Genomic DNA, 225913 nt, shown 5'->3' on the forward strand with positions numbered 1-225913 from the left:
CCCTGCTGAGATGCTCCACGAGATACTGACCAAGGCCGCTGAAAACCACGGTGTTGCGTGACTACCTAGATTCCGCCTGCGGTCCCGCAGGACGATCTGCTCCCGGATCCGGTCGGGGATCGCGTAGCCGGGCGCGGTGTGCAGCTGGGTGTTGAGGTCGATGACCGGCTTGATGGTGACCTTGGTGCGGGAGTCGGCGCACCAGCCGCGGATGTGGTCGAGCAGGACGAGCCGCTGGCCTTCCTCGAGCCGCCCGGTGGGACCGAAGACGGTGGCCTCACCGCAGAACGTGGCGTCGAAGTGGGCGTGCAGCACGACCTCCCGCACGACCGGCAGCCCGTCCTCGGCACACGTGGTCGCGGCGCCTTGGTGGTGCAGGTCCAGCGCGGTCTGGGTGCGGGCGAGATCACCCAAGGCGGCGGAGCGGCGGGCGTCGAGCGACTCCAGTGAGCCGAGCGCGGCGAGCGTGGCAGCGCCGTGGGCCAGCGCGCGGTCGAGGTCGAGGGCGTCGGCGAGGTCGAGCTCGGCCTCGAACGTCATCGTGCCGGCGAAGTGGACCTCCTGGTCGTGGACGGTGGCGTGGCGGGGGTCGATGTAGAGGTCGCCGTCCTCGGGGTCGGAGGCCGGGTCGGGGGCGGCGAGGTCGAATCGCTTGATCGTCTCCGCGACCAGCCGGTCGAGCTGCGCGGGGCCGATGCGGCCGGCGACGGCGGCGACCTGCGCGTCCACGAACGCCGCCGCCTCACGCGTCAGCGCGGGGGTGCTGTGGATCGTGGCCTCCGCGACGGCACGCGCGCGCCATGCCGGCACCCGACCGGCCTGGACCTGCGCCCACAGTCGCGGGAGGCGGTGACGCAGCTCGAGGGCGTGGCCGATGAGCCTCTTCGCCGAGACCGTCGAGACGCCCAGGGCGCCGCCGAGCTCGGCGACGCAGAACTCCGCGACCAGGGGCGTGCCCTCGCCTGCGATGGGCTCCTCGTGCTCACAGCCCGGCACGGTGAAGGAGGCCGCGGAGTGGATCGACTCCGGCGGGTGCAGGTCGGCCCACCGCGCAGCCACGTCCAGCAGGTCGGCCGCGGCCCGCTCCTCCGCAGCCTTGCGCTCCCGTGCGAGCGCGAGCAGACCAGAGGCGGTGAGGTCCACGACCCCACCCCCTTCCGTCCTTGCCAGCGGCTCGATCATGTGTTCGATTTTACTGCCGGCCACCGACGATCGACATCGCCGTCACAAATCTGTGGAGGACCAACGCGCGCCGGTCGCCGCGATCAGCGAGACACACCGATCACGGCAAGGAGCGGCGTGACACGTTGGGTCGTGGCCCGGGGAAATCGAGGGCTGGTTGGTGGTCGGGCGCTCGCGATCGTCCAAGCGTTCCCCCTCCCCACCAGCCAGGCCGCGCGGCGATGCGTCGGCGCTCTCACCCCACCCGGATCGACCGGGACACCGAGCCGGTCCGGTAGGCGGTGCCGGCAGTGACGGCCCGTACCTTGGTGCGCCGACTCTTGACGCGCACGCTCGTGGAAGCGCGTCCTCTCTCGTCGGTGGTCACCTTCCTGACGGTGCGCCACGAGCCCTTCCTGCGCACCTGCAACCGCACGGTCGCGGACGAGGTCCCGAAGTAGCCCGTCGGGCGCTCGTCCTCCGACCTGACCGCGAATCGGACCATCCGGCCCTTCCCAGGACGCCGCGGCTTCGCCTTGATGGTCGTCCTCGTCTCGGGAAGCCGGAACGACAGGGAGGTCGGCGCCACCGAGATCGGCACGCAGGAGGAGCTCGGGTTGCACGCCTCGCCCGTCCCCTGGATCACATAGGTGCCCGCCAGGTTGGGGGAGCCGCAGATGGAGAAGTCCTCCAACCCCGTGCTCGGCTCGCTCCACAGGTACTCCTGGTCGACCTCGCTGCCATCTGGGCCGATGAGCTCGAAGGTGATGCTCCAGCGGTCGGTGTATCCCGCCGGAAGACGCGCTGTGTAGGAGAACTCGTGACTGTCGCACGGGTCGTACAGCACTCCGCCCGGCATGCTGACGGCCACCTCGTCGGCCGCATGAGCAGGGGCCGCCGCACCCAGCGGGGCAAGAAGGAGAGCCGCCAGAGTGGGAACCGTCACACGCCTCATGCCTGCCCACGCTACGTCGCGGACGCCCGACAGGACAGCCCCTGACCGCACGGGATGGCGGGTCAGGGCCTGTCGTGTGCTCGGTGGGCGATACTGGGTTCGTGCCTCATTCTCGGCGGAGGACTGCCCGGCAGCGCAGGTGTCACGAACACGATCCAGGACGGCCGACTGAGGGAGCACCCGACGCGGTCAACGTGCCACCGGTTCGTGCAGCAGACCCGCGACTTGTCACTTGCGTTCAGCGGTAGGCGGCCTGTCCTGTAAGGGCTTGGCCAAGGATCAGCTGGTGGATCTCGCTGGTGCCTTCGTAGGTGAGGACTGACTCCAGATTGCTGGCGTGACGCAGGATGGGGAACTCCAACGTGATGCCAGCGGCGCCGAGTACGGTGCGGCACTCGCGGGCGATGGCGATCGCCTCCCGGACGTTGTTGAGCTTGCCGAGGGAGATCTGCTCGTTACGCAGCTTGTGCTCGTCCTTGAGTCGTCCCAGTTGTACCGCGAGCAGCATGCCCTTGCCCAGTTCGAGCGCCATGTCAGCGAGCTTGATCTGGGTGATCTGGTAGGCCGAAAGCGGCTTGTCGAAGATGTCGCGCCCTGAGGCGTAGTCGATGGCGGTCTCGAGGCAGTCGCGGGCGGCTCCAAGGGCGCCGAAGACGATGCCGAAGCGGGCTTCGTTGAGGCAAGAAAGCGGTCCCTTGAGGCCGCGGACACCGGGCAAGCAGGCCGACGCGGGGAGCCGCACATCGTCGAGTACGAGCTCGCTGGTGACCGAGGCACGCAGGGAGAGCTTGTGCTTGATCGCCGGGGCGGAGAAACCCGGGGTGTCGGTCGGCACCACGAACCCGCGGACACCGCTGCCGTCCCTTGTATCGTCGGTCTGGGCCCACACGACCGCGACATCTGACACCGAGCCGTTGGTGATCCACATCTTGTTGCCTGTCAGGACCCAGTCGTCGCCGTCGCGCCGTGCGCGCGTCCGCATGCCGCCGGGGTTGGAGCCAAAATCGGGCTCGGTCAGGCCGAAGCAGCCGATGGCGTCTCCCGCTGCCATCCGGGGCAACCATGCCTGCTTCTGCTCCTCGCTGCCCCATTGCCAGATGGCGTACATGGCGAGGGAGCCCTGCACCGAGACCAGCGATCGAAGACCGGAGTCTCCGGCCTCGAGCTCCAGGCACGCCAGGCCGTAGGCCGTCGCGCTCGTGCCGGCGCAGCCATAGCCCTCCAGGTGCATGCCCAGCACACCGAGGTCGCCCAGGTCCTTCGCCAGCTCGCGGGCCGGGATCTGGCCGGTCTCATACCAGTCCGCAACGTGGGGTTTGATCTCCTTTTCGACGTAGGACCGGACCGTTTCGCCAATGGCGCGGTCCTCCTCGGAGAGGAGGTGGTCGATCGAGAACAGCTCGAACGGGGTCTGGGCCATGACGGCCCTCCTTTCACAGGGAGTGGCGGTGACCGGTCAGACGAACGCGTTGATGCCGGTCTCGGCGCGGCCGATGAGTAGCTTCTGAATCTGGCTGGTGCCTTCGTACAACGTCATGACGCGGGCGTCGCGCATGTACTTCTGCACCGGGTACTCGTCGATGTAGCCGTAGCCGCCGAAGGCTTGGATGGCAAGGTTGGCGGCCTTGACCGCGGCCTCGGAGGCGAAGTACTTCGCTTTGCAGGCCTCGGTACCGAACGGCTCGCCCTGCTCGATCAGCGAGGCGGCGCGCCAGGTGAGGAGCCGGGCGGCGTCGGCGTCGACCGACATCTCCGCGATCATGTCCTGGATCAGCTGGTAAGAGGCGATGGGCTTTCCGAATTGGCGCCGCTGCGTCGTGTAGTCGACCACGGCCTCCAGACAACCCTGGACGATGCCGGTGCAGCCGGCGGCGACGGAGACGCGGCCCTTGTCGAGCGACTTCATCGCGAACTTGAAGCCGTCGCCCTCGTTGCCGACCAGGGCACCGGCGGGGACTCGGACGTTGTCGAAGGTCAGCTCTGACGTGGCTTGACCGCGCAGTCCCAGCTTGCCGTGGATCTCGGTGCGCTGGAAGCCCGGTGTGTTGGTGGGCACCAGGAACGCCGAGATCCCTTTGGCGCCCTCGCCGCCTGTGCGGGCGAAGACCATGCAGACGTCGGCCCAGCTGCCGTTGGTGATGAAGATCTTCGACCCGTTGATCACCCAGTCGCTGCCGTCGCGGACCGCACGGGTCTTGAGGCCGGAGGGGTCCGAGCCGTTGTCGGGCTCGGTCAGCCCGAAGCAGCCGAGCGCAGTGCCAGTGGCGATGCCGGGGAGCCACTCCTTCTTCTGCTCCTCCGAGCCGTGGTCGAGCAGCACCTTGCCGAAGAGGCCCATCGACACCGAGACGATGCCGCGGATCGCGGAGTCGGCGCGGCCGAGCTCCTCCATGCCGATGCAATAGGTGATGTAGTCGCCGCCAACGCCGCCGTACTCCTCGGGGATGGTGAGCCCGAAGAACCCGAGCGCGCCGAGCTTGGGGATGATCGCGGTGTCGACCGACTCTCGCCGGTCCCACTCGGCGCGGTGTGGCACCACCTCGTTGTCCAGGAAGTCGCGCGCCATCTGCTTGAACGCGACCTGCTCCTCAGTCAGGGTGAGGTCCATCAGTGCTGTCCCTTCAGTTCTGCCAGATCGGCGGTGCCGACGCGGTTGCCGGTCGGGTCGTACGTGTAGAACCCGCGACCGGTCTTGCGGCCCAGGTGTCCGTGCTTGACCAGTGCGGTGACGGTTCGCGAGGGACCGTCGGCGGGGTCGCCGGTCTCCTCGAATCGGGCGGCCTTGGTGAGGTAGCCGATGTCGATGCCGGTGAGGTCCATCAATTCGAACGGACCCATCGGATAGCCGAGCGCGGTCCGCGCGGCAGTATCGATTGCCTCCACATCGGCGTAGCCGCCCTCGAGGAGCCTCAATGCCTCGTCCCGGACGGCGCCGAGCAGTCGGTTCGCGACGAAGCCCGAGATCTCCTTCTCGAGGACAACGGGTTGCTTGTCGATGCGCGCGACGAACCCGAGCGCGGCCTCGACAGTCGCGTCCGAGGTGTGCGGCCCGCGGACCACCTCGACGCACTTCATGACCAAAGCCGGGTTGAAGAAGTGCAGGTTGAGGAAGCGGTCTGCGCGTGCCGTCGCCGAGGCCATCGACGACGGCACGAGGCTGGACGAGTTGCTGGCGAGGATGGTCGCCGGAGGGCATAGTTCGTCCAGGCGGCCGAAGAGGTCCCGCTTCACGTCGAGCTTCTCCACGATCGCCTCGAGTACGAGGTCGACATGGGCTCCGTCCGCGAGGTTTGTCGTGACCGACAGTCGTTCGAAGGCGGTGTCCACGTCCTTGCTGGTGCGGCGTCCTTTGGCGACCTGTGCGGCCATCCGCCCGGCCAGTTGCTGGCGCGCCTTCTCCAACACGCCTGCGTCGACGTCGTAGAGCGTGACGTGGCAGCCAGCGAGTGCGGCGACCATCGCGATCTGTGAGCCCATCGCGCCCGAACCGGCGACGAGCACCGTCTGGATCCTCATCGTCCGCCCCATTCCGGGGCCCGCTTGGAGAGGAAGGCGGCGGCACCCTCCTGCTTGTCATCGGTGGTGTAGAGGAGGGACTGGGCGAGCTGCTCGACCACGAGGCCGGTGCGGAGGTCGGTGTCCATGCCGGTTCGGATGACGAGCTTGGCGAGCCGGATCGCCAGTGGCCCCTTCTTCAGGATCGACTGCGCGACCTCCCGCGCGGTCGCCAGGAGGGCGTCGGGTTCGGCCAGTCGGGTGACCAGGCCGAAGGCGAGCGCCTCGTCGGCGCCGAGCATGTCACTCGTGAGGATCAGGTCGATGGCTCGTCCGACACCGACGAGTCGAGCCATTCTCTGAGTACCACCGGCGCCGGGGAGGACAGAGAGGTTCGCCTCGGGCAAGCCGAACCGAGCAGTGCGCGCGGCGATCCGGATGTCACATGCCATGGCGAGCTCGCACCCGCCGCCGAGGGCGTAGCCGTTGACCGCGGCGATCGTGGGCTTCTCGAACGCCTCAACCTCGTCGTACAACCGCTGCATCGAGGAGGCCAGCCCGGTGTGCAGGTCGTAGCTCTGCAGCTGGCCGATGTCCGCTCCCGCGGCGAAGGCCTTCTCACCGGCACCCGTCATGACAACGACGCCGACATGGTCGTCCTCGCGGAGCTCCGCGAGGACTGACCGCAAGTCGGCCTGGACCTGTGCGTTGATGGCGTTGTGCGCCTCGGGCCGGTTGAGGGTGATGAGCGCGACGCGATCTCTGATCTCAAGGAGCAGGGTTTCGTAGGTCTTCATGGCGACTCCAGCAGCAGTGAGATGCCTTGGCCGACGCCGATGCACATCGTGGCGACGGCACGACGGGCGTTGTTGTCCGACATCTCGAGCGCAGCGGTCAGGACGAGGCGCCCACCGCTGGCCCCCAGGGGGTGGCCCAGCGCGATGGCGCCACCGTTGGGGTTGACGTGCTCGGCGTCGTCAGGAAGGCCGAGCTCGCGAGTGACGGCCAGCGCCTGGGCGGCGAACGCCTCGTTGAGCTCGATCACGTCGATGTCCCCGATGTGCAGGCCGGCGCGCTTCAGGAGCTTGCGGGTCGCCGGCACAGGGCCGATGCCCATGATCCGGGGCGGCACGCCGGCGACGGCGGCGCCGGTCACGCGGGCTAGTGGCTCGAGGCCGTGGGTCGCGAGCGCCTTCTCGGATGCCAGCAGTAGGACGGCAGCACCGTCGTTCACACCGGAGGCGTTGCCGGCGGTGATGCTGCCGTCGCGCACAATCGGCCGGAGCTGAGCGAGGGCCTCCCTGGTGGTCTCGCGTGGATGCTCGTCCCGGTCGACCACGGTGGGCTCTCCACGGCGCTGCGGGACGACCACAGGGGTGATCTCGCGGCTGACTCGGCCGTTGGCGATGGCTTTGGAGGCTCGCTGCTGAGAGCGCAGTGCGAACGCGTCTTGGTCCTCACGGCTGATGGCGCGTTCAGTGGCGAGATGCTGAGCGGTCTGGGGCATCGCGTCGGTGCCGTAGGAGCTCTGCATCTCAGGGTTCACGAATCGCCATCCGATGGTGGTGTCGTGGATCTCGTTGGTTCGCGAATAGGCGCCTTGGGCCTTGGGCATCACCCACGGTGCGCGAGTCATCGACTCCACCCCTCCGGCGATCACCAGATCGGCTTCGCCGGACCGAATCATCCGAGCGCCCTGGGCTACCGCGTCGAGCCCCGAGCCACACAACCGGTTGATGGTGGAGCCTGGTGTTTCGACGGGCAGGCCTGCCAGCAGCGCCGCCATTCGAGCGACGTTGCGGTTATCCTCGCCCGCCTGGTTCGCGCAGCCAAGGAGCACATCGTCGACAGCGCTCCAGTCCGCGCTCGGATGCCTGTCGACCAGCCGGGCGATGACGTGCGCTGCGAGGTCGTCGGGGCGGATCGTGGCGAGCGCGCCGCCGTACCGCCCGAACGGCGTCCGCAAGCCGTCGACGAGGAAAGGCATGCTCATGCTGTGGCCTCGTCAGTTGTACGAGCTTGCCCAGCCATCCGCTCGTCGAGCTCGAACTGTCGGCTCCCGCCGCTGGAAGCCACGCGGAAGTCCTCGAGCACCACGAGCCTCTCGGGCCAGTGCCGAGCAGGTGTCGACACTCCAGGAGCCTTATCGCCGGCCCGATAGTGCTGGGGGGCCACATTCTTTGCCCACCACGGCATCGCGACGCGGAAAGCGCCCTGATCATCGTTGAACCGATAGTCCATGTTCGTCTCCCAAGCTCGAGCCTGGCTCAGTGCCAATTGACGTGGGCGGCGAAGTCGGCGGGCCGCTTCTGAGCGAAAGCGGCAGCGCCCTCCGCACCCTCGGGCGAGGCCACAAACATGTCGAGAGCGGTCATCGCCATATTGCTGAAGCCGGCCTGGTGGTCGGTGTCGGCGTTGAACGACTGCTTGAGGAACCGGATCGCTGTCGGGCTCTTCTCCGCGACCTCACCAACCCACGCCTTGGCCTCGCTCATCAGCTCGTCCGCCGGGACGACCCTATTGACCAGCCCCATCTCAAGCGCCTCGTGCGCGGAGTACTGGCGGCACCAGAACCAGATCTCGCGGGCCTTCTTCTCCCCCACCACCCGGGCGAGGTACGCCGACCCGAAACCCGCGTCGAACGAGCCGACCCGGGGTCCGGCCTGTCCGAAGCGAGCGGTCTCGCTGGCAAGGGACACGTCACATAGAACGTGCAGGACGTGACCACCACCGACAGCGATGCCGTTCACGGCGGCGATGACTGGTTTGGGGATGTCGCGCATCAGCTTGTGCAGGTCGCCGACCCGAAACCGGCCGAGCTCACTGGGGCCATAGTCGCCGGTCTCGGCGCGCTGCTTGACGTCCCCACCGGTGCAGAACGCCTTCTCTCCGGCGCCGGTCAGGATCACGGCACGCACCCGATGGTCGGACCAGGCCAGATTGAATGCCGCGATGAGCTCGTCCACGGTCTGTGCGCGGAAGGCGTTGTAGCGCTCGGGTCGGTCGATCGTGACGATCGCCGCCGCGTCCTCGACGACATAGGTGATGTCGTCGAACTTCGGGTCCATCAGGTCGTTCATGTCGGCCCACTCCCCTAGGTGTGAATAGTGTTGAGCTGCCGTTGACACATTGGCGGCAACCAGCTGTGGCGAAGATCCGAGATGGCGATGGCGCCTCATCGTCGTCATGGGCGCCGAGGACGGCGCCGGACGGCAAGGGCGACATTCAGGGCGGATCACCTCGGTCCCACCGAGCCGCGCGGCTCGGATGGGTGGAAGGCTCGTGGTGCGACCCCATGTCCGACGAGGAGCCCGTGTCGCCCTCTTCGTTGCCCAGTGAGGTCGCCAGCGCGAGTATCGCCTCGGCGGTTTTCACGTGTGCGAGGTCAATCATCTGGCCCTCGAAGTCAACGGCAGCGTGTCCGTCTGCCTCAGCAAGGCGGTAGCTCGTCACGAGTCGGCGGGAGTAGTCCACGGCCTCAGCGGAGGGCGTGAAGATCTCGTTCGCGATCGGCACGTGTGAGGGATGGATGCACACCAGCCCTCGATAGCCGATGCGCCGCTGGTCCTCAGCGAACCGGCGACACCCGGTGAGGTCGGCGATGTCCTGCCAAACGCCGGCGATGGGCTGGTGCAGTCCATTGGCCCGGGCTGCGAGCACGATGCGACTGCGCAGGTAGAGCGATTCCAGTCCCTCGAGGGAGAACTCGAACCCGAGTGCACGCGCCACGTCGGCGTTTGGTCCCGTGGCGCCGAGGAGGGAACGGATGCGCGGGGTCGCCCCTGCGATCGCCTCGCAGCTCGCCATGGCTTCGGCCGTCTCGAAGCTGACGATCAAGCCTACGGAGCCCGCGTCGATCGCCTCGCGCTGCTCGATGTGTGACACAACGGCGTCGGTGGAGATCATCTCGCGGACGCCGGCGACCTTCGGCAGGACGAGCCCTGTGAGCCCAGGGATGATCACCGCTTCGAGGTCGGCGCCTTGCATACCAGAGTCGGAGCTGTTGGGACGCACCCAGATGTCTGTCTTGTTGGGACTGGCGTGAAGACGCGCGATCTCCTCGCGGACCGCGCTCCGCGTCCTCTCCTTGTCCTGTGGCGGCACCGAGTCCTCGAGGTCGAGGATGATGGCATCGGCGCCAGCGGCGATCGCCTTCTCAACCCACGTGGCCTTGTGGCCGGGCACAAAGAGCAATGAACGGTACGGCATCGTGTGACCCGCTCCTCGTCGTTTCAGCACTCAGTACGAACGCGGGAGCCCGAGGGCCTGCGTCGAGATGTAGTTGAGGACCATCTCCTGTGAGAACGGCGCGTTGCGGAGCAGCCGGACCTCACGCCACAGACGCTCGACGTGATACTCCTTCGCGTAGGCGTAGCCGCCGTGGGTCGACATCGCCCGATCGCAGGCCTCAAAACCTGCCTCGGCGCCCAGGAACTTTGCCGCGGCAGCCTCGGTACCGCAGTCCTGCTCCTGGTCGAAGAGCTTGGCCGCGTTCATCGCAACCTGCTGCGCCGCCTCGAGGCGGATCCAGGAGTCGGCGAGGGGATGGGCCACCGCTTGGTTCTTGCCGATCGGCCGGTCGAACACGACACGACTCTTGGCGTAGTCGGTCGCAAGTCGAAGCGCCGCCTGGCCGAGGCCCACGCTCTCGAGACCAACCACGATGCGCTCCGGGTTCAGGCCATCGATGAGATAGCGGAATCCCTGGCCGACTTCACCAACCACCTCGTCGTCGCGGACAAACAGATCATCGATGAACAACTCGTTGGAGTCGATCGCCGCACGCCCCAGCTTCTCGATCTCCCGGACCGTGATCTTGCTCCGATCGAGGTCCGTGAAGAAGAGCGTGATGCCCTTGAGAGGCTGCTTGTCGTCGCGAGGGGAGGTGCGCGCGACGATGAGGATCTTGTTGGCGTTCTGCGCATTGGTGATCCACACCTTTGTGCCGTTGATCACCCAGCCGCCAGCCACTTGCTCAGCACGGGTCTTGATCCTCGATGTATCCACCCCCGCGTCGGGTTCTGTCACCGCAAAGGCCATCAAGCTCTCACCCGACGCCAGCTTCGGGAGGTTTTCCTGCTTCATCGCCTCAGACCCATAGCGGATGATGGGAGCCGGCGGGAACACGTAGAAGTGAATCGCCGAACAGCCGCTCATCCCCGCCCCGGACGCGGCGATCTCGTGCATCATCGCACCGCACTCCTGCATCCCGAGTCCCAGCCCGCCGTACTCCTCCGGGATGAGGGCACCGAGCCAGCCACCCTTGGCAAAGCTCTTGACGAAGTCCCACGGGTACTCGTGGTCCCGGTCCTTCTGTCGCCAGTAGTCGTAGCTGAACCCGCCGGCAATGTCGCGGGCCGCCTTCCGAACGATCTCCATGGTGCTCTGCTCGGACTCGCTCATTTGTGCGCTCCTTCTTCATTGCGTAGCGGGATGTCTTCCAGGGGGGTGGACGGATCGAGTGCTGACGCGTCACCGATGGGTGATCCGAGATGTCGCGCACGGATCGCGCGACGCATGACCTTTCCGTTCCGAGTCTTGGGCAGCGAGGGGACCACGTGAATCAGCGGTGCGAACGACCTGCCGACGTTGCTCTCAGCGGTCCGCACAAGATCGTCGTGATCCACGTCGGTATCTCGAACGACGATGAAGGCCGTCACTGATTGACCACGCAGCTCGTCGGGTACGCCGACAGCAGCGGCCTCGCCGATCCGTTCGTCCTTCAACAGCGCCGTCTCGATCTCGGACGGGCCGACACGGCGCCCCGAGACCTTGATGGTCTCGTCCGAACGGCCATGGATACGCCAGGTGCCGCGGTGGTCGACGCTCGCCAGGTCGCCGTGATGCCACACGCCGCTCCACGTTCGCCAATAGGTCTCCAGATAACGGTCTGGGTCCTGCCAGAAGGCATGGGTCATGCCAGGGAACGTGTTGCGGACCGCGAGCTCGCCCACCTGGTTCACCACTGGTCGTCCGTCGATGTCCAGCACGGAGGCGGCCACCCCTGGCAACGGGCCGTTGAACGCAGCAGCCTCCATGGGAAGGAAGGGATAGCTGATCAGGAGTCCACCGCCGACTTCAGTGCCTCCGCTGTAGTTCACGATCGGCAGACGCCCAACACCGACAGATTCGAAGAGCCATCGCCAGGTGGGCTCGTCCCACGCCTCGCCGGTGGACACGAACGTGCGCAACGATGATCGAGCGTCGAGCTGGAAGTCGGGCGAGGCCGACCTCATCACGCGGATCCCGGTCGGAGCCACCCCCAACACGGTCACGCCATGCTGTTCGACGATGTCGAACAGCCTCGTCGGGGATGGGTAGTTGGGTAGGCCCTCGGTGAAGACCACCGTGGCACCGAGCTGCAACCCGCCCATGATCAGCAGCGGACCGACGAGCCAGCCCATGTCGCTGATCCACGCGATCACATCGTCGGCATGAACGTCGAACCCATAGCCGAAATCGACCGCTGCCTTCGCCGCCAGACCGCCGTGGGAGTGGACGATGCCCTTCGGCTTGCCGGTCGTACCTGACGTGTAGACGATGCACAGCGGATCGTTTGGGTCGCACTCGATCGTTTCGACACGACCGGGCTCAGGTTCGAGCTCGTCGTAGTAGACGTCACGACCAGACTGCATCGGCACGTCGACCGACCGGTGACGCACGACGATGACGTGGGCGGGCGCGCTGCCGGTCTCCAGGGAGTCGATCGCCATGTCGACTGTTGCCTTCAGATCTACCTGCCGACCCCGTCGAGTCGTGGCGTCCGCGGTGACGATTGCGACCGCCTCAGAGTCCCGGATCCTGGCCGCCAGGATCTCGGCACTCAAGCCGGTGAACGTCGGCACTACGATGGCGCCGATCATGGCGCACGCGAGGAAGGCCACGGTCGCCTCAGGGACCACCGGCACGAACAGAAGGACGCGATCGCCTCGACGCACGCCGAGGGAAGAGAGATTCCCGGCAAAACGTCGCACTTCGACGTCGAGCTGACTGAACGTGAGCTCGCGCCGTACCCCAGACTCGCCCTCGTAGACCACCGCAGGTTTGTCAGCCAGCGGTCCAGTGGCGTGGCGATGTGCGCACAGATCAGCGGCGTTGATGCGTCCGCCCACGAACCAGCGCGGAAACTCGACACCGCCGCGGTCATCGAGGACTCGCTCGAACGGCCGGGAGAAGCCGATGTCCAGATCCAGGACCGCGTCGCGCCAGAAACGCTCGGGGTCCTGCACCGACACGCGGTGCAGGGTCTCGAGATCCTCATGGCCCCAAGCGCGCATGGCCGCGAGGAGGCGGCTACGCGTTGTCGTCTCCTCGCCGGGGCGCCACGCGGGTGCGGCTGGCTCTCCGAACAGGTCCAACTCGTCCACGACTGCCAACCCCCTAGACTGACTCGACAGCGGGTCGCGTCATGATCAGACCGCTGCGGCACACGTCAGCGACGACCTCGTCGCGTTGGTTCATGCCCTTGTGCCGGAAAAAGACGATGCCGGCGTCCGACCGGCTCCTCGACTCGCGCTTCCCGACGATCTCCGTCTGCACGTGGATGGTGTCGCCGTGGAAGACCGGGTTCGGGAACGTGATCTCGGTGAAGCCCAGGTTTCCCAGCGTTGTGCCGTGGGTGGTCTCCGGAACCGTGATGCCACAGACCAGACCCAGCGTGAACAGGCTGTTGACCAGCCGTTGGCCGTGAATGCCTGCTGCCGAATACTCCGCATCGAGGTGTACTGGCGCCGGATTGAGCGTCAATGAGCTGAACAAGACATTGTCCGTCTCGGTCACGGTTCGCCGGTTGATGTGATCGATCACACGACCCGGTTCAAAGTCTTCGAAGTACAGACCCGTCATCTCGGTCTCCCTGTTCAGTCACCCGCCGAGCACTTCTAGCGGTCGTCGTCGATTCCTACACAATATATGATCCATGAACGAAAGTATAGAGCCGCCGAGGGCGGGTTAAGTGTCCGCGAGTCCGGCGGTCAAACCGTGGGCGTCGCGGTACGGCTCGATGGGCACGGACAAGCTGGTCGAGCACTCGGGATCGACTACTGCCGAAGTCCCAGGTCTCACGCACGGCCACTGATCTCGACACGCTCGTCGAGGAGTTCCGCCACGCCCGCTGGGCGAGGCCGGGCCGGTCACGCTCGTCGTCGACGGTGGCGAGCAGGACGACGATGCACGTCGCGAACAGTGAGACAGGTGCTGCGTGGAACGAGTTCTTCGCCGACCTTGACGCTCGCGGCCTGACCGGCGTCCGGCTCGACACCAGCGACGCCTACAAGGGCCTGCGCAAGGCCACCGCGCCCAACCTGACCGGCGCCGCCTGGCAGCGCTGCCGCAGCCACGCCGCCGCCGACCTCATGTCCGTGACCCGAAGTCCATGCGACCAGCCGTCCAGGCGATGCTGCACTCGGTCTACGACCGGCCCGACGCCCAGCGCTACACCACTACCCGGGACTCGACCTGCGTCGGTCCTCCGTCTAGGACGTTGGCGGTACGACGACCGCGCTAGAAGGTGAGTGGCCATCCCATAGCCCACGGTCCTTCAGCAACTCGATCAGCTGACCGATGCTGCTGAGGAGATGCTCCTCGGTCACCCTCCGCGCCGCGTCGACATCGCGGACGCGCAGAGCATCCAGGATCCGGCGGTGATCGACGCGGGTCGCCTCGATGTGCCCTTCGATGGTCGCGTAGAAGCGGTTGGGCAGGTGGTGGACTATCGAGTTGAGAATGAGCGCCAGCCGGTTTGACTGAGCCGCCCGGTTGATCTGACGGTGGAACGCCTGGCCCAGCTCGATGATCCGCTCGTCGTCGCTCGCCTCGACGGCGGTTCCGTAGTCGTCCAGGATCTCCTCGAGCTGGGCAAGCTCCTCTGGCGTGATGCGCTTGGCCGCACGAGCTGCCAGTTCGCCGGCGAGCTTTGCCTGTGTCCAGAAGATGTCATGAACGTCCTGTGCCGTGAACCGCTCGACCATGAACCCGCGCCGGGGGACGAGCTTCACGAATCCTTCGCCGCAGAGGGCCAGCAGGCCCTCGCGCACCGGGGTGTTGCTGACGTCCAGGGCCTCCGCGATCGGCTCGAGGCGCAGAAACTCCCCCGGACGGACCGCTCCAGAGATGATGAGCTCGCGGATATACGCAGCGACCTCGTCGGGAAGTCCACGGGACCTGCTGCGTGCCGCCGCCATCGGACCACTCCCCTCGCGGTTCTTGATATTATTCACTATATCTCAGACATCTTCGCCAGGCTCGAAGAGCACGTGCGACGCAATGAGCTCGTCGATCTTGGTCTGGGTGTAGACCTCGGCCGCCAGTTGGCGAGTGTGTTCTCCGACTCGGGGCGCGGCGGCACCGCGAGCTGGCCGTTCTCCGTCAAAGCGCCACGGGGGGCGAACCAGTGCGACGCCTTCCGTCTCTTGCTCGAGAAGTTCGAGCCAATCGACCTGCGGATGTCTCACGTAGTCCTCCATGGCGAGGACCGGAGCGAATGGGACGTCGTGGTCGGTCAGGATTTGGGACCACTGTTCCTGACTGCGCCGCAGGAACTCGGGCTCTACGATCCGAACGAGTTCGTAGTAGTTCTCCACGCGCCGTGCGTACGTGAGAAAGCGCTCGTCACGGATCAGTTCCTCGCGCCCGATTGCCGCGGCAAACCGTTCCCAGAACCTTTGTGACGACGACAGATGCACGACGATGTGCTTTCCTGAAGAAGGACGCAAGCAGAAGTTCTGGGCCTGCGGGTGCCGACTCTCGCGGGTAGGGCTTCGGTTGCCATTCTCGCAATACTGGGTGAACTGGTCCACCGTGAGCATGCTCATCGCCTCGAGGATCGATGTTTGAATCTGCTGCCCTTCACCCGTCTGGGCCCTTCCCACGAGCGCAGCGAGGACACCCATGGAAGCACAAATCCCGCTCACGACATCGGCTACCGGGATACCCGACAGACGGGGGGATCCCTCGTCACCCAGCAGCGTGTAGATTCCCCCAAGTGCTTGACCGATCGTGTCATAAGCGGGACGTTCTGCGAGTGGGCCGCCCTCTCCAAACCCTGTCAATGAGGTGTAGATGAGTTCCGGGCGCAACCGGCGACACTCGTCCGGCCCCAGGCCCAGCGCACTCAGCTTTCCAGGGCGCATGTTCTCCAGCACGACGTCGAAGCCGGGGACAAGGTCCTTCACCACAGCTACGCCGGCTGGACTCTTCAGGTCAACGGCCAGGCTCCGCTTACCGGCGTTGTACTGAATGAAGTACGGACTCCGGTGATCATCACCCCGCCGGAAGTCGTCTCCCGTCCCGGGCTTCTCGACCTTGACCACGTCCGCGCCCAGCGCGCAGAGAATGGAAGTGGCGTACGGGCCCGAGATGTACCCGCCTAGTTCCAGGACGCGGACATGCTCCAAAGGCTTGCGCGACATTAGTTCGAACCCTTCTGCGAGATCAGCGGTTGTTCGGTTGAAGCAATCGATGACCGGGGCTCACCCTGCTACGGAGTTTCGCGGCCGGTGCCCACGTCGCACGGCCAAGACACCGTCCACGGCATTGGCGACAAGGCGTTGGAAAGCAACATCGGTCGCGCCGGCGACATGGGGACTGAGGGTCAAGTTCGGAACCCGTGCGAGCCGTTGGACTTGCTGCGCAGACGGCGGCTCTGGAGAGTACACATCAATGATTGCCGCGCCGAGCTTGCCGGTCTCCAGCGCTTCCACCAGGGCGTCCTCGTCCACAACTCCGCCACGCGAGGCGTTGATGAGGATGCTACGTGCCTTCATGCGGTCCAACAGCTCGGCGTCGATCAAGCCCTTCGTCTTCTCCGAGAGCGGCACGTTGATCGTCACCGTGTCACTCCTCTCGAACAGCTCTGCCAGTTCGTCGACTCGAGCGACGTACGACGGCAAAGGGCTGGCAGCGAACGGATCGAAGACGAGGATCTCCATGCTGAACGCGGCGCAAAGCCGCGCGATCTCTCGTCCGATCTCGCCGAATCCCACAATCCCGATAACGCTGCCGGTGACCTGTGCGGTGGTGAACTCCTCGATCCTGGTTGACCAGTTCACCGTCTGCCCCCGCATGGCCGCGTCAGCATCGACGTACTGCCGGTGTCCCCACAGAGTTGCGCCCACAACCCACTCGGCGACAGCCGACTTCCCCACGCCGACTCCGCTCGTCACGACGATCCCGCGCCCGGCCGCAGCGGACACGTCGATCGCATCGGTACCAGAGCCGATCCCAGAGATCACCTTGAGCTTGGACGCCGCGTCGATGACGCCCGCCGTGATTCTCGCTGGGCCTCGCGTGATGATGGCGTCAACGTCCTTGGCCGCGGTGCGCAACGTCTCCTCGTCGTCGCTCGACGCCACGATGACGTCGACGTCGGCCGCTGTCAGGCGCGCCATCTCGTGATCGGGGACGGGGTACACGCACAAGGTCACAAAGCGCTCACCATCTGCGTTCGAGGCGGCTGCGTCGGTGGCTGACACGTCACTTGCCTCCCGACAGACGCTTCGAGCCCACCCAGAGTCGGTGCATGACACTCACGTCTGTACGGACATCGATGACGAAGGGCTTGTCGCCCTGGCCGATCCGACCGACCGCGACCCGAGCCTCTTCGGGAGAACGAACCACCATCGCATCGCACCCGAGCGAGCTGGCGATGGCCGCGAGATCTGGCGTGTCGAAGAGCGCAATCTGCTCAGGGAGCCCCCAGTTCTTGAGGTAGTGCACCTCTGCTCCGTATGCCTCGTCATTCAGGACCACGATGGTGAGCGGAAGCCCTTCGCGCACAGCGGTGTCGAGCTCAGGCATGCTCATCATGAATGCGCCGTCGCCCAAGAACACCACGGTGTGCTTGTCGGGGCGGCCGATGCGAGCGCCGATCCCAAGCGGGATGCCCACGCTCATGGCGGCGAAGTCTGCGCCCCAGACGCGGTCATCAGGTCCGTGTGGAGCCACATGGTCGACCACGAAGAACATGGCGTGGCCGGTGTCGGTCACCAGCGTTCGGGCATCAGGCAGCTCGCGATCCAGGATGTCGAGGAACTCGCGTGGATCGATCACTGCATCACCACGGACGTACTCATCGCTTCGTGGCCCTGGCTCAGCGGCCAGCTGGGTCCTGACATCATCGGTGCGCATCCGCAGCTGAGTGCCACCTCCGTCGGAACCCAGCGCCTCGTTCAAGGCCGTCAGCGTCACGCGGGCGTCACCCACCAGTGCGACATCAACGCGCGTGAAGGCGTTGATGGCCGTGGGCCGGTTGTCGATGTGCACGATCCTCGCGCCAGGGAACAGCCTCCCGAATTCGGTGGTGAAGGTGTTCAGCCCCGCGCCAACAGCCAGCACCACGTCGACCTTCTCGAGGATCGCCTTGGTGCTGGGCGATGAAAGCCCTCCCACGACGCCAACGCAGTAGGGGTCGTCTCGAAACAGACCCTCCGCCTGCATCGTTGTCCCTACCGCTGCTCCCAGCAGTTCAGCGCATTCCAGGGCAACCTCGGCTGCGTCAGCCTCGATCACGCCTCGGCCCGCGAGCACCAGCGGGCGTTCGGACTGCGCCAGCACCGCGAGCGCCTGGGCGACCATGGTGGGGTCCGGATGGGCACGCCCGGGCACAGGGGACGGTTCGTACGACCACTCGCTCTCGATCTCGTCTTCAAGGAAGTTGATGGGGCAGTTCAACACGGCCGGACCCTCCCCCGAGCGAACGTGCTGGAAGGCCGCAAGCAGGTCCTCTGACAGCGAAGACATGCTCCCTACGCTCACCACCTTGCCGACGAGTGGCTCGAAGAACTTGACCTGATCGAAGTGCTTGATGTTGTGGCGCTCCACGGCGGGAGTGTCACCACAGATCAGGAGGACCGGCGATCGCCTCTTCTGAGCGGTGAGGAGGGCCGTCGCTGTCATTCCAGCTCCTGGCCCATCGCCCACACTGACAACCCCCGGCTTTCCCGTGACACGCGCATAGCCGTCCGCCATACAGATCGCACCATGTTCGGTACGGGCCCTGATGACCTTGATCCCCAAGCCCTGCAAGTGGGTCATGAACGGCATGTTGTCAATCGCCATCAACCCGAACACGGTGTCCACGCCCTCGCGCACCAGCGCGTCAGCGATCCCCTCGTAACCCTTCATCAGGGGCTGCCTCTTCTGTTCCATTGGTCTAGGTCCTCCTCCGAGGTGATTTCTGCACCAGTTGTCGTGCCCGCACAGGGCACGTTGCGTGAGCCATCGGCGCTTCCGTGCTCGAGGCACTCACGCCGGCTCCGCGCGAGCCATCAGCCGAAGTACTTGTCGAGCCGGCTCTCCCAGTTCTCCAGCGCCTCCGGCGTGTACGTGGTGGAGTCGAAGATCTCCAGGTCCTCGATGGGGATCGCGCCGGGCACTCCCCGCAGAGCAGAGGCGCCGAGACCGTCCCTTGTGTATGCGTGCTGACCCTTCTCGGACAGCATGAAGTCGAGGTACAGGCACGCCGCGTGCGGTCGATGCGCGTTCTCCAACACACCCGAACCGAACGCAACGCCGTAGCCCGGTTCAGGGGTGACCGCCTCGATGGGCGCTCCCGCGGCCTGGAGCTCTTCGATCAGCGATGGGACGCCCACATGGGAGACACCGATCTCACCCGACGCCACACTCTGGACCAAGGTCGTTGCCGTCGGGTAACGCTTCGGACCGAGGTCGCCGAGCGCCTGAAGGTGGTCTGCCCCCTCATGCTTCTCGAGGAAGTCGAGGAATCCGGCGTACGCCGCAGTCACAGACGAGACCGTGCCGAAACGTCCCTCCACCGAAGGGTCTGACAGGTCGTTCCACGTCTCGAAGCCGTCTGGGTACTCGTCCGAGTTCCAGACGATCATGCCGTACGGCACAGACAGGCCCAGGGCCGCCTTCCGCTCCACCTCCCAGTGGTCCGAGGGCCAGGCATCGACCGCGTCCCCAGCGAGCCCGATGAGCTGCTGCTCGTTCTCGGAGAACCAGGTCGGGTCGGCGAAGGTGAACACATCGGCTCCGTCGGTACCCGACTTTGCCTCCGCCGCGATCCGCTCCGGCAGTTCACCAGGATTGCCGCGCACCACAGTCACCGCAATCTCGGGGTACTCATCGTTGAACGCGTCGGCGAAGAGGTTCTCCTGGTACTCGGGCACGGTGGTGTAGACGACCACCTTTCCCTCGCTCTCGGCCTCGTCGACCGAGGCGTCATCGCAAGACGCGAGGCTTGCTTCCCTCCCCCCAGCCGAGCTACAGCCCCCAAGCGCCGTGATCATCAGGGCCACGGTCGCCAGCGCAGCCGACCTGTGCTGTCTCTTGTTCCTGGAACTTCCGAACATGAACTCGCTCCTTGGTGTCGCAAATCGTGTGAGTTGATCGGGTCCTTGATCAGGACGTCGAATCGGCGATACCGGCCCCGCCCGATCGGACAAGCGCGCCGTCCGCGCCGTACCAGAGGGTGTGCCGATCCGGCAGACCGACCTCCACATCCGCGCCGACATCGAAACGTCGGCCGTGGACGGGCAAGTCGACGAAGTACTCCCCCTCGCCGAGCGCAACGACGTGCTCATGGCGATCGACACCGGGAAGCACTTCCACGATCCTGCCGCCCGGAAGCCATGTGACGCCCTGAGCCGATTCCGCGTCGCCACTCGATCGCAACTGCAGTCGCGAGGGCCGAACACGCAAGGAATAGGTGTCAGGCAGCTGTCGACCGCCGGGCTTGGGGACCTGACCTCCGGCTACGGGCCTGATGTGACCGTCAGCCGACGCGACGAAGCGATTGCGCACTCCGAGAAAGTCTGCGAGGACCTCCGTAGAGGGACTCCGGTACACGTCGCGGGGTGGCCCGATCTGTTCGATCCGTCCCTCAGCCATCAGTGCGACGCGGGTCCCGAGCGCAAGCGCCTCGTCCTGGTCATGGGTGACGTAGACACCGGTGAATCCGAGCTCGCGATGAAGGAGCCGCAACTGCGCTCGCAGCTCGACGCGCAGCAGAGCATCGAGGTTGCTCAGCGGCTCGTCCAGGAGCAGGAGCCCGGGCTTGGCTGCGAGCGCCCGCGCGAGCGAGACCCGTTGTTGCTGTCCCCCGCTGAGCTCAGGCGGATAGCGGTCCGCCAGTTGGGCACACTGCACGATCTCGAGTACTTCGTCCACGCGCCCGGACCTCAGCAGGTCAAGCCGTCTGCGCGCCTTCAGCGGATACGCGACATTGTCGGCGACCTTCATGTGGGGCCACAGAGCATAGTTCTGGAAGACCATGCCGGCGTTGCGCTTGTTGGGAGGAGTGAAGACTCCACGACCAGTGTCTACGACGGTGTCTCCGCCCAGTTCGATCACGCCCTCGCTGGGCCGTTCGAGGCCAACGAGGCATCGCAGCAGGGTTGTCTTGCCGCAACCGCTGGGGCCGAGCAGCACCAGCAGCTCGCCCTCTGCGACGTCGAGGTCGATGTCCCGGAGGACGTGGACGCTCTCCCGGCGACGATGGAACGTCTTGTGGACACCGGTGACACGCACGGCGACAGATTCGCTGCGCGACTCGTCTGAGGTGGACACCGGTCGGTCGATCATGGCTTCTTTGTTCACAGTCGCTCCATTGCTTTAGTGCCGCCGAACAGGAGAGCAGCGATGACTCCACCGGAGGTGATGGCCGTCATGACGCTTGCTGTTCCTGCAACCTTCGGATACGCCCCAGCGCTGAACTGGTCGTAGAGAAGAACTGACATCACGGTGCTGTCCGGAGATCGCAGCATCAGGGACACCCCGAACTCGTGGCTGAGCAGCACGAACATCACTGCCGCCGATGCCGCAATTCCTCCCCGGGCGAGCGGCAGCACGATCTTCACGAATGTCCGCAACGCGCCGGCGCCGCTGACACGAGACGATTCGAACGTCTGGTTGCCCAGGGCGACGAGCGTCGCAAGCTGGTAGCGCACCGTGTACGGGAGCATGATGGTCACGTAGGCGATGACCAGAGCGATCGGTGACCCGTATAGACCGACCGCCGGCGAGGAGAACGCGAAGAGGAATCCAAAGCCTATGAGTGCCGCCGGAACCGCGAGCGGCAGCGTCGTGACGACATCTAGGCACGTAAGAATCGGGGTCCAGATCCGGCCCTGCTGAGTTTGGGCAATTGCGATGACCAGCCCTATGGGCACCAGCACCAGCACCCCGATCCCAGTGACCTGCAGGGTAGTGATCGTGGCTTCGACCAACGCTGGGTCATCGAGCGCGGACTTGTAGTGGACGAGGGTCATCTTGTCGAAGTCGACGCTGCCAGTCCAGAACGGTGACAGCGAGACATACGAAAGGGCGATCAAGGGGAGCACGGCCGCGAAAAGTGCGAACGAGACGACGTAGGTGGTTGCGAGGATGCCCATCGGACGGCTCACCGGCGCTCGGTCCATGCTCATGGCGCCGCGTCCCACGAACCGCTTCTGATCGCCGACCATCCTGCGTTGCAGGAATATCAGGAAGAACGCGACGCCGAGCAATGGCGTTCCCAATGCGGCGACCAAGGCGTAGTTGACCGGGAAGTCGGCCGTCAGCTCGTACATCCGCGTAGTGAGGACGTCCAACCCGTCGCGTCGCCCCAGAATCAGGGGAGCGGTGAATTGTCCCACTGACAAGAGCAGGACCACGCTGCCCGCATATATGAAGGTGGGCCGAAGCATGGGAAGGGTCACGGTGAACAATGTGCGCACGCTGCCAGCGCCATTGACTCGCGCGGCCTGGGCGTAATCCGCGCCGAGGTTGCGCAGCCCGCTGAGTACGAAGAGATAGACGAACGCAGACAGGGAGAATCCCGTGTAGAGGATGATCCAGGTGGGCGTGTAGACATCGATCGGACCGCTCGCGTCCGAGTCCACGAACGGCAGCTGCCGCAACAGCACATTCGCGTATCCGACTTCCGGGGAGAACAGGAACACGAAACCCACGACGTGCGCGACCGCCGGGATGATGAGCGGAAGCACTGGCGTGAACGACAACCATGACTGAAGCCGCGGCGGCATCGCCTGGACACTCAGCGCCAGTGTCGTACCGAACGCCATTCCCACCACCGTTGCCCCTACCCCGAGCCATACGGTGTTGCGCACGACGACACCCAGGTCGTTCATCTCCAGGAACTGGCGAATGCCGCTGCCGCCGTTGGCCCAGGCCCTGGTCTGAAGCGGCACGAGCGGGATCAGCACGAAGATCATGATGACGATCGTCAGGGCGGCCCAGGGCGACTGGCGGACGAAGTCGCGGGATGACCTGACGAGTCCGTGTGGGGCGGTTGTGACTTGTCTCATGCGTCGTCTCCGACTCTTGGTCGTGAACTGGATCACGCACAGACTACGTACAATATATTAAATGTCAACGGTTCCGACGCGAACTTGGACCGTGCTGGCCGGTCGCAAACGTCCCGGACACAGACCGGGAGGCATCGCAGCGAACTCCGCCTCGGTCAGCCACCACCTGCGTAAGTTAAGCGCCCTCCAGCAGGCCAGCGGGCGCCGGCATCACACCCACTCGTCGATCGCGCCCATCAGGCCGCGGTGGTGGTCGCTGAGACGGGCTCCATCACCGCGTGAACGACACGTCACCCGAAGCGGCCGGAGAGTGCACCAAGACGACCTGGCGACACATCAGCACGGGCGACCTCCCGGCGTATCGATGTGGTCGGCGCACCCTCCGGATCCGCGTGGAGGACCTCGGATCGGCCGCTCTCCGAGCGCCCGCGGCGCATCGCCGAGCAGGAGCTGGTGGACACGCAGTGGACACGCCGGTCACATGAGAACCGCCCCTGATCTGCTGTTCTTGCAGGTCAGGGGCGGCTCTGCTCGGTGGGCGATACTGGGTTCGAACCAGTGACCTCTTCGGTGTGAACGAAGCGCGCTACCACTGCGCCAATCGCCCGAGCTCGCCAGAACGTTATCCCATCCGGTGCCCGGACCCGGAATCGGGTCAGGAACCGGTGCCGACGCCGCTCCGGTCGTCGCCCGTCTTGCGGCGCGCGCGCACCTCGCGGCGCAGCTCGTCGGCCATCTCGGGGTGCCCGTGGAAGCGGCGGTAGCTGTAGACGATGAGCCCGATCGCGATGAAGGCGGACGCGACCTGCGTCACTCCGGTCCAGATGCCGCCGGGCAGCCACCACGCCTCCGAGACCGGCCACCACTCGGGCGCAGGGGGCTTGACGATCCACAGCACGCCGCACGCAGCGAGCACCAGGGCGCCGAGGCAGGACGCGACGATGCGCGTCCGGGTCTCGACGCTCTCGGCGGCGCCGATCATCGCGCGCAGCCGCACCGGCTCGACGCGGCGCTCCGCCCACGTGTACTGCTGGGACAGCAGGGCCAGCCCGGCGAAGATCCCCAGCAGGCCGGGACCGGGCAGGAAGAGAGCGGCCACGCCGAGGACGAGCAGGGTCCAGCCCAGCGTCTCCAGAACGACCCGCTTGGCTGCCCGTGTCATAGGAGAAACCTACCGGGCCTCCCCAGCCGCCCCCGCACAGGCGTAAGCGGTGGATACCGTCAAGGTCGTCACGAGCCTCCATCAAGATCCGGTCTGGACCGGTACGGGTCATATTTCTGCGTTTTGCCTCACAAGCGCCCCGCGATGGCGTCTCATGAGCACGCACCCCGGGGAAAACTCTCGCCCCGGAGACCACAAGGAGTCTCGATGAACATCTCCGGAAGCGGGCACACCCTGTCCGACGTCGCGTTGGACATCACCGTCGAGTGCATCGACGACCGCGGCATCCGCCACGAGATCGACACCGTGCTCAGCTATGCCGGCTCGGACCCCTTCGCCGTCGCGATGACCTTCGTCACCTCCGACGGCAACCTCGTGTGGACCTTCGGCCGGGACCTGCTGATCCGCGGCACCGAGTCGCCTGCCGGGGACGGCGACGTCCACGTCTCCCCCGCCAGCAGCCTCAGCGGCCGCGCGATGGTGTCGATCGAGCTCAGCTCCCCCGACGGCCACCTCGTCCTGCTGGCCCGCGCCTCGGACGTCCTGGACTTCCTGGCCCGCACCGTCGCCGTCATCGCGCCCGGCGCCGAGTCCGACTCCTTCGACGCCGACCTGCTGATCAGCCAGCTGCTGGCCTCCTGACGCCCCTGTCACACCGGGGCGTGCTGCGCGACCCAGCTCGCGTGCAGGCCCGCGTAGACGCTGCCCGCCTGCGTGACCAGCTCACGGTGGGGCCCGCGCTGCACCACACGACCCTTGTCGACCACGATCACCTCGTCGGCGCTCTCCGCGGTGGAGAGCCGGTGGGCGATCGTGACGGACGTGCGTGACTGCATCAGCCGCTCCAGGGCGCGTCCGATCTGCATCTCCAGCGCCGGGTCGACCGCGCTCGTCGCCTCGTCGAGCACGAGCAGGTCGGGGTCGGCCAGATGGGCGCGGAGCAGCGCGACGAGCTGCCGCTCGCCGGCCGACAGCGACTCGCCGCGCTGGCCCACCTGGGTGTCCAGGCCGCGCGGCAGGCCGGCGAGCCAGTCGTCGATGCCGAGCTCGACCGCGGACGCACGGATCTCGTCCTCGGTGGCGTCGAGCTTGCCGTAGCGCACGTTGGCGGTGATGGTGTCGTCGAAGAGGAAGCCCTCCTGCGGCACCAGCACCACGCTGCGCCGCAGCGACCGCGCGTCGATGCGGCGTACGTCGATCCCGTCGAGCAGCACGGCCCCGTCGACGGGGTCCATCAGGCGGGTGAGCAGCTTGGCGAAGGTCGACTTGCCCGAGCCCGTCTCCCCCACGATCGCCACCCGCGTGCCCGCGGCGATCGCGAGGTCGATGTCGCGCAGCACCGGCGGGCCGCCGGGGTAGGCGAAGCTCACGTCGGCGAACCGGACGTCGATCGGGCCGCGCGGCAGCACCTCGCCGTCGTCGCCCGGGTCGACCAGGTCGGCCGGGGTCTCCAGGATGCCCAGCACCCGGCGCCAGCTGGCGATGGCGTTCTGGGCGTCGGTGAGGATCTGGGTGCCCATCTGCACCGGACCCACGAACAGGGTCACCAGGAAGGCGAAGGCGAGCACCTTGCCGGGCGTGATGTCGCCGGCGAAGCCGAGGAGCACGCCGATCACGATCACGCCGGCGTTGGCCAGGCCGGCCGACAGGCCGCCCAGGGAGAACGACGTGACGGTGTAGGTCTGCGCGTGGGTGTAGGCGTCCTGCCAGTCCTTGATCGCGGTGTCGATGCGCGCCTGGGTGCGGTCCTCGACGCCGTAGGAGCGGACGACCGCCGCACCGACGACCGGCTCGGAGATGGCGCCGAGCAGCACACCCACCTGGTGCCGCACGACGGTGTAGGCGGCCGACAGCTTCTTCTGGAACCAGCGGATGGAGAGGAACAGGGGCGCGAACGCCAGCCAGACGACCAGCGCGAGCTGCCAGCTGTAGACCACCATCAGCACGGTCGCCACCAGCATCTGGCCGATGCTGACCACGAAGATGAGCCCGCCGAAGACCAGGAACTGGCTCACCTGGTCGACGTCGCTGGTCACCCTCGAGACGAGGGCGCCGCGGCGCTCGGTGTTCTGCGTCAGCAGCGGGAGGTCGTGGACGTGGCGGAACGCCCTCGTGCGCAGGGTCGCGAGACCGCGCTCGGAGGTGGTGAACAGACGGCTCGTCATCTTGTAGGACGCCCAGCTCGTCGCGACGATCGCGATGGCGGCCAGCACGCCCATCCACACGACGAAGTCGAGGCGCGGCCCGCCGGGACCGTTGAGGCCACGGTCGAGCGTCTGCTGCACCGCGATCGGCACGACGACCTGACCGCACGAGGCGATGACGGCGTAGACCAGGGTGCGGCCCAGGCCCTCGCGCAGCTCGGGCGAGTACTTCATGCCGAGCCGGATGGTGGCGAGGGCGCCGATGTCGGCACCGCTGTCCATCTGGGTGCCGGCCGTGGCCGGAGCGGTCGTGGTGCTCATCGCGTGCTCCCCTCGGCGTGGTCGGGACCGGCCGCGGCGCCGGGCGCCGCCCCCGGCGAGGTCTCGGCGGTCTCGGGTGCGGTCTCGGGCGCGGCCTCGTAGGCGTTGACGAGGTGGGCGTAGGCGGGGCTGGTGGCGAGCAGCTCGGCGTGGGTGCCGCGCCCCACGATCCGCCCCTCGTCGAGGTGCACGACCTCGTCGGCGAGCGAGATCGTGGCCTTGCGGTAGGCCACCACGACCAGGGAGGCGGCCGCTGCGTCAGCCGATCCGTCAGCCGGTCCGTCGCCCGATCCCTCGTGGTCGCCGGACGAGCGGTCGTCGCGCAGCGAGGCGAGGATGCGGGCCTCGACCTCGGGGTCGACCGCGGAGGTGGCGTCGTCGAGGATCAGCAGCCGGGGGCGGCGTACGAGCGCCCGGGCGAGGGAGAGTCGTTGCCGCTGGCCTCCGGACAGCGACGTGCCGCGCTCGCCGAGCCGGGTGTCGAGCCCCTCGGGCAGGGCGGCGACGAAGCCGTCGGCCTGCGCGGTGCGCAGCGCCGCCCACACCTCCGCGTCGGGCACGTCCGCGCCGAGGGTGACGTTGCCCCGGACCGTGTCGTCGAACATGAACGCGGTCTGCGGCACGAGCGCGACGTCGCGCGGCAGCTCGCCCTTGCGCAGCCCGCGCAGGTCCTGGCCGTCGAGGCGGATCCGGCCGGCGTCGGGGTCGACCAGGCGGGTCATCAGGCTGGTGAGGGTGCTCTTGCCGGACGCGGTGGCGCCGACGAGGGCCACGATGCGTCCGGGGCGGACGTCGAAGTCGACGCCGCGCAGCAGCGGCGCGTCGGCGTCGTAGGAGTAGTGGAGGTCCTCGACCTCGAGGAGTGCCCCGCCCGTGGCGTCGCGGGGCAGCTCGTCGGAGCCGAACGCCATGTTGCCGGTCGCGTCGAGCACCGCCTTGGCACGGCGGTAGCCCACGACCGATCGCGGGAACTCGCCGAGCAGCCAGCCGATGGCGCGGATCGGGAAGGACACGATGGTCAGCAGGTAGGCGACGGTGACCACGTCGCCGGGGTCGGTGGCACCGCTGGAGACCCTGGAGACGCCGACGGCCAGCACGACGAGCACGCCGAGGCTGGGCAGGCTGGCCAGGGTCGGGTCGAAGACGGCCCGGATGCGCCCGGCGCGGATGTTGGTGTCGCGCAGCTCCTCGGCCTTGGCGCGGAAGCGGTCGGTCTCCTCGACCTCACGCCCGAGCGTCTTGACGACCATCGCGCCGTCGAAGGACTCGTGCGCGATCTCGCTGACCTCGGCCCGCAGGCCCTGCGCGCGGGTCATCAGCGGTGAGGAGTAGTGCTGGTAGAGCAGGTTGGCGACGACCACGGCGGGGAAGACCAGCAGGCCGACCAGCGCCATGACGACGTCGGCGACGAACATCTGCACGACGGCGATGACCATCATCACGATCGTGCCCAGCGCCATCGGCAGGGGCATGATCGGCGCCCACGCCGCCTCGACGTCGGAGTAGGCGTTGGAGAGCAGCTGGCCCGTGGGGTGCCGCTGGTGCCACTCCATCGGCAGCGAGAGGTATTGGCGGGTGACGCCGCGGCGGGTGTGCGACTGCATCCGGTAGTACATGATGCCGCCGCCGAGGCGGCGCGCGACGATGCCGACCGCGCGCAGGATCGCGACCGCCATGAACAGCGCGACCACCCACAGCAGCATGTCGGTGCCGATCTCGCCGGTGTCGAAGGCGGGGATCAGGACGTGCTCGGTGGCCCACCCGAGCACCCAGGCGTCGGCCACCGTGAGGACGCCGAACAGCACCGCGCCCAGCGTCGCGACCGTGAACACCGTGGGCTCGCGCTTGATGCCGACCCACAGGACCCGGAAGCCGTCGAGAGTGGTGGTGCCCCGCAGCTTCGCGTCCTCGCCCACAGGTGTCGCCCGCCTCCTCGTCGTGATCCGCGTCTCGCGGGTCGGTTGCTCACAGCAACCGCCCAACCTGGCAAGGCTATTCCTCGGCACTGACAGCGGACGAATCAGTACGCCGCTGCACGCCCCCGCTCAGGAGGCGCGGATGCGGGACAGGAACGCCCGGGTGCGCTCCTGCTGCGGGTCGCCGAGCACCTGATCGGGGCGCCCCCGTTCGTGGATGTGACCGTCGTGCAGGAAGCACACCTCGTCGGCCACGTCGCGGGCGAACGCCATCTCGTGGGTGTTGAGCAGCATGGTCACGCCCTCGGCCTTGAGCTCGGTGAGCAGGTCGAGGACCTCGCCGACCAGCTCGGGGTCGAGCGCGCTGGTCACCTCGTCGAGCAGCATCAGGCGGGGGTTGGCCACGAGCGCACGCGCGATGGCCACCCGCTGCTGCTGGCCGCCGGACAGGTCGTCGGGGCGGGCCGTCGCCTTCTCGGCCAGGCCGACGCGCTCGAGCATCGCCAGCCCGCGCGACCGGGCCTCCCGGGCATCCACCCCGTGCACCAGCCGCAGCGCCAGCGTCACGTTGCCGACGACGTCGAGGTGCGGGAAGAGGTTGTAGGCCTGGAACACCATCCCCATCCGCGAGCGGACCTTGTCGCCGTCGACGCGCGGGTCGGTGATGTCGCGCCCCTCGAAGGTGATCACGCCGTCGTCGACGACCTCGAGGAGGTTGACGCAGCGCAGGAGGGTGGACTTGCCCGATCCGGACGCGCCGATGAGGACGACGCACTGCCCGGGCTCGATGGTCAGGTCGACGTCGCGCAGCACCACGTGGTCGCCGAACGACTTGCGGACGCCGGCGAGGCGCAGGAGCTCGGTGGGAGCGTTCACAGAGGTCCTCCTGCTCCGTGGTAGCCCTTCTTGCGGGCGTAGCGGTCGGTGAGCCGTGCCATCGGGATGGTCAGGCAGCAGAACAGCACGCCCGCCACGACGTAGGGCGTGTAGTTGAAGTCGAGCGCGGTCTCGATCTGCGCCCGACGGATCGCGTCGGTCACGCCGAGCACCGCGATCAGGCCGGAGTCCTTCTGCAGCGAGACGAGGTCGTTCATCAGCGGCGGGATGACCCGACGCCAGGCCTGGGGCAGCACGACGTGGCGCAGCGTCTGGCCGTAGGTCAGTCCCATCGACCGGCCCGCCAGCCGCTGGCTGGGGTGCACCGACTCGATGCCGGCGCGGAAGACCTCCGCGACGTAGGCGGAGTAGGAGAGCACCAGCGCGGTGCCGCCCCAGAACAGCGGCGAGGTGGGGAGCCCCTGCAGGCTGAGGGCCGGGCCGCCGAAGCCGAGCAGGAAGATCACCAGCAGCAGCGGCAGCCCGCGGAACACGTCGACGTACGCCGTGCCGAGCAGCCGCAGCGGGAACGCGACCGGGCCGCGCAGGGTCCGCACGATCGCGACCGTCAGGCTGACGACCAGGATCAGGATCCAGCACACGACCATGACCCGGATGTTGAGCCAGAGCCCGTCGAGCACCGCGGGGAAGGACGAGACCGCCTTGTCCCAGTCGAAGTAGGTCTCGCGGACGCGCTCCCAGCCGGGTGAGCCGACGACGGCGGCGCCGATCGCGCCGAGCAGCAGCAGGGTGCTGCCCGCCGCGATCACGGCGCTGCGCAGGGTGCGGCGCCTCCGCCAGTCGTCACGCTCGAGCTGGACCGCGGAGGGAAGCCACCCCCCAGGCGCCTCGTCGGCGACCCGGTCCGTCATCAGGACAGCTCGGGAGCGCCCTGCTGGGCCAGCCACTCCTGGCCGATCTGGTCGAGGACGCCGTCCTCGCGCAGGGTGTCGACGGCCGCCGAGACGCACTCGGTGAGCGGGCTGTCCTTGGCCAGCACCGCGCCGAACTGCTCCGGCTCGCCCTCCGCGAGCGGCAGCTGGCCGACGATGGTGCCGTCGTCGAGCTGGACGGCCGTCATGTAGTAGGCGGTGGGCAGGTCGACGACGATGCCGTCGATCTGACCGTTCTTGAGCGCCTGCACGGCCTGGTCGTTGGTGTCGAAGACCGCGGGGTCCTGCGAGGGCTGGATCTGGTCGGTGATCGCGGTGTAGCTCGTGGTGCCGACCTGTGCGCCGAGCTTGGCGTCGGCCAGGTCGGCCAGGCTGGTGGCGCCCTCGATGGCGCTGCCCTCGTTGGTGATCACGGTCTGCACGACGTCGTAGTAGCCGGAGGAGAAGTCGACGGCCTTGCGGCGGGCCTCGGTGATCGAGACCTGGTTGATGTCGAGGTCGAACTCCTTGGGCCCGGGCTGGACCACCTTGTTGAACGGGACCGCGACCCAGGTGACCTGGTCCTCGGTGTAGCCGAGCTGCTCGGCGACGGCGTAGGCCACGGCGGACTCGTAGCCCTCGCCGTTGGCCGGGTCGTTGCCGACGAACCACGGCTCGTAGGCCGGGTCGTCGGTCGCGATCGTCAGGGTGCCTTCGGAGACGGTCTCGAGGGTGTCGGGCGTGCACGCGTCCGCGCTCGCGGAGTCGGCGGACCCGGAGGCGTCCGACGTCGCGTCGGTGGCGCTGTCGCCCTCGTCGGTCGGGGCGCAGGCGGTGAGCGCGACCGTGGCGGTCGCGAGGGCGGCGATGGCGAGGTGGCGCTTCGCCACGCGCCGGGGCGTCTTCAGCATGGCCGAATCCTACGACTCCGGGTGGGCCGTCCTGACCGGATGACCGGCCGTGGACAGGCCGGCCTTGACCTCGCCGATGCTGAGGGTGCCGAAGTGGAAGACCGTCGCCGCGAGCACGGCGTCGGCTCCCGCCTCGACGGCCGGCGGGAAGTGCTCGACCGCCCCCGCTCCCCCGCTCGCGATGACCGGGATGCTCACCTCGCGGCGTACGGCCCTGATCAGGTCCAGGTCGAAGCCGTCGGTCGTGCCGTCGGCGTCCATCGCGTTGAGCAGGATCTCGCCCGCGCCCAGGTCGGCGGCGCGCACGGCCCACTCGATCGCGTCGAGCCCGGCGCTCCTGCGACCGCCGTGGGTGGTCACCTCGAATCCGCTCTGCGTGCCGGTCGCCCGACGGGCGTCGACGCTGAGGACGAGCACCTGGTTGCCGAATCGGTCGGCGATCTCGGCGACCAGCTCCGGGCGGTTGATCGCAGCCGTGTTGACCGCGACCTTGTCGGCGCCGGCCCGCAGGAGGCGGTCGACGTCGGTCACGCTGCCCACCCCGCCGCCGACGGTGAGCGGGATGAAGACCTCCTCGGCGCAGCGGCTGACCACCTCCATGGTGGTGGCACGGCCCTCGTGGGAGGCGGAGATGTCGAGGAAGGTCAGCTCGTCGGCGCCCTCGGCGTCGTACAGCCGCGCCAGCTCCACGGGGTCGCCGGCATCGCGCAGCTCGGTGAAGTTGACGCCCTTCACCACCCGCCCGCCGTCGACGTCGAGGCACGGGATGACCCGGATCGCGAGGCTCATCGCTGCGCCAGCCTTCGTGCGCGCGCCGCCAGCGCGATGTCGACGATCTCCGAGCGCGGCTGGCCCTCCAGCTCGGCCAGCGGCACCCATCGCGCGTAGTCGGTCGAGCCGTCGACCTCGGTCGTGCCCAGCTCGCCACCCGTGATCGTGGCCTCGAAGACGAAGCGCTGCGACCTGAACGGGCCGTCGAAGGTCCGGCCCTGCGCCGTGAAGTGGTGCTCGGCCAGCAGGATGCCCGGCTCCACGTGGTAGCCGGTCTCCTCGAACACCTCACGGACGACGCCGTCCATGATCGACTCGTCGTAGTCGATGCCGCCCCCGGGCAGCGACCACTCGGGGGCGCTGTGCCCCTCGCCGTTCCACCACGCGAGCAGCGCGCGGTCCTGGTCGTCGACGATCAGGACGTACGCCGCCAGGCGGGTGTGGTACTCGAAGAACTCCATGCTCAGTCGCCCCTCGTCAGGGCGAGCGCGTCCTCGAGGGTGAAGCGGCCCTCGTAGAGCGCCGTGCCCGCGATGGCCCCCTCGACGCCCTCGTCGACGAGGCCCATCAGGGCGCGGATGTCCTCGAGCGTCGTGACACCGCCGCTGGCGACGACCGGTCGGTCGGTCGCGGCGCACACGTCGCGGAGCAGCTGGAGGTTGGGGCCCTGGAGCATGCCGTCCTTGTTGACGTCGGTGACCACGTAGCGCGCGCAGCCCTCGCCGTCGAGGCGCGCGAGAGTCTCGTAGAGGTCGCCGCCGTCACGCGTCCAGCCGCGGGCGGCGAGCGTCGTGCCGCGTACGTCGAGGCCCACCGCGACCCGGTCGCCGTAGGTCGCGATCGCCCGGGCGCACCACTCGGGCTGCTCGAGCGCCGCCGTGCCGATGTTGACCCGCCGGCAGCCGGCCGCCATCGCCGCCTCGAGCGACTCGTCGTCACGGATGCCGCCGCTCATCTCGACCTGGATGTCGAGGGTGCCGACGATGCGCGCCTGCAGGTCGCGGTTGTGGCCGTGCCCGAACGCCGCGTCGAGGTCGACGAGGTGGATCCACTCCGCGCCGGCCTCCTGCCAGCGCAACGCCGCCTCGATCGGGTCGCCGAAGCGCTTCTCCGACCCGTCCACGCCCTGCACCAGCTGGACGGCCTGGCCGCCCTTGATGTCGACGGCGGGCAGGAGCTCGAGGTAGGGCTGCTCGGGGGTGCTGGGCATGGGTCGATCCTAGGATCGCCCCGCTCGCCCGCGCGTCGGCGGTGGTGGTGGCGAGACAGCGGGCTCGTGGTGGGGGCCGGGCTGCGGCCGTCGCGGTCGCGGGGCGGGTGGGTCCGGCGCAGCTCGACCGGCTCGTCGCCGAGGCCATCAAGCGCTTCGACCTCGCCGCGCCCGACCGGTCGACTGATCCGGAGGACGACTACCTGTACGTCGACCCACGTCACGCCACCCTCCACGACCAGGAGGTGCACTTCGCCGGGACGATGCGGTTCGGGCCGACTGGGCGCCTCGAGCGGTCACGACCCCGCTCAACCACCCGGATCCGGGTGTCCCAGCGGGGACGAGACTGTCCTAGTGGGGCTGCTCGGGTGGTGGAAGGGCAGCGGCTGGTGCTGCTCGACCAGGTCCGCGACTGGTGTGCCGACTCGCGCACCAAGGTCACCATCAGACCGGTCATCGACCTCACACGGAGCTCACTGCAGCGGGCTACGACGTCCCCGACAAGCTCCGCGAGCAGGTCGTCCTCCGGGACCGCACCTGTGTCGTCCCGTGGTGCACCCGCCCCGCTAAGGGCTGCGACATCGACCACGGCACCCCCTACGACCACGACGCCGCAGCCGAGGGCAGACCGCAGCCCGGCCCCACCCGGAGCGACAACCTCGCCGCGCTGTGCCGGTCGCATCACCGCCTCAAGACCCACCCGCTTGGCACTACCGGACAACCGACCCGGGAGCGTACGAGTGGACCTCGCCGCACGGCCACCACTACCGCCGTGACCAGACCGGCACGCGCTCACTCGACCCACCCGCGTCGGTTCCGCCGGGCATCCCCCAACCTCGGCGACCATGACCCCGCCCCACGCCCCGCCCCCGACCAACTGGCGGGGCCAGAGGCAGGTGCCGCCGCGCCCACGACCGGATCGGCCTCCGCGCAGCGCTCGCGGAAGCGCAACGAACGGAACCGAACCAGCGCCGAGCCGCCCCGGACCCTCGCGCCGGGGAGGCGGCGCAAGCGCGACCCGGGCCGACCTCCCCCCGCGGGTCTGGGGTCCGCTCATCGTCGTCCTCGCCCTCAGCCGAGCGGGGGCCGGCCGCTGGGATGCGAGCCGTTGATCCGGTCGCCGTTCGCATACAGCGACACGTGCCCGTCCACCTGCAGGGCCTCGATCTCCGGATCAGCGACGAGCTCCTGGATCAGCGCAGGCGTGCCGCCGACGATCGTGCTGTCGTAGTCGATCTCGGAGTGGACAAGCCGCGACCTGTCGTGCGGCCACCAGATCGTGGGCGACTGGACGATGCCCATCGCGCGGACCGTCCTGCTCCACGTCTCGGGAAGCCCGGCGGTCTCGAGCTCGGACGAGAGTGCGACCACGTCAGCCAGCGCGCCCGAGAACAGCCAGTACTGGCGGCCCGGCAGCCGAAAGGCGGGCTTGGCACGCCATCGCGCGGGCGAGCTCCCGAAGCCGGCCCAGAGGGCGGACCAGCACACCTCGGGCGTGTCGGTGTGCGCGCTCAGGTGGGCGACCATGAGCGGCAGGGTGATCGGATCGAGCGTCCCGAGACGCGGTCCCGGTATCCGTTCGGTGTCTGGTCGATCGGCCTCCCGGGACATGTCGGTGAACTGGGCAGCGGGATGGAACACCGCGCCGCGGTCGTCGGCGATCGCGGCCCACGTGCTCGGACGGTCGCCGCTGGGGAGGCCCTGATCGGGACGGTGGAAGATCCGTGCGTAGGCAGGGAACGTGCTCGTGACGAGGTCGACGACCCGTCCGTGGAAGTGGTCTGGGATGGCCGACACCAGCCAGTCGGCTGCCGCCGTGTCGTCGAGCGGCTCGATGGTCGTCTCCCCCATTTGCGGGAGACTACTGCTGCATGCGCGGCTCCTCCCTGGGACCGAGCGGCGTGCATCGATCCGGGCTAGCGTGGGGCCCGTGATCGGCGACCGGTGGGGCGTCAGGCCCGAGGAGGTACGGCGCAGCTACGGCTGTGACGCCTTCGTGGCGGCGCCGACGATGCAGGCGTGGCGCGGCGTCACGGTGGACGCGGAGCCGGCGACCGTGTGGGCCCGGCTGAGGCAGGTGCGCCTCGCGCCCTACTCCTACGACCTGCTCGACAACCTCGGGCGGAGGTCGCCGCGCGAGCGCCTCGACGTGCCCGAGCCCCGGGTCGGCGACCCGTTCACCCGCGCGCTGGGTGGTGACCAGGGACGGGTGCTGGCGGTCGTGCCCGGCCGCGAGCTGACGGCGACGATCATGGGCGCACACCTGACGTACGCCGTCGCGCCGGGTCCCGACGGCACCCGCCTGCTGCTCAAGGTGGTCGCCGCGACGCCCCACTGGGTGGCCCCGCTGCTGTCGGTGGGCGACCTGGTGATGGCGCGTCGGCAGCTGCTGACGCTCAAGAGGCTCGCCGAGGACGATCAACGCCAGACGGGGGCGACCTCGCGGCGGTAGCGGCGGGCGACCACCCGGGTCATCACCGTCACCACCGGGCCCGGGATCGCGGCGCGCAGCGACGACAGCTCGCGCTCGCCCGCACCGTCCTGCATCCAGGCGAGGGCGTTGGCGGCGTCGACGGCGCTGGCCGGTCGCAGCTTCTTGGTCAGCGCCCTGAACTCCGGGTCGTCGTGGAGGGCCCCCATCGGGCCCTCGACGTCGCGCTCCTCGTGGTCGAGGTGGCCGTTGATGACCTCGCGGGCGCGGGCCACCTCGTCGGCGGCGGCCGTGGCGTTGACGATGGTCGGGGCGGCGACAACGGCGTCGAGGCTGGTGGAGACCGCGGCCAGGGCCTGCTTCATCGCGACGTGCTCGGCCTCCATCTCCTCGAGCAGGGTGAGGTCGAAGCCGCGCGACTCGAGGAACGGCCACACGTGCTCGTCCTCGGCCTCGTGGTGGTGGGTCAGCTCACGCTGCAGGTTGCGCCAGGCGGTCCGGATCTGCGCGGCCCGCGCCGCGTCGCCCTCGCGGAGCTCGCGCAGCGCCTGCTCGGTGCGGGAGACGTCGCGGCGCACGGCGGCATGGATGATCTGGTTCATGCTCAGCTGCTCGGTCACCCCGCGAAAGTAGACCCGCCGGCGACCCCGCCGCGACCCAGTTTTCGGGGATCCTCAGTGCTGAGGGCGCCGGCGCAGCAGGTGGCGCACCAGCACCGCCGTCGCCGCCACGGCGGCCAGCACGCCCAGCAGCGCCCACGGCCGGCTGCCGCCCCAGAACGTCTCCACCACCGCGATCCCCACCGTGAGGTAGACCCCCGCCCAGATCAGGGCGCCGAGGAACAGGGCGGGCACGTAGCGGCGCAACGGCATCCGCAGCGTGCCGGCCGCGAGGTTGACGGCCGTCTGCACGCCCACGGTGAGGAAGCACAGGGTGACCGCCGGTGCGCCGAAGCGGCGTACGACCTCCTCGCCGCGCGCCAGCCAGGCGTTGTCGAGCGACCAGCGGCGTCCCGCGGCGCCGCGTGCACCGCGCCCGACCAGGTAGGTCCCTCCGGCCCGGCAGAAGGCCACGACCACGAGGAACGCATAGAGGGGGACGACGGGCCAGTCGGGCACGCGGTCATCCTCCCAGCCGCGCCGGCCTAGCCCGTCGGGAGGGACGCGACCCAGTTGCGCAGCAGCGCGGCACCGGCGTCGCCGGACTTCTCGGGGTGGAACTGCGTGGCCGAGAGCGGGCCGTTCTCCACCGCGGCCACGAACCGGTCGCCCCCGTGCTCGGCCCAGGTGACCAGCGGCGCCGTGGTGCGGTCGTTGGTGACCAGCTCCCACTCGCGCACGCCGTAGGAGTGCACGAAGTAGAACCGCTCGTCCTCGATGCCGCCGAAGAGGCGCGACCCCTCGGGCACCTCGACGGTGTTCCAGCCCATGTGCGGCACCACGTCGGCCTGCAGCCGGTCGACGGTGCCCGGCCACTCGTCGCAGCCGGCGGTCTCGACCCCGTGCTCGACCCCCCGCGCGAAGAGGATCTGCATGCCCACGCAGATGCCCAGCACCGGGCGTCCGCCCGCGAGGCGACGGCCGATGATCCGCTCGCCCTTGATCTCGCGCAGGCCGGCCATGCACGCGGCGTACGCCCCCACACCGGGCACCACGAGACCGTCGGCGGCCAGCGCGGTGTCGAAGTCGCTCGTCAGCGTGACCCGTGCCCCGGCGCGCTCGACCGCCCGCACGGCCGAGCGGAGGTTGCCCGAGCCGTAGTCGAGGACGACGACGTCGGGAGCGGTCACAGGCTGCCCTTGGTGGAGGGCACGCCGGTCTCGCGCGGGTCGATGGCGACCGCGTCGCGGAAGGCGCGGGCGAAGGCCTTGAACTGGGCCTCCACGACGTGGTGCGGGTCGCGGCCGCCGAGCACCCGCACGTGGAGCGCGAGGTGGGCGTGGAAGGAGATCGTCTCGAAGACGTGGCGGGTCAGCGAGCCCATGTAGGGCGCGCCGGTGCCGCCGATGGCGACGTACTGCTGGCCCTCCGGCTCGCCGGTGTGCACGCAATAGGGACGGCCGGAGACGTCGACGGCGGCCTGGACCAGCGCCTCGTCGAGCGGCACGGTCGCGTCGCCGAAGCGGCGGATGCCGGTCTTGGCGCCGAGGGCCTGCCGCAGCGCCTGGCCGAGCACGATCGCGGTGTCCTCGACGGAGTGGTGGGCGTCGATGTGGGTGTCGCCGGTGGTCGTCACCACGAGGTCGACCAGCGAGTGGCGGGCGAACGCGTCGAGCATGTGGTCGTAGAAGCCCACGCCCGTCGACACCTCGGAGCGGCCGCTGCCGTCGAGGTCGACCTCGACGAGCACGCTGGACTCCTTGGTGGTGCGCTCGATCTTCGCGGTGCGGCTCATGCCGGCTCCTCCATCTTGTCGTCCACCTTGTGGTCCGTCTCGTGGTCCGTCTGGTGGTCCGTGCCTCGGACCGTGTCGAGCAGGGCGCCCTTGAACGCTGCCATCTCCACGGCCGTGCCGATCGAGACCCGCAGCCACCCGTCGGGCCCGGTCTCGCGGATCAGCACGCCGCGCTCGACCAGACCCTGCCAGACGGCGTGCCGGTCCGCGAACCTGCCGAACAGCGCGAAGTTGGCGTCGGAGTCGGCGACCTCGAAGCCCTGCTCGCGCAGCCACGCCACCGTCGCGTCGCGCTCGGCGCGCAGGTCGTCGACCCGGCCGAGCAGCTCGGGGGCGTGGCGCAGCGCCGCCAGCGCGGTCGCCTGGGTGACCGCTGAGAGGTGGTAGGGCAGCCGCACCACCCGGAGCGCGTCGCAGATCGCCGGGTCGGCGGCGAGGTAGCCCAGGCGCGCACCGGCCAGCGCGAACGCCTTGCTCATCGTGCGGGTCACCACGAGGTTGCGGTGCGCGGGCAGCAGCTCCAGGGCGCTGGGGGTGCCGGCGCGGCGGAACTCGCCGTAGGCCTCGTCAACGACGACCAGCCCGCCGGGCTCGTAGGACGCCGCCGCCTCGCAGAGCATCGCGACGGCCTCGGGCGGCAGCGCCGTGCCGGTGGGGTTGTTGGGGCTCGGCAGCAGCACGATCGTGGGCCGGCGCTCCTCCACCAGCCGCCGGGCCGCGTCGAGGTCGATCGAGAAGTCGTCGGCACGGCGGCCGGCGACCCACTCGGTCATCGCGTCGCGGGCGTACTCGGGATACATCGAGTAGGTGGGCGCGAACGACAGCGCGACCCGCCCCGGACCCCCGAAGGCCTGCAGCAGCTGGAGCATCACCTCGTTGGACCCGTTGGCCGCCCACACCATCTCGGGCGTGATGCCCGAGCCGCCGGAGGTGTCGAGGTAGGCCGCGAGTGCCGTGCGCAGCTCGACGAACTCTCGGTCGGGATAGCGGTTGAGCGACACCGCGGCCCGGCCGACCGCCCGGGCGATGTCGGCCGCCGCCTCCGGCGAGGGGCCGTAGGGGTTCTCGTTGACGTTGAGCTGCACGGGCGCCTGCTCCAGCGAGAGCTGCGGCGCGCCGTAGGGCTCGATCCCCCACAGGTCGTCCCGCAGGGGCGGGAAGGGCGCGCTCATCGCTGCGAGCGGTCCGCGAACCGCGAGCTCACGCCGGCGCCGTGGCCGGGCAGGTCCTCCGCCTCGGCCAGGGTCACGACGTGGTCGGCGACCTCCGCGAGCGCCTCGCGCGTGTACTCCACGTGGTGCACGCGACGCATGAACGAGTGCACGCCCAGCCCCGAGGAGTGGCACGCGCAGCCCGCGGTGGGCAGCACGTGGTTGGAGCCGGCGCAGTAGTCGCCCAGCGCCACCGGCGACCAGGGTCCGATGAAGACCGCACCGGCGTTGCGCACGCGGGCGGCGACGCCGCGCGCGTCGCGGGTGTGGATCTCGGTGTGCTCGGAGGCGTAGGCGTTGACGACGTCGAGGCCCTGCTCGAGGTCGTCGACCAGCACGATCGCGGACTGCGGGCCGCCGAGTGCGGCCGCGACGCGCTCGCCGTGCCGGGTGGCGGCGACCTGCTTGCCGAGCTCGGCCTCGACCTCGTCGGCCAGCGAGGTCGAGTCGGTGACCAGGAGCGAGGCGGACGTGCCGCCGTGCTCGCACTCGGTGAGCAGGTCGGCGGCCACGAACGCGGGGTCGGCCGAGTCGTCGGCGAGCACGGCGATCTCGCTGGGACCGGCCTCGGAGTCGATGCCCACCACGCCGCGCAGCAGGCGCTTGGCGGCGATCACGTAGAGGTTGCCGGGACCGGTCACCAGGTCGACCCGGCGGCAGGGGCCCGCGCCGTGCGCCAGCATGGCGATGGCCTGGGCGCCGCCGACGGCGTAGACCTCGTCGATGCCCAGCAGGGCGCAGCCGGCCAGGATCGTCGCGTCGGGCAGCCCCGTCTCACGGGTGGGCGGCGCGGCGACGCACAGCGACGGCACGCCCGCGACCTGGGCGGGCACGACGTTCATCACCAACGTCGACACCAGCGGCGCCAGGCCCCCGGGGACGTAGAGCCCGGCGCGGTCGACGGGGATGGAGCGGTGGGTGACGGTGGCACCGGGTGCCACCTCGACCACGGAGTCGGCCTCCACGTCGGCTTCGCTGGTGAGCCGGAGCCGGCGGATCGACTCCTCCAGCCCGGCCCGGACGGCGGGGTCGAGCGCCTCGAGGGCGTCTCGCAGGGCCGCGGGAGGCACCCGCGGGTCGGGCACGTCGACGCCGTCGAGCTCGAGGGTGAGCGCGCGGACGGCGTCGGCTCCCCCGGTCCGGACCGCCTCGATGATCGGCGCCACGACATGCGTGGCCGCCTCGACGTCGAACTCGGCGCGAGGCACGCTCGCGCGGTAGTCGACGGACGCCGCGTCGGCGCCCCTCAGGTCGATGCGACGGATCAGGGACATGCCCCGATTCTAGGTTCCTGGGCGGCACGACCCTAAGCGGCGCGTCCATCGTGGACAGCGGCCACTAGTGTCGTGGGTGTGAGCGATCCGATGCCGATGTTCCCGCTGAGCACCGTGGTGTTCCCGGGCATGGCCGTGCCGCTCCACGTCTTCGAGGACCGCTACCGGATGCTCGTGCGGCACCTCCTCGAGGTGGACGACCCGGCGGATCGGGTGTTCGGCACGGTCGCCATTCGGGAGGGCTACGAGGTCGGCGACCACGGCGCCCAGTCGGTCTACCGCGTCGGCTGCGTGCTGCAGCTCACCGAGGCCGAGCGCCGCGACGACGGCACCTTCGACATCGTGGCGGTGGCCCGCGAGCGGCTGGTGCTCGAGGAGATGCAGCGCGGCGCCGACTTCCCCCAAGGGCTGGCGGTGGTCCTGCCCGAGCCCGAGGTCGAGGTCCCCGCCGAGGTGCTCGACCGGGCCCGCGCGACCTTCACCGCGTTCCGGGCGGCCATGACGGAGCTGCAGGGCGACCCGTTCAGCGGCACCCTGCCGCGCGACCCCGACTACCTGGCCTGGACCCTCTCGGCGCTGGCCCCGCTCCCGATGGCCGAGCGGCAGGCGCTGCTCGAGGCCCCCGACGCCACCGAGCGGCTCACCCTCGTCACGCGGCTGCTGACCGAGGAGCTCCGCGCCATCAACGTGATCCCGTCCCTGCCGGCCACGCAGGTCGCCCGCACGGCCTGGTCGCCCAACTGAGCCGAGTCGGCGCCGATGGCGAAGAAGGCACGGGGTGCGGGCGGCACCCCCGCCACCCTCGCCCTGACGAGGGCAGGCATCCACTACCTGCCGCGGACCTACGAGCACGACCCGCGCGCGACGTCGTACGGCCTCGAGGCGGCCGGGGCGCTCGGCGAGGACCCTGCGCGGGTCTTCAAGACGCTGCTCACCTCCCTCGACGGCGAGCTGGTCGTGGCCGTCGTGCCGGTGGCCGGGCAGCTCGACCTCAAGGCCCTCGCGCGGGCGCTGGGCGGCAGCAAGGCGGTGATGGCCGACGTGGCCGCCGCCGAGCGGGCCACGGGCTACGTCGCCGGGGGCATCTCCCCCATCGGCCAGAGGCGCGCGCACCGCACGGTGCTCGACACCTCGGCCCTCGACCACGCCACCGTGCTGGTGTCCGGCGGGCGACGCGGCTTCGACATCGAGCTCGCTCCGCAGGACCTGGTGGCGGTCACCGGTGCGGTGACCGCCACCATCGGTCGCTGAGCGGGTGCCTCAGTCGGTCGTGATCTTGACCAGGCCGTGGACGACGTCGTCGTCGACCCATCCGCTGACGCCGAACGCCGCGAGCGGCTCGAGGTTCTTGCTGATGTCGGGGTCGTCCTCGGCCAGCCGGACCAGCCAGTCGTCGTCGGCGTCGAAGTTGAGGTAGAACACCGTCTGCGCGTCGCCGTCGATGACGTCGGTGTAGGCGGAGCTGTCGCCGAGGCCGCTCTCGGACTCGAGCGAGGAGCGGTAGTCGTCCTGCAGCGCGAGGACGGCGTGCCCGTCGGCCTCGGTGACCTGGAGGTACTCCTCGGCCTCGGAGCCGACTGCCGCGCTGATCTTGTCGAGCACGGCCTGGATCTCGTCCGCGTCGCCCTTGATCGTGATGCCGGCGGGGACCTCCTGCGGACCGCCGTTGGCGATGGCGTCGGGGTCGATCCCGCCGCCGACGGACACGGTGACGCCCTCGCCGAGGAGCGTCTCGATGTCCTCGGGGAACGCGAGGCCGGTCTCGGACTCGAACTGCGCGATCTGGTCGTCGACGGACGCGGCCTCGTCGGGCGCGACCGACTTGATGTAGTCGAGCAGGCCCTGCGCCCAGCCCTCGCCGAGGGAGAACCCGAAGGCGGCGATGGTGTCCTCGGGGAGGCCGGCCACCATCTCGGCGCCGGTCTTGCTGGCGAGGAACTTGGTCATGTCGGGCTGGTAGTCGCTCGTGGCGTACTCGATCTCGACCGCACCGTCGTCGAAGCGGACGGTGGCGGCCATGCCGTCGAAGTCGTCCAGCATCTGCTGCAGCTCCGGCGGGACCTCCTCAGACGAGGTCTCGGACGCGGGCTCGTTGAGGCAGGCGTCGATCTCCTCGGTCGTGGTGGCCCCGGCCAGGCACTCGGAGGACAGTTCCATCGGGTCGGCAGCGCCGCTGAACAGCGGGCCGCCGAGCATCGCGCCGGTGGCGCCGAAGTCGTCCATGTACTTGGTGACGGCCTTGCCGACGTACATCGACATGAATCCGTCGTCACCGGCCTCGCCGGTCCACTCCTCGAACGCCGCGTCGCCCGCGAGCGGGGAGCCGTCGGCGGCCTCGACGACCTTCTGGGCGATCTCCCGGGTCTCCGCGACGACGATCCAGTCGCCCTCGACCACCCAGCCGCCGACGTCGGTGCTGGCCTCGGCGTCACCGCCCTCCTCGCCGCCGCCGCAGGCGTCGATGAGTGCCGAGAGGCCGTCCTCGGCCTTGCCGGCGTCGGACGTCTGCACGACGCCGACCGGCGTGGGCTCGTCCTCGCCGAGGTCGACCACGGCCATCGCGGCGCGCGAGCCCAGCCACGGCTTGACGTCGGCGTCGTAGTCGAGGCCCTCGCACTCGCCCGAGGACGTGATCTCCTCGAAGAGGCGCTCGCGCAGGTCCTCGTCGCTCTTGATGTCGACCTGGTCGGTGAACCCGGGGAACTTCCGCAGGGTCTTGATGGCCTCGATCTTCTGCCCGCCGCTCGGGTCGAGGTCGACGCTGACGTAGGCGACCGTGGAGGCCGGGAGCGCCTCGGCGGGCTGCGACCCGGTGGCGAAGAAGCTGCTGGCGGCCCAGGCGCCACCGGCGACCACCGCGCCGCCGGCCACGATCGCCCCGAGGGCGATGAGCCGCTTCTTGCTGTCGTCGCCGGGCACCGGCTGCGCCGGACCCGATCCGTCCAGGTACTCGGGCCGCTCGGCCGGTCCCCCAGGTGTCATGCTCATGTCGTCCTGCTCCCCCACTGCACGGGTCCCGGCGGCACCGGGACTGCTTACTTGCGTTCGGGGGGAAGCCTACCCACGCGCGCGCCGCGCCGTGGCCCAGTTGCCCCCGAGATAGGACCCGACCAGCCCGAGCATGGCTCCCCCGGGCAGCGCGAGCAGTGCCGTCGAGTGCCAGGGGACGCTGTCCCGGTCGGGGGCGGTCAGGCCGAGCTCGGCCGGCAGCTCGGTGTAGTCGTGGCTGCCCGCGGCCAGCGCCTGCGGGTCGGGCGGACCGAGCGCGTGGCCGACGGCGTACATCGCCGCGGCGCCCAGGCCGGCTGCCACGAGCACCGCCAGGACGGTGACGCGCTCGTGACCACGCCACCTGCCCACGAGCACGGCCAGCAGGAGGCCGAGCGGGAAGGCGATCACCACGTAGAGCGCGACGGCCTGGAACGACAGGTCGGGACCGGCCGGCTCGAGGTACCAGCCGCCCTCGTAGGCCAGGCCGGTGGCGGGCTCCGCGAGGCGCTCCCAGAGCACCCCGGCGGCCGCTCCGCCGCCGACGAACAGCACGAGCACCCAGAGCAGGCGGCGCTGCAGCGATGACGGTCCCGGACCGGCCCCGGGCTCGTCGCCGGACTGCTCGGGCGCGTGCGTGGCGTCGCTCATCCGGCCAGGCAACCCGGGCCGAGCAGCTGCTTGAGGTCGGCGAACAACGCCGGACTCGGGCTGACGCGCAGGTTGTCGTCGAGGCGCAGCACCTTGGTCGAGCTGCGGGTCAGCAGGCGCAGCTGGACCTCGGTCATGCCCGGGTGGGTGCCGAGCACGTCGCGCAGCTGGGCGACCACGGGCGGGGTGCACCGCGTCGACGGCAGGCTGATCACGACCGGGCCGGCGGGTCCCTGGGTGAGGTCGGGCGCGGTGACCTCCTGGGCGCGCAGCTCCGGCTGGTCCTTGTCGCGGGAGAGCTGGCCCTTGATCCGGACGATCTGGTCCTCGACTAGCAGGGTCGAGGCGAGGGTGTAGGCGCTCGGGAAGAGCAGCACGTCGATGGCTCCGTCGAGGTCCTCGAGCGTGATGGTGGCCCACGGGTCGCCGCGCTTGGTGATCTTGCGCTGGACCGAGGTGATCAGGCCGCTCACGGTGAGGGTGGAGTTGTGGGCGCGGTCCTCGTCGAGCATCAGCTGCCCGATCGTGCAGTCGGTGCCCTGGGAGAGCACGTGCTCGAGACCGAGCAGCGGGTGGTCGGAGACGTAGAGGCCGAGCATCTCGCGCTCGTGGCCGAGCAGGGTGAGCTTGTCCCAGTCGTCGATGTCGGGGATCGTCACGCTCACCCCGAAGCCGGCGTCGTCGTCGCCGTCGCCGAGCCCGGCGAAGAGCGAGTCCTGGCCGATCGCCTCGTTCTTCTTGAGGTCCACGAACTGGTCGACCGCGGTCTCGTGGACCGCGGCGAGCGCGCGGCGCTTGTGCTTCATGTCGTCGAAGGCGCCCGCCTTGATCAGCGACTCCACCACGCGTTTGTTGCACACCAGCGCGGGGACCTTCTCCATGAAGTCGTTGAAGTCGAGGTAGCGGCCCTTCGCCTCGCGCGCGGACACGATGCCGTCGACGACGTTGCTGCCGACGTTGCGCACGGCGGTCAGGCCGAAGCGGATGTCGTTGCCGACCGGCGTGAAGTTGGCGTGCGACTCGTTGACGTCGGGCGGCAGCACCTGGATCTTCATCCGACGGCACTCGTTGAGGTAGATGGCCATCTTGTCCTTGTCGTCCTTGACGGACGTGAGGAGCGCGGCCATGTACTCGGTGGGGTAGTTGGCCTTGAGGTAGGCCGTCCAGTAGGTGATGACGCCGTAGGCGGCCGAGTGCGACTTGTTGAAGGCGTAGTCGGAGAACGGGAGCAGGATCTCCCAGAGCTTGTCGATGGCGCTCTGGGGGAAGCTGCGCTCGAGCATGCCGGCCTGGAAGCCGGCGTACTGCTTGTCGAGCTCCTCCTTCTTCTTCTTGCCCATCGCCCGGCGGAGGTTGTCGGCGGCGCCGAGGGTGAAGCCGGCGAGCACCTGGGCGATCGCCATCACCTGCTCCTGGTAGACGATCAGGCCGTAGGTCTCCCCCAGGACCGGCTCGAGCGCCTCGGCGAGCGCCGGGTGGATCGGCTCGATCGGCTCGCGGCCGTTCTTGCGGCGGGCGTACTTGTTGTGGGAGTCGGCGCCCATCGGGCCGGGGCGGTAGAGGGCGCTGACGGCGGTGATGTCGGCGAACTGGTCGGGCTGCATCGAGCGCAGCAGCGCGCGCATGCCGGAGCCGTCGAGCTGGAACACGCCGAGCGTGTCGCCGCGGCCCATCAGCTCGTAGGTGGGGCGGTCGTCGAAGGGCAGCTCCTCCAGGACGACGTCGAGGTCGCGGTTGACCTTGATGTTGGACAGCGCGTCCTCGAGGATCCGCAGGTTGGACAGGCCGAGGAAGTCCATCTTGACCAGGCCGAGCGACTCGCACATCGGGTAGTCGAACTGCGTGATCACCGCCCCGTCCTGGGGGCGGGCCATGATGGGCACGATGTCGATGAGCGGCTCGCTCGACATGATCACGCCGGCCGCGTGCACGCCCCAGTTGCGGATCTGGCCCTCGAGGCCGAGCGCCGTCTCGTAGATGGTGCGGACGTCGGCGTCCTGCTCGTGCAGCGCGCGGAACTCGCCGCCGTCGTGATAGCGCTTGTGCTGGGGGTTGAAGATCTCCTTGAGCGGGACGCCCTTGCCCATCACGTCGGCGGGCAGCGCCTTGGTGATCCGGTCGGAGATCGCGAAGCCGTGGTCGAGCACGCGTGCGGCGTCCTTGATCGCCGCCTTCGCCTTGAGCCGGCCGAACGTCGCGATCTGCGCGACGCGCTCGGCGCCGTACTTCTGGCTGACGTAGTGGATGACCTCGCCGCGACGCGCGTCGTCGAAGTCGATGTCGAAGTCGGGCATCGAGGGGCGCTCGGGGTTGAGGAAGCGCTCGAAGAACAGCCCGTGCTCGAGCGGGCAGAGGTCGGTGATGCGCAGGGCGTAGGCGGCGATCGAGCCCGCACCCGAGCCGCGGCCGGGGCCGACCCGGATGCCGTTGTCCTTGGCCCAGTTGATGAAGTCGGCGACCACGAGGTAGTAGCCGCAGTAGCCCTTCTGGGAGATGATCGCGAGCTCCATCTCGACCCGGTCGCGGACCTCCTGGTCGAGGCGGTCGCCGGGGTAGCGCGCCTCGATGCCGCGCCAGACCTCCTTGCGGAACCACGAGTCCTCGGTCTCGCCCTCGGGCACGTCGGCGCGGGCCATGTAGCCGCCGGTCGACTCGGTGAACTCGACGTCGCAGCGCTCGGCGATCGCCAGCGTGTTGTCGCAGGCCTCCGGCATCCCGAAGCGGTCGGCCCACAGGGCGCGCATCTCGGCCGGCGACTTGATGTAGTAGCCGCCGCCGTCGAACTTGAGCCGGTTGGTGTCGGAGAGCCGCTTGCCCGACGCGACGCAGATCAGGGCGTCGTGGGCGGCGGCGTCCTCGGGGTTGTTGTAGTGGGAGTCGTTGGTGGCGATGGGTGCGATGCCCATCTCCCGGCCCAGGCGCAGCAGGTCGTCGCGGACCCGCTTCTCGATGTCGATGCCGTGGTCCATCAGCTCGAGGAAGACGTTGTCGCGCCCGAAGATGTCCTGCAGCTCGCCCGCCTCGCGGACGGCCTCGTCGTACTGGCCCAGGCGCAGCCGGGTCTGGATCGCGCCGCTGGGGCAGCCGGTGCTGACGATCAGCCCCTTGCTGTGCTCGGCGAGGATCTCCTTGTCCATGCGGGGCTTGTAGAAGTAGCCCTCGAGGCTCGAGCGCGACGACAGCCGGAAGAGGTTGTGCATGCCCTCGGTGCTCTCGGCCCACATCGTCATGTGGGTGTAGGCGCCGCCGCCGGCGACGTCGTTGCCGCCCTCCTCGGCCAGGTCGCCCTGCCCCCACCGCACGCGCCGGCGCTCACCGCGCTGGGTGCCGGGCGTGATGTAGGCCTCGATGCCGATGATGGGCTTCACGCCGTGCCGGCGCGCCTTGGAGTAGAAGTCGTAGGCGCCGTGCAGGTTGCCGTGGTCGGTCATCGCGATGGCCGGCATGCCCAGGTCGCTGGTGCGGGCGAACAGGCCGTCGAGCAGGGACGCGCCGTCGAGCATGGAGTACTCGGTGTGCACGTGCAGGTGCACGAAGTTGCCCGTGGAGCTGTCTGTGGAGCCGGACGACATGGGGGAGACTTCCGCACCTTTCTTCGGTCGCTGACGGTGTCACTGGCGGGGTCGGTGGCGACCGCCAGGCGGAGAGGGGGAAGGCAGTCAGCCTACGTCAGTCTGACCGGCCCCACCGACAGGACACTCGCCCCGTCGAGGAGGGTGGCGGGCGCCACGCTCACAGCCAGTGGATCGCGTGCCCGTGGCCGTGGCTGTGGGCCACCGGGGTGCCGTCCAGGGCGGTCACGAAGCGGCCCGGGGGGACGTCGGCGTCGCCCGTGACCGACGGCAGCACGTGGCGCCCCTCGTTGCTGATCCACCGGCAGCGCCCGCCCGCGACGAGTCCGGTCATCAGCTCGTGGAAGCGACGCCGGTCGGGCTCCTCGAGGTAGGCGATGACGGCCGAGTGGAACACCACCGGGGTGCCGTGGGTCGCGGCCCGGTCGAGCAGCGCCGGAAGGTGGTCGAACAGGTCGCCGCGGCGCAGGTCCGGCGGGTCGAGGCGGGCGACGTCCACGGCGGCGCGAAGACGCTCGCGGCGCTCGTCCTGCTCGGGCCAGACGAGGTTCTCCAGCCACCGCATCGCGTCGGCGTTGGCGACGTCGAGCGGGTTGAGGTCGACGCCCCCGCGCCAAGCGACCTCGGGGTGGCGGGCGGGCACCGGCAGCGGACCCGTGGCCGCGGCCGTCAGGACCGGGCCGCCGCTCCCCCGCAGCCCACCCACGGGCGGCCAGGCGTAGTCGTAGCGGTCGGGGTGCAGGCACAGCCCGGCGCTCGCCCCGACCTCGATCAGCGCCAGCGGACCGTCGAGGAGGCCGAGGACCGGGGTGAGGCTCGCGAGGCGGCCGACCTCGTTGGTCTGGGTCGCCCGGGACATGACGCTCGCCCGCACCTCGGGCTCCTGCTCGAGCAGCACCCGGCGCAGGGCGGCGTACGGCGCCGGGGCGGGAGCACCGTGCCACCGGGCGGCCGCGAACACGAGGTTGGGCTGCCGCTTGAGCGGCGGCAGGGTGCCGAGCCAGGCCAGCACCTCCTCGTCCGTAGACACCCCGAGCGCCCACTCCTCAAAGCACGGTGAGTCGCCCGCGGCGTAGGTCGCGAAGTCGCGGTACTCGCTCACCACGTCGTCATAGAGCAGCACGCGGCCATGATGCCGGACCCCCGAGGGGAGCGTTGACCGACGTGACAGACGTCACTACGGTGCCCCTGTCCCCATTTGTTGGGAACCCAAACAAATCCCCCCGCGCGAAGGACCACCATGAGAAAACCGCTCAGCCTGCTCGCCACCGGCCTGTGCGCCGGCGCCCTGCTCCTGACAGGGACGACGCTCGCCCCGGCCGGAGCCGAGCCGAAGGCCGCCCCCGCCGCCGAGCCCTACAAGGTGCTCGTGGTCGGCAAGACCCTCGGCTTCCGCCACTCCCACATCGACGAGACCACCAACGCGGTCATCGAGCTGGGCAAGGACAACGGCTTCACCGTCGACGTCTGGGACCCGCCGATCGGGCGCTCCCCCGGCCAGCCCGACCTGACGATGGCCACGACGCCGTTCACCAGCACCCAGGCGCTCTCCCAGTACGCCACGATCATGTTCGCCTCGCCCGTGGACGGCACCAACAACCAGAACCCGGCCAGCCCCCGCACCCTCGACGACGCGGAGCTCGCGGCGTTCCAGGGCTACATCCGCCAGGGCGGCGGCTTCGTCGGCCTCCACGCGGCGACCGACGAGATGCACGCCGTCCCGTGGTTCAGCCGCCTGACCGGCGGGTCGGCGCGGTTCCTCGCCCACCCCGCGCAGCAGCAGGCGACGATGGTCGTGGAGAGCCCCACCCACCCCTCCACCACGATGCTGCCCAAGCGGTGGTCGCGCTTCGACGAGTGGTACAACTTCACCGCCAACCCGCGTGAGGACGTGCACGTCCTGATCACCCTCGACGAGTCGACCTACAGCCCGGGTCGCGGGGCCATGGGCGCCGACCACCCGATCGCCTGGTGCCACAACTTCGAGGGTGGCCGCTCCTGGTACGAGGGTGCCGGTCACGTCGAGGCGTCCTACACCGACCCGCTGTTCCTGGCCCACCTGCTCGGTGGCATCGAGTGGACCGCCGGCGTCGTCGAGGGCGGCGGCAACTGCGTGACGTTCCCGGAGGTCGTGGCGATCACCGCCGACCTCGCCGACGACGGTGGCAACCGCAACGCGAAGCTCGGCCGCGACGTGGCCGAGTACCTCGCCGCCGCCGAGGCGGCTGCGGAGGAGGGCGACCATGCTCAGGCGGCGCACATCTTGAAGAAGGCGAAGGGAAAGGCCCACGGCCTGCAGGACGCGACCCTCGTCGCCAAGATCGGCGACCTCGTCGAGTGGCAGTCGGGACTCGTCGGCTACTGACCCGACCGCACCACCCGTTCGCACCACCCGCCCGCACGCCGGGCAGCGACGCACGGCCGGCCACTCCCGACCCGGGGGTGGCCGGTCGTCCTGCGTGCGGCGGCTCAGCGGGACGCGTCGAGCGCCTCGGCGATGATCGTGTCGACGATGCGCCCCACCCGCTCGGGCCCGAGCGCCGGGACCACGGCTGCCACGCGGCGCACGATCTCCCCCTCTCGGTCGGGGTCGCGCTCCGTCGACGGCTTCACCACCTGCACGGCCTGGGTCAGCGCCGTGCGACGGGCGAGCACGTCGCCCAGGAGCAGGTCGGTCTCGTCGATCAGCCCGCGCAGGAAGACCAGCGGCTCCGACCCCGGCCAGGCGACCCGGATGTCGGGCGCACGCTCCTCGTTGGCCGAGCCGTCGGTGCGCTCGAGCTCCAGGCAGCCGTGGCGGGCGTAGAACGCCCGGGCCGGCGCGTTGGTCTCGAAGACCCACAGGCAGAACCCCTGGGGGCGCGTCGAGGCGACGAGCTCGAAGAGCGCACTCCCCACGCCGTGGCCCTGGTGGGCGGGGTGCACGTAGAGGTCGTCGAGCCAGGTCGCCGTCCAGCGCGCGTAGCCGGACGGCTCGCCGTCGCGCTCGGCCAGCCACACCTCGTACGACGACAGGTCCCAGCCCGCGACCCACTGCCGGACCTCGTGGTCGGGGTGCGCGGGCGGCGGAAAGGCGTCCGCCGCGGCGCGACGGGAGGCGAGGTGCAGGTCGGCGACGACGGCGAGGTCGTCGGGGGTGACCGGACGCAGGGTGAGGTCAGCGCTCATCACGGATGACCTCGAGCGCGTGGGCGAGGTCGTCGGGATAGGTGGACTCGTAGGTGACGTAGTCGCCGGTCTCGGGGTGCTCGAAGCCGAGCCGCATCGCGTGCAGCCACTGCCGCTCGAGACCCAGTCGCTTGGCGAGGGTCGGGTCGGCGCCGTAGGTCAGGTCGCCCACGCACGGGTGCTTGAGCGCGTTCATGTGCACCCGGATCTGGTGGGTGCGCCCGGTCTCCAGGTGCACCTCGAGCAGGCTGGCGAAGCGATGGGCCTCGAGCGTCTCGTAGTGGGTGACGCTGGCGCGGCCGTCGGCCATCACGGCGAACTTGTAGTCGTGGTGCGGGTGGCGCCCGATCGGGGCGTCGACCGTGCCGGAGAGCGGGTCGGGGTGTCCCTGCACGAGGGCGTGGTAGGTCTTGTCGACCGTGCGGTGACGGAACGCGTTCTTGAGCACGGAGTAGGCGCGCTCGGACTTGCAGATCACCATCACGCCGCTCGTGCCGACATCGAGGCGCTGCACGATGCCCTGGCGCTCGCTGGCGCCACTGGTGGAGATGCGGAACCCGGCGCCGGCGAGGTGGCCGACGACGGTGGGGCCCGACCAGCCGGGCGAGGGGTGCACGGCCACGCCGACCGGCTTGTCGATCACGACGATGGCGTCGTCGTCGTGGATGATCCGGATGCCCTCGACGACCTCCGGGACGACCTCGAGGGGGTCGGACTCCGCGGGGATGGTCACGTCGAGCATCGCACCGGCGTCGACCCGGTCGCTCTTGCCCACGACGGAGCCGTCGACGTGCACGAGGCCCTGCGAGATCAGGTCGGCGGCCCGGGTGCGGGAGAACCCGAACATCCTGGCCATGGCGGCGTCGACGCGCTCGCCCGCCAGGCCGTCGGGGACGAAGACCGTGCGCTGGTCGGCGTGGGTCGTCACGTCGCCCCGTGCCCCGGCTCGCGACCGGGCTCCCGGCGGGCCTCGACCTCGTCGGACCTGGCGTCGGACCCCGCGTCGGACCTGGCGTCGGACTCGCGGGTGCCGTCGAGGGCGATGCCGCGGAAGGTCTGCAGGATGATCAGGCCCGCCGCGACGTTGATGCAGACGTCGGCGATGTTGAACACCGGCCACTTGGGCAGCATCAGGAAGTCGACGACGTGGCCGTGGAACGGCTCGGGGTCGCGAAGGATGCGGTCGGTCAGGTTGCCCGCGACGCCGCCCAGGAGGAACCCCAGTGCCAGCGCCCACCCGGTGGTCGCGATCCGGCGGCTGAGCCACAGCACCACGACGACGGCGGCGATCGCCAGGCAGGTGAACACGATGGTGAAGTCGGTGCCGGTGCTGAACGCCGCACCGGGGTTGAACGTCAGGTGGAGCGTGAGCCAGTCGCCCAGGACCGGGATGTCACCGTCGGCCAGTGCGCTGAGGGCCCACTCCTTGGTGCCGAGGTCGACGGCGTAGGCCGTGATCGCCACCGCCGCGAACAGCACGCGGGCATCGACGCGTCGACGACGGGCCGTGGCCTGATCGGCCGGGTCGCTGGAGTTCAGCGACGCTCCTCGCGCTGCTTGCATGACATGCACAGTGTGGCATGGGGCACCGCCATCAGCCGATTCTTGCCGACCGGGTTGCCGCAGGAGTCGCACACGCCGTAGCTGCCGTCGTCGATGTGCGCCAGGGCGCGCTCGATCTGCGCGAGCGTCTCGCGCTCCCGGGTGAGGACGGTGAGCTCGTGGTCGCGCTCGAAGCTGGTCGCCCCGACGTCGGCCTGGTCGTGCCCGGCCCCGTCGCCGGCATCGCGCATCAGCCCGGCCAGCTCCGCCTCCGATTCGCCCACGATGGCGGTCAGGCGGTCACGGTGCTCCTTGAGCTCCTTGACCACCTCGTTGAGCTCGGCCCTGGTCCAGGGGCTCTCGCCCTCGAGGACCACCAGGGTCGAGGGGGTCGCCTTGCGGACCTTCTTGGCCGGGGCGGCCTTCTGGGCGGGCGTCGGAGCGGCCTTCGTCACGGGTGCAGCCTTCGTCGTCGTCGTCGTGGTCGTGGGTGCGGGGGCGGCAGGTGCCGACCGCGTCGCGGCCGCCTTCTTGGCCGGGGCCTTCCTGGCCGGGGCCTTCTTCGCCGGGCTCTTCGACGCTGCGGCCTTCTTGGCCGGGGCCTTCTTCGCTGCGGCCTTCTTCGCCGGGGCCTTCTTCGCCGGCCCTGCGGCGGGCGCCTTCTTCGCCGTGGACTTCGTGGCGGGCGGCTTCGTGACCGGCGCCGTGCCCGCCGGGGCCTTCGTGGCGGCGGGCTTCTCGCCCGGCGCCTTCTTGGCGACCGGCCCCGTGGCGGCGGCCTTCTTCGCTGCGGCTGCCGCCGGCTCCTGCGCGGCGGTCGTGCGCGTGCGGGAGATCACCCGCTTCGCTGCTGCGGCGGCCGTGCCGGCCAGGGACTTGCGCGTGCTGCCAGCCATCCGAGGGCCTCCAGGCGTGCGTCAGGTGTGGCGGGAGCCACACGGTGCAGGGAGGCTATCCGGTGGGATCAAACCGACCAACTCCGTTTCGCCGAAATGCGAGAACGACCACCCCTGGGGGCGGTCGTTCTCGCATGTGCTCGGGTCGTGCTGGTGCTCGGCGATCAGCTCTCGTCGTCGCCGAGGACCGAACGCAGGCGCTTGGGCGCGTTGCTGCTGTCGGCCGGAGCCTGCGTCTCGCTGCCGTGGGCGAGCGCCTCCAGCTGCTGCGAGAAGTAGGTCTTCAGGCGGGAGCGGTACTCGCGCTCGAACTGGCGGAGGGTCTCGACGTCGCTGTTGAGCTTGTCGCGCTCCTTCTCCAGGTCGCCGAACATCTGCTGGCGGCGCTCGGCGGTCTCGGAGTCCAGCATCTGCGAACGCTGGCGCGCGTCGGCCTCCATGCGGTCGGCCTTGGTCTTGGCCTCGGCCTCGAGGCGCTCGGCCTTGGTGCGGGCAGCGCCGACGATGCGGTCGGCCTCGTTCTTGGCGTCCTCGACGAGCTCGTCGGCGTTACGCGTGGCGATCTCGAGGAGGCGGGCCGCGGCGTTGGAGGCGTCGGCGATCGTCTCGACGCGCATCGTCTGCTGCGGAGCGGCAGCGGCCACGGGAGCGGGACGCTGCGGCTCGGGCTCCGGCTCGGGCTCCGGCTCCGGCTCGGGAGCCGCGGGCGCGAACGACGGCATCGACGAGGGAGCCGACGAACCACCGGCCTGCGCGGCGGACAGCTTGGCGCGCAGGTCGTCGTTCTCCTTGGTCAGCCGGGCGAGCTCCGCCTCGACCTCGTCCAGGAACTGGTCCACCTCGCCCATGTCGTAGCCCTCACGGAGGCGGACAGGCGTAAAGCGCTTGTTGCTCACGTCCTCAGGCGTCAGCGGCATGACGTCACCCAAACTTTCACGATCGGTAATCACGGTGGCTCTGCTGTCAGGAGACAATAGCGCCCGGACCGCCACCGGGCACAGTGACCCGTGTGACGGATGGTTTCTAGACGCCGAAGATCGTGCGCACCACGCTGAGCAGCAGCCATGCGGCCACCATCACCAGCAGGAAGCTCAGGTCGAGGGCGACCTGGCCGATCCGCAGCGGCGGGATCACGCGGCGCAGCGCCATGATCGGCGGGTCGGTCGCGGAGTAGACGCCCTCGAGGGCCACGAGCAGCGGGCCATGGGGCTCCCAGCGCCGGGCGAAGACCTGCACCCAGTCGACGATGAAGCGGATCCAGAGCAGGCCGATGAAGACGTAGAGGATGGCGACGAGGATGGAACCGACGGTGTACACAGGTGAAGTATGGATCAGCTCTGGTTGAAGAACCCGTCCTCGGCGATCCGCTGCTTGTCCTCGGCCGAGACCGCGACGTTGGGCGGCGAGAGCAGGAACACCTTGTTGGTCACGCGCTCGATCGAGCCGCGGGTCGCGAAGATCAGGCCGGCCGCGAAGTCGACGAGGCGCTTGGCGTCGTTGTCGTCCATCTCGCTGAGGTTCATGATCACGGGCGTGCCGTCGCGGTAGTTCTCACCGACCAGGCGGGCCTCGTTGTAGTTGCGGGGGTGGAGGGTGGTGATGCGGCTCAACTCGGCCACGACTCCTGTCTGGACCGGGGCCGGACGGCGGCGCTCGGCGAGGTCGGACACGGGGGCAGGGCGACGCTCGCGCGTGACCGGGCGCTGCTCGACAGCGTCGTGGGTCGTGGTCTCGGTGTCGCCGTCGTAGTCGTCGTAGTGGCCGGTGTCCTCGAGCAGGCCGAGGTACTCGCCGATCTTGCGCATCGCGCCGCTCATGAGACTGTTCCTCCGCTAGACCTGGCACCCGGGACCGGGTGCCGCTTGACTGTTGTGGACATTACTGGACCGTGGGCCTCGGACCGAGGACCGCGGAGCCGACACGCACGTGTGTCGCGCCGTGCCGGATCGCCGCCTCGAGGTCGCCGCTCATCCCCGCGGACAGCACGCGCGCCGCGGGGTGCTCGCGCAGGAACGCCTCGCGGACCTCGGCGAGGCGTGTGAAGGCCGCGTCGGGGTCCTCGCCGAGGGGCGCCACCGCCATCAGTCCGCGCAGCCGCAGACCGTCGGCGTCCGCCACGCGCTGCGCCAGGTCGACGAGGGCGGCGGGCTCGACGCCGGAGCGGTGGTCGGCTCCCGGCGGGTCGAGGCTGACCTGCAGGAGCACGTCGACCTCGCTCCCCCGGGCCGTCGCGCCGCGCGCCAGGGGCGCGACGAGCTTGGGACGGTCGACCGACTCGACGACGTCGGCGTAGGCGGCGACGGCTGCCGCCTTGTTGGACTGCAGCCCACCGATGAAGTGCCACCGCAGGCCGAGGTCGGCGCACTCGGCGGCCTTGGCCTCCGCCTCCTGGTGGCGGTTCTCGCCGACGTCGGTGACGCCGAGGTCGGCGAGCAGCCGGACGTCGGAGGCGGGGAAGAACTTGGTGACGACGACGAGCGAGACGTCGCCCTCGGGGCGCCCCGCCTCGGCGCACGCGGTCGCGATGCGACGTCGTACGACGTCGAGGTGGGCGGCGAGCTCGTCGCGACGCTCCGTCATCGGGCCACCCAGATCGCGCCGGCGAAGCGGGTCGCCGCCGCTCCGTCGCGACGGTAGGACGGCCACGTGGCGTCCTCGCGAGTGCAGGCGTCGACGACCCGGACGTCGGGGATGCCGGCGGCCGCGAGCTGGGCACGCACGCCGGCACCGAGGTCGAGGGCCGGCGTGCCCCACGACGTGGTGGACCGCGCCTCGGGCACGACGGCAGCGACCTCGTCCTGCAGGTCGGCAGGCACCTCGTAGCAGGAGCCGCACACGTGCGGGCCGATCCAGGCGACGGCTGGCCGGGCCCCCTCCTCGCGGAGCCGGGCGACGGTGGCGGGCACGACACCCGCGGCGAGGCCTGGACGGCCGCAGTGGGCGGCCGCCACCCACCCGGTGGCCGGGTCGGCCAGCAGCACGGGCACGCAGTCCGCGGCGCGGGCCAGCAACGCCAGCCCGGGACGCGACGTGAGCAGGGCGTCGGCCGTGGGCCGCCGGTCGTAGGGCTTCCACTCGTCCACCGTCGAGACCTCGGCACCGTGCACCTGGTCCATCAGCACGGGACGGGCGCCCGACGCGGCGGCGAAGCGGGCGAGCGCGTCGTCGCGGACGGCAGCCTCCTCGGCGTCGCCGAGGCCGAGGGAGGAGTCGGTGAAGGCGACCTCGACGACGAGGTCGCCCTCGATCCGCTCACGATGGCGCAGCAGCGGCACGGTCCTGGGTCAGCTCACTTCAAGAAGTCGGGAACGTCGAGGTCGTCGTCGTCGAACTGCACCTGACGAGCCGGCCGGGACGGGGCGGACTGCTGACCGGGCTGGCCCTGCTGCTGGGCCGGGGCCTGCCGGGCGGGAGCCGACGGCGCCTGCCCGTCGGAGCTCGACGGCGCGAACGTCGCAGGAGCCGGGGCGCCGGACGAGTCGCTGCGGGCCGGTGTCGCGACCTGCTGGGCAGCCGCCCGGGTCTGCTCCTGCGTCTGGGCGGGCTGGTGCTGGCGCAGCACGTTGCCGTCGGAGCGACGCTTGGGCATCCCGCCGTCGAACCCGGCGGCGATGACGGTGACCCGCACCTCGTCGCCGAGGGCGTCGTCGATGGTTGCGCCGAAGATGATGTTGGCCTCGGCGTGGGCGGCCTGGGAGACGAGCGCCGCGGCCTCGTTGATCTCGAACAGGCCGAGGTCGGAGCCGCCGGCGATGGACAGCAGGACGCCGTGGGCGCCCTCGATGCTCGCCTCGAGCAGCGGGCTGGAGACAGCCATCTCGGCGGCTGCGACCGCGCGGTCCTCGCCGCGGGCCGAGCCGATGCCCATCAGCGCCGAGCCGGCGTTGGCCATCACCGACTTCACGTCGGCGAAGTCGAGGTTGATCAGGCCGGGGGTGGTGATCAGGTCGGTGATGCCGGAGACGCCCTGCAGCAGCACCTGGTCGGCCTGCTTGAAGGCGTCGAGGATCGAGACGCTGCGGTCGGTGATCGAGAGCAGCCGGTCGTTGGGGATCACGATGAGGGTGTCGACCTCCTCGCGGAGCTGGCTGATGCCCTCCTCCGCGGAGTTGGCGCGACGCCGGCCCTCGAACGCGAACGGCCGGGTGACGACACCGATCGTCAGGGCACCGAGCGAGCGGGCGATGCGGGCCACCACGGGCGCGCCACCGGTGCCGGTGCCACCCCCCTCGCCGGCGGTCACGAAGACCATGTCGGCGCCCTTGATGACCTCCTCGATCTCGTCGGCGTGGTCCTCGGCGGCCTTGGCGCCCACCTCGGGGTCGGCGCCGGCGCCGAGCCCACGGGTGAGCTCGCGGCCGATGTCGAGCTTGACGTCGGCGTCGCTCATGAGGAGTGCCTGGGCGTCGGTGTTGATCGCGATGAACTCGACGCCCTTGAGGCCGACCTCGATCATCCGGTTGACGGCGTTGACGCCGCCGCCACCGATGCCGACGACCTTGATGATCGCCAGGTAGTTCTGCGCTGCTGCCACGGCTGCGGGGCCTTCCTTGAGTGTCTGTGTCAGGGGGATGGACGAGTCCGCCACCCTCGGCCCGCCGGAACCCTAACCGTGAGCCTGAGGGTTATAGTTATGTCAACCTCGCCTTTCGCACGACCATAGGCAGACCGCTCTGCCCCAGTCCGGCAACACGCCCGGCGCGGCGCCGATTTCTGCACCCGGTGTGCCGGCCACGACCGCACCGCGGGGCCGCAGCCGGCAGGGAGCAGCCGTCAGGGAGTGGTGCGGTAGGTGGGGTTGCCGGGGACGCTGACGTCGTAGTAGGGCGCCTTCTGCGCGGCCAGCAGCTTGTCCACGACGAGCGCCTTGAGCTCGGAGTCCTCGGCACTCCCCCACAGCACCTCGCGCCGGTCACGCATCACGAGGGTGATCTGGTCGATGGTGGCGACCTCGACGTGGTCGACGCGGGTGACGAGGTCGGCCGGGAGCGCCGAGACGACCGTGGCGGCCTCGCGGAGCGCGTCGCCGCCGGCGGTGCTGCCGGGGCGCACCCGCGGGATCCCCTTCGGCACCGCGCGGTAGTCGCGGAAGACCACCCCGTCGGCGTCGAGGCCGCGGATCCGGCCGGCGAGCTCGACGACGGCCACGGCGGTGCGCTCGACCACCGCGATCCGCACGGAGTCGGGCCAGGTGCGCGTCACGTCGACGGACTCGACCTCGGCGAGCGCGCCGACGCGCGCCCGGGCGCGCGCGAGGTCGACGAGCGCGAGCTGCTCCCCGAGCGGCACGTCGGCGACCTCCCGGACCCGGCCGTCGCTGAGGAGGGTGTTGCCCACCACCTCGACGCGCTGCACCTGGAGCCTGGTGGAGAAGAAGACCAGGTGCACGCCGGTGGCGAGCAGCGCGAGGACCAGCAGCAGGGCGAGGACGTAGCGCAGGGACAGCCACCGGCGCGCCCACTGCCGCCGGGCGAAGCGGCGCCGGGTGCGCCGGGCCGACCTCGCCTCCCGCTCGGCCTGCTTGCGCTGCCGGGCCACGGCCCGGGGGTCGGGTCCGCCGTGCTCCGCGTCGCTGCCCGAGACCGCGCCCGGGCCAGTGGGCCGGGAGTCGCGGGGCGGCGCGTCGCGGTCCACTCAGGCACCTCCGAGCAGGTCGAGCACCTGGGGTCCGACGGTCGTGACGTCGCCGGCGCCCAGGGTGATGACGAGGTCGCCCGGGCGCGACCGCTCGGCGAGTGCCTGGGCCGCGGCGCCCAGCCCGTCGACGTAGGTCACGTGCTGGGCCGGCAGCGGGACGGCGTCGGCGACGAGCAGGCCCGTCACCGCCGGGTCGGGGTCCTCGCGCGCGACGTAGACGTCGAGCACGACGACCTCGTCGGCGGCACCGAGCTCGGCGCCCATCGCCTCGCCGAAGATGCGAGTGCGGGAGACGAGGTGGGGCTGGAAGGCGGCGATGACGCGTCCGTCGCCGGCGAGGGCCCGGGCGGCCTCGAGGTCGCCCCGGATCTCGACGGGGTGGTGGGCGTAGGAGTCGTAGACGCGCACGCCTGCCGCCTCGCCCTTCAGCTCCATGCGGCGTCCGGTGCCGGTGAAGCCGCCCAGCCCTTCGGCGAGGGACGCGAACGGAAGACCGAGCCGCAGGCCCATGGCCAGCGCGGCGACCGCGTCGAGGACGTAGTGGCGCCCGGGGATCCGCAGCCGCAGCTCGCCGAGGTCGCTGCCGTGCTGGGTGACGCGGCACACCGAGGTGGAGCCGTCGAGCAGCAGGTCGTGGACACGGACGTCGGCGTCGGGCGACTCCCCCACCGTCACCACCTCGAGGCCGGCGTCGCGGGCGTGGCGCGCGAGCCGCGCCGCACCGGGGTCGTCGACCACGCACACCAGGAAGCCGCTGCGGTCGAGGGTGGCGGCGAAGTCGTCGAACGCGCGGTGGTAGGCCTCCTCCGTCCCCCAGTTGTCGAGGTGGTCGGCCTCGACGTTGGTGACGATCGCCGCGTGGGGGCGGTAGTGCAGGAAGGCGCCGTCACTCTCGTCGGCCTCGGCGACGAACAGGTCGTCGGTGCCGGCGTCGGCGTTGCGGCCGGTGGCGCTGAGCACCCCGCCCACCGCGTACGACGGGTCGACGCCGGCGGCCAGCAGCGCGGACGTGAGCAGGCCCGTGGTCGTCGTCTTGCCGTGGGTGCCGGCGACGGCCAGGACCCGCGAGCCGAGCATCACCGAGGCGAGACCGGCTGAGCGGGGCAGGATGCGCAGGCCGCGGCGGCGCGCCTCGACCACCTCGGGGTTGTCCTCGCGGGCAGCCGTGGTGACGACCACGGTGTCGGCGTCGCCGAGGTGCGCGGCGTCGTAGCCGAGGTGGCAGGTCACCCCCAGCTCGCGCAGCGCGGGAAGGAACGGGGTGTCGTGGTCGTCGCTGCCCGTCACCGGGACGCCGCGCTGGGCCATGATGCGCGCGATCGCGGAGATGCCGGCGCCGCCGATGCCGATGCAGTGGACGCGGCCGAGCGCCGCCGCGGGCAGCACCTCGTCGGGGACCGGGATCCTCACGACCGTCCGCCTGCGGCGTCGAGGACGATGCGCGCCAGCTTCTCGTCGGCGTCGAGCGGGATCACGCCGGTCGCGGCGGCGCCCATGGCGGCGAGCCGCGCCGGGTCGGTGAGGAGGCCCGGCAGGGTGGCCGCGACCCACTCCGGGGTCAGGGCGGCGTCGGAGACCAGGAGGCCGCCGCCGGCGTCGACGACCGGGCGCGCGTTGAGCGCCTGCTCGCCGTTGCCGATGGGCAGCGGGACGTAGACGGCCGGCAGGCCGACCCCGGAGACCTCGGTGACGGTGTTGCTGCCGGAGCGGCACAGCACCGCGTCGGCCGCGGCGTAGGCGAGGTCCATCCGGTCGACGTAGTTGAGCACGACGTAGGGCACCTCGCCCGGCTCGACGGCGAGCTCGTGCGCGGGTCCCACGATGTGCAGCACCTGCACCCCGGCGGCCGCGAGGTCGGGGGCGGCGCCGGAGACCGCGGCGTTGATGCGCGCGGCACCCTGCGAGCCACCGGTGACCAGCAGGGTCGGCAGGTCGTCGCGCAGGCCGAAGGTGGTGAGCGCCTCACCGCGCAGCGCACCCCGGTCCAGGGTCGAGACGAGCCGCCGGATCGGCAGGCCGGTGCACACGGCGTGCGGCAGCTCCGTGCCCGGGAAGCTGGTGGCCACGTGGGACGTCATCCGCGCCCCGAGCCGGTTGGCGATCCCGGGCATGGCGTTGCCCTCGTGGACGACGATCGGCACTCCGCGCTTGCGGGCGGCCAGGTAGGCGGGCACGGAGACATAGCCACCGAAGCCCACGACCACGTCGGGGCGCACCCGGTCGACCACCTCGAGGGCCGCCGCGCGGGCGGCGCGCAACCGCGTCGGCGTCCGGAGCAGCTCGGGGCTGGGACGCCGCGGCAGCGGCACGCGGGGCACGTACTCGAGCGGCAGGCCGGCCTCGGGCACGAGCCGGGCCTCGAGTCCCTCGCGGGTGCCGAGGCAGGTCACCCGGACCTCCGGGTCGAGCCGCCGCAGGGCGTCGGCCGTGGCGAGCAGGGGCGAGGTGTGGCCGGCGGATCCACCGCCGGCGAGGAGTACGCGCATCGGGCCAAACCTAGCGAGCGGGGCCCGCGGACAGGCCGGCGGAGCGGTTGCGACGGCGTGCCGCCAGCGCCGCCGCGGCCTCCGGCTCCCGGCGGGCGAACCCGATCACCAGCCCGAGGGCCACCAGCGACGGCAGGAGGGCCGACCCGCCGTAGGACACGATGGGCAGCGGGATGCCGATGACGGGCAGGACGGCGAGCACCATGCCGACGTTGATCATCATCTGGCCGAGCAGCCACACCACGATCCCGAACGTGGCGTAGCGCACGAACGGGTCCTGGGTGCTGAGCGCGACGCGGATCGCGGCGTAGGCGATGGTGAAGAAGAGACCGACGACCAGCAGGGTGCCCACGAGGCCGAGCTCCTCGCCGAGGACGGCGAAGATGAAGTCGGTGTGGGCCTCGGGGAGGTCGCCCCACTTCTGGGTCGACGCACCGATCCCCTGCCCGAACCACCCGCCGCTGGACAGGGCGTAGAGGCCGTGGGCGGGCTGCCAGCCGGCGTCGGTGTAGTCCTTGAACGGGTCGGTGAAGTGCGTGATGCGCTCCAGCCGCTCGGGGTCGGTGGCGGCCAGCGCGAGCGCCGCCACCCCCATCACCGAGAGACTGAGCCCGAACAGCCGCAACGGGGCCCCGACCACCCACAGCATCCCGAGGAGGATGGCCGCCAGCACCATCGCCGTGCCGAGGTCGCGGCCGACGAGCACGAGGCCGATCACCGCGAACAGGCCCGGCACGACCGGCACGAGCAGGTGGTGCAGCTCGCGGAGGCGGCGCTCCTTGTGGGCGTAGATGTTGGCCGCCCACAGCACGATGGCCAGCTTGGCGATCTCGGCCGGCTGGATGTTGACCGGGCCCACGGCCAGCCAGTTCTTGTTGCCGTTGACGAGCACGCCGAAGCGAGCGACGAGGGCCAGCAGCACCAGCGCCACCAGGAAGCTCGGATAGGCCAGCCGGCGCACGTGCCGCACCGGGATCCGCGACGCCACCCAGGCGGCGGGCAGCCCGATCGCGACCCACAGCAGCTGGCGCTTCACCACGGCGTAGGAGTCGTCGTAGGTGAGGTAGGCCCGCACGCTGGAGGCGCTGAGCACCATGATCACGCCGATGGTGAGCAGCAGCGCCGAGGCGCCGAGCAGCAGGTAGTAGGAGGCGAGGGGCTTGTCGAGCGCCTCGCGCACCGAGCGCCAGCCCGCGGCGAGGCCCGAGCCGAGCGGCGGGCGTGGGGACGACGCACGCGTGGGGGCGTCGACCTGCCCGTCCACCGTCCCGTCCGCGGCACCGTCCACCGGTGGCGACGCGACGCCCAGCCCGACGTCCCCGGGGTTGACGGTGGTCATCGTCGCGGCTCCCCTCGGGTCGGTGCGCGCCCTCAGTCGGTGTCGGGCGGGTCGGTCTGGTCGGTGCGGTCGATGTGAGCGTGCACCGCGGTGGCGAACGCGTCGCCGCGAGCGCCGTAGTCGGTGAACATGTCCATGGAGGCGCATCCCGGCGCGAGCAACACCGTGTCACCGGCCCTGGCGAGCCCGGCGGCCGCGTCGACCACGCGCTCCATCGGATCCCCAGTCTCGTCGGCGCCCACATCGATGACCGGCACATCGGGCGCGTGTCGCGAAAGAGCGTCGGCGACGACCCGGCGGTCGCGGCCCAGCAGGACGACGCCGCGCAGCCGGCCGCGCACGGACCGCACGAGGTCGTCGAAGCGGGCCCCCTTGGCCAGCCCGCCGGCGACCCACACGACGGGCTCGTAGGCGGACAGGGAGGACTGCGCGGCGTGCGGGTTGGTGGCCTTGGAGTCGTCGATCCAGGTGACGCCGCGGGCCTCGGCGACGTGGGCGATGCGGTGGCCGTCGGGCCGGAAGGCCCGCAGCCCGTCGCGCACGGCCTGCTGGCTCACGCCGTGCGCGCGCGCCAGGGCGGCGGCGGCGAGGGCGTTGGCGACGAAGTGCGGGGCCGGGGAGGCGAGGTCGCCGAGCGTGCAGAGCTCGGCGGCACTGGTGGCCCGCTCCTCGATGAAGGCCCGGTCGACCAGCAGGTCGTCGACGACGCCGAGGTTGCCCGGGCCGGGCGTGCCGAGGGTGAAGCCGACCGCCCGAGCGCCCTCGACGACGTCGGCCTCGCGCACCATGTCCTCGGTGGCCGGGTCGGCCAGGTTGTAGACGCAGGCGCGCTCGACGCCGGCATAGACCCGCGCCTTGTCGGCGGCGTAGACCTCCATGCCGGTGCGGCCGCCCGGCTCGTCGGCGTACCAGTCGAGGTGGTCCTCGGCGAGGTTGAGCACGACGGCGGACTCGGCGGCCATCGACCGGGTGTAGTGGAGCTGGAAGCTGGAGAGCTCGACGGCGAGGACGTCGTAGGGCTCGGGGTCCATCACGGCCTCGACGATCGGGCGACCGACGTTGCCCACGGCGACCGCACGCAGGCCGGCCGCGGTGAGGATGGACCGCAGCATCTGCACGGTCGTGGTCTTGCCGTTGGTGCCGGTGACGGCCAGCCACGGAGCGGCGTGGTCGGGGTCGCGGAGCCGCCAGGCCAGCTCGACCTCGCCCCACACGGGCACGCCCCGCTCGGCGGCCTGGGCGAGGAGCGGCGCGGTGGGACGCCAGCCCGGCGAGGTGACCACCAGGTCGACGTCGTCGGGCAGGACGTCGGTGGCGCCGGGCTCGAGGCGGATGGTGGCGCCCAGGGTCTCCAGCAGCCGGGCCCTCTCGGCCTTCTCGTCGCTGGTCGACTCGTCGAGCGCCGTCACCTGCGCGCCGAGGAAGAGCAGGTTGTCGGCGGCGGCGAACCCCGAGACGCCGAACCCGGCGACGACGACGCGCACGCCGGACCAGTCGCTGGTGCGCCCCAGCCCGTCGACGTCGAGACCGCCCGGGGTGCTAGCCAATGCCCGCGACCCACTCGGCATAGAAGATGCCCAGGCCCGTGGCGACCGCGAGGCCGGTGATGATCCAGAAGCGGATCACGATCGTGACCTGCTCCCAGCCGAGCATCTCGAAGTGGTGGTGCAGCGGGGTCATCCGGAACACCCGGTGGCCGGGCTGCACCTTGAAGATGCTGCGGAAGAGCCCGCTCGCGCGGCTCGCCTTGAACACCGAGACCTGGATCATCACCGACAGGGTGACGGCGACGAAGAGGCCGCCGATGATCACCAGCAGCAGCTCGGTGCGGGTCATGATCGCGAAGCCGGCCATCGCGCCGCCCAGGGCGAGCGAGCCGGTGTCGCCCATGATGATCTGCGCGGGCGAGGCGTTCCACCACAGGAAGCCGAAGCAGGCTCCCGTGATGGCCGCGGCGACCACGGCCAGGTCGAGCGGGTCGCGCACCTCGTAGCACTTCGGTCCGGCCTGGAGGGCGCACGACTGGCTGTTCTGCCAGATGTTGACCAGCGTGTAGGCGGCGAAGACGAGGATCGAGGATCCCGCTGCCAGCCCGTCGAGGCCGTCGGTGAGGTTGACCGCGTTGCTGAACCCGGTCACGAAGAACCAGATCAGCAGCATCGCGAGGGCCGTCGGCAGCGCGAAGCGCTCGTAGTCGCGGATGAAGGAGATGTGGTCGGACGCCGGTCGCCAGCCACGCTCGTCCTCCAGCGCCGGCGAGAGCGCGAGGAAGCCGAAGATGACCGCGACGAGCGTCTGGCCGATCATCTTGGCGCGACTGCGCAGCCCGAGGTTGTGCTGCCGGCTGACCTTGAGGAAGTCGTCGAGGAAGCCGACGGTGCCCAGGCCGACGAAGAGGAACAGCAGCAGCAGCGCCGAGGCCGTCGGTGCCGTGCCGGTGATCACCTTGGCGGCGGCGTAGCCCACGACGGCGGCGAGCACGATGACCGCCCCGCCCATCGTGGGGGTGCCGCGCTTGACGTGGTGGGTGGTCGGCCCGTCGTCACGGATCGGCTGCCCGAATCCCTGGCGGGTGAAGAACCTGATCGCGTAGCGCGTGCCCAGCAGCGAGATCAGCAGGGAGAGTCCTCCTCCGAACAGGATGGCTCTCATGTGGTGCTTCCTTCCTTGCCGCTCCCGGTCAGGAGGTCGTCGGCGATCAGTTCCAGCGCCGCCCCCCGCGATGCCTTCACCAGGACGACATCAGCAGCCGAGACATTGTGCCGCAGCCAGTCGGCGGCTTCGTCACGCCCCGCCGTGGCGATGCTCACTCCCCCACGTCCGACCGCGGTGAAGCCCTCGGCGATGGCGGCGGCCTCGTCGCCGACGGCGACCAGGACGTCGATCCCGGCCTCCGCGGCGTAGGCGCCCACGCCGCGGTGGGCCTCGGCGGCCCCGTCGCCGAGCTCGAGCATCTGGCCGAGCACCGCGACCGTACGCCGCCCGCTGCGTGCGCCGATGCCGGCCAGGGTCTCCAGCGCGGCCGTCATCGACTCGGGGTTGGCGTTGTAGGCGTCGTTGAGGACGGCCAGGCCGTCGGGACGCTCGCCGAGCTCCATGCGCCAGCGGCTCGCCGGCACGGCGTCGCCCAGCGAGTCGGCGACCGTGTCGAGGTCGAGCCCTGCCGCCAGTGCCATGGCGGCGGCTGCCGCGGCGTTGCGCCACTGGTAGGCGCCGATCGTCGCGAGGTGCACGGTGGCCCCCGAGCCGCGGTGGGCCAGCTCGAACGACTGCCGACCGAGCTCGTCGGTGGTCACCTCGCTGACGGCGACGTCGGGGACCGGGTGTTGCGCGGACCTCTCGGACACGCTGCCGAAGGTCATCACCTGCGCGTGGGTGCGGGGGGCCATCGCGGCCACCAGGTCGTCGTCGGCGTTGAGCACCGCCGTGCCGTCGGCCGGCAGCGCCTCGATGATCTCGCCCTTCGCCAGCGCGATCGCCTCCCGGCTGCCGAACTCGCCGATGTGGGCCGAGCCGACGTTGAGGACCGCGGCCACGCGCGGTGGCGCGATCGCGCACAGCTCGGCGATGTGGCCGATCCCACGGGCCCCCATCTCGACGACGAGGTAGCGGGTCTCGGAGGTGGCGCGCAGCACGGTCAGCGGGACGCCGAGCTCGTTGTTGAAGTTGCCGCGGGTGGCGACGGTCGGCGCGTCCTCGGACAGCACGTGGGCGAGGTAGTCCTTCGTGCCCGTCTTGCCCTGCGAGCCCGTCATCGCGAGGACGACCACGTCGGGGAGCCGGTCGACGACGTGCCGGGCCAGCAGCCCCAGGGCCGTCGTCACGTCGGCCACGACGACGGTGGGCAGCTCGGTGGGCCGGGTGCCGAGCACGGCGACGGCGCCGGCGTCGCCGGCGGCGCGGGCCAGGTCGTGACCGTCGACCCGCTGGCCGGTGACCGCCACGAAGAGTCCACCGTCCTCGGGCGTGCGCGTGTCGATGAACGCGCCGCCGCGCACGAGCGCCTCCCCGTGGGCGGTGCCGCCGACCACGTGGGCGATCTCGTCGAGCGACATCTCGATCATGCGCGGGCCCCCGAGCCGTCGGAGCGGGCCGGCGCCTCCGACCCCGTGGTGCCGTCGCGTCGCGCGGCCAGGGCCGACTCGACCTCCTCGGCGGCGACGACCCGGTCGTCGAAGGGGTGCACCACGTCGTCGACCTCCTGGCCGGTCTCGTGGCCCTTGCCGGCGATGAGCACCACGTCACCGGTGCGGGCGCGCCGCACGGCCTCCCGGATCGCGAGCCGGCGCTCCCCCACCTCGAGGACCTCCGCAGCGCCGCCGCGCGCACCCGCCAGCAGCGCGGCGCGGATGGTCGCGGGGTCCTCGGTGCGGGGGTTGTCGTCGGTGACGACGACGACGTCGGCGAGCCGCGCGGCGATCTCGCCCATGACCGGGCGCTTGGCGGTGTCGCGGTCGCCCCCGGCCCCCACCACGACGACCACCTGTCCGTCCGTCAGCGGCCGGAGGGTGGCCAGCACCGCCTCGAGGGCGTCGGGCTTGTGGGCGTAGTCGACGACCACGGTGAAGTCCTGGCCGGCCGTCACCGGCTCGAGCCGGCCCGGCACCCCGCCCACGCGGGCGATCCCGTCGGCCACCCGGCGCGGGTCGAGCCCGGCGAGGGCTGCCGAGGCGATGGCGGCCAGGGCGTTGGAGACGTTGAACTCGCCCGGGAGGAGCACCTGCGCCGGGACCTCGACCCCCGGGCCGAGGACGGTGAAGCGCGCGCCGTCGGCGGAGAGCTCGACGTCGGTGGCCCGCCAGTCGGCGTCGGCGCCGCGCGAGGAGTAGGTCGACATCGGGATGCGCGCCACGTCGAGCAGGCGCCTGCCGAACTCGTCGTCGACGTTGGTCAGACCGACCCGGGCCCGCTCGGGCGTGAAGAGGCCGGCCTTGGCGGCGAAGTAGTCGTCGAGGTCGGCGTGGAAGTCGAGGTGGTCGCGCCCGAGGTTGAGGAACGTGGCGACGTCGAACCGCACCCCGTCGACGCGGCCGAGCACGAGGGCGTGGCTGGAGACCTCCATCGCGCAGGTGTCGACGCCCCGCTCGCGCATCACCGCGAAGAGGCCGTGCAGGTCGGGCGCCTCCGGGGTGGTGAGCTGGGTCCGGACGTCCTCCCCGGCGACCCGGGTGCCGACGGTGCCGATGACCGCCGAGGTCACCCCCGCGGCGGTGAGGCCCTGCTCGAGGAGCCGGGTGGTCGTGGTCTTGCCCTGGGTGCCGGTGACGCCGACGACGCGGAGCGCGTCGGCGGGGTCGCCGTAGACCCGGGCGGCCAGCCGGCCGAGCACCCGTCGGGGGTCGGCCACGACGAGGGCGGGCGTGCCCGGCGGGAGCCGGTCGAGGCCGTCGGGGTCGGTGAGCACGGCGACCGCCCCGGCCGCCAGGGCCTGCTCGGCGTAGTCGGCGCCGTGGGCGCGCGCGCCGGGGAGCGCGGCGTAGAGGTCGCCGGGGCGCACCCGCGCGGTGCTCAGCGAGATGCCGGTGACCACGACGTCGAGATCGCCGTGGACGGCCACCTCCGTCGTCGCCGCGAGCCACTCGGCGAGCTCGACCGCAGGGGTCGACGGGGACTGCCGTGGTCGCGTCGCACTCACAGACTCGTGCACCGACCGAGCGTATCGACTCACCACTCGACGGGCAGGCGCGACGGGGTGCCGTCGGTGGGCGCGACGCCGTAGCGGCCCAGGACGTAGCCCATGATCCGGGAGAACACCGGCCCCGCGATCGAGCCGCCGCCGCCGTCGACCCGGGGGGCGTGCACCACGACGTAGACGGTGAAGCGGGCGTCGTCGGCGGGAGCGAACCCTCCGAAGGAGACCGACGTGCTGCCGTCGTAGCCGGTGCCGTCGCTGGCGACCCGCTGGGCGGTGCCGGTCTTGCCGGCGACGAGGTAGCCGGGCACCTGTGCCGCGGGCGCGACGCCGTCCTCGGGGTCGACGACCTTCTCCATCATCCGTGCGGTCGCGCGCGCGGCCTTCTTGCTGACGACGCGCGTACGCGTGGCGACGTCGGTGCCGACGGTGACGCCGTCGTCGGTGACCGCGGACCCCGAGACGAGACTGGGCGAGACCCGCACTCCCCCGTTGGCGATGGTGTTGATGGCCGCGGCCATCTGGGCGACGTTGACCGAGAGCGACTGCCCGAAGGCGACGCGGTCCTTGGTCTGCGACGTCATCGCGTCGCCGGGGGTCAGGATGCCGGGGGTCTCGCCGCGGACGCCGATGTCGGTGCGCGTGCCGAGCCCGAACCGCTTCAGGTAGGCCACCAGCTCCGGCGGCGAGAACGCGTCGGCGGCGAGCACCGTGCCGATGTTGGACGACTTGGCGATGATGCCGGCCAGGGTGAGCCGGATGTCGCCGTGGTCGAACCAGTCGCCGATCACCCGGTCCTGGCGCGCGAGGCTGGACGGCACCTTGAAGCGCTGACGCGGGAACGCCTTGCCTGCGTCGATCAGCGAGGCGGCGGTGAGCACCTTCTGCACCGACCCGGGCTCGTAGGTGTCGCTCATGGCGCGCGAGCCGAGGTCGTCCTGGTCGGACTCGGTCGGCACGTTGGCGTCGAAGGTCGGGTAGTCGGCGAGCGCGAGGATCTCGCCGGTGCGGGTGTCCATGACGACCGCGGCGCCGCTCTCGGCGCGGTACTGGCGCACCGACTGCGCGAGCACCTTCTGGGTGAACCACTGCAGGTCGCGGTCGATGGTGGTGCGCAGCGCCTCGCCGTTGCGGGCGGCCTTGAGGGTGCTCTCGCGCAGCGGGATCCGCACCCCCTTGCCCGAGTTGGACTGCCAGGTGGCCTCGCCGTCGACGCCGGCCAGCTGCGTGTCGAAGGTGCGCTCGAAGCCGCCGAGCGGCTCGTCGGTGCCCATGTAGCCGATCAGGTTGGCGCCCACGTCACCGGAGGGGTAGGACCGGATCGGGTCGTCCTGCAGGCTGATGCCCTTGAAGCCGGCCTCGTCGAGGGCCGCGAGGGTGTCGCCCGCCAGCGTGCTCGGCACCCGCCGGGCGACGTACTCGAAGCGGCTGCCGTCCTTGCGGCCGCGCAGCGCGGTGAGGGTCCTGAAGTAGTCGACGGAGAGCCGGTCGGTCAGCAGCCGGGCGAGCTCGGGCGCCCGGTCTGCGGTGAGCGCGGGGTCGGCGATGACCATCTTGCCCTTGACGGAGTCGGCGAGCGGCTGGCCGTTGCGGTCGAGGATGTCGCCGCGCTCGGCCTCCAGCGGCACCCGCACCGCGCCCTCGGCGGCCGCGCGGACCGCGTAGGAGCGGGGATCGACGCCCTGGAGCTGCACGAGCCGGGCACCGAAGAAGGAGAGGACCATCGCGATGAGGACGAACCCGATGCGCAGGCGCAGCATGGGCGCGCCACGTGAGGCGCCGCGCCTGGGGCGGGTGCTCGGCACTGATCTCCCTCGTTTCCCGGACGGCTCCGGGGTGGAGCCGGCCTGGTCGACAATCTAGGCGCGCGGCGCGACGGATCCGCGCGAGCGCGCCGTCAGCGGTTGCGCTTCTTGCGCGGCTTGGCGTCGGTGCCTCCCGCGGCGGTCGCGCCCTGCTCCTCGACGCTCGGAGCGGCCGGCACCTCGACGTAGGTCGGGCGCGGGGCCAGGACGGCCGGCTTGACCGGGGCGGGCGGCTGCAGCAGCAGCGCGTTCTCCGGGGTGGCGGGCGTGCGGACGCCGCTCGTCTCGCCGGTCTCGAGGTCGAGGAACACCGGTGCGGCGGGGATGACCATCCCCATCGCCTGGGCCTGCGAGGCGACCCGCTGCGGGTTGCGCAGCTCGTCGAGCTCCATGCGCAGGGTCTGCTCGCGGGCGGCGAGGGTGTCGGCCTCGGACTCGAGGGCGGACGCGGCGAAGGACGCCTGCTGCAACGAGGTGTTGAAGAGCAGCAGGCCGACGATCCCGGCGAGCAGGACGAGGCTCACCAACGTCATGAACGGCATCCGCGGGGCGCGGGTGCGCACCCGCGGCACGACGCTCAGGCGGGCCTTGTCGACGGCCTCCTGGGCGATCCGCGTGACCCGGGTCCGGGGTTGGAGGGCGGGACTGCTCATCGGACGACTCCTGGGGAAGTGGGAGTGGACGGGAGGACGCGCTCGACGGCGCGCAGGCGGACGGAGGCGGCCCGGGGGTTCTCGGCGATCTCCTGCTCGTCGGCCCGCTCGGCGCCGCGGGTGACCAGCCGCAGGGCCGGCTCGGCGCCCTCGGGCACGAACGGCAGGTCCGGCGGCACGTCGAGGCGGGTGGCGTCGGCGAACGCCCGCTTGACGAGCCGGTCCTCGAGCGAGTGGTAGGACTCGACCACCACCCGCCCACCGACGCCGATGACCTCCATCGAGGCCGGGATCGCCCGCCGCAGCACGGCGAGCTCGTCGTTGACCGCCATCCGCAGCGCCTGGAAGGTGCGCTTGGCCGGGTGGCCGCCCGTGCGCCGGGCGGGTGCGGGGATCGTGGCGTAGAGCAGTTCGACGAGGTCGGTGCTGGTGCTGAACGGCGTCGCCTCGCGGCGCCGGACGACCTCGCGGGCGATCCTGCTGGCGAACTTCTCCTCGCCGTACTCCCGCAGGATCCGGGTCAGCTCCTGGGCGGTCGCGGTGTTGAGCAGCTCGGCCGCGGTCGGGCCGGTGGTGGGGTCCATCCGCATGTCGAGCGGCGCGTCCTCGGCGTAGGCGAACCCGCGCTCACGCACGTCGAGCTGCATCGAGGACACGCCGAGGTCGAAGAACACGGCGTCGACGTGGTCCAGGCCGAGCGAGCCGACCACCTCCGGCAGCTCGTCGTAGACGGCGTGCACGGCGGTGAACCGGTCGCCGTGGGACGCGAGCCGCTCCGAGGACATCCGCAGCGCCTCGGGGTCGCGGTCGATCCCGATCACGCGGGCGTGGGGGAGGCGCTCGAGGACGGCCTCGCTGTGCCCGCCGAGGCCGAGGGTGCAGTCGACGTAGACCGAGCCGGGGGCCTCGAGCGCAGGGGCCAGCAGGGCGACGACCCGGTCGAGGAGCACCGGGGCGTGGCGAGGAGTCGTCATCTGCTCAACCCTGGGAGCCCAGGCGCATCAGCAGGAGCAGGGCGAGCGCCAGCCCGCAGGCGGTGGCGGCGGAGAACGCGACGAGCGCGACCGCCTCACGCGCCTGGTCGCGGACCCGCGACGGCGGTGCTGCCGTGCGTCCCACGCGCTGGGTGGTGCTCATGGTCTCGACCCCACTGGTTGCTGCGGATGTACGTGCTGGGCGCCGGCCCGGCCGGGCCGGAGCTGGCGGGGCCGGAGCTGGCGGTGCGGCTGACACTCCCCGCCGTGTGGCACGGGGCGAGCCGCCGCACCAGGTCCCTGCCCGCTCCTTGCCCCCTGCCGGAGCAGGGGGTGCCCTCTGGTGCCGGGGAAGTGCCCCAGATGGCCGCGCGAGGAGCGGGCTCGAGACCTGGTGATACGGGTCGCGATGTCAGCTGTGCTGTTGTCTGGCGTTGTCGGGTGGTGCGTGCTGGTGCTGCTGCGGGGTGGTGCTCAGATCCCGGGGAAGACCTCGTCGCTGAGCTCGGAGAACTTCTGCTCCTGCTCCTCGGAGTAGGTCGCCCACGCGGTCGGGTCCCAGATCTCGATCCGGTTCATCGACCCGATGACGACGCACTCCTTGCGGAGCGAGGCGTACTCCCGCAGTGGGGCCGGGATGTTGATCCGCCCCTGCTTGTCCGGCACCTCCTGGCTGGCGGCGGCGAACAGCATGCGGACGTAGTCACGGGTGTTCTTCTGCGTGACCGGCGCCTCTCGGAGCCGGTCGGTGAGCCGGCCGAAGTCCTCCAGCGACCAGACAGTGAGGCAGCGCTCCTGTCCCCTGGTCACCACGAGTCCCTCCGTCAGCTCGTCCCTGAACTTCGCCGGGAGGAAGAGACGGCCCTTCTCGTCGAGCTTGGGCGTGTAGGTGCCGAAGAACACCCGGCACCTCCCCTTGCTCGGCGGGAAAGATCGACCCTGTCCCCCACTTCGCACCACAGTACCCCACTTCACTCCACCGTCAACCAGATCGAGCGCGTTTCGCGCCCGGATCGGCGGCGTCCGGGCCCTCCTGGCGAGCACGCACGCGCCGCGACGTGACCCGCCCGGGAGCGTGCAACGGGGTGGATCCACGCTCAGGACGGCCCTGGTGGAGCGTCGGTGGGGGAAGCCGGCAGCCCGTGGTGGAGCGAAGTGGGGAACGGCGTGGCGAAGGGTGGTGGAGAGGGGAGCGCAGGACGAGGGCGTTCGTCTCCGCATCGGCGCCGCGGCAGCGACCGAGCGGTATGTTGCGCGCACCACATACCGTGGTGGCGAGGTCGACGACCGGATCGGCGAACGGATCGGCGGACGGGTCGACCGCACGGGCACGAGGGGAACGAACGACGTGACGACTGGGTCCACCGGGCAGGCGCCCGATCTCGACACCGTGCGCCGGGTGACCGGGGCCGTGCGCGGCAACATCGAGCGCGTCATCGCCGGCAAGCCCGACGTCGTCAACGCCGCGCTCGTCGTGCTGCTGGCCGAGGGCCACCTCCTCATCGAGGACGTGCCCGGCGTCGGCAAGACGCAGCTGAGCAAGGCGCTGGCCCGGAGCATCGACTGCTCGGTACGGCGCATCCAGTTCACGCCGGACCTGCTGCCCTCCGACGTCACCGGGGTCTCGGTGTTCAACCAGGACACCCGCGAGTTCGAGTTCCGCCCCGGCGGCGTCTTCGCCAACATCGTGGTCGGCGACGAGATCAACCGTGCGTCGCCCAAGACCCAGTCCGCGCTGCTGGAGTGCATGGAGGAGCGCCAGGTCACCGTCGACAACGCGACCTACCAGCTCGAGAGGCCGTTCATGGTGATCGCGACGCAGAACCCGATCGAGATGGAGGGCACCTACGCCCTCCCCGAGGCACAGCGCGACCGCTTCATGGCGCGGGTGTCGGTCGGCTACCCGGTCGAGTCGGCGGAGATCGCGATGCTCGAGGGGCACACCGCCCGCAACCCCCTCGACGACCTCGAGCCGGTCACCGACGCCGGCGAGATCCGCAAGGTCATCGAGATCGTCGGGCGCGTGCACGTCGCGCCCGCCGTCCAGCGCTACGCCGTGGCACTGACCACCGCCACGCGCGCGAGCAACGACCTCCACCTCGGCGCCTCGCCGCGGGCGACGCTCCACCTCGTCCGCGCCGCCAAGGCCGTCGCCGCCACGCAGGGACGCGACTACGTCCTGCCCGACGACGTGTACGGCATCACCTCGTCCGTCCTCGCGCACCGGCTGCTGCCCAACGTCGAGGCGACGATGAGCGGACGCACCACCTCGGCGATCCTGTCCGGCATCGTGGAGTCGGTGCCGGTGCCCACCGCGTCCGACTCCACGTCACACGCCACGTCCCACTCCACGACCGGCTCCCCGTCGATCCCACGCGGCAGCCGTGCGTGAGGCACTTGCTGCGCTGACCGTCCGCGGACGGGCGTTCCTGGCCGCCGGCATCACCACGGTGGTCGCGGCCATCGTCGTGGGACACCCCTCGGTCGTCCGCATCGGCGTGCTGGTCGCGGCGCTGCCGCTCCTCACCGCCTGGTGGGTCGGGCGCTCGCGCTACCGCCTCGCACTGGTGCGCACCGTGTCGCCGCAGCTGGTGGTCGCCGGTCAGCCGGCGACGGTGGAGCTCACCGTCTCCAACGAGTCGCGCACCCCCACTGGCGTGCTGCTCCTGGAGGAGCGGCTGCCCTACGTGCTCGGCACACGGCCCCGCTTCGTGCTCGAGGGCCTCGGCCACGGCTGGCGCCGGCACGCGACCTACCAGGTGCGCTCGGAGCTGCGGGGCCAGTTCGAGATCGGCCCGATGGCGGTGCGGGTGACGGACCCGTTCGGCCTCGTCGAGCTGGGCCGCACGTTCCACGCCACGTCGCGGCTGACGGTCACCCCGCGCACCGTCGCGCTGCCCAGCATCCCGCTGGGCGGGGCGTGGACCGGGTCGGGGGACAACCGCCCGCGCGCCTTCGCCACCGGCAGCGCGGAGGACGTCACGGTGCGCGAGTACCGGCGCGGCGACGACCTGCGGCGCGTCCACTGGCGCAGCTCGGCCCGCGTCGGCGAGCTGATGGTGCGCCGCGAGGAGCAGCCCTGGCAGTCGCGGGCGACGGTGTTCCTCGACAACCGGGGCACCGCCCACCGAGGGCAGGGCGCGGCCAGCTCGCTGGAGGCGGCCGTGTCGGCCGCGGCCTCCATCGCCGTCCACCTCACGCACCACGGCTACACCGTCCGGCTGGTCACGGCGTCCGGCGACAGCCGGGAGACCGAGTGGCACTCCCACACCGCCGCGGCCAGCACGATCCCGCTGCTCGAGGCGCTCGCCGTCGTGCAGCTCGACCACTCGCCCGCTCCCGACACGCAGTGGCTGGCCGAGCCCGGCCACGGCGGCCTCACGATCGGCGTCTTCGGCGCGCTCGGCGACACCGACCTGCCCTTCCTGCGCCGGCTCCAGCACCACGCGTCGTCCAGCCTGGCGATCGCCCTCGACGTCGACGCGTGGGCGCCCCACCTGCCGGTCCACCCCGGCCCCGGGTCGGCCGCCCACCTCACCGCGACCGGCTGGCGCTCGATCACCCTCGGCCCGCGCGACCGCCTCGACACGGCCTGGCAGGAGCTCGGGCTGATGCGGAGCCGTGCCACCGCGTCAGCGGGGGCGAGCCGATGAGGACCGAGTGGAGCACGCTCCCCCACCAGCTGCGGATCGCCGGCATCGCCCTGCTCGCGGCGTGGGCGACGGTGCTGTCGTGGCGCGTGCTGACCGAGGGCTTCCCCCGGGTCGCGATCCCGCTGCTGATGATCGGCGTCGTCGTCGCCGCGATGGGCGCCCTCGGCCGGTGGAGCCGGCTGCCCGCGCTCGCCGTCGTGGCCGGCCAGGCCGTGGTGGCCGCGCTCCTGGTGCTCGGCACCACCACCGGCTCACCCGTCCCGACCCCGGGCAACGTCGAGGCGTTCCTGGCCGCGCTGGACGACGCCCTCCAGACCTCGCGCGACTATGCCGCACCCATCCAGCTCGGCGTGCCCCCCGTCCACCCGCTGCTCCTGGTCGGCGGGGCGCTGGTCGTGCTGCTCGTCGACCTCGTCGCCTGCACGCTCCGCCGCGCGCCCGTGGCCGGCCTGGTGCTGCTCGCGGCCTACACGCTGCCCGTCGCGGTCACGGGCGACGCGGTGTCGTGGTGGCTGTTCGTCGTGGTCGCCGGCCTGTTCCTCGCCCTGGTCTTTCTCCAGCACAGCGACCACGTCACGAGCTGGGGACGGGCGCCCGACGGCGAGAAGGGGTCGTTCTCGGTCCGCACCGGGGCGATCGGCAACACGGCGCTGGCCCTCGGCACCACCGCGATCGCGCTGGCCGTCGTGGTGCCGGCGGCCGTGCCGACCATGAGCATGAGCGTCTTCGAGGGCAAGGGTCCGGGCACCCGCGAGGTCGAGGTCAAGGACCCGATGGTCGACCTGCGCCGCGACCTGACCCGCGGCGCGGACGTGCCCCTGCTGTGGGTCACCACCTCCGGGCCCAAGCCCACCTACCTGCGCGTCTCGGTGCTCGCTCGCTTCAGCGGGTCGGAGTGGACGCCGGGCGACCGCGAGATCCCCGAGTCGCAGTCGGCCACCGGTGACCTCCCGCCCCTCGACGGGGTCAGCGGCGACGTGCCGCGCCGGGAGTTCAAGTACGACGTGCGGGTCGGCCCCGACTTCACCTCGGCGTGGCTGCCCACCGCCGCGCAGACGACCCGCATCGCGGCCGGCACCGACTGGCGCTTCGACCTCGACACCCGCGACGTCATCGCGGCCCGCGAGGACGTCACGACCGCCGACAGCACCTACGACTACACCGGCGTCCAGCTGACCTACGACGCCCAGCGGATGGACTCGGCCGTGTCGGGCGCCGGGTCGGTGGCCGGCATCTTCACCGAGGTGCCCCCCACCCTCAGCAACGAGATCCGGCGAATCGCGGCCAGCGTCACCGCCGACGCGCCCACCCGTTTCCAGAAGGCGCAGCTGCTGCAGCAGTGGTTCCGCGAGGACGGCGGGTTCCGCTACGACCTCGCCGAGGTGCCGTCGGCGGGCGACGGCAGTGCCGACCTGCTCGCGTTCCTCAACGACCGGGTGGGCTACTGCGAGCAGTTCGCGGCGACGATGGCCATCATGGCGCGGGTCATCGGCATCCCGAGCCGCGTGGCCGTGGGCTTCCTGGAGCCCGAGCGGGCCACCAACGGGTCGTGGGAGTTCTCCTCTCACGACCTCCACGCGTGGCCCGAGCTCTACTTCCCCGGCTCGGGCTGGGTGCGGTTCGAGCCCACCCCGCAGGACCGCGCCACGCAGACGCCCGACTACACCGAGGCCGAGTTCGAGGCGGTCACCGAGGCGCCGTCCCCCAGCGCCAGCCGGTCGACCGAGCTGCTGCCCGAGCGGGGCGAGGAGGCCGACGCCGAGGCGGCGGCCGACGACAGCAGCGCGTCCTCGATCCCCTGGGTGCCCGTGCTGTCGGGCCTGCTCGGTCTGGCCCTGGTGGCGCTCGTGCTGGCGACGCCGCACCTGGTCCGGCGGGCACGTCGGCGCCGCCGACTCGAGGGCGGCATCGAGGACCTCTGGGCCGAGCTGCGCGACGTGGCCGTCGACCTCGGCCACGCATGGCCGGACGGCCGCTCGCCGCGTCGGGCCGGCGACTGGATCGGCCGGCTCCTCGCGGCACCCGTCGACGACGCGTCGCGGCCCGACCGGCCGCGGCGCGGACGCGATCAGGCTCCCGGGGCCGCCCAGGCGCTCGACCGGCTCGTCGTCACGCTGGAGCGCAGCCGCTACGCCCGCGATCCCGAGACCTGCACCGCCGACCGGTTCGGCGCCGACCTCCTCGTCGTCGAGGAGTCCTTGGCCGCAGGCGTGACGCCGCGCGAGGAGCGCAGGGCGCGGTGGTGGCCCGCATCGGTGGTGGGACGGCGTACGTCGTGGCGTCGCCGCTCCCGGTCGGCCCGGGCCACGACCGCGACCCCCGACCGGGAGTCCACCCAGACGGTCGACGAGCTCGTCGGCTGACGGCCCGGCCCGGCAGGAACGGGGCAGGGCTCAGGCCGGGCTCAGGTCGGGCCCAGGTCACACGGCGGAGCAGCCGCCGACGCCGACTCTCGTCGATCATCGCCGCGACCAGCCGGACGAAGAAGCTGACGACGGCCACGGGAGCAGCGGCGGCGCACACCATGACAGCGACCATCGCCAAGGACGGCGTGGCCGTCACGATCGCGACGCCCACGAGGCCGAGCGTCAGCAGGAACAGGCTCAGCTCCCAGCCGAGGGACGCAGTCGGACGAGCGGGCGCCTGGCGTCGATGGGACGTGATGCGCGTGCTGCGGAGGTCAGAGGCCGCGCTCGCGGCGGCGACGCCACCGCTCCTCCATGCGCTCCATGAAGGGGCCGCCCGAGCGCTGCCGGGCGGGCCGGCTGGGGCGACCGCCGTCGACGACCCCGAAGCCGGTGCGGCCCGAGGCACGCACCGTGGGAGCCGCCGGGTGACCGGGACTGCGCGCGGAGGTCAGGGCCAGGATCGCGCCGCCGAGCATCACCACGAAGCCCAGCACACCGACCACCGTCTGGAGGACGGCGTTGAGGTCGAGGAGCACCGCGACGATCAGCAGACCGATGCCGACGAGGAGCACGGCACCGCCCAGGATCATCCGGCGGCGAGCAGCCCGCTGGAAGGACGTGCCGCGCAGGGTGGAGGCGAGCTTGGGGTCTTCCTCGACGAGGGCGCGCTCCATCTGCTCGAGCATTCGCAGTTCTTCCTCGGAGAGCTCCACGGTTCCTCCTCACCTTCTGCTGCAAGTCTAGGCACGCTGCTGCGCCTAGGGTAGGCGTCCCCCAGAAAATTCCGTCCGAGGGGCGAGGAACGCCTCCCTCACACGAGACTCGCCGGGCGCACGGCGGCCGCCCCGAAGCGGCGCGTGGCCCGGTCCACCGCACGGTCGGCCTCGGCCCATCCGTGCTCGGGCTCGCCGAGCACCAGCTGCCGCTGCACCGTCGCCCGAGGGACCAGACCCTCGACGCGGACGCCGACCAGACGCAGGCGCTCGCGCCGCAGCCGGAGCGCGTCGTAGAGCCTGGTCACCGCACGGTGCACCTCCACCGTCACGTCGGTCACCTCGGGCATCGTGCGCGAGCGCGTGATGGTCGTGAAGTCGGCGAAGCGGACCCTGAGCGTGATGGTGCGCCCGACCACGCCGGCCGCACGCATCCGGCCGGTGACCCGCGCGGAGAGGCGCAGGAGCTCGCGGACGACGACCTCGCGGTCGTCGGTGTCGCGGGCGAAGGTCTCGTCCGCACCCATCGACCTCTCGGGCTCGTGGGGGCCGGGTGTCGCGGAGAGCTCGCTGCGGTCGGTGCCCCACGCGAGCTGGTGGAGGTGGCGACCGAGGTGGCGGCCCAGGGTCTGCTGGAGGGTGGCGAGCGGCGTGTGCGCGACGTCGCCCACGGTGAGGAGGCCGGCGCGGCGCAGCACCGTCCGGGTCTTCTCGCCGACGCCGAAGAGCTCCCCGACGTCGAGCGGGTGCAGGAACGACGCGACCTCGGCGGGCGGCACCACCACCACGCCGTCGGGCTTGGCGCGCCGGCTCGCGACCTTGGCCACCGACACCGATGCCGCGACCCCCACCGAGCAGGTGATGCCCTGCTCGTCGTGGATGGTGGCCCTGAGCCGCTCCGCGATCTCACGGGGCTCGCCCAGGCGTCGGGTCGCACCGCGCACGTCGAGGAAGGCCTCGTCGAGCGACATCGCCTCCACCACGGGAGTGACGTCGCGGAAGGTCTCCATCACCGAGGCGGAGACGCCGGCGAAGGCGGCGTAGTCGGGCGCGAGCACCACGACGTGCGGGCACAGCCGACGCACCCGCGCCATCGGCAGCGCCGAGCGGATGCCGTAGCCGCGCGCGACGTAGTTGGCGGCCAGCACGACGCCGCGCCCGCTGCCGCCCACCACCACCGGCTGGTCGACCAGGTCGGGACGCTCCCGCAGCGCCACGGAGGCGAAGAACGCGTCCATGTCGACGTGGAGGAGCGGCGTCTCGGTCACCGCCGGCCCCCGCGGGGGCGACTGTCAGCGCCGGGCGATGACGTGGAGCTGGGCAGCGAGGGGGAGGTATTCGGGGCGGGTGGCCACGGCCTGCTCGAGCTCGAGCAGCGCCGCGGTCGCGCCCGGCTCGAGATCGAGGAGGTTGCCCGGGACGAGGTCGGCGAAGACGCGGACGGCGTGCACGCTCTCGGGACGCAGGCCCGCGGTGGCGAGCAGCTCGACGACCTCGTCGTGGGTGAAGCGGTGCCCACCGCGTCCGGGCTGTCCCGCCGACGACCCGCCGTCGTCGAGCAGCTCACGGGCGGCCTGGAAGTGCCCGGCCATGGCGCGCGCCACCACGGCGGCGTGACGCTGCGCCACCAGGAGGCTGAGGTGCCCGCCGGGGCGCAGCACCCCGGCGATCGAGGCCACCGACGCGGCGGCGTCGTCGACCATCTCCAGCACGCCGTGGCACAGGACGAGGTCGGCGAGGTCGGCCTCGTCGACGAGGTGCGGCAGGTCGGACAGGTCGCCCTGCTGCCCGGTGACGCGGTCGGCCACACCACGCTCGCGGGCGCGTCGGTCGAGCGCGGCCAGCGCGTCGGGGCTGGGGTCGATGACCCGGACGGCGTGGCCGAGCTCGGCCAGGGGCACGGCGAAGCCGCCGGTGCCGCCGCCGACGTCGACGATGCGGGCGGGCCGACCCTCCGCGTCACCACGGTGCTCCAGGAGCCGGCGTACGCCCTCCCAGGCCACGCCGCTGCGGACGGACTGGCGGCGCTCACTGGCGGACGGGCTGGCGGACGGCTGGGCCATGGGCGCCACCCTAGTGGCTCGTCGACCGAGCCCCGCGGGCGCACGCGGGCGCGCCCGGATCGTCCGGACGGGAGGACGCGCGAGTCGGAGGTCACCTCTCTCCCCGCCTCAGGCGACGCTCGCGTGCGGGACCAGGCCGAGCGTCTGCTCGACCACGGCCAGGAAGCGGTCGGCGTCGCGCACCAGGTCGTCGGCCTCCCGCTCGCTCACGGCACGGGTCGAGCCCGCCTCGGCGGCGGCCCGCTTGGCCGCACCCGCGGCGAAGAAGGTCGCCCACTCGGAGAGCTCGGGGGCGACCTCGGCCAGCAGCACCCAGGCGTTCTTCTGCCGGCGCCCCCGCGGCGCGGGCCGGGCGCGGGCGGCAAGCAGTGCGGCCGCCGCGCAGAGGGCCGCGACGTGGGCGCAGGCGTAGCGCGTGGGCACGTCGCGAGCCGTGATCGCGTCGCGCAGCGACGTGGCGGAGCGCTGGAGGTAGGAGTGGGCGGTGGCCGGCAGCAGGTGCGGGCCCGGCTGCGCCAGTGGGTGGCGGCGGGCGCTCGCAGCGGCGGCACTCATGCCCGCTCCTCGGTCCGGGCGACCGGCGAGCCGCGGGAGTCGTCCGTCACCCCGCTCCGCACCTCGACAGGGTCGTGGTCCTGACTCATCGTGCCTCCTCCGCACCTCGGTCGACCCCGGGGCCGACCCGGGTGGAGGTGGGGTCGAGGTCACGCCCACCCGGGTCGCATCGAACAGATGTTCGAACACCGCCACGGTACTACCTGCCACCGACAGCCCGTCAAGGCCGGGCGAGGGATGGGCCGGGCGAGGGATGGGCCGGGGCGGGCCGGGGCGGGCCGCCCCGCTCAGTCGCCGCGCAGGAAGGCGGTCGTCTCGCGGCGCCACAGGAAGAACGACAGCACCAGGCCCTCGACGATCACCAGCGCCGAGAGCACGACGAACACCGCCGGGAGGCGGGCGTCGAGACAGACCACCCCGACCAGGACGCCGATGCCCGCGGTGCCCGTGAGCACGGGCCGGGTCCAGCCGTGGCCGCCGACGAAGAGGGACCCGAGCACGAGGACGAGGGCGGCGAAGCCGACGAACGCGACGATCGACAGGGCGACGAAGCCCGGCACGATCGGGCTCTCGCGGAGCAGCTCGATGCCACCCTGGGCCAGGAGCCCCTGCGCCGACGGGTTGCCCTCGGCCCATCCGAGGATCACGTCGTCGCGCATCAGCCGGATCAGGAGCGTGATCAGGCCCGCCGTGGCGACGATCAGCACGAGCACGCGCAGGCTGTTGACCACGGATCGCGGCAGGTCGCGCGCCATCGGATCTCCCCTGGGGCTCGTCGTCGGGTCGCTAGGCTCGCGCCATGTCGACGGAGCACGCATCGATCACCTCGTTCCGAGATGACCTCCACCGGCGCGGCGGCACCGGTGACGTGGTCATCCTGCCCGACAGCGCCCACACCGCGGCTCTCGCCGCGGCGGCACTCGGCTGCGAGGTCGGCGCGATCGCCAACAGCCTGCTCTTCGACGCCGACGGCGAGCCGGTCCTCGTCCTCACCTCGGGCGCACACCGGGTCGACACCGCCGCGGTGGCCGAGCGCATCGGTGTCGCGCGCCTCCGGCGGGCCGACCCCGACTTCGTCCGGCTCCACACCGGCCAGGTGATCGGCGGCGTCTCCCCGCTCGGCCACCCGGCCCCGATCCGCACGTGGATCGACCCGTGGCTGCGACGCCACGACGTCGTGTGGGCGGCGGCCGGCCACCCGGCCGCGGTGTTCTCCACGTCCTTCGACGAACTGGTGGCGATGACGGGCGCCGTCGAGGTCGAGGTCGCCTGAGGTGCCGGCCTGATGGACGCCTTGGCACTGACGTTCTCGAGCGGGTGGGCGAGCGGCATCAACGCCTACCTCGTGGTCCTGGTGCTGGGCGTCGCCGACCGGCTCGGCTCCTTCGCCGACATCCCCGACGCGCTGGGCCGGTGGGACGTGCTGGCCGCGGCGGGCTTCATGTACGCGATGGAGTTCGTCGCCGACAAGATCCCCTACATCGACTCGACGTGGGACGCGATCTCCACGGCCGTGCGCCCCACCGCGGGGGCGGTCATCGGCGTGCTGCTCGCCGGGGACGCCTCCTCCCTCGACCAGGCCGTGCTCGGCGTGGTCGGCGGGGGCACGGCCCTGCTCAGCCACCTCGCCAAGGCGGGCGGGCGGCTGGCGCTCAACTCCTCCCCCGAGCCCGCCACCAACGTGCTGGCCAGCATCACCGAGGACGCCGCGGTGCTGGGCGTGGTCTGGTTCTCCCTCGAGCACCCGCAGGCGGCCGCCGCGATCGCCGGCGTCCTGCTGCTCCTCGGCCTGGTGATGCTGCTGCTCGTCGGGCGACTGGTCCGCCGTGGCTGGCGCCGGTGGCGCGCGAGGGAGCCCGTCCACCGGGTCGCCTAGGGTTCCCCCCGTGGCACGCGTGGTGGTGGTCGGCGGCGGGTTCGGCGGCATGGCCGCCGCGGCCCGGCTGGCCAAGCTCGGCCACGAGGTCACTCTGCTCGAGAGGTCCGAGCGGCTCGGCGGCGCGCTCACGACGGTGGAGCACGACGACTTCGCCTGGGACGCGGGACCGACCAGCACCCTGCTGCCCGCCGTCGTGCGCGACCTGTTCCGCAAGTCCGGTCGTCCGCTCGAGCGCGAGGTCGACCTCCAGCCGCTCGACGTGGTGCGCGAGCACCGTTTCGCGGACGGCTCGTCGCTGGTCCTGCCGGGCGGGTCGCGCGCGGCCCAGCTCGCAGCGTTCGACGAGCTCGGCGCCGGCCTGGGACAGCAGTGGGTCGATCACGTCGCGTCCTACGGCGAGCCGTGGGAGCTGCTGCGCAAGGAGTGGTACGAACGCCCCTTCGACGCCGACGTCGCCCCGAGCGAGCTGCTCAGGCTGCTGGAGCGGCGGGAGTCGCTGCACCGGCGGCTGCGCCGCACGCTCGGCGACGAGCGGCTGCGGCTGGTCGCCGGGCACCGGGTCGTCATGGACGGGCACGACCCGCGCGACGCGCCGGTGATCGCCGGCGTCGACGTCTACCTCGAGCAGCGCTTCGGCGCCTGGACCGTGCCGGGCGGGCTCGCCGCCCTGGGCACGGCGATGGCCGACCGGCTCGCCCTGCGGCGGGTCACGGTGCTCACCGGCGCCCCCGCCGCAGACCTGGTGGTGCGCGCCGACCACGTGGTCGCGGTGCGGACCGCTGACGGCGACGAGCTCGACGCCGACGTCGTCGTCGTCGCCGTCGACCCGCGTCGCCTGCCCGCGCTCGCGAGCCACGTCCGCCGCACGAGAGCGGCCTGCCCGCCGGCGGTGTGCCACGTGGCCCTCGAGGGCGACCTGCCCGACCTGACGCACGAGGTGGTGCTGCACGGCGACCCGCTGCTCGTGGTGCGCACGGGCGGCCGGGCGCCCGACGGTGCCGCTGCGTGGACGGTGCTGGCGCGCGGGCGCCTCGGCGAGGACCTGCTCACCGCGCTGGCCCGCCGCGGCCTCGACGTGCGCCGCCAGGTCGTCGCCCGGATCGACCGCACGCCCCGCGACCTCGTCGAGGCGTGGGGCGGGTCCCCGCACGGCGTGCTCTGGCAGGGCCCCCGCTCCGCCCGCACGCGACTCGGTCCCCGCACGCCGATCGAGGGCGTGCTCACCGCGGGCGCGCACGCCACGACGGGGTCGGGCCTGCCGTTCGCGGGCCTCAGCGCCGCCCTGGTCGCCGAGATGGTGGGTCGGGCCGAGCTCAGACGGTGATCTGCAGGTTGGCGAAGATCTCGCGCGTCGCCCTGGACCGGTTGAGGGTGTAGAAGTGCAGTCCCGGCGCCCCCGCGTCGAGCAGCGTCTCGCAGAGCTCGGTCGCGATCGCGATGCCCTCCGCGCGCAGCCGCGCCGGGTCGTCGGCGTGGGGCGTGAGCCGCGCGGTGACCTCGGCGGGGAGCTGACGGCGAGACAGCTCGACCATCCGCTCCATCGACCGGAGGCCGAGGATCGGCATGATGCCGGGGATGATCGGGAGGTCGGCCCCGACTGCCCGGGCGCGCTCGACGAGCGCGACGTAGTCGGAGGCGCGCAGCACCATCTCGGTCACCGCGAACTCGGCCCCTGCGTCCTGCTTGGCCTTCAGCACGCGCGCGTCGTGGTCGAGGTCGGACGCGTCGACGTGCCCCTCGGGGAACGCCGCGACGCCGATGCGCATGTCGGCGCGCTCGCGGATGAGGGCGACCAGCTCGTTGGCGTAGGTGAGTCCGCCGTCGGTCGGGGTCCACGGGGCGCCGGGGCCGCCCGGGGGGTCGCCGCGCAGGGCCATGACGTGGTGCACGCCCGCGGCACCGAGGTCGTCGAGGATCGCGTGGAGCTCGTCGGTCGTGTGGCCCACGCAGGTGAGGTGCGCGACCGGGAGCAGGCCGGTCTCGCGGGCGATGCGCGCGGTGATCGCGACCGTGCGGTCCCGCGTGGTGCCGCCCGCGCCGTAGGTCACCGAGACGAACGTCGGGCGGTAGGGCTCCAGGTCGGTGATCGCCTGCCAGAGCTGCTCCTCGCCCGCCTCGTCCTTGGGTGGGAAGAACTCGAAGGAGAACGACCGCTCACCGCGCGCGAGGAGCTCGCGCATGCTCAGGCCGGGTGCGGAGGTCATGGCAACCAGCCTACGGAGCACAGCCGTGACCCCTCGTATCGTCCCACTGATTAGGCTGCACCGCGTGACCACCTGGGACCCCGCCGACTTCCGCGACCAGGTCCAGGAGGTGCTCGACGAGTTCCTCGCCGCCCGCGAGGCCGAGCTGGTCCCGCTCGGGCCCGATGCCGGCCGGCTGGTCGCCGAGGCACGGACGGCGGTGCGTGGCGGCAAGCGGTTCCGCGCGGCGTTCTGCCACTGGGGGCACCGCGCGATCCGCCCGGAGGTGGCCGACGAGGCCGCCCTCGCCCGCGCCTGCGCCTCCCTCGAGGTGCTGCACGCGAGCGCCCTCGTGCACGACGACCTCATGGACGCCTCCGACACCCGGCGCGGCCGCCCGGCGACCCACCGCGCGTTCGAGGCCGAGCACCGCGCCGCCGCGTGGCGCGGCGACCCGGAGCAGTACGGCGCGGCCGCAGCGATCCTGCTCGGCGACCTGCTGCTCGGCTGGGCCGGCGACATGCTGCGCGGCAGCGGGTTCGCGCCCGAGGAGGTGGCCCCCGGGCTGGCGCTCTTCGAGCGGTGCCGCAACGAGGTCATCGCCGGGCAGTTCCTCGACGTGTCGGTGCAGGCGCGCGGGCGCGCCGACGTCGACACCGCCATGACCGTGCTGCGCTACAAGTCGGCCAAGTACTCCATCGAGCGCCCCATCCACATCGGCGCCGCGCTCGCCGGCGCCACCCCCCGACAGCTCGACCAGCTCGGCCGCTTCGGGCTCCCGGTCGGCGAGGCGTTCCAGCTGCGCGACGACCTGCTCGGCGTCTTCGGTGACCCCGACGAGACGGGCAAGCCGGCCGGCGACGACCTGGTCGAGGGCAAGCGCACGGTCCTGGTCGCGCTCGCCCTCGACGCCGCCCCGCGTGCCGCCGCCGAGCGGCTCGACGCCGCGCTCGGGACTCCGCTCAGCGACGCCGACGTCGACGAGCTCCGCGGGATCATCGAGGAGTCCGGAGCCCGCGCCCAGGTGGAGGCCGTGATCGGTCAGCTCGCCGACCACGCGGTCGAGGCGCTGCGATCCGCCGACATCGATCCGCACGCGTGCGACGTCCTCGTCGAGCTGGCGGCCGCCGCCACCCAGCGCACGGTCTGACCCACGCTCCCCGCCCGGCTCGGGCCGACGGCGGGGCCCGGCGGCCTCAGTCCAGGCTGGTCACGCCCGGCAGCACCGGTCCCTCGCCGCGCAGCAGCACCACGAACGGCACGCCCCGATCGGCCTCGACACGCGAGCCCAGGACGCTGAGCGCGACGCTGAACGCCCTCTCGTCCGTCCGGGCCAGGGTCGCCCAGCCGTCCCACAGCAGCACGACGCCGTCGCGGTGCTCGCCGATGTCGTGCAGGCAATCGGCGAGGGCGTCGAAGTTCTGGCCGTAGTGGTCGGGGAAGTCGAGGGCCTCCCCCACGGCGGCCAGGAAGGCGGGCTTGGTGTCGGCGCCGGTCCAGCCGTCGACGTAGCCGAAGCCCCACCCGGCGTGCTCCACTGCGTGGCGCACCTCCTCGACCTCGAACGCCGCGTGCCACCGGTGGATGCCGGGTGGCTCGCGTCCGGCCAGCACGGCCGCGAGCCCGCTCATCGACGTGCTCGCGTCGCTGCGTCGCTCACGTCTACCTCCGGATGCGCGAGAAGGAGCTGTAGTGGTCGCCGGTCCAGTAGAGCTCGCCGTCCTCGCCCGCCACGATGCGGCGGGCGCCACGGTGGTCGACGCCCGGCGTGGGCACCGTGTACTCACGGTAGTGGCCCGTCGGCCGGTCGGGCAGCAGCTCCTCGCGGTTGCCGAAGGTGGTGCCGTCGTGCTCGGGCACGGGGAACGGTCCGCCCGCGTCGATCAGCTCCACCGTGCGTGCGGCCTCGGGCGGCAGGTCGGCGAGCCGGACGACCGGCAGGGCGCCGGACGTACCCCCGCTCGGCTCACTGGTCGGCTCACTCGTCGGTGTGGTCGTCGCGGTGAAGTCGTGGGTCGGGGACGACGAGGCCGACGGCGAGGGCGCGGACGGCTCGCCGGGCTGCCCGGTCCCGCCCTTCCAGCCGCCGCCGGCCAGCCACGCGACCAGCAGCGCGGCCGCGAGGAGCAGGAGCAGCCAGCGGTAGCGCTGCCTGCCGGTCGGGCCGGCAGGCGCCATCAGTACTCCAGCACCTGCGCCCGGCGCTTGACCTCGCTGCCGCGGTTCTCGCGCAGCGCGTCGATCGGGCGGCCCGGGAGGTCGTCGTCGGTGAAGAGCCACGCGATGCACTCGCGGTCGTCGAAGCGGTGGTCGTGCAGCAGCGTGAGCAGGCCGGGAAGACCCTTGACCACGACCCCGTCCTGGATGAAGGCCGCCGGCACCCGGGGGCCGGTGCCCGGCTCGGACACCGCGGCGGCCAGCTCGTGGTCACGGATCATCGTGCGCACCTTGCCCGGTGTGACACCGAGCAGCTTCGCGGCCTGGTCCCAGTCGAGCCACTCCGGGACGAGGGCGGCGAGGTCACGGTCGGCGAGGGGGACGTCACTCATGCGGGCAGCCTAGGTGAGAGGGGTCGCGGCCCGGCAGTCGCGGGCCCGGTGGAGTTGTCGCCGCGGCCACCGGTCCGTAGCGTGTCGCGGATGCGCCCACTCCGATCAGTCCTCGCGGCGAGCCTCGTGGGCCTGCTGGCCCTGACGCTCTCCCCGGCGGTCTCCCCCGCGTCCGCCGACCACTACGACGGTGCCCCGGGCCCGGTCCACGCCGGCAACACCTTCGGCTGGTACCAGCACGGTGTCTTCCGGCAGGAGTTCATCGGCCCGAAGCCGGGGTTCTGGAAGAAGAAGGGGCGCGGCGTCGTCCGCACCCAGAACGGCATGCTCACGCTCATGAGCACCACCCGCGGCAGCGTGTCCGCGACGCTGGACCTCAAGGGGAACACCTACGGGCGGTGGGAGATCCGCATGCGGGCGCGCACCATGTCGAAGGTCAAGGGCGGCAAGCCCTTCAAGGTCGTCACCGAGCTGGTGCCCGCCGGCACCCGCGACCAGCGCTGCGGCGGTCGCGACATCGCGCTGGAGAACTTCACCCTCGGCACCAACACCGTGAAGTCCTACGTGCACACGCTGCCCGACAACTCCTTCCGCGGCTTCCTCGGTCGCCACCTGCGCAACGACCGATGGCACACCTACGCCGTAGAGGTCGCCGAGGACCACGTCTCGTGGTTCGTCGACGCCCACGTGATCCACACCGAGCGCCGCGCCGAGGCGCTCGACCCGGTGCCGCGGCAGCTGAAGTTCGAGCTCCGCGCGCAGGACGGCAAGACGATGGATCCGGCCCGGATGCAGATGGACTGGATGCGCTACTGGACGATGCGTGCGCCCAACGAGAAGTCGATCAAGGCCCCGCAGCTCGAGCTCAGCACGTTCCACGGAGCCTGCTGACGCCACGCCGGGGCCGCGCCTGAGCGTGGGCCGAGCCCCGGCTTCCGTACGATGGGCGCGCCGGTCCCTTCCCCGACCGGCGATGGAGGTCGACCGTGGAGCCACCCGAGCACGCCCGCGCGACAGCGCCCGGCGCTGCTGGCGACCCCCTGGTCGGACGCCTGCTGGACGGCCGCTACCGCATCATCGCCCGGGTGGCGCGCGGCGGCATGGCCAGTGTCTACGAGGCCACCGACCTGCGGCTCGACCGCACGGTCGCCGTCAAGGTGATGCACCCCGGGCTCGGCGACGACCAGGAGTTCGCGCAGCGGTTCGTCCGCGAGGCGCGCGCCGCGGCCCGGCTCAACCACCCGCACGTCGTGGGCGTCTACGACCAGGGCGACGACACCTCGGACGGCACCGACACGATCTTCCTGGTGATGGAGTACGTGCCCGGCCACACGCTGCGCGACGTGATCCGCAAGGAGGCCCCGATGCCTCCCGCTCGGGCCGTGGCGCTGATCGAGCCGGTCGTCTCGGCGCTCGCCGCCGCCCACCGCGCCGGCCTGATCCACCGCGACGTCAAGCCGGAGAACGTGCTCATCGCCGACGAGGCGCACGGCGGCGGGGTGAAGGTCGCCGACTTCGGCCTGGCCAAGGCGGTCAGTGCCGACACCCAGCACACCGCCACCGGGGGCGTGCTGATCGGCACCGTGTCCTACCTCGCGCCGGAGCTCGTCGTCGACGGCCGGGCCGACGCCCGAGCCGACGTCTACGCCGTGGGGGTCGTGCTCTACGAGCTGCTCACCGGGACGAAGCCCCACGAGGGTGAGTCGCCCATCCAGGTCGCCTACCGGCACGTGCACCACGACGTCCCGATGCCGTCGCTGGTGCAGCCCGGCATCCCCGACTACGTCGACGCCCTGGTGGCCCGCGCCACGTCTCGCGACCGGGACCACCGTCCCGCCGACGCCACGGTCCTGCTGCACCACCTGCACCGCGTGGAGCAGGCACTGCGCGAGGGCCTCGACTCCGACACCGAGCTCGCCGCCGACCTGCTCCCCCGCCGTCCCAGCGCAGCGCCCGACGAGCCCGCCGTCGGCACCGACACGACACCGGAGCCCTTCGACGCCCGCGCGCTCGCGCTGCTCACCGAGGTCGACCCGCGCGACTCCGGGCTCGTCGACGACGGCACCCCGGATCGCACCACGGCACTGGAGCGGCACCCGGCGGCACCCGGCGGTCCGTCCCGACCGGCCCACCCGGCCGGGGCGGCCGTCCCGGCCGGCGCGCCCGGCCCGACGGCCGACCCCGCCACCGTGGCCATGAGCACGATGAGCCCTGCGAGCCCTGCGAGCTCCAGGAGCGCGGCGCCGGCGACAGGCGCCGCCGCGCACCCCGCGCCGCGCGACGGCGCACGCCCGGTCCCCGGGCGCGGGCCGAGCCGGCCGGTGCCGGTCACCACCACCGCCCGCCGACGGTCCGTGAAGGGACCCGTCGTCCTGCTGCTGGCCGTCCTGCTCGTCGCGGGCGTCGCGGGCGGGGCGTGGTGGTTCGGCTGGGAGCGCTACACCACGACGCCCGGAGTCCTGGGCCTCGACGAGCCCGCCGCGACCGCCGAGCTCGAGGACGCCGGCCTCGCGGCCGAGACCGGCGAGCCGGCGTACTCCGAGAACGTCGCCCCCGGACTGGTGATCGCCACCGACCCCGGCCCGGGCGGCAAGGTCCTCGACGGCGGCACCGTGACCCTCGTCCTGTCCCTCGGCCCCGAGCGCTACGACGTCCCCGACCTCACCGGGCAGACCGAGGACCAGGCCCAGGACTCCCTCGCCGCGACCAACCTCGCGTTCGGGTCGAGCAAGGGGCGCTGGAGCGAGACCGTGCCCGAGGGCCAGGTCATCCGCACCGCCCCGAAGGCCGGCACCACCCTCAAGCCCGGCGCCCCGGTCGACCTCGTCCTCAGCCGCGGTCGCAAGCCGATCGAGGTCAAGGACTGGACCGGCCGCTCCTTCGCCGACGCCCGCTCGGCGCTGGAGAAGCGCCGGCTCGCCGTCGACGTGAGCGCGGAGGAGTACAGCGACACCGTCCCCGAGGGCGACGTCATCTCCCAGGACCCGACGACCGGCACCCTCCACCGCGGCGACACCGTCTCGTTCGTCGTCTCGCTCGGCCCCGAGCTGGTCGAGGTGCCCCAGGTGCGGCGGATGGGCGTCGAGGCCGCCACCGAGCTGCTCGAGGGACTCGGGTTCGAGGTCGAGACCGAGCAGGCCGACATCCACCTCGGGCTCGGCTACGTCTCCGACTCCGACCCCGGTGCGGGCGAGAAGGTCCCGAAGGGCTCGACGATCACCCTGTTCCTCGTCTGAGGCCACCTCTCGTCGGTCGTCCACGCCTGAGGGCGGCGCCGGCGGCTCGGTGCGGCTGGCCTAGCATTTTCGGGTGAGCGCCGAGCAGACCCGTCGTACGTCCCTGCTGGCGGCGGCCGCGCTCCTCGCGCTCGCGGCGTGCTGGGGCTCGACGTTCTTCATGATCAAGGACCTGCTCGAGCGGGTGCCCACCCTCGACTTCCTCGCGGTGCGCTTCGGCATCGCCGCGCTCGTGCTGCTGGCGGTCGCACCCAAGGCGCTCGGGCGGCTGTCCCCGGTCGTACGCCGCCACGCCGTGGTGCTCGGGCTGCTCTACGGCGTCGCCCAGATCCTTCAGACGGCCGGGCTGGCGCACACGCCCGCCAGCATCAGCGGCTTCGTCACCGGGCTCTACGTCGTGTGCACCCCACTGCTCGCCGCCGCCATCCTGCGCACCCGGATCCCGCCGGTGACGTGGGCGGCCGTGGCGCTCGCGACCGTGGGCCTGGGGGTGCTGGCGCTCAACGGCCTCAGCATCGGCTACGGCGAGCTGATCACGCTGGCGTCGGCCGTGCTCTACGCGCTGCACATCGTCGGCCTCGGCGCCTGGTCGACCGCGCAGGACGCGGTCGGCATGACGATCCTGCAGATCGTGGTCATCGCGGTGGTCTGCACCCTCGCGACGGCCCACGACGGGATCGTGCTCCCCGACCGCGCCGCGGACTGGTGGGCCGTGGTCTACATGGCCGTGGTCGTCGGCGCCCTCGGCCTCCTGGGCCAGACCTGGGCCCAGGCGCACCTGCCTCCCACCCGCAGCGCGATCATCATGAGCATGGAGCCGGTGTTCGCCTCGCTCTTCGCCGTGTGGCTCGGCGGCGAGGACGTCACGACCCGCCTGCTGCTCGGTGGCGGGATGGTCCTGGTGGCGATGCTGACCGTCGAGCTCGCCCCGCGCCGCGCCGTCGAGGGTGAGGTGCCGCACATCGCCGTGTGAGCCGGGTCCGGTCGTCCGGACTCGGCCCCGAGGTGGGCGCGGCCGCCTATCGTTGGACCGTGGACACGTGCGTGGCGTGCGGCGCCGAGCTGGGGGTGGGGCGGTTCTGCCTCAACTGCGGGCACCGCATCGGCGCGCCCGCGCCGACTCGCCCCGCGCCGACTCCCCCCGCGCCGACAGGCGTCCCCCGGCCCGCCGCTTCCGCCCCCGACGTCGCGGTGGCCCCTGCCGCGCCGGCGCGCGGCACCTCGACGGGCTCCCCCGACCCTGCCGACCCCTACACCGCCGACCCCGACACCGCCGACCGGGTCGCCGATCGTCCCGACGCCGCGCCCGTCCAGCCACCCGTCCAGCCGCCTGTCCAGACTGCGGACCCGACCCCGGTGCCCCCGACGACCCCTCCCGTCGACCCGGCCGAGCGCTCATTCGGCCCCGAGCCGGAGCGGCCGGCGTGGGACCCCGGCGAGGACCTGCTGCCCTACGAGGAGGTCGACGACCTCGACAGCGACCTGCCGGTGCGGGGCAAGGCGTGGATCGGGTGGGTCGTCGGCGCCCTGCTGCTGGTGGGTCTGGCCTTCCTGCTCCTCCAGGTCCTCGGCACCGACGGCGACGACGCCGCGGGCGACCGGGCGACGAGCAGCGCCACGGCCGACCCCTCCGCGCCCGGCGCGGGCGGAGGCGACAGCGACGACGAGGGCGAGGAGCCCGCCAAGGCGCGCAACCTCGCCCGGGGTGCCACCTTCGAGGTCCCCGGCACCGCGCCCCCGACGACCGACCTCGACGGCAACCTCGTCGCCTACGAGGCCGACCAGATGGGCGACGGCAAGCCGGGCACGGCGTGGCGCACGGCCGGCGACGCGACAGGTCAGTCCATCACGATCACCCTGCCCGAGCCGGCCGTCGTCACCCGCGTGGGGCTCATCAACGGCTACGCCAAGACCGTGGCGGGCGTCGACTGGTATCCCAACAACCGGCGCACGGTCGCGGTCCGGTGGGGCTTCGACGACGGCTCTTCGGTCGAGCAGGTGCTGGCCGAGCGACCGGGGATGCAGTGGCGCGACGTGCCCCCGGTGGAGACCTCGACGCTCACCCTCACGCTCGTCGACGTGACGTCGCCCGGCCCGGGCAGCCTCGGGCGCGACTACACCGCGATCAGCGAGGTCGGCATCAGGGGGCGGCCAGCCGGCTGAGCACCGCGGCCGCACGCTCGACGTCCTCGCGCGAGATGTCGAGGTGGGTCACCAGCCGCACCGCGCGCGGTCCCACGGCCGCGATGCGCACGCCCTCCGCGGCCGCTCGCTCGACGAACGACGCGGCGTCGGGCCGCTCGACGACCACGATGTTGGTGTCCACGGCCGCGGGGTCGAGCCCGAGCGCCTCGCCCAGCAGGCGGGCGTGCGCGTGGTCCTCGGCCAGGCGCTCGACGTGGTGGTCGAGGGCGTACGCACCTGCCGCGGCCAGCACGCCGACCTGGCGCATCCCGCCGCCCATGCGCTTGCGGCGCACCCGCGCCGTCGCGATCGCGTCGGCCGAGCCCACCATAAGCGAGCCGATGGGCGCCCCGAGGCCCTTGGACAGGCACACCGCGAGCACGTCGGCGATGCGCCCGTAGTCGGCGAGCGGCGTCCCGGTCGCCACGTGCGCGTTCCACACCCGCGCGCCGTCGAGGTGGACCTTCGTCCCGGTCTCGTCCGCCCACGCACGCAGCGCGCGCAGGTCGTCGATCGGCAGCACCGTGCCGCCGGCGAAGTTGTGGGTGTTCTCCACCGACACGGCCGCGGTGCGCACGAAGAACGGGCCCATGTCGGGGGCGTACATCGTCTCGATCGCGGCGAGGTCGACCTGTCCGCGCGGGTGGGTCCAGGTGCGCATCGTGAGGCCGGTGATCGCCCCGTGCGCGCCGAGCTCGGCCCGCGCGATGTGGGCCGACGACTCGCACAGCACCTCCTCGCCCGGGGCCACGACGCTCGCCACGGCCAGCACGTTGGCCATCGAGCCGGTGGGCGTGAACATCGCCGCCTCGTGCCCGAACGTGGACGCGACCCGCTCCTCGAGCGCCGCGACCGTCGGGTCCTCTCCGTAGACGTCGTCGCCCACCTCGGCGCGGGCCATCGCCGCGCGCATCGCGTCGGACGGGCGGGTCAGGGTGTCGGAGCGCAGGTCGATCACGCGCCGAACCTACCCCCCTCCGCCCCACTGCCCGGAGACGAGTGCCCCGCCCGTGGAGCCGTCAGGCCTTGCGGAGCATCTCCGCGACGAGGAACGCGAGCTCGAGGGACTGAACCCGGTTGAGCCGCGGGTCGCAGACCGACTCGTAGCGGTGGGACAGGCCCACCTCGTCGATCTCCTCGCCGCCGCCGACGCACTCGGTGACGTCGTCGCCGGTGAGCTCGACGTGGACGCCGCCGGGCCAGGTGCCGAGGCTGCGGTGGACGTCGAAGAAGCCCTGCACCTCCTCGATGACGTCGTCGAAGCGACGGGTCTTGTAGCCGGAGGAGGCCTCGAAGGTGTTGCCGTGCATGGGGTCGCAGACCCACGCGACGTTGAGGCCCTCGGCGCTGACCTTCTCCACCAGGGCGGGCAGGCCCTCGCGGATCCTGCCGGCGCCGAAGCGGGTGATGAACGTCAGCCGGCCGGGCGTGTTGTCCGGGTTGAGCCGCGCGGCGTAGGCCAGGGCGTCGTCGGGCGTCGTGGTCGGACCGAGCTTGATGCCGATGGGGTTCTTGATCCTCGAGAGCAGCTCGACGTGCGGCCCGTCGAGCTGGCGGGTGCGCTCACCGATCCACACGAAGTGCGCCGAGACGTTGTAGGGCAGGTCGGTGCGCGAGTCGATGCGGGTGAGGGCCTGCTCGTACTCCAGCAGCAGCGCCTCGTGGCTGGAGTGGAAGTCGACGCGGTGGAACTCGTCGGGGTCGGCGCCGATCGCCTGCATGAAGGTCAGCGCCCGCTCGATCTCGTCGGCCACCGCCTCGTAGCGCCGGCCGAACGGCGAGCTCTGCACGAAGTCGGTGTTCCAGGTGTGCACCTGGCGCAGGTCGGCGTAGCCACCGGTCACGAACGCGCGGACCAGGTTGAGCGTCGCTGCCGAGGAGTTGTAGACCTCGACCAGGCGCTGCGGGTCGGGGATGCGGGCCTCGGGGGTGAAGTCGTAGCCGTTGACGGCGTCGCCACGGTAGGCCGGCAGCGTCACGTCGCCGCGGGTCTCCTCGTCGGAGCTGCGGGGCTTGGCGTACTGCCCGGCGAGCCGGCCGAGCTTCACGACCGGCACCGAGGCGGCGTAGGTCAGCACGACCGCCATCTGCAGCAGCACCCGCAGCTTGTTGCGGACGTTGTCGGCGGTGACGCCGGCGAAGGTCTCCGCGCAGTCGCCGCCCTGGAGCAGGAACGCCTCGCCGCGGGAGACCGCGGCGATCTTGTCGGTGAGGTCGTCGCACTCACCCGCGAAGACCAGCGGCGGCGCGGTCCTCAGTCGGGCCACGGCCGCGTCGACCGCCCCGGCGTCGGGGTAGGTCGGCTGCTGGCGGGGCCCGAGCGCGTGCAGCTGCTCGAGGGTGGGGATGGCGCTCACGCGACAAGGGTACGGTGACGCCGCCTCCCTGCCCGAACCGTGACCGAACCCTGAACGGGTGACCCACGGCACGGACGTCACCGGGCGGGGCTCAGCCCCGCGGGACCAGCACGCCCTCGGCGTCGTCGACGCGCACGCCCCCCGCGCGGGTGCGGCTCGCCACCAGGGTGCCGGTGACGATCGAGCGAGGGGGGTAGGAGATCTGCGCCGGCGCTCCCTGGCGCGAGGTGGTCCAGAGCCGGGAGTCGAAGCCGACCGTGCCGCGGAACTGGCGGTTCTCGAGGACGAGCCGCTCGGCCGTGGCCTGCCCCACCACGTAGGACGCCTCGCCGCGGTAGAACAGGGAGCCGTGCGACACCTCGAGGACGCCGTCGCGCTGGCGGACAGTCTGGTCGTGCACCTCACCACTGAGGTAGACGTCGACTCCCCCGTCGACCATCGTGCGCCACAGGTCGGACGAGCGTCCCTTCTCGTAGACCAGGTGGGTGGAGTTGCGCACCCGCACCGCACCGGGCATCGGCGTGTGGGCCTGCACCATCACCCACGGCACGTCGTCGCGCTCGGCGCGCCGGAGCACCCCGGCCAGCCAGCGGAGCTGGGCGGGGTCGAGCGACACGTGCACGTCGCCGCCGCGGCGCTCGAAGACGTCGAGGCTCACCAGGAGCACGTCGCGGTCGAGCCGCACGGCGTAGGCGGTGTGCCGCGCCGGTCCGCGCGGGGGACGGTCGGCGAACCGGGGCAGTCCGTCGCTCCCGCTCAGCGCGTGCTGGGCGAAGATCCGCTTGAACTCGGGGAGGTGGCGGCGCTTGAAGTCGACCCACGGGTCGCCCCGCCGGGCCCGCCAGGGGTCGTCGCCGATCTCGTGGTCGCCGACCGCCGGGTAGGTGGTCAGACCGCGGTCGGCGAAGCGCTCGAACCACGCCGGGTAGTAGACGTCGGCCGCCCGGCGCCACGCGCGCAGCCGCTGGGCGTCGGTGTGGACCGGGCCGAACACGCCGGTCCGGGAGTCGTCGCGCCCCCAGCGGCCCTCGACGAGGTCGCCGGCGACCAGGACGTCGTCGGCACCCTGGTCGGCCATCTCGTCGATGACCCGGCCGAGGGCGGTCTCGTAGGCCTCGTTGGTCGAGTTGGCCACCTCGCCCGTGGCGGCGACGACGTGCTCGCGACGACCGCCGGCGGTGAGGTCGGCGACGTCCTGGTTGAGGAAGTCGGGTGCCGAGACGAACCGGTAGGCCCCGGCCAGGTCGGGGGCCGAGGGCACCGGCGGGCGGTCCCGCGGGCCACGGGCACGGAGGGCGGGGTCGGACGCAGCGTCGGCGTCACCGGCGCGACCGGCGGACGCCGGCGGCACGCTCGGCCCGGGGTAGTCGGAGCCCGGCGCCGCGCTGGCCGACGAGCCGGACGGGGTGGCCGTGGAGCAGCCGAGTGCACCGGCGACGAGCACCGCCAGCAGGGGCCCGAGAGGTCGTCGCATCACCCGGACAACCGTAGAGGTCGCGACCGACGTCCGCGCGAGGACCCGCGGACGTCGTCGGTGCCGACTCACTCGTCGAGGTGGTCGATGTCGCGGAACCCGGTCTTCTTGGCCCGCACGCCGCGGTTGGTCATCCAGGTCAGGGCCCACAGCACCACGCCGATGGCGAGGAGCCCGGCGGCGATCTTGTACTGCACCATGTCGGCCTCCAGCCGCGCCCACGGCCCGAGGAGGTAGCCGCAGCAGAGGGCGCCGACGACGGGCAGGAACGACGGCGCGCGGAACGCGTCGTCCGGCGTGGGGTCGCGTCGGAGCACCAGGCAGGCGATGTTGACGATGGTGAACACCGCCAGCAGCAGGAGCGCCGTGGTGCCCGAGAGCGCCCCGACGACCGAGGACTCCGAGTCGAGGGTGACGACGGTGATCAGGCCGAGCGCCAGGAGCGTGGTGAAGAGGATCGCCGTCCACGGGGAGCGGCGACCGGCCAGCACCTTGCCGAGCGAGCGCGGGAGCACGTCCTGGCGCGCCATGCCGTAGATGAGCCGGCTCGCCATCAGCATGTTGATGAGGGCGGTGTTGGCGACCGCGAAGACGGTGAGGAACGGGAAGACGGTGTCGATCGGCAGGTCGGGGGCGCCGATCTTCACGACGTCGAGCAGGATGCCCGCCTCGGCGTTGGTCGGCTCGAGGATCTGCCCCGACGGGATGACCGCCACCACCGAGATGGCGACGAGCATGTAGATCACGACGGCGATGCCCAGGCCGGTGAGCATGGTGCGCGGGAAGATCCGGAGCGGGTCGCGGGTCTCCTCCACCATGTTGACGGAGTCCTCGAAGCCCACCATCGAGAAGAAGGCGATCGCCGTGGCGATGGTGACGGCCATGAACAGGCCCTTGTCGTCGGGGCTCTCGAAGACCGTGATCCGTCCGAGGTCGCCTTCGCCGCGGCCGATCACCCAGACCCCGAGGCCGATGACGATGGCGAGGGCCGTCATCTCCACGATCGTGAGGATCACGTTGAACTTCACGCTCTCCCCGACGCCGCGGAGGTTGATCGCGGCCAGCACCACCATGAAGACGAGCGCCGTCACGAGGGTGGTGCCGGTGCTCGGGTCGTCGTTGCCGAAGCCGATGAGCAGGTTGGCGGCCAGGAGGTTGGAGGACGTCGACGCGCTCGTGACGCCCGAGCACACCACCGTGAAGGCCACCAGGAAGGTGATGAAGTGGATGCCGAAGGCCTTGTGCGTGTAGAGCGCGGCGCCCGCGGCCTGCGGATACTTGGTGACCAGCTCGAGATAGCTGAACGCCGTCACGGTCGCGACCGCGAAGGCGACCAGGAACGGCAGCCACGCGACGCCGCCGACCTGACCGGCCAGCTTGCCCGTCACGGCGTACACCCCGGCGCCGAGGATGTCGCCGACGATGAACAGGAGCAGCAGCTTCGGGCCGAGCACCCGCTTGAGCTCGGTGGTCTCCGATCCGTTGACGTCCTGCTCCGCGGCTTCTGTCGCGCTCATCCGAGGCTCCCATCGTCGGCCCGTGCCCCCGCACGGCATTCCCCTCACAATGGCCCTGCCGCGGGGACGTGGCAACCACCGCAGCATCCCGGACGGCGTCGTGTCGCACGCTGAGCCGCACCGGCACCACCGAAGGGGTGGGCCCGACGCCACATGGACTCCCTACCGGGCATGTGAACGTTCCAACTACGCTGCCCCCCATGCCGAAGCGTGTTGCGATCCTGACGGCCGGCGGATACGCCCCGTGCCTGTCCTCCGCGGTGGGGGCACTGATCGAGACCTACGACGCCACCGACCCCGACATCGAGCTCATCGCCTACCGGCACGGCTACCACGGGCTGCTGACCGGCAACAGCGTCACGGTCGGTCCCGAGGAGCGCGCCGGCGCCGCGCTGCTCCACCGGTTCGGCGGCAGCCCGATCGGCAACAGCCGCGTCAAGCTGACCAACGACGACGACTGCCGCCGTCGCGGGCTCATCGGCGAGGGCGAGACCGCCCTCGAGGTGGCCGCCGCGCGGCTGCAGGCCGACGGCGTCGACGTGCTGCACACCATCGGCGGCGACGACACCAACACCGCGGCGGCCGACCTGGCGGCGCACCTCGAGGCCCGGGGCTCGCACCTGACGGTCGTCGGCCTGCCCAAGACCATCGACAACGACATCGTCCCGATCCGGCAGAGCCTCGGCGCGCTGACCGCCGCCGAGGAGACCGGGCGCTTCGCCCGCAACGTGCTCGCCGAGCACGGCTCCAACCCGCGGATGCTGATCGTGCACGAGGTGATGGGCCGCGCCAGCGGCTGGCTCACCGCGTCGGCCGCGCGTGCCTACATGGCCTGGCACGCCGAGCAGGACTGGCTGCCCGGCATCGGCCTCGACCCCCGCACCTGGGCGATCCACGCGGTCTACGTGCCCGAGATCCACATCGACCTGGCCGCCGAGGCCGAGCGGCTGCGCGCCGTGATGGACGAGACCGGATGCGTCAACATCTTCCTCGCCGAGGGGGCCGGCATCGACGACATCGTCGCCGATCTCGAGGCGACCGGGGAGACGGTGGGCCGCGACCCGTTCGGCCACGTCAAGATCGACACCATCAACCCGGGACAGTACTTCGCCGACCGCTTCTCCGAGGCCATCGGCGCGGAGAAGACCATGGTGCAGAAGTCCGGCTACTTCTCCCGCTCCGCGCCGGCCAACGAGACCGACCTGGCGCTGGTTCGCGAGATGGCCGAGCTGGCCGTCGCCTGCGCCCTCGAGGGCCGGGCGGGCGTCATCGGGCACGACGAGGACCGCGGCGACGAGCTGCGCGCCATCGAGTTCGAGCGGATCGCCGGCCACAAGCCCTTCGACGCCTCGCAGCAGTGGTTCACCGACCTGCTCGCCGGGATCGGCCAGGCCTGAGCTCGGTGCACGTGGCTAGGCCGTGTCCGGCTCCGCCTGCTCGGAGCGGTCGGTCACCCGCCGCCCGGCGGCCGGCAGCACGCGCGGCAGCCGCTGGAGGTAGGCCGCGCTGACCACGGCGACCAGCGCCAGCACCCACCACAGCGTGGTCCGCCCCTGCGCGAGCAGCCAGGTGAACGCGATCGGGGTCACCGCTCCCCCGATGCCCCAGCTGAGCTGGAACAGCCCGAGGTAGCGGCCGCGGAGGTGGTCGGGGGCGGCCTCGGCGGCCGTCGCGCTGAACACCGGCCCGCCCACGAGCTCGCCGCTGGTGTAGACGGCGGCGCCGACCAGCATGGCCACGACGGCGAGCCACACCGGCAGCCAGCCGGCGAGGACGAACAGTGCGTAGCCGACCACGAAGACGACCTGGGCCAGGCCCATCATCCGGGCCCGGACCTGTCCGTTCATGCGGCGTACGACGAGTCCCTGGCAGAGCCCGACCATCGCGGTGTTGAGGGTGAAGATCGCCCCGACCACCCAGCCCGGGAGGGCGATCGTCTCGGCGACGTAGACCGGCAGCGCGAAGTTGAGCACCATCATGCCCGCCACGAATCCGAGCTGGCCCGCCACCAGGCGCAGGTAGGCCCCGTCGCGCAGGACCACGCCCCAGCCCTCGACCGGTGCGTCGTCGGCGTGTGCGGCGCGGTGGTCGGGCACGTCGAGCAGCAGGACGAACGCCAGGACGAAGGTCACCGCGTTGACCACCACGACCGACTGGTAGGCGAGATCGGTGCCGATCTGCAGTGCCAGCCCGGCCAGCACGCCGCCGACGGAGTAGCCGAGGTTGCGCACCGCCTGGAGGAACCCGAACCACACCTCCCGCTCCCCCGGCGCCGAGATCGCGGTGACGACGTTGCCGAAGGACCCCCAGAACGACTGGCGCCCGAGGTTGAGCAGGGTGGTCCACAGCGCCACGGCGAGCAGCGAGTCGGCCCACAGGTAGGCCACCATGCCGGCGGCCTGGATCAGGTTGCCCGCGAGCATCATCCGGCGCGGGCCGAACCGGTCGACGAGGGCGCCGATGACGAAGGCCCCGGGCATCGTCAGCAGCGCCGAGATCGACAGCGCCGACCCGACCTGCACGAGGGACAGGTCGGTCATCGCGATGAAGTAGAGCAGCGTGATCGGCATGAACAGCCCACTGCCCACGGTGTCGGCGACGATCGCGGCCACGAACCTGCGGTGCTCCCCGACGTGGGGGAAGCCGAGACGGGTCAGCACGTGCTCACACTAGGGTCGGGCCATGACATTCTCGATCGTGGCTCGGTCCGACGACGGTGAGTCGTGGGGCGTCGCGGTGGCCTCCAAGTTCCTGGCCGTGGGTTCGGCCGTGCCTGCGGCCGCCGCGGGCATCGGCGCGGTCGCCACGCAGGCCGACGCCAACACCTCCTACAAGTACCTCGGCCTCGCCCACCTCGACGACGGCGCGACCGCCCAGGTCGCCCTCGACCGGCTGGTGGAGGACGACGAGGACCGCGAGCACCGGCAGGTCGGCATCGTCGACTCCGACGGCAACGCCGCGACCTTCACCGGAGCCGAGTGCTTCGCCTGGGCGGGCGGGACGACCGGACGCAGCGGTGAGCGGGGCGGCTACGCCATCCAGGGCAACATCCTCACCGGACCCGAGGTGGTGGAGGCGATGGAGCGGGCGTGGATCGGCGCCGAGGGCCGCTCGCTCGAGCGCCGCCTGCTCGCCGCGCTGGCGGCGGGCGACGAGGCGGGCGGCGACAGCCGCGGGCGCCAGTCCGCGGCGCTGCTCGTCGTGCGCGACGGCGCCGGCTACGGCGGCCACGACGACGTCGCGGTGGACCTCCGGGTGGACGACCACGCCGACCCCGTCGCCGAGCTGACGCGTCTGGTCGAGCTCAACGAGCTCTACCTGACCGCCTCGACGCCCGAGGAGCAGGTGCCGGTCGACGACGCACTGATGATCGAGCTCGAGTCGCTCGCCAAGGCGGAGGGCAAGGACAGCTTCCGGGAGTGGGTCGGGTCGGAGAACTACGAGATGCGCGTCGCGCCGGGCCTGCGGCCGGCCTGGATCGACCGTCGGGTGCTCGCAATCCTCCGGGGCGACGCGCAGTGAGCATCCTGGCCATCGACGCCGGCACCACCGGGGTCACCGCCGTCGTCGTCACGCCCGACGGCCGGATCGCGGCCACGGGCTACCAGGAGTTCCGGCAGCACTTCCCGCGGCCCGGCTGGGTCGAGCACTCGGCCGAGGAGATCTGGCAGGCCACCATCGAGGCCACCCGCGAGGTGCTCACCAAGGTCGACCAGTCGGAGCTGACGGCGATCGGCATCACCAACCAGCGCGAGACGATCGTGCTGTGGGACCGCGAGACGCTCGGCTCGCCGCGGCGGGCGATCGTGTGGCAGGACCGGCGCACGGCAGACATCTGCGACCGGCTCCGCGCCGAGGGCCACGAGGACCGGGTCGCCGAGCTCACCGGCCTGCGCCTCGACCCGTACTTCTCGGGCACCAAGCTGACCTGGCTGGCCGAGAACGAGCCGCACACGTGGGCGCTCGTCCAGTCCGGCAGGTACGCCGTCGGCACGGTCGACTCCTACCTCATCGCCCGGATGACGCGCGGCACGTGGCACGTCACCGACGTCTCCAACGCCTGTCGCACCCTCCTGCTCGACCTCGAGTCGGGCGAGTGGTCCGACGAGCTGTGCGAGCTCTTCGGCGTCCCCCGCGACGCTCTGCCCGACCTGGTGCCCAACTGGGGCGAGATCGCACCGACCGACCCGGCCACCTTCCTCGGCCTGTCCCTGCCGATCGCGGGGGTCGCGGGCGACCAGCAGTCCGCGCTCTTCGGGCAGACCTGCTTCGACGAGGGCGAGTCCAAGTGCACCTACGGCACCGGCTCCTTCGTGCTCACCAACACCGGCAGCACGGCCGTGCGCAGCGACGCCGGCCTGCTGTCGACCGCGGCCTGGCGCTCCCCCGACGGTGGGCTGACCTACGCCCTGGAGGGCGCGATCTTCGTCACCGGAGCGGCGGTGCAGTGGCTGCGCGACGGGTTGCAGATCGTCGGCAGCGCCGCCGAGACCGCGGCCGTCGCCGCCACCGTGGACGACTCCGACGGCGTGGTCTTCGTGCCCGCGCTCACGGGGCTCGGGGCACCGCACTGGGACCCGCACGCCCGGGGCGCCATCCTCGGCATCACCCGCGGCACCACGCGCGCCCACCTCGTGCGCGCCACGCTCGAGGGGATCGCCTTCGAGGTGCGCGACGTGCTGGAGACCCTGCCCGAGCTCACCACGCTGCGCGTCGACGGCGGCGCGGCGGCCAACGACTTCCTCTGCCAGCTCCAGGCCGACCAGGTGGGCCGGGCCGTGGAGCGTCCGGAGATCGTGGAGACGACGGCGCTGGGCGCCGCCTTCCTCGCCGGGCTCGGCACCGGGGTGTGGGACTCGACCGACGAGCTCCGCGCGACGTGGGCGCTGGACCGCCGCTTCGAGTCCGGCGGCGACCGCGGCGCACTCGACGCGGCCTACGCCAGGTGGAGCGAGGCCGTGGAGCGGTCGAAGGGCTGGGCGAGCCTCGGCTGAGCGCCCGTCAGCCCGTCAGCCCTTCAGCCGCTCGCGGGCCTCGCGCGCCGCCTCGACCTCGGACCTGGCCTCGTCGACGGCCTCCTCGACCTCGGCCTGCGCCGCCTCGGCCTCGGCGAGCTGCTCGTCGACCTCCTCGAGGGTGTCCTCGAGCGTGGCGATCCGCCCGCGCAGCTCGTCGATCTCGGACTGGACCTGGAGCGTGCGCGCCTGCAGCTTCCCGACCGACCGGCGGGCCGCCCGGTGCTCCTTCTCGTGGTCCTTGAGCGCGCTGCGCGCCCCGGCGAGCCGCTCGTCGGCCGCCGACCGCGCCTTGACGTCGGCGTCGGGATCGGGGACGACGTGGAGCTGCGGACGCTGCGTCGGGTCGGGACCCGGCGCCGGGCGGGCCTTCGCACTGAAGCCGAGCGCCTCGGGCACGGCCACGGCGCCGCCGAGGTCGAGGTCGCCCAGCCCGGTCGCCGACAGCGCGCTCACCAGCAGGCCGCTCCGTACGGCGCGCGCGGCGTCGGGCTCCAGCATGGCGGCGGTGAGGGTGGCCTCGACCTGCTCGGCCACCGACTCCGTCGTCCGCACCCCCTCCTCGCGCGCCATCCGCCGCGCCGCGGTGGTGACCGACGCGGTCAGCTGGCGGCGCTGCTTGGTGAACTCGCGCAGCTGGGTGGCGTCGAGGTTGTCCTGCGCGTCGCGCAGGGCCTCGCCGACGGCCAGCACCTGGTCGACCTGGTCGGGGTCGCGGCGCACGAGCAGGTTGACCACCCACGCCGCGACCGACGCCTTGCGCAGCCCCCTGATCGCGGCGGCCAGGGCCTTGTCGGCCCGGTGCTCCTTGACGAGCGCGTCGCGCGCGGGCGTGAAGTCGGCGAGCGGCAGCGCGTAGAGTTCGTCGGCGATCTCCAGCAGCGGGTCGGCGTCCGGCATGCACCGATCCTAGGGAGCCGCGTACTCCACCTCGGTCGGATGGGGCGGCCAGGGGCACTCCTGGGTGACGCCGCTGGGTGCCCAGCCGAGGGACTCGTAGAGCCGGCGCGCCCTGGCGTTGGCCTCGAGGACCCACAGCCGCCGGGCTCCCGCGGCCTCGGCGCGGAGGAAGCCCTCCCTGCCCAGCCCGGCGCTCCAGTGGTCGGGCCGCACCGCCAGGTGCCGCAGCGTGGAGCCGTCGTGGGCGGCGAGGGCGACCAGCCCCTGCCCGTCCTCGACGACCTCGACGCTCACCTCCGGGTCGTCGAGGAGCAGGGCCCAGCGCGCGAGCACGTCGTCGTCGGGGTAGGGCAGCTCGCCGAACACGTGGGCGAGCCCGACCCGGCTCGCGACGCGCTCGAGGTCGCGCAGCGCCACCAAGTCGTCCGCGGTCGCCCGCCGCCACTGCCGCGCGCTCACGGGCGACCCGCCTCGTCCCAGGCCCGGTGGGCGGCCCGGGTGCGCTCCCACAGCGACGCCCACTCGTCGTCGGAGACGTCGTCGACCGCGAGCAGCAGGTCGTCGACCAGCGCGCCGCGCCACTCGGCGTACGACGTCAGGTCGCGCTGGTCCTTCCCGGCCGGGGTCATGACCTGGTGCACCAGTCCCCGCACGGTGCGCTGGTGCGCCCCGTCGATGCGCTGGGCGACGACGACGCGGCGGAAGGGCGAGTCCGGGCCCCGGCTCAGGGTGTCGTGCGCCGCCTCGACGGCCTCGGCCGAGTGGTCGCGGGACGTGACGACCAGGCCCCGCAGCACGCCGCCGGGCAGGTGCCGGTAGGTCCAGGCGGCCGGCCCCGTCGGGCGCCCGGCCGCCTGCGCGCCGTAGCCCGCTCCGATGCCGAAGGACCACCCGTCGACCACGTGGTCGCCGCGCACCAGGGGCAGCGGCTCGGCGAAGCCCTCCCCCAGCCCGGCGTCCGCCCACCAGTGGCCACCGGGGTTGTCGTCGGCGGGCAGCCCGGACACGACGAGGACCAGATGGTTGAGGGCGGTGCCGAGCTGGTCCTCGGGCCGGAACCAGACGTGGCCGTGGCGACGACTGACGGCGAACCCGAGCCGCTCCAGGAGCCAGCCGAGCGCGCCGTTCTGCTGGAAGCAGTAGCCGACCCGCCGACCGCCGGCGGCACGCGCGGCGGCCGCGACCGGGTCGACCGGGTCGGGACGGCCGAGCATCGTGGAGAGGTTGTCGTAGGGGATCCGGGCGACGTGGGCCCGGTGGAGCTCGCGCAGCCCGGCCAGCGTCGCGGGCGGCGCGGCATCCAGCCCGAGGCGCGCGAGGTAGGCCCCGACCACGGTGTCGTCGTCCACGCTGCTCCTCGCTCTCGCCCACCCGGCCACCGGGCGCGCGACGACCGTAGCCCGTGGCCCCGCGCGGCGCGTGGGCATACCCCATTTCGGGGTTGAGCCGCCCGGCCGGCGGGTGTTCAGGTGAGGACGGTCTCCCGCTCGGGACGCCGGGCTGTGGGGATGTGGTGGGGATGCGTCGACGACTCCGTGCGCTGGTGGCGGCAGCCTGGCTGCCGGTGGTGCTCGGCCCGCCCGCGAGCGCCGACGCGCCCGCGCCCGTCCCCGCCCGGGTCACCGTCATCCAGGCCGTGCCCGGTGCCTCGGTCGACGTCTCCGTCGACGGGCGCGAGGTCGCAGCGGGGGTCGCCGTCGGCGACGTGCTCGGCCCGTTCGACCTGCCGTCCGGCGACCACGAGATCAGCTTCCGCGGCGACGGCGTGCGCGTCGACTCGACCCTGGACGTCGGCGCCGGCGAGGCCAGCGACGTCGTCCTGCACCTGCCGGCCGAGGTGGGCGGCGACCCCGTCGTCCACTCCTACGCGGCGCCCGCCGGCCCCATCGGCCCCGGCAAGGCCCGCGTCCTCCTCGCCCACACGGCGACCGTCGCCCCAGCCGACGTCGAGGTGGACGGGCAGACCGTCTTCACCAACATCGCCAACGGCGAGTTCGCCGACGCCGACGTGCCGGCCGGGTCCATCGAGGTCGCGCTGCTGCCCTCCGGGACGGACGCCGACCCCATCCTCGGACCGCTCGAGGTGACGGTGGAGCCCCGGACGCTCTCGATGATCTACGCGTACGGCAACCCGCGCGACGGCTCGATGAACGTCATCGCGCACACCGCCCGGCTGGCACCCGACGGGAGCGTGCGCCCCTCGCGCATCGAGACCGGCTCGGCGGGGCTGGTGCACGACCCGGTCGCACCGTTCGGGGCCTCCGCCGCCGACCCGGCCGCCTCCGGTCCGTGGCCCGCTCTGCCACCCGGTCCGTCACCCGGGGCGTGGTCCGCCCTCGCCGTGGCAGCGCTGGTGGCGGCAGGGCTCCTCGTGCGCGCCCGGCGCCCCCGCGCCTGCCTGCGTCACCCGCGAGCCCGCACCTCCGCGCGACCACCCGCGGGATGACCCGCAGCGCACCGGGGAACCTGGTCTCCGCCGGTCTCCTCCTCGCCGCCGCCGGGTGCGCCGGGACCGGCCCCGCCGCGACCCCACCGGCGGCCGACGAGCCGACCACTCAGGCCGCGGACCCCCGTCCCCAGCCGGTCCTCCCCGCTCGCCGGGCGCGATCGGAGGTGTCTCCGCGCCGACCGGCCAGCGCCACGCTCCCCAGCGGACGCGTCGTCCCCGTGACCGCCGCGGGCACCACCGGCGCCGGCGTCCTCGACGTCCCCGGCGACGTCGACGTCGCCGGATGGTGGCGCGGCGGCTCCCGGATCGGCGACCCGTTCGGCTCGATCCTCCTCGCCGCGCACGTCGACTCGTGGACCGAGGGACTCGGACCGTTCGCCGAGATGCTCACGACCTCGGAGGGCGCGCGGGTGCGGCTCGAGGCCGACGGCCTCCGGCAGGACTTCGAGGTGACGTCGCGGCGGCTGGTGCCGCAGGGCGGCCTCGCGGACGACGCCTGGATCTACGCCGCGGCCGGCGATCTCCGGCTGACGCTGGTCACCTGCGCGCCGCCCTACGACGCCGGCCGCGGCGGCTACCAGAACCTCGCCGTGGTGAGTGCCCGGCCGATCGGTCCCCCGGAGACGACATGAGCCCGAAGAAGCCCTTCCAGAAGCGCCTGCCCACCGTGCTGCCGCCCGCGCCGCGCCGTCCACCCGAGCAGCAGGCCTCCGCGCGGCGCGCGCCCCGCCCGGCAGGACCCCGTGCCGCCGCACCCGCCTCACCGGCGCCCGCACCCGCCCGCGCCGCTGTCCCCGCCCCTCCTCCCGCTCTTGTCCCCGCTCTTGTCCCCGCCCCTGTCCCCGCCGCTCCCCCCGCTCCTGTCCCGGTCGCCGGCCCGGACCGGCCGAGCCGGCCGGACCGCCGGACGCCCCTGCTCGTGGCGCTCGCGCTCGCGGGGGTCCTCGGAGGCGCCGTCGGGGTGTGGCAGGTCGTCGGGGTGGACGGGTCGTCGCGCCCACCGGCGGCCGCCCTGCCGATCGACGGCTGGCCCGCGGCGGGCGAGTCGCGGGCCGTGACCGAGGTGCGCGCCGACGGCGACCTCGAGGTCACGCACTGGATCCACTCCGACCTCCCGCTCGACGAGGTCGGGCTCACGCTGCCGGACCTCGACGGGGCCGTCCAGATCGCGGCGGCCGACGTGGAGGTCGTCGCCGACGGTCGCACCGCAGCCGGGCCGCGCGTCGTGCCCGCGGGCGGGTCGTCGTACTCCTTCGCCGAGGCGACGCGCATCCAGGTGCGCTACCGGCTCACGGGTGCGGTCGAGCGGAGCTCGTCGGCCGACGGCCGCGGGCTCGCGACCACGACGTCGCTCGACGTCACCGCGACCCAGGCGCGCGACGTGCGGGTGGTGCGGTCGCAGGAGGTGCTGTCGCTGGCGTGTGCCGCGCCCGACCGCCGGCCCACGCCGTGCGGCACCTCGGGCGGGGTGTCGGGCGGCACGGACCAGTGGCGCGTCGAGCTCACCGGGGACGACCCCGTCGACCGGGTGCTCGCCGTGGTGACGATCCCGTCCTGAGCGGCGCGATCAGGACTCGTCGAGCCCGTTCTCGATGGCCCACCGGGTCAGCTGCACCCGGTTGTTCATCTGCAGCTTGCGCAGGGTGTTGTGCACATGGTTCTGCACGGTGCGGTGCGAGATCACCAGGCGCCCGGCGATCTGCTTGTAGCTCATGCCGGTGGCGACCATCTTGAGGATCTCGGTCTCCCGCTCGGTCAGCTGGTCACGCGGGTCGTCGGCGGGGCCGTCGGCGATGCGGCGGAACTCCCCCAGCACCAGCCCGGCCAGTCCGGGGGTGAACACCGTGTCGCCCTCGGCGACCCGGGCCACCGCGTCGATGAGCTCGGCGCTGGAGGCCGACTTGACCAGGTAGCCGGTGGCACCGGCCTTGACGGCGTCGAGGACGTCGGCCTGCTCACCGCTGGCGGAGAGGATCAGCACGCGGGCCGCGGGGTCGTGCTCGAGCATCATGCCGGTGACCTGCACCCCGCTGTGGTCGGGCAGCTGGAGGTCGAGGACCACCACCTGCGGCGCCGCCGCGGGAAACCGGGCCATCGCCTCACGCCCGTTGGCGGCCACCGCCACGACCTCGTGCCCGGCCGCCTGCAGATCCCGCTCGACCGCGTCGCGCCACATGGGGTGGTCGTCGACCACCATCACCCTGACCATGCGTCCCCCCTCCGAGAGCTGGGCAGGAGACTAGACCAGTCAGGCGCCGGGCGGGACGTAGCGACCGCGGCGGTGCGCCAGGGGCTCGTCGTCGTCGCCGACCACCACCTCGTCGAGGGTGCAGGTCACCAGCCGCGACCACCCGGCCTCCGCCCGGGTCTCGACGCTGACCAGGGCCCAGGTGCCGGCCCGCGCCAGGCGCGGCCCGTGGGAGGTGTCGACCCAGTCGGCCATCCGCCACGGCCCGCCGGGCGCGGGGGCGGTGCCGGCGAAGGCGTCGGCGAGGCCGCGGTCGTCCCACGACAGCAGCTGCACGACGCCCCGTCCCGACTCGAGCAGCAGCTCGGTGAGGTCGGCGTCCGGGTCGAGCAGCGCCACCACCCGGCCGGGCTCGCCGCCCGCCACGAGCCACGACGTCACCGTCAGGCCGGCCCGCTCCGCGTCGTCCCCGGCCGTCCACAGCGAGACGGACCCACCGAGGCGCCCGCGCAGGCGGCGTACGGGGTCGTCCGGGGTGGGGAACGGGTGGCCGGCGTGGATCGTCACCCGCCTCACGCTAGCGGCACCGCCAGCTCCCACGCGGTGCCCCACTCTCCGCTCTGCACGGTCGCGGTGCCGCCGAGCGCCTCGACGCGCCCGCGGATCGACGACGCCACGCCCAGGCGCCCCTCGGCCTCCGCCTGGTGGAGCCGACCGGGAGCGATCCCGGGACCGTCGTCGCGCACCGAGATCGTGATCGCTCCCGTCCCGGCCTCGGCCAGGACCCACGCGGTGGCGTCGGGGCCGACGTGGGCGAGCACGTTGTCGAGGCACGCCTTGACCGCCGCCACGGTCTCGGCCACCACGTGGGCGTCGACCGGCACGGCGCCACCGGGGGTGGCGACCTCGACCCGCACCGGGTGCGCGGTGGCCATGGCCTCCAGCGCGCCGGCGAGGTCGACCAGGTCCCCGGCCCCCGCCGGCACGGTGTCCTGCTGCCGGATGAGCGAGCGCAGGCCGCGCTCCTGCTCGCCCGCGAGCCGGCCGAGCTCGGCCCACTGTCCGCCGCTGGCCGCCCCCTGCCGCTGCACCATCGCCAGCACCTGCAGGACGCCGTCGTGGACGGCGCGAGCCAGGCGCGTGCGTTCCTCCGCGGCTGCCGCCGCCCGCTCGGCCTCGTCGCGCTCGCGCGCCATGCGCTGGAGCGACTCGCACAGGTAGCCCACGATCGGGCCGCCGATGACGACCAGGAAGACGTTGCCGTAGTTGCCCTGGTCGACCACCTGACGGGGCAGCAGGTCCGCCACCGACAGCACGACGGCGGCCACGAGGCCGCCCTTCCAGTGCCAGTGGATCGCCCACGCCAGCAGGGCGCCCATCACCCAGAAGCCCGGCAGGGTCGCGAGGAAGCCCTCCGACTTCAGCCACGGCGTGACCGCGATGGCCGCGACGGCGATCAGCAGGTCGGCCACCAGCAGGGCCGGCGTACGGGTGGCGGGACGGCCGTAGAGCCAGATCGCGACACCCGTCCACACGACGAGGCCCAGCACGACGGCGAGGGCGACGTCGGGGTGGGCGAAGCTGTCGCGGCGGTAGGCGTTGAGGCCGACCATGTTGACGGTGACGACCACCCGCACGAGCGCGAGCGCCGAGTAGAGGCGGTCCTCGACGGCGAGGGCGGAGTCGGCCCGCGGGTGCACCGGCAGCGGGCGCCGCAGGAGGCTCAGGACGCCTTCCGATCGGGCTGCCCGGGCCCGTCGTCCGACTGCTCGCGCGCCGCCTTCTCCCGCTCGGCCTTCTCGCGGTCGGCCTGCTTGGCCCTCTCCTTGTCGAGCTCCTTGGCCTTGCTCGCGTAGAGGTCGACGTACTCCTGGCCGGAGAGCCGCATGATCTCGTACATGATCTCGTCGGTGATCGAGCGCAGGATGTAGCGGTCGTTCTCCATGCCCGCGTAGCGGGAGAAGTCGAGGGGCGCGCCGAAGCGCACGACCGGGCGCGTCCAGGTGCCATAGACCTTGCCCGTGGGCGCAACGACGTCGGTGCCGACCACCGCGCACGGGATGACCGGGGCGCCGCTCTCCAGGGCGAGCCGGGCCACCCCGGTCTTGCCGCGGTAGAGCCTGCCGTCGTGGGACCGGGTGCCCTCGGGGTAGATGCCGAAGAGGTCGCCCGCGGCGAGGATCCGCATCGCCGACTTCATCGCGCCCTCGGCGGCGTTGGCGCCGGATCGGTCGATCGGGACCTGTCCGGCGCCGGTGAAGAACTTCTTCTGGAACCAGCCCTTGATGCCAGGGCTGGTGAAGTACTCCGCCTTGGCCACGAAGGTCACGCGACGGTTGAGCGTGAGCGGCATGAACAGCCAGTCGGCGTAGGAGAGGTGGTTGCTCGCGATGATCGCCGGACCCACCTCGGGCACGTTGTCCACCCCGTAGACCTTGGGCCGGAAGACGAGTCGCAGGACCGGCCCGAGGGCGATCCACTTCAGGAACCAATAGAGCACTGTCCGAGACTATCCCTGCTGCTGGGCGGTGACCCGCTCGATGAACTCGGCGGACTCGGCGAAGATCCGCGGGGCGTCGTGGTCGAGGGTGGCGACGTGGTAGCTGTCCTCCAGCACCCGCTCCTCGAAGTCGGTGGACGACAGGCCCGCGTGCAGGGCGCGCGAGCTCGCGATGTCGACCACGTGGTCCTCGGCCGAGCGGAAGAACAGCACCGGGACGGCGATCCTGGGCAGGTCGCGGCGCAGGTCGGCGTAGCCGGCGAACATCGACGCGGCCGCCCTCAGCGGCGTGGTCGGGTAGCCGTGCTCGTCGGCGCCCGGCTTCTTGATGTCGTTGGCGATGCCCGGCATCCCCGGGAGGACGTGCTTGAGCAGGGGCAGCAGCTTGACGTCCTTGCGCAGCGTGTCGACCGCGGGGTTGACGACGACGATCCCGGCGAGGTCCTCACCGTGGTCGGCGGCGAGTCGCAGGCACAGCGCACCGCCCATGGAGAGCCCGACGGCCACCACGGCGTCGTTCTCCGACGACAGCTTGTCGAGGGCGCCCTCGACGGTCGCGACCCAGTCGGCCCAGGTGACCTTGTTGAGGTCCTGCCAGCGGGTGCCGTGACCGGGGAGCAGCGGCATCTCGACGGCGTAGCCGCGTGCCGCGAGGTCCTCGGCCCACGGTCGCATCGAGACGGGGTTGCCGGTGAAGCCGTGCTGCACGAGCACGCCGATGCGCCGTCCGCCCGTCAGCTCGGGCCGCGCAGGCGTCGACATCGGCGCGACCCGCTCGGGGTCGAGGAGCGGGGCCCGGGTGCCCGGGAGGGGGAGCTTCACGCGCACAGTGTGCACCAGCCCGGCACGGCCGCACCCCGGACGCGTCGGAGCGCCGCACCGGTCGTCCGGCGGAGGGTCCCCGAGCGACCCCGCGACGTGGAACCAGTCCCCCGCTACCGTGGACCGTGTGAGTCGCCCGGAGGACGAGAGCCGCACCGAGCTCGCGTGGCGCGAGATCGTCGCCCACTACGGCGAGCGCGCCGTCCTCGACGACCAGGCGCGCTCCTCGCCCAGCGCCGACGCGCCTCCCACCGACCGGGTCGAGGAGCCGAGCGACGACGCGGCGGGTGCCTCGGCTGACGACCCCACGGTGCCCCCGTCGGACGAGCTGTCGGACGAGCTGCCCGAGCACCTGCGCGACGTCGACGAGGTCGAGCGTCGCGAGCAGGCGATCGCCCGGGCCGAGCAGTTCAAGCCCCCTCCCGCGCCGCCCTTCCCCGTCCCGCGCACCTGGCAGCGGGGACTCGCCTGGGCCGGGGTGTTCGTCTCACCGGTCGTCGCCCTCGTCATCGGCCTGTTCTCCTTCTACGTCGCTCCCCTGGTCGGCTGGGCGCTCGTCGGCTGGTTCGTCGGCGGGTTCGTCTACCTCGTCCTCGACATGCCGAAGGCTCCGCGCGATCCCTGGGACGACGGCTCGCGCGTTTGAGCGCCGGTCACGATCCGCGGGGCGTAGGGTCTCGCGCGTGGGGGCGCGCGAGACGGTCGAGATCACGGGTCACCTGATGGACAGCGGCATCCTGTCGCGCGTCCTCGACGACATCCGGGAGTACGGCGGCGACTACGTCATCGAGGAGTTCGACGTCGGTCACGACGCGCACGACCCGAGCTGCGCCCGCCTCACCGTCGAGGCCCCCGACGACGACTCCCTGCAGCGCCTCCTCATGCGGCTGCAGACCCGCGGGGTCAACCAGGTGCTCCACGGCGACGCGACGCTGGTGGCCGCAGCCCACGACGGGGTCCTGCCCGACGGGTTCTACGCCACGACCAGCCTCCCCACCCGTGTCCGGCTGGACGGGCGCTGGCATGACGTCGAGGCCCCCGAGATGGACTGTGGCCTGGTCGTCGAGACGACGCCGTACGGCGACCACCGCGTCCGCACGATCCCGATGCCCGACGTCGTGCGTGGCATGCGCGTCGTGACGGGCGCCACCGGCATCCAGGTGAGCGTGCCGGGTCGCCGCGTGGCACCGTCCGCGAGCGGCTCCGCCGAGGGCGACGTGCCCGACCGGCCGCAGGCGATCTTCGTGCGGCAGGTCGCCGACGGGATGCGCGAGGCGCGCTCGGACGGCAAGCCCCTGATCTGGGTGGCCGGCCCGGGGGTCGTGCACGCCGGAGCCGTGCCCGCACTCGTGGCGCTGGTCCGAGACGGTTGGGTCGACGTGCTCTTCGCGGGCAACGCCGTCGCGGCCCACGACGTCGAGGCGGCGCTCCACGGGCCGGGCATCCGTGGCGTGCGCGGCTACGAGCACGGCCACGAGCACCGGGTGCGGGCCGTCAACACGATCCGCAAGGCAGGCTCGATCGCGCAGGCCGTCCGTGACGGGGTGCTGACGAGCGGGCTGATGCACGCGCTCGTCACGCACGACAAGCGGTTCGTGCTCGTCGCCTCGGTCCGCGACGACGGGCCCATGCCCGAGGCCTACACCGACGTGGTCGAGGGACAGCGGGCGATGCGCGCGGAGGTCCGCGGCGCAGGCCACTGCATGATGCTGGCGACGCGGCTCCTCGCCTCCGCCACGGGCAGCCTCCTGCCCGCCACCGTGCCCCTGGTGTGTGTCGACAGCGACCCCGCCACGGTCAGCCGGCTCACCGACCGGGGGGCCAACCCGGGGCGCGGCATCGTGACCGACGTCGCCCTGTTCCTCGAGCAGCTCGCACTGGAGCTGGTGCCCGACTACCGCTGGGCGTGAGCCGCCGACACCAGCAGGGCCGCCCCGATCATGCCCGCCTGCGGGCCCAGCCGGGCAGCGAGGACGTCCGGGGTCCGGCGGTGGGCGCCGCCGACGAGCGAGCGTCGCAGCGCCGCGCGCGCCGGCTCCAGCAGCAGGTCGCCGGCGGCGGACAGTCCACCGCCGACCATCACGACCTCGGGGTCCAGCGCCGCGACGAGGTTGGCCGTGCCGACCCCGAGCCAGTCGCCCACGGAGGCGAACGCCTGCGCCGCCACCGGGTCGCCGCTGCCGGCCGCCGCCGTCACCATCGGTCCGCTCACCCGGTCGAGGTCGCCGTCGGCGGTCTCGTGCAGCACCGACGGCTGCCCCGCCGCCAGCGCGGCGCGGGCGTGACGGACGAGCGCGTTGCCGGACGAGTACTGCTCCCAGCAACCCCGCCGCCCGCACTCGCACGTCAGGCCGTCCGGGACGACCTGCATGTGCCCGAACTCGCCCGCCATGCCGTTGGCGCCCCGCACGACGCGACCGTCGAGGAGCACGGCGCCACCGATCCCGGTGCCCATCGTGATCATCAACGCCGACCCTGCCCCCCGCGCGGCGCCGTGGGTCGCCTCCGCCCGCGCGGCGCAGTTGGCGTCGTTGTCGAGCAGGACGGCACACCCGAGGCGGTCGGCGAGCAGCTCGCGCAGCGGCTCGCCCTGCCACGGCAGGTGCGGCGCGAACATCACCCGCTCCCCCGCCCGGTCCACGAGTCCCGCGGCGGCCACGCCCACGCCGGCGAGTGGCGCCCCGGCCGCGGCCTCGACGACGGCCTCGACCAGCGCGTCCTCGACGCGGCTGGTCACCACCCGGCGGCCCGGGGTCGTGCGCCGCGCCGTGCGGGTGACCCGGCCCTCGGCGTCGACCACACCGGCCAGGACCTTGGTGCCGCCGATGTCGACCCCGACCACCACGCCCGGCCCCCGGCCGCTCACGGGTCCTCGGGCCACTCGTCGTCGAGGTCGATGTGCTCGACGTCGGGGTCGTCCTCCCGGCGGGGCGTCCGGGGACCCCGCGTCGCCATGACAGCGGAGAACGCCTGCGCGAGCGACGCCGCCGCGGCGCCGAGGTGGGCACTCACCTCGGGACTGGTCTGGCGCACCACGGCCACCATCCGGCACACGGGACACACCGTGCACTCGGCCGAACCGGTCGCGAGGTGGTCGTCGAGGTCGTGGGCGGACGCCGCGAGGTGCGACGCCAGGCCGGTCAGCCCGTCGCCGGCCTCGTCCGCGTGCTCGCGGGCCCAGCCGGAGAGGGCGCCGAGCAACCTGGTCGCCTCCTCCCCCAGCGATCCCAGGGCGTGCAGATCGGCGTGCGGATCGGGGTGCGGGTCGGCGTGCGGATCCGTGTGCCGGTCGGCGTGCGGGTCTGCGTCGGTCACGAGGCCTCCTCGGGCACGTCGTCAGGGTCGGCGTCGGAGTGGGCGTCGGGGTGGGCGTCGGGGTGGGCGTCGGGGTGGGCGTCGGGGTGGGCGTCGGGGTGGGCGTCGGCCGCGCGGGCCGCACCGTCGACCGGGGCGGTGAACCGGACCTGCAGCTCGCCGTCGCGCACCCGGGCCCCGGAGACGCGATGGCGCGCGAGCCCGGTCGGCAGCGTCAGGAGCCGGCGGTAGGAGGCCACCGAGACGATCAGCTCGTCGCCCTTGCGGACCAGCCCCACGTCGTCCTGGGCGGCGAGCGGCAGCGGGAGCGACACGACGACGGCACCGGGCGTGGTGCGCACCGACATCGCCGGCGCGGAGGTGCCGTGTCCCAGCGGGTCGGAGCCGTCGTACACCGACGCCGCGACCTCGAGGAGCTCGTCGCGGCCCACGGGCTCCGTGGCCCGGTAGACCGATCGGCGCACGTCGAGGCCGGCGAAGGAGTCGGCCGCGTCCTCGAGCCGACGACGCTGCGCCTCGACCCAGGTACGGCGCCACTCGTCGGCCCCCTCCTCGGGGAACACCCGGTTGACGATCGCCGTGTCGACGCTGTAGCCGAAGAGCGTGAGGAACGTGTAGGCCCGACGCGCCTCGGCCAGCACGACCGACTCGGGCGTCAGGACCAGCCGCACGGATGTCTCGGGCCCGGTGAGCACGGTGCGTACGTCGTCGAGGTCGGCGTGGAGCCGTTCGATGGCGTCGAAGACCGAGTCCTCCGGCATCGGCACGCCGGCCGCCCTGGTCAGGACCGGCTTGAGCGCCTTCACCACGCGGCGCTGGGCGGGCAGGACGCGTCCCATGTACCACCCGAGCGCCTCGGGGAGGGCGAGCAGGCGCAGGGTCTCGGCCGTCGGCGCGCAGTCCACCACGAGGACGTCCCACTGCCCCGACCTCGCCTGCGCGCGCACCTCGAGCAGGGCCAGCACCTCCTCGGCGCCGGGGATGACGGTGAGCTCCTCGGCGGCGACATGGTCCACCCCGGCCACGTCGAGCACGCTGAGGAGGTAGCCCTGGATGTCGGACCAGGACCGGTCGAACCGTTCCTGGGCGTCGACGTGCTGGACCCACAGGTTGTCCGCGGCCTCGGTCGGCTCGGACGAGGCCGCGACGTCCAGCGCGTCGGCCAGCGAGTGGGCGGCATCGGTCGACAGCACCAGGGTCCGGTGGCCGGCGGCCGCCGCTGCGCACGCCGTGGCGGCGGCCAGCGTCGACTTGCCGACGCCGCCCTTGCCGGTGAACAGCAGGATCCGCATGCCCGGACCGCGTGTCAGAGCGACTCGACGCGCTTCTTGAGGCCCTTCAGCGCGGCGTCGATGAGGATCTTCTCGCCCTTGCGCTTGAGCATGCCGATGAGCGGGATGCTCACGTCGAGGGCGAGCCGGTAGGTGACCTCGGTGCTGCCGTCGCCACGGTCGACGAGCGTGTAGGCGCCGTCGAGCGCCTTCAGCATGTTGCCCTCGACGAGGGTCCAGGTGACCTCCCGGTCACCGTCCCAGTCATAGGCGAGGGTGTACTCGTCCTTGATCGGGGAGACGTCGAGCGCGAAGTAGACCTGCTCGGCGCGGTCGCCCGTCCCGGGGACCGTGACCTCGGCCTTCTGCACCCCCTTGGCCCACTCGGGGTAGGCCTCGAAGTCGGCGATGACGGCCATCACCTCGGCCGGAGGAGCGTCGACGACGATCGACGAGGAGGTCTGTTCGGCCATGGCCGGAGCCTAGCCCACCGCCGCGCCCGTTCCGGCCCGGTGCCACCGGGCCTGCGGCCGGCGGAAGTCCGCGGGATAGCCTGCGGATCGCAGTCCACCATCTCCAGGAGGTTCCACCGTGCGTGAGTACTCCACGCCGCTCTCCATCGCGATCCCCACCACGGGGAACCTCACCGACGACGTCGTGACCAACGCGCGCGACTTCGCCGAGACGGCCGTGTTCAGCCGCCCGACCGAGGACGGCGGCTGGGTCGACGTCACCGCGGCCGAGTTCCACGACGACGTCCGCGCGGTGGCCAAGGGGCTCGTCGCCGCAGGCGTGGAGGTCGGCGACCGGGTCGCCCTGCTGTCCAAGACCCGCTACGAGTGGACCCTCCTCGACTACGCCATCTGGTTCGCCGGCGCCGTGACGGTGCCCATCTACGAGACGTCCTCGGCCGAGCAGATCGGGTGGATCCTCCAGGACTCCGGCACCCGGGCCGTCGTCGCGGAGGGCTCCGACCACCTCGCCCGGGTGCGCGAGGCACGCGGGTCCAACGACCTGGCCGAGCTGCAGCACGTGTGGTCGCTGCAGGACAACGCCGTCGACGTGCTGCGCCGGCTCGGCTCCGACATCTCCGACGAGGTGCTGGAGCAACGGCGCACGTCGGCGACGCCGCTCGACCTGGCCACCCTCATCTACACCAGTGGCACGACCGGCAAGCCCAAGGGCTGCATGCTCACCCACGGCAACTTCATGTTCGAGCTCGGTGTGGCCGTCGACGAGCTCGCGGAGCTCTTCGACACCGAGGGCGCCTCGACCCTGCTGTTCCTGCCGCTGGCCCACGTCTTCGCGCGCATCATCCAGGTGGGCTGCGTGAAGAGCCGGGCCAAGATGGGCCACAGCTGCGACATCAAGAACCTGGTGGCCGACCTCGGCGAGTTCAGGCCCACCTTCATCCTGGCCGTGCCCAGGGTGTTCGAGAAGGTCTTCAACAGCGCCTCGCAGCGGGCGACCGCCGACGGCCGGGGGAAGATCTTCGACCGCGCGGCGGACGTCGCGATCGCGTGGTCGCGCGCCTCCGACGGCACGCGGGTGCCCGCCCGCCTGCGCATCCAGCACGCGCTCTTCGACCGGCTCGTCTACGCCAAGCTGCGGCAGGCGCTGGGGGGCAGCTGCCGCCACGCCATCTCCGGAGGCGCACCGCTGGGTGACCGGCTCGGCCACTTCTACCGCGGCATCGGCGTCCCGGTGCTCGAGGGCTACGGCCTGACCGAGACGACGGCCGCCCTGTCGGTCAACCTGCCCGAGGCCACGAAGATCGGCACCGTGGGACGTCCGTTCCCCGGCACCAGCGTGCGCGTGGCCGACGACGGCGAGCTGCTCTTCCGCGGCGGGCAGGTCTTCGCCGGCTACTGGGGCGACGAGGAGGCCACGGCCGAGGCGATCGACCGCGACGGCTGGTTCCACACCGGCGACGTCGGCGAGGTCGACGACGAGGGCTTCGTGCGCATCACCGGCCGCAAGAAGGAGATCATCGTCACGGCCGGCGGCAAGAACGTCGCCCCCGCCGTGCTCGAGGACCGGCTGCGGTCGCACGCGCTCATCGACCAGTGCCTGGTCGTGGGCGACGGCCAGCCCTTCATCGGTGCGCTCGTCACCATCGACCGCGAGACCTTCCCGGCCTGGGCGGAGCAGCACGGCAAGGTGCCCGACCTCAGCGCCCTCGTGGACGACCCGGACCTGGTCGCGGCGGTGCAGGAGGCCGTCGACGAGGCCAACAAGTCGGTGTCGAAGGCGGAGTCGATCCGCAAGTTCACCATCCTCACCGATGAGTGGACCGAGGAGGGCGGCCAGCTCACCCCCAGCCTCAAGCTCAAGCGGCGCGTGGTGATGCGCGAGACCCGCGACGAGATCGAGGCGCTCTACCTCGGCTGAGGCCGTCCGCGGGATCAGCCGTGACTAGGTCGGACTAGTCACTTCGGGCCATGCCGAGGCAATGATCGGGTGGTTTGCCAGGTTTAGCCCGCGCCCACCGATCGCAGACCCCTAGATTCCTGTCGCTGGGGATCATCCGGGACCCCCGACGACCTGCGAGAGGGGTGCACGCGCGTGTCCGCACACAGCCTCAGGTCTCGCGCAGGTCGGCAGCATCCTGCCCGTACGCCGTCGTCCCCGACCCCGGTCGCCTGACCTCGTACGGACACCCCCACCCGAAGGAAGACTCCATGGCTCGCCGCTCTGTCCTACTCGCAGTCGCGCTCGTCATCGCGCTGGTCGGCACCGCGCTGATCGTGCTCTACGTCCAGGGCATCGACAAGCGCGCCGTCGCGGGCCAGGAGCTGGTCGAGGTGCTCGCCGCCACCGACACCATCGAGCCCGGTGAGTCCGTGGCCGCCGCGATGGACGCAGGGAAGTTCGCCAAGCGGCAGGTGCGCCGTGACGACGTGGTCGACGGCGCGCTGTCCTCGACCGGGTCCATCGCAGACCTCGTGTCACTCGGCACCATCTACGCAGGCGAGCAGGTGATCGCCCCCAAGTTCGGCACCCTCAGCAACACGGAGGGACTCATCATCCCAGACGACAAGGTCGCCATCTCGGTGGAGCTGAGCGACCCCGCCCGTGTCGCCGGCTTCGTCAACCCGGGGTCGGACGTCGCGATCTTCCTCTCAGCCGACCCCATCCGCCGGCTTCCCGACGGCTCGGAGCAGAGCCTCCCTCCCTACACCCGTCTGCTGCTTCCCAAGGTGCAGGTCATCGGCGTCGGCACGTCGAGCATCTCCGCCAAGACCACCACCACCGACGAGGGCGAGCAGATCGTCGAGGAGGTGCCGAGGGCCATCCTCACCCTCGCGGTGGACCAGAAGCAGGCAGAGAAGGTCATCTTCGCCGCCCGCAACGCCGAGATCTCCTTCGCACTCCTCTCAGAGGACTCGAAGGTCGACGACGGACCGGGCGTGAGTGCCGCCGACCTGATGCCCGAGATCTTCCGGACGGCGTCGTGACCGCGATCGTCGAGTCCGACCGAGGGCACCTCGCCCTGCTCCAGGCGATGCTGCACGGGTCCCAGGCCTTCGGCACGATGGAAGAGCTCGGCGATCACATTCGGACCTCCCCGACGGAGTTCGCCGTCGTCATCGGTCCCTCCATCACCCCCGAGGACGCCTCGACGCTCGCCCAGTGGGCGCGGGTCCACCGTCCGGACCTCGGCGTGATCTTCCTGCGTCACGAGGTGGACAGCACCGCCCTGTCGCTGGCACTCCGCTCGGGCATGCGAGAGGTGGTGGCCGCCAAGGACCTCGCCGGCATCACCACGGCCGTGCAGCGTGCCCGCAACGTGGCCTCGGCGATCGCCCAGACGCTGGAGGGTGAGGTGCAGGCGGCGACACAGAACGCCGTGCAGTCCGCCCAGGCAGCGGCCGCCGCGGCGACCGAGGCCGAGAACGCCCCTCGCGGCAAGGTGGTCACCGTCTTCTCGACGAAGGGCGGCGTCGGCAAGAGCCTCGTCGCCACCAACACCGGGGCCGCGCTCGCCGACCTCGGCCACGACGTCTGCATCGTCGACCTCGACGTCAACAACGGGGACGTCGCGATCATGCTCCAGGCCACCCCGGTCCGCACCGTGGGCGACCTGATCGCCTTCAGCGGCGACATCGACGCGTCGGCCGTCGAGTCCTTGGTGACCCCCCACTCCCCCGGACTGTCGATCATCGCCGCACCCGTGCACCTCGACGCCGCCGACAAGGCGACCAGCGAGGACGTCGGCAAGCTGCTGGAGGCATTGCAGGCGATGTTCGACTTCGTCGTCGTCGACACGTCCGGCTCCTTCGACGACCTCGCGCTCGCCGCCCTCGACCGCTCGGCGACGATCGTGCTCGTCGCCACGCTGGACATCCCCTCGCTCAAGGGGCTCAAGCTGGCCACCGGCACGCTCGACCTGCTCAACTTCGAGCGCAGCTCGTGGACGCTCGTCCTCAACCGCGCCGACGCGAAGGTCGGGCTGAGCGTCGACGAGTTCGAGTCGACGGTGAAGCTCAAGGCCGACCACTCCCTTGAGTCGAGCCGCGAGGTGCTGGCGTGCGTCAATCGCGGCGAGGCGATCGTTCGTGCGCACCCCAACCACCCCAACAGCAAGGCCTTCAAGGCGCTCGCCGCCTCCCTCGCGGCCACCCTGGCCCCGAAGGTCCCCGCCCAGACCACCGCCGCCGGCCGAAGGCCCGCCGGCCGTCTCCGACTGAGGAAGGCCTGACGTGAGCCTCACCGACCGGCTGGCTGCCGCCCGCTCCCGCTCCGACGCCCCCCACGCGCCCACCGTCACGCCCCCCGCCGGGATCGCACCGGCCGAACCGGCGAAGGTGCCCGGGGCTCCCGTCTCGGCAGCGCGCCCGAAGGCAACCGGGGTGGACCCGTTCCTCGATGTCAAGCGAGTCGTGCACGCCCAGCTGGTCGAAGCCCTGGGACCCAAGCTCTACGACGTCCACATGACGCACAGCGAGCTCGAGCAGCAGGTGCGGATCGCGCTGCAGAAGGCCATCGGCGAGACCGAGCGCCCGATGTCCTCGACCGACCGGACCCGGGTGTCGCAGGAGATCGCCGACGACATCCTCGGCTACGGGCCCATCGAGCCCCTCCTGCGGGACTCCACCCTGTCCGAGGTCATGGTCAACGCCTACGACTCGATCTACGTCGAGCGTGGCGGCAAGCTCGTCAAGGTGGACACGTCGTTCTCCGACGAGGCCCACCTGCGCCGCACGATCGACAAGATCGTCAGCAAGATCGGCCGCCGGGTCGACGAGACCAGCCCCATGGTGGACGCGCGACTGCCGGACGGCAGCCGTGTCAACGCCATCATCCCCCCGCTCGCGCTGGACGGTTCGAAGCTCACCATCCGCAAGTTCTCCGAGGACCCCTTCACGGTCGAGGACCTGATCCGCTTCGGCAGCCTGAGCCGCGCCGCTGCGAGCCTGTTGGAGGCCTGCGTCCGGGGACGGCTCAACATGCTGGTGTCCGGAGGCACGGGCGCGGGCAAGACGACCACCCTCAACGTGCTGTCGTCCTTCATCCCCGAGGACGAGCGGATCGTCACCATCGAGGACGCCGCCGAGCTCCGACTCGGGCAGGACCACGTGCTCCGCCTCGAGTCGCGGCCTCCCAACATCGAGGGCAAGGGCGCGGTCCTGATCCGCGACCTGGTCAAGAACTCCCTGCGCATGCGGCCCGACCGCATCGTCGTGGGTGAGATCCGTGACGCCGCCGCGCTCGACATGCTCCAGGCCATGAACACCGGCCACGACGGGTCGATCTCGACCCTTCACGCCAACACGCCGCGCGACGCCCTGGCCCGCCTCGAGACGATGGTGCTGATGGCCGGCATGGACCTCCCGGTCCGCGCGATCCGCGAGCAGGTGTCGAGCGCGGTCGACCTCATCATCCAGCAGACCAGGCTCAAGGACGGCACCCGCCGGATCACGGCGATCACGGAGATCGTGGGCATGGAGGGTGACATCATCACCACCCAGGACGTGTTCCTCTTCGACTACAACGCAGGCGTCGACGAGGACGGGAAGTTCCGCGGGCAGCTGGTCTCCACCGGCCTCCGACCACGCTTCCTCGAGCGCCTCCAGGACCACGGCGTCCGGGTGGACCCGTCGGTCTTCATGACGGGCGCGCGGACATGAGGCGATCGCTCGCGCGGGGCATCTCCGCGCTGCTCGCCGGGTCGTTCGTCGCGCTGGGCAGCGCCCTGCCGGCCCACGCGACCAACGAGATCAACATCGACCACGTGGAGTCCGGGCCCGGGCTGGTCTCCATGCTGATGTCGGCGGACGGCCTTCCCGAGGGCAGCGTCGTCGACGGTGACACCCTCTCGGTGGTCGTGGACGGCAACCCGGTGCAGGCGAGCGTCAAGACGGCCGCCACGGGCGGCATCCAGCGCTCCACGGTCCTCGTGGTGGACACGAGCGCGAGCATGCAGAAGGGCGACAAGTACGACGCGGCTGTCGCAGCGGTCAACGCATACCTGGAGGCGACCCCGCCCGAGATCGCGGTCGGTCTGGTGACCTTCGCGGGCAAGGTCAAGGACCGGATCGCGCCCTCCGACGACAGGGCGGTGGTGCTGGCCGCTGTCGAGGGCGCCAAGCTCACGAAGGGGACCAGCGTCTACGACGCCATCGACGCCGCGCGGGAGCTGCTCGGCGACGACGGCGCGCGGTCGCTGCTCGTGCTCTCCGACGGGGCCGACACCAACAGCGTGACGACGCTCGACGTCGCGTCGGGCGGCGCAGTGGACGCCGGCGTGGTCGTCGACGTGGTCGCGCTCCAGAGCGCCACCCAGGCCAAGCAGGTCAGCACCCTCGCCGACAACACGGGCGGTCGCGTCATCCCGGCCGATCCCGACGCGCTCAGCGCGGTGCTCGCCGACCAGGGCGACGCCCTGGCGCACCAGCTCGTGGTCACCTTCGAACCCCCCGAGGGGGTCGGCGCTGAGGCCACGATCGACGTCACCGTCACCAACGGCGACCAGACGTTCGCCGACTCGGCCCTCGTCTCCCTCGGCACCTCGGCGATCGACGTGCCCGATGTCGTGGAGACGGGCAAGGCACTGGTCAGCACCCCGGCCATGCTGATGGGCGCGCTCGCGATCTTCCTCGGTCTCGGCGGCGTCCTGGTCGTCGCCCTGACGGGTCCGCGCGGCCCCACGACCGCCGAGTCCCGGCTCGACGCGTACTTCGCCGCGGCCGATGCCCAGCCGGGGTCGAAGCGACGCAGGAAGAAGGCGCTCACCGAGACGGCCTCCCTGCGCCAGTCCGCGATCGCGGTCGCCGACAAGGTCGTCAACGCCGACCTCGAGACCCGGATCAGCCGTCGGCTGACGGGTGCGGGCTCCGCACTGACGGCGTCGGAGTGGATCCTCCTCCACGCCGGGATCGCCGTCGCCAGCGCCATGGGCGGCTTCCTCGTGGGCAGTGCCGGCCTGGCGGTCCTCGGCCTGGTCGCCGGCGCGGTCGGGCCGTGGTTCTACCTGAAGTGGCGACACGGTCGTCGCCTGACGGCCTTCAGCGGTCAGCTCCCGGAGACGCTCGGGCTGATGGCGGGTGGGCTGCAGGCAGGACTGTCCCTGCCGCAGGCCGTCGACACGGTGGTACGTGACGGGAGCCAGCCGATGTCCGGCGAGCTGCGTCGCGCGCTGGTGGAGCAGCGGCTCGGCGTGGACATCACCGACGCCCTCGAGGCGGTCGGTGAGCGGATGGACAGTGACGACTTCTCGTGGGTCGTCATGGCGATCCGGATCCAACGCGAGGTCGGGGGCAACCTCGCCGAGATCCTGAACACCGTCGCCGACACCCTGCGTGAGCGCGAGTACCTCAGGCGACAGGTCCGCGCGCTGAGCGCCGAGGGTCGCCTGAGCGGCTACATCCTCGCGGGACTGCCGGTCGCCCTCTTCATCTTCATGATGTTCGCCAACCGGGAGTACATCTCGGTGCTCTACACGACCCTCCCCGGGTACGCGCTGTTGGCGGCGGCGGGCGCTCTTCTCGCCATGGGGTCGTGGGCCATGGCCAAGCTCGCTCGAGTGGAGGTATGACGTGATCTTGATGCTGGGCGCCGCGCTCGTGTGCGTGGCCATGACGCTCTCGCTGTCCGTGATCGGCGCCTTCACCGCCGACCGCCGCGGCGTGGCCAGGTCGGTGGCGACGATCAAGGCGATGGAACTGTCACCCGAGATCTTGAAGCAGGAGATCGAGCGGCCGTTCGCGGAGCGGATCCTGGGTCCGCTCGGCGATCGGGCCGTCAACCTCGGCCGACGGCTCGTGCGGGCAGACACGGCGGTGAAGCTCCAGCACCGCCTCGACATCGCCGGCAATCCCCCGGGATGGGACGTCAACCGGCTCATCGGCCTCAAGGTTCTCGGCCTCGGGGGCTTCGGCGGTCTCGGCTTCCTCTACATCCTCGGCATGGGAATGCCGTTCTACCGCACGCTCATCGCCACGGCGCTGCTCGCGGGATTCGGGTACGTGCTCCCCAACATCCTGCTGTACAACGCCGGCGAGAAGCGAGTCAAGCTCATGCGCAACTCGCTGCCCGACGCACTCGACCTGCTCACGATCTCGGTCGAGGCGGGTCTCGGGTTCGACGCAGCCGTCGAGCGCGTGGCCCGCAACACCCAGGGCCCGCTCGCCCAGGAGTTCGCTCGGTTGCTGCAGGAGATGCAGATCGGTGTGGGACGTGCCGCAGCCATGAAGGCCATGAGCGAGCGTACGTCGCTTCCCGACCTCAGGTCGTTCTGCATGGCCATGGTGCAGGCCGACAGCCTGGGCATCCCGATCGGCCGCGTGCTCCGGATCCAGAGCAAGGAGATGCGCACCAAGCGTCGCCAGCGCGCAGAGGAGAAGGCCCAGCAGGTTCCCGTCCGCATCATGATCCCGTTGGTGCTGTTCATCCTGCCGTGCCTGTTCATCGTGATCATCGGGCCGGCCGGCATCCAGATCGCCGGCACCTTCATGAAGATCTGACATGGGACTGGCCCGTCGCTCGCCCGTGCCCGGTCGATCATCGGCCCCGGCGGTCCGGGCCTGGCGGGCAGCGACGGCCTTCCGGACGTTCGCCCTCGCGCTGGCGACGGGGATGATCCTGGCGGACGGACGGTTCACCGAGTCCGCGCCCATCCTCACAGCCGTCTGCCTCATCGCCGGCGTCACGTCCGCGCTGGAATGGGGGTCGCTGGCCAGGTCGGCACCGTGGATCCCGGTGGCCGAGTCGGCCCTCGTGGCCATCGTCGTGACGACTGCCACCGGTCACCCCGGCCTGCTGCCGTACCTCTCTGTCCCCTGTGTGGTGGCAGGCGTCCGACACGGGTGGATCACCACGGTCAACTCGTCGCTGGTCGGCGTCGCGGCTGTCATCGCAGCAGTCGCTGCAGACGGGAGCGGCGCCTCGGTCGACCGGGTGGCCCAGTCATTCCCCTGGATCATGATCGGGCTCGGCGTGGGGCTGCTCGCGAGCTGGCAGTCGCGCTCCACGCGGAGCCTGGTCGCGCGCCAGGCGCCACACGCCGCAGCCCACCAGCTGATGGCGCGCATCCACGAGCTCGCGAAGTCGGGCACGCTCGGGCTCGACACCGCGTCCCTGACCATCGAGCTCGACGCCGCGATGCGGGCAGCGACGGGCTGCGCCCGGTCCGTCGTCTTCGTCGTGGGTGCCGATGACTCCATCCGGCCGCTCAACGGCGGCGACGACTCGGAGCGGCTGGCGGACGAGATCCGCCGCGACGATGCCGAGCGTACGCCGGGAACGGCCGTCGTCCCGCTCCACGGCGCGGAACAGATCCTGGGCTACTGCGTGCTCGTCGGGGTGCCCAGGTGGACCCACGACCTCGACGAGCGCGCGCTGGAGGTGGCCGACGAGTTCGCCCTCCGTCTCGACACCGCGGTGCTGTTCGACGACGTCCGCGGGCTGGCCACCTCGCAGGAGCGCAACCGGATCGCCCGCGAGATGCACGACGGCGTGGCCCAGGAGATCGTCGGGCTGGGGTTCCTGGTGGACGAGATCGAGTCCGTCAGCAACCACGCGGAGACACGCATGCTGGCCTCGACGCTGCGATCGGAGATCACCCGCCTCGTCTCCGAGATCCGGTTCTCGATCTTCGACCTCCGCCACGAGATCACGGACGGTCGACTGGCCGCCTCGCTGGCCGACTACGCCCGCGAGGTGGGCGACGCGACGGGGTTGAGGGTGCACCTGTCCCTCGCCGAGTCGGGGCCTCCACTGTCCCCGCGTCACGCCACCGAGGTGCTGCGGGTGGCCCAGGAGGCGATCGGCAACGCGCGCAAGCACGCGGGGGCCGACAACCTCTGGGTGAGCCTCGACTCCGACGGCAACGACCTCCGCCTCGAGGTCGCCGACGACGGGGTCGGCAACGCCGGCCCTCGCGAACGCCACTGGGGACTCCAGGGCATGAGCGAGCGTGCCGCGGCGGTCGGCGCAGCACTCGACGTGGCGCCACGACCGGGCGGCGGAACGCTCGTCACCCTGCGGTCACCCGCACCTGCACCTCACGAAGGAGAGCGCGCCCATGAGCACCACCGTCTTGCTCGTTGACGACCACGAGCTGATCCGTCAGGGCCTCGCCCGGGCGTTCGAGCGGGACGACGACATGAGCGTCGTCGGTCAGGCCGCGAGCGTCGCCGACGGCGTCGCGGCCTGGGTGGACCTCCAGCCCGACGTCGTCGTGACGGACCTCCAGATGCCCGACGGCCACGGTCTCGACGTGGTGCGGGCCGTCCGGAGGACGAGCGACTCCACCGGCCTCGTCGTGCTGACGATGCACGCCGGTGACGACCAGATCTTCGCTGCCATGGAGGCCGGCGCCTCGGCGTTCGTCGGCAAGGACAGCAAGGCCTCCGAGGTGGTCAGCGCGGCCAAGCACGCTGCCGTGGCGCCACGGACCTTCTTGTGCACCGGATTGAGCGCGGCGATGATGAGACGCGCGGCGGGTCCGTCCACGCCCCGGTTGTCCGGGCGCGAGGAGGAGGTGCTCGCCCTGCTCGCCGAGGGTCTGGGCACGGGTGAGATCGCCGGCCGACTCTACCTCAGCGAGTCGACGGCCAAGACACACATCACCCACATCTACCAGAAGCTCGGCGCTGCCAACCGGGCCCAGGCACTGGTCACCGCCATGCGGATCGGCCTGCTCGACCAGCAGTCACGGCCTCGGTTCTGAACGTCGCGCCGACAGGCGCCGGCGGGTGGTCCGACGAGGCATCCGCGACTAGTCACAAGGGACTATCCACCTGCGGCCGATCACCCGATTCGGCGGGTGCGGGAAACGACGAGGATTCTTCATGACGGGTCCACCGGGGCTCGGACATCCGGACTCATCATCCACACTTCAAGGGGTTACCACCATGATCCAGTTCCTCACCATCATGCTCAACGCTCGTCGTAACGACGAGAAGGGCGCCACCGCCGTCGAGTACGGTCTGCTCGTCGCGCTGATCGCCGCCGTGATCATCGCCACCGTCGTCATCCTGGGCGGCCAGATCAACACCGCGTTCAAGACCATCTCCGACAAGCTCTGACCGAGACGTCGCGGCCGTGGCATCACTCCTGATGCCACGGCTCCACCACAACCCTGACGGAGGTCCCCGATGACGTCACCTGACGCACATGCGCGTCGCGGAGACGACGGCGCCACCGCTGTCGAGTACGGCCTCATGGTCGCGCTCATCGCCGGCGCGATCATCGGCACCGTCATCACGCTCGGCGACCCGGTCATGGGACTGTACGCCCGGGTACACTGGTGGTGACAGGCCCCGTGACGGCGTGAGCACGTCCACGCGAGAGGCGACCGAGGAATCGGTCGCCTCTCGTGCATTTCCCGGCAACGGGCAGGACGTCACGCCCCCGCCAGGACGCTCAACCTCCTCGCCCACCACCGATCGAGGGCGCGCTCGCTCAGTCCGGCACGCCGGAGCGCTCGATCGAGGGGGCCGCTGGCCGCAGCGTCGTAGATCCGGACCAGTCCCGTCTCGCCCACGCGCTCGACGATGATCCGGCACGCCAGCCACGACTCCTCGTAGCGGGCCTGGAGACCGCTCCCCCGCGCATCGAAGTCCGTGGTCGTCGGCAGCGCACCAGGCACGCCGTCACGTCGCGCGGCCGCGATCGCCCGCCCGAGGGCCACGCGGTCGGGCAGCCGCGTGCCGCGCAGCGCGACCCAGTCGGCGAAGCCCTCGAGCAGCCACGGCTCGACCGGACGACGGACGGCATCCGTGGCGACGTGGACGAGCTCGTGGCTCATCACGGCCTGGGCGCCGCCACGGCCCACCCCGGCGGTCACGTCGGGGTTGACGAACACGTGCACCGGCCCCCGCTCGTCCCACGAGTCGCCCACAGCCGCGGTCACCGCGGCGATGCCGGCGTACGTGCCCGGCTCCGCGCCGAGCGCCTCGTCGAGGTCGGCGCCGGAGGCGGGCACCTCGACCACCACGGGAGCCGACCACTCGGGCAGCACCCGGCGCACGACCTCGATGCCGCGCTCCGCCCGCTCACGCACGACCTCGGCCTCGCCGCGGGACCCCTCGGCCATCACGAGGACCCCGGGCGAGCGCGTCACCGACAGCTTCGCGCGCAGCCAGAGGGGCAGCCGGACGCCACCTCCCGCCTCGCCGCCGAACCCGGCGATGCCGAGCCGTGCGCCGTCGGGCGCGAAGCGCACCAGCACCTCGGTGCGCGCCGGCGCCTCGTCGTAGCCCCGGACCCGCCACGTCAGCTCGGCCACCCCCGTCCACGACCCGTCCGCGGCCACCGAGCCGCGCTGGCGGACGTAGCGCGCGCCGACCTCGGTGAGGACGAGCGACCGCGCGTTGGTCGCGACGGCGGACAGCAGGGCCTCGGCCGCAGGCACTCCGGGGGGCGCGAGCCGCGTGAGCGCGGCGGCGTCGCGCTGCTCCACGCCGTCGACGAAGGACGCCAGGGCAGCGGCTGCGCCGGCCGGGCTCGCGCGTGGCCCCCCCACCGGCCGCGGCGGGGTCACCTCGTGGCGCACGTCGCGCACGAGGACGAACGCGATCGCGGCGACCAGGCACAGCGAAAGGCCGGCCGCCCACAGGAGTGGACGACCGGCCTTCGCGAGGTGCGTGTCAGCCAGGGCGGACCGCGCCGACGTAGGGCATCGAGTGGAGGCCGGAGACGACGACCCCGGTGCCCGGGTTGGCGGCGTGGACGATCATCCCGTTGCCGATGTACATGCCGACGTGGCTGATCGGGCTGTAGTAGAAGACCAGGTCGCCGGGCTGCAGGTCGCTCGCCGCGATCCGCGGGCCCGAGCCGAACTGCGCGCTGGAGGAGTGCGGGAGCGACACGCCCGCCTGCGCCCAGGCACGCATGGTCAGGCCGCTGCAGTCGAACGCGTTCTCGCCCATGGCGCCGTAGACGTAGGCGTCGCCGACCTGCGCCATGGCGTACTGCACGGCCGTGGCGGCACGACCCGAGGCGGGCACCGAGCTGGGCGTGCGCACCGTGGCGCTGCGCGAGGCGAGCATCCGCTCGCGCTCCTCGGCCTCGAGGTCCGCGAGGAGCTCCTTGGCCTCGGCGAGCTTGTCGTCGACGGTGTCCTTCTCGGCGCTCAGCTGCTCGGTCAGCTCCGCGATCTCGTCGGTGCGGTCGCTGGTGGCCTCGCGGCGGATCTCCAGGGCCTGGAGCTCGGTGTCGTAGTCGGACAGCAGCGAGGACTGGAGGTCGTTGAAGGACGACATGGTCGAGAGCGAGTCGAGGAAGGCTCCCGGGTCCTCGGAGACGACGATCTGGCCCATGGTCGAGATGCCCTCGCCCTCGAGCTGTCGCACGACCGCGTCGGAGACCTGGTCGCGGACGGCGTCGAGCCGCTCGTCCTGGCGCTCCTGGTCGGCCTTGAGGCCGCGCAGGTCGCGGCGGAGGTCGGCCAGGTCGAGGCGGGCGTCGTGCAGGCGCTCCTGGGCGGCCTCGGCCTCGTGGTAGAGGTCGTCGACGCGAACCTTCACGTCATCGATGTCGGGGTCGGCCTGCGCGGGGGTCGCGGGCACGAAGGCGATGGCAGCGATCGCGGAGAGACCTAGAACGGTCGCACCAACTCGCTTGCGGGTGTGAGCCACGAGCGGGGGAACTCCTCGGGATGTCGTACGCCTACCAGGTGAGCTGACGGGTTCGGCACGACTGGCCTACCCCTGCTCCTCGTGCCGCTCGCGCGACACGCCTTGCAGGGGATTCACCCCAGGGGAAGTGTGGTTCCCCGGCTCGTGGACCACGGGTGATGCGGGGGTGTGGTCCACGACTCGGCGCGACGTCCGCGCGGGCCTGGTGACCCACTGCCACGGACGTCAGCCACACCCTAGACCGCTCATGGAGCCGTCGCCAATCTTCGGGCCGATTGGGGAGGATCCGTGTCGTGCGAGCCTCACGCCGACTCGATGACCGGGCCGGGCACGGGCTCCACCAGCCGCAGCGGCGGCACCAGCCCTCCCGAGGCCAGCACGTCGAGCGCGGCCCTCTCGTCGTCGTCGATGGTCAGCTCGGGCGGCGCGCCGAGGAGCACCGTCACCACGCAGTCGTGGCAGTGCAGCCCGCGCACCACGCAGGTGTCGCAATCGATCCGTGTCGTCATGTCCCGAACGGTGACAGGGGCCACCGACAACGCCGCGGGGCGCCGCGGCACACCGGCGTGTCGGGGGCCTTGTCAGCGGCGCAGGAAGCACGTCCAGCCGGCACCGCAGGGTCGAGCATCGAACCCCGGCACGCCGTCGACCAGCTCGGCCTGGGGTGAGCCATCGGGCACGACGACGACATCGGCGGCCTCGATGGCGCGGTGCCCGCCCGCCGAACCGTCGAGGAAGTCGAGGTAGGCGGCCTGGACGCCGTGGTCCAGCGCGTCGAGAGGATTGACCGCCCACAGCTGCACGCCCTCGACGGCGAGTGCCTCGGCCAGCGGTGAGGGCGCCAGGACGACATCCGACCCCGCGGCTCGCGCGACGTCGGCGACGAGGGACGGTGCGGCGCCCAGCACGTCGTCGCCGCGGATCAGCAGGACGGGCAGCGCGAGCGCCGTCGCGAGGACCCCGGCGACCATCGCCGCACCCACGACGCGGCCCTCGTCCCGTGCTCGGGCATGGTCGCCGTGCGCCTGGCCCGCCTGCCGTTCCTGCTTGGCCGCCAGGACGGCGAGCAGGCACAGCAGCCAGAAGCCGTGCCGCGCGGCGCTCGCAGTGGCCACGCAAAGACCGATGCACGCGACGTACTCCCACAGCGGACGACGAGGTGAGCGGGCGAAGACGACCAGCAGCGCGATCACGGCGACGACCATGAGCACGTCGAACGGCATCGACACGCTCGGGCGGGCCCAGAGCCCCTCGCCCCGCTGTGCCGAGACGTTTCCGAAGACCTCCACGTAGTAGCTCGGCGTCGACCACAGCTGGGGCGTGGCGCACAAGGCGAGCAGGCTCGCGAGACCGACCGCGACCGTCTCCGCAGGACGGTGTGGCAGACGGCCGACGACGAGGTAGGCACCGAGCACGCAGACGCCCAGCAGCGCGGCACCGTGGAGGTTGGCCCAGACGACGACGAGCGGTACGGCCCACCAGATCCCTCGATCCGGACGTCGCGCCTGTCGGGTCACGAGCGCGAGCATGAGCGCGAACGGGAGCAGCGACAGGGTCTGGGCCCGCACCACGCCCAGCGTGGCCAGTCCACCCAGGCACAGCAGGGCGATCGCCACAGCCACCTGGCCATCGCCCGCACCCCGGGCGCGCGCCGTCGTCGCCACCACGGACAGGCAGCCAGCGACGAGGAGCAGGTGGAGGACCACAGCGCCGCGTTGCCCCAGGTCCTGGACCCACGACGCGACGAGCTCGGCGAGAACCGGCACGTTGTGCCAGCCGGCTGTGTCCGAGGCCGCGAAGGGGACGTGGTCGGGGATGCGTCCGGTCGATCGGACGTGGTCGCCCATGGCGACGAGCCAGTCCCAGTCGCTGCCGACGCGGACGAACTGCGCAAGCAGGGCCAGCAGGACAGCAGCAGACACGATCGTCCAGCGCCACCGTCCTACCTCGGCCCTCAGCACCCCGCTCACCCGAGGAGACCCGTCAGGCTGGACGGAGGTACGACACGCGCCCCGTCGCGGGCCACGTCGCGCGCCACCGCCCGGTCGCCGGTCACCACCACGACCACGCGGCCCCGCGGTTCGGCCGCGACGAGCTGGCGGATCACGTCATCGGCGATGACGCCCGGCGGGCTGAAGACGACCCTCACGCCACGCGGGGCCGGCATGGCCGTGCGCACCGTGGACTCAGCGGCGTCGAACACCACTGTGGTCTCCGCCCCGGTCCGCGCCACGAGCGCACCCAACGCCGCGACCAGCCGGCTGCGCTGGGCCTCGAGGCTCGCTGTCGGCCACCTCTCCTTGGTGACGTTGTAGCCATCGATGACCAGCCGCGCGCGCGGCATCCCCAGCGTCTGCTCGAGGAGCGCCGGCGTGGCAGGCGCACTCGAGGCCGGCGGGCCGGCGACGCCTGCGAGCGCCGACTCGACCGCGTCTCCGGGACTGCCCGTGACGGCCGGGAGGGCCAGCTCGCGGCGCAGGCCGGTGGCAGCGTCGACGACCGCGTCGAGGAGCAGCCGGGCCCGGACCGTCGCGGCGTCCCGGTCGGATCGGGCGTCACGGCGGCTGGCCGCCAGACCCGACTCCGCCTCGTCGAGCTGGGCGCGCAGTCGTCGTACGTCGGCCTCGGCGGCGCGGGTCGCCCCCTCGGCGGCCGCGATGGCCTCGTCGCGGGCCGCGTAGGCCGCGTCGCGGGCCTCCTCCGCGGCGCGCAGCACGCCCCGGGCCTCGCCGAGGCGCCGGCGCAGCACCGTGTGGTCGGCCTTGGCGCGCGCGAGCTCCTCGCGGTGCTCGGCCCGCACCGAGGTCAGCTCTGCCTGGAGCGCGGCCACCTGCGCGGTCAGGCGCGCGTGCTCGGCCTGGACCTGCTCGTCGCGGACCTCGTCGCGATCCAGGGAGTCCGCGACGTCGGCGACGACGGCCTCCCACCCTTCTTCCCTGGCCAGCCACGCTCGCGCGGCGACGTCGATCGGGTCGTCGGGTGCGGCCGGCAACGCGGCGACCTGGACGGCCGCGTGCTCGCGGAACGCGCCGTCCTCCAGCGCCGACCAGATCGCGGCGGCACCCAGCCGGGCACGCCGGGCGGGCGCGAAGCCCGCGACCTTGCGCAGCGCCGGGGGCACCGGCGTGACCGACGGCAGGACGGCCGACACCATCGCGACCACACGCAGGCGCAGCCGCTCGGGCAGTGCTGCGGGTCCGGTCACGGGGGTCTCGTCACCCGGCGGCGGGGTCGCCGGCGGTGTCGGCGGAGGCGCGGTCGACGACCTCGATGGCGTCGCTGCGCCCGCACCAGCGGCAGGACACCGTCTCGACCGACTCGGCACGCACCGTCTCCTCCTCGACCTGGTGCTCACCGGCGAGGTCGAAGTGCCAGTACTCGGTCGTACGGCGGGTGCGCGTCACGTCGAAGCGGGTGAGGTTGCCGCACCCGGCGCAGCGCCACCGCTCGCCGTCGCCGGGCACGCGGAGGTCGGCGGTCTGCTCGGGCACGGGTGCTCCTCATGGGTCGGGAAGGCTCGGGATGGGTCGGGACCGGTCGAGCGCGGCCGGTCTGTCGGGCGCGGTCAGCGTAGTCCGCGTGCCGTCCCCACCGTTGTCGGATCCCACGTCTAGCGTCGTGCCACATGAGCACCACCGCCCACCGCCCGACCCGGGAACGGTCCCGTTGGGAGGCCCAGCGCAGCTTCGACGAGCTGGGGCGGCCGCTGCGAGACCTGACGTTCTGCGTGGTCGACCTCGAGACCACGGGCGGTTCGGCGGCCGGCGGCTCGATGATCACCGAGATCGGCGCGGTGAAGGTCAGGGGCGGCGAGGTGCTCGGGGAGTTCCAGACCCTCGTCAACCCGCACGCCGAGATCCCCGCGTTCATCGCGGTGCTCACCGGCATCAGCAACTCGATGGTCCACGACGCGCCGCCGATCGAGTCGGCGCTCCCGGCGTTCCTCGACTTCGCCGCCGGCTGCGTCCTCGTGGCCCACAACGCGCCCTTCGACGTCGGCTTCCTGCAGCACTTCGCCCGCCAGCAGGGCCGCCCGTGGCCGAAGTTCGAGGTGCTCGACACGGCCAAGCTCGCCCGGCGGGTGATCACCCGCGACGACGCGCCCAACTGCAAGCTGTCGTCGCTGGCCAGGCTCTTCGACTCCAGCACCACGCCCAACCACCGCGCGCTCGCCGACGCCCGCGCCACGGTCGACGTGCTGCACGGGCTGATGGAGCGTCTCGGCGGCCTGGGCGTCCACACCCTCGAGGAGCTCCAGACCTTCTCCTCCCGGGTCAGCACCGCGCAGCGGCGCAAGCGCCACCTCGCCGAGGGCCTGCCGCACTCCCCCGGGGTCTACCTGTTCCGCGACGAGCGCTCGCGCGTGCTCTACGTCGGCACGTCGAGGGATCTGCGCACCCGCGTCCGCACCTACTTCACCTCCTCGGAGACCCGCACGCGGATGGGCGAGATGGTCGGGCTGGCCGAGTCGGTGACCGGGATCGAGTGCGCCACGCCGCTCGAGGCCGAGGTGCGCGAGCTGCGGCTGATCGCCGAGCACAAGCCGAAGTACAACCGTCGCTCGCGGTTCCCCGAGAAGGTCCACTTCGTCAAGCTCACGCGTGAGGCCTGGCCGCGGCTCTCGCTCGTCCGCACGGTGCTCGACGACGACGCCGACTACCTCGGCCCCTTCGCGTCGAGGAAGACGGCCGAGAAGTGCCTGGCCGCGCTCCACGAGACCTTCCCGGTGCGGCAGTGCAGCGGGCGGCTGCCGCTCACGCCGTCCCGTTCGGCCTGCGTGCTCGCCGAGATGGGCCGCTGCCTGTCTCCCTGCGACGGCTCGACCGACGCCTCGACCTACGCCGCGGTGGTGCGCCAGCTGCGCGACACGCTGCTGCGCGACCCCCAGGAGGTCGTCGAGGCGATCAACCAGCGGATGACCGCGCTCGCCGACCATGAGCGCTTCGAGGAGGCGGGGGTGCACCGCGACCGCCTCGCCACCTTCATCCGTGCCGCGGCGCGCACCCAGCGGCTGTCCGCCCTGAGCCGGTGCCCCGAGATCGTGGCCGCGCGCCGCGAGGACGACGGCCGCTGGTCGGTGCACGTCGTCCGGTTCGGCCGGCTCGCAGCAGCGGGCCGGATCCCCCCGGGTGCCGACGCGCACCAGTACGTCCGCGAGCTCAGGTCGAGTGCCGAGACCGTCGCCGGCGCGCCGGGCCCGGTGCCCGCCGCGACCGCCGAGGAGTCGGAGAAGGTGCTGCGCTGGCTGGAGTCGCCGGGCGTGCGCCTCGTCGACGTCGACGGCGAGTGGGTCTGCCCCCTGGGCGGAGCCGCCCGGCACCTCGCGCTCTACGACGCTGCCGACCAGTCCCGGCTCTCGCTCGTGCCCTTCGACGAGCAGCGGCTGCCCTCGCCCGTGCACCGGCCGGTGCGTTGAGCGTCAGTCGAGACCGATGCTGAAGGCGGCCTCGAGGTCGTGCCGGGAGTAGGTCCGGAAGGCGATGTGCGTCTCCGTCTCGGTGACGCCGTCGACCTTGTTGAGGCGGTCGGCCACGACCGAGGCCACGTCCTCGTGCTCGCGCACGCGCACCAGGGCGATGAGGTCGATCTGCCCGGTCACCGAGTAGACCTCGCTCACCCCGTCGAGGGAGGCGATCGCCTCGGCGACCTCCGGGATGCGCGCGACGTCGGCCTTCACGAAGACGATGGCGGTGATCATGGCCTCACCGTATCCGTGACCGCTCCACCTCCGGACCCCCACGCGGGGCGCGGCCGCTGCGAGGGTCCGCCGGCCCAGCTGCCCCGAGCCCATTTCGGTGGTCCTGCGGGTTTCGCCCCGCTCCACGTAATTACCCCCTACAGTCGGCCGGGCTGAGCCCCTTACCCGGAGGACGAGATGACCACGCGCACGGTCGAGGCGGCGGACGACCGGCGGCTCGTCACCGGGGCGGTTCGCCCTGTCCCTCGGTGGATCTGGGTGCCGCTCGCTGTCTACGGCGCCGCTCGCGCCTTCTCCTTCCTCGTCATGGCGTGGGCGAGCCAGTTCCAAGTCCCCACACGGCGCGTGGTCGGCAGCCCGACAGAGACCTACTTCGTCCACCATCCGTTGCGTGCCGACCCCGGCTACCTCGGCGTGGTCACCAACTGGGACGGACAGTGGTACCGCTACATCGCGGAGGCGGGTTATGTCCCAGCCAGCGTGGACCCGTCAGCTGCCGCGGGCTGGGCGTGGGCGTTCCCCCCGGGGTATCCGACGTTGGTCTCGACCGTGATGCGCCTGACCGGGGTGGAGTTCCCGCTGGCGGCGACGCTGCTCAGCACACTTCTCGGTGCCCTCGCCATGGTGCTCCTCTATCGGCTCGTGGCCGCGCACGCGGGCACGCTCAACGCGTTCGCGGCCGTGCTGGCGACGTCGTGCTTCATCACGGCACCGTTGCTGCAGTCGGCGTACAGCGAGGCCCTCGCCCTCGTCCTCCTGGTCAGCACGCTCCTCCTGCTGACCCGCGGCCGCTTGTGGTGGGCCATCGTCCCCGCCCTCCTCCTGGGCCTGACCCGCCACGTCACTCCGCCACTGGCGGTGGTGGCCGCCGCAGTCATGTACGCGCGTTGGCGGGCGGCACCGTCCGAGACCTCCCGCAAGGAGTGGCTGGGCTTGCTCAGCTTCACCGCCGTCAGCACGCTGGGCGTCTTCGTCTGGCCCGCCGCCTCGAGCGCGTTGGGAGGCGGCGCCGGCGCTGATCGCGTGGAGCTCATGGCCTCGAGCGTCCCGGTCGGCTGGTTCAGTGCCTTCTTCGGATGGTCCCCCTGGGCGGTGGTCATCCCTCTCCTGCTCACGGTCCTGCTCGCTCGAGCCGTGTGGCTGAAGCGCGGCGAGTGGGGCGTCGCGTTGAGTGCGTGGGCGCTGACCTACCCGTTCTTCTTGTTGGTTGTCACTCCACCGCTCCTCGGGGTGCTCCGCTACCTCCTGCTCGCCTTCCCCCTCGGCATGCTTCTCACCGGGTCGCGGAGCTGGTCCCCGCGTGACCGGACCGCCCTGATGATGGTCGGCTGCCTCGTGCTGCTCGCGCTCCAGGCCGTCTGGATCCGTTACTCCCTGGTCTACGGGCACACGCCCGTCATGCCCTGAGCCCCGGCAGTAGTCTCCGGCCGTGACCTGGCTCACCGACCACTGGCTCGACCTCCTCGGGTGGGGCGGCAGCGCCCTGCTCGTCTACTCGCTCCTGCAGGCGAGCGTCCTGCGCCTGCGTGTGCTCAACGCGATCGCGTGCGTGATCCTGATCGTGTTCAACGCGGCGCTCGAGGTGTGGCCGATGGTCGGCATGAACAGCGTCCTCGTCGTCATCAACGCATGGTTCATCGCCCGGATGCTGCGCGACCGGCACGACGAGTCGGCGTTCGAGGTGCTCGAGGTCGACCCGTCGGACGCCTACCTGCGCCACACGCTCACCGTGCACGGCGCCGACATCGCGAAGTTCAACCCGTCGTTCGTCCACGACCCGGGCGACGACCAGGACGCCTTCCTCGTGCAGAGGGGCGACGAGACGGTCGGCGTGGTGCTGCTCCTCAGGAGCGGTGACACGGCCGACGTGCTGCTCGACTACGTCACCCCGCGCTACCGCGACTTCTCCCCCGGCGAGTTCGTCTGGCGCAAGAGCGGGCTCCTCGCCGAGCGCGGCATCCGGCGCGTCGTGACGCCCCCCGGCATGGTCGACGCCTACTACGACCGGCTCGGGTTCAGGCGCGAGGGACCGTCCTACGTGCTCGAGGTCTGAGCGCGGGTCAGCGCGACGACGCCGCGACCCATCGCTCGAGCGCGGCCCGCGCCGCACCGGAGTCGATCGCCTCGGCGGCCTTCGCGACGCCGGCCGCCAGCGCGGTCTCGACGTCGGCACCCGGTGCGTCGTGGACCGCGAGCGCGGCGCCCGCGTTGAGCACCACGGCGTCGCGCACCGGCCCCTGCTCGCCGGCCAGGACGCGGCGTACGACGTCGGCGTTGTGGGCGGCGTCGCCCCCGCGGAGGTCCTCCGTGGTCGCCCGGGCCATGCCGAGCGTGGCGGGGTCGACGGTGCTCTCCGCGACCCGGCCGTCGTGCACGTGCCACAGGGTCGAGGTGGTGGTGGTCGTCAGCTCGTCGAGGCCGTCGTCCCCGCGGAACACCCAGGCGTCCACCCCGCGCCCGGCCAGGACGCCGGCCATGACCGGCGCCATCCGGGCGTCCGCGCACCCGATGGCCTGGGCCTGCGGGCGGGCCGGGTTGGTCAACGGACCGAGGATGTTGAAGGTGGTGGCGATGCCGAGCTCGCGCCGCGGCACGGCCGCGTGCCGCATGGCGGGGTGGAAGGCCGCGGAGAAGCAGAAGGTGATGCCGGCCTCCCCCGCGACCTCGGCGACGCGCGCCGGGGTGAGGTCGAGGCGGATGCCGAGCACCTCGAGGACGTCGGCCGACCCGGACTTCGACGACGCCGAGCGGTTGCCGTGCTTGACCACGCGGGCCCCGGCACCGGCCGCGACGATCGCGGCCATCGTGGAGATGTTGACCGACATCGACCGGTCGCCCCCCGTGCCGACGATGTCGAGCAGCCGCCCGGGCACCGAGATCGGGTTGGCCGCGGCGAGCATCGCGTCGGCGATGCCGGAGACCTCCTCGACCGTCTCGCCCTTCGCGCGCAGCGCGACCACGAGCCCGGCGAGCTGCACGGGGGTCGCCGCGCCGGCGAAGACCTCGTCCATGGCCCATCGCGCCTGCTCGGTCGTCAGGTCGTCACCGGCGACGAGCGTGGAGAGGACGTCGGGCCAGGTGTGCGACATGGGGATCAGGCTAGTGGCGCAGCGGTGGGCCGCCCCAGTGGTGTCAGGAGGTGGCCGGGACCGACGGCTTCAGCAGCGCGACGACCGCCTCGGCGAGCTGGATGGGGTCGATCGGGTGCGGCACGGCGGCCTCGGCGCGCGACCAGGTGGCGAGCCAGGCGTCCTGCGGGCGACCGGTCAGCACCACGACGGGCGGGCACTGGTAGATCTCGTCCTTGAGCTGCTTGGCGATGCCCATGCCGCCGGCGGGGACCGCCTCGCCATCGAGGATCGCGAGCGCGATGTCGCCGCGGTCCATGTTCTGCAGGACCACCGGCTCGGTGGCGACCTCGACGTACTCGAGCTCGGGCATGTCCGGGTGCGGGCGGCGGCCCAGCGCCAGGATGACCTGCTGGCGGGTGTTCACGTCGTCGCTGTAGACGAGGACCTTGAGCGAGCGGTCTGCGGCGGCATCAGTCACGGGAGGCATCGTAACCGTCGCCCTCCCGCCCCCGCGTGGAGGCATGCGTCACAGCGTCAGCCGGTCGGGCGAGCGTCGCTCCGCCAGGTCCAGGCGCCGGTCCTCCCGGGCCGCCTCCTTCATCGACGAGCGCACCCACTGGGTGAACAGCACGCCGAAGAACAGCACCCCGATGAGGTCGCCGCTGGCCCACAGGATGCCGCCGGCCAGGTGCTGGTCGTCGAGCACCGATGGCAGCCACGCGCCCATCGGGCCCTCGCGGAGCGCGAGGTAGTGCTCGGCCCCGATCAGCCTCGACTGCCCCATGATCGTCACGCCGAGGAACGCGTGGAAGGGCAGCGTCATGAGGGTGAGGAGCACCCGGAAGGGGTGGCTGACCCGGCCCGGCACCGGGTCGACCCCCATGAGAGGCCAGAAGAAGAGCGTCCCGACCAGCACGAGGTGGATGTGCATCATCTGGTGCACGTAGGACGAGCTGAGGCTGGCGTCGTACCACGGGCTGAAGTAGAGCGCCCACGGCGAGACGACGTAGAGGGCGAACGCCAGCGGGGGGAACGCCAGCACCTTGGCCACCCGCGAGTGCAGCACGGCGAGCAGCCACCGGCGGGGGGCCGGCGGCAGGGTGCGCAGGGCGAGGGTCACGGGCGCGCCGAGCGCCAGGGCCAGCGGCACGACCATCGACAGGACCATGTGCTGGACCATGTGCACGCTCAGCAGGGTCGTGTCGTAGATCCCCAGGCCCGACATCGTGGCCACGCCGAACGACCCCATCCCGAGCACGACGAAGGCCAGCGTGCGCCCGAGCGGCCACCGGTCACCGCGACGCCGCAGCACGGCGACGCCGACGAGGTAGAGACCGGTCGCCCAGACCAGCACCACGAACGGGATCGGGTCGATCCCCCAGTCGGTGAGCACCCGCCCGAGCGTGAATCGAGGCAGGACCTCCGTGGTGTCCGCGGAGAGGGTGGAGAGGGTGGGGAACACGCTGTGAACTCTATGTCGGTCCAACACAGGGGGTCGGGGTGCCCCTCGTCCTCGCCAACGGCCATAATGATCTTCGTGGCGACAGCAACTGCGACGATTCCGGCCTCCCGTCTTCACGGGCACCACGACCGACCCAGCATGGTCAGCGTGGGCACGATCATCTGGCTCGCGAGCGAGCTCATGTTCTTCGCGGCGCTGTTCGCGTCCTACTTCACCATCCGGGCGGTGAGCCCGGAGCTCTGGGCGCAGGAGACCGACAAGCTCAACGTGCCGTTCTCCACGGCCAACACCGCGATCCTCGTCGCGTCGTCGTTCGCCTGCCAGTGGGGCGTCTTCGCCGCCGAGCGCGGCCAGGTCGGGCGCACGGGCAAGCTCTACAACTTCGCCAAGTGGGGCCTGCGCGAGTGGTTCATCCTCACCTACGTCATGGGCGCCATCTTCATCGGCGGACAGGCGCTCGAGTACGCCGAGCTGATCGAGCACGGCGTCACGATCCAGAGCTCGGCCTACGGCTCCATGTTCTACCTGACCACCGGCTTCCACGGCATCCACGTGGCCGGCGGACTCATCGCCTTCCTGTTCGTCCTCGGCCGCACCTACCTCGCGCGGCGCTTCACCCATGAGCAAGCCGTGACCGCGATCGTCGTGTCCTACTACTGGCACTTCGTCGACGTGGTCTGGATCGGCCTGTTCTTCATGATCTACGTCATTCAGTAAGCACCGATACCGCAACCGGCAAGGACTAATCGTGCGTTTGCTCAACCGAACCGCTGGTCGTCTCTCCCGGCACCGTCGGGGACCGCTTGCGGGTCTCGCCGTGCTGCTGCTGGGTCTCCTGATCAGCGGCTCCCTCTACACGGCCTTCTCCCCCGCCCAGGCTGACAGCCAGCCGAGCGAGACCGAGAAGGTCGCGCAGGGCAAGGAGCTCTTCCTCGCCAGCTGCTCGTTCTGCCACGGCAAGAACGGCGAGGGCGTGCCCACCGTCCGCCCGGGCTACCAGCTCGGCCCGTCACTGGTCGGCGTCGGCGCCGCCGCCGTCGACTTCCAGGTCGGCACCGGACGCATGCCCCTGGTCCAGCAGGGCCAGCAGGCCGAGCGCAAGCCGCCCGTCTTCAACGACGAGGAGATCTCCGCGCTGGCGGCCTACGTCGCCTCGCTCGGCCCCGGCCCCGCGATCCCCAACGCGGCCGACTACTCGATCGACGACCTGTCCGACGAGCAGCGCCAGGAGGCGATCTCCCGCGGCGGCCAGATCTTCCTCACCAACTGCACCGCCTGCCACAACTTCCAGGGCGCCGGCGGGGCGATGCCACGCGGCGGCGAAGCACCCACGCTCCGCGGCGTGGAGCCCAAGTACGTCTGGGAGGCCATGATCACCGGCCCCCAGCAGATGCCCAACTTCAGCAACGGCAACCTCTCCCCCGACCAGAAGCGCGACGTCATCGCCTACCTCGGGAGCCTCGAGGACACCCCTGAGTACGCCGGCTTCTCCATGGGCGGACTCGGACCTGTCTCCGAGGGCCTCTTCGCCTGGGTGATCGGCATCGGCGGACTCGTGGGCGCGGCGGTCTGGATCGCCTCGCACACGACCCGCAGCAAGAAGAGCAAGGTGAACGCGTGAGCAACGACAACTCCTCGACGCCGGAGCACCCGGTCAACGGGCCCGACGGCACCCCGGTGCCCCACGACGAGGCCCACGTGCCCACGCACCGCGAGGCCGAGCCGATCCCCGACCCGGGCCTTCCCGCGCACACGTGGCGCCCCACCGACGTCGACCCCAAGGCCGAGAAGCGTGCCGAGCGCCAGATCGCGGCCATGTTCGTCGGCGCGATGATCAGCGCCGTCCTCTTCGTCGTCGCCTACTTCACCTTCCAGATCGGCGACAACTGGGACACCATCGGCGGTCTCGGCGCCTCGACGGTCAGCCTCGGCGTGACCCTCGGCGTGAGCCTGCTGCTGATCGGCATCGGCATCATCCACCTCGCCCGCAAGCTGATGGCCGACCACGAGATGGTCGAGATGCGCCACGCGGCCGCCTCCCCGCCGGAGGACCGCGAGGCCACCGTCGAGGCGCTCAACGCGGGCCTCGCCGAGGCCGGCATCGGTCGGCGGCCGCTGGTCCGCAACACGATGATCGGCGCCGTCGGCCTGCTCGGGCTGCCCGCCGTCGTGCTGCTGCGCGACCTGGCCCCGGGCAAGGCCCTCGACATCGACGCGCTCGCGCACACCATCTGGAAGCCGGGCATGCGCCTGGTGCGCGACGTCGTCGGCACCCCCATCCTCGCCAGCGAGGTCGAGATCGGTGACCTTGTCAACGCCACCGCCGAGGCGCTGTTCCCGTCGGAGGAGAACGGCTACCCCGAGCTGTCCAACCTCGACGAGCAGGTCCAGAAGGCCAAGGCCGCGATCATCGTCGTGCGGATGAACCCCGACGAGATCATCCCGCTCAAGGGCCGCGAGAAGTGGACCGTCAGCGGAATCATCTGCTACTCCAAGATCTGCACCCACGTCGGCTGCCCGATCTCCCTGTACGAGCGCACCACCCACCACGTGCTGTGCCCGTGCCACCAGTCGACCTTCGACCTCGCCGACCACGCCAAGGTCGTCTTCGGTCCGGCTGCCCGTCCTCTTCCCCAGCTGCCGCTCGCGGTGGATGACGAGGGCTACCTGGTCGCTCAGAGCGACTTCACCGAGCCCGTCGGGGCCAGCTACTGGGAGCGTGAGAAGCAAAAGTGAGCACGGACTCCAGGATCGACACCAGCAAGGTCGCGACCACCAACGGCACCGCCGCCGCGACCGCCACCAAGCCCGGCCCCGCCGGGTCCCTCGCCTCGTGGGCCGACGACCGCCTCGGTCTGGCCACGGCGATGAAGAAGAACCTGCGCAAGGTCTTCCCCGACCACTGGTCGTTCATGCTCGGCGAGATCGCCCTGTGGAGCTTCGTCGTGCTGCTCCTGACGGGCGTCTTCCTGACCCTGTGGTTCAACCCCTCGATGGGTCACGTCACCTACGAGGGCTCCTACGACCAGCTGCGCGGCGTCGGGATGTCGGAGTCGATGGCCTCGACGCTGGCCATCTCGTTCGACGTGCGTGGCGGCCTGCTCCTGCGCCAGATGCACCACTGGGCCGCGGCGATCTTCATCGCCTCGATGATGGTCCACCTGCTGCGCGTCGCCTTCACCGGCGCCTACCGCAAGCCGCGCGAGCTCAACTGGGTCATCGGCTGCCTGCTGCTGCTCCTGGGCACGCTCGAGGGCTTCACGGGCTACTCGCTGCCCGACGACCTGCTCTCCGGCACCGGCGTCCGCGCCGCGGACGGCTTCCTCAAGGCGACCCCCGTCGTCGGCACCTACATGTCGTTCCTGCTGTTCGGTGGCGAGTTCCCGGGTGAGGCGATCATCCCGCGCCTCTACATCGTGCACGTGCTGCTGATCCCCGGCATCCTGCTGGCGCTCATCGCCGCCCACATGCTGCTGCTCGTCTACCACAAGCACACGCAGTGGCCCGGCCCCGGTCGCACCGAGCAGAACGTCGTCGGCTTCCCGATGCTCCCCGTCTACGCCGCCAAGGCCGGTGGCTTCTTCTTCATGGTCTTCGGCGTCGTCGCCCTCATGGGTGGCCTGATGTCGATCAACCCGGTGTGGAAGCTCGGCCCCTACGACCCGACCAAGGTCACCGCAGGCTCCCAGCCCGACTGGTACATGGGCTGGCCCGACGGACTGCTCCGCATCGTCCCGACCGGGTGGGAGTCGGTGTTCTTCGGCTACACGTTCTCGTGGAACGTGATGCTGCCGATCCTCATCGTGCCTCCGCTGATGCTCGTCATCTTGATCCTGCTGCCGTTCATCGAGGGCTGGATCACCGGCGACAAGCGCGACCACCACCTGCTCCAGCGCCCGCGCAACGCGCCGACGCGCACCGCCGTCATGGTGTCGCTGATGACGTTCTACGGACTCGCCTGGGCGGCCGGTGGCAACGACATCATCGCCATCAAGCTCGACCTGAGCATCAACCAGATCACCTACTTCATGCGGGCGGCCGTCTTCCTCGGGCCCCTGCTGGCGTTCTGGATCACCCGGCGCTGGTGCATCTCGCTGCAGCGGCACGACAACGAGATGCTGCTCCACGGCTACGAGACGGGCATCATCACCCGCTCCCCCGAGGGCGCCTACTCCGAGCGCCACCTGCCGATCGGCGAGGCAGCCGCCTACACGCTCACGGCGCGTGAGCGCGACCAGGTCCACACGGTCGCGGGCGACACCGACGCCGCCGGTGTGGCCGCGCCCAACTCGCGCTCGGAGAAGCTGCGGGCCAAGCTGTCGTCGTGGGCGTTCAGCCACAACGTGCAGAAGCCCACGCGGGCCGAGCTCGAGGAGGCACACCACCACGCCGAGCACGAGGCCGAGCTCCAGGCGGGGCTCGACCACCCGGCCGACGGACACCAGTTCGACGACCACCAGCTCCGCGACACCGAGGACGTCCCGCTGCGCGACCACTGAGCGCACGCGACGCACGAGGGCCCGCCGGGATCGTTCCCGGCGGGCCCTCGTCTCGTCAGTGGGCGTGTCCACGACGCCCGTCGGCTGACCGTGGTGGATCCGAGTCACCAGGTGACCTGGATCCTCCCCGATGCGTCGCGGGCTCCACTCCCCCCAAGGTCGGGGGTCAGCTGAGGGCCGAGCCCTGCTTCCAGTCGTCGGCGGAGAGGTTCCAGTCGCCGTAGCCGTTGTCGAGCGTCATCTGACGGGCGGACCCGGTCACCTCGACGACGTCGCCGCGGCTGGTGCGGTCGTAGAGCCACTGGGCGTCCGCGACGCTCATCCCGACACACCCGTGCGAGACGTTGGCGCTGCCCTGCGAGCCGACCGACCACGGCGCGGCGTGCAGGAACTCACCGGAGTAGGTCACCCGCAGGGCGTACTCGACGTTGGACAGGTCGTAGTACTCCGGGTCGCCCTCGGAGACGCCGATCGTCGCGGCGTTCATCCGCTTCTGGCGGAACTTCTCGATCACGACCTTGGTGCCCGAGCGGGTCTCCCACCCCGGCTTGCCGGCGCTGATCGGGATGGTGCGGGCGAGCTTGCCGTTGACGAACGTGCGCATCGTGTGGCTGCGCACGTCGACGCGGCTCACCACCGAGTCGCCGATGTGGAAGTCGAGGCGCCGTGACTCCTGGCCGTAGATCCCGTTGCCCGCCGGCAGGCTGTTGATGTCGAGGTCGACCGACACGTCGGTGCCGGGCTTCCAGTAGTGCGCGGGCCGGTAGTGGGCCTCCCGGTCGCTCAGCCAGTACCACGAGCCCTTCTGGGCGGGCGTGCTGGTGACCGCCATGTGCCTCTCGAACCGCGCCCGGTCGGTGACGGGCAGGTCGAACGTCACGACGACCGGCATCCCGACGCCCACCGTCTCGCCGTCCAGGGGCGCCACCGAGGGGAAGGTCTGCTCGTCGAGGGTGAGCTCGACCGTGTGGAACCTGCGCGCGCGCTCGACCGTGCTGCCGTCGGAGCGGGTCGCGGAGGCGATCAGGCGGTAGTCGGTGCCGGGCTCCAGCCGGGTGGACGCGGTCCAGGTGCCGTCGTCGGAGAGACTCCCCTGAACCGGACCGGCGGGCGAGGTCACCCGTACGTCGTCGAGGTGGCCGCCGACGGTCGACACCGTGAGCGGCGCGTCGATCGGCACCGCGGTCGGGTCGGCGAAGCCGGTCGTGATCCGGACCGGCTCCGGCGCGGCGGACTCCGTGGCGTCCGCGGACCCCGACGCGGCTGGAGCGTCGCCGGAGCCGTCGGAGGAGGAGGTCGGTCCCGCCGTGCTGCAGGCAGCGAGTCCCGCCATCATGACCAGCGCCGCAGCGGCCGCCGTCGGACGGCGTGCCGGGCGCGTGGAACGGAGCACGCGTGAGCGCATGCGACGTCACCCCCCAGGAGAGCCCGCCCGGTCGGACGGAGGAACAGCAGAACCCGTCCAGCGTACGTCGCGGACGGGCTCTGCTGAAAAGGGCGGCTCAGTGGGCGTGTTCGCCCCGGTAGTACTCGAAGACGAAGCCGCACACCACGATGGCACCGGCGGCGAAGCCGATGATGGCCAGCCACCAGGCCGACAGGGCGATGCCGTAGACGATCACGCCCAGCGCCATGGCGCACCACAGGGGCCACCAGGAGTAGGGCGGGAAGAAGCCCAGCTCACCGGCGCCGTCGGCGATGTCGGCCTCCTTGCGGTCCTCCGGCCTCGGGTCCATGCGCGAGGCGTGGAAGCCGAGGTAGAGGGTGATCATGCCGGTGAGGAGCGCGGTCATGACGAGCGCGGAGGTGCCGGTCCAGTCCTCGGACAGGAACCAGTAGCCCGGTGCCACGACCCCCACGAACACGGTGGTGATCCCGAAGATCCATGCCTCGGCCTTCATCGGTCCCTCTCCTCGTCGGTCGGCTCGGCCGGCTCGCCGGCGCGCTCACGCAGCATCTCCTCGCGCCCCGCCACCTCGGGGGCGTCGGCGACGGCGCCGTCACGCTCGGCGTCGTTGTCCTCCAGCTCGAGCAGCGCGACCTCCGGGTGGTGCAGGTCGAAGGCCGGCGACTCGGAGCGGATGCGCGGCAGCGTGGTGAAGTTGTGGCGCGGCGGCGGGCAGCTGGTGGCCCACTCGAGGGAGCGCCCCCAGCCCCACGGGTCGTCGACCGGCACCTTCGGGCCCCTGGCCGAGACGTAGACGTTGTAGAGGAACGGCAGAGTCGAGGCGGCGAGCAGGAACGAGCCCGCCGTCGAGATCTGGTTGAGCGTGGTGAAGCCGTCCTCGGGCAGGTAGTCGGCGTAGCGGCGCGGCATGCCCTCGACACCCAGCCAGTGCTGGACCAGGAAGGTGGTGTGGAAGCCGACGAACAGCACCCAGAAGTGGAGCTTGCCGAGACGCTCGTCAAGCATCCGCCCGGTGAACTTGGGCCACCAGAAGTAGAAGCCGGCGAACATCGCGAACACCACCGTGCCGAACACCACGTAGTGGAAGTGCGCCACCACGAAGTAGGAGTCGGAGACGGTGAAGTCGAGCGGCGGGCTGGCCAGGATGACTCCGGTGAGGCCACCGAAGAGGAAGGTGACGAGGAAGCCGATCGACCACAGCATGGGCGTGTCGAACGACAAGGATCCGCCCCACATCGTGCCGATCCAGTTGAAGAACTTCACGCCTGTCGGCACGGCGATGAGGAAGGTCATGCCGGAGAAGAACGGCAGGTCGACGGCGCCGGTGACGAACATGTGGTGGGCCCACACCGCGACCGAGAGCATCGCGATGCCGAGGGTGGCGGCCACCAGGCCGACGTAGCCGAAGATCGGCTTGCGGCTGAAGACCGGCAGGATCTCGGAGACGATGCCGAAGAACGGCAGCGCGATGATGTAGACCTCTGGGTGCCCGAAGAACCAGAACAGGTGCTGCCACAGGATCGGACCGCCGTGGGAGGGGTCGAACACGTGGGCACCGAGGATGCGGTCGGCCTCGAGCGAGAGCAGCGCACCCGCGAGGATCGGGAACACCATGATCACGAGCATGCTGGTGATCAGCGTGTTCCACACGAAGATCGGCATCCGGAACATCGTCATACCGGGCGCGCGCATGCAGATGATCGTGGTGATGAAGTTGACCGCACCCAGGATCGAGCCCAGGCCGGCCATCCAGAGGCCCATGATCCACAGGTCGCCACCCACGCCTGGACTGCGCACGGCGTCGGAGAGCGGCGTGTAGGCGAACCAGCCGAAGTCGGCGGCACCGGACGGGGTCAGGAAGCCGGAGGCGGCGATGAGGCCGCCGAAGAGGAACAGCCAGTAGCTGAACATGTTGAGTCGCGGGAACGCGACGTCGGGGGCGCCGATCTGCAGCGGCATGATCACGTTGGCGAAGCCGAAGAACAGCGGCGTCGCGAACAGCAGCAGCATGATCGTGCCGTGCATGGTGAACAGCTGGTTGTAGAGCTGCTCGCTGACGACCTGGCCGCCCGGGTAGGCGAGCTCGGCGCGGATCAGCATGGCCATCAGGCCGGCGATCAGGAACCACGCGAACGAGGTGCCCAGGTAGAGCTTGCCGATCAGCTTGTGGTCGGTCGTCGTCAGGATCCGCACGACCTGCTGGCCCAGCGGCTTGCGCTCAGGCGGCGGAGTCGCGGCCTGGGGTGCGGGAGCGGTGGTGGCAGTCACTCCTGGCTTCCTTCCTGGGACTGGCTCTCGCCCAGTCCGGTCTGCGTGGTGGCTTCAGATCCGCCCAGGAGCGGCTCCGCGAGGGTCTGGCCGGTCTCGGCCAGGTCGGCGAGGTAGGCCTCGTACTCCTCCTGGCTGACCACCTCGACCTCGAAGAGCATCCGCGAGTGGTAGACGCCGCACAGCTCGTAGCACTTGCCGGGGTAGGTGCCCTCCACGGTCGGGGTGACCTGGAGGTGGTTGATCCGGCCCGGGATGACGTCCATCCGGGTCAGGAACGAGGGCACACCGAAGTTGTGGATCACGTCGGGCGAGTGGAGGTTGAACTGGATCCGCTGGTTGACCGGCAGGACCAGCACGGGGATCTCGTTGCCGTCACCGATGGTGTAGACGTACTCGTCGTAGGCGTAGTCGCCGTCGTAGCCGGTGGCGTCGACGTTCTGCTCGCCCAGGCCGTAGTTGAAGGTCCAGCTCCACTGCTGGCCCATGACCTCGACGGTCACGTCGGGGTCGGGCTCGACCTCGGTCATCACGTCCTGGACCCGCACCGTGTGGAAGAAGAACACCACGCACATCAGCACGGGGGCGATCGTGTAGAACACCTCGAGCGGCAGGTTGTAGCGCGTCTGCCGCGGCACCTCGTCGGGGCTGCGGCGGCGGAACTTCACCACCGCGTAGACGATCAGGCCCCACACGATGACACCGGTCACCAGTGCGGCGACCCACGCCCACTTCCACAGCTCGTAGGTGTAGGGGCCCTGCTCGCTGGCCCTGTCGGGCATGGCGAGGTTGCGGATCTGGTGCTGGTCGGCCTCGGAGCACGCGGCCAGCGCCATCATCGTCACGCCCAGCAGCGCGACCTTCAGGGTGCGCCTCACGGGCGCGCCCGAAAGGTTGGGGACTTGCAGACCCACTGACGAGCCTCTCTCTCGGTGCTTCTCGACCCATAGAGCGTATCCCCAACTCGCCGCGCCGTGCGGGGCAGGGTCGGGTGTCGGTCCATCTGCGCAGGTCAGGGTCGCTCCGCGGCCCCCGCCGGGTGGTCGTGGCATAAGTTGCCCCCGTGACTGCCCCTCCCGCCGGGCCCGGCGACCTGGACAGCGCGTCCTCGGCGCCGCTGCACCCGGCGGCCCGCGAGGTCCTCCTCGCCGCGCTGGAGCGCGGCTACGCCGACCCGCGCCGGCTGCACCGGCCGGGACGGGAGGCGCGGCTGCTGCTCGACAACGCCCGCGAGGCGACGGCCGACGCGCTCGGCGTGCGGGCCGACGAGGTGACGTTCACCCCCAGCGGCACCCACGCGGTCCACCTGGGCCTGCTCGGCCTCGTGCGCGGCTCACGTCGCGGCGACGGGGTCGCGCACTCGGCGGTCGAGCACTCCGCGGTCCGCCACGCGGTGGCCTGGGGTGCCCGCGCGGTCGAGGTGGGCACCGACATGCACGGCCGGGTCCGCCCCGACCACCTCCTCGAGGCGGCCCGCTCCCCCGGCGTCGGCACCGTCGCCCTGCAGACCGCCAACCACGAGGTGGGCACCGTGCAGCCCATCGACGAGCTCGCCCTGCCCGACGACGTCGCCCTCTTCACCGACGCGTGCGCGTCGATGGGGCGCTGCGCCCTCCCCGAGGGTTGGGCGGCGGCCGCCGGCTCCGCGCACAAGTGGGGCGGACCGGCCGGCGTCGGCGTGCTGCTGGTCCGCAAGCGGGCGCGGTGGCGCCCCCCGTTCCCCGGCGACGACCGCGTCGACGAGCGGTCCACCGGCTTCGAGAACGTCCCTGCCGTGCTCGCGGCCGCCGCCGCCCTGCAGGCGGTCGTGGCCGAGCGCGAGGAGGTCGGCGCCCGCCAGCACGCGCTCGTGGACGTCGTACGCCGCCGGGTGGCCGCCGAGGTGCCCGACGTGGAGGTGGTCGGCGACCCCGAGCGGCGCCTGCCCCACCTGGTCACGTTCTCGTGCCTCTACGTCGACGGCGAGGCCCTGGTGGGCGAGCTCGACCGGCGCGGCTTCGGCATCGCCAGCGGGTCGGCCTGCACGGCCTCCACCCTGACCCCCAGCCACGTGCTGGAGGCGATGGGGGTGCTCACGCACGGCAACGTCCGCCTGTCCCTCCAGCGCGACACCTCTCGCGCCGAGGTGGACGCCTTCTGCGACGCCCTGCCCGGCGTGGTCGCCGAGATCCGGTCGCGGGTGGGCATGTGAGCAGGTCCGACGTCGCCCTGGAGCTGGACTGCCGCGACCTGCCCTGCCCGATGCCGGTCATCGAGCTCGCCCGCCACCTCGGCGACGTGGCGGTCGGCGAGCTGCTCGCGGTGGTCGCACGCGACCCGGCCGCGGCCGTCGACGTGCCGGCGTGGTGCCGGATGAAGGGCCAGGCCTACGTCGGCGTCGACTCCGCCGACGACGGGACGGCCCGCTACGTCGTACGACGCCTGGGCTGAGCGGGACGGGGCCTGCCGGTCAGGGGCGGATCGTGCGCAGGTGCGGCTCGAAGTCGGCGACGGCCTCGTCGCCGTAGGTCGCCGCGCACCGCTCGAGGAACGCGTGGCGGGAGATCTCGTACTCCTGGGTGCCGACCTGCTCCACCACGTGCACGGCGAGCAGGCAGCCCAGCTGGGCGGCGCGCTCGTGGCCCAGGCCCCACGTCAGGGCCGCCAGGAAGCCGGCCCGGAAGGCGTCGCCGACCCCGGTCGGCTCGACCTTCTCGATCTCGGGGACCGCGCCCACGACCACCGACTCCTCGCCCTTGCGGTCGATGCGCACGCCCGCCGGGCCGAGGGTGACCACCCACGTGCCCACGCGTGAGAGGACGTCGTCGCGGCTCCACCCGGTCTTCTGGGTGATCAGGCTGGCCTCGTACTCGTTGGAGAAGAGGATGTCGGCGCCGTCGATGAGCTGGCGGATCAGCGCACCGTCGCCGAAGGCGAGCTGCTGGGAGGGGTCGGCCAGGAACCGGTAGCCGCGCTGGCGGCACTCCTCGGTGTGGCGCAGCATCCCCTGCGGGTCGTCCGGGCCGATGATGACGTAGTCGGGGTCGCCGACGCGGTCGACGATCGGCTTGAGCTCGATCTCGCGCGACTCGCTCATCGCGCCGGCGTAGAAGCTCGCGATCTGCGCCATCGAGGAGTCGTTGGTGCACACGAAGCGGGCCGTGTGGCGCGTCTCGGAGACGTGCACCGAGTCGCAGTCGACGTTGTGCCGCTCGAGCCAGGCGCGGTAGTCGGCGAAGTCCTCGCCCACGGCGCCGACCAGCACCGGGCGCAGGCCCAGGTTGCCGAGACCGAAGCAGATGTTGGCGGCGCACCCGCCGCGGCGCACGTCGAGGTCCTCGACGAGGAAGGACACCGAGAGCTTGTCGAGCTGGTCGACGACCAGGCTGTCGGCGAACTTGCCCGGGAAGGACATCAGGTGGTCGGTTGCGATGGATCCGGCAACGAGGAGGGACACGCCGCGAGACACTACCTCCCGGTACGGCTCGGGATACGCATCAGTAGCCAATAGCGTCGTCGCCATGATGACGTCACGACGCCCCGCGACCCCCTTCAGCGACGAGCTGGGCACCCCCGCAGAGATGGCCGCCGACGGCCGTGCGGCCAGCCGCAACCTCGGGCTGCAGAGCCGCCTCGAACGAGCCGCGCGCGCCGCCGGCAGGCCCGCGCCGAGCCTCCACTTCGACGACTACCCCGCCGAGGTCGGCAAGCGCGAGATCCGCGTGTCCGAGGCCGCCGCGCGCCTCGCCGGCGCCCTCCACCTCCACCTGGACTGACCTTGGACTGCACCGGGACTGACCCGGGACTGACCCGGGCACGACGAAGGCCCCCGCCAGAGGCGGGGGCCTTTCGCGTGCCGGCTCAGCGAGCCGGACTCAGTGGAACGAGTCGCCGCAGGCGCACGAGCCGGTGGCGTTGGGGTTGTCGATCGTGAAGCCCTGCTTCTCGATGGTGTCGACGAAGTCGATCTCCGCACCGTTGAGGTAGGGCACGCTCATCCGGTCGACGACCACGGTCACGCCGTCGAAGTCGGTGGTGACGTCGCCGTCGAGCGTGCGCTCGTCGAAGAAGAGCTGGTAGCGCAGGCCCGAGCAGCCACCGGGCTGCACGGAGATCCGCAGGGCCAGATCGTCGCGGCCCTCCTGCTCCAGGAGACTCTTCACCTTGCCTGCGGCGACAGCGGAGAGGTTGATCTGGTCGGTCCTGCGCTCGGTGGTCGCGCTCTGCTCGGTCATCTCATCACTCCAGAAGTCTCGGGTACTGCTCGGCTCAATGGTCGCACACCGGCGGATATTCCCGGCCGGCCGGCGCAGCCGCGCGTCCGTCCGTCCACCTGGCTCAGCGCGACCAGGTGCGCGCGACCCGGGCGGCGAGGTCGGCGAGGGCCTCGGCCGGGGCGCTGAAGGCGCGCTCCTCCCCCACCAGGTCCACGAGCGAGTAGGCGGACTCGATGCCGAGGGCGCGCATCTCGCGCGAGCCGACCAGCACCTGCCCGGCCAGCGCGATGCAGGGACGCAGCGCCTCGGAGGCGATCTCGGCCACGCCGTAGGGCACCTTGCCCGCGCGGCTGGAGAAGTCGAACGCGCCCTCGCCGGTCACGACGAGGTCGGCCGCGCGCGCCCGGTCGGCGAGCGAGACCGCCTCGGCGACCAGGCCGATGCCGGGCTGCCGGGTGGCACCGAGGGCGAGCAGGGCGTAGCCGATGCCGCCGGCGGCCCCGGCGCCCTTGTCGAGCGACGTACGCCGGTCGGTGGCGACGGCGAACGCCTCCAGCCACCCGTCCACCTCGGCGATCCGGTCCTCGGCGACCCCCTTCTGCGGCCCGAAGGTCTTGGTGGCCCCGAACAGGCCGGTGAGGGGGTTGTCGACGTCGCTCGCCGCCACCAGGGTCACGCCGTCCAGCCGCCGCCGCGCCGGTGCGAGGTCGACCGTGGTCACCGACCCCAGCGGAGCGGCACCCCCGTCGAGCGGGCCGTCGGACACGGCGCCGAGCGTCGCCAGGACGCCCGCGCCGCCGTCGTTGGTGCCGGTGCCGCCCAGACCGACCACCACCGTGCGCGCCCCACCCTCCACCGCGGCCAGCACCAGCTCGCCCACCCCGACGCTGGAGGCGGTCTCGACCGGGCCGGAGACCAGGTGCAGGCCCGCCGCCTGCGCAGCCTCCACGTAGGCCGTCGTGCCGACCCTCAGCACCGCCGCGGGGACGGGCGCGCCGTGCGGGCCCGAGACCGTCACCGCCGCGAGCTCGCCGCCCATCGCGGCATGCAGCACGTCGACGAAGCCGGGGCCGCCGTCCGCCATCGGGGCGAGGTCGAGGTCGTCGCCCGGCGCCTGCCGGCGCCACCCGGCGGCGACGGCCTCGGCGGCCTGGACCGCGGTGAGGGTGCCGGCGAACTTGTCGGGGGCGATCAGCACGCGCATGGCTGCATCCTGTCAGTGGGGCCATCCGGCATGCTTGGCGCATGAGCCTGGACCCGATCGTCGCCGAGATCACCGTACCGGTGACCCCGACCGAGGCCTTCGTCGGCTTCACGGCCCAGATGGGCGAGTGGTGGGACCCGATGCTGAGCCCCGACCCGGCCACCTTCACCGGCATCGCCATCGACCCCGACGGACCGGTGGCCTCCGTGCACGGCGACGAGCAGTACGTCTGGGGCAGGGTCGACATGTGGGACCCGATCGGTCACTACACCCAGCAGTTCTGGCTCGGCCACGCCGAGGAGCAGCCGACCACCCTCGACGTGCTGTTCACCGAGGCCGAGGGTGGCACCCTGGTGCACCTCGAGCACGGCGGCTGGGCCGACGGCAGCGAGGACGTGCGCGCGAAGTACACCCACTGGGACGACCTCCTCCGGCGCTACGCCGTCCACGTGTCGTGACCGCGACGGTCGTCCGGCCGATGCGCGTGGACGATGTCGCGGCCTTCGCCGAGATCACCGCGACGTCCTACCACGAGGTCGACACCCGCACCCACCAGCGCGCGTGGCCCGATCCCGTACGCCGCCCGGCCGCACGCAACGGCCACTGGGTCCGGCGGACCCGGCAGGCGCTGGCCACCGACCCGGGCGGCTGCTGGGTCGCGGAGGTCGATGGCGAGCTCGTCGGCGGTGCGGTGTCGCGGGTGCGTGAGCTGATGTGGATCCTCGCCTCGTTCGCGGTGCGCCCCGAGCACCAGGGCCGCGGCATCGGCACCCAGCTGATGGCGGCCGCGCTGCACCACGGCCGGGGGTGCCTGCGCGGCATGTTCGCCGCGAGCGCCGACCCCGGCGCCGTGCGCCGCTACCGGCTCGCGGGCTTCGACCTCCACCCGCAGATGATCCTCACCGGGGTCGTCGACCGCAGCGCCATCCCGGTGGTCGGCCGGGTGCGCGAGGGCACGGCCGGCGACCGCGACCTGATGGACTCGCTCGACCGGCGCACGCGCGGCGCCGCGCACCTCGGTGACCACGACCTGCTGCTCGAGCAGTTCCGCCTCGTCGTGACCGACCACTCGACGGGCTCCGGCTACGCCTACGTCGACGACGAGGGCGTGCCGGTGCTGGTCGCGGCGACCAACCGGCGTACGGCGTCAGGGCTCATGTGGGAGGCACTGGCGTCCTCGACCCCGGGCGCCCAGGTGTCGGTGCACCACGTCACCGCGGCCAACGCCTGGGCGCTCGACGTCGGCCTGGCGGCCCGGCTGGCGATCTACACCAACGGATACCTCTGCCTGCGGGGGATGAAGCCCCCGGCGCCCTACCTGCACCACGGCTCGCTGCTCTAGCCGCGAGCCGCGCAGGCCGCGCAGGCCGCGAGGGGCTGACGTCAGCCGGCGGAGCCCGGCTCGAGGCGGGCGCCGGCCGCGACCGTGCCCGAGACCTCCGAGTCGCGCCCGGCGAGCACGAGGTCGTCGTCATGGGCGACCCGGCGCGACGGCTCGGCGCCGACGCGGGCCCCGGCGCGCACCTCGCACCGCTCGTCGAGGACGGCCGTGCGGACGACCGAGCCGGCGCGGATGACGCAGTCCTCCATCACGACGCTGTCGTGGACCTCGGCGCCCTTCTCCACCACGACGCCGGGGCCGAGCACGCTGCCGACGACGAGGCCGGCCACGTCGGCGCCCGGCGACAACAGGGAGTCGTGGCACTCCCCCGCCGCGCGCACGCGCGCCGCGGGGCGGTCGGGCCAGTGCGAGATGACCGGCCGGCCGGGGTGGTCGAACACGTCGACCCGGCCGGCGAGCAGGTCGCGGTGCGACTGCAGGTAGAGGCTGGGCTGGCCGACGTCGCGCCAGTAGCCGGTCAGCGGGACCGCGGCGGCGCGTCCGGTCTCGACCAGGCGCGGGAGCAGGTGCTCGCCGAAGTCGCCGATGCCGCTGTCGCCGTCGTCCTGCTCGCCGGACAGCTCGCGCCGCAGGTCGCGCAGCGTCCCCAGCAGGGCCTCGGTGTCGTAGAGGAAGATCTCGGTGGCCACCGTGCCCGCCGACGGCCGCGACGGCTTGCTCTCGATCCCGGTGATCGTGCCGTCGCCGCGCGAGAGCACCACGACGTTGTCGGAGGCGTCCTTCTTGGTGACCTCGCTCGTCAGCACGGTCGCCACGCGCCCCGAGGCGACGTGGTCCTCGACGACGGGGCCGAGGTCCATGTTGAAGACGTGGTCGGCGCTGCACACCACCAGGGTCGGCGCGCCGAAGGCCTCGATGTCGGCCGACATCCGCAGCAGCAGGTCGCCGTTGCCGTGCGCGAAGCCGCTCTCGGTCGCCGGCCCGGTGCCGGTCTGCGGGACGATGCGCCGAAAGCCCCCGCGGTTGCGGTCCAGGCTCCAGGGACGACCGCCGGAGAGATAGTCGTCGATGGAGGTGACCTGGTACTCCAGGGACACCCACACGTCGGCCAGGTCGGCGTGCACGAGGCTGGAGAGGGCGAAGTCGATCAGCCGGTGCACGCCGCCGAAGGGCAGCGCGGGCTTGGCCCGCTCCCGGGTCAGCACGTCCATCCGGGAGCCCTGGCCACCCGCCTGGACCAGGGCCAGGACCTCACCTCGTCGCGTCATGCTCGAAGCATGGCATCCCGGGCGACCCGCCTGCTTCCCCTCCTAGGATGAGGCCATGCCCCGCGCCGCACGACGTTCGTCCCGTCCGTCCTGCGTCGGCGGGTCTCGCTGCGGGGACGCCGCATGAGCCTCGTCGACCTGCCGCTCCTGCCCCTCGGCAAGGGCCGCGACCTCGATGCCGAGCGCGGCGTGGAGTGCCCCGGCGACCTGCCGGCGGCGTCCGACCCCGACCTGGTGGCGCGGGCCCGGGCGGCCAAGGAGGCGCTGGGCGAGCGGGTGTTCGTGCTCGGGCACCACTACCAGCGCGACGAGGTCATCCAGTTCGCCGACGTCACGGGCGACTCGTTCAAGCTCGCACGCGACGCGGCGGCCCGCCCGGCCGCCGAGTTCATCGTCTTCTGCGGCGTCCACTTCATGGCCGAGTCGGCCGACATCCTCACCTCGCCGAGCCAGCAGGTGGTCCTGCCCGACCTGGCCGCCGGGTGCTCGATGGCCGACATGGCCCGCCTGCGCCAGGTCGAGGACGCGTGGGACGCCATGGCCGCCGCGGGCGTCCAGGACGCCGTCGTCCCGGTGACCTACATGAACTCCAGCGCCGACATCAAGGCGTTCTGCGGGCGCAACGGCGGCGTCGTGTGCACCTCCTCCAACGCCGACGTCGCCCTCGAGTGGGCGTTCGCCCAGAAGGCCGCGGCCCCCGGTGGGGCCACGGTGCTGTTCCTCCCCGACCAGCACCTCGGGCGCAACACCGCGGTGCTCCAGATGGGCATCGGCCTCGACGAGTGCGTCGTGTGGGACCCGCTCCAGCCCGGCGGCGGGCTCACCCCCGAGGAGCTCCGACGGGCCCGGATGATCCTCTGGAAGGGCCACTGCTCGGTGCACGGCCGGTTCTCCGAGGACGTCGTCGACGAGCTCCGGGCCCAGCACCCCGGCATCAACGTGCTGGTCCACCCCGAGTGCCGGCACGAGGTCGTGCTCAAGGCCGACCTGGTGGGCTCGACCGAGTTCATCATCAAGACCATCGAGGCCGCCGAGCCCGGCACGGTGTGGGCGATCGGCACCGAGCTCAACCTCGTCAAGCGGCTGGCCCACGCCCACCCGGACCAGACGATCGTCTTCCTCGACCGCAACGTCTGCTACTGCTCGACGATGAACCGCATCGACCTGCCCCACCTGGTGTGGGCCCTGGAGAGCCTGGTCGCGGGCACGGTGGTCAACCGCGTCGCCGTCGACCCCGAGACCCAGGCCGACGCGCTCGTGGCGCTCCAGCGGATGCTCGACCTGCCCGGCACGTCGCACCGCGACTGAGGGGCCGGCCAGCGATGACGACGACACGACGGCGGATCAGCGATGCCGAGCGCCGCAGCCGGATCGCCGTACGCCACGCGCTGGCGCCGGCCCGCCGGCTCGACCACGTCGAGACGGTCACCCGGACGATGACCGCCCTGCACGCGACGGAGGCGGCCACCGTCCACCTCGCCGTCGCCGCCCGCTCCGAGGGGGTCACCCCGGCCGACGTCGACGCGGCGCTCTACGACCACCGCTCGGTGGTCAAGCAGCTCGCGATGCGCCGCACGCTCTTCGTCTTCCCCCGCGACCTGCTGCCCGCCGCGTGGGGCAGCGCGTCCGCCCGCGTCGCGGCGTCGGAGCGTCGGCGCATCGCCAAGGCGATCGCCGCGGGCGGGATCGCCGACGACGGAGCGCGCTGGCTCGACCTGGCCTGTGCCGCCGTCCTCGACCGGCTCGCCGCCGGTCCGGCGAGCACCGCCCAGCTGCGCGCCGAGGTGCCGGAGCTGGCGGGGACGGTCGGCGGCGGCACGGACAAGCCGTGGGACCGACCGGTGCCGGTCGCCCCGGGGGTGCTCACCGTCCTCGGCCTGGAGGCCCGGGCGTTCCGGGGGCGCAACGCCGGCCACTGGCGCCTCAACAAGCCCACCTGGACGACCGCGGAGGACTGGCTGGGCGTCGTGGAGCCGCCGCTCGACGAGGCGGCGGGCTACGCCGCGCTGGTCGGCCAGTGGCTGACCACCTTCGGGCCCGGCACCGAGGCCGACATCCAGTGGTGGCTCGGCTCGACCAAGACCGCCGTCACGCGGGCGTTGGCCGACGTCGGCGCCGTCGAGGTCGACCTCGACGACGGCTCGATCGGATGGGTGCACCCCGACGACGTCGAGGACACCGGTCCGGTGGAGCCCTGGGCCGCGCTGCTGCCGACCCTCGACCCCACCGTGATGGGGTGGCGGGGCCGCGACTTCTACCTCGACCCCGCCCACGTGCCGTTCCTCGTCGACACCAACGGCAACGCCGGCACCACGGCCTGGTGGGACGGCCGCGTCGTCGGCTGCTGGGTGCAGGACGAGATGGGGGTCGTCCGGCTCTCGCTGGTCGAGGACGTCGCGACCGACGGGCGCGCGGCGCTCGAGCACGAGGCGCAGCGGCTCACCACGTGGCTCGACGGCGTCGTGATCGGCAACGTCTACGCGTCGCGACAGATGAAGCACGCCAGGCTCCCCTGACGCCGCGCGCCTGCGCTCAGGCGCCGGCGCGGGGCAGCTCGAACCAGAACACCGAGCCACCGCCGTCGCGGGCCTCGACGCCCAACCGGCCGCCGTGGGCCTCGATGATCCGACGGCACGTCGCCAACCCGATGCCCGAGCCCTCGACTCTCTTGTCGAGCCGCGCGAGCGGCGCGAAGACCCGCTCCCGCATGTCCTCGGGGACGCCGCGGCCGCGGTCGCGCACCTCGACCCGGTGGTGCCCGTCGACCGGGACCGAATCCACCTCGACCTCCGGCACCGCGCCGGGCTCGGTGAACTTCACGGCGTTGTCGAGCAGGTTCATCAGCACCGCACGCAGCTGGGCCGCGTCACCGCGCACGAGCGGCAGCACGCCCACCGAGACGCACTCGCGCGGCAACCGCCCGGTCAGGTCGTCGAGCGCCGACGACAGCTCGGCCGCCAGGTCGACGACGTCGTCACCCGGCGCCCGGCCCTGCTGGGCGAACTCCAGCAGGTTGGCGATCAGGGCGGTCATCCGGTCGACGCCGCGGCGCGCCCGGGCCAGGGTGTCGAGCTGGTCGGGCGCCTCGACGTCGAGCTCGAGCGTCTCGAGCGACAGGGAGATCGAGGTCAGCGGGTTCTTGAGGTCGTGGCTGACCTGGCCGGCGAAGTTGGCCAGGCGCTCGTTGGACGTGCTGAGCCGGGCGTCGGCCTCGGCGAGACGCCGCGAGGCGAGCTCGAGCTCGAGGACGTCGACCACGCGGTAGGCGAGCTGGGCCAGGCCGTGGGCCGCCTCCTCGCTGACCTCGTGGGGGCGGTCGTCGAAGACGCAGAGCGTGCCGATGGTGACGCCGGACGGCGTGGTCAGCGGGTGGGAGCCGTAGTACCTCACGTGGGCGACCTCGCCGGTCGTCCACGGGTTCCGCGCGAACCGCACGTCGCGGCCGGCGTCCTCCACCATGATCGGCGTGCCGCCCTCCACCACCAGCCGGCACATCGAGTCCTCCACCGGGGAGTCGGCGCCCGCGAACCCGGTCGTCGCGACCTGGTGCTGGACCTCCGAGCCCAGCAGGTTGACCGCCGCGAACGGGACGCCGGCCACCTGGGCGGCGAGCTGCACGAGCGAGTCGAGCTCGCGCCGCGGCGGGTCGTGGAGGACGCCGTAGACAGCGATGGCGCGATCTCGCTCCCGGCCGTCGTTCACAGCCCGGGCGCCTTCCACACCGCCAGCCACCGCTGGAGGTCGGCCTCCATCGGCAGCTCGGACTGCAGCAGGTCGCGCACGGACAGCTCGAGCAGCGTGTCGCGGGTCTGCTCCCCCGTCGGCGCGAACGGGTAGAACGTGCCCTGCTTGTAGAGGTAGGTGAGCCCGAACCGCTGGCCCGACGCGTTGGCGAACGGCACCATAGAGCACAGCAGTCCCGACTCGAAGCCGTTGAGCTCCAAGGTGGTGTTGACCGCGTGCAGGTCGGTGCACAGCCCCGCCATGTCGTCCTTGTCGCCGCTGACGACGAGCCAGGTGAAGCCGAAGTCGTCCTGGGTGACCTCCACGTCGGGCGCGTCGTCGTCGTCGCGGATGAGGCCCAGCACGTCGGCCTGCGTCTGGGCGAACGCCGCCCCTGCCGCCGAGCGGTAGCAGACCGACCCGATGCCGGTCGGCTCGAACCCCAGCGCCGTCTGCAGCGTGATCGCCGCGCTCGGCACGTGGAAGAGCGCGTCGAGGTTGTTGCGCTTGGGCTGCGTCCGCGCGCGCAGGACGTCCCAGAGTCCCATCACGCCACCTCAGCCGGTGGGCCGGCCGAGCTCGGCCTGGATGCGGGCGAGCTGCTCGAGGCGCTGCTGGAGCGGGGGGTGGGTCGCCATCAGGCCGCCGAGGCCGCTGTGGAGCGCCGGGACGATGCACAGCGCGCTCGCCGCCCCGACGGCGCTCCCGGCCCGCAGGTCACGCTGCGGGATGGCCGCGGCCTCGCCGCTGATCTTCTGCAGGGCGCTGGCCAGCGAGCCCGGCTTGAGGGTCAGGTAGGCGCCCGCGCGGTCGGCGCTGAGCTCGCGGTAGCGCGAGAGCAGGCGCAGCAGCAGGAAGCTCACGGCGTAGACCACGAGGCTCACGAGGACGGCGACGAGCACCGCGGGCAGGGCGCTGTTGTTGTTGCGCGAGCGGCTCATCCCGCCGAACTGTGCAAAGCGCATCAGCAGGCCCGCCGCGATGCCGGCCGACGAGGCGACCGTCATCACGAGCACGTCGCGGTGGGCGACGTGGCTCAGCTCGTGAGCGAGCACCGCCTCGAGCTCCTCGGCGTCGAGCGTGCGCAGGATCCCGGTCGTCACGCACACGACGGAGCGCTCCGGCGAGCGCCCGGTGGCGAACGCGTTGGGCACGGCGAGATCGGACACGCCGACCCGCGGCTTGGGCATGTCGGCCAGTGCGCAGAGCCGGTCGATCATGCCGTGCAGCTCGGGCGCCTCCTCGGGCGTGACCTCGCGGGCGCGCATGGCCCGCATCGCGACCTTGTCGGAGGTCCACCACTGCCAGAACGCCACGCCGATCGCGATCAGTGCGACGACCGGCGCGAAGCTCGTGCCCACGAACTGGATGACCGCCACGACGAGGGCGACGAACAACGCCCCGAGCAGGAACATGGTGAGGGTCATCCGGGCGGTCAGCCCGGAGTCCTTGATGAAGCGGGAGGTGGCCACCGGTCGGGGCAACTCAGCCGGGGATCAGGCCGTCGTCGCCGAGGAGCTCACGGACCTCGTCGATCGTCGCATCGGACGGCGGCAGGATCAGGTCGGACCCGTCGAGGGCGTCGAGGGAGTGGTGGGTGCCGCTCGAGCGCACCGCGGACAGCAGTCCGTGCAGCGCCGTGCGGAACATCTGCTCGTCGCCCGACTCGATCGCCTGCTCGAGCTGGGTGTCGAGGCCGTTGAGGGCATCGAGAGCGTGGTCGTCGAGGTCGTACTGCCCCTCGCCGAGGATGCGGACGATCATGCGCGTCCGCCCTCGTTGCCCTCGTTGTCGGCGCGCACCGACTCCGGCGACTCCGCGAGGATGTCGCCCCCGTCACCGGCCTCGATGGCCTGGGGGTTGCTGGCGGCCTTGAGACGGGCGAGCTCGGCCTCCACGTCGGAGCCGGAGCTGAGCGCGTCGAGCTCGCGCGCGATGTCGTCGCCGGCGTTGACCTGGGAGGCGTCGTCGAGCGCGCCGGAGGCGATCAGCTCGTCGATGGCCTGGCCGCGGGCCTGCATCTGGGCGGTCTTGTCCTCGGCGCGCTGGATGGCGAGGCCGACGTCGCCCATCTCCTCGCCGATGCCCGACATCGCCTCGCCGATGCGCGTCTGCGCCTCGGCCGCGGTGTAGGTGGCCTTGATGGTCTCCTTGCGGGTGCGGAAGGCCTCGACCTTCGCCTGCAGCCGCTGCTGGGCCAGGACCAGCTTCTCCTCCTCGCCCTGGAGCGTGGCCTGCTGCTCCTTGAGCGCGGTGATCTGGGAGGCGAGCCCCGACTTGCGGGTCAGCGCCTCGCGGGCGAGGTCCTCGCGCCCGGCGGCGATTGCCTTCTCGGCCTGGCCCTGGAGCTTGGCGGCCTGCTGCTCGATCTGGTTGACCTGGAGCTCGACGCGCTTGCGGCTGGTGGCCACGTCGGCCACGCCGCGCCGCACCTTGGAGAGCAGCTCGAGCTGGCGCTGGTAGCTGTAGTCGAGGGTCTCGCGGGGGTCCTCCGCCCTGTCCAGGGCGGTGTTCGCCTTGGAGCGGAAGATCAGGCTGATGCGCTTCATGAGACTCATCGGGGTGGAGACCCTCTCTTGGTCATGCGGAGGTGGTGGCTGGATCGCGACGGGCTGATTGCTCTCACCCTAGAACCAAACCCAAGTGCGAGGTAGGGCATCCCGCGACGCGGGCCCCGCAGGGCGCGACGATAGGCTGGTCCCAGCATCCGATCCATCTGAAGGCAGCACGCGTGTTCCGACGTACCGAGCCCGAGCCGGAGACCCCCACCACCGTCGACAAGGCGGGTGGCAAGGGTCGGCCCACGCCGAAGCGCAAGGAGGCCGAGGCCGCCGCCCGTGCCCGCGCGAAGGTGCCCCGCACCCGCAAGGAGCAGGCCGCGGCACAGCGCGCCGCGCGCGGCGACACCTCCCGCAAGATGCGCGAGGCGATGAAGACCGGCGACGAGCGCTACCTGCCCGCCCGCGACCGCGGCCCCGTGCGCCGCTTCATCCGCGACTTCGTCGACTCCAGGTTCTCGTTCATCGAGCTGATGATCCCGCTGCTGATCGCGTCGATGGTGCTCGGCTACTCCGGCAACCCCAGCATGGTGCAGCTCGGCAACACCGTGCTGTTCACCACCTTGCTGGTGATCATCTTCGACATCGTCATGCTCCGCTTCCGGCTGCGCCGCGAGCTCGCGCGCCGCTTCCCCGGCGAGCCGACGAAGGGCGCCACTCTCTACGCCGCCATGCGCTCGCTCCAGATGAAGTTCCTCCGACTGCCCAAGGCGCAGGTCAAGATCGGCCAGAAGCTCCCCGAGACCTATCGATGAGCCGGTGCCGATGAGCCACACCCACCCGCCCGCCGGCGGCGGGCCCAGTGCCGACGTGTCCGTCCGCGTGGCCTGGGCCGACGACGCCGCGGCGATCGCGTCCGTGCAGGTGCGGGCCTGGCCCGACCTCTACGCCGGACTGCTGCCGGCCGAGGTCCTGCCGACCGACGTCGCCGCCGTCGCCGCCCAGTGGCGCCAGGCCCTCGTGCGCCCCGCCGACGCGCGCAACCGGGTGCTCGTGGCGCTCGAGCGCAACCGGGTGGTGGGTTTCGCGCTCACCTCGCCGGCCGCCGATCCCGACTGCGACCCCGTCTCCGACGGCGAGCTGGCCGAGGTCACCCTCGACCCCGGCGAGCGGGCCAAGGGCCACGGCTCGCGGCTGCTCCAGGCGGCCGTCGACACCCTCGCCGCCGACCGCTTCACCCGCGCGGTGGCCTGGGTCAACGCCGGCGACGACGCGCTGCGGACCTTCCTGGTCGACGCCGGCTGGGCACCCGACACCGCCCACCGCGAGCTCGACCTCGACGGCACCGGGACGACCACGGTCAAGCAGGTCCGGCTCCACACCGCGATCGCCTGACACGTCGATTTCGGCTTGACCGGACCTTGATTTTTTGGTGACGCACGTCACGATGGAGGTCCGGCCACCTCGCCGGTCCACCCCGGGAGTCCAGATGCTAGGTCCCCTTCCCGCCCTCCACCGGTTGCTGATCGTCGTCTCGGCCCTCGTCGTCTGCGTCGGCATCGGGCTGTGGATCGGCACCATGCCGGCCGTCCCGCTCAACCTCCGCGTCAGCCTGGTCGCGGGGGGCGTCGCGGGGGTGGTCGCCGCCTTCGCCCTCGTCCACGACTTCCACCGGCGCCGGCGTCCCGCGCGGGCGCCGCGTCGCCACTGAGACGGCACCCTCGTCGACCCTGCGGATGACCTAACCTCGGGTCGTGCCAGACGCTGCCCTCACCCCCGGTGAGCGGTCGGGCATCGTCCGCGACGGCCTCGCCGTGGGCGTCGCCACCGGGGCGTACGGCGTCGGGTTCGGGGCCGTGTCCGTCGCCTCCGGGCTCAGCATCGCCCAGACGTGCGTGCTGTCCCTGTTGATGTTCACCGGCGCCAGCCAGTTCGCCCTCGTCGGCGTCGTCGCAGCAGGAGGCGCCCCGATGTCGGGTGCCGCCACCGCCCTGCTGCTCGGCACCCGCAACACCCTCTACGGCCTGCGGATGGCCCCGCTCCTGCGGTGGCGGGGGTGGCGACGTGCCGCGGCGGCGCACGTGCTGATCGACGAGTCGACGGCCATGGCGGTCAACCGGGGCACCACCGAGGGCGCCCGGCTCGGCTTCCTCACCACGGGGACCGCGGTCTTCGCCCTGTGGAACCTCGCCACCCTCGCCGGGGCGCTCGCCGGGGAGGCCGTCGGCGACCCCCGCACGTTCGGGCTCGACGCGGCCGTCGGCGCCGCCTTCCTCGCCCTGCTCTGGCCGCGGCTGCGCGAGCGGCGCAACGTCCTGGTCGCCGTCCTCGCCGCGGCCGTGGCGCTGAGCGTCGTGCCGGTCACCGCGGCAGGCGTGCCCGTGCTGGCCGCGGGTGGCGTCGCGCTGCTCGGCGGGGTGATCGGCCGGCGCCCCGACCGGGCCGCCGCCGGGCCGTCCGACGACGCGGGGGGAGGTCGCCCCTGATGTGGACCGCCGTCCTGGTGGCCGGAGTCGGCTGCTACCTCCTCAAGCTCGCCGGGCTGTCGCTGCCCGAGCGCGTCCTGGCCCATCCCACGGTGGAGCGGGTCGCCGACCTCATCCCCGTCGCCCTGCTCGCCGCGCTGGTCGCCGTGCAGGCGTTCTCCTCGGGCACGTCACTCGCGCTGGACGCCCGGGCCCTCGGCCTCGCCTTCGCGGTGGTCGCGCTGCTGCTGCGGGCGCCGTTCCTCGTCGTCGTGGTCGGGGCGTCGGTCGTGGCGGCACTGGCCCGCCTCCTGTGACGGCCCCGCCCACCCGGCAGCACGCGCCCGGCTGGGCTCACCCGAGGTCCAGGAAGCCCTCCAGCCCGACCGTGAGGCCAGGGTGCTCGGCGATGGCCCGCACGCCCGTGAGCACCCCCGGGGTGAACGAGACGCGGTCGAGCGAGTCGTGGCGGATGGTGAGGGTCTCCCCCGCCGCGCCCAGGACGACCTCCTGGTGCGCGACGAGGCCGCGCACCCGCAGGCCGTGCACGCGAACGCCGTCGACGTCGGCGCCGCGGGCGCCCTCGAGCCCGGTCGAGGTGGCGTCGGGCATGGGGGCGCAGCCGGCCTCGCGACGGGCCGCAGCGATGAGCTCGGCCGTGCGCCGGGCGGTGCCCGACGGCGCGTCCGCCTTGTCGGGGTGGTGCAGCTCGACCACCTCGACGGACTCGAAGAACGGCGCGGCCAGGGCGGCGAAGCGCATCATCAGGATCGCCCCGATGGAGAAGTTGGGCGCGATCAGCACCCCCACCCCCGGCGCCGCGGCGAGCCACTCCTCGAGCTGGTCGAGGCGCGCGCGGTCGAAGCCCGTCGTACCGACGACCGCGTGGATGCCGTGCTCGATGCAGAATCGGAGGCTGTCCATCACCACGTCCGGGTTGGTGAAGTCGACGACCACCTCGGCGCCGGAGCGGACCAGCTCCTCGATGTCGTCGCCGGCGTCGACGGAGGCCACCAGCTCGGTGTCGGGAGCAGCCTCGACGGCGCGGCAGACCTCGGTGCCGACCTTGCCGCGCGCGCCGAGCACGCCGACCCTCGTGCGGTCACCGGCTGGTCCGTCTGCAGAGGCGCTCACACGCCCCACCGTATCGGCAGGAGGCGTCCGCCGAGTGGCGGTGGCTGACTCGGGTACCTGCGTCTGGCAGGCTGTGGACCATGCCACCAGCGACCATCCCGCCGCGCATCAAGTGGGCGGTCGACCTCATGGACGTCCAGCCGGCTGACCAGGTCCTCGAGATCGGGTGCGGCCCCGGCGCGGGCGCCGAGGCGATCTGCGCGCGGCTCGAGACCGGCAAGCTGTTCGCGATCGACCGCTCCGAGTCGGGTGTCGACCGCACCAAGCGCCGCAACCAGAAGTACGTCGACGCCGGCCGGCTCGTCGTGCGCCAGATCGACCTCGCGACGCTGCGGGTGCCGGTCAAGCGGCTCAACAAGGTCTTCGCCTTCAACGTCAACCTGTTCTGGGTGCGCGCCTGCGACGACGAGATCGCCCTGCTCCACGAGCGGGTCGTGCCCGGTGGCGCGGTCTACCTCTTCTACGAGGCGGCGCGCCCCGAGCTGGTGCCCAACATCGTGAAGAAGGCCTCGGAGAACCTGTTGCGCGGCGGCTTCCGGGTGAGCGTGGTCGAGCAGAAGGCTCCCCCGGTCATCGGCATCATCGCGCGCCGCTGACCTCCGGGCGGCCGTCCCTCGCTCATCCCTCGCGCTGACGGTTCATCAAGGTATGTCGCTGGACCCGCACTTCCCATGGCGAGCTGACCATGGGAAGTGACGGTTCGCCTGCATACCTTGATGAACCGTCGCCGCCGCGGCGCCGCGCTCAGGCCTGGGGCCCCACGACGGCGAGCAGCTCCGGCTGGCCGAAGAGCTCCGCGGCGAGGGCCGCGACGTCGTCGGTGGTGACCGCCTCGATGCGCTCGACGACCTCGTCGATCGTGAGCAGCTCGTCGTGGACGAGCTCGGCCTTGCCCAGGCGCGACATGCGCGACCCGGAGTCCTCGAGGCCGAGCACGAGGCCGCCCTTGAGCTGGCCCTTGCCGCGCTCGACCTCCTCCTCGGTCAGGCCGTGGGCCGCGACCTTGGCGAGCTCGGCGCGTACGGTCTCGAGCACGGCGTCGTACTTGCCGGGCAGGCAGCCGACCGACACGCCGACGATGCCGGCGTCGGCGTGGTGGGTGGCGAAGGAGTAGACGGAGTAGGCCAGGCCGCGCACCTCACGCACCTCTTGGAACATCCGCGAGGAGGTGCCCCCGCCCAGGGCGGTGTTGAGCACGCCGAGGGCGTAGCGGCGCGGGTCGGTGCGGGTCAGACCCTTGACACCGACGACGAGGTTGACCTGCTCCTGCGGCCGGACGGTGCGCGACTCGCCGGGGTGCACCTTGCGGGCCCGCTCGGACTGGGCCGAGATCGTCGGCTCGGCCTCGACGTCGAGGAAGCCGCCGCGCCCGAAGGCCTGCCGGACCTGGCGCACGACGGTGGCGTGGTCGACGTTGCCGGCGACGGACACGACCATGTTGTCGGGCCGGTAGTGGCGCCGGTAGAAGCGCTGGATCTGGGCGCGGGTCATCGCGGTGATGGAGGCCTCGGTGCCCGCGATGGGGCGCCCGAGCGGGGTGTCGCCCCACGCCTGGTGGGCGAACAGGTTGTGCACCACGTCGTCGGGGTCGTCGTCGTGCATGGCGATCTCGTCGAGGATGACGTCGCGCTCGGCCTCCACGTCGGCCTCGGTGAGGGTCGAGGCCGTCACCATGTCGCCGAGCACGTCGACCGCGGTGGCGAGGTCCTCGTCGAGGACCCGCGCGTGGAAGACGGTGTACTCCTTGGTGGTGAAGGCGTTGAACTCGCCGCCGACGGCGTCCAGGGCGACCGAGATGTCCATCGCCGTGCGCTCGGGGGTGCCCTTGAAGAGCAGGTGCTCCAGGAAGTGCGAGCAGCCGTGCAGCGCCGGCGTCTCGTCGCGCGAGCCGACCCCGACCCAGACGCCGATGCTCGCCGAGCGGGTGCCGGCCATCTGCTCGGTGACGACGCGCATGCCGCTCGGCAGGACCGTGCGCCGTACGCGCGAGGTGACCGCGCCGTCGGCGTCCTTGACCGTGTGGAGGGTGCGGGTGGTGCCGTTCTTCTGCACTGGGGTCCTTCCGGGGCCGGGACGCACCCGGAGCGGGGCGTCTCGAGGGGTGGATCGGGGTGAAGCGCCACGACCGGCCGGCCAGGCGGCCGACCGGTCGTGGGGTGGAGCGTCAGGCGAGGGTCACTCGTCGTCGGACTCGGGGGCGGTGTTGGAGCCGGCCTCGGCCGCCTCCTCCGAGCCGCCCTCGTCCTCGACGACGGGGACCAGCGACAGCTTGCCGCGGTCGTCGATCTCGGCGATCGAGACCTGGACCTTCTGGCCGACCGAGAGGACGTCCTCGACGGCCTCGACGCGCTTGCCGCCGGCGAGGGAGCGCAGCTTGCTGATGTGCAGCAGGCCGTCCTTGCCGGGCATCAGCGAGACGAACGCACCGAAGTTGGTCGTCTTGACCACGGTGCCGAGGTAGCGCTCGCCGACCTCGGGCATCGTCGGGTTGGCGATGGCGTTGACCGCCGCCTTCGCGGCCTCGGCGGCCTCGCCGTTGGTCGCGCCGATGTAGACCGTGCCGTCGTCCTCGATCGAGAGCGTCGCGCCCGTGTCGTCCTGGATCTGGTTGATGACCTTGCCCTTGGGCCCGATCACCTCGCCGATCTTGTCGACCGGCACGCGGACGGTGATGATGCGCGGCGCGTGGATCGACATCTCCTCGGGGGCGTCGATGGCCTCGCTCATCACGTCGAGGATCGCCAGGCGCGCGTCGCGGGCCTGGGTCAGCGCGGCGGCGAGCACCTCGGCGGGGATGCCGTCGAGCTTGGTGTCGAGTTGCAGCGCGGTGACGAACTCGCGGGTGCCGGCGACCTTGAAGTCCATGTCGCCGAACGCGTCCTCGGCGCCGAGGATGTCGGTCAGCGCGACGTACTGCGTCTCGCCGTCGACCTCGCCGGAGATCAGGCCCATCGCGATGCCGGCGACGGAGGCCTTCAGCGGCACACCGGCCTGCAGCAGCGACAGGGTCGAGGCGCAGACCGAGCCCATCGAGGTCGAGCCGTTGGAGCCCATGGCCTCGGAGAGCTGGCGGATCGCGTAGGGGAACTCCTCGCGCGAGGGCAGCACCGGGAGGAGCGCGCGGCGCGCCAGGGCGCCGTGGCCGACCTCGCGCCGCTTGGGCGAGCCCACGCGGCCGGTCTCGCCGGTCGAGAACGGCGGGAAGACGTACTTGTGCATGTAGCGGCGGTGCTTCTCCGGCGACAGCGTGTCGAGCTGCTGCTCCATCTTGAGCATGTCGAGGGTGGTGACACCCAGGATCTGGGTCTCGCCGCGCTCGAACAGCGCGGAGCCGTGGACGCGCGGGATCACGTCGACCTCGGCATGCAGCGGGCGGATGTCGGCGAGGCCGCGACCGTCGATGCGGACCTTGTCGCGCAGGACGCGCTCGCGCACGACCGACTTGCTGACGCCGCGGAACGCCGCGCCGATCTCCTTCTCGCGGCCCTCGAACTGGCCGGCGAGCTTCTCGAGCAGCCCGGCCTTGAGCTCGTCGCTGCGGGCCTCGCGCTCCTGCTTGTCGCCGATCTGCATGGCGGCGCTCAGGTCGTCCTTGACCGCGGCCTCGACGGCGGCGTAGACGTCGTCCTCGTAGTCGAGGAAGACCGGGAAGTCCTGCACGGGCTTGGCGGCCTCGGCGGCGAGCTGCGACTGCGCCTCGCACAGCTGCTTGATGAAGGGCTTGGCGGCGTCGAGGCCACCGGCCACGACCTCCTCCGTCGGCGCCTGGGCGCCGCCCTGGACGAGCGCGATGGTGTCCTCGGTGGCCTCGGCCTCGACCATCATGATCGCGACGTCGCCGGTCTCGGTGACGCGGCCGGCGACGACCATGTCGAAGACGGCCGACTCGAGCTGCTGGTGGGTCGGGAACGCGACCCACTGGCCGTCGATGAGCGCGACGCGCACGCCGCCGACGGGGCCGGAGAACGGCAGGCCGGAGAGCTGGGTCGACATCGACGCGGCGTTGATGGCCAGCACGTCGTAGGGCACGTTGGGGTCGAGCGCGAGGACGGTGATGACCACCTGGACCTCGTTGCGCAGGCCCTTCTTGAAGGTCGGGCGCAGCGGGCGGTCGATCAGGCGGCAGGTGAGGATCGCGTCCTCGCCCGGGCGGCCCTCGGACCGGAAGAACGAGCCGGGGATCTGGCCCACGGCGTACATCCGCTCCTCGACGTCGATCGTCAGGGGGAAGAAGTCGAAGTGGTCCTTGGGGTGCTTCGACGCCGTGGTCGCCGAGAGCAGCATGGTCTCGTCGTCGAGGTAGGCCGTGACGGAGCCGGCGGCCTGGCGGGCGAGGAGGCCCGTCTCGAACTTGATGGTGCGCTTGCCGAACGAGCCGTTGTCGAGGACGGTCTCGACAGCGGAGATGATGGGTTCACTCATGGAAGCAGGATCCTGCTTTCTCTTCGCGGAGCGATCCGCGGCGTCCACCCCTCATGTGGTGGACCATCGAAGGTCCCGCGGGGGCCGGTCTTCGATCGAGGCCCGCAGATCGGCCCAGCCTGGGGCGGGGATCTGAAGGCCACTACCGAGGACCGGGCGACGAGGCGGGTCGCTCCTGTTGGGTGTGTTTCAGTTGTGCCGGGTCGACACTAGCGCGGCGAGGCCCGGATGTGAGAGGAGCGGCCCCCCGTGAGGGGAGCCGCTCCTTCGCTCAGCGACGGAGGCCGAGGCGCTCCACGATCGAGCGGTAGCGCTCGATCTCGGTCTTCTGCAGGTAGTTGAGCAGCCGGCGACGCTGGCCGACCAGGAGCAGCAGGCCACGACGGCTGTGGTGGTCGTGCTTGTGCTGCTTGAGGTGCTCGGTGAGGTGGGAGATGCGGTGGCTGAGCAGCGCGATCTGCACCTCGGGGGAACCGGTGTCGCCCTCGGTCAGGGCGTACTCGGCGATGATCTTCTTCTTGGTCTCCGCGTCGGTACCAATCGACATGGGGGGCTCCTTCGGTTCTCGTTGCGCGGCGCGCCCGGGCCTGTTCACCGGGGCACTCTGGGTCCGCGGCCGTTCACACGGCGTGTCGCCCTTCCGGGCAACCGGACGAGCGTACCAACGCCGTGGGCGGCTCCCCCAATCCGCGCGCGCCGTCCCGAGGACGCGCAGGAGCCCCCGCCGAGGGTCCGGCGGGGGCTCCTGTCACGTGCGGGTCGAGCGACTCACACGGCCGGCGGCGGCGGGTCGGACTCGGTGCTGCGCTGCGTGGTCGCCTGGCGTCCCTGCGCGTCGGTGGTGGTCGCGGTCGTGACGTGACGGCGGCGGGTGTTCTGCTGGACCACGGTCAGCACCAGCCACAGCGCACCGGCGACGACGAGGATCCATCCCAGGGTGGTCACCTCGAGGGGACCCACCTGCTGCTGGTTGAACGCCAGCGCGAGGATCAGTCCCACGACGATCAGGCCGATCGGCCCTCCGAAACCCATGACGTGCTCCATTCTGTTGGGGATGTCGCCCGGCGAGCGTGAGCCGCGGGCGGGCCGGGGAGAGTCTGGCCCCCCACCGACGCGCTGTCACCCCCCTGCGGGGTGCCCGGACGTGCGACGATCCGAGGCATGGGCGAGAAGCGCATCGGCGTGTGCAACCTCTGCGAGGCGATCTGCGGCCTCGAGCTGACCATCGAGGGCCGCGAGGTCGTCGGCGTGCGGGGCAATCCCGCCGACCCCCTGTCGCGCGGGCACGTGTGCCCCAAGGGGGTGGCGATCGGCGACGTGTACGCCGACCCCGACCGCCTGCGCCGTCCCGTCCGCCGGGTCGGGGAGGGCGCCGCCGCCCGGTGGGAGGAGATCGGCTGGGACGAGGCCTTCGACCTGGTCGCCGACAACCTCGCCCGGGTCGTCGGCGAGCACGGCGCCGACGCGCTCGGCGTCTACCTCGGCAACCCCAACGCGCACAGCCTCGGCTCGCTGACCCACGGCAGCGCGATGGTCAAGGCGCTGCGCACCCGCAACCGCTTCTCCGCGACGTCGGTCGACCAGCTCCCCCACCAGCTCGTGGCCCACCTGGTCTTCGGCCACCAGCTGTTCCTGCCGGTGCCCGACATCGACCGCACGTCGTGGTTCCTCGTGGTCGGCGGCAACCCGATGGCGTCCAACGGCTCGCTGATGACGGTGCCCGACTTCCCCCGGCGCGTGCGCGACCTCCGGGCCCGGGGCGGACGGATGATCGTGCTCGACCCGCGCCGCACCGAGACGGCCAAGGTGGCCGACGAGCACCACTTCGTGCGCCCCGGCACCGACGCCTGGGTGCTGCTCGCGATGCTGCACGTCCTCACCGCCGAGGCCGCCGAGGCCGGCGAGCAGACGCCGACGGTCGCGTCGTACGTCGACGGGCTGGAGACGGTGGTCGCCCTCGTCGCGCCGTTCACCCCCGAGCGCGCCGAGGCGATGAGCGGGCTCCCCGCCGACGAGGTCCGCCGCCTCGCCCGCGAGCTCGCGGCCGCTGAGTCGGGCGTGGTCTACAGCCGGGTCGGCGTCTCGGCCGGCCCCTGGGGCACGGTGTGCCAGTGGGCGGTCACCTGCCTCAACGTGCTCACCGGCAACCTCGACCGGCCGGGCGGGGCGATGTTCACCACCCCGGCCATCGACGCCGTCGGCACCGGCCTGATCGGCCGCGGCCACCACGACGCGTGGCGCTCGCGCGTGCGCGGGCTGCCCGAGACGGCCGGCGAGCTGCCCGTGGCGGCGCTGCGCGAGGAGATCGAGACGCCCGGCGACGGCCAGGTGCGCGCGATGCTGACCGTCGCAGGCAACCCGGTGCTCTCCACGCCCGACGGCGCCCGGCTCGACCGGGCCCTGCGCGGGCTCGACTTCATGGCGGCGGTGGACATCTACGTCAACGAGACCACCCGGCACGCCGACGTGATCCTGCCCCCGACGACGGCCCTCGAGCGCGACCACTACGACATCGTGTTCCACCTGCTGGCCGTGCGCGACACGGCGCGGTTCACCCCCGCGGTCTTCGCCAAGGAGCCCGACCAGCGCCACGACTGGCAGATCTTCCGCGAGATCGCGCTGCGCACGACGGCCCGGCTCGACGGCAAGCCGCCGCTGCGCACGCGGCTGCGGCAGCGGGCCCGGCTCAGCGCCAGCCCCACCTTCCTCGTCGGGCAGCTGCTGCGCCGCGGGTCGAGCGGGGTCACCCTCACCAAGCTGCGGGCGAGGCCGGCCGGCATCGACCTCGGCCCGCTGCGCGGCGGGCAGCTGCCCGACCGGCTGCCCTCACGCGGCAAGCGGGTGGACCTGGCGCCCGCCCTGGTCGTCGAGGACGTCGCCCGGCTGGCGGCGGTGACCGAGCCGGCGGGCGACGGCCTGCTCCTCATCGGCCGCCGCCACCAGCGCGACTGCAACTCGTGGATGCACAACTCCGAGCGCCTCACCAAGGGACGGGCACGCCACCAGCTGCTGATGAACACCGCCGACCTGGCCGACCGCTCGATCGCCGACGGGTCCCGCGTACGGGTCACCTCCCGCGTCGGGTCGGTCGAGGTCGAGGTGGCCGCGACCGACGACCTGATGCCGGGCGTGGTCTCCCTCCCCCACGGCTACGGCCACGCCGCCGAGGGCGTCCTGATGTCGCGCAGCCGCGCGGTCCCCGGCGTCTCGGTCAACGACCTCACCGATCCCGAGCGGCTCGACGTGTCGGGCAACGCCGCGCTCAACGCCGTCCCCGTCGAGGTCACGGCCGCCGCGCCCGCCGCCGCTCCCGACTCTTCGCTCACCGCCACTCCCCGAACGACGAGCGGACGGGGCCGCCCCTGAGGGTCGGCCCCGCCCACACCCGGCCCCGCCGGACCCCGGCTCGGCCCCCGAGCCGGGGCGAGTCGGGTCAGACGCTGACGCCGTCGAGCACGGCGAGCACCTCGTCGGGCGTGGCGGCCGCCCGGAGGCGGGCCACCTGCGACTCATCGGCGAACACGGTCGCGAGCGAGCGGAGCAGGGCGAGGTGGTCGTCGCCGGCGCCGGCGATGCCGACCACGAAGGAGGCCTCCTTGCCGTTCCAGTCGATGCCGTCGTCGTAGCGGACGAACGACAGCGCGGAGCGGTGGATCGCGCCCTTCGCCTCGTTGGTGCCGTGCGGGATCGCCAGGCCGTTGCCCATGTGGGTCGAGACCGATCGCTCCCGCTCGTGCATCGCCTCGACGTAGGACGGGTCGACCGCGCCGGCCGCGACCAGGAGCTCGCCCGCCTCGGTGATCGCGTCGTCGCGCGTGCGGGCCGAGCCGCCCAGCACGATGGAGTCGCGCGACAGCACGTCGCTCGTCGCGAGCCCACCGCCGTGGGCCGGGGCGCCCGGGGCCGCGTCGCTGGCGCCGTCCGGGTTGTCATCCGGGGTGTCGTCCAGCATCTCCACGATCTCGTCGTAGCGAGGGCTGGCCATGAAGTTGTCCACCGAGACGTGCACCGCCGACGGCGTCTGCTGCCTGGCGCGGTCGGTGAGGTCCTGGTGGGTGACCACGAGGTCGTAGCTGTCATCGAGGTTGCTGATGGCCTTGTTGACCACCGTGACGTCGCCGTGGCCCGCGTCCTGGATCTTCTTGCGCAGCACCGAGGCGCCCATCGCCGACGACCCCATGCCCGCATCGCAGGCGAAGGCGATCGAGTGGATCGGCCCGGAGCTGGCGCCCCGGCCGGCGAGTGCGCCACTGACCGACGACTTCTTGCCCTTGTTGGCCTCCATCTGCGCGGTGGCGGCGGCAAGGTCACCGTCGTCGTCGGAGCGGTCGAGCTTGAGCAGCACCGCGGCGACGGCGAACGTGACCGCGGCCGAGGCGACGACCGACAGCGTCACGCCGAGGTAGCTGTCGCGGGCGGTCTGGGCGTACACGGCGAAGATCGAGCCGGGCGCGGCCGGGGCCCGCAGGCCCACGTCGAGGGCGACGTTGATCGCGACCCCGGTCATGCCGCCCGCGATCATCGCCAGGATCAGGCGGGGCTTCATCAGCACGTAGGGGAAGTAGATCTCGTGGATGCCGCCCAGGAACTCGATGATCGCGGCTCCGGGGGCGGTGGCCTTGGCCACGCCCCGGCCGAAGATCGAGTAGGCCATCAGCAGGCCGAGGCCGGGGCCGGGGTTGGCCTCGAGCAGGAACAGCACCGACTTCCCGGTCTCCGCCGCCTCGGTGAGGCCGAGCGGCGTCAGCACGCCGTGGTTGATGGCGTTGTTGAGGAAGAACACCTTGGCCGGCTCGATGAGCAACGAGGTCAGCGGCAGGAGGTTGTTGTCGACGAGCGTCTCGACGGCGTTGCCGAGGACGTCCATCACCTCGTTGACGACCGGCGCCACCCCGTAGAAGCCGACGAGCGCCATCACGAAGGCGACGATGCCGGCGGAGAACATGTTGACGAGCATCTCGAAGCCCGCCCGCACCTTGCCGTCCCACAGCGCGTCGAGCCGCTTCATCACGTAGGCGGCCAGGGGGCCCAGGATCATCGCGCCGATGAACATGTGGACCTGGCCCAGCGGCGGCTCGTCGGGCGGCAGGGTCGCGTTGAACTCCGCGACGAGCAGGTCGGAGCCGGCGATGGCGCCCATCACGGCGAAGGCACCGACCACCGCACCACGGTCGCCGTGCACCATGCGGCCGCCCGTGCCGGCGATGAGGATCGGGAGCAGGTAGTGGATCGTCGGGCCGACCATCGTGGCCAGGTCGGCGTTGGGGAGCCAGCCGACGTCGATGAACAGGGCCGTGAGGAGTCCCCACGCGATCAGTGCCGGGATGTTGGGCATGATCATGTTGGAGAGGAACGTGCCGAACCGCTGCACGCGGACGCGCGCGCTGGTGCCGGACGCGGACGTGGAAGTCGTGGTCGCCATGCTGAGTCCTCCAGGTGAGCGCGAAGGTGAGCGCGGGGGTGAGCCCCATCACATGATGCAGCGATTAAACCTCACGAACGGGCATGTTGCCAAGCGTTCGGGCATGATTGTCTGCCCGAGTGTGTGGCTTTCACCCCGGTTCACCGGTTAACGTGGTCAGCAGGACGCGACGCCGAGGGCCCATCGGTGGGTTGCCGACGGCGTCACGTCGCGCCCGTCCCGGTCCTGCCGACCGATCCCCTGCCGACCACCACGAGAGGTACCCGCCATGAAGGCCCTTCGCTTCTTCGCCCCCGAGGACGTCCGTCTCGTCGACGTGCCCGAGCCCGCATGCGGTCCCCGCGAGGTCAAGATCAAGGTGCGCAACTGCTCCACCTGCGGCACCGACGTGAAGATCAAGAAGAACGGCCACGTCAACATCACCGGCGAGACCACGATGGGCCACGAGGTCGCCGGCGAGGTCGTCGAGGTGGGCGCCGAGGCGCTCGGCGGCTTCCAGGTCGGCGACCGCGTGCAGTGCATCGCCGCCGTGCCGTGCGGCGAGTGCCACGAGTGTCGCAAGGGCTGGATGGAGGTCTGCCAGAACCAGACGTCGGTCGGCTACCAGTACGACGGCGGGTTCGCCGAGTACATGATCGTGCCCGAGCAGGTGCTCAAGGTCGACGGCCTCAACCGCATCCCCGACAACGTCGGCTACGACGAGGCCTCCGCCGCCGAGCCGTTCGCGTGCGCCATCAACGCCCAGGAGCAGCTCGGCATCGAGGAGGGCGACTTCACCGTCGTCTTCGGCGCCGGACCCATCGGCTGCATGCACATCCGCATCGCCCGCGGCGTCCACAAGGTCGGCACCGTCGTGCTCGTCGACATCAACGAGGCGCGGCTCGCGATGTCGGCCGACGCCGTCCAGCCCGACCACGTCATCAACGCCTCCGAGGTCGACGTGGTGGAGAAGGTCATGGAGCTCACCGGCGGCCGCGGTGCGGACATCGTCATCACCGCCACCCCGGCCAACATCACCCAGGAGCAGGCCATCGCGATGGCCGCCCGCCAGGGCCGGATCTCCTTCTTCGGCGGCCTGCCCAAGACCGACCCCTACATCAAGGCCGACTCCAACCTGATCCACTACCGCCAGCTGCACGTCCACGGCGCCAACGGCTCCTCCCCCGAGCACAACAAGCGGGCGCTGGAGTACATCTCCACCGGTCAGGTGCCGGTCAAGGACCTGATCACCAGGCACGTGCCCCTCGACGACGTGATGAGCGTCTTCGACATCGTCGCCAAGGGCGAGGCGATCAAGGTCACCGTCGAGCCCTGACGCCCGGGTGCCCTCGGGGGCTCAGTGCCCGAGCAGCTCCCGCACGGCGGCGCGTCCGGCCATCGGGTCGGGCGCGCCGAGTGCCGCCTCGGCGGCGGCCTCGCAGGTGTCGAGGCTGACCTTGCCCAGCTGGGCGCCGACCGGGCGGACGGCGCGGGCGGCCATCGAGAGCGAGGAGATGCCCATCCCGATCAGCGCGGTCGCGAGGAGCGGGTCGGCGGCGGCCTCGCCGCACACGCCGACCGGCTTGCCGGCCTCGGTGCCGGCGTGGGCGGTGATCGCGATCAGCTGGAGGACGGCGGGCTGCCAGGGATCGGTGAGGTGGGCCAGGTCGGTGGCCATCCGGTCCGCGGCCATCGCGTACTGGGTGAGGTCGTTGGTGCCGATCGAGAGGAAGTCGACGACCTGGAGCATCCGGTGGGCCAGCAGCGCCGCGCTCGGGATCTCCACCATCACCCCCGCCTTCAGCCCGCGGTCGCGGACCCGCCCGGCGAAGTCGGCGGCCTCGGTGACGGTCGCGACCATCGGCGCCATCACCCGCGTGTCGGTGCCGGTGCGCTCTGCGGCGAGGGCGATGGCGTCGAGCTGGCGGTCCATCAGGCCGGGGTTGTCATAGCTCAGCCGCAAGCCGCGCACGCCGAGCGCCGGGTTCTCCTCGCCCGAGCGGGTGGCGAACGCGATCGGCTTGTCCGACCCGGCGTCGAGGGTGCGTACGACGACGTAGCGCCCGTCGGAGTAGGGCGCCAGGACCTCGGCGTAGATGTCGGCCTGCTCCTCCACGCTGGGCTCGTCCCTGCGGTTGAGGAAGCACAGCTCGGTGCGGAACAGCCCGACGCCCTGCACGGGCTCCTCGCTGGCCGACTCGGCCGACGGTCCGTCGGCGACGTTGGCCAGCAGCTTGACCGGCAGGCCGTCGGAGGTGGCGGCGGGACCGCTCCAGCCGGCGAGCTCCGCGCGCAGGCGACGGCTCTCGTCGACGCGGTCGCGGGCCGCCTCGGGGTCGGCGCCCCGCTCGATGGTGCCGGCCTCGCCGTCGACGACGACGAAGGCGCCCTCGGGGACGGACAGGACCCCCGCCGCGCCGACCACGCACGGGATGCCGAGCTGACGGGCGATGATCGCAGTGTGGCTGGTGGCGCCGCCCCGCTCGGTGACCAGCGCCGTGACCAGGTCGGGGTCGAGGCCGGAGGTGTCGCTGGGCGCGAGGTCCTCGGCGACCAGGACGGACGGCTCGGTCGGCGTCGGCACGCCCGGCGCGGGCTCGCCGACGAGGTGGGCCACGAGGCGGCGCTCGATGTCGCGCAGGTCGGCGACGCGCTCGGCCATCAGGCCGCCCATGTTGGTGAAGATCGTGACGAACTGCTCGACGGCTCCCTGCACGGCCGTCACCACGCCCTGGCCCGACTCGAGGTTCTTCGCCACGGCCGAGCGCAGCCCCTTGTCACTGGCCAGCCCCGCGCTGGCGGTCAGCACCTCGGCGGCCGCGCCCTGCGCGGCGTCGGCCTTGTCGGTGTACGTCCTCGCGACGGCACCCACCGCCTCGTCGTAGGCCGCGAGCGCCGCGCCGGCGTCGGCGAAGTCGCCGTCACCGAAGCGCTCGATCGCGTCGGGCGAGACCTCGCCGCGCACGTGGAGGACGGGACCGGCTGCGATCCCCGGGACGACCGGAGTGCCGCGGAGGGTGGTCTCGGACGTCTCGGCCGATGTGGTCATGAACACACCGTAGAACACGGGATGCTTGACAAGCAACACATTCGGGACTAAAACAACATATACACAGATGTCTCGGGAGGGGGTGGACCCGCATGTACGCGGAGGAGCGACAGCAGGCGATGGCCCACCTGATCAGCCGGCGCGGCCGGCTCTCGGTCGTCCAGCTGGCCCAGGAGTACGCGGTCACCACCGAGACCGTGCGCCGCGACCTGTCCACCCTCGACCGGATGGGCCTGGTCCGGCGCGTCCACGGCGGCGCGGTCCCCGCGGGATCGCTGACGGTGATCGAGTCGGGCATCGGCGAGCGCGACCAGGCCAACACGCAGGCCAAGGAGGCGATCGCCAGCGCCGCGGTGGCCCTCCTCCCGCCGCCCGACTCCGTGGTGGTCATCGACGCGGGCAGCACGACCGCGCGCTTCGCGGCAGCGCTCCCCCGCGACCACCGGCTCACCGTCATCACCCACGCAGTGCCGGTCGCCACCCGCCTCGCCGGCCTGCCGCAGATCGAGCTCCACCTCCTGCCGGGCAAGGTGCGGCCCACGACCCACGCGGCCGTCGGCGCCGAGACCGTCGCGGCGCTGGCCGAGCTGCGCGCCGACGCGGCGTTCATCGCCACCAACGGCCTGGCCGTCGGCCACGGGCTCACCACCCCCGACAGCGACGAGGCCGCGACCAAGCGCGCGATGATCGCCTGCGCCCGCAGGACGGTCGTCCTGGCCGACTCCACCAAGCTGGGGGTCGAGACGGCGGTCCGCTTCGCGACCCTCGACAGCATCGACGCGCTCGTCACCGACAGCGACATCGAGCCCGGCGACCGGCGCGCGCTCGAGTCCGCCGGGATCGAGCTGGTGGTCGCATGATCCTGACCCTGACGCCCAACCCGAGCATCGATCGCACGGTCGCCCTCGACGGCGAGCTGACCCGCGGGCAGGTGCACCGGGTCGCCTCGGTGACCTCCCAGGCCGGCGGCAAGGGCGTCAACATCTCCCGGGCCGCCGTCAGCGCCGACATCCCCAGCATCGCCGTGGTCCCCGCCGCCAAGGACGACCCGTTCGTCCTCGAGCTGCTCGGCGCCGGCATCGACTGCCGGCCCGTCCCGCCCGCCGGCGACGTGCGGGTCAACCTCACCATCACCGAGCCCGACGGCACCACGACCAAGCTCAACTCCCCCGGCGCCCCCGTGCTCCCGCTCCACTGCGAGCTGATGGCCCAGGCCGTGCTGGTCCGCGGCGGCACCGCCGACTGGACGGTCCTGGCCGGGTCGTTGCCCGCGGGCGCCCCGGCCGACTTCTACGCCGATCTCGTACGACGCCTGCGCAAGGTCGGCGGCCGGGTGGCCGTCGACACCAGCGAGGCGCCCCTGCTGGCGCTGGTCGACGCCCTGCCCGACGCCGCACCCGACCTGATGAAGCCCAACGGCGACGAGCTGGCGTCGTTCACCGGTGGCGACCCCGACGAGCTCGAGGCCGACCCCCGCGCCGCGGCAGCCGCCGCACGCCGGCTGGTCGAGCGTGGCGTCGGCGCCGTCCTGGCCACCCTCGGGGGTCACGGTGCCGTGCTGGTCACGCCCGAGGGCGCCTGGCACGCGGCGCCGCCGCCCACCACGGTCGTCAGCACCGTCGGTGCCGGCGACTCCAGTCTCTTCGGCTACGTGCTCGGCGACGTCAGGGGGCTGTCCGCCCCCGAGCGCCTGGCACTGGCCGTGGCCTACGGCAGCGCCGCCGCGGGTCTACCCGGCACGACCATCCCCCTGCCGTCGCAGCTCCGCACGGAGCTGGTCGCCGTCACCGCCCTCGGAGGCACCCCATGACCTCGCTCATCACCACCGACCTCGTCCGGCTCGGCGCCGGGTGGGGCTCCGACAAGCACGACGTGATCCGCGCCCTCGCCGACGTCGTCGACGACGCCGGCCGGGCCACCAGCAAGGACCAGCTCGTCGCGGACGCGTTCGCGCGCGAGGAGACCTCGGCGACCGGCCTGCCGGGCGGCATCGCGATCCCGCACTGTCGTACGTCCGGGGTCGAGGTGCCGACGCTGGCCTTCGCCCGCCTCGAGCCTCCGGTCGACTTCGGCGCCAAGGACGGCCCGGCCGACCTCGCCTTCCTGATCGCCGCCCCCGCGGGCGGCGACGCCGACCACCTCACCATCCTCACCAAGCTCGCCCGGGCGCTCGTCAAGCCCGCCTTCACCGACGCGCTCCGCTCCGCCGGGAGCGCGGAGGAGGTCGTCGACCTGGTCGCCCACGAGCTGGGCGAGCCGGCGCCGGCGGCGAAGGCCGCCGTGCCGGCGTCCGGTGCGCCCTCGGGCGCGGCGACGCCGGGCGGCGCCGAGACCACCGACCCCGCGCAGGCGAGCACCGGCACCCCGTCCGACGGCGGTGCGGGCGCCGACCCCGCCGCGACCTCGGCCGCAGCCCTGGCCGGCACGACGTCCCTCGTCGCGGTCACGTCCTGCCCGACCGGCATCGCCCACACCTACATGGCGGCCGAGGCGCTCGAGGCGGCCGCCGAGCGCGCGGGGGTCCCCCTCCAGGTCGAGACGCAGGGCTCTGCCGGCTCGACCCCCCTCTCCCCCGACACCATCGCCGCGGCCGGCGCGGTGATCTTCGCCGTCGACGTGGGCGTACGCGACCGCTCCCGCTTCGCGGGCAAGCCGATGGTGACCTCGGGCGTGAAGCGTCCGATCGACGACGCCGACGCGATGATCGCCGAGGCGCTGCGCTACGCCGCCGACCCGGCGTCGGCGCCGAGGGTCGAGGGCGAGGCGGGTGGCGCCTCCGAGGGCACGGGCAGCGCCGGGCAGGAGACCTGGGGCGGTCGCACCCGGCGCGTGCTGATGACCGGCGTGTCCTACATGATCCCCTTCGTCGCCGCCGGTGGCCTGATGATCGCCCTCGGCTTCCTGCTCAGCGGCTACGAGATCGTCGACCACGCCCGGGACATCCTGCTCGAGAACTCCTTCACCAACCTCCCCGACGCCTCGGCGATCGGGCTCGACCACGCGCTGCTGGGCTCGGACTTCCTGGCCTACATCGGGGCGCTCCTGCTGATCATCGGCCAGACCGCCTTCGCCTTCTTCATCCCCGCCCTGGCGGGCTACATCGCCTACGCCATCGCGGACCGCCCCGGCATCGCGCCGGGCTTCGTGATGGGCGGCCTCGCCTCCAACGTGCTCCAGGTGAGCGGCGACTCCCCCTACCCGGCGACCGGCTTCATCGGCGCGATCGTCGGCGGCGTGCTGGCCGGCCTCATCGCCCACTGGCTCGCCGGGCGCAAGGTGCCCGCCTGGGCCCGCGGGCTGATGCCGGTGCTCGTCATCCCACTGGTCACCAGCATCGTCGCGGGCTTCTTGATGCTCGTCGTCTTCGGGCGACCGATCGCCTGGCTGATGGGCCAGCTCGAGGACGGCCTCAACTCGTTGAGCGGCGGCAGCGCCATCCTGCTCGGCGTCATCCTCGGGCTGATGATGGCCTTCGACATGGGCGGCCCGCTCAACAAGGTGGCCTACAGCTTCGCCGCCGCCGGCGTGGGCGGCGCCGCCCTGACCACCGACGCCCCCGAGCTGCGCATCATGGCCGCGGTCATGCTCGCGGGCATGGTCCCCCCGATCGCCCTGGCCCTCGCGACCGTGCTGCGACCCGGTCTCTTCTCCGCCGCTGAGCGCGAGAACGGCAAGGCCGGCTGGCTGCTGGGCGCCTCGTTCATCACCGAGGGCGCGATCCCGTTCGCGGCGGCCGACCCACTGCGCGTCATCCCGGCGATCATGGCGGGCAGCGCCGTGACCGGTGGCCTCTCGATGGCGATGGACGTCGGCGTCCGAGCTCCCCACGGCGGCATCTTCGTCCTGTTCGCCGTCGACGGCGTCCTGGGCTACCTCATCTCCCTCGCCGCCGGTGTCGTCGTCGGCGCCGGCCTCGTCATCCTGCTCAAGAGCATGGGCCGCAGCGACGCGGACGTCGCTACTGTCTGAAGCACCCATCCCGCCCAGCCAGACCGCCCAGCCCAGACCTGTCCCTCGAGGAGAACCATGCCCACCAAGTCCGTCGTCGTCGGATCAGCCGTCGGCCTCCACGCCCGTCCCGCCGCCATCATCGCCGAGAAGGCGGCCGAGCTCGGCTCGGAGGTGACCATCAACGGCGTCGACGCCAGCTCCTCGCTGATGATCATGACCCTGGGCGCCGGCAACGGCGACACGGTCGAGGTCGCCGGCGACGACCAGTCCGCGGTCGACACCATCGCTGCGCTGGTCGAGCAGGACCTCGACGCCTGAGCCCCCGCGGGCGTCGGCGGACGCCGCGTCAGCGGCGCTCGCGCGCCGCCAGGTAGACCGTCCGCATGCCGACGGCCCGCTCGAGCTGGCTCTCGACCACCCGGAAGAAGTCGCGCCGGTAGGTGTCGTCGGTGACCGCGGACACCGTGAAGTAGAAGCCGCTGAACGAGGCGAGGAACAGCGAGACCTTCACCAGCGAGAGCGACACGCTGGACAGGAACGGCACCTCGCCGACCGTCTCCGCGCCGGTCCAGGCGAGCTGGGTCTCCACCTGCATCACCAGCGACCCGAACAGCATGAAGAACACGAAGACGGTCACCGAGAGCAGCAGCACCTGCACCGTCTGGATGACCAGCAGCACGAGGATCAGGTTCCACCGCTCGAAGCCGGTGACCTGGGCATGCGCCCTCGGATCGATGCCCGGGTCGGCCGCGAGCTCCCGGCTCGCCTGCTCGAGCGGGGTGCCGGCGCACGCGCGCACCACGAAGTCGTCGTCGACCTCGTCGTCGACCCGGTCGACCTCCTCGGGCAGCCGCACGAGCAGGAACAGCACGGCGAGGCCGAACATCAGCAGCACGGTGAACCACAGCAGCCCGAACGGCAGGTTCGTGGTCATCTGCCACGCCTCGGCGTTGACGAAGAGAAACGTCACGAAGACGAGCAGCAGCGGCAGCGCGCGCGAGGCCATCGGCACGAGGAAGCGCACGCTCCCGAGCGTGCGGGACAGCGCGAAGGCGAGGATCGGCTGGGCACGCAGGGCGGTCGAGGCGTACCAGATGAGGGCCAGCACGGTGATCGAGAGCCACAGCGCGGGCCCGGCCGCGTAGGAGTCGGACGCCCACGCGAGCAGTCCGGCGAGCGCCGCAAGGACCAGCACGACCGCGGCCAGCGAGACCAGCCGCCGCGGCCTCAGGCCAGCACGCGCGGCGGCGCGCTCCTCCGCGACGAAGTAGGGCAGGCCGTGGGCCAGGAACCACGCCTCGACCGCCGTGCGGTCGCCGGTCACGCCAGCAGGTCCCGTGCGCGGCGTACGTCGTCGTGCATGGTCTCCACGAGCGCCTCGACGCCCTCGAACTTCACCATGCCGCGCAGTCGGTCGACGAAGGCCACCTCGATCTCGACGCCGTAGAGCTCGAGGTCGTCGCGGTCGAGCACGTGGGACTCCACGCGGCGCGCCCGCTCGCCGTCGAAGGTCGGGTTGGTGCCCACCGAGATGGCGGCGGGGTAGCGCTCGCCGGTGTCGAGGCGGGTGAGCCAGCCGGCGTACACGCCGTCGGCGGGCGCGGCGTCGACGGGCGGCACCGGGACGTTGGCGGTCGGGTAGCCGAGCGCACGGCCGCGCTTGTCGCCCTCGACGACCGTGCCGCGCACCGTGAACGGGCGGCCCAGTGCCTCGGCGGCGCCGGCGACGTCGCCGGTCGCCAGGCACTGCCGGACGTAGGTGGAGCTCCAGACCTGCGGGCCGCCGTCGAGGGGCACCCCGACGGTCTCGAACCCGCGGCCGGCGCCGGCCTCGACGAGCGTGGCGACCTCACCGGCCGCCTTGGCGCCGAAGCGGAAGTTGGAGCCGACGACCACCGCGCCGGCGTGCAGCGTGTCGACCAGGATCCGGTCGATGAACTCCTGCGGCGACCACGACGCGATGTCGCGGTCGAAGGGGACCACCAGGATCGCGTCGACCCCGGCGTCACGCAGCAGCCGGGCGCGGGTCTCGATGGAGGTGAGCGTGGGCGGGGCGTGGTCGGGCCGGAGCACCGCCATCGGGTGCGGGTCGAACGTCACCGCCACCACGGTGTCGATGCCCAGTCGCTCGGCGGTGGTGCGCGCCTCGAGGAGCACGCGGGCGTGCCCGAGGTGCACGCCGTCGAAGTTGCCGATGCTCACCACGGTGCGGCCGAGGTCGGCCGGCACGTCGTCGACGTCTCGCCAGATCTGCACCCGGGCAGCCTATCGGCGGGACACGTTCCCGCACCGACTCCCCCGTCCCTGGGGTCAGACGAAGACCGCGACCGGCCGCGCCTGCCCCCCACGCTGCTCGTAGAGCGCGAGGAACTGTCCGCCGGGTGCGAACACGGCGTGCGGGCCGGCCCCGGGCAGCTCGAGGTCGAGACCACGCCCCACGCGTACGTCGGCGGCCTGCGCGTCGTCGAGGTCGACCGGCGGGAACGTCGCCCGGGCGGCGGCGGCGATCGGCACGAGGGAGAAGTCGTCGGCGAGCTGCTCGAGGGTGCGGGCCACGGACAGGTCGAAGGGGCCCACGGCCGTGCGCCGCAGCGCCGTCAGGTGCCCACCGACCCCGAGCGCCTCGCCGACGTCGCGGGCGATCGCGCGGATGTAGGTGCCCGAGGAGCAGCGCACCGAGACGTCGACGTCGAGGCACTCACCGACGACGCGCTGGTCGTGGACCTCCAGGGAGTGGATGGTGACGGGGCGCGCCTTCAGCTCGACCTGCTCGCCGTCGCGCACGCGGGCGTAGGCCCGCTTGCCGCCGACCTTGATCGCCGACACCGCGGTCGGCACCTGCATGATCTCACCGACCATCGCGCCGAGCTCGGCCTCGACCCGGGCCGGGTCGAGGTGGGACGCCGCGCGCGAGCCCGTGACCTCGCCCTCCGCGTCGTCGGTGGTCGTGGAGACGCCGAGGCGCACCGTCGCGCCGTAGGCCTTCTCGGTGAGCATCAGGTGGCCGAGCAGCCGGGTGGCGCGGTCGACGCCGAGCACCAGCACGCCGGTCGCCATCGGGTCGAGCGTGCCGGCGTGCCCGACCTTGCGGGTGCCGGCGAGCCGGCGGACCCGGGCCACCACGTCGTGCGAGGTCATGCCCGGGGCCTTGTCGACGACGACCAGGCCGGGGTCGACCATCAGGCGCGGTCGCCCTCGTCGTCGTGGTCGACGGGGTCGACGGGGTCGGCGGGGTCGTCGCCGGCCGCGTCGTCGTCCTCGGGCTCACGCGGCTTCTTGTAGGGGTCGGGCTCGCCTGCGTAGGCCTCGACGCGGCGGGCGGCCACCTCCTCGTCGAGCCGGCGGGCACGCTCCAGCACCTCGTCGAGGGCGCGAGCGCTCTCGGGGAGGGCGTCGGGGATGAAGGTCAGCGAGGGCACGATGCGCATGCCGAGCTGCTTGGCGACCTCGGAGCGGATCACTCCCTTGGCCGACTCGAGGGCGGCGGCCGTGCTGGCCAGCTCCTCCTCGGTGCCGAGGACCGTGTAGAAGATCGAGGCCTGCTGGGAGTCGCCGGTCACGCGGACGTCGGTGACGGTGACGAAGCCGAGGCGGGGGTCCTTGATCCGGCGCTCGAGCATCTCGGCGACGATCACCTGGATGCGGTCGGCGATCTTGCGCACGCGGGGATTGGTCATGGGCTCACTCTCTCAAAGGGCACGTCGAGCCGGCGCGTCCTGATGGCCGGATCGCGTCGAGTCGGCGCACCCTCACCCCACTGGGGGTCAGGATGCGCCGACTCGAGCTTGATCGGGCGTCAGGATGCGCCGACTCGACGAACGGTGTTCAGCTGCGCGGGATCTCGCGCATCTCGAAGGCCTCCACGACGTCGCCGATCTTGATGTCCTGGAAGTTGCGGAGCACCAGACCGCACTCGAAGCCCTCGCGGACCTCGGACGCGTCGTCCTTCTCGCGGCGCAGCGAGGAGAGGTCGAGGTTGTCGGCCACGACCGCCCCGTCGCGCAGGACGCGCACCTTGGCGTTGCGGCGGAGGACACCGGAGGTGACCATGCAGCCCGCGATGTTGCCGGCCTTGGACGAGCGGAAGATCTCGCGGATCTCCGCCTGCCCGAGGGTCGACTCCTCGTAGACGGGCTTGAGCATGCCCTTGAGCGCCGCCTCGATCTCCTCGATCGCCTGGTAGATGACCGAGTAGTAGCGGATCTCGACACCTTCCTTGTCGGCCATCTGGCTCGCCTTGCCCTGCGGGCGGACGTTGAAGCCGATGATGATGGCGTCGGAGGCGGCGGCGAGGTCGACGTTGGTCTCGGTGATCGCACCGACACCGCGGTCGATCACGCGCAGGGAGACCTCGTCGCCCACGTCGATCTGCGACAGCGCGTCCTCGAGTGCCTCGACCGAGCCGGACACGTCGCCCTTGAGGATGAGGTTGAGCTCCTGGCTCTCGCCCTTCTCCATGGAGGCCATGAAGTCCTCGAGGCTGCGACGCACGCGACGCTTGGCCTGCATGGCCGCACGCTCGCGCGCCTCGCGCTTCTCGGCGATCTGGCGGGCCATGCGGTCGTCCTCGACCACGATGAAGTTCTGGCCCGCTCCCGGCACCGCCGAGAGACCCAGCACCATCGCCGGACGCGACGGGTCGGCCTCGGTGAGCTCGTTGCCGTGCTCGTCGAGCATCGCGCGGACGCGGCCGTGGGCCGGACCGGCGACGATCGAGTCGCCGACGCGCAGCGTGCCTCGCTGGACCAGCACCGTGGCGACCGGACCGCGACCGCGGTCGAGGTGCGCCTCGACGACGAGGCCCTGTGCGTCCTGGTCGGGGTTGGCCCGCAGGTCGAGCGAGGCGTCGGCGGTGAGGACGACGGCCTCGAGCAGCTTGTCGAGGTTGGTGCCGGCCTTGGCCGAGACGTCGACGAACATCGCGTCGCCGCCGTACTCCTCGGGGATCAGGCCGTACTCGGTGAGCTGGCCGCGGACCTTGGTCGAGTCGGCCTCCGGCTTGTCGATCTTGTTGACCGCGACCACGATCGGGACACCGGCGGCCTTGGCGTGGTTGAGCGCCTCGACCGTCTGCGGCATGACACCGTCGTCGGCCGCGACCACGAGGATCGCGATGTCGGTGGCCTGCGCACCACGAGCACGCATGGCGGTGAACGCCTCGTGACCGGGGGTGTCGATCAGGGTGATGCGACGGTCGTCGCCGTCGACCTCGGTGTGGACCTGGTAGGCACCGATGTGCTGGGTGATGCCACCGGCCTCCTTGTCGACCACGTTGGCGTCACGCAGCGCGTCGAGGAGCTTGGTCTTTCCGTGGTCGACGTGACCCATGACGGTCACGACCGGCGGACGGATGACCAGGTCGGACTCGTCGCCCTCGTCGGCGCCGAACTCGAGGTCGAACGTCTCGAGCAGCTCGCGGTCCTCGTCCTCGGGGGAAACGATCTGGACCACGTAGTTGAGCTCGTCGGCGAGCAGCTCGAACGTCTCGTCACCGACCGACTGGGTCGAGGTGACCATCTCGCCGAGCGAGAACAGCATCTGGACCAGGGCGGCCGCGTCGACGTTGATCCTCTCGGCGAAGTCGGTGAGCGAGGCACCGCGCGGCAGGCGAACGGTCTCGCCGTTGCCCTTGCGGACGCGCACGCCGCCGATCGTCGGGGCCTCCATGGCCTCGAACTCCTGACGACGCGCCCGCTTCGACTTGCGACCACGGCGCGAGGGACCGCCGGGACGACCGAAGGCGCCCTGCGTCTGGCCACGCTGGCCGGGACGACCGCCACCGGGGCGACCGCCGCCGGACGGGCCGAAGCCGCCGGGACGACCGGGAGCGCCACCGGGGGCACCGGCGCCGGGACGACCCGGGGCACCGCTGCGACCGGGAGCACCGGGACGGCCGGGACCGCCACCGGGGCCACCACCGGGGCCGCCGCGGGCAGGACGCCCGCCGGGACCGTTGCCGAAGGCGGCCGGGGACTTGGGCATCATCGCCGGGTTGGGACGCGGCATGCCGGGGCGTCCCTCACCGCCGGCCGGCGGACGCGGCGGACGGTTGTCGTCGCCGCCGGTGCGCGGGGCGGGGCGCTGGCCCATGCCCTGGCTCGGGGCGAACGGGTTGTTGCCCGGACGCGGGGCGCCGGGCCTGCCGACGGGACGAGGTGCCGGGCTCGGCGACTTCGCGGCCGGGGCGGCGGGCGCCTCGGGCTCGGCCGGCGGAGGCGTGGGCTCGGCGGCAGGTGCCTTCGGGCCGGGACGCGGGCCGGGACGGGCCGACGGGGCTGCCGGCTGGGCGGCCGCGGGTGCGGCCGGCTCAGCGGCCGCGGGTGCGGCCGGCTCGGCAGGCTGGATGGGGGCGACCGGCTCGGCGGGCGCCTCGGCCGGAGCCTCGGTGGCCGCCGGGGCGGGAGCGGGCTTGGGGCCGGGCTTGGGCGCGGCCTTCTTGGCAGCCGGCTTGTCGGCCGGCGCGGCGGTGTCGGCGGGCGCGGAGGCCGCAGCGGCCTTCAGCTCCTCGCCGTACTGCTTCTTGAAGCGCATCTCGACGGGCGGCTCGACAGTCGACGATGCCGACTTGACGAACTCCCCCATCTCCTTGAGCTTCTCGAGAACGAACTTGCTCTCGACTCCGAACTCCTTGGCGAGTTCGTGGACTCGGGTCTTTGCCACGGTTGTTTCTGCTCCTTCTGGTCCGTGACCCCAGAAGGAGAGGGGAAACGGAACAGCTAGTGGGTGTGCAAACTCATCGCGAGTTACTCATCGAGTGCTCATGAGCTGCGTGCTCCAGTTTCTGGTCGGTGCTGCGGTGATTCGGACTGGTGCGCGGTGAGGTGTTCCTGCACCGGCGCGCCGCTGAGGTGCTCGCCCGAGCGGAGGGCCCGGGATGGTGCTCGGCGTCGCACGGCGAGCTCCCAACACTCCTGCGTGGGGTGGATGTGCGCCCCTCGCCCGGGTGCCCGACGGTCCGGATCGGGCACCAGGGCCGGTCGGCCCTCGGCGTCCGAGCCTGCGACCATCCGCAGCAGCTCGCTCGCAGCGGCCCTGGTCCGGCAACCCACGCAGGTCCGGACGGGTCCGGGCGCAAGGGTGTCAGACGTGGTGGCCACTGACCCCCACTCTAGCCGGTGGAACCCCTGGTTCACGAACTGGGCTCGGGAGCCTCGTCGCTGCGGATGTCGATGCGCCAGCCGGTGAGCCGGGCCGCGAGGCGGGCGTTCTGGCCCTCCTTGCCGATCGCCAGCGAGAGCTGGAAGTCGGGCACGACCACCCGGCAGGACCGGGCGGCGAGGTCGACGATCTCCACCGAGTTGACCCGGGCCGGCGACAGGGCGTGGGCGACGAGCTCCGCGGGGTCCTCGGCCCAGTCGACGATGTCGATCTTCTCGCCGTGCAGCTCGCTCATCACGTTGCGCACGCGCTGGCCCATCGGGCCGATGCAGGCGCCCTTCGCGTTGACGCCCGGGACGCTCGAGTGCACGGCGATCTTGGTGCGGTGGCCGGCCTCGCGGGCGATCGCCGCGACCTCGACGGTGCCGTCGGCGATCTCGGGCACCTCGAGGGCGAACAGCTTCTTCACCAGCGTCGGGTGGGAGCGCGACAGGGTGATCTGCGGCCCGCGCATGCCCTTGCGCACCGAGGTGACCAGGCACTTGATGCGCTCGCCGTGGACGTACTTCTCGCCCGGCACCCGCTCGCTGACGGGCAGGATCGCCTCGATCTTGCCGAGGTCGACCATCACGTCGTCGGGGTTGCGGCCCTGCTGGATGATCCCGGAGACGATGTCGCCCTCCTTGCCGGCGAACTCGCCGAACTTGATCTCGTCCTCGGCGTCGCGCAGCCGCTGGAGCATGACCTGCTTGGCGGTCGTGGCGGCGATGCGGCCGAAGCCCTGCGGGGTGTCGTCGTACTCGGGCCCGGCCGAGCCGTCCTCGTCGATCTCGCGCGCCCACACGGTGACGTGGCCGGTCTTGCGGTCCAGCTCCACGCGGGCGGGGCGCTGCGACTCGGTCGCGCGCTGGTAGGCGGTGAGCAGGGCCTGCTCGATGGCCTCGGCCAGCACCTCGAAGGAGATCTCCTTCTCCCGCTCCAGCATGCGCAGGATGCTCAGGTCGATGTCCATCAGTCGTCCTTCTGGTCGGTCTTGCGGTTGAACTCGATCTGCACGAGCGCCTTGGTCACGTCGGCGTAGGCGACCTCGCGCCGCTCCCCCGACACGTCGAGGGTCGCCGACTCCTCCGACGAGGCCAGCACCCGCCCGGTCAGGCTCGAGCCGTCGGCGAGCGTGGCCTTGACCAGCCGGTCCTCGTTGCGCCGCCAGTGCCGCGGCAGGGTCAGCGGGCGGTCGACGCCGCGGGAGGTGACCTCCAGCGTGTAGGGCATCTCGCCCATCACGTCGGACTCGTCGAGCACGCGCGAGACCTCACGCGTCGCGTCGGCGACGTCGTCCAGGGTCACGCCGCCGTCCTTGTCGACCGCGACCCGCAGGACGCGGCGGCGGCCGGCGGGGGTCACCTCGACGGCCTCGACGTCGAGGCCCAACGCTCGCAAGGGGTCGACCAGCTCCGCCTCGATGCGGTCCCGGGTGGCGTCCTGGCGGGGGGTGCTCATCGGGGTGCGACCTCCTTGTGTAGTTGTCCGACTCCACGATAGCCGTCCTCCCCCGCACCGCGACAAACCCCGCCGGCCGGTCCGGACCGGAGCGCCGGGCCGCTAGGGTGCGGGGGTGCCCGCACGCCCGCTGACCCGTCGTACGACGGTGGGCGCGGCGCTCGCGGCGCCCCTCGTGCTGGCCGCCTGCGACATCGACCCGCCGCGCCGCGACGCCGGGTCCGTGGACGCCGAGCAACCCCCGCCGGAGGACTCCGAGCTGGTGGCGGGCGTGGTCGCGGCGCTGGTGCGGGCCCGATCCGTGCTGGAGGCGGCGACGCTGGCGGTCCCCGGCCTGACCCCGCTCCTGGCGCCGGTGGCGACCGCGCACACCGCCCAGCTCGACGTGCTGGCGACGGCGGTCGCCGACACCGACGTGCCCGCCTCCGACCCGCCCGTGCTGCCGGCCGCCCCGCGACGGGCGCTGACCGCGGTCCGCCGCTCGGAGCAGCGGCTGCTGCGCGAGGTGCGGCGCGCCTGCCTCGACGCGGCCAGCGGCGACCTCGCCCGGGTGCTGGCAAGCGTGGCGGCCTCGACAGCGCAGCACTCGGCCGTCCTCGCCGACGCCACGACGAGCCCCGCCTCCGCGGAGGCCGGATGAGCGTCCTCGACGCCCTGCAGACGACCCTCGCCGACGAGCACGCGGCGCTCTACGCCTACGGCGTGCTCGGGGCGCGCACCTCGCAGGCCGCCTCCCCCGAGCTGTTCGACACCCTGACCTCCGGCTACCGGCGGCACCGGGCCCGGCGCGACCAGCTGCGGCTGATGGTGGGCGACGCCGGCGGCGAGCCGGTCGCCGCCGCCCCCGCGTACGACGTGGCGGAGGCCCTGCGCCGACCGCAGCAGGTCGGCCGTGCCGCCCAACTGCTGGAGGCGACGAGCGTCGAGGTGCTCCTCGCCCTCGTGGCGCAGTCGAGCGGCGCCGTGCGCGAGTGGGCGCTCACCGAGGCGACCTGGTCGGCGACGTGGGAGGTGCGGCTCGGCGCCAGCGCCACCACCTGGCCCGGGGCCCCGGAGCTCGACGGGGCCTAGCGCCCTCGCCAATCCCTGAGACGGGAAGAGCGGCCCGCGGCCTCAGCCTTTGGGAAAGTCCCGAGATCTCTCCCAAAAGCCGAGGACGCGGACCGCTCCCATGGGGTTGGTCAGCATCACCCTGTGTCGATCAAACCTGTGGGGGAGGTCGAGCGACATGCACAATCATGCATTCGATCCCGCCTCAACGTAAGACGTCGCGACTCGCATGTTCCTGCAACGCACGAAGTTGCAGAACGGGTGCGCTCAGGCGGTGCCGAGACCACGCACCACGGCCGGCACCTGCGCCAGCGACGTGACCGTGGCGTCGGGCTCGCCCTCGGTGTGGCCGACCTGGGTCGCCGGGATGGTGCTCAGCGGCACATGGATCGCGCGCATGCCCGCGTTGTGTGCGCCCCAGATGTCGTCGAAGAGCCGGTCCCCCACGTAGACGCACGCCGCCGGGTCGTCGACACCGACGGCGTCCATCGCGGCGCGAAAGGCGCGCAGGGAGGGCTTGGTCCACGGGATCTCGCTGGTGTAGACGTCGCCGTCGACCAGGTCGTAGACGCCGTCGCGCTCGAAGAAGCCGACGTGCCACTCCCTCGGCCAGATCGTGTTGGACAGCACCCCGACCTTGAGTCCCGCGTCGCGCAGCTCGCGCCACATCGGACCCACCTCGGGGTCGGTGGCGGTGTGCGGCTCCCAGAACTCGTAGTAGGCGGCGAGCAGGTCGGGGTCGTGGTCGAGGCCCGCCTCGGTGAAGAGGTCGGCGATCGTCGCGCTCTGCTGGTGGTCGCGGGAGCGGCCCCAGACGACGTCGCCGGCGCGGTGCAGCCGCGTGGCCCACGCGTGGTGGTCGTCGTGCGGCGTGGGCGTACGACGCACCGCCTGGGCCAGCGCGACCGACTCGGCGTGGAAGTCCACGTCGTGCCAGCGCGTCAGCGTGCCGCCCCAGTCGAAGATGACCGCCTCGATCTGCCCGCGTGCCATGTGGGAGGACCCTTTCAGCGGGGAGCGGTCAGCTGCGGACGATGTCGGTGATGCGCGCGGCCGCCGTGCCGACGGGCACGTCCTCGCGGTCGCCGGTGCGCCGGTCGCGCACCTCGACGTTGCCGTCGGCGAGGCCACGGCCGACCGTGACGATGGTGGGCACGCCGATGAGCTCGGCGTCCTTGAACTTCACGCCCGGGCTGACCTTGCCCGTGCGGTCGTCGAGGAGCACCTCGAGGCCCGCGCCCTTGAGCTCCTGGGCGAGCACCTCGGCGGCGGCGAGGATCGCCTCGTCCTTGCCGGCGGCGACGACGTGGACGTCGGCGGGCGCGACGTCGCGCGGCCAGCACAGGCCGAGGTCGTCGAGCGTGCCCTCGGCGATGGCCGCCACGGCACGCGACGGGCCGATGCCGTAGGAGCCCATCGTCACGGTGACGAGCTTGCCGAACTCGTCGAGCACCTTGAGCCCGAGCGCGTCGGCGTACTTGCGGCCGAGCTGGAAGATGTGGCCCATCTCGACGCCACGCGCCGACTCGAGGGTGCCCTGGTCGCAGCTGGGGCAGGCGTCGCCGTCGCGGACGTCGGCGGCCTCGATGGTGCCGTCGGGGGTGAAGTCGCGCCCGACGACCAGGTCGAGGACGTGCGAGCCGGCCACGTTGGCGCCGGTGACCCAGCGGGTGCCCTCCACGACCCGGGGGTCGACGAGGTAGCGGATGCCGGACGTGGACTCCTCGCCCAGCACCTCGGGGCCGATGTAGCCCCGCACCAGGGCCGGGTGCTTGGCGATCTCGGCCTCGCCCATCGCCTCGACCTCGATCGGCTCGAGCTGGCCCTCGAGGCGCTTCTGGTCGACCTCGCGGTCGCCGGGGACCCCGATGGCCAGCGGCTCACGGGTGCCGTCGGGGTGCTTGAGGACGACGAGCACGTTCTTGAGCGTGTCGCCGGCCGCCCACGGCCGGTCGTCGCGGGGGTGGGCCGTGTTGAGGTGCTCGACCAGCGTCTCGATGGTGGGCGTGTCGGGGGTCTCCTCGACGTGCGCCGCGGGGACGTCGTCGTAGGCGAGCGCGGGCGGTGAGGGGACGGTGACGGCCTCGACGTTGGCGGCGTAGTCGCACTGCGTGCAGCGGACGTAGGTGTCCTCGCCGACCTCCGCCTTGGCCAGGAACTCCTCGCTCGCCGACCCGCCCATGGCACCGGAGGTGGCCTTGACGATGACGTACTCGAACCCGAGCCGGTCGAAGATGCGGACGTAGGCGTCGCGGTGCTTCTGGTAGGACTCCGCGAGCCCGGCGTCGTCGATGTCGAAGGAGTAGGAGTCCTTCATGACGAACTCGCGCCCACGCAGCAGGCCGGCGCGGGGTCGCGCCTCGTCGCGGTACTTGGTCTGGATCTGGTAGATCGAGAGCGGCAGGTCCTTGTAGGAGGAGTAGAGGTCCTTGACCACGAGGGTGAACATCTCCTCGTGGGTGGGGCCGAGCAGGTAGTCGGCGCCCTTGCGGTCCTGGAGCCGGAAGATGTTGGGGCCGTAGTCGTCCCAGCGGCCGGTGGCCTCGTAGGGCTCCTTGGGCAGCAGCGCCGGGAACGACAGCTCCTGGGCGCCCATGTCGTCCATCTCCTCGCGGATGATGTCCTCGATCCTGCGCAGCACCCGGAGGCCGAGCGGCAGCCACGTGTAGATGCCCGGGGCGGCACGTCGGATGTAGCCGGCACGCACCAGCAGCCGGTGGCTCGGCACCTCGGCGTCGTTGGGGTCGTCGCGCAGGGTGCGCACGAACAGGGTCGACATGCGGAGGATGCGGCCAGTCATGGGCGCAACGATAGGGGTGGGCTCGCGAGCACCGCGAACCAGATTGCCGTTCGCCGGGATCCGGCTCAGGGCTGGAGCTCAGAGATCGATCCAGCGGCTGGTCGCCGAGCGGTGACCGTCGCCGAGGGTGAAGCGCACGGCCCCGGTGGGTGCGGCGGCGAGGACGAAGAAGCCCACGTCGTCGAGCCCGGTCGTCCAGCGCTGGCCGTCCTCGGCCTCCACCACCACCTCGACGGACCCCATGTCCCCGTCGAAGTCGAGCAGCTGCCCGCGCACCTGCCCCTCCTCGACCTCGGCGTCGAGGGACCAGCCCTCCGCGGCGGTGAAGTAGAGGATGCGCGAGGTGGTCACTCCCCTCACCTCGGCGGCGGGCTCCTCGCGCGAGTCGCGCACCAGCACGAGCAGCTCCCACTCGTCGTCGAGGTCGGCGGCCGCGACGGCCGCGATCATCGTCTCGGTCAGTCCGGGCGGCGGCGGGTCGCAGGTCGTCCACATCTCCCGCAGCCGTCCGAGGAGGGCAGCATCCCCATCAGTCATCGCTTTCCTCCTTCGTTGAGTGCGGTGCGGACCTTGGCCAGGCACCGGGCCCGGGTGGGACCGATGCTCCCGACCGGCATGCCGAGCTCCCGGCTGAGTGACTGGTAGTCGGGGCGGTCCATGAACGCCACGACTCGCAGCAGCTTGCGGCACCGCTCGTCGACGCTGGCCACGGCTCGCCACAGCCGGGCCGCCTCGTCGTCGAGGACGGCCAGGGCCTCGGCCGACTCCGTGTCCGGGAGTGCGGCGTGCAGCGCCTCGTCCTCCGTGGGGGTCGCGCGTCGCGCGGCCCTCGTGTGTGCGGCTGCGCCGCGCCTGGCTGAGGTGATCAGCCAGGACGCGACCGCCTGCGGGTCCTCGATGGTCCGGTGCAGCCGTACGAAGCCGAGCCAGGTCGCCTGCATCACGTCCTCGGCGACCTCCTTGTCGTGCCCGTAGCTGCGCACCACGTGCCAGAGCACCGGCGTCATCGCGGACACCAGCTCGTCCACCGCACCTGCGTCCCCCGAACGCCAGGCGGTGAACGCCCCACTGGCCATGTCCCACGGTGACTGGTCGGACTGCCCCTCAGCCCTGCGGTCCTCTGACATGGTGACCATTGTTGTCCCCATGTCCACTCAGGTGCGCGTACACCGCTCCGTGATACGCCGTCGCCGTATTTTTCTTCCGGGGTCCGGCGGGCGGGCTCGGGGGTCTCGTGCGGCGGGCGCCAGCCCTAGAACATCAGCGTGGCGAAGGTCGCCGTCTGCCGGAAGCCCACCCGTGCGTAGGCCGCTCGCGCGGGTGCGTTCCACTCGTTGACGTAGAGCGAGACCACGGGCGCCATGCCGGACCCGAGGACGTGCGCGACGACGGCCGCCATCCCGCTGGTGGCGAGCCCCTGGCCACGGCGGTCCGGGCGGACCCAGACCCCCTGCACCTGGGCTGCGTACGGGGTGAGGCAGGCGACCTCGGCCTTGAACACCACCCCGTCGGCGTCGAAGCTCGCCATCGACCAGCCGCGACCGATGAGCTGCTGGATGCGGGCGCGGTAGAGCTCACCCCCTCCGGTGTCGCTCTCCGGGGAGACGCCGACCTCCTCGGTGTACATCGCCACGCATGCCGGGTAGAGGAGCTCGAGGTCGCGAGGAGTCGTGACCCGCACGCCGGGGTCGGCGGCCACGGCCGGGACCCGGTCGGCCTCGAGGTGCGGCTGGTCGGACCGGATCTCGCGCGGGCGCGCCCAGCGCGGCTCCACGATCTCCCACAGGGCGGCCACCACGTCGGCCGGGCCGACGATCGTGCCGACGGTGCTGCGGCGGCGCAGGGCGACGTCGGCGAACGCACCCACGTCCTCGGGGGTGCACTGCACCGGGACCAGGTTGGCGCCGAGGTGGCACCCCGCGACGAGCTCCCCGTCGTCGAACCGGCCCCAGACCTGGCCCCCCAGCCACCGCTCGTCGAGGTTGGTCAGGCGCGCGCGGTAGTCGGCGAAGACGTTGACGACCGGGTCCTGCTCGGCGAGCGCGATGAACGCGTCCCGGTCGCCCGGGCCCAGCACGCGCACCTGCTCGCGGGTCCTCAGCACGGAGGTGAGCCTAGGGGGATGCGGGCGGGCCGACCAGCGGCCCCCACCCTCGAGCGTCAGGAGACGCTGACGCTGGCCTCGGCGCCCTCGACCGCCTCCATCCCCTCGGCGAGGCGCATGGCCTCCTCGATGAGGGTCTCCACGATCTGCGACTCGGGCACGGTCTTGATGACCTCGCCCTTGACGAAGATCTGGCCCTTGCCGTTGCCGGACGCGACGCCGAGGTCTGCCTCGCGGGCCTCCCCCGGGCCGTTGACGACGCAGCCCATGACGGCGACCCGCAGCGGCACCTCCATCCCGTCGAGCCCCGCGGTGACCTCCTCGGCCAGCTTGTAGACGTCGACCTGGGCGCGCCCGCACGACGGGCACGAGACGATCTCCAGCCGGCGGGGCTTGAGGTTGAGCGACTCGAGGATCTGCAGGCCGACCTTGACCTCCTCGACCGGCGGCGCCGACAGCGAGACCCGGATGGTGTCACCGATGCCCTTGCTCAGCAGGTGGCCGAACGCGACGGCCGACTTGATGGTGCCCTGGAACGCGGGCCCCGCCTCGGTCACGCCGAGGTGGAGCGGCCAGTCGCCGGCCTCGGCGAGCAGCTCGTAGGCGCGCACCATGACGACCGGGTCGTTGTGCTTGACCGAGATCTTGAAGTCGTGGAAGTCGTGCTCCTCGAACAGCCCGGCCTCCCACACGGCCGACTCGACGAGCGCCTCGGGGGTGGCCTTGCCGTACTTCTCGAGCAGCCGCTTGTCGAGCGACCCGGCGTTGACGCCGATGCGGATCGAGGTGCCGCGGTCCTTGGCGGCCCGCGCGATCTCCTTGACCTGGTCGTCGAACTTGCGGATGTTGCCGGGGTTGACCCGCACCGCCGCGCAGCCGGCGTCGATGGCGGCGAAGACGTACTTGGGCTGGAAGTGGATGTCGGCGATGACGGGGATCTGCGAGTGGCGGGCGATCTCGGGCAGCGCGTCGGCGTCGTCCTGGCTGGGGCAGGCCACGCGCACGATGTCACAGCCGGTGGCCGTGAGCTCGGCGATCTGCTGGAGGGTCGCGTTGACGTCGGAGGTCAGCGTCGTGGTCATCGACTGCACCGAGATCGGCGAGTCGCTGCCGACGCCCACCGAGCCCACCTTGATCTGGCGGGTCCTGCGGCGCGGGGCCAAGACGGGGGGCGGGAGGGCGGGCATGCCCAGCGAGACGGATGGGCCGGAGGTCATGGCGCCATCGTACGGGCCGGGCAGGAGGGCACCGCCGCTCGGGCACGCCTCCCGCGCCGGGCCCGGCAGCGGTGCCTCCGGGCAGGATCGCACACCGCCCCCGACCGCGTCCGCCGATCGCGCGACGCGCGGCCCGGTCAGCTCAGGCGCAGGGGGACGACGATGTCGGCGACGATCAGCACGACGCCCATGACCAGCATCGCCAGCCCCACGACGTAGGCGACGGGCAGCAGCTTGGCGACGTCGACGTGCCCGGGGTCGGGCCGCCCGCGAAGCCGGGCGATGCCGCGCTTGAGGCCCTCGTAGAGCGCGCCGGCGATGTGACCACCGTCGAGCGGCAGCAGCGGCACGAAGTTGAACATGCCGATGAAGAAGTTGAAGCTCGCGACCAGGAACAGCAGCGTGACGACCTTCTCGGTCACCGGGAACGCCTCGCTGGACGCCGCCTCGCCGGCGAACCGACCCCCGCCCACGATGGACACCGGGCTCTCCGGGTCGCGCTCCTGCAGGCCGACGACGGCGCGGCCCACCTCGTAGACCTTCACCGGCAGCTGGCCGAGGGCCGTCAGCGTCTCCGCGGCCATCGTCTTCATCTGCGCGGCGGTGTAGACGAGCCCGCCCGTCTCGAAGCGGGTCTCCGGCTGCACGCCGAGGAAGCCGACCTCGGTGAGCGTCTCGTCCTCGACCGACGTCTGGCGCAGCGTGACGGTGGTGTTGGTGGTCAGCGTGAGCTGCTCGTCGCCGCGGCGCACCTCGATGACGGCGTCGCCGTCGGCGTTGGCGCGGATCTGCGCCTGGAGGCTCTCCCAGTCGCGGAACGGGGTGCCGTTGAAGCTCAGGATCTCGTCGCCGGGCTGGATGCCCGCTTCCTTCGCCGGGGTCGGCGGGTCGTCGGCCGTGCAGGCGCGGCCCTGCTCCTCGACCGGGATGACGCACTCGGGCACGGCCGCGACGACCGGCTCGACGACCTCGTCGCGGGGGTTGCCGTAGGTGGCGAACAGCACGGCGAACAGGCCGAACGCGATGGCGATGTTGACCATCGGGCCGCCCGCCATCACGATCACCTTCTTCCACCACGGGAGGCGGTAGAAGAGGCGGTCGGTGTCGTGCTGCTTGACGTACTCCCACTCCGCGGCGCGGGCGTCGGAGATCAGCTGCGTGAACATCCCGGTGTTGGACCGGCGCACCTTGTGGACGGGCTCGCCGTCCTCGTCGTAGGTCGTCTCCTCGACGAGGTGCTCGGCGCCCGGGGGCAGCATCCCGACGATCTTGACGTAGCCGCCGAGCGGGATGGCCTTGATGCCGTACTCGGTGTCACCGATCGTGCGGCTCCACACGGTCGGACCGAAGCCGATGAACCACTGCGGCACCTTGCAGCCGAACTTCTTGGCCGGCACGAGGTGTCCGAACTCATGGAGCCCGATCGAGACCAGGATGGCCACGACGAAGGCGACGACACCCAGGGTGTAGAGCAGGGCGGACATGTGTGAGCGTGATCCTTCGGGAGCAGACGTCAGATGAGGGCCGCGGCCTCGGCTCGCGCCCAGGCGTCGGCGGCGAGCACGTCGTCGACGGTGAGGTGCTCCTTCGATGGTACGTCGTGGCGCTCGAGGACGTGGGCGACCGTGACGACGATCTCGTGGAAGCCCAGCCGACCCTCGTGGAAGGCGTCGACGGCGACCTCGTTGGCGGCGTTGTAGACCGCGGGCGCGGTGCCGCCCAGCTCCCCCGCCGCGCGGGCGAGCGTGACGGCCGGGAAGACGACGTCGTCGAGCGGCTCGAAGCGCCAGTCGGCGGCCCGGGTCCAGTCGATGGGCGCCTCGGCGTCGGGGACCCGGTCGGGCCAGCCCATCCCGAGCGCGATGGGCACCAGCATCGTCGGCAGGCCGAGCTGCGCGACCACGGCGCCGTCGACGAACTCCACCATCGAGTGGATGAGCTGCTGGGGGTGGACCACCACGTCGATGCGGTCGAAGGGGATGTCGAAGAGCAGGTGGGCCTCGATGACCTCGAGGCCCTTGTTGACGAGCGTCGCCGAGTTGGTGGTGATCACCCGGCCCATCGCGAAGTTGGGGTGGGCGAGCGCCTGCTCGGGGGTGACCCCGGCCAGCGCGTCGGCCGACCACCCGCGGAACGGGCCGCCGGACGCGGTGAGGACGAGCCGGCGTACCTCGTCGGCGGAGCCCGCGCGCAGGCTCTGCGCGATGGCGCTGTGCTCGGAGTCGACGGGCACGATCTGGCCGGGTCGCGCGCGCTCCTTGACCAACGGACCGCCGATGATCAGCGACTCCTTGTTGGCCAGGGCGAGCGGGGTGCCGGCGTCGAGCGCCGCCAGGGTGGGCCGAAGCCCCACGGCGCCCGTGATGCCGTTGAGCACCACGTCGCACGTGCGTGAGGCGGCCTCGACCGAGGCCTCCTCCCCGAGCCCGGAGAACTCCGGCGCGAACTCCGCGACCTGCGCCTCGAAGAGCTCGGGGTGCGAGCCGCCGGCCGTCAGGCCGACGACGCGGAACCGGTCGGGGTGGGCGCGCACCAGGTCGAGCGCCTGGGTGCCGATCGAGCCGGTGGAGCCGAGGATCACGATGTCGCGCGCAGTCACCCCCGCAGTGTGTCAGCGTCGCCGTCGGGCGTAGGACGTCAGTCGGCCTCCGGCGCGTCGAACGCCCACACCGTCAGCCCGCCGACCTCCACGAGCGCGGCCCCGGCGGGTGCGGACGAGCCGTGGTCGTCGGAGGCGCCGAGGGCGTCGAGCACGGTGAGGGTGTCGGCACCGTGGCGTGACAGCACCGCGTCGCCGGGCACGTCGGCGCACCCGCCCGGGTCCGTACGCCCGGCGCGCAGCGCGACGTCCCACGGCACGTGCTCGCCGTCGACGGTGAACCCGAGACCGCCGGGCCCGCCGCGGACCACGACCTTGCCGGTGGCGCCGGGCGAGTCGTCGTGCTCCACGACCGCGCCCACCCGGGCGGCTGCCAGCACGACCAGCACGCCGGCCTGCTGTGGCACGGAGCCGAGGACCACCCGGTCGCCCACCCCGACGCCGAAGGCGCGGAGCACGCCCGCGCAGGCGGCGACCTCGCTCAGCATCCACGCGAAGGTCCGGGGGGTGCCGTCGAGGACGACCGCGACGTCGTCGGCGTGGCCGCGGACCACGTGGATGTCGAGGGCGTTGTAGCAGGCGTTGAGGGTGCCGGGATCGTCGCCGGACGGGGCCCGGAACCAGGTGACGGCGGCGGTGTCGCGCGTCATCGTCACCCCAGGCCGTTGTCGGCCGTGCGCGCCGGCTTGGCGGGCGTGCGCAGCCAGGCGTCGAAGAACGCGTTGAGGTCGTGCCCGCTGACGCGGCCCGCCAGCTCCTCGAACTCCTCCGTGGAGCCGTTGCCGCCGCGCTGCTCGCGGGTCCAGGCGCGCACGACGCGCCAGAAGGCCTCGTCGCCGACACGGTTGCGCAGGGCCTGCAGCGTCATCGCGCCGCGACCGTAGACGGCCTGGTCGAAGATCCTCGCCGCCCCCGGGTCGCCGACCGGCACGGTCCAGACGTCGGAGCCGGCCGCGATGCTGTCGTAGTAGCTGCGCAGGATCGCGTCGCCCGACCGGCCGCCGTGGGTCTCGGTCCAGCGCCACTCCATGAAGCTGGCGAAGCCCTCGTTGAGCCAGATGTCGGACCAGCCCTCGACGGCGATGTCGTCGCCGAACCACTGGTGCGCGAGCTCGTGCACGACGAGGGTGGTGTAGCCGGCGCCGACCGCCGGATAGGTCGGCCGGGTCTGGTTCTCCAGCGCGAAGCCGGGGTCGAGCCCGGTGGTGATGCCTCCGACGACGGAGAACGGGTAGGGGCCCAGGTCCTTCTCGAGACCCGCGACCACGGCGGGGGTCCGCTTCATCAGCCGCATGCTCGCGCGCTGCTCGTCCTGGCTCAGCTGCTGGGAGACCGCGACCAGCCACGGCAGGCCGCCGCGCCGGCCCTTGGCGATGGTGAAGTCACCGGCTGCGAAGAAGGCCAGGTAGGGCGCCATCGGCTCGTCGGCCCGCCAGTGCCACTCGGTGGTGCTCCTGCCCACGTCACGCCCGCGCAGCTTCCCGTTGGAGACGACCTCGCGGCCGTTGGGCACGCGGATCCTCACGTCGACGAGGGCCTTGTCGAGCGGGTGGTCGTTGGCCGGGAACCACCACGGCGCCATGTGCGGCTCGTTCATCGTGACGACCTCGCGCTTGCTGGCCAGCCAGTTGCGCTCGCCCGCGTAGGCGTACCTGGCCGGCTTGTCGGCGTAGACCACCACGACGGTGTGCTCGGTGCCGGCGGCCAGTGGCTGGTCGGGGGTGATCCGCAGCTCGTGGCCGCCGTCGGTCCTGGTGAAGAGCGCCTTCCGACCGTCGACGCTGACCGCGGACACCCTGAGGAGGAAGTCGAGCGAGAAGCTCGCAAGGTCCTGCGTCGCCGTCAGCTCGATCGTCGTACGACCCGCCAGCCGCTTGGTGGCCAGGTCGTAGCGGTTGGCGATCTGGTAGCGGCGCACGTCGATGCCGCCGTTGCCGTCGAGCGGCCAGTAGGGGTCGCCGATGCCAGGCGCCCCGTCGACGGGAGCCCCCAGGAGCGCCCCCGCGGGAGCGCCTGCGGGCCCGGCGGGGTTGGCGGGGTCGGCGGCGGGAGGGTCGGCGGTCGCCGCGGCGCCGGTGATCCCCACCGCCAGCACCGCGGCGAGCACGGAGGACAGCAGGGGCCGGGAGAGGGCTCGGATGCTCACCGTCCGAACCTAGCGCGAATCAAATGCGTTGCGGGGGGCTCGCCGCGACCGTCAGCATGGACCCGGTGACGCGCGCCCGCGCGTCCGCCCGCCGCGTGCCCGCTGCACGCCGCGCCCCGTGACGAGAGGAGCCGTGACATGTCCATCGCTGTCCTCGGCCTGCCCGCCGACCACCTCTCGCACCCACGGAGCACCCACGTTGTCGCACCTCCCGTCACACCACACGCCCCACCCCGCGTCTGACCCGACGCCCGACCCGCCCGCCCCCGGTTTCCCCGAGGACTTCCTCCGCGCCGACGACCGTCCGCCGATGGAGGACATCGACGAGTCGTTCGTCTTCGACTACCAGGCCTACGCCGACGAGCTCGGCGAGGGCCAGCGCTGGTCGCGCTGGGAGGACCTCGAGGCCCTGATGAAGGGCCCGGAGCCACGCCCCGACTGGGTCGTGACCTCCAGCGGCGCCATCGACACCGACCTCGGCGTGCTCAAGACCGGCAAGGAGGCCGACGTCTTCCTCATCGAGCGCGCGGACCCCCATCGGCCCGACGAGGCGGTCGTGATGGCCGCCAAGCGCTACCGCGACACCGACCACCGCACGTTCCACCGGGCGGCCTCCTACACCGAGGGCCGGTCGATGAAGCGGTCCCGCGACAACCGTGCCCTCAAGCGCAAGTCCACCTGGGGTCGCCAGGTCGCGGCCGGGGAGTGGGCGGCCTCGGAGTGGAACGCCCTGCGCCGCTGCTGGGAGCTGGGCCTCCCCGTCCCCTATCCGGTGCAGATCGACGAGACCGAGATCGTCATGGAGTGGATCACCCACCGCGTCGACGGCGAGGTCGAGACCGCGCCCCGCGTGGCCCAGGTCCGCCCCGAGCGGGCGCTCGTCGAGAGCTACTACGAGCAGCTGCGCGACGCGCTGACCACCCTCGTCCAGGCCGGTCAGGTCCATGGCGACCTGTCGCCCTACAACACCCTGGCGGCCGGTGACCGGCTCGTGATCATCGACCTGCCGCAGATGGTCGACCTCGTCGGCAACCCGCGCGGCATGGACTTCCTGCTGCGCGACTGCGCCAACATGTGCGCCTGGTTCCGCTCGCGCGGGCTCGAGGCCGACGAGCAGGAGCTGTTCGGTGAGCTGATGGCCCACGCCTTCTGAGGTGCCGCCGGGCACCCTAGGTTGGGGCGCGTGAAGCACACCCACGGACGCGTCGTCGACGTCACGACCCTGGCCGACCTCGACCACAGGCTGGCGGCCGGTGCCCGCTCGCTCTCCGGCTGGCGGCTGCTGGGCCTCGACCTGACCCGGCGCGGCCCGGCCCTGCTGGAGCGCTCGCTCGACCAGGCGCTGTTCCTGGGGTGCGACCTCACCGACGACGACGAGGACGCCGTGCGCCGCGCCGGGGCGGTCGTGCTCCACGAGATCCCCGGGACCCCGGTCGACCCCTACCGCGCGAGCCTCTACTCCCCCGCCGAGCTCTACGACTCACCCCGCTACGCCGCCACCCTCGACGCCCGCGCCTACGCCTGGTCGCGCGGCGACACCAGCGCCGACGACACCCTGGCGATGGCGCTGCACGACCACCACGTCGACGCCGCCCTGGCCGCCTGGGTGGCCGGACGCGACGTGGTCGGCGTGATGGGCGGGCACGCTCTCGAGCGCGGGAGCCCGGCGTACGTCGAGGCGGCGCGCCTCGGGCACGCGCTCGGCGACCACCTCACCGTGGCGACGGGCGGCGGGCCGGGGGCCATGGAGGCGGCCAACCTCGGCGCGTTCGTCCCCGGCGACCTGGCCGGCGCGCTCGCGGCCGTGGCAGCCGTGCCGTCCTTCCGACCCGACGTGGGCGCCTGGGCGCGCACGGCCCTCGACGTCGTCGCCGCCACCGGGACCGGACGCGAGTCGCTCGGCATCCCCACCTGGCACTACGGCCACGAGCCGCCCAACGTGTTCGCCACCTCGATCGCGAAGTTCTTCGCCAACGCTCCCCGCGAGGCCCTGCTGCTCGAGGTGTGCACCGCCGGCATCGTCTTCCTGCCCGGCGCGGCCGGCACCGTGCAGGAGGTCTTCCAGGACGCCTGCGAGAACTACTACGCCGACCTGACCGCGGTCGCCCCGATGGTGCTCGTGGGTCGTCGCCACTGGACCGAGGACCTGCCGGTCTGGCCGTTGCTGCAGGCCCTGGCCGCGGGCCGGGCGATGGAGCCGCACGTCCACCTCGTCGACACCGTCGAGGAGGCCGTCGACGTCGTGCGGGCGGGGGCGGGCCACCGCGCCGGGGGCTGACCGCGCCGGCGCCTGCCACTCCTCGGACTGCTGGCCGACCGCGGGCCGACTGTCGGCCGCTACTCCTTGGCCGCTACTCCTTGGCCGCGAGCTGGCCGCAGGCGCCGTCGATCTCGCGGCCGCGGGTGTCACGCACCGTGGTCGGGATGCCCTTGGCCTCGAGCCGGCGGACGAACTCGCGCTCGTCGGCCGGGTCGGACGCGGTCCACTTCGAGCCCTCGATGGGGTTGAGCGGGATCAGGTTGACGTGCACCCACCCCCAGTCGCCGTAGGAGTTGAGCACGTCGGCGAGCAGGTCGGCCCGGTGGGCCTGGTCGTTGATGCCGCGCATCATGGCGTACTCGATCGAGACGCGGCGCTTGGTCTTCGCGGCGTAGTTCCAGGCCGCCTCGACGGTCTCGGCCACGGAGAAGCGGGTGTTGATCGGGACGAGCTCGTTGCGCAGCTCGTCGTCCGGCGCGTGCAGGCTCAGTGCCAGGGTGACCGGGATGCCCTCGTCGGCGAGCTGGTTGATCCGCGGGACCAGGCCGACGGTGGAGACGGTGATGCCGCGCGCGCTCATGCCGAGCCCGGCGGGCGAGGGGTCCGTGAGGCGTCGTACGGCACCGATGACGGCCTTGTAGTTGGCCAGGGGCTCGCCCATGCCCATGAAGACGACGTTGGAGACGCGGCCGGGACCGCCCGGCACCTCGCCACGTGCCATCGACCGGGCGCCTGCGACGACCTGCTCGACGATCTCGGCGGTCGACATGTTGCGCTGCAGGCCGCCCATGCCGGTGGCGCAGAAGGGGCACGCCATGCCACAGCCGGCCTGGCTGGAGACGCACACCGTGGCGCGGTCGGGGTAGCGCATCAGCACCGACTCGACCAGGGCGCCGTCGAAGAGCCGCCACAGCGTCTTGCGCGTGGTGCCCTTGTCGGCCTCCAGGGTGCGCAGCGGCGTCATCAGGTCGGGCAGCAGCGCCGAGACGAGCTCGTCGCGCTGGCCGGCGGGCAGGTCGGTCATCTCGGCCGGGTCGTCGACGAGGCGGGTGAAGTAGTGGTTGCTGAGCTGCTTGGCGCGGAAGCCGGGCAGGCCCATCTCCTCGAGCAGCGCCTTGCGCCCGGCCTCGTCGAGGTCGGCGAGGTGGCGCGGGGGCTTCTTGCGGCCCCGCGGCTCGTTGAACACGAGGGGCAGGGTCGTGATCGGCTGCTGGTCGGTCGGCGTCTCGGACATCGTGGCGATTGTCCCACCCCGGCGGTCGGCGGCGCGATTCGCAGACCGCTCAGCGGGTCAGGCGTCGACCATGAAGTAGAGCACCAGCGACGCGACGCCGCCGACGACGAGGGCGGTCACCACCATGCCGACGAACATGAACTGGGCGAACCGGCGGGTCTTGCGCTTGACGAGCATCGCGATCGGGAGCGCCAGCGCGAGGAGCACGAACGGGAAGAGCCGCTCGGCGGTCTCGTAGGAGAAGAGCAGCCGGAGGATCGCGGCGAACGCCCCGGGCAGCGCGGTGACGAAGAGCATCCCGGCGAAGAAGCCGGTGATGCCCGCGAACGTCGGGTGGCTGTGGTGCCACCACTCGAAGTGCCGTTCGTGCGACACCTCGTGCTCCTGTTGCATCTCCACGCCGACACCCTAGGCGCTCGGGGGTCCCGCCGTGCACGGGGCGCGCGGGGACGGCGACGTCGGAGGGGCGCGCCGGGGTCAGGATTCGACGGTCAGGGATCGACGGTCAGGGCTCGACGGTCAGGACGTCGGGCATCGCGAGCGACTCCCACCGGCGCAGGTCGGGCGGCCGGCCGGTGAGGGCGGCGACCACGACCGTCCAGGCCGTGCCGTGGCCGACGAGGACGACGTCGTCGGAGCCGTGCACGTCGAGCACCCGCCGCACGGCGGGCACCACCCGCTCGCGGCACGTCGCGAGCGGCTCCCACCCCCCGACGGCCGGCGCGTCGGGGTCCGCGAACGCCCGGCGGACGGCGCCGGCGAAGTCGTCGACCCACTCCCCCGACCGCTCGTGCTCGCGGAGGTCGTCGAGGATCCCGACGTCGCCGTCGGTGAGCAGCTGGGCGGTCTGCACCGCCTTGGGCTCGGGCGAGGCGAACCACGCCGCCGCCGTGGGCAGGCGCCCGGAGGACCGCAGCGCCCACACGTCGTCGTACGACGCCGGGTCGAGGTCCCACTGGGCGGCGGGGACGGAGCGCCGGATCAGCGGGCGACCGTGGCGGACGAGGTGGAGGGTCACGTCAGAACACGAGGTAGTAGAGGACCAGCCAGATCGGGGCCACCGTGGCCAGCAGGGAGTCGAGCCGGTCCATCAGCCCGCCGTGCCCGGGGATGACGTGGCTCATGTCCTTGACGCCGAGGTCGCGCTTGATCACCGACTCGCACAGGTCGCCGAGGGTCGCCATCACCGCGGCGATCACGCCGAGGAGCACGCCGACCCACCAGTCGCCGCCGAGGAACGCCGTCACCAGCCACACGCCCACCGCGACGGTGGCGGTCATCGACCCGGCGAAGCCCTCCCACGACTTCTTCGGCGAGATGACCGGGGCCATCGGGTGCTTGCCGAACAGCACGCCCGCGACGTAGCCGCCGATGTCGGAGGCGACCGTGATCGCGATGAAGGTGATCACGCCGCGCACGCCCGGGTCGTCGACGTCCAGGCCGAAGCCGGGCGCCGTGCCCCCCTGGCCGAGCAGCAGCGCGACGAACGAGGCGAGGAACGGGACGTAGACGAGCGTGAAGACCGACGCGGTGGCGTTCTTGACGTAGCCGTCGACGCCGCGGCGCAGCAGCCACAGCATCACGACCAGCGCCGTGACCGCGGTGGCGGTCACCAGCGCGGGAGCGCCCCAGACGTAGGCCACCACGACCATCACGACGCCGCCGAGCATCAGCGGCTGCTCCGGCATGTCGATGCCCTTGACCGCGAGGCCGCGGTGCAGCTCCCACACCGCGACCACGACGGCGATCGCGACGATGCCCATGAAGGCGGGCTTCCACAGCACCAGCGACAGCAGGACGGCGCCCACCAGCAGCACACCGGACGTGATGGCTGCCTTGAGGTCGCGGCCGGCACGGCCGTGGGCCGGCTGCGGCGGCGGGGCCGGCGCCGCCGGAGGGTCAGGAGTGGTCATCGATGGGGCGCTCAGACCTCGAGCAGCTCGGCTTCCTTGTGCTTGAGCAGCTCGTCGATCTTGTCGGTGTGGGTCTTGGTGAGGGCGTCGAGGCGCTTCTCGGCACCCGTGACGTCGTCCTGGCCGACCTCGCCGTCCTTCTCGAGCTTCTCCAGGGACTGCTTGGCCGTGCGGCGTACGTTGCGCACCGACACGCGCCCGTCCTCGGCCTTGGACCGGGCGAGCTTGATGAACTCCTTGCGACGCTCCTCGGTCAGCTCGGGGAAGACGCAGCGCAGCACCTTGCCGTCGTTGGCCGGGTTGACCCCGAGGTCGGAGTCGCGGATGGCCTTCTCGATGCTGCCCATCGCGCCCATGTCGAAGGGCTGGATCAGGATCGTGCGAGCGTCCTGGGAGGAGAAGCTCGCCAGCTGCTGGAGCGGGGTCTGGGTGCCGTAGTAGTCGGCCGTGATCTTGGCGAACATCGCCGGGTTGGCGCGACCGGCCCGGATCGCGGCGAACTCCTCGCGCGTCGACTCGACCGACTTGCCCATCTTGGCGTCGGCATCGTTCATGACGTCCTTGATCACGGTGTGCTCTCTCTCCTCGTACGTCGTGGTGCGGGTGGGCTCGGGCCCGGTCAGGCCGAGCTGCTCACCAGCGTGCCGATCTTCTCACCCCGCACCGCCCGCACGATCGTGCCGGGCGTGGAGAGGTTGAAGAAGACGATGTCCATCCGGTTGTCGCGGGCCATCGCGATGCCGGTCGCGTCGGCGACCTTGAGGTCGCGGGCGAGGTACTCGTCGTAGGTGAGGCGGTCGAACTTCACCGCCGCGGGGTTGGTCTTGGGGTCGGAGTCGTAGACGCCGTCGACGCCCTGCTTGCCCATCAGGATGACCTCGCACCGCGTCTCCAGCGCCCGCTGGGCGGCGACGGTGTCGGTCGAGAAGAAGGGCATGCCGGCGCCGGCGCCGAAGATCACGACGCGGCCCTTCTCCATGTGGCGGATCGCCCGGCGCGGGATGTAGGGCTCGGCGACCTGGCCCATGGTGATCGCGGTCTGCACGCGCGTCTCGACGCCGTGCTTCTCGATGAGGTCCTGGAGGGCCAGGCAGTTCATCACCGTGCCGAGCATGCCCATGTAGTCGGCGCGGGCCCGCTCCATGCCCCGCTGCTGCAGCTCGGCGCCGCGGAAGAAGTTGCCCCCTCCGACGACGATCGCGATCTGGACGCCCGACTTGGCGACCTCGGCCACCTCGCCCGCGAGGGCGTTGATGACGTCGAGGTTCAACCCCACCTCGCCTCCGCCGAACACTTCACCGGAGAGTTTGAGGAGGACTCGCTTGTACGCCACGTGCATCCCTTCGAGCGCCTGGGTGGTCACCCGAAACCTACCGGACCCGGCGGTGCCCGACGAACCGAGCGGCTCCCGGGGGTGGGGTGGGACACCTCGCGGTCGACCCCGCCTCCCGACGTGCGACGAGGGGCCGTACGCCGGTGGCGTACGACCCCTCGTCGGGTGTCTCGGGTGGGGCTGGCTCAGGCGCCGACCTCGAAGCGGGCGAACCGCTTCACGGTGGTGCCGGCCTCGTCCAGGACGGCCTTGACCGACTTCTTGGACTCGGTGACCGACTCCTGCTCGAGCAGCACGATCTCCTTGAAGAAGCCACCGAGGCGACCCTCGACGATCTTCGCGATCGCCTGCTCGGGCTTGCCCTCGTCGCGGGTCTTCTGCTCGGCGATCGAGCGCTCGGACTCGACGACGTCGGCGGGCACCTCGTCGCGGGTGAGGTACTGGGCACGCATCGCGGCGATCTGCATCGCGGCGGCGCGGGCAGCGGCCTCGTCGCCCTCGAACTCCACCAGCACGCCCACGGCGGGCGGCAGGTCGGCGGCACGCTTGTGCATGTAGGTGACGGTGTTGCCGTCGAAGTAGGCGACGTCGCCCAGCTCGATCTTCTCGCCGATGGTGATGGCGAGGTCCTCGATGACCTCGCCGACGGTCTTGCCGTCGAGCTCGGCGGCCTTGAGGGCCTCGGTGTCGGTGGCCTTGACGGCGTTGGCGACGTCGGCGATCTGCTGGGCCTTGGCGATGAACTCCTCGTTCTTCGCGACGAAGTCGGTCTCGCTCTTGAGCTCGACCAGCGCGTTGCCCGAGGTGGCGACGAGGCCGGCGGCGGTCTCGCGCTCGGCCCCGCGGGCGGCGGCCTTGGCGGCACCCTTGACGCGGAGCAGCTCGACGGCCTTGTCGAAGTCGCCGTCCGTCTCGGTCAGCGCCTTCTTGCAGTCCATCATCCCGGCTTGGGTGAGCTCGCGGAGCTTCTTGACGTCGGCAGCGGTGAAGTTGGCCATGGTCCTTCTTCCTTGCAGTTCGGTGGATGCGGACGCGGCGGCGCGCAGGTCGTGCGCGCCACCGCGATCGGGGACGATCAGGCCGTGGGCTCGTCGGTGGCGGGCTCGGCGTCCTTCACGGCCGCGGCGGTGTCGACCGAGGCGGCCTCGGCCGCAGCGGCGTCGACGTCGGCGTTGACCTCGGCGGCGGCCTCGGCGGCCGGGGCGTCGCTCCCGGCGGCAGGCGCGTCGGTCGCGGCCTCGGCGGCGGCGTCGGCCTGCGGGGCCTCGGCAGCGGCACCGGTGGCCTCGGAGGCCGGGGTCTCGGCGGCGGCGTCACCGGTGGCGGCCGCAGCAGCCTTCTCGGCGTCACCCGCGAGGAGCTCGCGCTCCCACTCGGCGAGGGGCTCCTCGGCACCGACGGCGCCCTCGGCCGTGCCGGACTTGGCGCCCGAGCGGGCGATGAGGCCCTCGGCGACGGCGTCGGCGACCACGCGGGTCAGCAGGCCGACCGCGCGGATGGCGTCGTCGTTGCCCGGGATCGGGAAGTCGACGACGTCGGGGTCGCAGTTGGAGTCGAGGATGCCGATGATCGGGATCCGCAGCTTGCGGGCCTCCTCGACGGCCAGGTGCTCCTTGTTGGTGTCGACGATCCACACGGCCGAAGGAACCTTCGTCATGTCGCGGATGCCGCCGAGCGTCTTGTCGAGCTTGGTGCGCTCCCGCTTCATCTGCAGGAGCTCCTTCTTCGTGCGGTTGGAGCCGGCGACGTCGTCGAAGTCGATCTCGTCGAGCTCCTTGAGACGGTTGATCCGCTGGTGCACGGTCTGGAAGTTGGTGAGCATGCCGCCGAGCCAGCGCTGGTTGACGTAGGGCATCCCGACGCGCGTCGCCTGCTCGGCGATGGCCTCCTGGGCCTGCTTCTTGGTGCCGACGAACATCACGACACCGCCCTTGGCGACGGTCTCCTTGACGAACGCGTAGGACCGGTCGATGTAGGCGAGCGACTGCTGCAGGTCGATGATGTAGATGCCGTTGCGCTCGGTCATGATGAAGCGCTTCATCTTCGGGTTCCAGCGACGGGTCTGGTGACCGAAGTGGACGCCGCTCTCGAGCAGCTGGCGCATGGTGACGACTGCCATGGGTTCTCCTGTGGTGACGGAGGCGCTCGCCGACGTGCCCGACCTTGCGACAGGTCGGACCGGGAGCGGGCTCCTGATGTTTTCAGTTGCTGCGCCCGGCGGGTGCCGGGAGCCCTGACGCTCGCGCGCCGGTCCGATCACGCCGGCGGGACCGGCGCGAACTGAGGACCGACGCCCACGGGCGGTCCGGAACCAGGGATGCATTCCGACGCGGTCTGCGAGCGTGCGAAGTCAGTCCGGGTGGACTGCTCCGCACATCGTAAGCCCGCCCCTCCCCGCGGGGCCAATCGCAGCGGGTGCTCGCTCGAGCGTGGGCCGAGCGTGGGCCGAGCGGTCGGGCTCGAGCCCTCCCGGCCGGCCGGACGCGTCCGCTGGACGTCCACAGGTCGGCCCTTGCGGCCCTCGTCCACAGGCCGCTGCGCCGGCGCCGTCGCGGCGCGCATCGTCGGGCGAGGGTGGAGCGCATGCGAGCCCTCCTCGGCGCCGTGCTCGGCGCGCTCCTGATGACCGTCACGCTCGGCGCGTCCCCGTCCGGCGCGGGCCCTTCCGACGGAGCGGTCGACGAGCCGACCGGCGTCTGGCCGCTCGACCCCGAGCCCGACGTCGTACGCCCCTTCGAGCCGCCGCCCCACCCCTACGCCGCCGGCCACCGCGGCGTCGACCTCGCCGGGGCGCCCGGCCAGGCCGTGCGCGCGGCACTGCCGGGCACGGTGGGGTTCGCCGGCTCGATCGGCGGCAAGCCGGTGGTGAGCGTGCTGCACGGCGGCCGCCGGACGACCTACGAGCCGGTCGTGGCGTCCGTCGAGCGCGGCCAGGAGGTGGCCGCCGGCGAGGTGATCGGCCGCCTCGTGATCGCCGACGGGCACTGCGTCCCCGCCGCCTGTCTGCACTGGGGCCTCGTCGAGGGGGACGGCGACGACCGGGTCTACCTCGACCCGCTGTCGCTCGTCGGCGGAGGACCCGTGCGGTTGCTGCCCCTGTGGCGCGACGAGCCCGCGACCCTCCGGCTGCCGTGGAGCCCGCCACTGTCGCGCTGGCGGCGCCCGGTGGACTGGCTCGCCTGAGCACTCCCCCGCCCGCCGGGCACCGCGCGCCCCTCCCTGCGTCATCCGGACCGGCATCCCTCAGCGCGGTCTCGAAGGACACTCAGGCCCGGGGGTGCGCCTGCTGGTAGGCCCGTCGCAGCCGGTCGGTCGTGACGTGGGTGTAGAGCTGGGTCGTCGCCAGCGAGGCGTGCCCGAGCAGCTCCTGGACCGACCGCAGGTCGGCGCCGCCCTCGAGGAGGTGGGTGGCCGCGGTGTGCCGCAGGCCGTGCGGCCCGATGTCGGGTGCGCCGGGCACGTCGGCGATGCGGCGGTGGACGAGCTCGCGCACGGCGCGCTGGTCGATGCGGCGCCCACGCACCCCCAGGAACAACGCCGGACCAGACCCCTCGACGCGCAGGTGCGGACGGCCGACCCGCAGCCAGCGGTCGACGGCCTTGCCGGCCGGGGCGCCGTAGGGCACGGAGCGCTCCTTGCGGCCCTTGCCGAAGACGCGCACGACGCGGCGCTCGGCGTCGAGGTCGTCGATGTCGAGCCCGACGAGCTCCCCGACGCGGATCCCGGTGGCGTAGAGCAACTCGAGCATCGCGACGTCGCGCACCCCGACCGGGGTGCCGTCGTCGGCGAGGTCGGCGGCGGACCTGATCAGGGCCTCGGCCTCGTCGGCGCGCAGCACCGGCGGGAGCGTCTTGTGCTTCTTCGGCGACCCGAGCGCCGCACCGGGATCGGCGTCCAACCGGCCCGTGCGGTGCAGCCAGGCGGTGAAGACGCGCGCAGCCGTGGCGCGGCGCGCGATGGTGGTGCGACTGCGGCCGGTCGTCTGCAGCCGCGCCAGCCAGCTGCGCAGGGTGCGGAGGTCGAGGTCGGACACCTCGGTGATGCCGAGCCGGTCGCAGTGGTCGAGCAGGCCGGCGATGTCGCCGAGGTAGGCCCGCACCGTGTGGGGCGCGAGGTCGCGCTCGGAGACGAGATGGCGTTCGTAGTCGCCGAGCAGCCGCACCATGGCCTCGGACAGGCCGCTCGCGGCCTCGGCGTCCGCGCCGCCCTCGGCGTCCGCGCCGCCCTCGGCGTCCGCGCCGCCCTCGGCCTCGGGGGCGGCCTCGCCGGCCTCGGAGGCGGCCTCGGGGGCGGCCGCGCGGGTCCCTTCGTTGCTCACTCCGGCAGCCTAGGCGCGCGGCTGGCCGTCACGTGTCAGGCGCGAGTCGCCACCCGCCCTCCTCGTAGCGGACGAAACGCTCGGTCAGCAGCCGCTGGAGGGCTGCCTCGGTCTGGCGGATGTGCAGCGAGGCCAGGCGGGCGATCGAGTCCACCCTGGCCGGGGCGCCGACCGGCACCCACTCCAGCACCTGTCGATCGACGGGGCCGAGCGTGTCGCGCGGTCGTCGCTCACCGCGTCGCACGTCGACGAGGTGCTCGCCGGACTCGCCGATCAGCTCGAGGACCTCGGCGCCGTCGCTCACCACCGTGGCGCGCCCCTCCCTGAGCCATTGGTTGACCCCCTGCGAGGTGTAGCTCGTCACCGGGCCCGGCACGCCCATGACCGGCCGGTTGAGCGCCTCGGCCCACGCCGCGGTGCTGAGCGCGCCGCTGCGCAGGGCGGCCTCGACGAGCACGGTGCCGCGAGTCAGGGCGGCGATCAGCCGGTTGCGCGCGAGGAAGCGCGGCCGGGTGGGGGCGGACCCCGGGGGTTGCTCCGAGATCACGGCGTACTCGGCTGCGAGGTGCGCGAGCAGGGGGCGGTTCTGCGCCGGATAGACCCGGTCGACGCCGCACGCCAGGACTGCCGCCGTCGTCCCTCCGGCCCCGAGGGTCGCGTCGTGGGCGACGAAGTCGATGCCGATCGCCCCACCCGAGACCACCGGCACTCCGGCTGCGGCGACGCGGTCACAGAGTCCACGGGTCACCTCCACGCCGTAGACCGACGCGGTGCGGGAGCCGACCACGGCCGCGGACGTCGCGAGCTCGGTGAGGGGCATCGGGCCCCTCACCCACAGCCCCGGCGGGGTCCCGCCCACCCCCTGGTCGGTGATGGCGTCGTCGAGCTGGTCGAGCGGGCTCGGCCACTCGGGGTCACCGGGGACGAGGAACCTGATGCCGCACTTCGCGGCCTGCTCGAGCCGGCGGGCCGGGTCGACCTGCTCGAGGCGCTCGGCCAGGCAGCTGTCGGGCTTGGGCACCAGCAGGTGCTCCAGCGTGCGGACGGCGCCGATCTGCCGGACGAGCGACGACGTCCTGCCGTCGCCCGGCTCGACACCGCAGCTCAGCACGACCCGGGCGAGTCGTTCGGCGTCGGCGGCCCGGCTGGGGTCGGCGGTCATGACGCCGCCACCGAGACCACGCGCGCCGGCAGGCTCCGGGCCGCGTCGTCGGACCTGAGCGCCAGCGCGATCTCCGCCTCACGCACGCCCGGTCGCGACACACCCGCGCAGTCGGCGACCGTCCAGGCCAGCCTCTGCACGCGGGTGAGCCCGCGGCGGGTCAGGGTGCCGTCGGCCAGCGCCGCGTCGACCAGCGCCTGGCCCGCGGGCTCGAGCGGCCAGCGCTCGGCGAGGACGGGCCCGGGGCAGGAGGAGTTGAGGAGCCAGGCACACTCGCGGTAGCGACGGGCCTGGCGCTGCCGCGCCTCGGCCACCCGGGCCCGCACGTCGCCCGACGACTCGGGGTCGGGCCCGAAGGACACGGCCCGGCGCCGGCGTTGCGGGCGTACCTCCATCCAGATGTCGACGCGGTCGAGGATCGGCCCGGTGAGCTTGCGCCGGTAGTGGGAGCGCTGCACCTCGCTGCAGTCACAGCTGCCGCCGGACATGCCGTGGAAGTTGCCGCACGGGCAGGGGTTGGCCGCGAGGACCACCAGGGAGCGCGCCGGATAGGTGGCGGACTCCTCGCCCCGCGCGATGGTCACCTCGCCCGACTCCAGGGGCTGGCGCATCGCCTCGACGACGTCTGAGCGGAAGTGAGGGAACTCGTCGAGGAACAGGACCCCGTGGTGGGCGAGGCTCACCTGACCGGGGCGGACCCTGCCGGTGCCGCCACCGAGCACGCTCGCCGCGGTCGCGGAGTGGTGCGGGGCGAACCACGGCGGTCGGCGCAACAGGCCGCTGCCGTGTGGCAGCGCACCCGCGACGGAGTGGAGGGCCGTCACCTCGAGCGCCTGCTCGGTGGTGAGGTCGGGCAGGATCGTCGGGATGCGCTCCGCGATCGACGTCTTGCCCGTCCCCCGCGGGCCGATCAGCATCATCGGGTGGCCGCCGGCCGCCGCCACCTCGACTGCGTAGCGGACGTCCTCCAGCCCGTCGAGGTCGCGCAGGTCGAGGTCGGCCAGGCGGTCGTCGCCGCGCCACGTCGCCAGTGGGCTGGCAGACGGGGCGACCACCGGCGGCGCCTCGGGCACCTCGACCCCGCGGAGCACGGCGGACACCTGCGCGAGCGACCGGACGCCGAACACGGTCATGCCGGGCACCAGCGCCGCCTCGGCGGCCTGGGGCTCGGGCACGAACACCCGGGTGATGCCGTGGGCCGCCGCTGCGATGACCATGGGCAGCACCCCCGGCACCGGCCGCAGCCCGCCGGCGACGGACAGCTCGCCGATGAAGGCCCAGCCGTCGAGCAGGTCGGGCGTCAGCTCCTGCTGCGACTTGTCGGCGGCGAGGACGGCGATCGCGATCGCGAGGTCGTAGTGGGTGCCGCGCTTGGGCAGATCGGCGGGGGCCAGCAGGATCGTGACCCGCTTGGTCGCCGGCCAGCGCCCGCAGTCGTTGTTGATCGCCATGCGCACCCGGTCGCGGGCCTCCGACAGGGTCTTGTCGACGCGGCCGATGATCGTGGTGGTGACCAGGCCCGGGGAGACGTCGACCTGGACGTCGATGACGTGGCCGTCGGCGCCCTTGAGCGCCAGCGAGCGGGCGGTCGCGAAGGCCATCAACCGACCCCCTCGACGTGCTCGACCTCGACCGGTCGGCCGTGCGGGGTGAGCACGCCGACCAGGTCGATGCGGACATCGTCGGGATGGCAGTCGTGGGCCAGCAGCCACCGGGCGGCCAGACGCCGCAGCCGGTCGGCCTTGCGTCGGTCGATCGCCTCCAGCGGCGTGCCGAAGTCGGTGGACGTGCGGGTCTTCACCTCGCAGACCACCAGGACGTCGCCGTCGCGCAGGACGAGGTCGATCTCGCCTGCGTCGCAGCGCCAGTTGCGGTCGAGCAGGACCAGGCCGAGCCCGGTGAGGTGTCGGACCGCGATGCTCTCGCCGCGCGCCCCCAGTCGGCGGCGATGCTCGGCGGCGGCGTCGAGCGCGAAGGGAGAGGCGGCAGCGGGTCGGGCCATCGTGGGTGCCTTCCGGTGGGCGGGTCGGTGAGCACCCAGCACACCGCGACCCTCCGACGCCCCTCGACGGTCGGGCCGTCAGCCTGTGGAGGACGGCCGGGCCAGGGCGCCTGTGGACGCTCCGCGGCCAGGTCGGTGGCACCGCGGTCGCGGCGAGGCGTCGTACGACCCACGGGACGAGACCGGACTTGGAGGCCTTGTCTGACACCTCGAGGCGGTTGCAACCCCCTCCAGGTGTCTGAGTCCCCGCTCGAGCGGGGACTCAGACGACTCAGACGACCACGGAGGCCCGCAGGAGGGCGGGTCAGTCCTTGGGCGGGTCGATGTCCTGGGGAGCGAGCTCCTCGACGTTGACGTCCTTGAACGTCAGCACCTTGACGTTCTTGGCGAACCGGGCGGGGCGGTACATGTCCCAGACCCAGGCGTCGGTCATCGACACCTCGAAGAACACGTCGCCGCTCTCGGAGCGCGCCTTCACGTCGACCTGGTTGCACAGGTAGAAGCGCCGGTCGGTCTCCACGACGTACTTGAAGATGCCGACGACGTCGCGGTACTCGCGATAGAGGGTGAGCTCCATCTCGGTCTCGTACTTCTCGAGATCCTCGGCGCTCATGCGTCCTCCTCGGTGGTGCTGCCCGTCCCACGGCCGAGACTAGCCACCTCGTCCCCGGCCACCGCCTCCAGGCCCGCCGCGCGGCGCACGTTGACGAACCGCATCCGGTGGACCGGAGAGGGGCCGTGCTCGGCGAGCGCCGCCTCGTGCTCGGCGGTGACGTAGCCCTTGTGGGTGCGGAAGTCGTAGTGGGGCCACTCGTCGTGGAGCCCGACCATGAGCCGGTCGCGGGTCACCTTGGCGATCACGGAGGCCGCGGCGATGCAGGCGGCCACCCGGTCGCCCTTCCAGACCGCGAGCCCCGGCACGCCGAGGCCGTCGACGGGGAACCCGTCGGTGAGGACGTACGACGGGCGCGTCTCCAGGCGCGCCACCGCGCGCCTGAGGGCCTCGACGTTGGCGACGTGCATGCCGAGCCGGTCGCACTCCTCGCTGTCCACCACCACCACCGACCACGCCAGCGCGCGGCGCACCACCTGCGCGTAGACACGCTCGCGGGCGGCCTCGGTGAGGAGCTTGCTGTCGGCCAGCCCCGGGACGATGCCCGCCTTCCCCGGCGGCAGGACGACCGCGCCCGCGACCAGGGGGCCGGCGCACGCGCCGCGGCCCGCCTCGTCGACCCCGGCGACGGGCGCCAGGCCGGCCCGGCGCAGCGCGCGCTCGTAGCCGTAGATCCCGGCGTCGCGGCGCACGGTGAAGCCGCCCGGAAGCGGCTCGGGCGGCAGGTGGGACACGGCGGTCACGAGGACGGTGCCGGCACGTCCTCGAACGTGTCGGGACGGGTGTTCCAGCGGAAGCGGTCGGCCGGCCACAACAGCACGAAGACCTTGCCGACGACGAGGTCGACCGGGACGAACTCGTCGCCCGGCACGCACTCGGTCTCGTCGCTGCGGCACATCTTCTGCGAGCTGTCGGCCGAGCGGGACCGGTTGTCGCCCATCACGAAGACGTGGCCGTCGGGGATCGGGCCGACCGACCAGTCCTCGTCGCAGGCGCCGTTGGTCGGCATCGGGCCGTTGCAGCTCGCGCCGCCGCGCTTGACGTAGGCCGACTCGTCGAGCGGCGTGCCGTTGACGATGAGGCGGCCCTTGTCGTCGCAGCACTCGATGGTGTCGCCGGCGACGCCGATGACGCGCTTCACGAGGTGGCCGCCGGTCGGGTAGAGGCCGACCTTCGCCATCGCCTTCGCGACCGGGTTGGTGGGACCGGCCGAGTCGACCGGCGGCAGCCAGCCACCGGGGTCCTTGAACACCACGACGTCGCCGCGCTCGGGCTCGCCGTCGCCCCAGTAGGAGACCTTCTGGATCAGGATCCGGTCGTTGAGGATCAGTCCCGGCTCCATCGACTCCGACGGGATGTAGAAGGCCTGGACGAAGAACGTCTTGATGACGATCGCGAGCACCAGCGCGACGCCGAGCAGGAGGATCGTCTCCTGCCACAGCGGGAGCTGCTTGCGCTTGCCGCGGCCGGCCTTCGGTCCGGCCTCCGGGCGGGCGCCGCCGGTCATCGCAGGGCCCTCCTCCGAACGCGACGACCGCGGTCCCTCGCCCGTCGAGAGGGACGAAGAACCGCGGTCATCAGAAGTCACTCGCAGAGACTAACGAGTCCCTGGTCGGGTCCACGCCGGGGGCGTGGCTCGACGGATCACGCCTCGCGGCGCTCCTTGATCTTGGCGGCCTTGCCGCGCAGGTTGCGCAGGTAGTAGAGCTTGGCGCGACGCACGTCACCGCGGGTTACGACCTCGAGCTTCTCGAAGATCGGGGAGTTGACCGGGAAGGTGCGCTCGACGCCGACGCCGAAGGAGACCTTGCGCACGGTGAAGGTGCGGCCGATGCCCGAGCCGTGGACGCGGATCACGACGCCCTGGAAGACCTGGACACGCGAGCGGCTGCCCTCGATGACCTTGACGTGGACCTTGACGGTGTCGCCGGCGCGGAAGTCCGGGACGTCGTCACGCTTGATGGCGGTGCCGAGATCGGCGATGACGTTGGTCATGTCGTTGCTCCTCGCGGGTGCCACAGGTCAGCCGCGGATCGTGGTGGTGATGGACTTGGCTGGTGCCCGGTGCGGCCGGCCGGTGCGCCCCCTGTGGCAGGTGCGGTGCGGCGGGACCCCGGAGCGCGCATCGGAGGATGCGACCGGGCGACCCTGGCCTCGAGCGGACCAAGGGTGAAGTCTGCCAGAGCGAGCGCGTCAGCGTGAAATCCGGCGCCGGACCTGCTTGGTCAGCACCACGGCTCCCGGCGGGGAGGGACGATCCGCACGCAGCCGGAAGCCGGCCTTCTTGTACATCCGGAGGTTGTCGGTCGAGCCCGCCCCCGTGAACAGCACATAGGTCGTCGCGTCGGGCGGCGCGAGCCCCTCGACGAGCTCGAGGAGCGCGCGGCCCAGCCCGCGGCCCTGCAGGTCGGGGGCGACCATGATCCGGCCGATGTCCCATTCGCCGTGGGAGTCGAGGCGACCCCGCACGGCGCCCACCAGGCGGCCCGAGGAGGGCTCGCGGGCCACCATGACGGTCCACTCCCCCAGCCCGCGGCGTACGTCGTCGAGCGACTCGCGCAGCGCCGGGATCTCGACCCCGGGGTTGGCCTCGAGCTCCTGGAGCCAGCAGGCCCGCTGGAGCGTGTAGAGCTCGCCGGCGTCGGCGGGCACGGCCGGGCGTACGTCGAGCTCGCCCAGCGCGCCGACGAGCGCGTCGGCCCGCAGCAGGTCGGGCCGACGCTCGGCGGTGCGGCGGACGGCCTGCTCGCGGCGCCACGCCTCGATCCGGGCGTGGTCGCCCGAGAGCAGCACCTCCGGGACCTCGCGTCCCTGCCAGGACGCGGGCTTGGTGTAGACGGGGTACTCCAGGAGCCCGTCGGCGTGCGACTCCTCGACGAGCGACTCGGCGTTGCCCATGAAGCCGGGCAGCAGCCGCACGACCGCCTCGGTGATGGCCAGCGCGGCCACCTCTCCCCCGTTGAGGACGTAGTCCCCGAGGGAGACCTCGCGCACCGTGCCCACGGTCGCGGCGTGCTCGATGACCCGCTGGTCGATGCCCTCGTAGCGTCCGCACGCGAAGACCAGGTGCTCGTGCCCGCTCAGCTCGTGGGCCAGCGCCTGGGTGAACGGCTCGCCGCTGGGCGTCGTGAAGACGATCGTCGCCCCCGCCGCCACGGCGTCCAGCGCCCGTCCCCACGGCTCCGGCTTCATGACCATCCCGGCGCCGCCGCCGTAGGGGGTGTCGTCGACGGTGCGGTGCCGGTCGGTGGTCCACTGCCGCAGGTCGTGGACCGCGACGTCGAGCAGGCCGCGGTCCTGGGCCTTGCCCGGCAGGCTCAGCCCGAGCGGGGCGAGGTAGTCGGGGAAGATCGTGACGACGTCGATCCTCACGACTCGTCCCCGTCGGTGACCTCGTCGGGGACCTCGTCGGTGACCTCGTCGGGGAACGGTGAGACCAGACCGGGGCGGTCGGCGACGACGACCCGGCCGGCAGCGAGGTCGACCTCGGGCACCAGCGCGGACACGAACGGCACGAGCGTGTCGCGGCCGTCGGGCGTGCGGACCGTCAGCAGGTCCTGGGCGGAGCCGCGCACGAGCGCCGTGACGGTGCCGAGCGGGCTCCCGTCGACGTCGACCACGTCGAGTCCCACGAGCTGGTGGTCGTAGAACTCGTCGGGGTCCTCGGGGGTCTCGTCGCGGCCGATGGTGGCGTGGAGGACCGTGCCCCGCACGGCCTCGGCGGCGTTGCGGTCGGCGAGCTCCTCGAAGGTCACGAGGAGGGTGCTCTGGTGCCAGCGGGCGCGGGCGACGGTCAGGCTGCCGGGGCGCCGGTCGGCACCGGCCGGGGCCTCCGCGCGCAGGGTCGCCCCCGGGGCGAAGCGACGGTCGGGCTCGTCGGTGCGTACGTCGAGGGTGACCTCGCCGCGGATCCCGTGGGGCTTGCCGATGCGCCCGACCACGACCTCGACGTCGCCAGCGTTGTCCTCGTTCACGCGCCGAGGCTATCGCCGCCCGGGCGATCCCCGGGAAATGCCGGACGGGCACCACCCCCGCTGGGATGGTGCCCGTCCGTGAGGCTGTCGGTCGCTCAGCGGCGCCGGTCGGTGTCGACGAAGTCGACCCGCGCGCCGCCCCGACCCGCGAGGGCCGAGACGACGGTGCGGAAGGCGGTCGCGGTGCGGCCGTTGCGGCCGATCACCTTGCCGAGGTCGTCGGGGTGGACCCGGACCTCGAGGATGGAGCCGCGACGCAGCTGCTTGTCGCGGACGACGACATCGTCGGGGTGGTCGACGATGCCCCGCACCAGGTGCTCGAGCGCCTCGGCGAGCACGATCAGGCCTGCTTGTCCGCGGCCGAGACGTTCTCGAGGTCGGCGTTGGCGTCCGCAGCGCCCTCGGGCGTCTCGGAGGCCGGCACCTCGGCGGGCGCCTCGGCCTTGTCGGACTTGGCGTCGGACTTGACGTCGGACTTGGCGTCGGACTTGGCGTCAGCCTTGTCGTCAGCCTTCTCGGCCTTCTTCTTCGAGGTCACCGCGCCGCCCTTGGACTCGGCGGAGACCTCCTTGAGGGCCTCGTTGAAGATGTCGAGCTTGGAGCGCTTGGGCTCCTTGACCCGGAGGGTCCCCTCGGTGCCCGGCTGACCCTTGAACTTCTGCCAGTCACCGGTGATCTTCAGGATCGCCTCGACGGCCTCGGAGGGCTGTGCGCCCACGCCGAGCCAGTACTGCGCCCGGTCGGAGACGACGTCGATGTAGGACGGGTCCTCCTTCGGGTGGTACTTGCCGATCTCCTCGAGGACCTTGCCGTCGCGCTTCTTGCGCGAGTCGACGACGACGATGCGGTACTGCGGCACCCGGATCTTGCCCAGGCGCTTCAAGCGAATCTTGACGGCCACGTTTGTGGTGTCTCCTCAGAAATTGTCGTGGGTGAGGGACCGTTGCCAGGTGGGGTCACCGGTGCGGGTCACTCGAAGGGCGCTGCGTGCTCGGAGAGAGGGTCCGGGCACGCAGGACACAACGACTGATTCTGCCAGAGGCGACGCACGACGACCAATCCGCCCTCGATCAGCAGTCGGTGGGCTCCTCGACGTTGACGCACGTGTCGTCCCCCTCGTCGCCGTAGGCCGTGTCGACACCGTCCCCACCGTCGATGTGGTCGTCGCCCCGGGTGCCCCACACGCGGTCGTCGCCGGCGCCCATCACGGCATGGAGCGGGATCGATCCCCGCGGGGCCACGTCGAGGGTCTCGTCGGCCGCACCGCCGAGGAAGTCGATCCTGAAGCCGGGGTCGAGCACGAGCCTGCGGATGCCGGCGATCCGGGCGTCGACAGGCCCCCCGGCGAGGGTGAGCGTGAGCAGGCCGGCCGGGACGTCGACACGGATCGGCAGGCCCGCCTGCGTGGCGTCCAGCGGCCCCGGGTCCAGGGACAGGTGGTTCTCCGCGCCGGGCCCCAGGTCGTACGACGCCCCGGGTCGGTCGGTGGCCGGGGCGACGACCGTGTCGCTGGCCGGGCCCGTCTCGAGCGTGACCGGGCCCCGGCCGCGGAGGGAGACGTCGTCCGCGCCCCTGCCCGTGGTGATCCGGTCCGCACCGGACGCGGCCCGTACGACATCTGCTCCCCTGCCCGTGTCGACCACGTCGTCGTCGGGCAGCGACGTACGGCCCTCGCGGTAGAAGTCCGCGCCGCCGAGCAGCACCACCGTGTCGTCGCCGGGGCCGGCGTCGACGTCGTCGGCCCCCTCCGTCCCCCGGATGGTGTCGTCGCCCGCCCCGGTGCGCACCGACAGGCGGGGCACGCGCCGGAAGACGTCCTCGCCCTGGCCGGTCGCGGTGCCGACAGCGAGGTCGACGACCACCGCTCCCGGCGCCGAGCGGAACTCGACCCGGTCGCGGACGAGGTCCTCGGCCGCCGGAGTGGCAGGACCGACGTCGAGCACGTCGTCGCCGGCGCCGCCGTCGAGCACGTCGCCGAAGACGTGGACCCCGCCCCGGTCGGCGCGCCAGTCGTTGCCCTCTCCGAGCAGCCGGTCGTCCCCGGAGCCGCCCTGGATCACGTCACCGCCGGGGCCGCCGCAGACGAGGTCGTCGCCTCCGCGGGCGTCGATGTGGTCGCGCCCGGCGAGGGCGACGATGACGTCGGCGCGCGGGGTGCCGACCAGCCGGTCGGCACCCGCGGTGCCGACGATCGTCGCGACCCGGCCTGCGCACCGGGGCGCGGCGGCGGACGGCGTCGACCCGGCCGGCGCGACCGGCACCAGGAGGCTCGCGAGGGCGAGCGTCACGACCGCTCCCCTACCTGACGTACGACGCATCCCTGACCCCCCGATCCGGTGGCGCCGACCCTAGTCGTCCAGACCGATGAAGGCACGCACTGCGTCGGCGCCGGTGACGCGGATCGGCTCGGCGCCCCGGACGAATGTCTCGGGCGTCAGCACCAGCCCCTGGTTGAGCGCGAGCTCGCCCTCGCGGCGCTTGATCCGGCTCACCGCGGTGGGC

222 protein-coding genes, 1 tRNA gene, 2 pseudogenes and 1 riboswitch (1 of these 226 cut by a window edge) are annotated in these 225913 nt (G+C 72.0%); of the genes and pseudogenes, 66 read left to right on the forward strand and 159 right to left on the reverse strand.

All coding sequences use genetic code 11. The features are described 5' to 3' along the window. The 12 genes from AC3X7Z_RS00005 to AC3X7Z_RS00060 all read right to left on the reverse strand — a co-directional run. A partial coding sequence (locus tag AC3X7Z_RS00005) for a DUF222 domain-containing protein (RefSeq protein ID WP_489974588.1) occupies positions 1-1143 on the reverse strand: 1143 nt, incomplete at its 3' end. 274 nt (positions 1144-1417) lie between these two features. Beyond that, positions 1418-2008, reverse strand: coding sequence for a hypothetical protein (locus AC3X7Z_RS00010; protein WP_489974589.1), 591 nt, complete (start codon positions 2006-2008; stop codon positions 1418-1420). 346 nt (positions 2009-2354) lie between these two features. Then, complete coding sequence (locus AC3X7Z_RS00015; protein WP_489974590.1) at positions 2355-3536, reverse strand: acyl-CoA dehydrogenase family protein; 1182 nt, start codon at positions 3534-3536, stop codon at positions 2355-2357. Positions 3537-3572: 36 nt separating this feature from the next. Next, positions 3573-4724, reverse strand: coding sequence for an acyl-CoA dehydrogenase family protein (locus AC3X7Z_RS00020; protein ID WP_489974591.1), 1152 nt, complete (start codon positions 4722-4724; stop codon positions 3573-3575). Then, positions 4724-5632 carry a 3-hydroxyacyl-CoA dehydrogenase family protein gene (locus AC3X7Z_RS00025; RefSeq protein WP_489974592.1) on the reverse strand — a complete coding sequence of 303 codons (909 nt, stop codon included), beginning with the start codon at positions 5630-5632 and terminating at the stop codon, positions 4724-4726. The genes AC3X7Z_RS00020 and AC3X7Z_RS00025 overlap by 1 nt, the downstream gene beginning before the upstream one ends. Beyond that, positions 5629-6408, reverse strand: a complete 780-nt coding sequence (locus AC3X7Z_RS00030) for an enoyl-CoA hydratase/isomerase family protein (RefSeq protein WP_489974593.1) — start codon at positions 6406-6408, stop codon at positions 5629-5631. The genes AC3X7Z_RS00025 and AC3X7Z_RS00030 overlap by 4 nt, the downstream gene beginning before the upstream one ends. Further along, positions 6405-7604, reverse strand: a complete 1200-nt coding sequence (gene pcaF, locus AC3X7Z_RS00035; RefSeq protein WP_489974594.1) for a 3-oxoadipyl-CoA thiolase — start codon at positions 7602-7604, stop codon at positions 6405-6407. The genes AC3X7Z_RS00030 and pcaF overlap by 4 nt, the downstream gene beginning before the upstream one ends. 274 nt (positions 7605-7878) lie before the next feature. Beyond that, positions 7879-8691, reverse strand: a complete 813-nt coding sequence (locus tag AC3X7Z_RS00040) for an enoyl-CoA hydratase-related protein (protein ID WP_489974595.1) — start codon at positions 8689-8691, stop codon at positions 7879-7881. Positions 8692-8836: 145 nt separating this feature from the next. Continuing rightward, complete coding sequence (locus tag AC3X7Z_RS00045; protein WP_489974596.1) at positions 8837-9820, reverse strand: HpcH/HpaI aldolase/citrate lyase family protein; 984 nt, start codon at positions 9818-9820, stop codon at positions 8837-8839. A 30-nt stretch (positions 9821-9850) separates the two neighbouring features. Beyond that, positions 9851-11014 carry an acyl-CoA dehydrogenase family protein gene (locus AC3X7Z_RS00050; protein WP_489974597.1) on the reverse strand — a complete coding sequence of 388 codons (1164 nt, stop codon included), beginning with the start codon at positions 11012-11014 and terminating at the stop codon, positions 9851-9853. Next, positions 11011-12978: an AMP-binding protein gene (locus tag AC3X7Z_RS00055; protein ID WP_489974598.1), complete on the reverse strand. Its 1968-nt coding sequence runs from the start codon at positions 12976-12978 to the stop codon at positions 11011-11013. Before AC3X7Z_RS00055 ends, AC3X7Z_RS00050 begins: the two co-directional genes overlap by 4 nt. Before the next feature lie 13 nt (positions 12979-12991). Then, positions 12992-13456 carry a MaoC family dehydratase gene (locus AC3X7Z_RS00060; protein ID WP_489974599.1) on the reverse strand — a complete coding sequence of 155 codons (465 nt, stop codon included), beginning with the start codon at positions 13454-13456 and terminating at the stop codon, positions 12992-12994. Between the two features lie 197 nt (positions 13457-13653). Here AC3X7Z_RS00060 and AC3X7Z_RS00065 point away from each other — a divergent pair. Next, a pseudogene (locus tag AC3X7Z_RS00065) lies at positions 13654-14039 on the forward strand (transposase); the annotation flags it as partial. 46 nt (positions 14040-14085) lie between these two features. Here the strand turns inward: AC3X7Z_RS00065 and AC3X7Z_RS00070 are convergent. The 9 genes from AC3X7Z_RS00070 to AC3X7Z_RS00110 all read right to left on the reverse strand — a co-directional run bounded on the left by AC3X7Z_RS00070 (position 14086) and on the right by AC3X7Z_RS00110 (position 24040). Further along, positions 14086-14793 (reverse strand): GntR family transcriptional regulator, encoded by a 708-nt coding sequence (locus AC3X7Z_RS00070; protein ID WP_489974600.1) that lies wholly within the window; start codon positions 14791-14793, stop codon positions 14086-14088. 42 nt (positions 14794-14835) lie between these two features. Next, complete coding sequence (locus AC3X7Z_RS00075; protein ID WP_489974601.1) at positions 14836-16020, reverse strand: CaiB/BaiF CoA transferase family protein; 1185 nt, start codon at positions 16018-16020, stop codon at positions 14836-14838. A 60-nt stretch (positions 16021-16080) separates the two neighbouring features. Further along, positions 16081-17082, reverse strand: a complete 1002-nt coding sequence (locus tag AC3X7Z_RS00080; protein WP_489974602.1) for an NAD(P)-dependent oxidoreductase — start codon at positions 17080-17082, stop codon at positions 16081-16083. Position 17083: 1 nt separating this feature from the next. Next, positions 17084-18757: a thiamine pyrophosphate-binding protein gene (locus AC3X7Z_RS00085; protein WP_489974603.1), complete on the reverse strand. Its 1674-nt coding sequence runs from the start codon at positions 18755-18757 to the stop codon at positions 17084-17086. A gap of 119 nt (positions 18758-18876) precedes the next feature. Further along, positions 18877-19923: an ABC transporter substrate-binding protein gene (locus AC3X7Z_RS00090; RefSeq protein WP_489974604.1), complete on the reverse strand. Its 1047-nt coding sequence runs from the start codon at positions 19921-19923 to the stop codon at positions 18877-18879. 49 nt (positions 19924-19972) lie between these two features. Next, positions 19973-21154, reverse strand: coding sequence for an ABC transporter ATP-binding protein (locus tag AC3X7Z_RS00095; RefSeq protein ID WP_489974605.1), 1182 nt, complete (start codon positions 21152-21154; stop codon positions 19973-19975). A gap of 11 nt (positions 21155-21165) precedes the next feature. Next, positions 21166-22785 carry an ABC transporter permease gene (locus AC3X7Z_RS00100; RefSeq protein WP_489974606.1) on the reverse strand — a complete coding sequence of 540 codons (1620 nt, stop codon included), beginning with the start codon at positions 22783-22785 and terminating at the stop codon, positions 21166-21168. 628 nt (positions 22786-23413) lie between these two features. Then, a tRNA-Val gene (locus AC3X7Z_RS00105) sits at positions 23414-23485 on the reverse strand. 48 nt (positions 23486-23533) lie between these two features. Then, positions 23534-24040, reverse strand: a complete 507-nt coding sequence (locus AC3X7Z_RS00110) for a PGPGW domain-containing protein (RefSeq protein WP_489974607.1) — start codon at positions 24038-24040, stop codon at positions 23534-23536. A 207-nt stretch (positions 24041-24247) separates the two neighbouring features. Here AC3X7Z_RS00110 and AC3X7Z_RS00115 point away from each other — a divergent pair, with 207 nt between their 5' ends. After that, complete coding sequence (locus AC3X7Z_RS00115; protein ID WP_489974608.1) at positions 24248-24682, forward strand: SsgA family sporulation/cell division regulator; 435 nt, start codon at positions 24248-24250, stop codon at positions 24680-24682. Positions 24683-24690: 8 nt separating this feature from the next. Here AC3X7Z_RS00115 and AC3X7Z_RS00120 read toward each other — a convergent pair whose 3' ends face one another. The 9 genes from AC3X7Z_RS00120 to AC3X7Z_RS00160 form a co-directional block, all read right to left on the reverse strand. Beyond that, positions 24691-26505 carry an ABC transporter ATP-binding protein gene (locus AC3X7Z_RS00120; protein ID WP_489974609.1) on the reverse strand — a complete coding sequence of 605 codons (1815 nt, stop codon included), beginning with the start codon at positions 26503-26505 and terminating at the stop codon, positions 24691-24693. Beyond that, complete coding sequence (locus AC3X7Z_RS00125) at positions 26502-28421, reverse strand: ABC transporter ATP-binding protein (RefSeq protein ID WP_489974610.1); 1920 nt, start codon at positions 28419-28421, stop codon at positions 26502-26504. Before AC3X7Z_RS00125 ends, AC3X7Z_RS00120 begins: the two co-directional genes overlap by 4 nt. Positions 28422-28550: 129 nt before the next feature. Next, positions 28551-29297, reverse strand: coding sequence for an amino acid ABC transporter ATP-binding protein (locus tag AC3X7Z_RS00130; RefSeq protein WP_186341098.1), 747 nt, complete (start codon positions 29295-29297; stop codon positions 28551-28553). Then, positions 29294-30169: an amino acid ABC transporter permease gene (locus AC3X7Z_RS00135; RefSeq protein WP_186341097.1), complete on the reverse strand. Its 876-nt coding sequence runs from the start codon at positions 30167-30169 to the stop codon at positions 29294-29296. The genes AC3X7Z_RS00130 and AC3X7Z_RS00135 overlap by 4 nt, the downstream gene beginning before the upstream one ends. Next, positions 30169-31080 (reverse strand): ABC transporter substrate-binding protein, encoded by a 912-nt coding sequence (locus tag AC3X7Z_RS00140; protein ID WP_489974611.1) that lies wholly within the window; start codon positions 31078-31080, stop codon positions 30169-30171. Before AC3X7Z_RS00140 ends, AC3X7Z_RS00135 begins: the two co-directional genes overlap by 1 nt. Positions 31081-31089: 9 nt before the next feature. Then, positions 31090-31869, reverse strand: a complete 780-nt coding sequence (gene hisF / locus AC3X7Z_RS00145; RefSeq protein ID WP_489974612.1) for an imidazole glycerol phosphate synthase subunit HisF — start codon at positions 31867-31869, stop codon at positions 31090-31092. Further along, positions 31866-32312 (reverse strand): NUDIX hydrolase, encoded by a 447-nt coding sequence (locus AC3X7Z_RS00150; RefSeq protein WP_489974613.1) that lies wholly within the window; start codon positions 32310-32312, stop codon positions 31866-31868. The genes hisF and AC3X7Z_RS00150 overlap by 4 nt, the downstream gene beginning before the upstream one ends. Positions 32313-32314: 2 nt before the next feature. Beyond that, complete coding sequence (gene priA, locus AC3X7Z_RS00155) at positions 32315-33061, reverse strand: bifunctional 1-(5-phosphoribosyl)-5-((5-phosphoribosylamino)methylideneamino)imidazole-4-carboxamide isomerase/phosphoribosylanthranilate isomerase PriA (RefSeq protein ID WP_489974614.1); 747 nt, start codon at positions 33059-33061, stop codon at positions 32315-32317. Positions 33062-34132: 1071 nt separating this feature from the next. Next, the gene (locus AC3X7Z_RS00160; protein WP_489974615.1) at positions 34133-34912 is read right to left on the reverse strand and encodes a hypothetical protein; all 780 of its coding nucleotides are present in this window, start codon (positions 34910-34912) and stop codon (positions 34133-34135) included. Positions 34913-34991: 79 nt separating this feature from the next. Between AC3X7Z_RS00160 and AC3X7Z_RS00165 the strand changes: the two genes are divergently transcribed. Beyond that, a complete protein-coding gene (locus tag AC3X7Z_RS00165) occupies positions 34992-35513 on the forward strand; it encodes a hypothetical protein (protein WP_489974616.1) in 522 nt (173 codons plus the stop codon). Here the strand turns inward: AC3X7Z_RS00165 and AC3X7Z_RS00170 are convergent. From AC3X7Z_RS00170 to hisD, 6 genes are read right to left on the reverse strand one after another with little or no spacing between them, the layout of a single operon-like run. Then, on the reverse strand, positions 35480-36112 hold the full coding sequence (locus tag AC3X7Z_RS00170) for a hemerythrin domain-containing protein (RefSeq protein ID WP_489974617.1): 633 nt from the start codon (positions 36110-36112) through the stop codon (positions 35480-35482). The two genes, AC3X7Z_RS00165 and AC3X7Z_RS00170, sit on opposite strands and share 34 nt — an antisense overlap. A 54-nt stretch (positions 36113-36166) precedes the next feature. After that, a complete protein-coding gene (locus AC3X7Z_RS00175; RefSeq protein WP_186341089.1) occupies positions 36167-36610 on the reverse strand; it encodes a DedA family protein in 444 nt (147 codons plus the stop codon). Between the two features lie 26 nt (positions 36611-36636). Further along, on the reverse strand, positions 36637-37281 hold the full coding sequence (gene hisH, locus AC3X7Z_RS00180; RefSeq protein ID WP_186341088.1) for an imidazole glycerol phosphate synthase subunit HisH: 645 nt from the start codon (positions 37279-37281) through the stop codon (positions 36637-36639). Continuing rightward, entirely contained in the window at positions 37278-37886 is a 609-nt protein-coding gene (hisB, locus tag AC3X7Z_RS00185; RefSeq protein WP_489974618.1) for an imidazoleglycerol-phosphate dehydratase HisB, read from the reverse strand. The genes hisH and hisB overlap by 4 nt, the downstream gene beginning before the upstream one ends. Beyond that, positions 37883-39058 carry a histidinol-phosphate transaminase gene (locus AC3X7Z_RS00190; protein ID WP_489974619.1) on the reverse strand — a complete coding sequence of 392 codons (1176 nt, stop codon included), beginning with the start codon at positions 39056-39058 and terminating at the stop codon, positions 37883-37885. Before AC3X7Z_RS00190 ends, hisB begins: the two co-directional genes overlap by 4 nt. Then, positions 39055-40371, reverse strand: coding sequence for a histidinol dehydrogenase (gene hisD, locus AC3X7Z_RS00195; protein WP_206054380.1), 1317 nt, complete (start codon positions 40369-40371; stop codon positions 39055-39057). The genes AC3X7Z_RS00190 and hisD overlap by 4 nt, the downstream gene beginning before the upstream one ends. A 78-nt stretch (positions 40372-40449) precedes the next feature. On the opposite strand from hisD, the gene AC3X7Z_RS00200 reads away from it, so the two are divergent. After that, positions 40450-41115, forward strand: coding sequence for an LON peptidase substrate-binding domain-containing protein (locus AC3X7Z_RS00200; RefSeq protein WP_186341085.1), 666 nt, complete (start codon positions 40450-40452; stop codon positions 41113-41115). Positions 41116-41130: 15 nt separating this feature from the next. Continuing rightward, positions 41131-41622, forward strand: a complete 492-nt coding sequence (gene ybaK / locus AC3X7Z_RS00205; protein ID WP_489974620.1) for a Cys-tRNA(Pro) deacylase — start codon at positions 41131-41133, stop codon at positions 41620-41622. A 9-nt stretch (positions 41623-41631) separates the two neighbouring features. Here ybaK and AC3X7Z_RS00210 read toward each other — a convergent pair whose 3' ends face one another. The 4 genes from AC3X7Z_RS00210 to AC3X7Z_RS00225 form a co-directional block, all read right to left on the reverse strand. After that, entirely contained in the window at positions 41632-43359 is a 1728-nt protein-coding gene (locus AC3X7Z_RS00210) for a DUF3352 domain-containing protein (protein ID WP_489974621.1), read from the reverse strand. 69 nt (positions 43360-43428) lie between these two features. Next, positions 43429-44010: a hypothetical protein gene (locus AC3X7Z_RS00215; RefSeq protein WP_489974622.1), complete on the reverse strand. Its 582-nt coding sequence runs from the start codon at positions 44008-44010 to the stop codon at positions 43429-43431. Further along, on the reverse strand, positions 44007-47582 hold the full coding sequence (dnaE, locus tag AC3X7Z_RS00220) for a DNA polymerase III subunit alpha (RefSeq protein WP_186341081.1): 3576 nt from the start codon (positions 47580-47582) through the stop codon (positions 44007-44009). Before dnaE ends, AC3X7Z_RS00215 begins: the two co-directional genes overlap by 4 nt. A 160-nt stretch (positions 47583-47742) precedes the next feature. Continuing rightward, positions 47743-48705: a DUF2332 domain-containing protein gene (locus tag AC3X7Z_RS00225; RefSeq protein ID WP_489974623.1), complete on the reverse strand. Its 963-nt coding sequence runs from the start codon at positions 48703-48705 to the stop codon at positions 47743-47745. 117 nt (positions 48706-48822) lie between these two features. Here AC3X7Z_RS00225 and AC3X7Z_RS00230 point away from each other — a divergent pair, with 117 nt between their 5' ends. Next, the gene (locus AC3X7Z_RS00230) at positions 48823-49947 is read left to right on the forward strand and encodes a ThuA domain-containing protein (protein WP_489974624.1); all 1125 of its coding nucleotides are present in this window, start codon (positions 48823-48825) and stop codon (positions 49945-49947) included. A 104-nt stretch (positions 49948-50051) separates the two neighbouring features. On the opposite strand, the gene AC3X7Z_RS00235 is transcribed toward AC3X7Z_RS00230, so the two are convergent. The 23 genes from AC3X7Z_RS00235 to mraZ form a co-directional block, all read right to left on the reverse strand. After that, on the reverse strand, positions 50052-50750 hold the full coding sequence (locus tag AC3X7Z_RS00235) for a GNAT family N-acetyltransferase (protein WP_489974625.1): 699 nt from the start codon (positions 50748-50750) through the stop codon (positions 50052-50054). Further along, the gene (locus tag AC3X7Z_RS00240) at positions 50740-51678 is read right to left on the reverse strand and encodes an RluA family pseudouridine synthase (RefSeq protein ID WP_489974626.1); all 939 of its coding nucleotides are present in this window, start codon (positions 51676-51678) and stop codon (positions 50740-50742) included. The genes AC3X7Z_RS00235 and AC3X7Z_RS00240 overlap by 11 nt, the downstream gene beginning before the upstream one ends. Continuing rightward, a complete protein-coding gene (gene lspA, locus AC3X7Z_RS00245; protein WP_489974627.1) occupies positions 51675-52313 on the reverse strand; it encodes a signal peptidase II in 639 nt (212 codons plus the stop codon). The genes AC3X7Z_RS00240 and lspA overlap by 4 nt, the downstream gene beginning before the upstream one ends. Beyond that, on the reverse strand, positions 52286-53188 hold the full coding sequence (locus tag AC3X7Z_RS00250; RefSeq protein WP_489974628.1) for a TraR/DksA family transcriptional regulator: 903 nt from the start codon (positions 53186-53188) through the stop codon (positions 52286-52288). The genes lspA and AC3X7Z_RS00250 overlap by 28 nt, the downstream gene beginning before the upstream one ends. Before the next feature lie 164 nt (positions 53189-53352). Next, positions 53353-54105, reverse strand: coding sequence for a DivIVA domain-containing protein (locus tag AC3X7Z_RS00255; RefSeq protein WP_186341074.1), 753 nt, complete (start codon positions 54103-54105; stop codon positions 53353-53355). A gap of 106 nt (positions 54106-54211) precedes the next feature. Continuing rightward, entirely contained in the window at positions 54212-54505 is a 294-nt protein-coding gene (locus AC3X7Z_RS00260; RefSeq protein WP_186341073.1) for a YggT family protein, read from the reverse strand. Between the two features lie 14 nt (positions 54506-54519). Then, positions 54520-55005 (reverse strand): cell division protein SepF, encoded by a 486-nt coding sequence (locus tag AC3X7Z_RS00265; protein WP_186341072.1) that lies wholly within the window; start codon positions 55003-55005, stop codon positions 54520-54522. A gap of 61 nt (positions 55006-55066) precedes the next feature. Continuing rightward, positions 55067-55768 (reverse strand): YggS family pyridoxal phosphate-dependent enzyme, encoded by a 702-nt coding sequence (locus AC3X7Z_RS00270; protein ID WP_186341071.1) that lies wholly within the window; start codon positions 55766-55768, stop codon positions 55067-55069. Continuing rightward, positions 55765-56463: a peptidoglycan editing factor PgeF gene (gene pgeF / locus AC3X7Z_RS00275; RefSeq protein ID WP_186341070.1), complete on the reverse strand. Its 699-nt coding sequence runs from the start codon at positions 56461-56463 to the stop codon at positions 55765-55767. The genes AC3X7Z_RS00270 and pgeF overlap by 4 nt, the downstream gene beginning before the upstream one ends. Before the next feature lie 14 nt (positions 56464-56477). After that, the gene (gene ftsZ / locus AC3X7Z_RS00280; RefSeq protein WP_186341069.1) at positions 56478-57722 is read right to left on the reverse strand and encodes a cell division protein FtsZ; all 1245 of its coding nucleotides are present in this window, start codon (positions 57720-57722) and stop codon (positions 56478-56480) included. A gap of 239 nt (positions 57723-57961) precedes the next feature. Beyond that, positions 57962-58822: a cell division protein FtsQ/DivIB gene (locus AC3X7Z_RS00285; protein WP_241005118.1), complete on the reverse strand. Its 861-nt coding sequence runs from the start codon at positions 58820-58822 to the stop codon at positions 57962-57964. Next, complete coding sequence (murC, locus tag AC3X7Z_RS00290) at positions 58823-60235, reverse strand: UDP-N-acetylmuramate--L-alanine ligase (RefSeq protein WP_186341068.1); 1413 nt, start codon at positions 60233-60235, stop codon at positions 58823-58825. Further along, positions 60232-61311 (reverse strand): undecaprenyldiphospho-muramoylpentapeptide beta-N-acetylglucosaminyltransferase, encoded by a 1080-nt coding sequence (gene murG / locus AC3X7Z_RS00295; RefSeq protein ID WP_489974629.1) that lies wholly within the window; start codon positions 61309-61311, stop codon positions 60232-60234. The genes murC and murG overlap by 4 nt, the downstream gene beginning before the upstream one ends. Before the next feature lie 10 nt (positions 61312-61321). Beyond that, positions 61322-62650, reverse strand: a complete 1329-nt coding sequence (gene ftsW / locus AC3X7Z_RS00300; protein WP_489974630.1) for a putative lipid II flippase FtsW — start codon at positions 62648-62650, stop codon at positions 61322-61324. A gap of 32 nt (positions 62651-62682) precedes the next feature. Next, on the reverse strand, positions 62683-64218 hold the full coding sequence (gene murD / locus AC3X7Z_RS00305; protein WP_186341065.1) for a UDP-N-acetylmuramoyl-L-alanine--D-glutamate ligase: 1536 nt from the start codon (positions 64216-64218) through the stop codon (positions 62683-62685). Continuing rightward, complete coding sequence (gene mraY, locus AC3X7Z_RS00310; protein WP_489974631.1) at positions 64190-65302, reverse strand: phospho-N-acetylmuramoyl-pentapeptide-transferase; 1113 nt, start codon at positions 65300-65302, stop codon at positions 64190-64192. The genes murD and mraY overlap by 29 nt, the downstream gene beginning before the upstream one ends. Beyond that, positions 65299-66714, reverse strand: a complete 1416-nt coding sequence (locus AC3X7Z_RS00315; RefSeq protein WP_489974632.1) for a UDP-N-acetylmuramoyl-tripeptide--D-alanyl-D-alanine ligase — start codon at positions 66712-66714, stop codon at positions 65299-65301. The genes mraY and AC3X7Z_RS00315 overlap by 4 nt, the downstream gene beginning before the upstream one ends. Continuing rightward, positions 66711-68297 (reverse strand): UDP-N-acetylmuramoyl-L-alanyl-D-glutamate--2,6-diaminopimelate ligase, encoded by a 1587-nt coding sequence (locus AC3X7Z_RS00320; RefSeq protein WP_489974633.1) that lies wholly within the window; start codon positions 68295-68297, stop codon positions 66711-66713. The genes AC3X7Z_RS00315 and AC3X7Z_RS00320 overlap by 4 nt, the downstream gene beginning before the upstream one ends. Before the next feature lie 17 nt (positions 68298-68314). After that, positions 68315-70087, reverse strand: a complete 1773-nt coding sequence (locus AC3X7Z_RS00325; protein WP_489974634.1) for a peptidoglycan D,D-transpeptidase FtsI family protein — start codon at positions 70085-70087, stop codon at positions 68315-68317. A gap of 92 nt (positions 70088-70179) precedes the next feature. Continuing rightward, a complete protein-coding gene (gene ftsL, locus AC3X7Z_RS00330; RefSeq protein WP_489974635.1) occupies positions 70180-70740 on the reverse strand; it encodes a cell division protein FtsL in 561 nt (186 codons plus the stop codon). After that, positions 70737-71714 (reverse strand): 16S rRNA (cytosine(1402)-N(4))-methyltransferase RsmH, encoded by a 978-nt coding sequence (rsmH, locus tag AC3X7Z_RS00335; RefSeq protein ID WP_489974636.1) that lies wholly within the window; start codon positions 71712-71714, stop codon positions 70737-70739. The genes ftsL and rsmH overlap by 4 nt, the downstream gene beginning before the upstream one ends. Before the next feature lie 4 nt (positions 71715-71718). Beyond that, positions 71719-71877 (reverse strand): hypothetical protein, encoded by a 159-nt coding sequence (locus tag AC3X7Z_RS00340; protein ID WP_186341060.1) that lies wholly within the window; start codon positions 71875-71877, stop codon positions 71719-71721. A 311-nt stretch (positions 71878-72188) separates the two neighbouring features. After that, positions 72189-72617, reverse strand: a complete 429-nt coding sequence (gene mraZ / locus AC3X7Z_RS00345; RefSeq protein WP_056607086.1) for a division/cell wall cluster transcriptional repressor MraZ — start codon at positions 72615-72617, stop codon at positions 72189-72191. A gap of 445 nt (positions 72618-73062) precedes the next feature. Here mraZ and AC3X7Z_RS00350 point away from each other — a divergent pair, with 445 nt between their 5' ends. Genes AC3X7Z_RS00350 through AC3X7Z_RS00360 form a run of 3 tightly spaced genes read left to right on the forward strand, consistent with a single transcriptional unit; the run spans position 73063 to position 77730 of the window. After that, positions 73063-74106 carry an AAA family ATPase gene (locus AC3X7Z_RS00350; protein ID WP_186341059.1) on the forward strand — a complete coding sequence of 348 codons (1044 nt, stop codon included), beginning with the start codon at positions 73063-73065 and terminating at the stop codon, positions 74104-74106. Continuing rightward, on the forward strand, positions 74099-75367 hold the full coding sequence (locus AC3X7Z_RS00355) for a DUF58 domain-containing protein (protein WP_186341058.1): 1269 nt from the start codon (positions 74099-74101) through the stop codon (positions 75365-75367). Before AC3X7Z_RS00350 ends, AC3X7Z_RS00355 begins: the two co-directional genes overlap by 8 nt. After that, complete coding sequence (locus AC3X7Z_RS00360) at positions 75364-77730, forward strand: transglutaminase TgpA family protein (protein ID WP_489974637.1); 2367 nt, start codon at positions 75364-75366, stop codon at positions 77728-77730. The genes AC3X7Z_RS00355 and AC3X7Z_RS00360 overlap by 4 nt, the downstream gene beginning before the upstream one ends. Before the next feature lie 317 nt (positions 77731-78047). Here AC3X7Z_RS00360 and AC3X7Z_RS00365 read toward each other — a convergent pair whose 3' ends face one another. The 5 genes from AC3X7Z_RS00365 to AC3X7Z_RS00385 all read right to left on the reverse strand — a co-directional run bounded on the left by AC3X7Z_RS00365 (position 78048) and on the right by AC3X7Z_RS00385 (position 81861). After that, entirely contained in the window at positions 78048-78488 is a 441-nt protein-coding gene (locus AC3X7Z_RS00365; protein ID WP_186341056.1) for an SCO2097 family morphological protein, read from the reverse strand. 98 nt (positions 78489-78586) lie between these two features. Beyond that, complete coding sequence (gene dinB / locus AC3X7Z_RS00370) at positions 78587-79756, reverse strand: DNA polymerase IV (protein WP_489974638.1); 1170 nt, start codon at positions 79754-79756, stop codon at positions 78587-78589. Positions 79757-79780: 24 nt separating this feature from the next. Beyond that, on the reverse strand, positions 79781-80551 hold the full coding sequence (locus AC3X7Z_RS00375; RefSeq protein WP_489974639.1) for a methyltransferase domain-containing protein: 771 nt from the start codon (positions 80549-80551) through the stop codon (positions 79781-79783). Between the two features lie 108 nt (positions 80552-80659). Further along, positions 80660-81106, reverse strand: a complete 447-nt coding sequence (locus tag AC3X7Z_RS00380) for an SAV_6107 family HEPN domain-containing protein (protein ID WP_186341054.1) — start codon at positions 81104-81106, stop codon at positions 80660-80662. 287 nt (positions 81107-81393) lie between these two features. Next, positions 81394-81861, reverse strand: a complete 468-nt coding sequence (locus AC3X7Z_RS00385; RefSeq protein ID WP_186341053.1) for a hypothetical protein — start codon at positions 81859-81861, stop codon at positions 81394-81396. A 44-nt stretch (positions 81862-81905) separates the two neighbouring features. On the opposite strand from AC3X7Z_RS00385, the gene AC3X7Z_RS00390 reads away from it, so the two are divergent. From AC3X7Z_RS00390 to AC3X7Z_RS00400, 3 genes are read left to right on the forward strand one after another with little or no spacing between them, the layout of a single operon-like run. Beyond that, complete coding sequence (locus AC3X7Z_RS00390; protein ID WP_489974640.1) at positions 81906-82379, forward strand: YbaK/EbsC family protein; 474 nt, start codon at positions 81906-81908, stop codon at positions 82377-82379. A 12-nt stretch (positions 82380-82391) separates the two neighbouring features. Continuing rightward, positions 82392-82982 carry a DUF4126 domain-containing protein gene (locus AC3X7Z_RS00395; protein ID WP_186341051.1) on the forward strand — a complete coding sequence of 197 codons (591 nt, stop codon included), beginning with the start codon at positions 82392-82394 and terminating at the stop codon, positions 82980-82982. 10 nt (positions 82983-82992) lie between these two features. After that, complete coding sequence (locus AC3X7Z_RS00400) at positions 82993-84309, forward strand: phytoene desaturase family protein (RefSeq protein ID WP_489974641.1); 1317 nt, start codon at positions 82993-82995, stop codon at positions 84307-84309. Here AC3X7Z_RS00400 and metF read toward each other — a convergent pair. Beyond that, positions 84299-85189, reverse strand: a complete 891-nt coding sequence (metF, locus tag AC3X7Z_RS00405) for a methylenetetrahydrofolate reductase [NAD(P)H] (protein ID WP_489974642.1) — start codon at positions 85187-85189, stop codon at positions 84299-84301. The two genes, AC3X7Z_RS00400 and metF, sit on opposite strands and share 11 nt — an antisense overlap. Before the next feature lie 64 nt (positions 85190-85253). On the opposite strand from metF, the gene AC3X7Z_RS00410 reads away from it, so the two are divergent. Continuing rightward, on the forward strand, positions 85254-86318 hold the full coding sequence (locus AC3X7Z_RS00410) for a polyprenyl synthetase family protein (protein ID WP_489974643.1): 1065 nt from the start codon (positions 85254-85256) through the stop codon (positions 86316-86318). 46 nt (positions 86319-86364) lie between these two features. Here the strand turns inward: AC3X7Z_RS00410 and AC3X7Z_RS00415 are convergent, their stop codons facing one another. The 3 genes from AC3X7Z_RS00415 to AC3X7Z_RS00425 are packed head-to-tail and all read right to left on the reverse strand — an operon-like array spanning position 86365 to position 87717. Next, complete coding sequence (locus tag AC3X7Z_RS00415; protein ID WP_186341047.1) at positions 86365-86799, reverse strand: barstar family protein; 435 nt, start codon at positions 86797-86799, stop codon at positions 86365-86367. Between the two features lie 31 nt (positions 86800-86830). Then, entirely contained in the window at positions 86831-87346 is a 516-nt protein-coding gene (locus AC3X7Z_RS00420; protein ID WP_489974644.1) for a guanyl-specific ribonuclease, read from the reverse strand. Next, positions 87346-87717 carry an Rv2175c family DNA-binding protein gene (locus tag AC3X7Z_RS00425; protein ID WP_186341045.1) on the reverse strand — a complete coding sequence of 124 codons (372 nt, stop codon included), beginning with the start codon at positions 87715-87717 and terminating at the stop codon, positions 87346-87348. Before AC3X7Z_RS00425 ends, AC3X7Z_RS00420 begins: the two co-directional genes overlap by 1 nt. Positions 87718-87807: 90 nt before the next feature. Between AC3X7Z_RS00425 and AC3X7Z_RS00430 the strand changes: the two genes are divergently transcribed. From AC3X7Z_RS00430 to AC3X7Z_RS00445, 4 genes are all read left to right on the forward strand, one after another. Then, positions 87808-88608 (forward strand): glycoside hydrolase family 16 protein, encoded by an 801-nt coding sequence (locus tag AC3X7Z_RS00430; RefSeq protein WP_186341044.1) that lies wholly within the window; start codon positions 87808-87810, stop codon positions 88606-88608. A gap of 95 nt (positions 88609-88703) precedes the next feature. After that, positions 88704-90953, forward strand: a complete 2250-nt coding sequence (locus AC3X7Z_RS00435) for a Stk1 family PASTA domain-containing Ser/Thr kinase (protein ID WP_489974645.1) — start codon at positions 88704-88706, stop codon at positions 90951-90953. Positions 90954-91026: 73 nt separating this feature from the next. After that, entirely contained in the window at positions 91027-91926 is a 900-nt protein-coding gene (locus AC3X7Z_RS00440) for a DMT family transporter (RefSeq protein ID WP_241005124.1), read from the forward strand. Positions 91927-91985: 59 nt separating this feature from the next. Further along, complete coding sequence (locus tag AC3X7Z_RS00445; RefSeq protein ID WP_489974646.1) at positions 91986-93116, forward strand: NADase-type glycan-binding domain-containing protein; 1131 nt, start codon at positions 91986-91988, stop codon at positions 93114-93116. Here the strand turns inward: AC3X7Z_RS00445 and AC3X7Z_RS00450 are convergent. From AC3X7Z_RS00450 to AC3X7Z_RS00465, 4 genes are all read right to left on the reverse strand, one after another. Then, positions 93094-94095 carry a threonine aldolase family protein gene (locus tag AC3X7Z_RS00450; protein ID WP_489974647.1) on the reverse strand — a complete coding sequence of 334 codons (1002 nt, stop codon included), beginning with the start codon at positions 94093-94095 and terminating at the stop codon, positions 93094-93096. The two genes, AC3X7Z_RS00445 and AC3X7Z_RS00450, sit on opposite strands and share 23 nt — an antisense overlap. A gap of 61 nt (positions 94096-94156) precedes the next feature. Next, positions 94157-95494, reverse strand: a complete 1338-nt coding sequence (locus AC3X7Z_RS00455; protein ID WP_186341041.1) for a class II 3-deoxy-7-phosphoheptulonate synthase — start codon at positions 95492-95494, stop codon at positions 94157-94159. 91 nt (positions 95495-95585) lie between these two features. After that, positions 95586-96971, reverse strand: a complete 1386-nt coding sequence (locus tag AC3X7Z_RS00460; RefSeq protein ID WP_489974648.1) for a metallophosphoesterase family protein — start codon at positions 96969-96971, stop codon at positions 95586-95588. Positions 96972-97036: 65 nt separating this feature from the next. Further along, positions 97037-98485, reverse strand: coding sequence for an APC family permease (locus AC3X7Z_RS00465; RefSeq protein WP_186341039.1), 1449 nt, complete (start codon positions 98483-98485; stop codon positions 97037-97039). 200 nt (positions 98486-98685) lie between these two features. On the opposite strand from AC3X7Z_RS00465, the gene AC3X7Z_RS00470 reads away from it, so the two are divergent. Then, positions 98686-99882, forward strand: a complete 1197-nt coding sequence (locus AC3X7Z_RS00470; protein ID WP_489974649.1) for a pyrophosphate--fructose-6-phosphate 1-phosphotransferase — start codon at positions 98686-98688, stop codon at positions 99880-99882. Positions 99883-99897: 15 nt separating this feature from the next. On the opposite strand, the gene AC3X7Z_RS00475 is transcribed toward AC3X7Z_RS00470, so the two are convergent. Beyond that, on the reverse strand, positions 99898-101145 hold the full coding sequence (locus AC3X7Z_RS00475) for an MFS transporter (RefSeq protein WP_489974650.1): 1248 nt from the start codon (positions 101143-101145) through the stop codon (positions 99898-99900). A 22-nt stretch (positions 101146-101167) separates the two neighbouring features. On the opposite strand from AC3X7Z_RS00475, the gene AC3X7Z_RS00480 reads away from it, so the two are divergent. Both AC3X7Z_RS00480 and glpK read left to right on the forward strand, forming a co-directional pair. Continuing rightward, positions 101168-102007, forward strand: coding sequence for a DUF1028 domain-containing protein (locus AC3X7Z_RS00480; protein WP_186341037.1), 840 nt, complete (start codon positions 101168-101170; stop codon positions 102005-102007). After that, positions 102004-103479: a glycerol kinase GlpK gene (gene glpK / locus AC3X7Z_RS00485; protein ID WP_489974651.1), complete on the forward strand. Its 1476-nt coding sequence runs from the start codon at positions 102004-102006 to the stop codon at positions 103477-103479. The genes AC3X7Z_RS00480 and glpK overlap by 4 nt, the downstream gene beginning before the upstream one ends. Positions 103480-103494: 15 nt before the next feature. Here the strand turns inward: glpK and AC3X7Z_RS00490 are convergent, their stop codons facing one another. Genes AC3X7Z_RS00490 through AC3X7Z_RS00500 form a run of 3 tightly spaced genes read right to left on the reverse strand, consistent with a single transcriptional unit; the run spans position 103495 to position 105749 of the window. Then, positions 103495-104400, reverse strand: a complete 906-nt coding sequence (locus AC3X7Z_RS00490) for a hypothetical protein (RefSeq protein WP_489974652.1) — start codon at positions 104398-104400, stop codon at positions 103495-103497. Between the two features lie 9 nt (positions 104401-104409). Then, positions 104410-104859 (reverse strand): GNAT family N-acetyltransferase, encoded by a 450-nt coding sequence (locus AC3X7Z_RS00495; RefSeq protein ID WP_489974653.1) that lies wholly within the window; start codon positions 104857-104859, stop codon positions 104410-104412. After that, on the reverse strand, positions 104856-105749 hold the full coding sequence (locus AC3X7Z_RS00500; RefSeq protein WP_489974654.1) for an arylamine N-acetyltransferase family protein: 894 nt from the start codon (positions 105747-105749) through the stop codon (positions 104856-104858). Before AC3X7Z_RS00500 ends, AC3X7Z_RS00495 begins: the two co-directional genes overlap by 4 nt. A gap of 170 nt (positions 105750-105919) precedes the next feature. Between AC3X7Z_RS00500 and AC3X7Z_RS00505 the strand changes: the two genes are divergently transcribed. From AC3X7Z_RS00505 to AC3X7Z_RS00515, 3 genes are all read left to right on the forward strand, one after another. Further along, entirely contained in the window at positions 105920-106846 is a 927-nt protein-coding gene (locus AC3X7Z_RS00505) for a DUF4397 domain-containing protein (protein ID WP_489974655.1), read from the forward strand. Between the two features lie 221 nt (positions 106847-107067). Continuing rightward, on the forward strand, positions 107068-107481 hold the full coding sequence (locus tag AC3X7Z_RS00510) for a class F sortase (RefSeq protein WP_489974656.1): 414 nt from the start codon (positions 107068-107070) through the stop codon (positions 107479-107481). A gap of 287 nt (positions 107482-107768) precedes the next feature. Further along, positions 107769-108407, forward strand: a complete 639-nt coding sequence (locus AC3X7Z_RS00515; protein WP_186341030.1) for a hypothetical protein — start codon at positions 107769-107771, stop codon at positions 108405-108407. A 9-nt stretch (positions 108408-108416) separates the two neighbouring features. On the opposite strand, the gene AC3X7Z_RS00520 is transcribed toward AC3X7Z_RS00515, so the two are convergent. The 5 genes from AC3X7Z_RS00520 to AC3X7Z_RS00540 are packed head-to-tail and all read right to left on the reverse strand — an operon-like array spanning position 108417 to position 112359. Beyond that, positions 108417-109058: a response regulator gene (locus AC3X7Z_RS00520; protein WP_186341029.1), complete on the reverse strand. Its 642-nt coding sequence runs from the start codon at positions 109056-109058 to the stop codon at positions 108417-108419. A gap of 39 nt (positions 109059-109097) precedes the next feature. Further along, positions 109098-109604, reverse strand: coding sequence for a flavin reductase family protein (locus AC3X7Z_RS00525; RefSeq protein ID WP_489974657.1), 507 nt, complete (start codon positions 109602-109604; stop codon positions 109098-109100). Between the two features lie 5 nt (positions 109605-109609). Then, positions 109610-110737: a MacS family sensor histidine kinase gene (gene macS, locus AC3X7Z_RS00530; protein WP_489974658.1), complete on the reverse strand. Its 1128-nt coding sequence runs from the start codon at positions 110735-110737 to the stop codon at positions 109610-109612. Between the two features lie 23 nt (positions 110738-110760). Then, complete coding sequence (locus tag AC3X7Z_RS00535) at positions 110761-111537, reverse strand: lysophospholipid acyltransferase family protein (protein ID WP_186341027.1); 777 nt, start codon at positions 111535-111537, stop codon at positions 110761-110763. Positions 111538-111546: 9 nt separating this feature from the next. Further along, positions 111547-112359 (reverse strand): alpha/beta hydrolase, encoded by an 813-nt coding sequence (locus AC3X7Z_RS00540; protein WP_489974659.1) that lies wholly within the window; start codon positions 112357-112359, stop codon positions 111547-111549. A gap of 127 nt (positions 112360-112486) precedes the next feature. Here AC3X7Z_RS00540 and AC3X7Z_RS00545 point away from each other — a divergent pair, with 127 nt between their 5' ends. Further along, on the forward strand, positions 112487-113005 hold the full coding sequence (locus AC3X7Z_RS00545) for a hypothetical protein (RefSeq protein WP_489974660.1): 519 nt from the start codon (positions 112487-112489) through the stop codon (positions 113003-113005). A gap of 37 nt (positions 113006-113042) precedes the next feature. Beyond that, positions 113043-114269 (forward strand): ornithine cyclodeaminase family domain, encoded by a 1227-nt coding sequence (locus AC3X7Z_RS00550; RefSeq protein WP_186341025.1) that lies wholly within the window; start codon positions 113043-113045, stop codon positions 114267-114269. Here the strand turns inward: AC3X7Z_RS00550 and AC3X7Z_RS00555 are convergent. Genes AC3X7Z_RS00555 through AC3X7Z_RS00570 form a run of 4 tightly spaced genes read right to left on the reverse strand, consistent with a single transcriptional unit; the run spans position 114254 to position 117418 of the window. After that, a complete protein-coding gene (locus tag AC3X7Z_RS00555) occupies positions 114254-115225 on the reverse strand; it encodes an ROK family protein (protein ID WP_489974661.1) in 972 nt (323 codons plus the stop codon). The genes AC3X7Z_RS00550 and AC3X7Z_RS00555 overlap by 16 nt on opposite strands. Further along, entirely contained in the window at positions 115222-115674 is a 453-nt protein-coding gene (locus AC3X7Z_RS00560) for a hypothetical protein (protein WP_489974662.1), read from the reverse strand. Before AC3X7Z_RS00560 ends, AC3X7Z_RS00555 begins: the two co-directional genes overlap by 4 nt. Beyond that, entirely contained in the window at positions 115671-116966 is a 1296-nt protein-coding gene (locus AC3X7Z_RS00565) for an ArsA family ATPase (protein WP_489974663.1), read from the reverse strand. The genes AC3X7Z_RS00560 and AC3X7Z_RS00565 overlap by 4 nt, the downstream gene beginning before the upstream one ends. A gap of 14 nt (positions 116967-116980) precedes the next feature. Beyond that, the gene (locus AC3X7Z_RS00570; RefSeq protein ID WP_489974664.1) at positions 116981-117418 is read right to left on the reverse strand and encodes an SRPBCC family protein; all 438 of its coding nucleotides are present in this window, start codon (positions 117416-117418) and stop codon (positions 116981-116983) included. Positions 117419-117536: 118 nt separating this feature from the next. Between AC3X7Z_RS00570 and AC3X7Z_RS00575 the strand changes: the two genes are divergently transcribed. The 10 genes from AC3X7Z_RS00575 to AC3X7Z_RS00620 all read left to right on the forward strand — a co-directional run bounded on the left by AC3X7Z_RS00575 (position 117537) and on the right by AC3X7Z_RS00620 (position 128704). Further along, a complete protein-coding gene (locus tag AC3X7Z_RS00575) occupies positions 117537-119336 on the forward strand; it encodes an AMP-dependent synthetase/ligase (protein WP_489974665.1) in 1800 nt (599 codons plus the stop codon). A gap of 290 nt (positions 119337-119626) precedes the next feature. After that, positions 119627-120403 (forward strand): Flp pilus assembly protein CpaB, encoded by a 777-nt coding sequence (cpaB, locus tag AC3X7Z_RS00580; protein WP_489974666.1) that lies wholly within the window; start codon positions 119627-119629, stop codon positions 120401-120403. Then, complete coding sequence (locus AC3X7Z_RS00585; protein WP_489974667.1) at positions 120400-121647, forward strand: CpaE/TadZ family protein; 1248 nt, start codon at positions 120400-120402, stop codon at positions 121645-121647. The genes cpaB and AC3X7Z_RS00585 overlap by 4 nt, the downstream gene beginning before the upstream one ends. Position 121648: 1 nt before the next feature. Then, the gene (locus tag AC3X7Z_RS00590; RefSeq protein ID WP_489974668.1) at positions 121649-123076 is read left to right on the forward strand and encodes a TadA family conjugal transfer-associated ATPase; all 1428 of its coding nucleotides are present in this window, start codon (positions 121649-121651) and stop codon (positions 123074-123076) included. After that, complete coding sequence (locus AC3X7Z_RS00595; protein ID WP_489974669.1) at positions 123073-124983, forward strand: type II secretion system F family protein; 1911 nt, start codon at positions 123073-123075, stop codon at positions 124981-124983. The genes AC3X7Z_RS00590 and AC3X7Z_RS00595 overlap by 4 nt, the downstream gene beginning before the upstream one ends. Before the next feature lie 10 nt (positions 124984-124993). Next, entirely contained in the window at positions 124994-125911 is a 918-nt protein-coding gene (locus tag AC3X7Z_RS00600) for a type II secretion system F family protein (RefSeq protein ID WP_489975374.1), read from the forward strand. A 1-nt stretch (position 125912) separates the two neighbouring features. Continuing rightward, entirely contained in the window at positions 125913-127496 is a 1584-nt protein-coding gene (locus AC3X7Z_RS00605; protein WP_489974670.1) for a sensor histidine kinase, read from the forward strand. Beyond that, complete coding sequence (locus AC3X7Z_RS00610; RefSeq protein ID WP_489974671.1) at positions 127471-128118, forward strand: response regulator; 648 nt, start codon at positions 127471-127473, stop codon at positions 128116-128118. The genes AC3X7Z_RS00605 and AC3X7Z_RS00610 overlap by 26 nt, the downstream gene beginning before the upstream one ends. Before the next feature lie 184 nt (positions 128119-128302). Next, entirely contained in the window at positions 128303-128476 is a 174-nt protein-coding gene (locus AC3X7Z_RS00615; protein ID WP_489974672.1) for a Flp family type IVb pilin, read from the forward strand. A gap of 69 nt (positions 128477-128545) precedes the next feature. Beyond that, positions 128546-128704: a Flp family type IVb pilin gene (locus AC3X7Z_RS00620; RefSeq protein ID WP_489974673.1), complete on the forward strand. Its 159-nt coding sequence runs from the start codon at positions 128546-128548 to the stop codon at positions 128702-128704. An 89-nt stretch (positions 128705-128793) separates the two neighbouring features. On the opposite strand, the gene AC3X7Z_RS00625 is transcribed toward AC3X7Z_RS00620, so the two are convergent. From AC3X7Z_RS00625 to AC3X7Z_RS00650, 6 genes are all read right to left on the reverse strand, one after another. Next, a complete protein-coding gene (locus AC3X7Z_RS00625; protein WP_489974674.1) occupies positions 128794-129954 on the reverse strand; it encodes a hypothetical protein in 1161 nt (386 codons plus the stop codon). Between the two features lie 85 nt (positions 129955-130039). Beyond that, a complete protein-coding gene (locus tag AC3X7Z_RS00630; protein ID WP_489974675.1) occupies positions 130040-130960 on the reverse strand; it encodes a C40 family peptidase in 921 nt (306 codons plus the stop codon). Positions 130961-131042: 82 nt separating this feature from the next. After that, positions 131043-131205: riboswitch (cyclic di-AMP (ydaO/yuaA leader) on the reverse strand. A gap of 126 nt (positions 131206-131331) precedes the next feature. After that, on the reverse strand, positions 131332-131538 hold the full coding sequence (locus tag AC3X7Z_RS00635; protein WP_489974676.1) for a hypothetical protein: 207 nt from the start codon (positions 131536-131538) through the stop codon (positions 131332-131334). 72 nt (positions 131539-131610) lie between these two features. After that, on the reverse strand, positions 131611-132951 hold the full coding sequence (locus tag AC3X7Z_RS00640; protein ID WP_489974677.1) for a hypothetical protein: 1341 nt from the start codon (positions 132949-132951) through the stop codon (positions 131611-131613). 44 nt (positions 132952-132995) lie between these two features. Continuing rightward, complete coding sequence (locus tag AC3X7Z_RS00645) at positions 132996-134234, reverse strand: NYN domain-containing protein (RefSeq protein WP_489974678.1); 1239 nt, start codon at positions 134232-134234, stop codon at positions 132996-132998. 10 nt (positions 134235-134244) lie between these two features. Continuing rightward, on the reverse strand, positions 134245-134520 hold the full coding sequence (locus tag AC3X7Z_RS00650) for a hypothetical protein (protein ID WP_222129525.1): 276 nt from the start codon (positions 134518-134520) through the stop codon (positions 134245-134247). Positions 134521-134654: 134 nt separating this feature from the next. Here AC3X7Z_RS00650 and AC3X7Z_RS00655 point away from each other — a divergent pair, with 134 nt between their 5' ends. Beyond that, entirely contained in the window at positions 134655-136445 is a 1791-nt protein-coding gene (locus tag AC3X7Z_RS00655; protein ID WP_489974679.1) for a DEDD exonuclease domain-containing protein, read from the forward strand. Positions 136446-136448: 3 nt separating this feature from the next. On the opposite strand, the gene AC3X7Z_RS00660 is transcribed toward AC3X7Z_RS00655, so the two are convergent. Then, positions 136449-136727, reverse strand: coding sequence for an Lrp/AsnC family transcriptional regulator (locus tag AC3X7Z_RS00660; protein WP_186341009.1), 279 nt, complete (start codon positions 136725-136727; stop codon positions 136449-136451). Positions 136728-136904: 177 nt separating this feature from the next. Between AC3X7Z_RS00660 and AC3X7Z_RS00665 the strand changes: the two genes are divergently transcribed. Continuing rightward, positions 136905-138134, forward strand: coding sequence for a hypothetical protein (locus tag AC3X7Z_RS00665; protein WP_489974680.1), 1230 nt, complete (start codon positions 136905-136907; stop codon positions 138132-138134). Between the two features lie 22 nt (positions 138135-138156). Further along, positions 138157-138780: a hypothetical protein gene (locus tag AC3X7Z_RS00670; protein ID WP_489974681.1), complete on the forward strand. Its 624-nt coding sequence runs from the start codon at positions 138157-138159 to the stop codon at positions 138778-138780. Between the two features lie 7 nt (positions 138781-138787). On the opposite strand, the gene trpD is transcribed toward AC3X7Z_RS00670, so the two are convergent. Genes trpD through AC3X7Z_RS00685 form a run of 3 tightly spaced genes read right to left on the reverse strand, consistent with a single transcriptional unit; the run spans position 138788 to position 141260 of the window. After that, positions 138788-139816, reverse strand: coding sequence for an anthranilate phosphoribosyltransferase (gene trpD / locus AC3X7Z_RS00675; RefSeq protein ID WP_489974682.1), 1029 nt, complete (start codon positions 139814-139816; stop codon positions 138788-138790). Between the two features lie 43 nt (positions 139817-139859). Beyond that, positions 139860-140276: an Rv3143 family two-component system response regulator gene (locus AC3X7Z_RS00680; protein ID WP_241005130.1), complete on the reverse strand. Its 417-nt coding sequence runs from the start codon at positions 140274-140276 to the stop codon at positions 139860-139862. Between the two features lie 48 nt (positions 140277-140324). After that, positions 140325-141260 (reverse strand): cytochrome c oxidase assembly protein, encoded by a 936-nt coding sequence (locus AC3X7Z_RS00685; protein ID WP_186341004.1) that lies wholly within the window; start codon positions 141258-141260, stop codon positions 140325-140327. A gap of 66 nt (positions 141261-141326) precedes the next feature. Between AC3X7Z_RS00685 and ctaE the strand changes: the two genes are divergently transcribed. From ctaE to qcrB, 4 genes are read left to right on the forward strand one after another with little or no spacing between them, the layout of a single operon-like run. Continuing rightward, a complete protein-coding gene (ctaE, locus tag AC3X7Z_RS00690; RefSeq protein ID WP_186341003.1) occupies positions 141327-141977 on the forward strand; it encodes an aa3-type cytochrome oxidase subunit III in 651 nt (216 codons plus the stop codon). Between the two features lie 31 nt (positions 141978-142008). Next, positions 142009-142881: a cytochrome bc1 complex diheme cytochrome c subunit gene (gene qcrC / locus AC3X7Z_RS00695; RefSeq protein ID WP_489974683.1), complete on the forward strand. Its 873-nt coding sequence runs from the start codon at positions 142009-142011 to the stop codon at positions 142879-142881. Continuing rightward, positions 142878-143996 (forward strand): cytochrome bc1 complex Rieske iron-sulfur subunit, encoded by a 1119-nt coding sequence (qcrA, locus tag AC3X7Z_RS00700; RefSeq protein WP_241005132.1) that lies wholly within the window; start codon positions 142878-142880, stop codon positions 143994-143996. The genes qcrC and qcrA overlap by 4 nt, the downstream gene beginning before the upstream one ends. Continuing rightward, entirely contained in the window at positions 143993-145759 is a 1767-nt protein-coding gene (gene qcrB, locus AC3X7Z_RS00705) for a cytochrome bc1 complex cytochrome b subunit (RefSeq protein ID WP_397180298.1), read from the forward strand. The genes qcrA and qcrB overlap by 4 nt, the downstream gene beginning before the upstream one ends. Before the next feature lie 166 nt (positions 145760-145925). Here qcrB and AC3X7Z_RS00710 read toward each other — a convergent pair whose 3' ends face one another. From AC3X7Z_RS00710 to ctaC, 4 genes are all read right to left on the reverse strand, one after another. Then, positions 145926-147152 carry a L,D-transpeptidase gene (locus tag AC3X7Z_RS00710; protein WP_489974684.1) on the reverse strand — a complete coding sequence of 409 codons (1227 nt, stop codon included), beginning with the start codon at positions 147150-147152 and terminating at the stop codon, positions 145926-145928. A gap of 109 nt (positions 147153-147261) precedes the next feature. Next, on the reverse strand, positions 147262-147660 hold the full coding sequence (locus AC3X7Z_RS00715) for a cytochrome c oxidase subunit 4 (RefSeq protein ID WP_186341000.1): 399 nt from the start codon (positions 147658-147660) through the stop codon (positions 147262-147264). Beyond that, complete coding sequence (ctaD, locus tag AC3X7Z_RS00720; protein ID WP_186340999.1) at positions 147657-149435, reverse strand: aa3-type cytochrome oxidase subunit I; 1779 nt, start codon at positions 149433-149435, stop codon at positions 147657-147659. The genes AC3X7Z_RS00715 and ctaD overlap by 4 nt, the downstream gene beginning before the upstream one ends. Continuing rightward, on the reverse strand, positions 149432-150313 hold the full coding sequence (gene ctaC, locus AC3X7Z_RS00725; protein WP_241005134.1) for an aa3-type cytochrome oxidase subunit II: 882 nt from the start codon (positions 150311-150313) through the stop codon (positions 149432-149434). Before ctaC ends, ctaD begins: the two co-directional genes overlap by 4 nt. A gap of 185 nt (positions 150314-150498) precedes the next feature. Here ctaC and AC3X7Z_RS00730 point away from each other — a divergent pair, with 185 nt between their 5' ends. After that, complete coding sequence (locus tag AC3X7Z_RS00730; protein ID WP_186340998.1) at positions 150499-151626, forward strand: cysteine desulfurase family protein; 1128 nt, start codon at positions 150499-150501, stop codon at positions 151624-151626. Beyond that, complete coding sequence (locus AC3X7Z_RS00735) at positions 151623-151865, forward strand: sulfurtransferase TusA family protein (protein ID WP_241005135.1); 243 nt, start codon at positions 151623-151625, stop codon at positions 151863-151865. Before AC3X7Z_RS00730 ends, AC3X7Z_RS00735 begins: the two co-directional genes overlap by 4 nt. A 19-nt stretch (positions 151866-151884) precedes the next feature. On the opposite strand, the gene AC3X7Z_RS00740 is transcribed toward AC3X7Z_RS00735, so the two are convergent. Further along, positions 151885-152871, reverse strand: coding sequence for a carbohydrate kinase family protein (locus tag AC3X7Z_RS00740; RefSeq protein ID WP_186340997.1), 987 nt, complete (start codon positions 152869-152871; stop codon positions 151885-151887). A gap of 64 nt (positions 152872-152935) precedes the next feature. Here AC3X7Z_RS00740 and AC3X7Z_RS00745 point away from each other — a divergent pair, with 64 nt between their 5' ends. After that, positions 152936-153190, forward strand: coding sequence for a hypothetical protein (locus tag AC3X7Z_RS00745; RefSeq protein ID WP_186340996.1), 255 nt, complete (start codon positions 152936-152938; stop codon positions 153188-153190). Between the two features lie 99 nt (positions 153191-153289). Here the strand turns inward: AC3X7Z_RS00745 and erpA are convergent, their stop codons facing one another. Next, positions 153290-153649: an iron-sulfur cluster insertion protein ErpA gene (erpA, locus tag AC3X7Z_RS00750; RefSeq protein ID WP_186340995.1), complete on the reverse strand. Its 360-nt coding sequence runs from the start codon at positions 153647-153649 to the stop codon at positions 153290-153292. Between the two features lie 103 nt (positions 153650-153752). Next, a complete protein-coding gene (locus tag AC3X7Z_RS00755; protein WP_186340994.1) occupies positions 153753-154835 on the reverse strand; it encodes a glycerate kinase family protein in 1083 nt (360 codons plus the stop codon). A 41-nt stretch (positions 154836-154876) separates the two neighbouring features. On the opposite strand from AC3X7Z_RS00755, the gene AC3X7Z_RS00760 reads away from it, so the two are divergent. Both AC3X7Z_RS00760 and AC3X7Z_RS00765 read left to right on the forward strand, forming a co-directional pair. Further along, entirely contained in the window at positions 154877-155293 is a 417-nt protein-coding gene (locus AC3X7Z_RS00760) for an SRPBCC family protein (protein WP_489974685.1), read from the forward strand. 20 nt (positions 155294-155313) lie between these two features. Beyond that, the gene (locus tag AC3X7Z_RS00765) at positions 155314-156177 is read left to right on the forward strand and encodes a GNAT family N-acetyltransferase (protein WP_489974686.1); all 864 of its coding nucleotides are present in this window, start codon (positions 155314-155316) and stop codon (positions 156175-156177) included. 41 nt (positions 156178-156218) lie between these two features. On the opposite strand, the gene AC3X7Z_RS00770 is transcribed toward AC3X7Z_RS00765, so the two are convergent. Beyond that, positions 156219-157445, reverse strand: coding sequence for a glucose-1-phosphate adenylyltransferase family protein (locus tag AC3X7Z_RS00770; RefSeq protein WP_489974687.1), 1227 nt, complete (start codon positions 157443-157445; stop codon positions 156219-156221). Positions 157446-157568: 123 nt separating this feature from the next. Between AC3X7Z_RS00770 and nadA the strand changes: the two genes are divergently transcribed. Both nadA and AC3X7Z_RS00780 read left to right on the forward strand, forming a co-directional pair. After that, positions 157569-158753 (forward strand): quinolinate synthase NadA, encoded by a 1185-nt coding sequence (gene nadA, locus AC3X7Z_RS00775; RefSeq protein ID WP_489974688.1) that lies wholly within the window; start codon positions 157569-157571, stop codon positions 158751-158753. A gap of 14 nt (positions 158754-158767) precedes the next feature. Beyond that, the gene (locus AC3X7Z_RS00780; protein ID WP_489974689.1) at positions 158768-159961 is read left to right on the forward strand and encodes a winged helix DNA-binding domain-containing protein; all 1194 of its coding nucleotides are present in this window, start codon (positions 158768-158770) and stop codon (positions 159959-159961) included. Positions 159962-159977: 16 nt separating this feature from the next. Here AC3X7Z_RS00780 and AC3X7Z_RS00785 read toward each other — a convergent pair whose 3' ends face one another. The 5 genes from AC3X7Z_RS00785 to AC3X7Z_RS00805 are packed head-to-tail and all read right to left on the reverse strand — an operon-like array spanning position 159978 to position 163726. After that, positions 159978-161147: a sensor histidine kinase gene (locus AC3X7Z_RS00785; protein ID WP_489974690.1), complete on the reverse strand. Its 1170-nt coding sequence runs from the start codon at positions 161145-161147 to the stop codon at positions 159978-159980. Next, the gene (pspAB, locus tag AC3X7Z_RS00790; protein ID WP_186340987.1) at positions 161144-161716 is read right to left on the reverse strand and encodes a PspA-associated protein PspAB; all 573 of its coding nucleotides are present in this window, start codon (positions 161714-161716) and stop codon (positions 161144-161146) included. The genes AC3X7Z_RS00785 and pspAB overlap by 4 nt, the downstream gene beginning before the upstream one ends. A gap of 9 nt (positions 161717-161725) precedes the next feature. Next, on the reverse strand, positions 161726-162640 hold the full coding sequence (htpX, locus tag AC3X7Z_RS00795) for a zinc metalloprotease HtpX (protein WP_186340986.1): 915 nt from the start codon (positions 162638-162640) through the stop codon (positions 161726-161728). 13 nt (positions 162641-162653) lie between these two features. Further along, a complete protein-coding gene (gene pspAA, locus AC3X7Z_RS00800) occupies positions 162654-162932 on the reverse strand; it encodes a PspA-associated protein PspAA (RefSeq protein WP_186340985.1) in 279 nt (92 codons plus the stop codon). Beyond that, a complete protein-coding gene (locus AC3X7Z_RS00805; protein ID WP_206054385.1) occupies positions 162929-163726 on the reverse strand; it encodes a PspA/IM30 family protein in 798 nt (265 codons plus the stop codon). Before AC3X7Z_RS00805 ends, pspAA begins: the two co-directional genes overlap by 4 nt. 173 nt (positions 163727-163899) lie before the next feature. On the opposite strand from AC3X7Z_RS00805, the gene AC3X7Z_RS00810 reads away from it, so the two are divergent. The 5 genes from AC3X7Z_RS00810 (at position 163900) to AC3X7Z_RS00830 (ending at position 166448) form a co-directional block, all read left to right on the forward strand. Beyond that, positions 163900-164481, forward strand: coding sequence for a DUF3043 domain-containing protein (locus tag AC3X7Z_RS00810; RefSeq protein ID WP_186340984.1), 582 nt, complete (start codon positions 163900-163902; stop codon positions 164479-164481). A gap of 10 nt (positions 164482-164491) precedes the next feature. Then, complete coding sequence (locus tag AC3X7Z_RS00815) at positions 164492-165061, forward strand: GNAT family N-acetyltransferase (protein ID WP_186340983.1); 570 nt, start codon at positions 164492-164494, stop codon at positions 165059-165061. Between the two features lie 94 nt (positions 165062-165155). After that, entirely contained in the window at positions 165156-165377 is a 222-nt protein-coding gene (locus AC3X7Z_RS00820) for a hypothetical protein (RefSeq protein ID WP_186340982.1), read from the forward strand. 43 nt (positions 165378-165420) lie between these two features. Beyond that, positions 165421-166152, forward strand: coding sequence for an AzlC family ABC transporter permease (locus AC3X7Z_RS00825; RefSeq protein WP_489974691.1), 732 nt, complete (start codon positions 165421-165423; stop codon positions 166150-166152). Beyond that, the gene (locus AC3X7Z_RS00830; protein WP_186340980.1) at positions 166152-166448 is read left to right on the forward strand and encodes an AzlD domain-containing protein; all 297 of its coding nucleotides are present in this window, start codon (positions 166152-166154) and stop codon (positions 166446-166448) included. The genes AC3X7Z_RS00825 and AC3X7Z_RS00830 overlap by 1 nt, the downstream gene beginning before the upstream one ends. Positions 166449-166485: 37 nt before the next feature. Here AC3X7Z_RS00830 and dapB read toward each other — a convergent pair whose 3' ends face one another. Further along, the gene (dapB, locus tag AC3X7Z_RS00835) at positions 166486-167265 is read right to left on the reverse strand and encodes a 4-hydroxy-tetrahydrodipicolinate reductase (protein WP_186340979.1); all 780 of its coding nucleotides are present in this window, start codon (positions 167263-167265) and stop codon (positions 166486-166488) included. A gap of 80 nt (positions 167266-167345) precedes the next feature. Between dapB and AC3X7Z_RS00840 the strand changes: the two genes are divergently transcribed. Continuing rightward, entirely contained in the window at positions 167346-167861 is a 516-nt protein-coding gene (locus AC3X7Z_RS00840; RefSeq protein ID WP_186340978.1) for a class I SAM-dependent methyltransferase, read from the forward strand. 148 nt (positions 167862-168009) lie between these two features. Here AC3X7Z_RS00840 and AC3X7Z_RS00845 read toward each other — a convergent pair whose 3' ends face one another. The 4 genes from AC3X7Z_RS00845 to AC3X7Z_RS00860 form a co-directional block, all read right to left on the reverse strand. Then, positions 168010-169317: a M16 family metallopeptidase gene (locus AC3X7Z_RS00845; protein WP_489974692.1), complete on the reverse strand. Its 1308-nt coding sequence runs from the start codon at positions 169315-169317 to the stop codon at positions 168010-168012. Between the two features lie 123 nt (positions 169318-169440). Further along, on the reverse strand, positions 169441-171687 hold the full coding sequence (locus AC3X7Z_RS00850) for a polyribonucleotide nucleotidyltransferase (protein ID WP_489974693.1): 2247 nt from the start codon (positions 171685-171687) through the stop codon (positions 169441-169443). A 271-nt stretch (positions 171688-171958) separates the two neighbouring features. Further along, positions 171959-172234, reverse strand: coding sequence for a 30S ribosomal protein S15 (rpsO, locus tag AC3X7Z_RS00855; RefSeq protein ID WP_186340976.1), 276 nt, complete (start codon positions 172232-172234; stop codon positions 171959-171961). 221 nt (positions 172235-172455) lie between these two features. Continuing rightward, on the reverse strand, positions 172456-172719 hold the full coding sequence (locus tag AC3X7Z_RS00860) for a DUF6458 family protein (RefSeq protein ID WP_186340975.1): 264 nt from the start codon (positions 172717-172719) through the stop codon (positions 172456-172458). A gap of 129 nt (positions 172720-172848) precedes the next feature. Here AC3X7Z_RS00860 and AC3X7Z_RS00865 point away from each other — a divergent pair, with 129 nt between their 5' ends. Further along, positions 172849-175053 carry a molybdopterin-dependent oxidoreductase gene (locus AC3X7Z_RS00865; protein WP_489974694.1) on the forward strand — a complete coding sequence of 735 codons (2205 nt, stop codon included), beginning with the start codon at positions 172849-172851 and terminating at the stop codon, positions 175051-175053. A gap of 67 nt (positions 175054-175120) precedes the next feature. On the opposite strand, the gene AC3X7Z_RS00870 is transcribed toward AC3X7Z_RS00865, so the two are convergent. After that, on the reverse strand, positions 175121-177109 hold the full coding sequence (locus AC3X7Z_RS00870; protein WP_489974695.1) for a PTS mannitol transporter subunit IICBA: 1989 nt from the start codon (positions 177107-177109) through the stop codon (positions 175121-175123). A 268-nt stretch (positions 177110-177377) separates the two neighbouring features. Between AC3X7Z_RS00870 and AC3X7Z_RS00875 the strand changes: the two genes are divergently transcribed. Then, positions 177378-178424 (forward strand): zinc-dependent dehydrogenase, encoded by a 1047-nt coding sequence (locus AC3X7Z_RS00875; protein ID WP_186340972.1) that lies wholly within the window; start codon positions 177378-177380, stop codon positions 178422-178424. Between the two features lie 21 nt (positions 178425-178445). Here the strand turns inward: AC3X7Z_RS00875 and ptsP are convergent, their stop codons facing one another. After that, complete coding sequence (ptsP, locus tag AC3X7Z_RS00880) at positions 178446-180137, reverse strand: phosphoenolpyruvate--protein phosphotransferase (protein ID WP_489974696.1); 1692 nt, start codon at positions 180135-180137, stop codon at positions 178446-178448. Positions 180138-180229: 92 nt separating this feature from the next. Here ptsP and AC3X7Z_RS00885 point away from each other — a divergent pair, with 92 nt between their 5' ends. From AC3X7Z_RS00885 to AC3X7Z_RS00900, 4 genes are read left to right on the forward strand one after another with little or no spacing between them, the layout of a single operon-like run. After that, positions 180230-180997 (forward strand): DeoR/GlpR family DNA-binding transcription regulator, encoded by a 768-nt coding sequence (locus tag AC3X7Z_RS00885; protein WP_186340970.1) that lies wholly within the window; start codon positions 180230-180232, stop codon positions 180995-180997. Beyond that, complete coding sequence (locus tag AC3X7Z_RS00890; protein WP_489974697.1) at positions 180994-181947, forward strand: 1-phosphofructokinase family hexose kinase; 954 nt, start codon at positions 180994-180996, stop codon at positions 181945-181947. Before AC3X7Z_RS00885 ends, AC3X7Z_RS00890 begins: the two co-directional genes overlap by 4 nt. Continuing rightward, positions 181944-184106, forward strand: a complete 2163-nt coding sequence (locus AC3X7Z_RS00895; protein ID WP_489974698.1) for a PTS fructose transporter subunit IIABC — start codon at positions 181944-181946, stop codon at positions 184104-184106. The genes AC3X7Z_RS00890 and AC3X7Z_RS00895 overlap by 4 nt, the downstream gene beginning before the upstream one ends. A 57-nt stretch (positions 184107-184163) precedes the next feature. Then, positions 184164-184406, forward strand: coding sequence for an HPr family phosphocarrier protein (locus AC3X7Z_RS00900; protein ID WP_186340967.1), 243 nt, complete (start codon positions 184164-184166; stop codon positions 184404-184406). 28 nt (positions 184407-184434) lie between these two features. On the opposite strand, the gene AC3X7Z_RS00905 is transcribed toward AC3X7Z_RS00900, so the two are convergent. The 8 genes from AC3X7Z_RS00905 to rimP form a co-directional block, all read right to left on the reverse strand. Beyond that, entirely contained in the window at positions 184435-185412 is a 978-nt protein-coding gene (locus AC3X7Z_RS00905; RefSeq protein ID WP_489974699.1) for a hypothetical protein, read from the reverse strand. After that, complete coding sequence (locus AC3X7Z_RS00910; RefSeq protein ID WP_489974700.1) at positions 185409-186344, reverse strand: bifunctional riboflavin kinase/FAD synthetase; 936 nt, start codon at positions 186342-186344, stop codon at positions 185409-185411. The genes AC3X7Z_RS00905 and AC3X7Z_RS00910 overlap by 4 nt, the downstream gene beginning before the upstream one ends. Before the next feature lie 54 nt (positions 186345-186398). Beyond that, on the reverse strand, positions 186399-187268 hold the full coding sequence (truB, locus tag AC3X7Z_RS00915) for a tRNA pseudouridine(55) synthase TruB (protein WP_489974701.1): 870 nt from the start codon (positions 187266-187268) through the stop codon (positions 186399-186401). Continuing rightward, complete coding sequence (rbfA, locus tag AC3X7Z_RS00920) at positions 187268-187765, reverse strand: 30S ribosome-binding factor RbfA (protein ID WP_489974702.1); 498 nt, start codon at positions 187763-187765, stop codon at positions 187268-187270. Before rbfA ends, truB begins: the two co-directional genes overlap by 1 nt. A gap of 148 nt (positions 187766-187913) precedes the next feature. Beyond that, positions 187914-190748: a translation initiation factor IF-2 gene (infB, locus tag AC3X7Z_RS00925; protein ID WP_186340962.1), complete on the reverse strand. Its 2835-nt coding sequence runs from the start codon at positions 190746-190748 to the stop codon at positions 187914-187916. A gap of 98 nt (positions 190749-190846) precedes the next feature. Further along, complete coding sequence (locus AC3X7Z_RS00930) at positions 190847-191095, reverse strand: YlxR family protein (protein WP_241005450.1); 249 nt, start codon at positions 191093-191095, stop codon at positions 190847-190849. 122 nt (positions 191096-191217) lie between these two features. Then, entirely contained in the window at positions 191218-192198 is a 981-nt protein-coding gene (gene nusA / locus AC3X7Z_RS00935; protein WP_186340960.1) for a transcription termination factor NusA, read from the reverse strand. Beyond that, complete coding sequence (gene rimP, locus AC3X7Z_RS00940) at positions 192198-192686, reverse strand: ribosome maturation factor RimP (protein WP_186340959.1); 489 nt, start codon at positions 192684-192686, stop codon at positions 192198-192200. The genes nusA and rimP overlap by 1 nt, the downstream gene beginning before the upstream one ends. Before the next feature lie 115 nt (positions 192687-192801). Here rimP and AC3X7Z_RS00945 point away from each other — a divergent pair, with 115 nt between their 5' ends. Both AC3X7Z_RS00945 and AC3X7Z_RS00950 read left to right on the forward strand, forming a co-directional pair. Further along, positions 192802-193326, forward strand: a complete 525-nt coding sequence (locus tag AC3X7Z_RS00945; protein WP_489974703.1) for a hypothetical protein — start codon at positions 192802-192804, stop codon at positions 193324-193326. Further along, positions 193323-193757 carry a DUF4439 domain-containing protein gene (locus AC3X7Z_RS00950; protein ID WP_489974704.1) on the forward strand — a complete coding sequence of 145 codons (435 nt, stop codon included), beginning with the start codon at positions 193323-193325 and terminating at the stop codon, positions 193755-193757. Before AC3X7Z_RS00945 ends, AC3X7Z_RS00950 begins: the two co-directional genes overlap by 4 nt. A 246-nt stretch (positions 193758-194003) precedes the next feature. Here the strand turns inward: AC3X7Z_RS00950 and AC3X7Z_RS00955 are convergent, their stop codons facing one another. From AC3X7Z_RS00955 to AC3X7Z_RS01000, 10 genes are all read right to left on the reverse strand, one after another. Further along, positions 194004-194729, reverse strand: a complete 726-nt coding sequence (locus tag AC3X7Z_RS00955; RefSeq protein WP_489974705.1) for an HAD family hydrolase — start codon at positions 194727-194729, stop codon at positions 194004-194006. A gap of 28 nt (positions 194730-194757) precedes the next feature. Next, positions 194758-196536: a proline--tRNA ligase gene (locus AC3X7Z_RS00960; protein ID WP_241005137.1), complete on the reverse strand. Its 1779-nt coding sequence runs from the start codon at positions 196534-196536 to the stop codon at positions 194758-194760. 78 nt (positions 196537-196614) lie between these two features. Then, positions 196615-197073 (reverse strand): hypothetical protein, encoded by a 459-nt coding sequence (locus AC3X7Z_RS00965; protein ID WP_186340955.1) that lies wholly within the window; start codon positions 197071-197073, stop codon positions 196615-196617. Further along, positions 197070-197663, reverse strand: coding sequence for an RNA polymerase sigma factor (locus tag AC3X7Z_RS00970; protein WP_489974706.1), 594 nt, complete (start codon positions 197661-197663; stop codon positions 197070-197072). Before AC3X7Z_RS00970 ends, AC3X7Z_RS00965 begins: the two co-directional genes overlap by 4 nt. Positions 197664-197788: 125 nt before the next feature. After that, the gene (locus AC3X7Z_RS00975) at positions 197789-198640 is read right to left on the reverse strand and encodes a GNAT family N-acetyltransferase (RefSeq protein ID WP_186340953.1); all 852 of its coding nucleotides are present in this window, start codon (positions 198638-198640) and stop codon (positions 197789-197791) included. A 56-nt stretch (positions 198641-198696) separates the two neighbouring features. Beyond that, positions 198697-199857 (reverse strand): flavodoxin-dependent (E)-4-hydroxy-3-methylbut-2-enyl-diphosphate synthase, encoded by a 1161-nt coding sequence (gene ispG / locus AC3X7Z_RS00980; protein WP_489974707.1) that lies wholly within the window; start codon positions 199855-199857, stop codon positions 198697-198699. 137 nt (positions 199858-199994) lie between these two features. Then, positions 199995-201341, reverse strand: a complete 1347-nt coding sequence (locus tag AC3X7Z_RS00985) for a M50 family metallopeptidase (RefSeq protein WP_489974708.1) — start codon at positions 201339-201341, stop codon at positions 199995-199997. A 29-nt stretch (positions 201342-201370) separates the two neighbouring features. After that, the gene (locus AC3X7Z_RS00990) at positions 201371-202456 is read right to left on the reverse strand and encodes a 1-deoxy-D-xylulose-5-phosphate reductoisomerase (RefSeq protein WP_186340950.1); all 1086 of its coding nucleotides are present in this window, start codon (positions 202454-202456) and stop codon (positions 201371-201373) included. Positions 202457-202494: 38 nt separating this feature from the next. Then, entirely contained in the window at positions 202495-203106 is a 612-nt protein-coding gene (locus AC3X7Z_RS00995; protein WP_186340949.1) for a hypothetical protein, read from the reverse strand. Between the two features lie 2 nt (positions 203107-203108). Next, on the reverse strand, positions 203109-204602 hold the full coding sequence (locus tag AC3X7Z_RS01000) for a M1 family metallopeptidase (RefSeq protein WP_489974709.1): 1494 nt from the start codon (positions 204600-204602) through the stop codon (positions 203109-203111). Positions 204603-204912: 310 nt separating this feature from the next. On the opposite strand from AC3X7Z_RS01000, the gene AC3X7Z_RS01005 reads away from it, so the two are divergent. Together AC3X7Z_RS01005 and AC3X7Z_RS01010 are read left to right on the forward strand one after the other, a co-directional pair. Continuing rightward, positions 204913-205755 (forward strand): serine protein kinase RIO, encoded by an 843-nt coding sequence (locus AC3X7Z_RS01005; protein WP_489974710.1) that lies wholly within the window; start codon positions 204913-204915, stop codon positions 205753-205755. 30 nt (positions 205756-205785) lie between these two features. Continuing rightward, positions 205786-206880, forward strand: coding sequence for an LOG family protein (locus tag AC3X7Z_RS01010; RefSeq protein WP_489974711.1), 1095 nt, complete (start codon positions 205786-205788; stop codon positions 206878-206880). A 73-nt stretch (positions 206881-206953) separates the two neighbouring features. Here AC3X7Z_RS01010 and rlmN read toward each other — a convergent pair whose 3' ends face one another. From rlmN to rpsB, 8 genes are all read right to left on the reverse strand, one after another. Further along, positions 206954-208096 carry a dual-specificity RNA methyltransferase RlmN gene (rlmN, locus tag AC3X7Z_RS01015; protein ID WP_186340945.1) on the reverse strand — a complete coding sequence of 381 codons (1143 nt, stop codon included), beginning with the start codon at positions 208094-208096 and terminating at the stop codon, positions 206954-206956. A 57-nt stretch (positions 208097-208153) separates the two neighbouring features. Continuing rightward, complete coding sequence (locus tag AC3X7Z_RS01020) at positions 208154-208489, reverse strand: hypothetical protein (RefSeq protein WP_186341254.1); 336 nt, start codon at positions 208487-208489, stop codon at positions 208154-208156. Between the two features lie 112 nt (positions 208490-208601). Then, positions 208602-209114, reverse strand: a complete 513-nt coding sequence (locus AC3X7Z_RS01025; RefSeq protein WP_489974712.1) for a histidine phosphatase family protein — start codon at positions 209112-209114, stop codon at positions 208602-208604. 1 nt (position 209115) lies between these two features. After that, on the reverse strand, positions 209116-210009 hold the full coding sequence (locus tag AC3X7Z_RS01030; RefSeq protein ID WP_186340943.1) for a phosphatidate cytidylyltransferase: 894 nt from the start codon (positions 210007-210009) through the stop codon (positions 209116-209118). Between the two features lie 11 nt (positions 210010-210020). Continuing rightward, a complete protein-coding gene (gene frr / locus AC3X7Z_RS01035) occupies positions 210021-210575 on the reverse strand; it encodes a ribosome recycling factor (RefSeq protein ID WP_206054637.1) in 555 nt (184 codons plus the stop codon). A gap of 53 nt (positions 210576-210628) precedes the next feature. After that, positions 210629-211348, reverse strand: coding sequence for a UMP kinase (gene pyrH / locus AC3X7Z_RS01040; RefSeq protein WP_186341253.1), 720 nt, complete (start codon positions 211346-211348; stop codon positions 210629-210631). Between the two features lie 179 nt (positions 211349-211527). After that, entirely contained in the window at positions 211528-212340 is an 813-nt protein-coding gene (gene tsf / locus AC3X7Z_RS01045) for a translation elongation factor Ts (protein ID WP_186340941.1), read from the reverse strand. Positions 212341-212417: 77 nt separating this feature from the next. Continuing rightward, positions 212418-213461: a 30S ribosomal protein S2 gene (gene rpsB, locus AC3X7Z_RS01050; RefSeq protein WP_489974713.1), complete on the reverse strand. Its 1044-nt coding sequence runs from the start codon at positions 213459-213461 to the stop codon at positions 212418-212420. Between the two features lie 464 nt (positions 213462-213925). Here rpsB and AC3X7Z_RS01055 point away from each other — a divergent pair, with 464 nt between their 5' ends. Next, complete coding sequence (locus AC3X7Z_RS01055; protein ID WP_489974714.1) at positions 213926-214525, forward strand: M23 family metallopeptidase; 600 nt, start codon at positions 213926-213928, stop codon at positions 214523-214525. A gap of 82 nt (positions 214526-214607) precedes the next feature. On the opposite strand, the gene AC3X7Z_RS01060 is transcribed toward AC3X7Z_RS01055, so the two are convergent. The 14 genes and pseudogenes from AC3X7Z_RS01060 to AC3X7Z_RS01125 form a co-directional block, all read right to left on the reverse strand. Then, complete coding sequence (locus AC3X7Z_RS01060; RefSeq protein ID WP_186341252.1) at positions 214608-215507, reverse strand: tyrosine recombinase XerC; 900 nt, start codon at positions 215505-215507, stop codon at positions 214608-214610. 181 nt (positions 215508-215688) lie between these two features. Next, complete coding sequence (gene dprA, locus AC3X7Z_RS01065; protein ID WP_489974715.1) at positions 215689-216822, reverse strand: DNA-processing protein DprA; 1134 nt, start codon at positions 216820-216822, stop codon at positions 215689-215691. Further along, the gene (locus AC3X7Z_RS01070) at positions 216819-218423 is read right to left on the reverse strand and encodes a YifB family Mg chelatase-like AAA ATPase (protein ID WP_489974716.1); all 1605 of its coding nucleotides are present in this window, start codon (positions 218421-218423) and stop codon (positions 216819-216821) included. Before AC3X7Z_RS01070 ends, dprA begins: the two co-directional genes overlap by 4 nt. Further along, positions 218423-218824: a YraN family protein gene (locus tag AC3X7Z_RS01075; protein WP_489974717.1), complete on the reverse strand. Its 402-nt coding sequence runs from the start codon at positions 218822-218824 to the stop codon at positions 218423-218425. The genes AC3X7Z_RS01070 and AC3X7Z_RS01075 overlap by 1 nt, the downstream gene beginning before the upstream one ends. A gap of 304 nt (positions 218825-219128) precedes the next feature. Beyond that, positions 219129-219437 (reverse strand): DUF2469 domain-containing protein, encoded by a 309-nt coding sequence (locus tag AC3X7Z_RS01080; RefSeq protein WP_172259171.1) that lies wholly within the window; start codon positions 219435-219437, stop codon positions 219129-219131. Then, positions 219434-220180: a ribonuclease HII gene (locus AC3X7Z_RS01085; protein ID WP_241005138.1), complete on the reverse strand. Its 747-nt coding sequence runs from the start codon at positions 220178-220180 to the stop codon at positions 219434-219436. The genes AC3X7Z_RS01080 and AC3X7Z_RS01085 overlap by 4 nt, the downstream gene beginning before the upstream one ends. Beyond that, positions 220177-220944 (reverse strand): signal peptidase I, encoded by a 768-nt coding sequence (gene lepB / locus AC3X7Z_RS01090; RefSeq protein WP_186340935.1) that lies wholly within the window; start codon positions 220942-220944, stop codon positions 220177-220179. Before lepB ends, AC3X7Z_RS01085 begins: the two co-directional genes overlap by 4 nt. A 137-nt stretch (positions 220945-221081) precedes the next feature. After that, positions 221082-221432 (reverse strand): 50S ribosomal protein L19, encoded by a 351-nt coding sequence (gene rplS / locus AC3X7Z_RS01095; RefSeq protein WP_489974718.1) that lies wholly within the window; start codon positions 221430-221432, stop codon positions 221082-221084. A gap of 198 nt (positions 221433-221630) precedes the next feature. Then, positions 221631-222809 carry a tRNA (guanosine(37)-N1)-methyltransferase TrmD gene (gene trmD, locus AC3X7Z_RS01100; protein ID WP_489974719.1) on the reverse strand — a complete coding sequence of 393 codons (1179 nt, stop codon included), beginning with the start codon at positions 222807-222809 and terminating at the stop codon, positions 221631-221633. Next, positions 222806-223411 (reverse strand): ribosome maturation factor RimM, encoded by a 606-nt coding sequence (gene rimM, locus AC3X7Z_RS01105; protein ID WP_489974720.1) that lies wholly within the window; start codon positions 223409-223411, stop codon positions 222806-222808. Before rimM ends, trmD begins: the two co-directional genes overlap by 4 nt. Positions 223412-223506: 95 nt before the next feature. Beyond that, positions 223507-223749 (reverse strand): RNA-binding protein, encoded by a 243-nt coding sequence (locus AC3X7Z_RS01110; RefSeq protein ID WP_091196877.1) that lies wholly within the window; start codon positions 223747-223749, stop codon positions 223507-223509. Positions 223750-223865: 116 nt separating this feature from the next. Then, positions 223866-224312, reverse strand: a pseudogene (gene rpsP / locus AC3X7Z_RS01115) (30S ribosomal protein S16); the annotation flags it as partial. Positions 224313-224481: 169 nt separating this feature from the next. Then, positions 224482-225699: a calcium-binding protein gene (locus tag AC3X7Z_RS01120; protein ID WP_489974721.1), complete on the reverse strand. Its 1218-nt coding sequence runs from the start codon at positions 225697-225699 to the stop codon at positions 224482-224484. A gap of 60 nt (positions 225700-225759) precedes the next feature. Next, positions 225760-225913, reverse strand: the end of a protein-coding gene (locus AC3X7Z_RS01125) for a GNAT family N-acetyltransferase (protein ID WP_489974722.1). The gene runs 500 nt beyond the window's last position; the window shows 154 of its 654 coding nt (coding positions 501-654); the start codon falls outside the window, past its right edge; it ends in the stop codon at positions 225760-225762.

This window comes from Nocardioides sp. Z24_21 (assembly GCF_058134345.1).

Coding starts and splice junctions, on each gene's coding strand:
- AC3X7Z_RS00015 (WP_489974590.1), bottom strand. CDS start 3,536: ATGGCCCAGACCCCGTTCGAGCTGTTCTCGATCGACCACCTCCTCTCC.
- AC3X7Z_RS00020 (WP_489974591.1), bottom strand. CDS start 4,724: ATGGACCTCACCCTGACTGAGGAGCAGGTCGCGTTCAAGCAGATGGCG.
- AC3X7Z_RS00025 (WP_489974592.1), bottom strand. CDS start 5,632: ATGAGGATCCAGACGGTGCTCGTCGCCGGTTCGGGCGCGATGGGCTCA.
- AC3X7Z_RS00030 (WP_489974593.1), bottom strand. CDS start 6,408: ATGAAGACCTACGAAACCCTGCTCCTTGAGATCAGAGATCGCGTCGCG.
- pcaF (WP_489974594.1), bottom strand. CDS start 7,604: ATGAGCATGCCTTTCCTCGTCGACGGCTTGCGGACGCCGTTCGGGCGG.
- AC3X7Z_RS00040 (WP_489974595.1), bottom strand. CDS start 8,691: ATGAACGACCTGATGGACCCGAAGTTCGACGACATCACCTATGTCGTC.
- AC3X7Z_RS00045 (WP_489974596.1), bottom strand. CDS start 9,820: ATGCCGTACCGTTCATTGCTCTTTGTGCCCGGCCACAAGGCCACGTGG.
- AC3X7Z_RS00050 (WP_489974597.1), bottom strand. CDS start 11,014: ATGAGCGAGTCCGAGCAGAGCACCATGGAGATCGTTCGGAAGGCGGCC.
- AC3X7Z_RS00060 (WP_489974599.1), bottom strand. CDS start 13,456: ATGACGGGTCTGTACTTCGAAGACTTTGAACCGGGTCGTGTGATCGAT.
- AC3X7Z_RS00070 (WP_489974600.1), bottom strand. CDS start 14,793: ATGGCGGCGGCACGCAGCAGGTCCCGTGGACTTCCCGACGAGGTCGCT.
- AC3X7Z_RS00075 (WP_489974601.1), bottom strand. CDS start 16,020: ATGTCGCGCAAGCCTTTGGAGCATGTCCGCGTCCTGGAACTAGGCGGG.
- AC3X7Z_RS00085 (WP_489974603.1), bottom strand. CDS start 18,757: ATGGAACAGAAGAGGCAGCCCCTGATGAAGGGTTACGAGGGGATCGCT.
- AC3X7Z_RS00090 (WP_489974604.1), bottom strand. CDS start 19,923: ATGTTCGGAAGTTCCAGGAACAAGAGACAGCACAGGTCGGCTGCGCTG.
- AC3X7Z_RS00095 (WP_489974605.1), bottom strand. CDS start 21,154: ATGATCGACCGACCGGTGTCCACCTCAGACGAGTCGCGCAGCGAATCT.
- AC3X7Z_RS00100 (WP_489974606.1), bottom strand. CDS start 22,785: ATGATCTTCGTGCTGATCCCGCTCGTGCCGCTTCAGACCAGGGCCTGG.
- AC3X7Z_RS00110 (WP_489974607.1), bottom strand. CDS start 24,040: ATGACACGGGCAGCCAAGCGGGTCGTTCTGGAGACGCTGGGCTGGACC.
- AC3X7Z_RS00115 (WP_489974608.1), top strand. CDS start 24,248: ATGAACATCTCCGGAAGCGGGCACACCCTGTCCGACGTCGCGTTGGAC.
- AC3X7Z_RS00120 (WP_489974609.1), bottom strand. CDS start 26,505: ATGAGCACCACGACCGCTCCGGCCACGGCCGGCACCCAGATGGACAGC.
- AC3X7Z_RS00135 (WP_186341097.1), bottom strand. CDS start 30,169: ATGACGGACCGGGTCGCCGACGAGGCGCCTGGGGGGTGGCTTCCCTCC.
- AC3X7Z_RS00140 (WP_489974611.1), bottom strand. CDS start 31,080: ATGCTGAAGACGCCCCGGCGCGTGGCGAAGCGCCACCTCGCCATCGCC.
- hisF (WP_489974612.1), bottom strand. CDS start 31,869: ATGAGCCTCGCGATCCGGGTCATCCCGTGCCTCGACGTCGACGGCGGG.
- AC3X7Z_RS00150 (WP_489974613.1), bottom strand. CDS start 32,312: ATGGAGTTCTTCGAGTACCACACCCGCCTGGCGGCGTACGTCCTGATC.
- priA (WP_489974614.1), bottom strand. CDS start 33,061: ATGCCCAGCACCCCCGAGCAGCCCTACCTCGAGCTCCTGCCCGCCGTC.
- AC3X7Z_RS00160 (WP_489974615.1), bottom strand. CDS start 34,912: ATGGGGGAGACGACCATCGAGCCGCTCGACGACACGGCGGCAGCCGAC.
- hisB (WP_489974618.1), bottom strand. CDS start 37,886: ATGAGCCGCACCGCGAAGATCGAGCGCACCACCAAGGAGTCCAGCGTG.
- AC3X7Z_RS00190 (WP_489974619.1), bottom strand. CDS start 39,058: ATGAGCGCGCCCTTCCCGCCCCTGCGGGACGACCTGTGGGGGATCGAG.
- hisD (WP_206054380.1), bottom strand. CDS start 40,371: ATGTCCCTGATCCGTCGCATCGACCTGAGGGGCGCCGACGCGGCGTCC.
- ybaK (WP_489974620.1), top strand. CDS start 41,131: ATGGCGAAGAAGGCACGGGGTGCGGGCGGCACCCCCGCCACCCTCGCC.
- AC3X7Z_RS00210 (WP_489974621.1), bottom strand. CDS start 43,359: ATGAGCATGACACCTGGGGGACCGGCCGAGCGGCCCGAGTACCTGGAC.
- AC3X7Z_RS00215 (WP_489974622.1), bottom strand. CDS start 44,010: ATGAGCGACGCCACGCACGCGCCCGAGCAGTCCGGCGACGAGCCCGGG.
- dnaE (WP_186341081.1), bottom strand. CDS start 47,582: ATGTCGTCCGGCTCCACAGACAGCTCCACGGGCAACTTCGTGCACCTG.
- AC3X7Z_RS00230 (WP_489974624.1), top strand. CDS start 48,823: ATGAGAAAACCGCTCAGCCTGCTCGCCACCGGCCTGTGCGCCGGCGCC.
- AC3X7Z_RS00235 (WP_489974625.1), bottom strand. CDS start 50,750: ATGAGCGCTGACCTCACCCTGCGTCCGGTCACCCCCGACGACCTCGCC.
- lspA (WP_489974627.1), bottom strand. CDS start 52,313: ATGCAAGCAGCGCGAGGAGCGTCGCTGAACTCCAGCGACCCGGCCGAT.
- AC3X7Z_RS00250 (WP_489974628.1), bottom strand. CDS start 53,188: ATGGCTGGCAGCACGCGCAAGTCCCTGGCCGGCACGGCCGCCGCAGCA.
- AC3X7Z_RS00255 (WP_186341074.1), bottom strand. CDS start 54,105: ATGCCGCTGACGCCTGAGGACGTGAGCAACAAGCGCTTTACGCCTGTC.
- AC3X7Z_RS00265 (WP_186341072.1), bottom strand. CDS start 55,005: ATGAGCGGCGCGATGCGCAAGATCGGCGAGTACCTCGGCCTGCTCGAG.
- AC3X7Z_RS00270 (WP_186341071.1), bottom strand. CDS start 55,768: ATGACGGAGCGTCGCGACGAGCTCGCCGCCCACCTCGACGTCGTACGA.
- murG (WP_489974629.1), bottom strand. CDS start 61,311: ATGCGCGTACTCCTCGCCGGCGGTGGATCCGCCGGCCACACCTCGCCC.
- ftsW (WP_489974630.1), bottom strand. CDS start 62,650: ATGACCACCGTCAACCCCGGGGACGTCGGGCTGGGCGTCGCGTCGCCA.
- murD (WP_186341065.1), bottom strand. CDS start 64,218: ATGCCGAGTGGGTCGCGGGCATTGGCTAGCACCCCGGGCGGTCTCGAC.
- mraY (WP_489974631.1), bottom strand. CDS start 65,302: ATGAGAGCCATCCTGTTCGGAGGAGGACTCTCCCTGCTGATCTCGCTG.
- AC3X7Z_RS00315 (WP_489974632.1), bottom strand. CDS start 66,714: ATGATCGAGATGTCGCTCGACGAGATCGCCCACGTGGTCGGCGGCACC.
- ftsL (WP_489974635.1), bottom strand. CDS start 70,740: ATGAGCAGTCCCGCCCTCCAACCCCGGACCCGGGTCACGCGGATCGCC.
- rsmH (WP_489974636.1), bottom strand. CDS start 71,714: ATGACGACTCCTCGCCACGCCCCGGTGCTCCTCGACCGGGTCGTCGCC.
- AC3X7Z_RS00340 (WP_186341060.1), bottom strand. CDS start 71,877: ATGAGCACCACCCAGCGCGTGGGACGCACGGCAGCACCGCCGTCGCGG.
- AC3X7Z_RS00360 (WP_489974637.1), top strand. CDS start 75,364: ATGAGGACCGAGTGGAGCACGCTCCCCCACCAGCTGCGGATCGCCGGC.
- AC3X7Z_RS00375 (WP_489974639.1), bottom strand. CDS start 80,551: ATGGCCCAGCCGTCCGCCAGCCCGTCCGCCAGTGAGCGCCGCCAGTCC.
- AC3X7Z_RS00380 (WP_186341054.1), bottom strand. CDS start 81,106: ATGAGTGCCGCCGCTGCGAGCGCCCGCCGCCACCCACTGGCGCAGCCG.
- AC3X7Z_RS00385 (WP_186341053.1), bottom strand. CDS start 81,861: ATGGCGCGCGACCTGCCGCGATCCGTGGTCAACAGCCTGCGCGTGCTC.
- AC3X7Z_RS00390 (WP_489974640.1), top strand. CDS start 81,906: ATGTCGACGGAGCACGCATCGATCACCTCGTTCCGAGATGACCTCCAC.
- AC3X7Z_RS00395 (WP_186341051.1), top strand. CDS start 82,392: ATGGACGCCTTGGCACTGACGTTCTCGAGCGGGTGGGCGAGCGGCATC.
- metF (WP_489974642.1), bottom strand. CDS start 85,189: ATGACCTCCGCACCCGGCCTGAGCATGCGCGAGCTCCTCGCGCGCGGT.
- AC3X7Z_RS00415 (WP_186341047.1), bottom strand. CDS start 86,799: ATGAGCGGGCTCGCGGCCGTGCTGGCCGGACGCGAGCCACCCGGCATC.
- AC3X7Z_RS00420 (WP_489974644.1), bottom strand. CDS start 87,346: ATGGCGCCTGCCGGCCCGACCGGCAGGCAGCGCTACCGCTGGCTGCTC.
- AC3X7Z_RS00425 (WP_186341045.1), bottom strand. CDS start 87,717: ATGAGTGACGTCCCCCTCGCCGACCGTGACCTCGCCGCCCTCGTCCCG.
- AC3X7Z_RS00430 (WP_186341044.1), top strand. CDS start 87,808: ATGCGCCCACTCCGATCAGTCCTCGCGGCGAGCCTCGTGGGCCTGCTG.
- AC3X7Z_RS00465 (WP_186341039.1), bottom strand. CDS start 98,485: ATGAGCGCGACAGAAGCCGCGGAGCAGGACGTCAACGGATCGGAGACC.
- AC3X7Z_RS00470 (WP_489974649.1), top strand. CDS start 98,686: ATGCCGAAGCGTGTTGCGATCCTGACGGCCGGCGGATACGCCCCGTGC.
- AC3X7Z_RS00480 (WP_186341037.1), top strand. CDS start 101,168: ATGACATTCTCGATCGTGGCTCGGTCCGACGACGGTGAGTCGTGGGGC.
- AC3X7Z_RS00490 (WP_489974652.1), bottom strand. CDS start 104,400: ATGCCGGACGCCGACCCGCTGCTGGAGATCGCCGACGAACTCTACGCG.
- AC3X7Z_RS00505 (WP_489974655.1), top strand. CDS start 105,920: ATGCGTCGACGACTCCGTGCGCTGGTGGCGGCAGCCTGGCTGCCGGTG.
- AC3X7Z_RS00520 (WP_186341029.1), bottom strand. CDS start 109,058: ATGGTCAGGGTGATGGTGGTCGACGACCACCCCATGTGGCGCGACGCG.
- AC3X7Z_RS00565 (WP_489974663.1), bottom strand. CDS start 116,966: ATGCGGATCCTGCTGTTCACCGGCAAGGGCGGCGTCGGCAAGTCGACG.
- AC3X7Z_RS00570 (WP_489974664.1), bottom strand. CDS start 117,418: ATGGCCGAACAGACCTCCTCGTCGATCGTCGTCGACGCTCCTCCGGCC.
- cpaB (WP_489974666.1), top strand. CDS start 119,627: ATGGCTCGCCGCTCTGTCCTACTCGCAGTCGCGCTCGTCATCGCGCTG.
- AC3X7Z_RS00595 (WP_489974669.1), top strand. CDS start 123,073: ATGAGGCGATCGCTCGCGCGGGGCATCTCCGCGCTGCTCGCCGGGTCG.
- AC3X7Z_RS00600 (WP_489975374.1), top strand. CDS start 124,994: ATGCTGGGCGCCGCGCTCGTGTGCGTGGCCATGACGCTCTCGCTGTCC.
- AC3X7Z_RS00605 (WP_489974670.1), top strand. CDS start 125,913: ATGGGACTGGCCCGTCGCTCGCCCGTGCCCGGTCGATCATCGGCCCCG.
- AC3X7Z_RS00610 (WP_489974671.1), top strand. CDS start 127,471: ATGAGCACCACCGTCTTGCTCGTTGACGACCACGAGCTGATCCGTCAG.
- AC3X7Z_RS00615 (WP_489974672.1), top strand. CDS start 128,303: ATGATCCAGTTCCTCACCATCATGCTCAACGCTCGTCGTAACGACGAG.
- AC3X7Z_RS00620 (WP_489974673.1), top strand. CDS start 128,546: ATGACGTCACCTGACGCACATGCGCGTCGCGGAGACGACGGCGCCACC.
- AC3X7Z_RS00635 (WP_489974676.1), bottom strand. CDS start 131,538: ATGACGACACGGATCGATTGCGACACCTGCGTGGTGCGCGGGCTGCAC.
- AC3X7Z_RS00655 (WP_489974679.1), top strand. CDS start 134,655: ATGAGCACCACCGCCCACCGCCCGACCCGGGAACGGTCCCGTTGGGAG.
- AC3X7Z_RS00660 (WP_186341009.1), bottom strand. CDS start 136,727: ATGATCACCGCCATCGTCTTCGTGAAGGCCGACGTCGCGCGCATCCCG.
- AC3X7Z_RS00665 (WP_489974680.1), top strand. CDS start 136,905: ATGACCACGCGCACGGTCGAGGCGGCGGACGACCGGCGGCTCGTCACC.
- trpD (WP_489974682.1), bottom strand. CDS start 139,816: ATGTCGCACACCTGGCCCGACGTCCTCTCCACGCTCGTCGCCGGTGAC.
- ctaE (WP_186341003.1), top strand. CDS start 141,327: ATGATCTTCGTGGCGACAGCAACTGCGACGATTCCGGCCTCCCGTCTT.
- AC3X7Z_RS00715 (WP_186341000.1), bottom strand. CDS start 147,660: ATGAAGGCCGAGGCATGGATCTTCGGGATCACCACCGTGTTCGTGGGG.
- AC3X7Z_RS00745 (WP_186340996.1), top strand. CDS start 152,936: ATGATGACGTCACGACGCCCCGCGACCCCCTTCAGCGACGAGCTGGGC.
- erpA (WP_186340995.1), bottom strand. CDS start 153,649: ATGACCGAGCAGAGCGCGACCACCGAGCGCAGGACCGACCAGATCAAC.
- AC3X7Z_RS00755 (WP_186340994.1), bottom strand. CDS start 154,835: ATGCGCGTGCTGATCGCCCCCGACAAGTTCGCCGGCACCCTCACCGCG.
- AC3X7Z_RS00760 (WP_489974685.1), top strand. CDS start 154,877: ATGAGCCTGGACCCGATCGTCGCCGAGATCACCGTACCGGTGACCCCG.
- AC3X7Z_RS00765 (WP_489974686.1), top strand. CDS start 155,314: ATGCGCGTGGACGATGTCGCGGCCTTCGCCGAGATCACCGCGACGTCC.
- AC3X7Z_RS00770 (WP_489974687.1), bottom strand. CDS start 157,445: ATGACGCGACGAGGTGAGGTCCTGGCCCTGGTCCAGGCGGGTGGCCAG.
- nadA (WP_489974688.1), top strand. CDS start 157,569: ATGAGCCTCGTCGACCTGCCGCTCCTGCCCCTCGGCAAGGGCCGCGAC.
- AC3X7Z_RS00780 (WP_489974689.1), top strand. CDS start 158,768: ATGACGACGACACGACGGCGGATCAGCGATGCCGAGCGCCGCAGCCGG.
- pspAB (WP_186340987.1), bottom strand. CDS start 161,716: ATGGGACTCTGGGACGTCCTGCGCGCGCGGACGCAGCCCAAGCGCAAC.
- pspAA (WP_186340985.1), bottom strand. CDS start 162,932: ATGATCGTCCGCATCCTCGGCGAGGGGCAGTACGACCTCGACGACCAC.
- AC3X7Z_RS00805 (WP_206054385.1), bottom strand. CDS start 163,726: ATGAGTCTCATGAAGCGCATCAGCCTGATCTTCCGCTCCAAGGCGAAC.
- AC3X7Z_RS00815 (WP_186340983.1), top strand. CDS start 164,492: ATGAGCCACACCCACCCGCCCGCCGGCGGCGGGCCCAGTGCCGACGTG.
- AC3X7Z_RS00820 (WP_186340982.1), top strand. CDS start 165,156: ATGCTAGGTCCCCTTCCCGCCCTCCACCGGTTGCTGATCGTCGTCTCG.
- AC3X7Z_RS00830 (WP_186340980.1), top strand. CDS start 166,152: ATGTGGACCGCCGTCCTGGTGGCCGGAGTCGGCTGCTACCTCCTCAAG.
- AC3X7Z_RS00840 (WP_186340978.1), top strand. CDS start 167,346: ATGCCACCAGCGACCATCCCGCCGCGCATCAAGTGGGCGGTCGACCTC.
- AC3X7Z_RS00850 (WP_489974693.1), bottom strand. CDS start 171,687: ATGAGTGAACCCATCATCTCCGCTGTCGAGACCGTCCTCGACAACGGC.
- rpsO (WP_186340976.1), bottom strand. CDS start 172,234: ATGTCGATTGGTACCGACGCGGAGACCAAGAAGAAGATCATCGCCGAG.
- AC3X7Z_RS00860 (WP_186340975.1), bottom strand. CDS start 172,719: ATGGGTTTCGGAGGGCCGATCGGCCTGATCGTCGTGGGACTGATCCTC.
- AC3X7Z_RS00865 (WP_489974694.1), top strand. CDS start 172,849: ATGGGCGAGAAGCGCATCGGCGTGTGCAACCTCTGCGAGGCGATCTGC.
- AC3X7Z_RS00870 (WP_489974695.1), bottom strand. CDS start 177,109: ATGGCGACCACGACTTCCACGTCCGCGTCCGGCACCAGCGCGCGCGTC.
- AC3X7Z_RS00875 (WP_186340972.1), top strand. CDS start 177,378: ATGAAGGCCCTTCGCTTCTTCGCCCCCGAGGACGTCCGTCTCGTCGAC.
- ptsP (WP_489974696.1), bottom strand. CDS start 180,137: ATGACCACATCGGCCGAGACGTCCGAGACCACCCTCCGCGGCACTCCG.
- AC3X7Z_RS00885 (WP_186340970.1), top strand. CDS start 180,230: ATGTACGCGGAGGAGCGACAGCAGGCGATGGCCCACCTGATCAGCCGG.
- AC3X7Z_RS00890 (WP_489974697.1), top strand. CDS start 180,994: ATGATCCTGACCCTGACGCCCAACCCGAGCATCGATCGCACGGTCGCC.
- AC3X7Z_RS00895 (WP_489974698.1), top strand. CDS start 181,944: ATGACCTCGCTCATCACCACCGACCTCGTCCGGCTCGGCGCCGGGTGG.
- AC3X7Z_RS00900 (WP_186340967.1), top strand. CDS start 184,164: ATGCCCACCAAGTCCGTCGTCGTCGGATCAGCCGTCGGCCTCCACGCC.
- truB (WP_489974701.1), bottom strand. CDS start 187,268: ATGGTCGACCCCGGCCTGGTCGTCGTCGACAAGGCCCCGGGCATGACC.
- rbfA (WP_489974702.1), bottom strand. CDS start 187,765: ATGACCAATCCCCGCGTGCGCAAGATCGCCGACCGCATCCAGGTGATC.
- AC3X7Z_RS00930 (WP_241005450.1), bottom strand. CDS start 191,095: ATGGTCGCAGGCTCGGACGCCGAGGGCCGACCGGCCCTGGTGCCCGAT.
- nusA (WP_186340960.1), bottom strand. CDS start 192,198: ATGGACATCGACCTGAGCATCCTGCGCATGCTGGAGCGGGAGAAGGAG.
- rimP (WP_186340959.1), bottom strand. CDS start 192,686: ATGAGCACCCCCCGCCAGGACGCCACCCGGGACCGCATCGAGGCGGAG.
- AC3X7Z_RS00950 (WP_489974704.1), top strand. CDS start 193,323: ATGAGCGTCCTCGACGCCCTGCAGACGACCCTCGCCGACGAGCACGCG.
- AC3X7Z_RS00955 (WP_489974705.1), bottom strand. CDS start 194,729: ATGGCACGCGGGCAGATCGAGGCGGTCATCTTCGACTGGGGCGGCACG.
- AC3X7Z_RS00960 (WP_241005137.1), bottom strand. CDS start 196,536: ATGACTGGCCGCATCCTCCGCATGTCGACCCTGTTCGTGCGCACCCTG.
- AC3X7Z_RS00965 (WP_186340955.1), bottom strand. CDS start 197,073: ATGACTGATGGGGATGCTGCCCTCCTCGGACGGCTGCGGGAGATGTGG.
- AC3X7Z_RS00970 (WP_489974706.1), bottom strand. CDS start 197,663: ATGTCAGAGGACCGCAGGGCTGAGGGGCAGTCCGACCAGTCACCGTGG.
- ispG (WP_489974707.1), bottom strand. CDS start 199,857: ATGACCTCCGGCCCATCCGTCTCGCTGGGCATGCCCGCCCTCCCGCCC.
- AC3X7Z_RS00985 (WP_489974708.1), bottom strand. CDS start 201,341: ATGTCCGCCCTGCTCTACACCCTGGGTGTCGTCGCCTTCGTCGTGGCC.
- AC3X7Z_RS00995 (WP_186340949.1), bottom strand. CDS start 203,106: ATGACGCGCGACACCGCCGCCGTCACCTGGTTCCGGGCCCCGTCCGGC.
- AC3X7Z_RS01005 (WP_489974710.1), top strand. CDS start 204,913: ATGGAGGACATCGACGAGTCGTTCGTCTTCGACTACCAGGCCTACGCC.
- rlmN (WP_186340945.1), bottom strand. CDS start 208,096: ATGTCCGAGACGCCGACCGACCAGCAGCCGATCACGACCCTGCCCCTC.
- AC3X7Z_RS01020 (WP_186341254.1), bottom strand. CDS start 208,489: ATGCAACAGGAGCACGAGGTGTCGCACGAACGGCACTTCGAGTGGTGG.
- AC3X7Z_RS01030 (WP_186340943.1), bottom strand. CDS start 210,009: ATGACCACTCCTGACCCTCCGGCGGCGCCGGCCCCGCCGCCGCAGCCG.
- pyrH (WP_186341253.1), bottom strand. CDS start 211,348: ATGCACGTGGCGTACAAGCGAGTCCTCCTCAAACTCTCCGGTGAAGTG.
- tsf (WP_186340941.1), bottom strand. CDS start 212,340: ATGGCCAACTTCACCGCTGCCGACGTCAAGAAGCTCCGCGAGCTCACC.
- rpsB (WP_489974713.1), bottom strand. CDS start 213,461: ATGGCAGTCGTCACCATGCGCCAGCTGCTCGAGAGCGGCGTCCACTTC.
- AC3X7Z_RS01055 (WP_489974714.1), top strand. CDS start 213,926: ATGCGAGCCCTCCTCGGCGCCGTGCTCGGCGCGCTCCTGATGACCGTC.
- AC3X7Z_RS01060 (WP_186341252.1), bottom strand. CDS start 215,507: ATGGTGCGGCTGCTCGGCGACTACGAACGCCATCTCGTCTCCGAGCGC.
- dprA (WP_489974715.1), bottom strand. CDS start 216,822: ATGACCGCCGACCCCAGCCGGGCCGCCGACGCCGAACGACTCGCCCGG.
- AC3X7Z_RS01070 (WP_489974716.1), bottom strand. CDS start 218,423: ATGGCCTTCGCGACCGCCCGCTCGCTGGCGCTCAAGGGCGCCGACGGC.
- AC3X7Z_RS01075 (WP_489974717.1), bottom strand. CDS start 218,824: ATGGCCCGACCCGCTGCCGCCTCTCCCTTCGCGCTCGACGCCGCCGCC.
- AC3X7Z_RS01080 (WP_172259171.1), bottom strand. CDS start 219,437: ATGAGCGCCGAGGATCTCGAGAAGTACGAGACCGAGATGGAGCTCACC.
- lepB (WP_186340935.1), bottom strand. CDS start 220,944: ATGACCGGCGGCGCCCGCCCGGAGGCCGGACCGAAGGCCGGCCGCGGC.
- rplS (WP_489974718.1), bottom strand. CDS start 221,432: ATGACCAACGTCATCGCCGATCTCGGCACCGCCATCAAGCGTGACGAC.